Source organism: Streptomyces filamentosus (assembly GCF_014654895.1).
Classification (GTDB): domain Bacteria; phylum Actinomycetota; class Actinomycetes; order Streptomycetales; family Streptomycetaceae; genus Streptomyces; species Streptomyces filamentosus.
The window spans coordinates 3866458-4097143 of the sequence record NZ_BNBE01000001.1; the positions used below are offsets into that span (position 1 = coordinate 3866458).

Here is a 230686-nt window from a genome sequence, read left to right on the forward strand (position 1 = left end):
CCCGCCGCCACTCCCGTACCGTTCAGCTCTGCTGAAAAGAACCGTCAGGAACTTTCGATGGACCTGGAGGTTTCGGCGGTGCGACGGTAGGCCGCATGAGCCTCCTCACCGCCCGCCACCCCTCCCGCTCCGACAGACCGGGACCGGCGTCCGCCCAGGGCGCCGGTCCCGGTCTGCTGCTCGCCCTCCTCGCCACCGTCGTCTGGTCCGGCAGCTTCGTCGCCACCCGCGACATGGCCGACTCCGTCCCGCCCGTCCAGGCCGTCTTCTGGCGCTGGATCATCGCCCTCCTCGCCGTCGCCCCCTTCGCCGCCCGACCCTTCTGGCGGCAGCGCACCCTCATCCGCCGCCACCTCGGCCTCACCGCCCTCGCCTCGCTGTCCGGGGTCGCCCTCTACAACACCCTCGTCCACCAGGCCGGCCTGACCACCTCCGCCACCAACATGGGCATGATCATGGCCGCCTCCCCGGTGATCATGGCGGGCTACGCCCGGCTCGGCGGCGAACGCCTCGGCACCCGCCGCGTCCTGGGCACCGCGATCGCCGTCCTCGGCGTGCTCCTCCTCGTCGGCAAGGGCTCCCTCACCGTCGACCCCTCCGCCGGCGACCTGTGGATGTTCGCCGCCGCCCTCTGCTTCGCCTCGTACAGCGCCCTCCTCAAGCGCCGCCCGGCCGAGATCGACCAACTCGCCTTCCTCGCCGCCACCTTCGCGCTCGGCGCCCTCATGCTCGCCCCCGCCTACGCCGTCTCCCTCGCCGTCCAGGGCGGTTTCCCCGCCACCCCGGGCACCGTCGGCCCGCTGCTCTACGTCGGCGTGCTCTCCTCCGCCGTCGCCTTCTTCGCCTGGAACAAGGCGGTCTCCCTCGTCGGCGCCGCCCGCGCCGGAGCCGTCTACTACCTCCAGCCGGTCTGCGTCGCCCTGCTCTCGTACGCCCTCCTCGGCGAGGAACTCGGCCTGGCCGGCGGCGTCTGCATGGCCCTCGTCCTCGGCGGGGTGGCACTGAGCTCCGCCCGCTGACCCGGGCCGGATATGTTGCGGCCCATGACCGAGTGGGACATCAAGAAGCTGCACATCCTGCGCACCCTGCGCGACCGGGGCACCGTCACCGCCACCGCGGAGACCCTGCTCATGACCCCCTCGGCCGTCTCCCAGCAGCTCACCAACCTCGCCCGGCAGCTCGGCGTGCCGCTCCTGGAGGCCCACGGGCGGCGCGTCCGGCTCACCGACGCCGCCCACCTCGTGCTGCGCCACGCCGAGGCGGTCTTCGCCCAGCTGGAGCGCGCCGACGCCGAACTCGACGGCTACCTGCGCGGCGAGGCCGGCCAGGTCCGCGTCGCGGCCTTCTCCACCTCCGTCCCCGCCCTCCTCGTCCCCGCCGTGCGGCAGCTCCGCGCCGCCCACCCCGGCCTCGGCGTCCGCATCCGGGAGGCCGAGGCCGGGGAGGCGTACGAACTCCTCACCGCCGGCGAGGCCGACCTCGCCCTCTCGCTCGCCGCCCACGCGCCCACCGCCCGCGACGCCCGGTTCAGCCGGGTGCCGCTGCTCGCCGACCCCCTCGACGTCGCCCTCCCCGCCGGCCACCCGCTCGCCGGCGCCCCCGGCCTGCGCCTCGCCGACCTCGCCGCCGAACCCTGGATCTTCGGCGGCTCCGGCCCCTGGTCCGAGATCACCACCGCCGCCTGCGAGGCCGCCGGCTTCGTGCCCGAGCAGGCCCACAGCGCCTCCGGCTGGACCGCGATCCTCGCCATGGTCGAGGCCGGGCTCGGCATCGCCCTCGTCCCCCGCATGGCCGCCGCCGACCGCCGGAGCGGCACCGGCGTCGTCATGCGGGTCCTCTCCGCCGACCAGCCCCGCCGCCACGTCGTCGCCGCCGTCCGGCGCGGCGCCGAGGACGCCCCCGCGCTGGCCCGGGTCCTCGCGGCGCTGCGCCAGGTCGCCGTGGAGCGCGAGAACGTTCAGCAGGGCTGAAAAGACCTGTCGAAAACATTCGATGGACCCCGGGGCTCCCGGCGGGGGACAGTCGGACCATGACCGCCATCGAGGACACCCAGGACCCGCACGCCAACGACGCCGCCCCGTACGCCGGAGGCGACCCGTACGCCGACTACCGCACCGGCGACTTCCCCTTCACCGAGCTGGTCGACCTCGCCGACCGCCGCCTCGGCGCCGGCGTCGTCGCCGCCAACGACGAGTTCTTCGCCGAGCGCGAGAACCTCCTCGTCCGCGAGCGGGCCGTCTTCGACCCGGAGCACTTCGGCCACAAGGGCAAGATCATGGACGGCTGGGAGACCCGCCGCCGCCGCGGCGCCGACGCCGAGAACGTCTTCCCCGCCCCCGAGGACCACGACTGGGCGATCGTCCGCCTCGGCGCCCCCGGCGTCATCAGGGGCCTGATCGTCGACACCGCCCACTTCCGCGGCAACTACCCGCAGAAGGTCAGCGTCCAGGCCACCGCCGTCGAGGGCAGCCCCGGCCCCGAGGAGCTGCTCGACGCGAAGTGGGAGGAGCTCGTCCCGCCCACCCCCGTCCGCGGCCACGCCGCCAACGGCTTCGCGATCGACAGCGACCGCCGCTGGACCCACGTCCGCCTCTGCCAGCACCCGGACGGCGGCGTCGCCCGCCTCCGCGTCCACGGCGAGGTGCTGCCCGACCCCGAGTGGCTCGGCCTCCTCGGCACGATCGACCTGCTCTCCGTCCTCAACGGCGGGTCGTACGAGGACGCCTCCGACAAGTTCTACTCCTCGCCGACGCAGATCATCCTGCCCGGCACCTCCCGCAAGATGGACGACGGCTGGGAGAACCGCCGCCGCCGGGTGCGCGGCACCAACGACTGGGTCCGCTTCCGCCTCCCGGCCCAGGGCGCCGTCCGCGCCGTCGAGATCGACACCGCCTACCTCAAGGGCAACTCGGCGGGCTGGATCGCCCTCCAGGGCCGCAACGGCGAGTCCGGCGAGTGGTTCGAGATCGTCCCGCGCACCCGCCTCCAGCCCGACACCCTGCACCGCTTCAAGCTCCCCGCCCGGGCGGTCGTCACCCACGTGCGCCTCGACGCCTTCCCCGACGGCGGCGTCGCCCGCATGCGCCTGCACGGCTCCCTCACCGAGGAGGGCGCCGCCGACCTGCGCGCCCGCTTCGACCGCGCGAGCCGGTAGGCACCGGGAACCGGCGAAGGGGCGCCTCCGTGGGGGAGGGCGCCCCTTCGTCGTACCGCTCCGTGCTTAGCGGCCGGCCGCGGCGTCCGCCGCACGGGCCCTCAGGGCCCGCTCGACACCGGCGCGGGACTCCGTCACCAGCCGGCGCAGCGCCGGGACCGGGGCGTTCTCCTCGATCCACGCGTCCGTCGCGTCCAGCGTCTCCTGCGAGACCTGGAGCGTCGGGTAGAGGCCGACCACGATCTGCTGGATCATCTCGTGGCTGCGGGTCTCGGACACGCGCTTGATGGAGGCGAAGTACTTGTCCGTGTACGCGGCGAGCAGCTCGCGCTGGTCGGACTGGACGAAGCCGACGATCACGGCCTCCTGCACCGCGTTGGCCAGCTTGTCGTCCTCGACGACCGCCGCCCACGCCTCCGCCTTCGCGGCCTCGGTCGGACGCGCCGCCCGGGCCGTCGCCGCGTGCCGCTCGCCGGCCGCCGTGCGGTCCCGCTCCAGCTCGGCCGCGATCTCCGCCTCGTCGTAGACGCCGGTCGCGGCGAGCCGCTGCACGAACGCCCAGCGCAGCTCGGCGTCGACGGCCAGGCCCTCGATCGTCTCCCGGCCCTCCAGGAGACCGGCCAGCAGGTCGAGCTGCTGCGGCGTCCGGGCGGTCGCCGCGAAGGCCCGCGCCCACGCCAGCTGGTGGTCGCTCGCCGGCTCCGCCGCCTTGAGGTGGGTGAGCGCCGCCTCGGTCCACAGGGCCAGGCCCGCGTCCCGCCACTCCGGCGCCGCGTACAGCTCCAGGGCCGCCTTCACCTGGGCCTGGAGCGACTGCACCACGCCGATGTCGGACTCCTTGCCGATGCCGGAGAGCACCAGCTCCAGGTAGTCGCGGGTGGCCAGCTCGCCGTCCCGGGTCATGTCCCAGGCCGAGGCCCAGCACAGCGCCCGCGGCAGCGACTCGGCGAAGTCGCCGAGGTGCTCGACGACGTTCTGCAGCGACACCTCGTCGAGGCGGACCTTGGCGTACGACAGGTCGTCGTCGTTCAGCAGCACGACCGCCGGGCGGGCCCTGCCCACCAGCGCGGGCACCCCGGTCAGCTCCGCGGCCTCGACGTCCAGCTCCAGGCGCTCGGTGCGGACCAGCGCGCCGGCCGCGTCGAAGTCGTAGAAGCCGATCGCGATGCGGTGCGGGCGGAGCACGGCCTCGCCCTTGGCGCCGGCGGGCAGCGCCGGGGCCTCCTGGCGGACCGCGAAGGAGGTGATCGAGCCGTTCTCGTCGGTCTCGATCTCCGGGCGCAGGACGTTGATGCCGGCCGTCTCCAGCCACGCCTTCGACCAGGTCTTCAGGTCGCGCCCGGAGGTCTCCTCCAGCGCGCCGAGCAGGTCGCTCAGGCGGGTGTTGCCGAAGGCGTGGCGCTGGAAGTACGCCTGCACGCCCTTGAAGAACTCGTCCTCGCCGACGTAGGCGACGAGCTGCTTGAGGACCGAGGCGCCCTTGGCGTACGTGATGCCGTCGAAGTTGACGAGCACGTCCTCCAGGTCGTTGATCTCGGCCATGATCGGGTGCGTCGACGGCAGCTGGTCCTGGCGGTAGGCCCAGGTCTTCTCCGCGTTGGCGAAGGTGGTCCAGGCGTGCGGCCAGCGGGTGCCCTCGACGGACGCCTGGCAGGCGACCGAGGTGAAGGTGGCGAACGACTCGTTCAGCCACAGGTCGTTCCACCACTCCATGGTGACCAGGTCGCCGAACCACATGTGGGCCAGCTCGTGGAGGATGGTCTCGGCGCGCCGCTCGTAGGCCGCGTCCGTCACCTTCGAGCGGAAGACGTACTGGTCGCGGATGGTGACCGCGCCCGCGTTCTCCATCGCGCCCGCGTTGAACTCCGGCACGAACAGCTGGTCGTACTTCGCGAACGGGTAGGCGTACGCGAACTTCTCCTGGAACCAGCCGAAGCCCTGCCGGGTCACGTCGAAGATGTGGTCCGCGTCCAGGTGCTCCGCCAGCGACGGACGGCAGTAGATGCCCAGCGGCACGACCTGCCCGTCGGGGCCCTCGTAGGAGGAGTGCACCGAGTGGTAGGGGCCGACGATCAGGGCCGTGATGTACGAGGAGATCCGCGGGGTCGGCTCGAAGGCCCACACCCCGTCCTTCGGCTCCGGGGTCGGCGAGTTGGAGACGACGCTCCAGCCCTCGGGCGCCTTCACCGTGAACTGGAAGGTCGCCTTCAGGTCGGGCTGCTCGAAGGAGGCGAAGACCCGGCGGGCGTCCGGCACCTCGAACTGGGTGTACAGGTACGCCTGCCCGTCGACCGGGTCGACGAAGCGGTGCAGGCCCTCGCCGGTGTTGGTGTAGGCGCAGTCCGCGACCACGCGCAGCTCGTTGCGGCCCTGCTTCAGGTGGGGCAGCGCGATCCGCGAGTCGCGGAAGACGGCGGCCACGTCCAGCGCGTGCCCGTTGAGCACGGCCTCGTGGACGGCGGGGGCGACGAGGTCGATGAAGCTCTCGACGCCCGCCTCGGCGGAATCGAAGCGGACGGTGGTGACGGACCGGTAGGTCCCGCCCTCCTGCGCACCGGTGAGGTCCAGTTCGACCTCGTACGCGTCCACGGTCAGCAGCTTGGCCCGCTGCTGAGCCTCCTCACGGGTCAGGTTCGTACCAGGCACCCGGTCAACTCCTCGGTTTCGTGACGTTTGGGCCATCTTTCCACGGGGCGTGTCGCAGACGCACGGCACATTTCCCAGGGCGAACACGGAAGAACGGCGGCCACCCGGAAGGATGACCGCCGTTCTTCGCGTGGACGGGGGGTCAGCCCCGGAGCTCGGCCGCCACCAGCTCCGCGATCTGCACCGCGTTCAGCGCGGCGCCCTTGCGGAGGTTGTCGTTGGAGAGGAAGAGCGCGAGGCCGTTGTCGACGGTCTCGTCGACGCGGATGCGGCCCACGTACGAGGCGTCCTTGCCGGCCGCCTGGAGCGGGGTCGGGATCTCGGACAGCTCGACGCCCTCGGCGTCCTTCAGCAGCTCGTAGGCCCGCTCGACGCCGATCGGGCGCTCGAAGCGGACGTTCACCTGGAGCGAGTGGCCGGAGAAGACCGGGACGCGGACGCAGGTGCCGGACACCTTCAGGTCCGGGATCTCCAGGATCTTGCGGGACTCGTGGCGGAGCTTCTGCTCCTCGTCGGTCTCGAAGGAGCCGTCGTCCACGATCGAGCCGGCCAGCGGCACCACGTTGAACGCGATGGGGCGCTTGTAGACGGCGGGCTCGGGGAACTCGACGGCCCCGCCGTCGAAGGCCAGCTGGTCGGCCCGCTCGGCCACGGCGCACGCCTGGGTGCGCAGCTCGGCGACGCCGGCCACGCCCGAGCCGGAGACGGCCTGGTAGGTGGTGGCGACCAGCGCGGTGAGGCCGGCCTCCTGGTGGAGCGGCTTGAGGACCGGCATGGCGGCCATCGTGGTGCAGTTCGGGTTGGCGATGATGCCCTTGGGGCGGTCCTTGACCGCGTGCGGGTTGACCTCGGAGACGACGAGGGGGACCTCGGGGTCGCGGCGCCAGGCGGAGGAGTTGTCGATCACGACGGCGCCCTGGGAGGCGACCTTCTCGGCGAGGGCCTTGGAGGTGGCGCCGCCGGCGGAGAAGAGCACGATGTCCAGGCCGGTGTAGTCGGCGGTGGAGGCGTCCTCGACCGTCACGCCGTCCACGACCGTGCCGGCGGACCGGGCGGAGGCGAAGAGCCGCAGCTCGTCGACCGGGAAGTTCCGCTCGGCCAGGATCTTGCGCATGACTGTGCCGACCTGACCGGTGGCTCCGACGATTCCGACCTTCACGGGGACTCCTCCGTACGTGTGTGCAGGTGCTGCCGCCCCCCATGATGCGTGCCGCCTGCCGTTCCTTGTCCAATCCATTGTCCGAGGGGCGGACGCGGCGTCCGGATGAACGTTTCGCGGAGCCCGTGCGTCGAAGGGGGGTCCGACGAGGGAGAGGGGGCGGGGTGGAACAGATGGACGCGGCGCTGACGGACCGGGTGCGGGCGGTCCTCGCGCTGGGCGGAGTGCCGTACGCGGAGCTCCAGGACGGGGTGCAGCAGGTGGGTCTGCGTCTCGTGGAGGCCCGTGCGAAGGGGGAGCCGCCGCGCTCCCCGGCCGCCTGGTGCGCGGTGGTCGCCACCCGGGTGGCCGCCGACTGGCACCGGGCCCGGCGCCGCGACGCGCGGCTGGGGGAGCGGCTGACGGCGCTGCCGGAGCCGGGGGCCGGCGGCGGGGAGGAGGCCCGGGTCCTCGCGCTCGCCGTCGCCGACGGCCTGGACGCGCTCCCGGCCCACCAGCGGCAGGTGCTGGTGCTCCGCTTCTACGCGGACCTGCCGGTGGCCCGGATCGCCGAGGAGCTGGGGGTCCCCGAGGGGACGGTCAAGAGCAGGCTGCACGCCGCCGTCCGCGCGATGCGGCTGCGGCTTCGCACGGACGAGGTGGTGTGAGGGTGGACGAGCAGGAACGGGACCCGCTGGCGCTGGCCCTCTTCCCCGGGGACGGGGAGGACCCCGGGGACGACCCGGAGGTCGCCCGCGCCCTGGCGGACGTGGCCGTGATCCGCGAGCAGCTGGGCGTCCTCGCCGCGGCGCTGACCGCACCCCCGGGGGCCGTGCCTCCCGGGGCCGCACCCCCGGAGGACGTACGTCCCGGGGTCGTACGTCCCGGGGTCGTGCGTCCCCGGCGGCGCGGGCGCGCGGCGGCCTGGGTGCTCGCGGCCTGTCTGGCCCTGGGCGTGCTCGGCACCGGAGGGGCGTGGCTGGCGTCCCGGCCCGGGACGTCGTCCGGGGGGCTCGGGGCGGCCGACGCCAAGCTCACCCCCGGCGGGATCGTGGCCTGCGCCACGGACGTCGCCGAGGGCACGGTGCTGCGGGCCGGGCCGACCGGGGAGGACGGGGAGTTCCGGGTGGTGCTGCGGGTGGAGCGGCGCTCCAGGCCGGCGGGGCCGGACTCCGGCGAGCTGACCTTCCGGGGCTGGGCGGCGGACCCGTCGTACTACCGGCCCGGGGTGCGGATGCTGGTGGTCGTCTCCCGCTTCGCCGACGAGGGGACGCTGACCTTCCGGCAGGACATGGAGCCGCCCGGCGAGCTCGGCGAGGACGTCGGCCCGGTCCGCGACGAGCTGGAGTACGGCCGGAAGTGGGTCGCGAAGGCCCTCGCGGAGGCCGGGGACGCGGAGTGCCCGGGCCGCGGCTGAACCCGGAGGGGCGGGGGCGCGAAAGGGCCGGGTCCCGGCTTCGGCCGAACCCGTGAGGGCCGGGACCCGGCCTCGGCCGAACCCGTGAGGGCCGGGTCCCGGCCTCGGCCGAACCCGTGAGGGCCGGGTCCCGGCTTCGGCCGAAGCCGGAAGGACCGGGGGCCCGGAAGGGCGGGGACGCGGAAGGGGCGGGCGCCCGTACGGACGCCCGCCCCTCCTCGTGCCGCGGGGTGCTACGGGGTGACGCTGCCGATCAGGACGCTGCCGGTGCCCGCGACGGTGCCGCGCGCGTTGACGAGCCGGACCTCGCCGAAGAACTGGCGTCCCTCGGGGGCCGGACCGCCGACGAGGACCTCGGCCGGGACCTTGGTGCTCGCGCCGTTGGCCAGCGGGTAGGTCTTCGTCTCGTCGACCTTCACGGTGCCGAGCGCCGAGGAGAAGTACACGTCCTTGTAGTCGTAGGTCGTGCCGCCCTCGGCGTGGACCGCGTAGCCGTCGATGACGACGGTGTACGTGCCGGCCTTCGGCTTGACGAGGGAGACGGCCTCCTCCGAGTCGCCGTCCGCCGAGGAGGCGACCTTGACGCCGTTCAGGAGCACGGTCAGGTCGAGGTCGGCGGCCTTGTCGGAGGTGTTGCCGATCCCGATGTCGAGGCGCTCGACGCCCTCGCCGACGGTGACGGTCCTCGTCTGCGTCTCGTGGTGCTGGATGGTCGGGGTCTCGACCTTGGCCGAGCCCAGCGAGCCGCCCTTCAGCTTGCCGTCGATGCCGGCGAACTTGTTGGTGACGGTCCACTCGACGGCGGACGGCACGCCGACCTTCGCCTCGGCGACCGTCTGGACGGCCGGGTCGAAGGAGGCGCCGAGGACGGTGACGTCCAGCTTGTACGGGTTGTCCAGGTCCGGCGAGGTGCGGCGGGCCTCGACCTCGATCTCCCAGACGCCGGCCTGCGGGTTGGCGTAGGAGCGCTGGTCGGGGCGGCAGGTGTTCGCCGGGTTGTAGTGCGGGTAGCACATGGTGGTCGCGGTCGGGTCGACCGGGACGCCGTACGGGTGGATGGAGATGAACCGGGTCTGGCTCTTCTCCTTCAGGCCGCCGATCGCCACCTCCAGGGAGGTCGCGCCCTTCGGCACGGTCACGAAGTACGACTTGTGGCTGTTGCGCTGGACCGAACCCTCGGCCTTGAAGTCGTAGCCGGGGGCGACCAGGTCGCTCGCGACGACCGAGGTGGCGAGGATCTGCTTGTCGACGCCCTCGGTGCGCTCGTCGTCGGCCTCCAGGATCACGCTGTGCACGCCGGCGGTCTTCGGGCGGGCCTCCAGCTTGACGGTGACCGGGGTGTTCAGCGGGAGGCGGACCTCGTCGTCGCCGAGGATCCGGAAGGTGCCGTCGTTGTACTTGAGGTCCAGCTCGTGCCAGAGGGCACGGTCCGGGCCGCTGGTGCGGGTGACGGTGACGTCGTAGACCTTCTTCTGGCCGACCTTGAGGCCGCCCTCGCGGTCGTACACGCCGGTGCCGGTGTGCGGGGCCGGGAAGATCACGGTGTCGACCGGGGCCTCGACCTTGTAGGCGTGGGCGGTGGCCCCGTCCTCGATCGACTCCCAGGCGTCGACGATGTCGATGCGGCCGGAGCCCTGCTCGTGGGCCGCGACGCCGGGGATCCGGTCGGCGGTCGAGGTGAGCGCGGTGCGCAGGGTCAGCGGGGAGAGCTCGATGCCGCGCTGCTTGGCGGCGGAGAGCAGCAGCGCGCTGGCGCCCGCGACCTGCGGGGACGACATCGAGGTGCCGTTGAGCATGCCGTAGCCGGCGGGCAGCTCGTAGCCGGCCTCGGGCACGCCCTCGCCGGCCTGCCAGGTCGGGATGGTGTTGACGGCCGAACCCGGGCCGGTGATCAGCGGGGTGGCGCCGCCGTCCTCACGCGGACCGCGCGAGGAGAAGGGGAACATCGCGTACTTCTTCGTCACGGCCGAGCCGTAGTTGGCGGCCCAGGTCTCCTGGGAGACGGCCGCGCCGACCGAGAGGACCTTGTCGGCCAGGCCGGGGTCGCCGATCGTGTTGGTGCCGGGGCCGGAGTTGCCGGCCGAGATCACCAGCTGCACGCCGTACTCGTCGATGAGACGGGTGTAGAGGCGGGCGCGGACGTTGTCGCCGTCGTTCAGCGCGGGCAGGCCGCCGATCGACATGTTGACGATGTCGACGCCGCGGTTGACGACGAGGTCGACCATGCCCTCGGTGAGGGCGACGTTGCTGCAGCCGCCGTCCCAGGTGCAGGCGCGGGAGGAGACGATCTTCGCGCCGGGGGCGGCGCCGTTCATCCTGCCGCCGAAGAGGCCCTTGGCGGCGGTGATGCCGGCGACGTGGGTGCCGTGCGAGGACTCGACGAGGCCGATGTTGACGAAGTCGCGCTTCTGGCCGACCCAGGAGCCGCCGTACGGGTCCATCGGGACGTCCTTGCGGATCTCCACGACGAACGGGCTGCGCTCGGCGACGTCGGTGGCCGGGTCGTCGGTGCCGAAGTAGCCGACCTGGTTGCCGTCCTTGTACGGCTTCATCGGCTCGTTGTCCGTGAAGTCGTTGTCCTGGTCGGTGTCGACGCGGACGGTGCCGGCGACGGGGTCGTACAGCAGGCCGAAGACGTCGGTGGTGTCGCCGTCGCGGTTGACGTCGCCGGCCGGGTCGCCGCCCGCGGTGACGGACTCGCTGAAGCGGCTCCACTGGTAGGAGCCCGCGGGCGCCTTCCAGGACTGCGAGGCGGCGGTGAAGACCGGGCCCGCGACCGGGGTGACCTGGGCGCGCCAGGTGCCGTCGCCGTCGGCGATCGGGTCGGTGGAGGTGACCCAGTCGACGATCTTGCGCTCGCCGGTGGTGGTCTTCTGGAGGGCCGGGTGGGCCAGGTCGACGCCGGAGTCGAGGATGCCGATGGTCACGCCGCGGCCGTCGGCCTTCGGGTGGTCCTCGACGAACTCGACGGCGCCCGTCTCGTGGGACGGGTTGTACGGGTTCTTCGCCGGGGTGCGCTTCGACGGCGCCGGGTAGGTCCGGGCCACCGTGGTGCCCTGGGCGGAGCCGGCCGCGTCCGGGGTCGGGTCGTCCAGGACGATCTCCGCCTGGAGGTCGACCGACTGGACGGAGGAGAGCTTGGTGGCGGCCTTGATGGCCGCGTCGGCCTTGGCGGTCGGCAGCGTCGCGCGGACGTAGCCGAGCTCGTCGTTGCGCTTGCCGACGGAGCCGCCGGGGACGGCGTCGAGCTGGCCGGCGACCTGCTCGGTCGCGCCGGGGGCGGTGGCGACGAGGATGGTGACGTGCGACTCGCCGGCGGCCTCGGCCTCGGCGAGGCGCTGCGCGTCGGTGGCACCGAGCTTGTCGGCGGGCTCCGCGGCCTTGACCGGGGGAGTGGTCGCCGGGTCGTCGGCGGCGAGGACCGGAGCGGCACCGGCCGCGACGAGCGCGGTCACCAGGCCGGCGGCGGCGGCGATACGGGCCGCTCGTCTGGTCCCAGAGGTCGAGCGCCCGGATATGGAGCTCTGCGTTTCGGGGGTGGTCATTTACATCCCTGTTTGTGAAAGAAGGGGGTCCGGATTTCGGTACCGGATGACCGCTCAGCCTTTCGCAAGTGACAGGGTTTTGTGGAGAGTTCTTGGAGGGCCGGTTGTCGTCGTGGCGTACATCCGCCACTGTGGAGTCTCCGCCAGAAATGACGAATCGCCCCCAACGGGGGCGATTCGACGGCGACTCGACGCAGCTCCGGCGGCGGGTCGGGTCCTACTGGTCCTTGCTGCGGGCGTAATGCCGGGACGCCTTCGCGCGGTTGCCGCAGGTCGCCATCGAGTGCCAGCGGCGGGTGCCGTTCCGCGAGGTGTCGAGGAAGTGCAGGATGCACGCCTCGTGCGCGCAGGTCCTGATCCGGTCGGGGGCGGTGCGCAGCAGCTCCAGGTAGTCGCGGGCGGCCGTCCACGCCGGGCCCCACGCCGGATCGGCGAACTCGGTCCGCTCGCCGGGGCCTTCGGCGGTGAGCACCGCACGGATCCGGCCGTGTTCGAGGACGGCGTCGAGCCCTGCGGCGGCTTCCGGGTCGCCGGGCCGGTCCACCAGGTCCTTCAGCGCCTCCCGGGCGGTGCGGGTGTGCGCGAGCGTGGCCGCGTCGGCGGCGAAGCGCCCGCCGAGGCCGTTGGCCGCGAGCCAGACCGCCAGGCCGTCGGTGCCGGTGAGGAGGTCCTGGCGCTCGCCCTCCTCCATCCAGCGGGTGTTGAGCAGGTCCAGGGAGAGCGGTTCGCCGGTCAGCGGCCGCGGGTCGGCGGCGGGCGGGGCGGTCATGGCGGGCATCCTCCTCGATCCCCGGGGTGATCTAACCCCTCAAGCGTACGTGGCGGGTTGCACCCTTCGTCTTCTAACCTCTAAAGTCGAGTTAAGCGGTTAGCCCGAAGGGGGCGACCGGAAACGAGGGGGACCGTCATGTCCGCGATCGGCACGCTGAACACGGCGCACATCGGCGTCAACGTCACCGACCTGGACCGCTCGCTCCGCTTCTACGGCGAGGTCCTCGGTTTCGAGGTGATCGGCTCCGGCGACGCCGACGGCCGCCGCCACGCCTTCCTCGGCCAGGGCGGCCGGCTCGTCCTCACCCTCTGGCAGCAGGCGGAGGGCGGTTACGACGCGACCCGCGCCGGCCTGCACCACCTGGCCTTCGAGGCCGAGTCCATCGAAAAGGTCCGCGAGGCGGAGGCCGCCCTCAAGGCGCGGGGCGTCACCTTCGCCCACGACGGCGTCGTCGCCCACCGCGAGGGCGCGGCCTCCGGCGGCATCTTCTTCCACGACCCGGACGGCACCCGCCTGGAGATCTCCGTCCCCAAGGGCGCCGAGGAGGCCCCGGCCCCCCATGGCGCGGCCCCCACCTGCGGCTTCTTCTAGCCGCCCGGGCGCACCCGGATCCGCGCCCGGGCCCGCGCACTTGTCCGCGTCCGCGTCCGTGCCCTCGCCCGTGCCCGCGTCCGTGTCGTCCGCATCCGCATCCCGCCGAGCCCGCGCCCGAGGAGGCCGCCATGACCGGCACCGCGTACCACCACGGCTCCCTGGCCGTCCAGGAACGGCTCGGCCTCCGGGAGGCCGCCGCCCACATCGCGCCGAGCATCCGCCCCGGCATCCGTCCCGTCGCCGCCGCCTTCCTGGAGGCCCAGCCCATGCTGGTCCTCGGCGCGGCGGCCCCGGACGGCCGCGTCTGGGCGAGCCTGCTCACCGGCGCGCCCGGCTTCGCCCGCGCCACCGGCCCGCACACGGTGTCGGTCGCGGGCGGGGTCCGGCCCGGCGACCCGCTGGCCCCGGCGCTGGCCGGTGAGGCCCGCGTCGGCACGCTCGCGCTCGACCCCCGCACCCGCCGCCGCATGCGCCTCAACGGCACCGCCCGCCCCAGCGCCCGCGGTCTCCTGATCGAGGCCGAGCAGGTCTTCGCCAACTGCCCCAAGTACCTCCAGAAGCGCGAGCTGTACGGCTCGGGCCCCGCCGGCCCGGACGCCCCCCGGGCCCTGCGCGGCGACGCGCTCACCGAGGCGCAGCTGGCCGCCGTCCGCGCGGCCGACACCTTCTTCGTCGCCACCACGGGACCGGACGGCGCCGACGCCAGCCACCGCGGCGGCAACCCCGGCTTCGTCCGCGCCGAGAGCCCCCGCGAGCTCCTCTGGCGGGACTATCCCGGAAACGCGATGTTCCTCACACTCGGCAACCTGGAGACCGACGACAGGGCCGGTCTCCTCTTCCTGGACTGGGAGAACGGGACGACCCTCCAGCTGAGCGGCCGGGCGGAAACGGTATACCGTTCAGAGGAGCGGTTCGTCCGCTTCCGGGTCGACAGCGTCGTCGAGACCCCGGCCGCCGGCCCCCTGCGCTGGTCCGCGCCCGAGTACTCCCCGGCCAACCCGACCACCCCCTGATCGCGCCCCCTGCCGCCCGCACGCGGACTCCCGATCGATGATCCCGAGGAACCCGTGACCACTGCCACCCAGGCTTCCGAGACCACCGCGCCCACCCCGTCCGCGCCCACCGCCACCGTCCCCGCCGCCGCCCCGGCCCCCGCGCCCGCCCGCCCCGGCCCGCCGCCCCGCCCCCGTCCGACGGCCCTGCTCGCCGCCACCGGCGTCAGCACCGCCGCCCTCCTCCTGCTGGTCGCGCTCGGCACCGTCCTGCACCACCCGCTGCTCATCCCGCCGCTCGCCGCGAGCATGGCGCTGGTCGCCGCCTCCCCGCAGCTGCCCCTCTCCCAGCCCCGCTCCGTCATCGGCGGCCAGCTCCTCTCCGCCCTCACCGGCTTCGCCGTCCTCGCCGTCGCGGGCCCCGGCCTGTGGAGCGCCGCCGTCGCCGGCGGACTCGCCCTCGGCGTGATGATGCTGGCCCGCGCCCCGCACTCCCCGGCCGCCGCCACCGCCGTGATCGTCGCCCTCGGCTCCCCGCCGTTCTGGACCTTCACCGGCCTGCTCGCCGCCTCCTGCGTCCTGCTCGTCGCGGTCGGCCTCGTCACCGCCCGCGCCACCCGCCGCGCATATCCCGTGTACTGGATCTAGCCGTCCGCCTAGCCTGCTGGACATGAAGCAGGAGCTGCGGGTGGCGGCCTACGCCGTGATCGTCCGGGACCGTCGGATACTGCTCGCCCGCTGGGTCGCCAGGGACGGCGTCAAGCGGTGGACGCTGCCCGGCGGCGGCATGGAGCACGGGGAGGAGCCCGTCGAGACCGTCGTCCGCGAGGTCGAGGAGGAGACGGGGTACGCCGTCGAGCCCACCGCCCTCCTCGGCATCGACTCGATCATGCGCGGCTGGATCGCCCGGATCGGCGCCCCCGGCTCCTTCCAGGGGCTCGGGATCGTCTACGAGGCCCGCGTCACCGGCGGCGCGCTGCGCCACGAGACCGGCGGCTCCACCGACCTCGCGGCCTGGCACCCGCTGGACTCCGTGCCCGGCCTGACCCGGGTCGAACTCGTCGACGTCGGGCTCGACCTGTGGCGCCGGCGGCCCCCCGTGGGCCGCTCCCCGCGCACGGATCCGGCGAACGGCTGAAAAAGGCTCAACCGGTGCGCGGGGGCTCAACCCTCCCGCACCGCCCGTGGTCCTCCCCGCCGACCGCAGTACCGGACCAGGCACACAGGGGAACCCACATGCGAACCACCCGCACCGCCCGTACCGTCGTCGCCGCGGCGCTCGCCGCCGGCCTCACCGTCACCGCGCTCGCCGCCCCCGCCCTCGCGACGACCGCCGGAGCCCCCGCCGCCCCGGCGGCCCCCGCGAAGCAGGACCACGCCGCCACCCTGGCCGCGCTCCGGGCCAACGTCGACGCGGGCGTCCCGGGTGCCGTCGCGCAGGCCCGGATCGACGGCCGCTCCTGGACCGGCACCGCCGGCGAGCGCGGCGGCGCCGACCGCTTCCGCGTCGGTTCCATCACCAAGACCTTCACCGCCACCGTCCTCCTCCAGCTCCAGGCCGAGGGCCGCATCGACCTCGACGACCCGGTGGAGAAGTGGCTCCCCGGCCTCGTCCGGGGCAACGGCCACGACGGACGGAAGATCACCGTCCGCCAGCTCCTCAACCACACCAGCGGCGTCTACAGCTACACCGAGGACCCCGCCTTCCAGGAGAAGGTCTTCGGCCCCGGCTTCCTGGAGCACCGCTACGACACCTGGAACCCGCGCGACCTGGTCGCCGTCGCCACGAGCCACGCCCCCGACTTCGCCCCCGGCACCTCCTGGCACTACTCCAACACCAACTTCGTCCTCGCCGGGCTCGTCATCGAGGAGGTCACCGGCCGCCCCTACGGCAAGGCCGTCGAGAACCGGATCATCAAGCCCCTCAAGCTCCGCGCCACCAGCGTCCCCGGCACCCGGGTGAACGTCCCCCGGCCCAGCAGCCGCGCCTACTCCACGCTCGTCCCCGAGAAGACGTCCCCCGTCCACGACGTCACCGAGCTCAACCCCTCCCTCGCCCACGCGGCCGGCGAGATGATCTCCGACTCGGCCGACCTCCAGACCTTCTACCGCGCCCTCCTCAAGGGCCGGCTCCTCCCGAAGGCCGAGATGCGCGAGCTCACCACCACCGTGCCGGTCTCCCCCCAGTACCCCGACTACCGCTACGGCCTCGGCATCTCCTGGCAGAAGCTGAGCTGCGGCACCGAGATCTGGGGACACGGCGGCGGCATCCACGGCTCGCTCTCGGAGGCGTACACCACCCGCGACGGCCGGCACACCCTCGCCGCCAACATCAACGCCGACTGGACCGGGGACACCCAGGCCGTCATCGACGCCGAGTTCTGCGGCACGGTCCCGGCGAAGAAGTAGCGCTCACCGGGGCAGGACGACGACATAGGCGGCGGGCTGCCGGTCCGACGCGGCCATCAGCGCCGTGCGGACCACGGTGGCCTGCTGCTCCATCGCCTCGCGCAGCTTGCGCGGGGTCAGGTGGACCACCGTGATGCCCAGCCGCTCCAGGTGCTCCCGCTTGCGGGTGTACTCGGACCACAGGGCGTCCTCGTCCTGCCGCGGCGCCCGGGTGTCCAGCTCCACCGCCACCGCCTGGTCGGGCCAGTAGGCGTCCACCCCGCCCAGGTGCGGCCCGCCCGGCAGCCGCAGGTCCACGTTCCACACCGGGTCCGGCAGCGCGAAGTCCCGCACCATCTCGTACAGCCGCTCCTCCGACAGCGCCCGCCCCTCCACCAGGAGCGAGTCCACCGCGTCCATCACGTGCGGCCGGGTCAGCAGCCGCGACCGGCTCAACTCCCGCACCAGAAGCGTGGTTTCGCAGTGACCGCCGCGCACCGCCTCAGTGAGCAGCAGCCGGACGGTCCCGGCGTCGTGCAGTCCCGAGACGGCGTCGGCGACCGCGCGGGCGACCGGCGCGGCCGGCAGCCCGGCCAGCTCCACCGGCTCCGGCGACTCGGGCGCCCGCACCACCCGGACGAAACCGGTCGAGCGCAGCCGCCGGGTGCGGCCGACGAGGACCTCGACCCGCTCCAGGGCGTCCGGCGGGGGAGCGGAGGCGAAGCCGTGCAGGGCGAGCGCGGCGAGCCCGGTGAGCATCGGGCCCGGGCCGTGCGGCGCCGCCGCGTCGTCCCGGCGGGCGTAGAGCAGCGCGGCCCGCAGCCGGTCGTCGCCGGTCGGGGCGCCCGGACGGAGCAGGAAGACGCCGGGGAGCAGCTGCCGCCAGTCGCCGCCGTCCGCGGACCGTCCGGCGACCTCGGCGGCGGGCACGCCCATGGCCCGCAACTGGCCGGTGGAGGCGAGTCGTTGCGTGATGCCCCGGGTGGCGGAGAGGGAGCCGGAGCGGGGGGTGAGGGAGGTGTCGTGGTTCATGCCGGGGGTCTTCCGCCCTCCGGCCCGGTCCTAACGGCCTGTTACAGGCCGGTTGCCCAATCCGGACAAGCCCGCACTAAAGTACGCGCGTTCGACTGCCGAGAGAGACGGGCCCGGAGGGACGGCCGGGGAGGGACGGCCGGGGAGGGAGTCCCCTGCGGAAGGCTCCCTCCCCGGCGCTCCCGTCATGCCTCCGACGCGTCGCCCTCCCGCGCGTCGCACTCCTGCGCCCGCAGCGCGCGGGCCAGGTCGTCGCGGGACTCCAGGACCAGGCGCCGCAGCGCCGGGGCCGCGTCCGCGTGCTCCGCCAGCCAGGCGTCGGCCGCGGCCAGGGTCTCCGGACGGTCCTGGAGCGAGGGGAACAGCCCCCGGACCACGTCCATGCCGATCTGGATCGAGCGCTCGGCCCAGATCCGCTCGATCGCCGCGAAGTACTTCTCCGCGTACGGGGCGGTCAGCTCGCGCTGCGAGGGCTGCGCGAACCCGGCGATCACCGCGCCCGCCAGCGCGTTCGACAGCGCGTCCGACTCGACGACCTGCGCCCACGCCTGGGCCTTCACCGCCGCCGAGGGCCGCGAGGCGAGCAGCCGCACCTGGTGGCGCTTGCCGCTGGCGGTGTCGTCCCGGGCCAGCTCCTCGCCGATCCGGGTCTCGTCGGCGCGGCCGGTGGCGGCGAGCGGGGAGAGCAGCGCCCAGCGCAGCTCCTGGTCGACGTCGAGGCCGTCGATCCGGGCGGTGCCGGCGAGCAGCCCCTCCAGGAGCTGGAGGTCGGCCTCGCCGGTGGCGGTCGCGGCGAAGAAGCGGGCCCAGGTCAGCTGGTGCTCGCCGCCCGGCTCGGCGAGCCGCAGCTCGCGCAGCGCGCCCTCGGCGAGCAGCCGGCCGCCCTCCTCACGCCAGGCGGGGGCCGCGTAGTGGTCGAGGGCGGTCCGCGCCCAGGCGTGCACCATCTGGAGGACGCCGATGTCGGTCTCTCGCCCGGCGAAGGCGAGCACGGCGGCGACGAAGTCGCGGGCCGGCATCAGCGCGTCCCGGGTGAGGTTCCACAGCGCCGACCAGCACACCGCGCGGGCCAGCGGGTCGGTGATGTCCCCGAGGCGGGTGCGCAGGGTGTCGAGCGAGCCCTCGTCGAAGCGGACCTTGCAGTACGTGAGGTCGTCGTCGTTGACGAGGACGAGCTCGGGCCGCTCGCTGCCGGCCAGGGCGTCGACGACGGTGCGGGCGCCGGCGATGTCGGCCTCGGCCCGCGCGTACCGCACCAGCGCCCCGTCGACGCGCCGGTAGAGGCCCACGGCGACGCGGTGCGGGCGCGGCTCGCCGCCCTCCTGGAGGACGGCGAGCTCGGTGATCCGGCCCTCGGCGTCGTAGGTGATCTCGGGGGCGAGCACGTTGACCCCGGAGGTCTGGAGCCAGGCCTTCGACCACGCCTTCATGTCGCGGCCCGAGGTCTCCTCCAGGACGGACAGCAGGTCGCCCAGGCGGGTGTTGCCGTAGGCGTGGCGCTTGAAGTAGCGGCGGGCGCCCTCCAGGAAGGCGTCCCGGCCCACGTAGGCGACGAGCTGCTTGAGGACCGAGGCGCCCTTGGCGTACGTGATCCCGTCGAAGTTCAGCTTGGCGTCCTCCAGGTCGCGGATGTCGGCCGTGACCGGGTGGGTGGAGGGCAGCTGGTCGGCGCGGTAGGCCCACGCCTTGCGGTTGTTGGCGAAGGTGACCCAGCTGTCGGTGAAGCGGGTGGCCTCGGCGAGCGAGAAGGAGCCCATGAAGTCGGCGAAGGACTCCTTCAGCCACAGGTCGTCCCACCAGACCATGGTGACCAGGTCGCCGAACCACATGTGGGCCATCTCGTGCAGGATCGTGTTGGCCCGCCGCTCGTAGGCCGCCCGGGTGACCTTGCCCCGGTAGACGTACTCCTCGGTGAAGGTGACCATGCCGGGGTTCTCCATGGCGCCGAGGTTGTACTCGGGCACGAAGGCCTGGTCGTACTTGCCGAAGGGGTACGGGAAGTCGAAGTTGTCGTGGAAGAAGTCGAAGCCCTGCTTGGTGACGAGGAAGACGTCGTCCGCGTCGAAGTGCTTCGCGAGCCCCTTGCGGCACATCGCGCCGAGCGGGATCTCCAGGTCGCCGCGCCGGTAGGTGTCGGTGACGTAGTGGTACGGGCCGGCCACCACGCAGGTGATGTACGTGGAGATCGGCTTCGTCTCGGCGAAGCGCCACACGCCGTCGGCGCCGCGCTCGCCCGCGCCGTTGCTCCACACCGTCCAGTCCTCGGGCGCGGTCACCTCGAAGCGGTACGGCGCCTTGAGGTCGGGCTGCTCGAAGTCGGCGTGGACCCGGCGGGCGTCGGCCGGCTCGTACTGGGTGTACAGGTACACCTCGCCGTCCTCGGGGTCGACGAAGCGGTGCATGCCCTCGCCGGTGCGGCTGTAGGCGCACTGCGCGTCGACGACCAGCACGTTCTCGTCGGCCAGGCCGTCGAGGGCGATCCGGGCGCCGTCGAAGACGACCGCCGGGTCCAGCTCCCGCCCGTTGAGGGTGACGGAGGTGACCGAGGGCGCGATCAGGTCCACGAAGGTCGTGTCGGCGTCCCCCGTGCGGCGGAAGCGGATCGTCGTCACCGAGCGGAAGGTGCGGACCGCCTCCGTGCACTCGCCGACCGCCGAGCGCAGGTCGAGGGCGACGTCGTAGCCGTCGACGGACAGCAGAGCGGCCCGCTCGTGGGCCTCGTCGCGGGACAGGTTCTCACCGGGCACGGTCACTCCTTCGTGGCGTGTTCGAAACAGGACCGATCCTCCCATGAGCACCTGTCGCCCGGCGCACGGGAATGCCCTCCGGCCGGTCGGTGTTGCGCCCTGACGGCGCACATCGCCCGCCCGTCGCACAGAGGAGTGACATGTCCGAGAGCAGGACCACCGCCGAGTTCTTCTTCGACCCGCTGTGCCCCTGGGCCTGGATGACCTCCCGGTGGATGCTGGAGGTGGAGAAGGTCCGCCCGGTGGACGTGAACTGGAAGGTGATGAGCCTCGCCGTCCTGAACGAGCACCGCCTCGACGAGGTCCCCGCCGAGTACCGCGAGATGCTGGAGACCAAGGCGTGGGGCCCGGTCCGCGTCGTCATAGCGGCGCAGCAGCTGCACGGCGACGAGGTCGTCGGCAAGCTCTACACCGCGCTCGGCACCCGCTTCCACAACAACGGCGAGGGCCCGACCCGCGAGGCCATCGCCGGCGCGCTGAAGGACGTCGGCCTGCCCGAGGACCTGGCGGAGTACGCCGACAAGGACACGTACGACGCCGAGCTGCGCGCCTCCCACCAGGAGGGCATCGGGAAGGTCGGCGAGGACGTCGGCACCCCGGTGATCGCGGTCCCCGGCCCGGACGGCGACGAGGTCGCCTTCTTCGGCCCGGTCGTCACCCCGACCCCGCGCGGCGAGGCCGCGGCCCGGCTGTGGGACGGCACGCTGCTCGTGGCGTCCACCCCGGGCTTCTACGAGATCAAGCGCACCCGGACGGCGGGCCCCAGCTTCGAGTAGTCCGCCCCCGAGCGGTCCGCGCCGCACACGGAAGGACCCCCGCGATTCACGTCATCGCGGGGGTCCTTCTTTCATCCGCCTGCCCGGTGAAGGTGGAGAAGACGATCACGAGCAGGAGCTTCCTCAGATGCCGATGAGGGGGGTGCGGCCCTTCGCGTCGGCGTAGCGCTTCTGCACGTCCTGCCAGTTCACGACCTGCCACATGGCGTCGATGAAGTCGACCTTCTGGTTCTTGTACTGGAGGTAGAAGGCGTGCTCCCAGGCGTCGAAGACGAGGACCGGCACGGAGCCCTGGCCGACGTTGCCCTGGTGGTCGTAGACCTGCTCGACGATGAGGCGGCCGCTGATCGGCTCGTAGGCGAGGACGCCCCAGCCGGAGCCCTGGGTGGTCGCCGCGGCCTTGGTCAGCTGGGCCTTGAACTTGGCGAAGGAGCCGAAGGACTCGGTGATCGCGTCCGCGAGCTCGCCGGTGCCGTCGGCGGCCAGCGGCTCGCCGCCGCCCTCGCCGCCCTTCGGGGAGGCCATGTTGTGCCAGTAGACGGAGTGGAGGATGTGGCCGGAGAGGTGGAAGGCCAGGTTCTTCTCCAGGCCGTTGATCGAGCCCCACTGCTCCTTGTCGCGGGCCTCCTCCAGCTGCTCCAGGGTGTCGTTGGCGCCCTTGACGTAGGCGGCGTGGTGCTTGTCGTGGTGCAGCTCGATGATCTGCGGGTTGATCACCGGCTCCAGTGCCGCGTAGTCGTACGGCAGTTCCGGAAGTGTGTAGATCGCCATGTGCCGAGCCCTTCCGCTGACTTCTCTTATTGCAACCTATATGCAAGTGCAGGCTAACAGCACCTGCGGGAGAAGTTGATCAGTCCTTGGTCCTAGTTCCCCCGGCCGGGCCCGGACGGGGACCCGGACCCGGGCCCGGAGATGCCGAACGCCCCGCCGGGGCTGCCCGGCGGGGCGTTCGGGAAGGGGTTGTCGGGGCGTCAGCCCTTGGCGGCGCGCGCCTTCTGGAGGCCGAAGCCGACCGCCGCGAGGACCAGGGTCAGCGCGCCCGTGGCGTACAGCTGCACCCGGGTGCCCTCCTCCACGGCCATCAGGTAGAAGATCCCGGCCATGCCGGCCAGCGCCACCCACGTCAGGTACGGGAAGCCCCACATGCGCACGACCAGCTTCTCCGGGGCCTCGCGCTGGGTGCGGCGGCGCAGCACCAGCTGGGAGGCGGCGATGAAGAACCAGACGACGAGGATGATCGCGCCGATCGTGTTGAGGAGCCAGATGAACGCCTTGTCCGGCGACCAGTAGCTCAGCAGCACGGCGCCGAAGCCGACGACCGAGGAGAGCAGGACGGCCGGGCGCGGCACGCCGCCGTAGGTGCGGCCGACGGCCCGCGGGCCCTGGCCGCGGGCGATCAGCGAGCGGGCCATCCGGGAGGCGCCGTAGACGTTGGCGTTCATCGCCGAGAGCAGGGCGACGAGCACGACCACGTTCATGATCTGGCCGGCGGCCGGGATGCCCAGGAAGTCGAGGGTGGCGACGTACGGGCCCTTCTCGACGACCGCCGGGTCGTCCCACGGGACGAGGGTGACGATGACCGCCATCGAGCCGATGTAGAAGAGCGCGATCCGCCACATCGCGGTGCGGACGGCCTTGGCGACGCCCTGCACCGGGTGCTCGGACTCGGCCGCCGCGATGGTGACCGTCTCCAGGCCGCCGTACGCGAAGACGGAGGCGAGCAGGCCGACGATCAGGCCCTCGGAGCCGTTCGGGAAGAAGCCGTGGTCGCCGAGGAGGTTCGAGGTGCCGGGGATGTCGTCGGTGCCGGGCAGCAGGCCGGTGATGGCGAGGACGCCGATGCCGAGGAAGAGGACGATCGCGCCGACCTTCAGCGCGGCGAACCAGAACTCGAACTCGCCGAAGTTCTTCACCGCCGCCAGGTTGGTGCCGCAGAAGACCACCATGAAGAGCAGCACCCAGGCCCACTCCGGGGTGCCCGGGAACCAGCCCGTCATGATGTTCGCCGCGCCGATGCCCTCCAGGCCGACGGCCACGCAGAGCAGGAACCAGAAGGCCCAGCCGGAGGTGAAGCCGGCCCACGGGCCGAAGGCGCGCTCGGCGTGGACGGAGAAGGAGCCGGAGGCGGGGTTGGCCGCGGACATCTCGCCGAGCATCCGCATGACCAGCATGACGAGCACGCCGGAGATCGCGTACGCGACGACGATCGAGGGCCCGGCGGCGGCGATGCCGGCGCCGGAGCCGACGAAGAGGCCGGCGCCGATGACGCCGCCGAGCGCGATCATCGACAGATGGCGCTGCTTGAGGCCGTGCGAGAGGCCCTCGGCGGGAGCGGTGGTGCCGTCCTGGCGGTCGGCCCGCGCGGGTGCGGTGGTCCGAGACATGGGCAACCCTGTTCATAGGCTGAGACGGGGAGGGGAGCCCACAGTCTGGGTGCCGGTACCGCTCAGGGGGAACGGGTGTCCGCTATACGGTCACCACCTTCACACAAGGTGAAGATCTAGTTCCGCTTCGTCGTGGACCTGCGGGCCTCCAGCAGCTCCCGCACCCCCGCCACCAGCAGCACCGCCCCCGTCGCCCCCGCCGACCACAGCACCTGCGGCCGGCTCGCGTCGTCGCACAGCATCAGCACCAGCACCGCGGCCATCGCCGCCAGCGCCGTCCACGTCAGCCACGGGAAGCCCCACATCCGCAGCGTCGGCGCTTCCGGCACCTCCCGCTCGATCCGCGGCCGCAGCCGCAGCTGCGACACCGCGATCAGCGCCCACACGAAGAGCAGCACCGCGCCGACCGCGTTGAGCATGTAGAGGAAGACGGAGTCCGGCCACTTCAGATTCAGCAGCACCGACACGAAGCCGAACGCCACCGAGGCGAGCACCGCCCGCCGGGGCACCCCGCCGCCCGACACCCGCAGCAGCCCCTTCGGCGCCTCCCCGCGCTCCGCCAGCGAGAAGACCATCCGGGACGAGCCGTACAGGTTGGCGTTGAGCGCCGAGAGCAGCGCCACGAACACCACCACGTTCATGATCTGCCCCGCGCCCGGCACCCCGATCGCGTCCAGCACCGCCACGTACGGCGACTCGCCCGGCACGATCGACGTCCACGGCAGCAGGGTCACGATCACCAGCATCGAGCCCACGTAGAAGAGGAGGATCCGCCACACGGCGCTGCGCACCGCCCGCGCCACGTTTCGCGCCGGGTCCTCCGACTCGGCCGCCGCGATCGTGACGACCTCCAGGCCGCCGAAGGCGAAGACCACCGCGAGGACCCCGGAGACCACTCCGGACCAGCCGTTCGGCAGGAAGCCGCCCTGCCCGGTCAGGTTCGCGAGCCCCACCGGATCGGTGTCCGGCAGCCAGCCGCCGATCGCGAGGACGCCGAGCGCCAGGAAGAGCACGATCGCGCCGACCTTCAGCGCCGCGAACCAGAACTCGAACTCGCCGAAGTTCTTCACCGCCGCCAGGTTCGCCGCCGTGAAGACCACCATGAAGAGCAGCACCCAGCCCCACTGCGGGACCCCCGGCACCCACCCGTGCGCGATCCGCGCCGCGCCTGTCGCCTCCACGGCGAGCACGACGACGAGCAGGAACCAGTACAGCCACCCCACCGAGAAGCCCGCCCAGCGGCCGAGCGCCCGCTCCGCGTGCACCGAGAACGCCCCGGACGCCGGCATCGCCGCCGACATCTCGCCGAGCATCCGCATCACCAGCATCGCGAGCGCCCCCGCGAGCAGGTACGAGACCACGATCCCGGGCCCGGCGACGGCGATGCCCGCCCCGGAGCCGACGAAGAGGCCGGCGCCGATGACCCCGCCGAGCCCGAGCATCGTCAGGTGACGCTGCTTCAGGCCGTGCGAAAGGGGCTCGGGTTCGGCGAGGGGGGAGGAGGGCGGGGCGTCGTCGCGCATGGTGGGGGACTCGCGCTCTGGGAGAGGAACTTATGGAGACCCCACAGTCTCCCCGCTGGGCACCTCCGGACGCAAAAGGGACGACACCTGCCGAGTCGTCAGTGACAAGCGTCACGTGGCGCCCGCGGGTCGGGGGCGCCTTTGTCGGAACTCGATGAAGCCCTGCGGCGCGGCTTTGTCGGCGGCTGACGGTGATCGAACGTTCACTCCTGCCGTAGCGTCACCCTGTCCCCGCCCCCTCACCCCCGCGGAGTACCGATGAGCACCGCCGCCGCCCCCGTCCGTACCCTCCGTACGGGCACCGTCCTGGCCGACCTCCTCCCGGCGAGCCGCGTCCGCGACCTCGCCCTCGTCGCCGGCGGCGCCGCCCTCACCGGCCTGGCCGCCCAGCTCACCGTCCCGGTCCCCGGCTCCCCGGTCCCGGTCTCCGGCCAGACCTTCGCCGCCCTGCTCGTCGGCACCGCCCTCGGCGCCCGCCGCGGCTTCCTCGCCCTCGCCCTGTACGCCCTCGCCGGCATGGCGGGCGTCCCGTGGTTCGCGGAGGCGGCCTCCGGCTACGCCATGCCGTCCTTCGGCTACGTCCTCGGCATGCTCCTCGCCGCGACCGTCGTCGGCGCCCTCGCCCGCCGCGGCGCCGACCGCTCGGTGCTGCGCACCGCCGGCACCATGGTCCTCGGCTCCGCGATCATCTACGCGGTCGGCGTGCCCTACCTGGCCCTCGCCACCGGCATGACCCTCGGCCAGGCGGTCGCCGCCGGCCTGACCCCCTTCCTCATCGGCGACGCCCTCAAGGCCGCCCTCGCCATGGGCGCCCTCCCGGCCGCCTGGAAGCTCGTCGGCCGCAAGGGCTGACCCCCGCCGTACGCGAAGGGCCCGCCGCTCCGGCACGGAGCGGCGGGCCCTTCGCGTACGGCGGGGGTCAGCCCCGGGCGGCGGTCTTCCGGGTCCGCTCGCGGACCAGGGCGACCGCCAGCACCAGCGCGGCCACGAGGAGCGAGAGCACGACCTGCTCCCGGGCGCTGCCGCCGTCGTAGAGCATGTAGCCGAGGACGAAGACGATCATGCCGATCGTCGCCCACGTCAGGTACGGGAAGAGCCACATCCGCACGACCAGCTTCTCGGGCGACTCGCGCAGGATGATCCCGCGCATCCGCAGCTGGGTCACGCAGATGACCAGCCAGACGAAGAGCGCCACCGCGCCGGAGGCGTTCAGCAGGAAGGCGAAGACGGTGTCCGGCCACTGGTAGTTGAAGAACACCGCGACGAAGCCGAAGACGACCGAGGAGAGGATCGCGGCCTTCGGCACGCCCCGCTTGTCGACCTTCGCGAAGCCCTTCGGCGCGTCCCCGCGCCGGCCGAGCGAGAAGGCCATCCGGGAGGCCGTGTAGAGGCCCGAGTTCAGGCAGGACAGCACGGCGGTCAGCACGATCACGTTCATGATCTGGCCGGCCGCGGGGATGCCGATGGAGTCGAGGGCGGCGACGTACGAGCCCTTCTCCACGATCGACGGGTCGTTCCACGGCAGCAGCGTCAGGACCACGAAGATCGAGCCCAGGTAGAAGACGCCGATCCGCCAGATCACGCTGTTCGTCGCCTTGGTCACGGCCCGCTGCGGGTCCTCCGACTCGCCCGCCGCGAGGGTCACGATCTCGCTGCCCATGAAGGAGAAGACGACCATCAGGACGCCGGTCAGGATCGCGCCCGCGCCCTTCGGCATGAAGCCGCCCGCGTCCGTGAGGTGCGCGAAGCCCGCGCCCGGGTTGTCCGAGCCCGGCAGCACGCCGAAGACCGCGAGCAGGCCGATCACCACGAAGGCGCCGATCGCCACGACCTTGATCCCGGCGAACCAGAACTCGAACTCGCCGTACGAGGCCACCGAGGCCAGGTTCGTCGCGGTGAGCACCACCATCACGATCAGCGCCCACGCCCACTGCGGCACCGCCGGGACCCAGCCCTCCAGGATGACCGCGCCCGCGGTCGCCTCGACGGCCAGCACGACCACCCAGAAGAACCAGTACAGCCAGCCGATGGTGAAGCCCGCCCAGCGGCCCAGCGCCTGGTCGGCGTAGGCGGAGAAGGAGCCGGAGGAGGGCCGGGCGGCGGCCATCTCGCCGAGCATCCGCATCACGAAGACGACCATCGCGCCGACGAGCGCGTAGGAGAGGAGGATCGCGGGCCCCGCGGCGGCGATGCCGGCGCCGGAGCCGACGAAGAGGCCGGCGCCGATGACGCCGCCGATGGCGATCATCGACAGGTGGCGGTTCTTGAGCCCGGCCTTGAGGCCGTCGGAGGACGGGGCCGCGCCGGGGTCGCCGGTGGTGTCGCCTTCCTCGGCGAGGGTCGGCTGCGTGTTCATGAACGCTTCCTTCGGGTGTGGGGGGTGGCTCGGGTCGCGAGCCGGAGCCATGAAACCCGGCGACCGGCCGGTACGGAAGAGTTGATTCCGGATCGTGATTCGGGACATAAGGTCCGGACCAGACGGGACGAAGGTCCGTGACCCGCCGGGACCGAGGTCCCGACCCCGCTGACGCCTGCCCCGTCCCGGCCGTGCCACACTCGGAGCCATGCGCGTCTACCTCGGTTCCGACCACGCCGGCTACGAACTCAAGAACCACCTCGTGGAGTGGCTCAAGGCCCACGGCCACGAGCCCGTCGACTGTGGCCCCCACATCTACGACGCCCTCGACGACTACCCGCCCTTCTGCCTGCGCGCCGCCGAGAAGACGGCCGCCGACGAGGGCAGCCTCGGCATCGTCATCGGCGGCTCCGGCAACGGCGAGCAGATCGCCGCGAACAAGGTGAAGGGCGTCCGTGCCGCCCTCGCCTGGAGCGAGCAGACCGCCGCCCTCGGCCGCGAGCACAACAACGCCAACGTCGTCGCCGTCGGCGCCCGCATGCACACCGAGGAGGAGGCGACCAAGTTCGTCGAGATCTTCCTCGCCACCCCGTACTCCGGTGACGAGCGCCACACCCGCCGGATCGAGATGCTGAGCGCGTACGAGACCACCGGCGAGCTCCCCCCGATCCCGGCCCACCACCCGCAGGAGCCCACCGCCTGATGCCCGAAGGGCACACCATCCACCGGCTGGCCGCCGACCACCGCGAACGGTTCGGCGGCCGGCCCGTGCGCGCCTCCAGCCCCCAGGGCAAGTTCTCCGACTCCGCCGCCCTCCTCGACGGCGAGGTCCTGGAGACCACCGAGGCGCACGGCAAGCACCTCTTCCTCGGCTTCCCGCGCGACCAGTGGGTCCACATCCACCTGGGCCTCTTCGGCAAGGTGGCCTTCGGCGGCGCCCCCGCCCCGCCGCCCGCCGACACCGTCCGGCTGCGCCTCGCGAACCCGGAGTCGTACGTCGACCTCCGCGGCCCCACCACCTGCGCGCTGATCACCGACGCCGAGAAGCGGGCGATACACGACCGGCTCGGCCCGGACCCGCTCCGCGAGGCCGACGACCCCGACGCGGCCTGGCGCCGGATCTCGAAGTCCCGCACGACGATCGCCGCCCTGCTCATGGACCAGAAGGTCATCGCCGGCGTCGGCAACGTCTACCGCGCCGAGGTCCTCTTCCGCCACGGCATCGACCCGTACCGCGCGGGCCGCGACCTCACGGCGGGGGAGTGGACCGCCCTCTGGGACGACCTCGTGGCCCTCATGCGCGAGGGCGTCCGCCTGAACCGCATCGACACCGTCCGCCCCGAGCACACCCCCGAGGCGATGGACCGCCCGCCGCGCGTCGACGACCACGGCGGCGAGGTCTACGTCTACCGCCGGGCGAACCTCCCGTGCCACCTCTGCGGCACGGAGATCCGCACGGCGGACCTGGCGGCCAGGAACCTCTTCTGGTGCCCGACCTGCCAGGCGTGAGCGCGACCTAGAAGCCGTGCGGCAGCCAGGGCGCCACGGCGGATCCGAAGGCGAGCGACGCCTCCGCCAGCGCGCCCTCCCGCAGTTCGGCGACCCGGCCCGCGCCCGCCAGCGCCGCCAGGGACGTGCCGCCCAGGTAGGCCGCGCCCAACTCCCGTACGGACAGGGAGAGATCGGCGGCGTCGGAGGTCCGCTCGCACACCGCGCCCTTCGCGTCCCCCGACAGCCGCCACCGCCCCGCGTTCCACGGACAGAACGCGTCCGCCACCTCGAACACCACGTCCACCGGCGCCTGGTACGTCCGCGCCTCCAGCGCCGCGCCCACGTCCACCAGCCGCGCGAACAGCCCCTCCCGCACGGTCGGTTCGCACCGCCGCACGTCCGACACCAGGTGCTGCCACGCGTCGTCCACCGGACGGCTGTCGAAGCGCACCGTCGTCGTCAGGTCCACCGAGCACAGGAACCGCCACAGCGCCGCCTCCGCCACCGGGTCCAGCCCCCGCAGCTCGCGCACCCCCACCGAACCGTTCGCGCCCGCCCAGCTCCAGTCCGCCCTGATCGTGTAGTACGCGTACCCCACGACCTCCCCGGCCCGCTCCGCCACCACGCACAGCAGCGGCGACGAGCCGTTCCGCGACCCCGGCGCGTCCAGCACCGGCAGCCGCTCCCAGCCCGGCGCGCGGAGCGTCGTCCCCGGCCGCAGCGGCGCCATGCGCGCGTACACCGCCTCGGTCACCGCCGTGGACTCCTCCGCCGGCACCATCCGCAGCGCCACCTCGTCGGTGCCCGCCGGCACGTCCAGCCGCACCCGCGTCGTGTCGATCGTCCCCCGCTGCGACCAGGTCGCCGCCCCGTAACCGAACCGCCCGTAGATCACCGGCTCGGAGGCGGTCAGCACCGCCAGCGGCTCGCCCAGCGCCCGCACGTCGTCGAGCTGCCGGCGCATCATCGAGGTCAGCAGCCCGCGCCTGCGATGCGTTCCGGCCACGCTCACCATCGTCACCCCGGCCGCCGGCACCGCCGCCCCGCCCGGCACCGTCAGCCGGAACGAGAACGCCCCCGCCGTCCCCACCGCCCGGTCGCCGTCCCAGACGCCCAGCGACCGCCCGCACTCGGTCAGGTCGCGCCACAGCGCCCGCTCCTCCGGCTCCTCCGCCAGGCCCCCGAAGGCCAGCTCCAGCGCCGCGAACCAGCGGTCCCACTCCGAGGGGTCGAGCACCCGCAATTCAGTAGTCATATGCCATCGATAGCAGCGGATCGTGCCCGGGGCGACCCGTTTTCGGCCGCCTTGTCACCGGGGTACCCCTGCACGGGAGCGGCCCGGGTGGATAGGGTCCAGGCCAATGGGTGACCGCACGGGAGTGAACACGTACGGGGCCCGGCTGCGCAGGCGCGTCCGCCGGGCCCGCGTCGCGCTGCGCCGGACCGGTGTCGACTACTTCCGCGGCGGCACCTCCGACCGCCTCGCCCTCGCCGGCCTCCTCCTCACCGTCCCCGCCATCGTCTGCGGCACCGTCCTCGACCCCGTCTGGTGCTCCCCGGTCGCCCTCGTCCTGCCGATCGTGGCCGGCGGGCTGCTGCTGCGCCCCGCCAGCCTCCTCGCCCTGTACGCGGCGGCCGCCGGCGGCCTGATCGTCGAGTCCGCGATCCTCGGCCCGTACGGCGAGGGGCCCGCCCGCGTCACCCCCGGCACCGTCCTGGTGGTCGCCGCCTGCGGCCTCTTCGGCCTGCTCATCGCCCAGTTCCGGGCCCGCGTCGGAGTGCCCTGGCGGCGCGGCGGCACCATGCTCTTCGACCTGCGCGAGCGGCTCCGGGTGCAGAGCGCCCTGCCCCGGCTGCCGCGCGGCTGGCACCGCGAGATGGCGCTCCGCCCGGCCGGCGGCCAGTCCTTCTCCGGCGACTTCGTGGTCGCCGCCCGCACCCACGGCGGCCGCACCCTGGAGGTCGTCCTCACCGACGTCTCCGGCAAGGGCATGGACGCGGCCTCCCGCTCCCTGCTGCTCTCCGGCGCCTTCGGCGGCCTCCTCGGCTCGCTCCCGCCGCACGGCTTCCTGCCCGCCGCCAACGGCTACCTGCTCCGGCAGAACTGGGACGAGGGCTTCGCCACCTCCGTCCACCTCGTCCTCGACCTCGACTCCGGCGACTACGAGCTCTTCTCCGCCGGCCACCTGCCCGCGCTCCAGCTCCACTCCGGCACCGGCCGCTGGGAGGAGAAGGACGGCGACGGACCCCTCCTCGGCGTCTACGACGGCGCCGAGTTCCACCCGGTCAAGGGCACCCTGCACCCCGGCGACGTCCTCATGCTCTTCACCGACGGCCTGGTCGAGGCCGCCGACCGCGACCTCGCCGAGGGCATCGACCGGCTGACCGGCGAGGCCGACCGCTGCGTCCCCGGCGGCTTCGAGGGCGTCGCCTGGCACCTCATCGAGGCGGTCGCCAAGGACGTCAACGACGACCGCGCCCTCCTGATCATCTCCCGCCCCGCCTGAACGACGGTTCGTCACCCCCGGGTGGGGGCAAGGGGCTTGGTGGGACGATGGAGCCGCGGGGGGTGTCCGGAAAGCACGCCCCCGGGCCAGTGGAACCGACCGAGGGTGTGATCAGTTGTGGCCGTCTCGCTGCCGATGGTGCTGTTGTTGGCGATCGTCCTCGTGGTGATGATCCGAGGAGGCAGCCTCAAGGGGGGCCCGGCCGCCGTCGCCGTCCTCTTCGGCTTCTTCCTCGCCTTCACCGGCATGTCCGACGAGATCCAGACCTTCCTGGACTCCATAGGCCGGACGATCAGCGGCATCAAGTTCTGATCCGCCGGTCCCGGAAACGCCTCCGGGCCCGGTTCCTCAGTGAGGAACCGGGCCCGGAGGCGTACACAGAGCGGGCGACGGGAATCGAACCCGCGTAGCTAGTTTGGAAGACTAGGGCTCTACCATTGAGCTACGCCCGCACGGAACGCGCCGCAGGTCGGAACCGGCGCGGCACGGAAGCATCGTAGCCGGTCCGGAGCCGTCCGTGCACGCCCCCGGAAACAGGGGGCGTCGCAGCGTCCCCGTACATGTACCCTACGTGTCGCACCGACGGGGTGTGGCGCAGCTTGGTAGCGCGTCCGCTTTGGGAGCGGAAGGCCGTGGGTTCAAATCCCGCCACCCCGACCAGCACGATCCTCGCGATCCCCGACGGCTCCGACCTCGCGGGTTCTTGATCACGTTGTGGGCCCCGTCCCACGTGCGGTTACTATGCAAGCTGCGTGCCCGTGTGTCTTTCTGACCGGGCCCATCGGCCGGAACCGCCCCGCGCGGCCCGTCCGGAATCCAGGAATCAGCCACAAGGAGACCGAACCGTGAAGAGCGCCGTGGAGACCCTGAACCCGACCCGGGTTCGGCTCACTGTCGAGGTGCCCTTCGAGGAGCTCAAGGACAGCCTCGACGCGGCGTACAAGAAGATCAACCAGCAGGTCACGGTCAAGGGCTTCCGCAAGGGCAAGATCCCGGCTCGTGTGATCGACCAGCGGTTCGGCCGCGGCGCCGTGCTGGAGGAGGCCGTCAACGACGCGCTCCCGAAGTTCTACAACGAGGCCGTGAACGAGGCCGAGGTCAACCCGCTGGGTCAGCCCGAGGTCGACATCACGGAGCTGAAGGACGGCGAGCTGCTGGCCTTCACCGCCGAGGTCGACGTCCGCCCGACCATCGAGATCCCGGACTACTCCGGCATCGAGGTCGAGGTCGACGCCATCGAGGTCACCGACGAGGACGTCGAGAAGTCCGTGGAGCAGCTCCGCGAGCGCTTCGCGTCCACCAACCCGGTCGAGCGCGCCGCCGCCGAGGGCGACGTCGTGACGGTCGACCTGACCGCCAAGGTCGACGGCGAGGTGCTGCCCGACGGCATCGCCGACGGCGTCTCGTACACCATCGGCTCCGGCGAGCTGCTCGACGGCATCGACGCCGCCGTCACCGGCCTGGAGGCCGGCGGCGAGGCCACCTTCACCTCCGAGCTGAAGGGCGGCTCGGCCGCGGGCAAGGAGGCCGAGGTCACCGTCAAGGTCACCGCCGTCGCCGCCCGCGAGCTCCCCGAGCTGGACGACGAGTTCGCGCAGATGGCCTCGGAGTTCGACACCCTCGACGAGCTCAAGGCCGACAGCCGCAAGCGCCTCGAGAACATGAAGCAGTTCGACCAGGCCACCCAGGCCCAGGAGCGCGTCCTGGAGAAGTTCCTGGAGCTGGCGGAGATCCCCGTCCCCGAGAAGCTCCTCGAGGACGAGGTCAACACCCGCAAGCACAACCTGGAGCACCACCAGCTCGGCCAGATGGGCCTGAGCCTGGAGAAGTACCTGGAGCTCCAGGGCAAGACGGTCGAGGAGTTCGAGGCCGAGACCAAGGAGCAGGCGGTCAAGGGCATCAAGACCCAGTTCCTCCTCGACGAGCTGGTCTCCACGGAGAAGCTGAACGTCGAGCAGGACGAGCTCACCGAGCACCTGTTCCGCCGTGCCGCCTCCTCCGGCATGTCCCCCGACCAGTTCGCCCAGGCCGTCGTCCAGGGCGGCCAGGTGCCGATGCTGGTCGGCGAGGTCGCCCGCGGCAAGGCCCTCGCGGTCGTCGTCGAGGCCGCCAAGGTCGTCGACACCAACGGCGAGGTTGTGGACCTCTCCGACGACGAGGACGAGGTCGAGGCCGCCGCCGAGACGGTCGAGGCCGTCACCGGCGAGGCCGAGGCCGCCGAGGAGAAGTAGGCCCCACCAGGCCGACGCCGGGGCCCCGCGCCCCGCGCGCTTCCGTCGCGCCACGGGCCCGGACGCACAGCAGTGCGTCCGGGCCCGTGGACGTACCCGGCCCCTTTCATGCGCCCGTCGCTCACCTTGCGCTCCCAGCGAACAGTTCGGGAACCGGGATGGCGTTGTCCCACCTGCGCGTTAGGGTCCATGAATACGGGGGCACTGCCCTCAGAACGAGACGCGGAGACGGCCCGGGGCCGTCGGAGACGAGCAGGTGGATACGTGACGAATCTGAAGCCTTACGCCGCGGGTGAGCCGTCCATCGGTGGCGGCCTCGGCGACCATGTCTACAACCGGCTGCTCGGCGAGCGCATCATCTTCCTCGGCCAGCAGGTCGACGACGACATCGCCAACAAGATCACCGCCCAGATGCTCCTCCTGGCCGCCGACCCGGAGAAGGACATCTTCCTCTACATCAACAGCCCCGGTGGCTCGGTGACGGCCGGCATGGCCGTCTACGACACCATGCAGTACATCCCGAACGACGTCGTCACCATCGGCATGGGCATGGCCGCCTCCATGGGCCAGTTCCTGCTCACCGGCGGCACCCCCGGCAAGCGCTTCGCGCTGCCGAACACCGACATCCTGATGCACCAGGGCTCCGCCGGCATCGGCGGCACCGCCTCCGACATCAAGATCCAGGCCGAGTACCTCCTTCGCACGAAGAAGCGCATGGCCGAGATCACCGCGCACCACTCCGGCCAGACCGTCGAGGCGATCATCCGCGACGGCGACCGCGACCGCTGGTTCACCGCGGAGGAGGCCAAGGAGTACGGCCTCATCGACGACATCATCACGCACGCCGCGGGTGTTCCGGGCGGCGGCGGCACGGGCGCCTGAGCGCCGACGGCCCGCCGAAGAACCCCAGCCCCCCGCCGAACGCCACCAGGACGGTGAACACCCACATGCAGAACAACCTCTCCCCGAGCGGCCTGTACACCGGCGCGCCGATGGACAACCGCTACGTCGTCCCGCGCTTCGTCGAGCGCACCTCGCAGGGCGTGCGCGAGTACGACCCGTACGCGAAGCTCTTCGAGGAGCGCGTGATCTTCCTCGGCGTGCAGATCGACGACGCGTCCGCCAACGACGTCATGGCGCAGCTGCTGTGCCTGGAGTCGATGGACCCGGACCGGGACATCTCGATCTACATCAACAGCCCCGGCGGCTCCTTCACCGCGCTCACGGCCATCTACGACACGATGCAGTTCGTGAAGCCGGACATCCAGACGGTCTGCATGGGCCAGGCGGCCTCCGCCGCGGCCGTGCTGCTCGCCGCCGGCACCCCCGGCAAGCGGATGGCCCTGCCGAACGCCCGCGTGCTGATCCACCAGCCGTCCGGCGGCACCGGCCGCGAGCAGCTCTCCGACCTGGAGATCGCGGCCAAGGAGATCCTGCGGATGCGCGACCAGCTGGAGACCATGCTGGCCAAGCACTCCTCGACGCCGATCGAGAAGATCCGCGACGACATCGAGCGCGACAAGATCCTCACGGCCGAGGACGCCCTCGCGTACGGCCTGATCGACCAGATCGTCTCCACCCGCAAGAGCACGGCCGCCGCCGCGCACTGACGTCCGACCTTCCCTGGCACGGCTCGTGTGGCCGAATCGCGACCATGTGAACCGTGCCAAGGGGGGCCCGAACGGGGGGCCCGGCAAGGTACCGTCGAATATGAGGCACCAGGAGTCGCTGAACCAAGCGGCTCCCAGGCGAAGGGGAAGCACCTCGTGGCACGCATCGGTGATGGCGGCGACCTGCTCAAGTGCTCGTTCTGCGGAAAGAGCCAGAAGCAGGTGAAGAAGCTCATCGCGGGACCCGGTGTGTACATCTGCGACGAGTGCATCGACCTCTGCAACGAGATCATCGAGGAGGAACTCGCGGAGACGAGCGAGGTGCGCTGGGAGGAACTCCCCAAGCCCCGCGAGATCTACGAGTTCCTGGAGGGTTACGTCGTCGGCCAGGAGCCGGCGAAGAAGGCCCTCTCGGTCGCTGTGTACAACCACTACAAGCGCGTCCAGGCCGGCGAGAACGGCGGCGCGCAGGGCCGTGACGACGCCATCGAGCTGGCGAAGTCCAACATTCTGCTGCTGGGTCCCACGGGTTCGGGCAAGACGCTCCTGGCCCAGACCCTGGCCCGCATGCTCAACGTCCCGTTCGCCATCGCCGACGCGACGGCGCTGACGGAGGCCGGCTACGTCGGCGAGGACGTCGAGAACATCCTGCTCAAGCTGATCCAGGCCGCCGACTACGACGTCAAGAAGGCCGAGACCGGGATCATCTACATCGACGAGATCGACAAGGTCGCCCGTAAGAGCGAAAACCCGTCGATCACGCGGGACGTGAGCGGCGAGGGCGTGCAGCAGGCCCTCCTGAAGATCCTGGAGGGCACCACGGCCTCCGTCCCGCCGCAGGGCGGCCGGAAGCACCCGCACCAGGAGTTCATCCAGATCGACACGACGAACGTGCTCTTCATCGTGGGCGGCGCCTTCGCCGGTCTGGAGAAGCTCATCGAGTCGCGGGCGGGCGCCAAGGGCATCGGCTTCGGGGCGACCATCCGCTCCAAGCGCGAGATCGAGGCGAGCGACCAGTTCCAGGAGGTCATGCCGGAGGACCTGGTGAAGTTCGGGATGATCCCCGAGTTCATCGGCCGCCTCCCCGTGATCACCTCGGTCCACAACCTGGACCGCGAAGCCCTCCTCAAGATCCTCGTCGAGCCGCGCAACGCACTGGTGAAGCAGTACCAGCGCCTCTTCGAACTCGACGGCGTCGAGCTGGACTTCGACCGCCCCGCCCTGGAGGCCATCGCCGACCAGGCCATCCTCCGCGGCACCGGCGCGCGCGGCCTGCGCGCCATCATGGAGGAGGTCCTCCAGTCGGTGATGTACGAGGTCCCCTCCCGCAAGGACGTGGCCCGCGTCGTCATCACCGCCGACGTCGTCCGCAACAACGTGAACCCGACCCTGGTCCCCAGGATCGTCAAGAACGACGGCCGCCACGAGAAGTCGGCGTAACCGCAGGCACGAAGCGAGGGGCGCCCCGCCGGAATCCGGCGGGGCGCCCCTTCGCGTGCGGTCGGTGCGTCAGAGCTTGACGCGGACTTCCTTGCGGAGCTTGGCGGCGATCGCGGCGACGTCGTCGATGGTGCCGCCCTTGCCGGTCATCATGTCGGCGATGTTGATGTGCATCACGTAGCCGACGGTGCTGTGGTCACCCCAGACGCAGACAGGCATGGTGACCTCCTTGGGGCCGAGGCCCCCGGACTCCGCGCCGGGCTTCGACTTGATCTCCTGGCACTTCATCACGGCGCCGTCGAGGCCCTCGGGCGTGACCGACTTGGGGTCGCCGACGAGCTGGGCCTCGGAGTCCTTCTCCTTCTCGGACTCGGCCTTCATGTTGGCGAAGAGGGCGTCGACAGTCTTCTCGGGGTCCTCGATCTCGCCCCAGACGCCACCGAACTGCAGAAGCTTGCCGCTCAGCGGGTTGCTCTCGTCCTTGACCTCCCACTGGGCGTTGGCACGCTGCGGGTTCTTGACGCCGAACTTCGCGGCGTCCTTGATGAAATCGTCGTCCTCGCTCTGGGCCTTGTCGCTGTTGGCCGACTTCTTGTACTCGCCCAGCACCGTCTCCGGCGTGACCAGCTTGTGCGGGCCGTCGTTCGCGACGGACGCGCCGCCACCGCCGCCGATCAGGAAGTACGCGCCGACTGCGATCGCCGCGACGACGGCGACCGCGCCGATGATCAGCGGGGTCTTGGACTTCTTCGGGGCCGGGGGGTGGGGCACGTAGCCGCCGGGGCCCTGGGGGGCGCCGTACTGCGGCTGCTGGCCGTAGGGGTTGGGCTGCTGCGGGTAGCCGTAGGGCTGCTGCGGCGGCACGCCCTGCGGGGCCTGCTGGGGGTAGCCGTAACCGGGCTGCGGGGCCTGCGGCTGGCCGTACGGGCCGGGCTGCTGGCCGTAGGGTCCGGGCTGCTGCGGCTGCTGGCCGCCGTACGGACCCGGCTGGTTGTAGCTCATCTACTGCTTCCCCTCACAGGACGTTTATGCGTAGCGAACATCCTGGCGGAAGGTGCCCCGTGATGGGGCGGCGGGGGTCACACCGTTACCGAACCATCGTGTTTCGGGACAGGGCCGCGACCCCCCTAAACTGGGCTCGTGACCGAGAACACTCAGCAGCAGACAGCAGCCACCGCCGAATTGCCGACCCAGTACACGCCGGCCGAGGTAGAGGGCCCGCTGTACGAGCGCTGGGTGGAACGCGGGTACTTCGAGGCGGACGCGAAGAGCGACAAGCCGGCGTACACCATCGTCATCCCGCCGCCGAACGTCACCGGCCAGCTCCACCTGGGCCACGCCTTCGAGCACACGCTGATCGACGCCCTCACCCGCCGCAAGCGCATGCAGGGCTACGAGACGCTGTGGCAGCCGGGCATGGACCACGCCGGCATCGCCACCCAGAACGTCGTCGAGCGCGAGCTCGCCAAGGAGGGCAAGTCCCGCCACGACCTGGGCCGCGAGGCGTTCGTCGAGCGCGTCTGGGAGTGGAAGGCCGAGTCCGGCGGCCAGATCGCCGGCCAGATGCGCCGCCTCGGCGAGGGCCTGGCCTGGAGCCGGGACCGCTTCACCATGGACGAGGGCCTGTCCCGCGCCGTCCAGACCATCTTCAAGAAGCTCTACGACGACGAGCTGATCTACCGCGCCGAGCGCATCATCAACTGGTGCCCGCGCTGTCTGACGGCCATCTCCGACATCGAGGTGGACTACCAGGACGACGACGGCGAGCTCGTCTCCATGCAGTACGGCGAGGGCGAGGACAGCATCGTCGTCGCCACGACCCGCGCCGAGACGATGCTCGGCGACACCGCCGTGGCCGTCCACCCGGACGACGAGCGCTACGCCCACCTGATCGGCAAGCGGATCAAGCTGCCGCTGACCGACCGCACCATCCCGGTCGTCGCCGACGCCCACGTCGACCCGGAGTTCGGCACCGGCGCCGTCAAGGTGACCCCGGCGCACGACCCGAACGACTTCGCCATCGGCCAGCGCCACGACCTGGAGTCCATCGAGGTCCTCGACGAGCGCGGCGTGATCACCGTCCACGGCCCCTTCCAGGGCCTGGACCGCTTCGAGGCGCGCTCCGCGATCGTCGCCGCCCTGCGCGCCGAGGGCCGGATCGTCGCCGAGAAGCGCCCGTACGTCCACGCCGTGGGCCACTGCTCGCGCTGCAAGACGACACTGGAGCCGCGCCTGTCGATGCAGTGGTGGGTCAAGGTCGAGACCCTCGCCAAGGCCGCCGGCGACGCCGTCCGCGACGGCCGGGTGGACATCCACCCCGCCGACATGTCGCAGCGCTACTTCGACTGGGTCGACAACCTCAACGACTGGTGCATCTCGCGCCAGCTGTGGTGGGGCCACCGCATCCCGGTCTGGCATGGCCCGGACGGCGAGCTGGTCTGCGTCGGCCCCGACGAGGAGCCGCCCACCGGCGAGGGCTGGACCCAGGACACGGACGTCCTCGACACGTGGTTCTCGTCCGGCCTGTGGCCGTTCTCCACGATGGGCTGGCCGGAGCGGACGCCCGACCTGGAGAAGTTCTACCCGAACTCCGTCCTGGTCACCGGCTACGACCTGATGTTCTTCTGGGTCGCCCGGATGATGATGTTCGGCCTGTACGCGATGGACGGGCAGCCGCCGTTCCGCACGATCGCCTTCCACGGCATGGTCCGCGACGAGTTCGGCAAGAAGATGTCGAAGTCGTTCGGGAACACGGTCAACCCGCTGGACTGGATGGACAAGTACGGCTCCGACGCCCTGCGCTTCACCCTGGCCAAGGGCGCCAACCCGGGCGTCGACGTCCCGATCGGCGAGGACTGGGTCCAGGCGTCCCGGAACTTCGCCAACAAGATCTGGAACGCGACCCGCTTCGCGATGATGAACGGCGCCACCATCGAGGGCCCGCTGCCGGACGCCTCCGAGATGTCGGCGACCGACCGCTGGATCCTGTCGCGCCTGGGCGAGACGGTCGCGCAGGTCGACGCGTACTACGACGACTTCCAGTTCGCGAAGCTGAGCGAGGCGCTCTACCACTTCGCGTGGGACGAGGTCTTCGCCTGGTACGTCGAGCTGTCGAAGACCACGTTCTTCGCCGGCGGCGAGGGCGCCAAGGTCTCCGGCCGGGTCCTCGGCGAGGTCCTGGACGTCATGCTGCGGCTGCTGCACCCGATCGTCCCGTTCGTCACGGACACCCTGTGGACCACGCTGACCGGCGGCGAGTCCCTCGTGATCGCCGACTGGCCGAAGGACTCGGGCTTCCGCGACGAGGCCGCCGAGAAGGAGATCGAGCTGGTCCAGCGGGTCGTCACCGAGGTCCGCCGCTTCCGCAAGGAGCAGGGCCTCCAGGACGCCCAGAAGGTGCCCGCCCGGCTGGACCTGGACGGCACCGCGCTGGCCGCGCACGAGGCGGCCATCCGCCAGATCCTGCGCCTCCAGCCGGAGGGCGAGGACTTCGAGGCCACCGCCTCCCTGCCGGTCGCCGGCGCGACGGTCTCGCTCGACCTGTCGGGCACCATCGACGTGGCCGCCGAGCGCAAGCGGCTCGCGAAGGACCTGGCCGCCGCCGAGAAGGAGAAGGCCCAGGCCGAGGCCAAGCTCGGCAACGAGGCGTTCCTGGCGAAGGCCCCCGACAACGTCGTGGACAAGATCAAGGGCCGGCTGGCCAAGGCGGACGAGGACATCGCCCGCATCCAGGCCCAGCTGAACCGCCTGCCGCAGGCGTAGCCCGTACGCGACAGGGGCCCGGGACCGTCACGGTCCCGGGCCCCTTCCGCGTGTCCGGGGCGGGTCAGGACCCGGTCGCCACCGGGCCGACGCCGGGTTCCAGGGGGGTGCCGGACACGGTGCCGAGCCGAACGGGAATGCGGACGAAGTGCCTGATGTCACAGCAGACGGGACTTCGGGTCCACGGCGTCGGGACCAAGGACCCTGGATGATGGAGGCATGCTCCGCCTCCCCTCCGTCTCCGCGCTCCGCCGCTGCGTGGACCGGTGGGCCGTCTCGCCCCGCGCCCTCGACGTGGTCACCGCGCTCAGCGCCTTCGGCCTCATGGTCCTGGACGTGCCGGGCCTGGCCCGGGCGGACAACTCCCTCACCGGCGTCACCGCCACCCTGGTCCTCGCGGCGGGCGCCGCGACCCTGGTGCTGCGCCGCCGGGCGCCCTGGGTGCCGTACGTGGTGGCGCTCGGCCTGATGGGCTGGCTCCACGAACTGACCATGATCCAGTTCGCGCTGTACTCGCTCGGCCGCTTCCGGGGCCGGCGGGTCGCGGTCGGCGCCACCGCGCTCTACATCGCCGTCGCGTACGGCCTCTTCCTGACGCCCGGCTGGCCCGCCCGGCACGGCGACACCCTCAGCGACTTCCTGAGCCTGGTCGTCCCGATCGGCGTCCTCGCGGCGGGCGTCGGCATCGCCGCGCACCGCCACGACCTGGTCCGCGCCCTGGAGGCGCAGCGGCGCGAGGCCGCCGCCCGGCAGGCCGTCCAGGAGGAGCGGATCCAGGTCGGCCGGGACGTCCACGACCTCGTCGGGCGCGAGCTGACCGTGCTCGCGGTCCGCGCCGAGGTGCTGGCCGTGCGGGCCAGGGGAGAGGCGCACCAGAAGGACTTCGAGGAGCTGGCCGACACCGCCCGGCGCGCCCACCTCATGCTGAACGAGACGATCGTGCGGCGCGCCGACGGGGAGGAGGCCACCCGGGGCCTGGAGGGCCTCGCGGACCTCGCCGCCGAGAGCGAGCGGATGGGCAGCCCCGTGGAGCTGCGCGTCGCCGAGGAGGCGAATGCGCTGTCGCCGCTGCGGCAGACGGCCGTCCACCGGGTCGTCCAGGAGTGCCTGACGAACGCGGCCAAGCACGCCCCCGGCCTGCCCGTCCGGGTCGTGATCGACGTGGTCGGCCCCGACCTGCGGATCGAGGTCCGCAACCCGCTGCCGAAGCAGCCGCCGGACCGCGCCCCGGTCTCCACCGGCACCGGCCTCGTCTCCATGCGCGAACGGGTCGCCAGCATGGGCGGCACCCTCACCACCACCCGGCGGGACGGCACGTACGGCGTGGAGGCCCGTCTCCCCGCGGGCCTCCACCGCTGACCCGCGGGTCCGCTCCCGCGCACGCACACGACCGCCGGACCCGCCCGCCGGCCCCGTCCGCCCCCGTGCGGCTCCGCCCCCTCCGCGTGCGGCTCCGCCCGCCGCGTGCGGCTCCGCCCCCGTACGGCCCCGTCCCCACCCAGACGGCCTACCGCGCCGACTCCGCCTTGCCCAGGACCCGCTGGAGGCCGTCGAAGTCCTCGACGCAGCGGCCCGAGCCGAGGGCGACGCAGTTCAGGGGGGCGTCCGCGACGAAGACCGGGATGCCCGTCGCCGAGGCCAGGCGCAGGTCCAGGCCCGGCAGCAGCGCCCCGCCGCCGGTCAGCACGATGCCGTGCTCCATCACGTCGCCGGACAGCTCCGGCGGGCACTCCTCCAGCGTCCCCCGCACCGCCGCGACGACCGCCTCCACCGGCTCGTCGAGGGCGGCCCGGACCTCGGGGACGGTGAGCTCCACCGTGCGCGGCAGACCGCTGACCCTCTCCCGGCCGCGCACGGTGAAGACGCTCCGCTCGAACTCCTCGCCGCCCGGCACCGGCCACGCCGAGCCGATCGCCACCTTCACGTCCTCCGCCGTCCGCTCGCCGATCAGCAGCGCGTGCTCCTTGCGGACGTGGTTGGCGACCGCCGTGTCGAAGCGGTCGCCGCCGACCCGCAGGGACTGCGCGGTGACGATCCCGCCGAGCGAGATCACCGCCACCTCGGTCGTGCCGCCGCCGATGTCGACCACCATCGAGCCGCGCGGGTCGGAGACCGGGAGCCCCGCCCCGATCGCCGCCGCCATCGGTTCCTCGATGAGGTGCACGGCCCGCGCGCCCGCCGAGGTCGCGGCGTGCACGATCGCCCGCCGCTCGACCGGGGTGACCCCGCTCGGCACGCAGACGACCATCCGGGTGCGGGGGCGCCGCCGCCCCGGCACCGCCTTGCGGACGAAGTGCCGGATCATCTCCTCCGCCGCCTCGTAGTCGCTGATCACCCCGTCCCTGAGGGGACGGATCGCGGTGATCGACCCGGGCGTCCGGCCGATCGTCTCCTTGGCCTCCGCGCCGACCGCGAGCGCGTGCCGGGAGCCCTCCCGGACCGCCACCACGGACGGTTCGTCGAGCACGATGCCCCGGCCGCGCGCGTAGAGGAGGGTGTTGGCCGTGCCGAGATCGATGCCTATGTCCATGATCGCCAAGTTTGCCGGGCGGCCCCGGCGGACGGCGGGCCGAAGGTCCCGAAAGGGGTGGGTCCATCGTCCTGTCGGTGCGCCTCCGTAGACTTGCCCCCGTGAGTGACCCGAGCGACCCGCGCGACCACGCCGACGAGCATGACGACGCCTTCGACGACCTCGTCGACGAAGCGACCGACCGCGACCCCGACCTGGCGGTGATCGAGGCCGGCAGCCGCACCCTGCGCGCGCTGGCCGGACCGCCGCAGGGCGACCCCGTGCCCAGCCGCCCGGAGGACCCGGAGCTGGAGAAGGCGCTGCGCGAGGTCGAGGCCGAGCTGGCGACCCGCTGGGGCGAGACCAAGCTGGACCCGTCGGTCCAGCGGATCGCCGCCCTGATGGACGTGCTGGGCGAGCCGCAGCGCGCGTACCCCTCGATCCACATCACGGGCACCAACGGCAAGACGTCGACCGCCCGCATGATCGAGTCCCTGCTCGGCGCCTTCGAGCTGCGCACCGGCCGCTACACCTCGCCGCACGTGCAGAGCTACACCGAGCGGATCAGCCTGGACGGCGCCCCGATCTCCGTCGAGCGGTTCATCGAGACGTACCAGGACGTCAAGCCGTACGTGGAGCTGGTCGACGCCCGGGAGGAGTACCGCCTCTCCTTCTTCGAGGTCCTCACCGCGATGGCCTACGCCGCCTTCGCGGACGCCCCCGTCGACGCGGCCGTCGTCGAGGTCGGCATGGGCGGCACCTGGGACGCGACCAACGTGATCGACGGCTCCGTCGCCGTCGTCACCCCGATCGACCTGGACCACACCGACCGCCTCGGCGAGACCACCGGCGCCATCGCCGGCGAGAAGTCCGGGATCATCAAGCAGGGCGCGACCGTCATCCTGGCCCAGCAGCCGGTGGACGCCGCCCAGGTGCTCCTGAAGAAGGCCGTCGACGTCGACGCGACCGTGGCCCGCGAGGGCATGGAGTTCGGCGTCGTCTCCCGCGAGGTCGCCGTCGGCGGCCAGCTGCTGACCCTGCGCGGCCTCGGCGGCGAGTACGACGACATCTTCCTGCCGCTGTACGGCGCCCACCAGGCGCACAACGCGGCCGTGGCGCTCGCCGCCGTCGAGGCGTTCTTCGGCATCGGCGCCGAGCAGGCCCGCAGCCTCGACGTCGACATCGTGCGCCGGGCCTTCGCCCAGACCTCCTCGCCCGGCCGCCTGGAGGTCGTCCGCTCCTCACCGACGGTCATCCTCGACGCCGCGCACAACCCCCACGGGGCCCGCGCCACCGCCGAGGCCGTCTCCGAGGCATTCGGCTTCTCCCGGCTCATCGGCGTCGTCTCCACCAGCGGCGACAAGGACGCCCGTGGGCTCCTGGAGGCCTTCGAGCCGATCTTCGCGGAGATCGTGATCACCCAGAACTCCACCTCCCGCGCCACCGACGCCGACGCGCTCGCCGCGGTCGCCGTCGAGGTCTTCGGCGAGGACCGGGTCGTCGTGGAGCCCCGGCTGCCCGACGCCCTGGAGGCGGCGATCACGCTCGCCGAGGAGGAGGCCGAGTACGGCGGCGCCGGCGTGCTGGTGACCGGTTCGATCTTCACGGTCGGCGACGCCCGGCTGCTGCTCAAGAGGGGCTGACCCGGACATGCGCACGCTCTGCTCCTCCACCCTCATCGGCGAGTTCTTCGTGATCGGCTTCGCCGGTCTCGTCGCCATGAAGGACGACTCCCTCACCACCTCCACCGTCTGGTGGGTGTGCGGCGTCGCCATGGTCCTGTCGGTGCTGCTCTGCGGGACGCTCACCCGTCCCGGTGGCGTCCAGCTCGGCTGGGCGCTCCAGATCGGGCTGATCCTCAGCGGCTTCTTCGTGCCCGTCATGTACTTCCTCGGGGCGGTCTTCGCCGTCCTCTGGTGGTGCTCGGTGCACTACGGGCGCAGGGTGGACGAGATCAAGGCCCGCTGGGCCGCCTCGAACGCCGCGGCCCAGGGCTCCGCAGGGCCTGACGCTGCGTGACGGAGGTCGGTGCGGGCCCTGTAGATTCATAGGCCCGCACACCCTCCCGAAGGAGTTCCCCCCGTGAGCCAGCGCACGCTCGTCCTGCTCAAGCCCGACGCGGTCCGCCGCGGTCTGATCGGCGAGATCATCGGCCGCATCGAGCGCAAGGCCGGCTGGACCCTCGCCGCCCTGGAGCTGCGCGAGCTCGACCAGGAGACGCTGGAGCAGCACTACGGCGAGCACAAGGGCAAGCCCTTCTACGAGCCGCTGATGGGCTTCATGTCCTCCGGTCCGGTCGTCGCGCTCGTCGTCGAGGGCGAGCGGGTCGTCGAGGGCGTCCGCCAGCTGGCCGGTCCGACCGACCCGATCGCCGCCGCCCCCGGTTCCATCCGCGGCGACTTCGGCACCATCGTCCGCGAGAACCTCATCCACGCCTCGGACTCCGAGGAGTCCGCCGCGCGCGAGCTGAAGATCTTCTTCCCCGGTCTCGTCTGACCCGGCCCGGCCTGACCCCGCGTCAGCCGAACAGCAGCCATGAGGTGGGGCGACCGAAGGAATTCGGCCGCCCCCAGGCATATGAACGCCAATCCCGGGAACGGATCGCCGCGTCCTACCGTCACCTAGTACAGAGGTGGACCAGCGCGCGCCATCCGCGTGAGCGGCACTACGATGAAAACTCTTCGCCGCACCACCCTCAGCCATGGGAAACAAGGGGAACTTCATGTCGTTCATCGGCCGTGACATGGCTGTCGACCTCGGGACCGCCAACACGCTGGTGTACGTCAGGGGTCGAGGCATCGTCCTCAACGAGCCGTCCGTCGTCGCGATCAACACCAACACCGGCGGGATCCTCGCGGTGGGTGCCGAGGCGAAGAAGATGATCGGCCGGACCCCCGGCAACATCGTCGCCGTGCGTCCGCTGAAGGACGGCGTCATCGCCGACTTCGAGATCACCGAGCGGATGCTCCGCTACTTCATCCTGAAGATCCACAAGCGGCGTTACCTGGCCCGCCCCCGGGTCGTGGTCTGCGTGCCCTCCGGCATCACCGGCGTCGAGCGCCGCGCCGTCATCGAGGCGTCCACCCAGGCCGGCGCCCGCCAGGTGCACATCATCGAGGAGCCCATGGCCGCCGCCATCGGCTCCGGCCTCCCCGTCCACGAGGCCACCGGCAACATGGTCGTCGACATCGGCGGCGGCACCACCGAGGTCGCGGTGATCTCCCTCGGAGGAATCGTCACGGCACAGTCCATCCGGGTCGCCGGCGACGAGCTGGACAACGCGATCATCCAGCACATCAAGAAGGAGTACTCGCTCCTCCTCGGCGAGCGCACCGCCGAACAGATCAAGATCACCATCGGGTCGGCCTACGACCTGGAGCAGGACGAGCACACCGAGATCCGCGGCCGCGACCTCGTCTCGGGCCTCCCCAAGACCGTCGTCATCTCCGCCGCCGAGGTCCGCAAGGCCATCGAGGAGCCGGTCAACGCGATCGTCGACGCCGTGAAGACCACGCTCGACAAGTGCCCGCCGGAGCTCTCGGGTGACGTGATGGACCGCGGCATCGTTCTCACGGGTGGCGGCGCCCTGCTGCGCGGACTCGACGAGCGGCTCCGCCGCGAGACCGGCATGCCGATCCACATCGCCGAGGACCCGCTGGACTCGGTGGCCCTGGGGTCCGGCAAGTGCGTCGAGGAGTTCGAGGCCCTCCAGCAGGTCCTCGACGCCCAGCCGCGCCGCTGACCCATCGGCCGGGCCCGAGCCCGTACGGTACGAACATCTGCACAACGAACCACGAGGAAGGGCACGGCCGCCGCACGTGAGGGACACACGAGAGAGCCGGCTGCTCCTGGTGCTGCTGGTCGCCATCGCGTTCGCGCTGATCACGGTGGACATCCGCGGCGGCCAGGAGTCGCCGGTCGACGGCGCCCGGCAGGCCGCCGCCGCCGTCTTCGGCCCCGTCGAGAACGGCGTCGCGGCGGCGGTCGACCCCATCGGCAACGCCATAGGCGCGGTCCGGGACTCCGGCGAACGGCACACCCGGATCGCCGCCCTGGAGAAGGAGAACGCCGAGCTGAAGGCGAAGCTCGGCAGCGACGACCGCAACCGCAACCGGCTGCGCGAGCTCGACTCCCTGCTCAAGACCGCCGGCGCCGGACAGTACGGCGTCAAGGGCGCCCAGGTCATCGCCATAGGAGCGGCCCAGGGCTTCTCCTGGACCGTCACCATCGACGTCGGCGCCCGCGACGGCATCCGGCGCGACATGACGGTGCTCAACGGCGCAGGACTGGTCGGCCGGGTCACCACCGTCGGCCCGTCCACCTCCACGGTCCTCCTCGCCAACGACCCCGACTTCACCGTCGGCACCCGCATGGAGAAGACCGACGAACTCGGCTTCGCCACCGGCCAGGGCGACCGCCCGCTGCTGGTCCAGCTCCTCAACGGCAAGGCCAAGGTGAAGGCGGGCGACCGGCTCGTCACCTTCGGCTCGCGCGCCGACAAGCCCTTCGTGCCCGGCGTGCCGGTCGGCGAGGTCGTCCGCGTCGACCCGGCGGGCGGCGGCCTGACCCGCAACGTCTACGTCCGTCCGTACGTCGGCTTCACCAAGCTCGACATCGTCGGCGTCGTCGTCCAGGCCCCCCGCTCCGACCCGCGCGACACCGTGCTCCCGCAGAAGCCGAAGCCCGCGCCGACCGTCACCGTCACGGTCACCGCGAAGCCGCCCGCCGAGGGCGAGCAGGCCCAGGGCGAGAAGGCCGACCGGCCGCTCCAGGACCAGCCGCTCGCGGACGAGGCCGAGAAGCCCGCCCAGGACCTGGCCCGGCAGCAGCCGCAGGACCCCCCGCAGGACGAGAACCAGCCGCAGGACCAGCCCCAGGACCCGAACGGCCAGGAGGACGCGACCCCGTGAAGTTCAACCGCATCCTCCTCTCCGCGACCCTGATCGTGGTCGCCCTCGTCGTCCAGGTCACCGTCCTCGCCCGGCTCCAGCTCCCCGGCGCCGTCCCCGACCTGGTCCTCCTGACCGTCGTCGCCCTCGCCCTCGTCCACGGGCCCGTCACCGGCTCGCTCGTCGGCTTCTCCGCCGGCCTGCTCGCCGACCTCGCGCCGCCCGCCGACCACGCCGCCGGCCGCTACGCCCTCGTGCTCTGCGTCGTCGGCTACCTCGTCGGCCTCGTCCGGCCCGAGAACGGCCGCTTCACCTCCGCCTTCGGCCCCATGGCCGCCGTCGTCGCCGCGGCCGTCGGCTCCACCCTGCTCTACGCGGGCGTCGGCGCCCTCGTCGGCGACACCGCCGCCCGCCACGTCGGCCTCGGCTCCCTGCTCTTCACCGCCGTGGTCTACGACCTGCTCCTCGCGCCGTTCACGGTGCCGCTCGTCATGGCCCTGGCCCGCCGCGCCGAGAACGACCCGGTCGCGGACGCCACCGGCGCGGGCGGCTCCGACGTCTCCTCCGGCTGGCTCTCCTCCGGCACCGGCCTGAGGATCGGCACCCAGCGCGGCGGCCTGCGCGTCAAGGCCGCCCGCACCCGCGCCACCCGCGCCGGACGCATCAAGGGAGTCAAGCGACTGTGACCGAGGGGGCACCGGCAGCATGAGCAACATCCCCGAGACCGGACGGACCCCCCGGGTCCAGACCAGGCTCGTCGTCATCCAGATCCTCGTCTTCTCGCTGCTGCTCACCCTGGGGGGCCGGCTCTGGTACCTCCAGATCCGCAACGGCAAGGAGTACACGGACGAGGCCAAGAACAACCACGTCCAGCAGGTCGTGCAGCCCGCCGTCCGCGGCTCCATCCTCGACGCCCGGGGCGTCCCGCTCGCCGACAACGAGACCCGCCTCGTGGTCTCCGCCTCGCGCACCGAGCTGATGAAGATGAAGGACGACGGCAAGGCCGTCCTCACCCGGCTCGCCGGCGTCCTCGACATGAAGCCCGAGGACGTCATCAACAAGATCCGGCTCTGCGACTCCCAGACGCCCAAGCCCTGCTGGAACGGTTCCCCCTACCAGCCGATCCCGGTCACGGACGAGGCCACCACCCAGCAGGCCCTCCAGATCCGCGAGCGCGCCGAGGACTTCCCCGGCATCACCGCCGAACCCACCGCCGTCCGCCGCTACCCGGCGCCCGGCGAGTCCCGCACCTCGCAGGTCCTCGGCTACCTCTCGCCGGTCACCGACGAGGAGATCGAGAAGGCCAAGGACACCGACTCGCCGTTCCTCCGCTCCGACCAGGTCGGCCGCTCCGGCCTGGAGCGCACGTACGACAAGGAACTGCGCGGCAAGGCCGGCGTCACCCGCTACGAGGTCGACAACCTCGGCCGCGTCATCGGCCAGGCCAAGTCCGACCCCGCCGTCCCCGGCTCCAACGTCGTCACCTCCATCGACGCCCGCGTGCAGGCGGTCGCCGAGTGGGAGCTGCACAACGCGATGGTGGAGGCCCGGAAGACGTACGACAAGAACACCAGCGAGAACTACAAGGCCGACGCCGGCGCCGTCGTCGTCATGGAGACGAAGACCGGCCGGATCGTCGCCATGGCCTCGCAGCCCGACTACGACCCCAACGCCTGGGTCGGCGGCATCTCCGCCAAGGACTACGCCGCCCTCACCGGCAAGAACTCCAACTTCCCGCTGCTCAACCGCGCCATCCAGGGCCAGGCCGCGCCCGGCTCCATCTTCAAGGTCATCCCGACCACGGCCGCGGTCAACGCCGGATACGAGTTCAACGGCCGCTACCCGTGCCCGTCCTCGTACTCCATCGGCAACCAGGTCTTCAAGAACTTCGAGTCCCAGGGCCACGGCAGCATCACGCTCGGCCAGGCCCTGGAGGTCTCCTGCGACACCGTCTACTACGCGCTGGCCCACCAGCAGTGGCAGAAGGACGGCGGCATGAAGCCCAAGGCCGACGCCAAGGACTGGTTCTACAAGACGGCCCACCAGTTCGGCCTCGGCGCCGTCACCGGCATCGACCTGCCCAACGAGGTCACCGGCCGCGTCCCCGACCGGAAGTGGAAGCAGAACTTCTGGGAGGCCAACAAGGACTACTGGTGCAAGATCGGCAAGCGCGGCGGCAGCTACGTCGAGCAGCTCTCCTACGAGAACTGCCTCGAAGGCAACCTGATGCGCGCCGGTGACTCGGTCAACTACTCCATCGGCCAGGGCGACACCCTCGTCACCCCCATCCAGATGGCCACCATCTACGCCGCCATCGCCAACGGCGGCACCCTGTGGAACCCGACCGTCGGCAAGGCGATCGTCAGCCCCGACGGCAAGAAGGTCACCGAGATCGCGCCGAAGTCCCACGGCAAGCTGCCCATGGACGCGAGCACGCAGAAGTTGATAGAGGAGGCCCTCGCGGGTGTCGCCACCCGCGGCACGGCCGCCTGGCGGTTCGGCGGCTGGCCGCAGGACAAGATCCCGATGCACGCCAAGACGGGTACCGCCGAGGTCTACGGCAAGCAGACGACCTCCTGGTTCGCCACGTACACCAAGGACTACTCGATCGTCATGACGATCGCCCAGGGCGGTACGGGCTCCGGCGCCTCCGGCCCCGCCGTGCGCAACATCTACGACGCCCTCTACGGCCTCGACGACGCGGGCAACCAGGACCTCAAGCGCGCCCTGCTGCCCACGCCGCAGAAGGCGCTCCCGAAGATCGACGCCGACGGCTCGATCGACGCCCCGAAGATCAAGCCGTACGACCCCGAGGCGCAGAAGGTCGACCCGGCCGAGGACGGCGCGGCCGCGCTCGCCGGACCGCCCGCCGCCACCGGGCGGAGGGACTGAACCGATGACCACACCGCACGGCTTCTCCGTCTCCCGGTACGCGCCCGAGCGCGGCACCCTCGCCAGGCTCACCGCCCGGGACTCGGTGGTCCGCCGCCTCGACTGGCCGATCCTGCTCTCGGCGCTCGCCCTCTCCTTCCTGGGCGCGCTCCTGGTGTGGTCGGCCACCCGCGGCCGCACCGAGCTGAACCAGGGCGACCCGTACTACTTCCTCTTCCGGCACCTGCTCAACACCGGCATCGGCCTGGCGCTGATGATCGGCACGGTCTGGCTCGGCCACCGCACCCTGCGGGGGGCGGTGCCGTTCCTCTACGGCCTGTCGATCGTGCTGATCCTCGCCGTCCTGACCCCGCTCGGCGCCACCATCAACGGCGCCCACGCGTGGATCGTGGTCGGCGGCGGCTTCTCGCTCCAGCCCAGCGAGTTCGTGAAGATCACCATCATCCTGGTGATGGCGATGCTGCTCGCCTCGAAGGTGGACGCGGGCGACCAGCTCCACCCGGACCACGGCACCGTCGCCAAGGCCCTGGTCCTCGCCGCCCTCCCCATGGGCATCGTCATGCTCATGCCCGACCTGGGCTCGGTCATGGTGATGATCGTGATCGTGCTCGGCGTGCTCCTCGCCTCCGGTGCCTCCAACCGCTGGGTCCTCGGCCTCATCGGCGCCGGCATCGGCGGTGCCGTCCTCGTCACCGCCCTCGGCATGCTCGACGAGTACCAGATCAACCGCTTCGCCGCCTTCGCCAACCCGGACCTCGACCCGGCCGGCGTCGGCTACAACACCAACCAGGCCCGCATCGCCATCGGCTCCGGCGGCCTCCTCGGCTCCGGCCTCTTCAAGGGCTCCCAGACCACCGGCCAGTTCGTCCCCGAACAGCAGACCGACTTCGTCTTCACGGTGGCGGGCGAGGAGCTCGGCTTCGTCGGCGCCGGCCTGATCCTCGTCCTCCTCGGCGTCATCCTCTGGCGCGCCTGCCGGATCGCCCGCGAGACCACCGAGCTCTACGGCACGATCGTCGCCGCCGGCATCATCGCCTGGTTCTCCTTCCAGTCCTTCGAGAACATCGGCATGACCCTCGGCATCATGCCCGTCGCCGGACTCCCGCTGCCCTTCGTCTCCTACGGCGGCTCCTCCATGTTCGCCGTCTGGGTCGCGATCGGACTCCTCCAGTCGATCCGGGTGCAACGGCCCATGACCGCCTGACACCCCGGCGCTCCGGCGGTTAGATTCGAGGTATGGCGGAGACCAAGCGCGAGATCGAGCGGAAGTACGAAGCCACCGAGGAGACCCGGCTGCCGGACCTCACCCGTGCGGCCGGGGTCGCGTCGGTGACGGCCGAGGGCGTCACCGAACTCGACGCGGTCTACCACGACACGGCCGGGCTCCGGCTCGCCGCCGACTCCCTCACGCTGCGCCGCCGCACCGGCGGCCGGGACGCCGGCTGGCACCTCAAGTTCCCCGTCGCCCCCGGGATCCGCGACGAGATCAGGGCCCCGCTCTCCAAGACCCTCCCGCGCCCCCTGGCGGCGCTCCTGCGCTCCCGGGTCCGCGGCGCCGAGGTCGTCCCCGTCGTCCGCCTCCGCTCCTCCCGCGACGTCCGGCACCTCAGGGACGCGGACGGCACGGTCCTGGCCGAGCTCTCCGTCGACACCGTCCGCGCCGACCGCCTCCTCGGCGGGGGAGACCGGACCGCCGCCTGGACCGAGATCGAGGTCGAGCTCGCCGACGACGCCGACCCGGCCGTCCTCGACGCCGTCGAGAAGCGGCTGCGGAAGGCCGGCATCCACCCCTCCACCGCCCCCTCCAAGCTCGCCCGGGCCCTCGACGGGACCGGCCTCGCCCCCGAGCCCCGGGAACCGGCGGAGCCGCCCGCCGACGGCACCGCGGGCGCCGCCGTCCTCGCGTACGCACGGGAGCAGGTCGACGCCCTCGTCCGGCTCGACCCCGCCGTCCGCCGCGAGCTGCCCGACGCCGTCCACCAGATGCGGGTCGCCTGCCGGCGGCTGCGCAGCGCCTTCAAGACCTACCGCCAGGTCCTCGACCGGGAGGTCACGGACCCGCTCGGCGCCGAGCTGAAGTGGCTCGCCGGAGAACTCGGTCATGCCCGCGACCAGGAGGTCCTGCACGCCCGGCTGGGCGACGCGCTCGACGCGCTGCCCCGGTCGCTGCGCCACGGCCCCGTCCGCGGCCGGCTCCGCACCTGGGACCACGCCCGCTCCCGCGAGGGCGCCCGCCGCGTCCTCGCCGCCCTCGACTCGCCCCGCCACCTCGCCCTCCTCGACGCCCTCGACGGCCTGCTCGCCGACCCGCCGCTGCGCCCCGGGGCGCGGAAGAAGGCCGCGAAGGCGCTGCCGAAGGCGATCCGGCGCGACCACCGCCGGCTCGCCGACCGGATCGGCCCCGCCCTCGACCTCGCCCCCGGCCACGAGCGCGACCTCGCCCTGCACGAGGCCCGCAAGGCCGCCAAGCGGGCCCGGTACGCCGCCGACGCCGCCGTCCCGACCCTCGGCAAGCCCGCGAAACGGTTCTCCAAGAGGGTGAAGGCCGTCCAGAGCCTCCTCGGCGACCACCAGGACACCGTCGTCGCCCGCGCCGCCCTGGACGACCTCGCCCGCCAGGCCGAATCGGCCGGCGAACCCTCCTTCACCTGGGGCGTTCTCCACGAGCGCCAGGCGGCCGCCGCCGCGGCGGGCGAGCGCGAGCTGCCGGACGTGTGGGAGCGGGCGGCGGCCCCGGATCTCCGGGCGGCGCTGACCCGCTGAGCACCGGGGTACGCTTGAGAGTCGCCCCCCTGCCAGCTCACGAAGGTTCGAGATGTCTGCTGCCGAGTCTGTCTTCCCGCAGCTCGAAGCTCTGCTCCCGCACGTGCAGAAGCCGATCCAGTACGTCGGTGGAGAGCTGAACTCCACGGTCAAGCCGTGGGAGAGCGCCGACGTCCGCTGGGCTCTGATGTACCCGGACGCGTACGAGGTCGGTCTGCCCAACCAGGGCGTCATGATCCTGTACGAGGTGCTGAACGAGCGCGAGGGCGTCCTCGCCGAGCGCACCTACAGCGTGTGGCCGGACCTCGAAGAGCTGATGCGCGAGCACAAGGTGCCCCAGTTCACGGTCGACAGCCACCGCCCCGTCGGCGCGTTCGACGTCTTCGGCCTGAGCTTCTCCACGGAGCTCGGCTACACCAACATGCTCACCGCCCTCGACCTGGCGGGCATCCCGCTGGAGTCGAAGGACCGGACGGTCGACCACCCGATCGTGCTCGCCGGCGGCCACGCCGCCTTCAACCCCGAGCCGATCGCGGACTTCATCGACGCGGCGATCATCGGCGACGGCGAGCAGGCCGTCCTCGACATGACCGAGATCATCCGCCAGTGGAAGGCCGAGGGCCGTCCGGGCGGGCGCGAGGAGGTCCTCTTCCGCCTCGCGAGGACCGGCTCGGTGTACATCCCGGCGTTCTACGACGTCGAGTACCTGCCGGACGGCCGCATCGGCCGCGTCGTCCCGAACAGGTCCGGGGTGCCGTGGCGCGTGTCCAAGCACACCGTCATGGACCTCGACGAGTGGCCCTACCCCAAGCAGCCCCTCGTGCCGCTCGCGGAGACCGTCCACGAGCGCATGTCCGTCGAGATCTTCCGCGGCTGCACCCGCGGCTGCCGCTTCTGCCAGGCCGGCATGATCACGCGCCCCGTGCGGGAGCGAAGCATCACCGGCATCGGCGAGATGGTCGAGAAGGGCCTCAAGGCGACGGGCTTCGAGGAGGTCGGCCTCCTCTCGCTGTCCTCCGCCGACCACACCGAGATCGGCGAGATCGCGAAGGGCCTCGCGGACCGCTACACCGAGGACAAGGTGGGCCTGTCCCTCCCCTCGACCCGCGTGGACGCCTTCAACGTCGACCTGGCGAACGAGCTGACCCGCAACGGCCGCCGTTCCGGCCTCACCTTCGCCCCCGAGGGCGGCTCCGAGCGCATGCGCAAGGTCATCAACAAGATGGTCTCGGAGGAGGACCTCATCCGGACCGTCGCCACCGCCTACGGCAACGGCTGGCGCCAGGTGAAGCTGTACTTCATGTGCGGCCTGCCGACCGAGACCGACGAGGACGTCCTCCAGATCGCCGACATGGCGATCAACGTCATCGCCAAGGGCCGCGAGGTCTCCGGGCAGAACGACATCCGCTGCACCGTCTCCATCGGCGGCTTCGTGCCCAAGCCGCACACCCCCTTCCAGTGGGCCCCGCAGCTGTCGGCCGAGGAGACGGACGCCCGCCTCCTCAAGCTCCGCGACAAGATCCGCGGCGACAAGAAGTACGGCCGCTCGATCGGCTTCCGCTACCACGACGGCAAGCCCGGCATCGTCGAGGGCCTGCTCTCCCGCGGCGACCGCCGCATCGGCGCCGTCATCCGCGCGGTCTACGAGGACGGCGGCCGCTTCGACGGCTGGCGCGAGCACTTCTCGTACGACCGCTGGATGGCCTGCGCCGAGAAGACCCTCCCCGAGCAGGGCGTGGACGTCGCCTGGTACACCACCCGCGAGCGCTCCTACGAGGAGGTCCTGCCCTGGGACCACCTGGACTCCGGTCTCGACAAGGACTGGCTCTGGGAGGACTGGCAGGACGCCCTCGACGAGACCGAGGTCGAGGACTGCCGCTGGACCCCGTGCTTCGACTGCGGCGTCTGCCCGCAGATGGACACCCACATCCAGATCGGCCCCACCGGCAAGAAGCTCCTCCCGCTCACCGTGGTGAAGTAGCCGCACGCGCACGAAGGGGGCGCCCGGACGGATCTCCGTCCGGGCGCCCCCTTTCGCGTACGGGCTCCGCGCCGCCGTCAGCCGGCGACGTGCTCCGGCTCGGCGGTCGTGCCCGTGGTCGCGGTGGCGGCCTCGGGGGAGGGCGCGGGGGTCCGCTCGGCGACCGGGACGACCGGCGGGCGCAGGCCCTCCTCCTCCAGGAAGACGGCGCGGACGACCCGCTCGGCGGCGTGGCCGTCGTCCCACGCGCAGAAGCGCTCGCGGAAGGCGCGGCGCAGCGCGGCGGCCTCCTCGCCCCGCCAGGTGCCGTCGCGGAAGGCCGCGATCAGCTCGTCCTCGGTGGTGGCGATCACACCGGGGGTGTCGCCGGGCTCGCCGGAGAGCAGGTCGAAGGTCACCCCGCGGCAGGTGCGGTACATCTCCCAGTCGTCGGCGTAGGTGACGATCGGCCGGTCGAGGTTGGCGTAGTCGAACATGATCGACGAGTAGTCCGTGATCAGGGCGTCCGCCGCCAGGCACAGCTCCTCCACCGACGGGTGGCGGGAGACGTCGACCAGGGCGCCGCGCTCGGCGAGCGCGTCCAGCTCGCGGTCGGCGCCGTAGAAGTAGTGGGCGCGGACCAGGAGGACGTAGTCGGGGCCGAGCTCGCGGGCGAAGCGGGCCAGGTCCAGGCGGGAGACGAAGGCGTCCCGCTGGTGGTCGCGGACGGTGGGCGCGTACAGGATCGCCTTCTTGCCGGGGGCGATGCCCAGGGCGCCGCGGATCCGGCGGACGTCCTCGGCGCCGGCCCGGTAGTAGACGTCGTTGCGCGGGTAGCCGGTGTTCAGGGTCTTGAAGGCGGCCGGGTAGACCCGCTCCCACTGCTCGGTGGAGTGCTGGTTGGAGGAGACGCTCCAGTCCCAGCGGTCGACGCGCTCCATGAGCTTGCCGAAGTCCATGCTGCGGGCGACGGCCGGGTAGTTCTGCTGGTCCAGGCCCATCCGCTTGAGCGGGGTGCCGTGGTGGGTCTGGAGGTGGACCTGGCCGGGGCGCTTGATCACGGAGTCCGGGAAGTTCACGTTGTTGACCAGGTACTTCGCCCGCGCCATCGCCTTCCAGTAGCCGAAGGTGGCCGGGGCGACCCGGGTGATGCCGGCGGGCAGCTTCCCGGCGTGCGCCTGGTTGACCACCCACACCCCGCGCAGGTTCGGCGCGAGCTTCTTCGCGGCCTCGTGGACGGCGAGCGGGTTGCAGCCGGGGGTGCGGCCCCAGTAGGCGGAGTAGACGGCGAGGTTCTCGTCGACGGGGAGCCGGCGCTGCACCGCGTAGTAGGTCTTCAGGGCCTTGCGGCCGCCCCAGCGCTTGGACCGGCCGAGCGCGCGGAAGGCGGTCTCGCGGGTGCCGTTGGCGGCCTTGAGCGATTCGAAGGCGGCGTACGAGCCGGTGCGCAGGACCTTGAACTTCAGGCCGACGAGGCCGGGGGGCGGGGTGAAGCCCTTGGGCTCGTTGCGCCGGTAGGCCTGGCCGGCCTGGTGGATGTAGGCGCGGCGGTGGCTGCGCGGTATGCGGAAGCCGCGGGCGAGGGTGTAGAGGAAGTGGCTGACCATCCGCTCGAAGACGACCTTGCGGTAGTCGTCGAGGCCGGGGTGCCCGGCCAGGTAGTCGAAGGCCCGCTGGTACTGCTCGAAGATGACGAAGTGCTTGCGGGGCGAGCTGCTCCGCATGGAGCTGCCCTGCCGGCGCTGGCGGTACTCGACGACGACGTACTCCAGGGCGGCGACGCGCCGGGCGGTGGCCATGGTCGTGTAGACCATGAGCGCGTCCTCGTAGAGGCCGTCGGTGAAGTGGAAGCCGGCGCCGTCGAAGCCGCCGGTGGTGAAGAAGTCGCGGCGGTAGACGCGGTTCCAGACGACGGCGAAGACCCGCAGCAGTTCGAGGTGGGCGCGGGGGTCGACGACCTGGCCGCGGACGGCGGCGAGGTGCTTGCCGGACTTGCTGGCCTCGACGCTGCCGTCCACGTGGGTGCGGACGTAGTCGAAGAGCAGGATCTCGGGGTCGTCGGTCTCGTCGAGCCGGTCGGCGAGGGCCTGGAGCGAGCCGGGGCGTATGGAGTCGTCGCCGTCGAGGAAGAGCAGGTAGTCGCCGCGGGCGTGGGCTATGCCGGTGTTGCGGGCGGCGCCTATGCCGCCGTTCTCCGCGCGGTGGACGGCGCGGACGCGCGGGTCGCGGGCGGCGAGCTCGTCGATGATGGCGCCGCTGCCGTCCTGGGAGCGGTCGTCGACCGCGACGATCTCGAAGTCGGGATAGCTCTGCGAGGTCACCGACTCGATGCATTCGCGTATGTAGCCCTCGACCCCGTAGACAGGGATGATCACGCTGAAACGGGGGGCAGCTGCAGACGGCATACCGTGTGTCTCTCCTCAGTCGAACCGCTCAAGCGCAGTATGACAGGACCGCTCGAACGTCTTCCGGGGGAGCGGTCACCCGTACGGGCCCCCGGAGGGGCCCCGGGCGGGCCCCGGCAGGCCCCGGACGGGTCCCGGGCGGGGTGAACGGAGTCTTCCCGGCGGGTGAGGAAGGGGCCAATTGGGTTCGAACGGTCGTGGGACCCATCGTCTATTCTGAAGAGCTGTGGCGGTGCTGAGCTCCGGCACCGGGGCGGACGGGCCGGCAGGCGGGTCTTTCTCGGCGGGGAGACACCCCCCATCGGTCCGCTGGAACAACCGAAAGCACGCCCCGTCACTCCCTCAGACGCTCGAGCCTGTCGAGCGGGTCTGAAATGGAAAGGAACGCAGAACTTCATGGCACCCCGGCTCAGCGTCATCGTCCCGATCTACAACGTGGCGGAGTACCTACCCGCCTGCCTCAACTCGCTCGCCGCCCAGACCTTCCAGGACCTGGAAGTGCTGATGATCGACGACGGGTCGACGGACGAGTCGAACTCCATAGCCGCGGAGTTCGCGGAGCGGGACAAGCGCTTCCGGCTGATCCGCAAGGAGAACGCCGGTCTGGGTGCCGCGCGCAACACGGGCCTCGCGGCCCTGGCCCCGGAGAGCGAGTACCTCACCTTCGTCGACAGCGACGACGTGATCCCGCCGGACGCCTACCGGATCATGGTCGAGACCCTCGACGAGACCCAGTCCTCCTTCGCGGCGGGCAACGTCGAGCACCTCAACTCGACCCGGGTGTGGCAGTCGCCGATGCACCGCTTCATCTCCCAGGGCACGGTCCGCCAGACGCACGTCCGCAAGAAGCGGATCCTGCTCAATGACCGCATCGCCTGCAACAAGATGTTCCGCCGCTCTTTCTGGGACCAGCACGCGTTCCGCTTCCCCGAGGGCGTGCTGTACGAGGACATCCCGGTCACCATCCCGGCCCTGTACCTCGCCGAGTCCGTCGACATCATCAGCCAGACCACGTACTACTGGCGGCTGCGCGACGGCATCTCCAACCCGTCGATCACCCAGCGCCGCAACGTGCCGAAGGCCGTCCGCGACCGCGCGACCGCCGTGGAGGGCGTCAGCCGCTTCCTCGCCTCGCAGCCGGGCGCCGAGGCGCTGAAGCGCGACTACGACCGCACGGTGCTCACCGGCGACCTGCGCATCTTCCTCAACGTCATGCCCGACGGCGACGCGGAGTACCACGCCGAGTTCATCCGCACGGCCAACAAGTTCCTCGACGGCATCGACTTCGACCTGATCGACACGCTCCCCACCGCGCTGCGCGTGAAGTGGCTCCTCACCCGCAAGCACGCGGTCAAGGAGCTCATCGCGTTCATCCAGGACGAGCGCGTCGGCGAGCCGGTGCCCATCGAGGGCGTCGTGCGCAAGTACGCCAAGTACCCCTCGCTGGAGTCCCAGCCCGACCTGGTCCCCAAGAAGCTCCTGCGGACCGACAAGGACCTCCAGCTGCGCTCCCCGCTGACGGACCTGCGCTGGGAGAACGGCAAGCTGAAGCTGACGGGCCACGCCTGGATCGACCGCGTCGACCACACCGGCAAGCACAGCATCGTCAAGATGCTCCAGCTGAAGAAGGACGGCACCCAGCGCCGTACCCTCATCCCGCTCGGCAACATCTACGCCCCCCAGGCCACCACCGACTCCGGGCACAAGGGCCGCGGCCACAACTTCGACTGGGCCGGCTGGGAGACCGTCATCGACCCGGCGCGTCTGCGCAAGGGCGACCAGTGGCAGGAGGGCCTCTGGCACGTCGGCATGCGCGCCGTGTCCGGCGGCCTCGTGCGCTCCCGCTCCGTGCACTCGTACGGCTCCGACCGCCTCTCCTACCCGCCCTACCAGTGGCTCGACGAGAACTACCGCCTGCTCCCCGAGGTCCGGAAGGCCGCGCTCAAGCTGCGCATCGAGAAGGTCTCGGCCCTCATCACGGCCTTCCGCGCCGAGGGCGAGGAGCTCGTCGTCGAGGGCACCTTCCGCGAGGTCGTCGCCGAGGGCACCGAGCTCTTCCTGCGGGTCATCAACCAGAGCAGCGGCGAGGTCCTCCTCTACCCCGCCGAGGTCCTCGGCCACTCCGGCCCGCACAAGCTGCTCCGCATGCGCGTCCCGCTCCGTGACATCGCCCTGCTCCCCGAGCACCTGGACGCCGGCACCCCCGACGCCGCGAAGACCATGCGCCGGAACTGGAGCACCCAGATCCGCATCGAGGAGCCCGACCAGAACCCGCGGAACGTCAAGACCGTGATCATGGACGGTCTCGCCGACCTCCAGATCCGCCTGCCCGAGTCCTTCGGCGAGGGCGCCGACCGCAACGAGGTCGCGGTCCTCGGCGGCACCAACGGCTACTTCAAGTTCTCGGGCCGTCCGCTGCGCGGCAAGATCACCGGCATCTCGGAGTCCGACGGCACGTTCACGCTCCGCGGCACGGCCCCGGCGGACCTGACCGGCTACCACCTGGTCGTCAGCGCGAAGAGCCGCTTCGACGAGCGGAAGGTCCCGCTGACCGTGCACGCGGACGGCACCTTCGAGGCATCCTTCCGCCCCTCCCGGATGTCTGGCCCCTCCGACAACCTTCCGCTGAAGACCGGCCGCTGGGTCTTCCGCCTGGACGGCCCGAAGGAGACCGACCCGCGGATGTCGCTCGTCGCGGACCGGCTCGCCGTGCCGCAGTTCCCGCTGGACGGAGCCGCCGACGGCCGCGCCTACCAGCTGGAGATCCTCTGGCAGGACCACGCGCAGCTCCACTGCCTGCCGGACCTCGACGACCGGGAGCGCGGCGCCAACCGCCAGTACCAGCTCCGCCAGGAGGTCTACCAGGCCGCCCGCGAGCTGCCGCTGCGCGACCAGGTCCTCTACGTCAGCTACAACGGCAAGCAGTTCTCGGACAGCCCGCGCGCGGTCCACGAGGAGCTGCTGCGCCGGGGCGCGGACGTCGAGCACCTGTGGGCGGTCCGCGACGGCCAGGTCGAGCTGCCCGACACGCTCAAGGCGGTCCGCTTCCAGGGCGTCGACTGGTACGAGGCGCTGGCCCGCGCCCGGTACATCGTCACCAACGGCCACCTGCCGCACTGGATCAAGCGGCGCGCGGGCCAGGTCATCGTCCAGGCGTGGCACGGCACGATGCTGAAGAAGATCGGCCTGGACATCAACGCGCCGGCGTTCGACCCGAACTACCACGCGCGCCTGGTCCAGGAGTCGGCGAACTGGAACATCCTCGTCTCGTCGAACCGCTTCAGCACGCCGATCCTCAAGCGCGCCATGGGCTACGACGGCCTGATCGCCGAGACCGGCTACCCGCGCAACGACTACCTCTACGCCGAGGACCGCGACGAGCGGGCCGCGGCCGTGAAGGAGAAGCTCGGCCTGCCGAAGGGCAAGAAGGTCGTGCTGTACGCGCCGACCTGGCGTGACGACCTGTCGCACAGCCGCGGCCAGTTCAAGTTCGACCTCCGGGTCGACCTGGAGGACGCCCGCCGCCGCCTCGGCGACGACCACGTCTTCCTGGTGCGCCGCCACTCGAACATCGTGGACCTCGTCCCCGGTGCCGGGAACGGCTTCGTCTTCGACGTCTCGGAGTACCCGGACATCGCGGACCTGTACCTCGCGGCCGACATCATGATCACGGACTACTCGTCGGTCATGTTCGACTACGCCCACCTGCGTCGTCCGATGCTGTTCTTCACGTACGACCTGGAGCACTACCGGGACCGTCTGCGCGGCTTCTACTTCGACTTCGAGGAGGACGCGCCCGGCCCGCTCATCGAGACCTCCGACGAGCTGATCCAGTCGATCCTCGACGTCGACCGGGTGTCGGCCGAGTACCAGGAGAAGTACGACAGGTTCCACCACAACTTCTGCGACCTCGACGACGGCCACGCGTCGGAGCGCCTGGCCGACCTGATGTTCAAGACGGCCGAGGAGGGGGCGCCGCTCTAGGCCCCCGGCGGACGACGACAGGGGCCCCGGCCCGCAGGGAGACCTGCGGGCCGGGGCCCCTGTCGTCGTTCTCGCCGTTCCGCGCTACTTCTTGTCGACGATCTTCAGCGACATCTGGCCGTTGCTGGCGAAGTACGGGCGCAGCTCGTGGGCCGTGCCGCCGACGGCGGTGGCCACGGCCGTGGGGGCGGCGGCGAGGCGGCCCCGCCAGCCGGTGGCCTTCGGCTTGGTCTCCGCGGCGGCCGGGGCCGGCGCGGCGGGGGACCTCACGACCGGGTACGGGAAGGTGAAGACGTCCATCGGGACGAGCACGTCCGTGGCGAGCTTGCAGACGCGGACCCGCGGGGACTTCTGGTCGGGCAGCAGCCACAGGTCCCAGACGTCCTCGGCGCCGCCCTTGTGGAGGCGGGCCGCGGCGGCGTTGTCCAGGGTCGCCGTGAAACGGCCGTCGGCGCCGGGCTTCACCGGGAAGGTGAAGTTCTTGTCGGCCTCCTTGCGGTGGACGGCCTCGATGACGCTGCCGGCGCCGAGCCCGACGCCCCAGGCGGCGGCGTGCACGACGATCGAGGCGGCGCTCGCCTCGACGGCCGCGACCTCGACGTGCTGGGCGCGCACCCGGCTCTGGACGCGCAGGGTGCCGTCCGTGTACGCGTACGGCAGCAGCAGCGAGAGGGCGGGGCCCTCGGTGCGCGGGTGCTCAAGGCCCAGGATGTGCAGGGTGTCGCAGCCGGCCGAGCGCAGCGGCAGCTCGGCGCCGGCGGCGCGGACGAGGAGCTGCCAGTCGCCCTCGGCGAGCTTGCCGAGCGTGGGGACCAGCGCCTCGCCGCCGACGAAGGGCAGGACGACGTCGGCGGCCTTCTTGCGGGTGTCCCTGCAGACCAGCTCGGCGTCGACGGCCAGGCCGTCGACGCGGACCCGGACGTCGCCCTGCGGGGTGACCACGGCGGTGGCCGTGCGCGGGACGGCCCGGCGGGCGCGCATGGCCTCGACGAGCTTCTCGAAGCGCTCGGCGGTGGCGGCCTCCTGGAAGCGGACCACGTTGGCCACGGCGGCCGAGGCCATCTTCCGGCGCAGGTCGTCGTCGGAGATCAGCTTCTCGATGTGCTCGGCGAGCGCTTCCTTGTCGCCGACGGGGACGACGTAGCCGTCCTCGCCCTGCGTGATGATGTTGCGGGGGCCGTGCGGGGCGTCGTAGCAGATCGCCGGGAGTCCGGCCGCCATCGCCTCGACGGTGACGTTGCCGAAGGCCTCCAGCCGGGAGGGCAGCACGAAGAGGGACGCCTTGGCGAACTCCGGCGTGACCGGGGTGGCCGGGCCCATCAGGAAGACCTGGTTGTTGCTGCCGGTCTCGTCGATCTTCCTGCGCAGGGCGCCGCGCTCGGGGCCGGCGCCGTAGATCCTCAGGCTCCAGTCGGGGTGGCGCGGGGCCACCGTGGAGAAGGCCTCGATGAGGTCGTCGAAGCCCTTGTGCGCCTTGAGCACGCCGGCGGTGACGACGACCTTGTTCTCGCCCGTGGACATCTGGCTCGCGTGGGCCGGGATGCAGTTGGGCTGCGCGGCGAGCATGTGGCTCACGCCGGGGACGTGGCGGGCGATGGTCTCCAGCTCGTCCGGCGTCGGCGCGGTGATCGCGTCCATCTTCGGGTACGCGTCCCGGAAGCGGGCGTCACGGATGTGCGGGCCGTACTGGGCGGGGCGCGAGTGCTCCATGGCGACCTTGAGGAAGTCGCCCTCGGCGTACGCGAGCAGAATCGTGATCTTGGGGTTGTTGCTGACCACCACGTCGGCGTCGGTCGTCGCCAGGTACTCCAGCAGCCGCTTCTCCGCGAGGCGGCCGACCCACGGCTTCTTGTCCGTCGGCTCGTTCGGGTAGATGAGCGGCCAGGCCTCGTTCAGCGGGTCGTCGAGGTCGGAGACGTGGGAGTGCTTCCGCTGGTCCGTCAGGACGGTCGTCTTCACCCGGGGGTCGAGCGGGAAGAACGCCTGGTCGCGGTTGCGCCGGAGGGCGACCAGCTCGACCTCGTGGTGGTCCGCGAGCGCGCCCGCCAGGTTGTGGATCGCGCTCACGACACCGCCGATGTGACAGCGGTCTACCAGGAGGAAGGATATTTTCACGCCGAGCCTCGATGTCTTCGGAGGAGGAGACCCCCGGGGACGGGGGCGTGCCGGACGTGCGTCGAGCACGAGGTGACGCACCCTAGGTTACGGGGCTGTCTCGGGGAAGCGGGGTGGCTCCGTCCGCCTCCGTACGGATGCCCCGCGTTTCCGGCCGCGTAACGCCTTGGTATCGGCCGCCGCGGCCGGAACCCGACGCCCGCCCGGCACGTCGTTCTGGGCATGAACACGGAAAACCCGGGCTGCCTCACCGGTGTGGCGCGCGCCATCGCCCTCGTCGTCGTCCTGCCCCTCCGGCTGGTCTGGGACGCCTTCGCCTGGTGCTTCCGGCAGCTCTGGCGCTGGGTCCTCGCACCGATCGGCCGAGCCCTCGGGTGGCTCCTCCACCATCTGGTGGTCGTCCCGCTCCGCTGGCTGTGGGAATGGGTCCTCGCCCCGATCGGCCGGGCCCTCGGGTGGCTCCTCCACTACCTGCTCGTCGTCCCCCTGCGCTGGTTGTGGGAATGGGTCGTCGTCCCGGTCGCCAAGGCCGTCTGGTGGGTCATCGACCTGCTCCTCGTCACCCCCCTCACCTGGCTCTGGCGGTACGTGCTCGGCCCCGTCTGCCGCTTCGTCGGCGCGGCCCTCGCCTGGGCCTGGGACATCGCGGGACAGGTCTCGCGGGCCGTCGGCCGGGCCCTGCGCTGGGTGCTGTGGAACGCGATCGGCCGCCCCCTCGCCTGGGTGTACCGCGCGGTCCTCACCCCCGTCGGCCACTGGCTGCGCACCTGGGTCTGGGGCCCCGTCGCCGCCGTCGGCCGCGCCGTCCGCACCGCCACCCGGGAGGTGTGGACCGCTCTCTTCGGCGGCCCCCGCTGACCTGCCCCGACACGCTCCCGGCCCTCCTCCGGGGAACCCGAGGTGGCCCGGGCGCGTACTCTGGGTAGTACAAGCACGTCCCCGGCGCGGCGCCCGCCCCCGAGACCTCCCTGCCCCGCGGGGATGGTCCGGGCGGGAGCCCACGGGACGTCCCGAGACTTCCGGGCGGAGCGCCACCGCGCCCGCCCCGCACCGAGGAGAAGAACCACTGGGCAAGCGACAGCCCGAAGGCCCGCCGCCCGCACCGGCGGTGCAGCGCATCCGTCTGCGCTACACCAAGCGCGGCCGCCTCCGGTTCACCAGCCACCGCGACTTCCAGCGCGCCTTCGAGCGCGCCCTGCGCCGCGCCGAGGTGCCCATGGCGTACTCGGCCGGCTTCACCCCGCACCCCAAGGTGTCGTACGCCAACGCCGCCCCCACGGGTACGGGCTCCGAGGCCGAGTTCCTGGAGATCGCCCTCACCGAGCGCCGCGACCCCGAGACCCTGCGGGTCCTGCTCGACGAGTCCCTCCCGGCCGGCCTCGACATCACCGACGCCGTGGAGGCCCGCACCTCCGGCCTCGCCGACCGGCTCACCGCCTCCGTGTGGGAGCTCCGGCTCGACGGCGTGCCCGTCGAGGACGCCGCCAAGGCCGTCGAGGCGTTCCTCGCGGCCGAGACGGTCGAGGTCCAGCGCAAGACCAAGAACGGCATCCGCACCTTCGACACCCGCGCCGCCGTCGCCGAACTCGTCGCGGACCGTCCCCAGGGCGATCCCCAGGGTGATAGGCCCGCCGAGGGTGCCTGTGCGATACTGCGGCTGGTTGTTCGGCACGTGACACCTGCCGTGCGACCCGACGACGTCCTGTCCGGTCTCCGAGCTGTGGCCGACCTGGCGCCGCCGGTCCCCGCAGCGGTGACCAGGCTGGCGCAGGGGCTCTTCGACGAGGAGTCCGGCACGGTGACCGACCCGCTCGCGCCCGACCGCGAGGCAGTCACGGCCGCTCCACCCACGGCCGCCGCGACCGCCCGGGCGACGGCGCCGGAGGCAGGCCCCGCGTAGGGGACGACGTCGCGCGCAGCCCTGGCACTCGGGAGCCACCTGGGTCGGGCCGCGCACTGACCAGGAGACTTTCGCCAGGCCGTACGCATCGGGCGTACGGAACCGGCGAGCCAGACATTCAGCTCCCGTGCGGCGCCCGCGCCCCGGACGGCGGCACCGCGCACGACGCGCGTCCGTGCCGCCCTCCGGAATCCGACGCGGCGCCCGGGAGCGTGACGGGAGAACCGCCCGCATGCTCGAAAACACCAACGAGACCACCGAGAACAACGACAGCAACGCCCCCGGGGACAAGCTGCCGCCGCGCCGCAGGCGCCGCGCCGCCTCCCGGCCCGCCGGCCCGCCGGTGACGGCCGCCGGCGAGACCGCCGAGGCCGCAGAGGTCGTGGAGACCGCTCCGGCCGTCGAGACCCCCGCCGAGGAGCCCGCCGAGGCGGCCCCGGCCCGTACGCGCCGCCGTGCGACCCGCAAGGCCACCGCTCCGGTGACGTCCACGACGCCGGCCGTCGAGGCCGAGGTCGAGGCCGCGCCGGCCCCGGCCGTAGAGGCCCCGGTCGAGGAGCCCGCCGAGGCCGCTCCGGCCCGTACCCGCCGCCGTGCGACCCGCAAGGCCACCGCCCCGGTGACGTCCACGGCCCCGGCCGCCGAGACCGAGGCCGCCCCGGCCCCGGCCGTCGAGACCCCCGCCGAGGAGCCCGCCGAGGCGGCCCCGGCCCGTACGCGCCGCCGTGCGACCCGCAAGGCCACCGCTCCGGTGACGTCCACGACGCCGGCCGTCGAGGCCGAGGTCGAGGCCGCGCCGGCCCCGGCCGTAGAGGCCCCGGTCGAGGAGCCCGCCGAGGCCGCTCCGGCCCGTACCCGCCGCCGCGCCACCCGCAAGGCCGCCGCGCCCGTCACCCCGGACGTCGCGGCCGAGATCGCCGCCCCGGCCGCCGGCGAGAGCCTGCCCGCGGACACCGTCGAGGAGATCGCCTCCCACGGTGCCGAGGTCGCCGCCGCCGAGACCGCCGCCACCCGCGGCCGCGGCCGCCGCCGCGTCAGCGCGCCGCAGTTCACCTCCGAGCCGGCCGCCGCCGAGGACCGCCCGCGCCGCGCCGAGCGTCCCGCCGTCGCCGTCTTCCAGGCCCCGGTCTTCACCGAGCCCATGTTCCAGACGCCGGAGACCGCAGCCTTCGCCGCCGCCGCTGCCGCCGAGGTCGAGGAGGAGGAGCCGGAGGAGACCGAGGAGACCGTCGTCGAGACGGCCGCCCCGGCCGCCGAGCCCGCCGCCGAGCGCGAGACCGGCGCCCGCCGCCGTCGCCGCCGCCGCGGCGAGCCCGTCGCCGTCGAGCCCGTCCCGACGACCGTCGCCGACGAGCCCGAGGTCGAGCACGTCGCCGACGAGGCCGAGGAGGCGGAGGAGTCCGAGGACGCCGACGAGTACGGCGACCGCCCCTCCCGCCGCCGCCGTCGCGGGGGCCGTCGCCGCCGCCGCGGCGAGTCGGCCGAGGCGGAGGACGCCGAGGAGACCGACGAGTTCCACGACGAGACCGGCGAGCACGCCGAGGGCGAGGACGAGGAGGCGGAGGAGTCCGAGGACGCCGACGAGTCCGGCTTCTCCGGCAGCAGCAGCTCCCGCCGTCGCCGTCGCCGCCGTCGCCGCAGCGGTGACGCCTCCGGCGAGGGCGAGGCCACCGAGGAGGACGGCGTCCGCACGGTCGTCAAGGTCCGCGAGCCCCGCCCGGCCCGCGAGAAGGCCGAGCCGTCCGACGAGGTGCAGTCCATCAAGGGCTCCACCCGCCTGGAGGCCAAGAAGCAGCGCCGCCGCGAGGGCCGCGAGCAGGGCCGCCGCCGCGTCCCGATCATCAGCGAGGCCGAGTTCCTGGCCCGCCGCGAGGCCGTCGAGCGCGTCATGGTCGTCCGCCAGAACGGCGACCGCACCCAGATCGGCGTCCTGGAAGACAACGTGCTCGTCGAGCACTACGTCAACAAGGAGCAGTCCACCTCGTACGTCGGCAACGTCTACCTGGGCAAGGTCCAGAACGTGCTGCCGTCGATGGAGGCCGCCTTCGTCGACATCGGCAAGGGCCGCAACGCCGTCCTGTACGCCGGCGAGGTCAACTTCGAGGCGCTCGGCATGGGCCACGGCCCGCGCCGCATCGAGTCCGCCCTCAAGTCCGGCCAGCCCGTCCTGGTGCAGGTCACCAAGGACCCGATCGGCCACAAGGGCGCCCGCCTCACCAGCCAGGTCTCCCTCCCGGGCCGCTACCTCGTGTACGTCCCCGAGGGCTCGATGACCGGCATCAGCCGCAAGCTCCCGGACACCGAGCGCGCCCGCCTGAAGACCATCCTCAAGAAGATCGTCCCCGAGGACGCGGGCGTCATCGTGCGCACCGCCGCCGAGGGCGCGAGCGAGGACGAGCTGCGCCGCGACGTCGAGCGCCTCCAGGCGCAGTGGGCCGACATCCAGAAGAAGGCGGCCCAGATCTCGACGTCCGCGCCGAGCCTGCTCTACGGCGAGCCGGACATGACCGTCCGCGTCGTCCGCGACATCTTCAACGAGGACTTCTCCAAGGTCATCGTGAGCGGCGACGAAGCCTGGGAGACCATCCACGGCTACGTCTCGCACGTCGCGCCCGACCTGGCCGACCGCCTGACGCGGTGGACCAGCGAGGTCGACGTCTTCGCCACCTACCGGATCGACGAGCAGCTGATGAAGGCGCTCGACCGGAAGGTCTGGCTGCCGTCCGGCGGCTCGCTGGTGATCGACAAGACCGAGGCGATGATCGTCGTCGACGTCAACACCGGCAAGTTCACCGGCCAGGGCGGCAACCTGGAGGAGACCGTCACCAGGAACAACCTGGAGGCGGCCGAGGAGATCGTGCGCCAGCTGCGGCTGCGCGACCTCGGCGGCATCGTCGTCATCGACTTCATCGACATGGTCCTGGAGTCCAACCGCGACCTGGTGCTGCGCCGCCTCCTGGAGTGCCTGGGCCGTGACCGGACCAAGCACCAGGTGGCCGAGGTCACCTCGCTCGGCCTGGTGCAGATGACCCGCAAGCGGGTCGGCCAGGGCCTCCTGGAGTCCTTCTCCGAGACCTGCGTCCACTGCAACGGCCGCGGCGTCATCGTCCACATGGAGCAGCCCGCAGCCCACGGCGGCGGCGGTGGCGGCAAGCGCGCGAAGAAGCGCGGCCGCGGCGGCGAGGGCCACGACCACGCCCACGAGGCGCACGAGGTCCACGAGGCCGAGGCCCCGGAGACCGAGGCCGAGGTCGCGGCCGAGCTGGCCACCCCGGTGGCCGTGCCCGTGCCGATCGCCCCGGACGAGGAGCTGTACGGCAGCGCCGCCGAGGCCGAGGCCGCCGCGACCCGAGGCCGGGGCCGCCGCCGCGTCACCCGCAAGGTGACCGCGCCGGTGACCGCCCCCGCGGTCCCGACGCCGATCGCCGAGCCGGTCGCGGAGCCCGCCGCGCGGCCCGTGGCGGAGCCCGTCGTGGAGTCCGCCGTGGAGTCCGTCGTGGAGCCGGAGGCCGCTCCGGTCGCCGAGGCGCCCGCCGAGGCCGCTCCTGCCCGCACCCGCCGCCGGGCCACCCGCCGGGTGACCTCCCCGGTCGTCTCGACGTCCGGGCCGGCCGCCGAGGCCGAGACCGTCGTCGCGGCCGCGCCCGCGGAGCCGGAGGCCGTGACGGCGCCGGAGCCGGAGCCGGTCGTGGAGACCGCCTCCGAGGCCGCCGCCGAGCCGGTCGCCGAGGAGGCCCCCGTGGCCGCCGCGCCGCGCGCCCGCCGCCGGGTGGTCCGCAAGGCCACCGCGCCGGCCGGTGCCCCCGCGGGCGCCGAGGCCGCCGAGATCGTGGTGGCCGCGGCCGCCCCGGTCGCGGAGCCCGAGGCGCCGGCCGAGCCCGCCGCCGAGGAGCCCGAGGCCGCCCCGGCGGCCAAGAAGGCCGTCCGCAAGACGGCCGCCAAGAAGGCCACCGCCAAGAAGGCCGCCACGAAGAAGACGGCGGCCAAGAAGACGGCGGCGAAGAAGACGGCCGCCAAGAAGGCCCCGGCCAAGAAGGCGGCGGAGAAGACCTCGGCCCCGGCCCAGGACTGACCCCGGCCCCGCCGCCCGGTGGACCCTTTCCGAAGGGTCCACCGGGCGCGGTCCGCGCCCCCGCGGGCGAATTTGCCCTCCGTGGCAGCCGCCCGTAACCTAGACCCTCGGCGTGTCTATGACGCGCCGTGCCTCTGAGCACCCCCCTCCCGCCCGCCGGGAGAGGCCGCTCGTCCGATCCGGATCACCGTGGGCCCAGGCCCGCGCGTGGGCGGCTGGCGTCAGAGGTCCCCATTACCGAGTGAGAGAGAGATCCGCGTGTACGCCATCGTGCGCAGCGGTGGTCGCCAGCACAAGGTTGCTGTCGGCGACATCGTTGAGGTTGACAAGATTTCCACCGCCAAGCCGGGCGACACGGTCGAGCTCTCGACCCTGCTCGTCGTCGACGGCGACGCCGTGACCAGCGACCCGTGGGTCCTGGCCGGCATCAAGGTCCAGGCCGAGGTCGTGGACCACACCAAGGGCGCCAAGATCGACATCCTGCGCTACAAGAACAAGACCGGCTACCGCCGTCGCCAGGGTCACCGTCAGCAGTACACGGCGATCAAGGTCACGTCCATCCCGACGGCCGCGAAGTAAAGAGGGACTGAGCAATGGCACACAAGAAGGGCGCATCGTCCACCCGGAACGGTCGCGATTCCAACGCCCAGCGGCTCGGCGTGAAGCGCTTCGGCGGTCAGGTCGTCAACGCGGGTGAGATCCTGGTCCGCCAGCGCGGCACCCACTTCCACCCGGGCTCGGGTGTCGGTCGCGGTGGCGACGACACGCTGTTCGCCCTGCAGGCCGGTTCGGTGCAGTTCGGCACCTTCCGTGGCCGCAAGGTCGTGAACATCGTCCCGGTCGCCTGATCGGACGCTTTGCGGAGGCGGACCTCACTTCCCGGCAGGGAAGAGGGTCCGCCTTTCGCGTGTTACTAGATAGACATTCCGTACCAAGCTGACTGCTGGAGGCACAGAACCATGACCACCTTCGTGGACCGCGTCGAGCTGCACGTCGCCGCGGGTAACGGAGGCCACGGCTGCGCCTCCGTCCATCGCGAGAAGTTCAAGCCGCTCGGCGGCCCCGACGGCGGCAACGGCGGCCGCGGCGGTGACGTGATCCTGGTCGTCGACCAGTCCGTCACCACGCTCCTGGAGTACCACCACTCGCCGCACCGCAAGGCCACCAACGGCAAGCCCGGCGAGGGCGGCAACCGCGCGGGCAAGGACGGCCAGGACCTCGTCCTGTACGTGCCCGACGGCACCGTCGTCCTCGACAAGAAGGGCAACGTCCTCGCGGACCTCGTCGGCCACGGCACGACGTACGTCGCCGCCGAGGGCGGCCGCGGCGGCCTCGGCAACGCCGCGCTCTCCTCCGCCCGCCGCAAGGCCCCCGGCTTCGCGCTGCTCGGCGTGCCCGGCGACCTCCAGGACATCGTCCTGGAGCTGAAGACCGTCGCCGACGTGGCGCTCGTCGGCTACCCCAGCGCCGGCAAGTCCTCGCTGATCTCCGTCCTCTCGGCCGCCAAGCCGAAGATCGCGGACTACCCCTTCACGACCCTGGTCCCGAACCTCGGCGTGGTGACGGCCGGCTCGACCGTCTACACGATCGCCGACGTCCCCGGCCTCATCCCCGGCGCCAGCCAGGGCCGCGGCCTCGGCCTGGAGTTCCTGCGCCACGTCGAGCGCTGCTCGGTCCTCGTCCACGTCCTGGACACGGCCACCCTGGAGTCCGACCGCGACCCGGTGTCCGACCTCGACATCATCGAGGAGGAGCTGAAGCAGTACGGCGGTCTTGAGGACCGTCCGCGCATCGTCGTCCTCAACAAGATCGACATCCCGGACGGCCAGGACCTCGCGGACATGATCCGCCCGGACCTGGAGGAGCGCGGCTACCGCGTCTTCGAGGTCTCCGCGGTCGCCCGCACCGGCCTGAAGGAGCTCTCCTTCGCCCTCGCCGAGATCGTCGGCGAGGCCCGCGCCGCGAAGCCCGTGGAGGAGGCGACCCGCATCGTCATCCGCCCGAAGGCCGTCGACGACGCCGGCTTCACCGTCGTCTACGACGAGCACGAGGACGTGTACCGCGTGCGCGGCGAGAAGCCGGAGCGCTGGGTCCGCCAGACCGACTTCAACAACGACGAGGCCGTCGGCTACCTCGCCGACCGCCTCAACCGCCTCGGCGTCGAGGACGCGCTCCTGAAGGCCGGCGCCCACGCCGGCGACGGCGTCGCCATCGGCTCCGAGGAGAACGCGGTCGTCTTCGACTGGGAGCCCTCCCTCATCGCCGGCGCCGAGATGCTCGGCCGCCGAGGCGAGGACCACCGTCTCGAGGCCCCGCGTCCGGCGGCCCAGCGCCGCCGTGACCGTCAGGCGGAGCACGACGAGGCGGACCAGGAGTACGACGAGTTCAACCCGTTCTAGCGGGTCGGTCGCCCGGTCGGCGGACGGAGTCCGGCGCAGTCGCCCGCTGCCTGTGAGGCCCCCCGGGGCCTCGCGGTGCGAGGGGGCGGCGTGGGGATCTGCCCACCGCCTCGAGGCCCCGCGTCCGGCGGCCCAGCGCCGCCGTGACCGTCAGGCGGGGCACGACGGGGCGGACCGGGAGTACGACGGGTTCAACCCGTTCCAGGACGGGTTCACCCCGTTCCGGCGGGAGCTCGCGAGGTGTTCGGAACCCCCGGTGGCCATGGGCCGCCGGGGGTTCCGGCGTGTTCGGGGCCGGGACCGGAGGCCGGTCAGGCGGGGGTCTCCGGGCGGAGGGGGGTGAGGGTGGGGGTGGCGGTGAGGGGGAGGGTGACGGCCACGGGGGTGCCGGTGGGGGAGAGGAGGAGGGCGGGGGCGCCCGCGGTGCCGGCGGGGGAGGGGGCGGCGGCCGGGGCGGTGCGGGCGCCGGTGAGGTCGTACGCCGGCGGCCGGGCCGTGCCGGCGGGGACGAGGAGGACGCCGCCGCCGTCGGCCGGGGCGACGGCGACCCGCCCGTACCCCGGTATCGAGGGCCGTCCGAGCGTCGTCCAGCGCCGTCCGCGCCCGGGGTCCAGCCGGGCGACGACGACGGTGTCGCTCGCGGCGCGCCGGTAGGCGAGGAGGACCGCCCCGTCGGCGGCGGTGACCGCGTCGGGGACGTCCCCGACGCGGTCGGCGGGCGGCCGCGCGCCCGGGTGGACCGCGCCGCCGGGCGTCCGCTGCGCCCAGTGCTCCACCCGCCGGGCGGACGAGGCGAACAGGTGGACGAGCCCGCGTCCGTCGACCGTGGCGGCGAGCCCCTCCTGGACGCCGCCGCCCGGCAGCGTCCGCCACGGCGACCAGGCGCCGTCGGTGCCGAGGACCCGCGTGCCGACGCCCTTGTCGCCGTTGCGCACGAAGACGTGGACGCGCCCGTCGCCGCCGGTCACGGCGACCGGCGGTCCGGTCAGCCGGGTGCGGCGCGGCTCCGTCTCCGGGTTGCCGAGCCCGAGCCACTCCCGTTCGAACGCCCCGCCCGGCGTCCGCTGCCGCAGCAGCACCACTTCCCGCACGTCGCGCCGCGGGTCCCCCTCCAGCGAGGAGAAGCGCAGGCCGAGGACGAGGTGCCGCCCGTCGGGGGCCCGGACCACGGAGAGGGACGGGGCGAGCGGCTCGCCGCCGAGGTCCTCCGGCGGCTCGAACGCGCCCCCCGGCCCGGGCCGCCAGCGGGCGAGCCGGGTGCCCAGCACCCCGTACACCACCGGCCGCCCGTCCGGCCCGGCGAGCGCCCGCGGTCCCGCCCCGGGGTGGCGCCGGTGGGTGGAGCGGACCCAGCCCTTCTTCGAGGCGAGCACGGCCGCCCCGCCGAGGGCGTAGTCGCCGCAGCCGGACGGGTTGCCGCACCGCCACCCCGGGTCGCCCCCGTACGCGTCGAGGTGGTGCGCCTTGAGCGCGACCGTCGCGGGCGGCAGGTTGTACGGCCAGCGCTGGTTGTAGTAGCCGCGGTACGCCTCCGCCTGCACGGCCGGCGCCCGGCCTCCGTGTCCGGCCCAGCGGGCGAGCGCCGCCCAGGCGAAGAGCCCGGCGGCGGTGTGGTCGGGGTGGTCGGAGTAGCCGTCCTGGTCGCTGCCGCGCGGATGGTCCCGGTCGTGCGCCTGCGCGTCCGGGTCGGGGTCGAGGGTGCGGACGAGGGCCGGCCGGACCCGGCCGAGGAGGAACACGAGCGCGTCGAGGAGGTCCCGGCGGGTGTACGGGAAGCTCCGCCGGACCGGCGACTCGGGGGCGGGCCGGGTGGGCAGCGTGACCCCCGGGCTGTCCCACAATCGGGTGAGATTCACGGCGCTCGTGCCGTTCCTGGCGTGCATGCGCAGATCGAGGAAGATCAGCTCCGCGCTCCGCCCCTCGTGGACGAGCCGGTTCGCCTCCGCGAGGCGCCCGCCGGGGAGGGCGAGGGCGGTCCGTTCCCAGGGGGTGAAGAGCGGTGCGCCGAGCATCCGCGCGTACGCCTGCCGCAGCCCCTGCTGGCGGGCGGAGACGTACGCCGGGACGTCGGGCGCGGGCGGTGGCGAACCGGGTGCCGCGTTCCGTCCGAAGGAGCCGCCGTCGGTGACGTACACCGAGGTCACGGGTATGCCGGCGGTCAGGTCGCGGACGAGGTCGGGGTTCATGAAGAAGAGGTCGTCGTCCGGGTGGGCGACGATCTGGAGGACGGCGGGGCGCCCGGCCGGGGCGAAGCCGGCGCCCTGGGCGTACCGGGTGTCGGAGAGCCGCCGCACGGGCACCGGGGCGGCGGCCGGGGCGGGGTGGCCGGACGGCCCTCCGGTGCAGCCGCCGGCGGCCCCCGCGAGGGCGACGGCGGCGGCGGAGACGAGCAGTCCGCGCCGGGAGGGCGCGATGGCGTCGAAAGTGGTCCAGCGTCCCATGACCCCCGTGTCCTTCCTTTTCCTCCCAAGGGGATTGCCGAGGTGAGAGGGGGAAAACGGTCACGCGGGTTTCATCCGCAGGAGTGAGGGTCGTCACCCGTCGGACGCTTCGACACCGATTTGCCTTCGTTTTGGGCCCTTGCCACTATGTGGCACCGACTGTCAGCCCCCCCAGAACGGAAGCCGGGATTGTCGTGAGTGACGCCTTGCTGCCCTACGCGGTGGGTGCCGCGAAACGAGCCCGGCGGGTGGCGGTGAGGATGCGCCGTCGGGTCGAACGGCTGCACACCGCACCGGCGTTCGGCGGAGGGATCCCGCCCCGGCCCGCGCTCCGTCCGCTGCACCTCTCCGTCCTCGGCGGACGCACCCTCAACGTCGCCGTGTTCGCGCCCCCTTCGGCCGAGGTCGCCGCCGCCCGGCTCGAACTCGCCCGTGGCGGACGGACCTTCCGGCTTCCGCTGGAGCTCGAACCGCAGCCGGACGGCACCCTCCTCCTCACCGCGACCACCGCGCTCCGCTTCGCCGGGACCGCCGGAGCCGCCGAAACCGCCGGAGCCACCGAAACCGCCGGATCCACCGAAACCGCCGGATCCACCGCCGGCGCGGGCCCCGGCCTCGGGCTCTCTGCCGGGCTGTGGCGCGTCGCCACCGTCCTCACCGCCCCCGGCGGACAGGAGACGCGGACCGGCGTCGCCGCCGTCGCCCTCCCCGCCGGCGACGGGCCCGTCGCCCCCGTCTCGCCCGACCCGGTCGGCGGCGCCCACTTCCGGCTGATGCGCTCGGTCGACGGCTTCGCCGTCCTCAAGGTCCGCGCCCCCGCCCACCAGGCCGAACTCGACACCTTCGCCCTCCGCTGGGACCGGATCACGGTACGCGGCCGGGTCGTCGCCCGGCAGGCCCCGACCGCCGCGTACACCGCCCAGGCGGTCCGGCGCGGCAGCGGCGCCACCGTCCGGGCCCCGCTGGAGTGGGACGGCGACGCCTTCGCCTTCGACCTGCCGCTGGCTGGCATGGTCTCCGGCCGCAAGGCGTCCCGCTGGGACATCCAGCTCCAGCAGGGACGCACCGGCCTCAAGATCGGCCGCCGGCTCACCGACCTGCGCCGGCGCGACCAGGTGATCCGCACCTCGTTCCGGATCATCGCCCTGGAAGACGGCTCGCTCCTGCGGGTGCACGCCTACATCACCTCGGCCGGGGCGCTCGCCGTCTCCTGCGTCGGGCTCGAAGACGCCCCCGGCGGCGCGGAGGAACGCGTATGAAGATCACCATCCTGCTCACCTGGGGCGACGCCATGGGCGGCACGGAGATGGCCGCCTACACCCAGGCCCTCCAGCTGACGCCACGTCACGAGGTCGAGATCCTCAGCGTGTTCAGGACGGAGAGCGAGCCCTTCCTGCCCGAGGCGAAGGACGTGGCCGTCCGCTACCTGGTGGACCGCACCGGTCGTTCGCCGCGCCCCGTGCGCCCCTCCGCGCTCACCGCCGCCGAGTGCGAGACCCTCGCCGGACTGCCCAGCGAACTGATCGCCCCCGCCTGGGAGCCCACCTTCGACCGGCTCTCCGACATCGAGATGACCGCCGCCCTCTCCGGCCTCGACGCGGACGTCCTGGTGACCACCACCCCGGCCCTGATGGCCGCCGCGGTCGCGCTCGCCCCCGCCCGGGTCGCCGTCGTCCACCAGGAGCACCGGGTCTCCCAGCTGCGCGGCGCCACCGGCGAACCGCTCCTCACCCACGCCCCCCGGCTCGACGCCCTCGTCTCCCTCACCGAGCTGACCACCGAGTGGTTCGCCGAGTCGCTCGGCGCCGCCGCCCCGCGCCTCGCCACCATCCCCAACGCCATGCCCGAGGGATACCGGCCCCGCTCCGACCTCGGCTCCAAGACCGTCGTGGTGGCCGGCCGGCTGGTCCCGGAGAAGCAACTCGACCACGCGATCCAGGCGTTCGCCGAGGTCGCGGACGAACACCCGGGCTGGCGGCTGAGGATCTTCGGCGACGGACCCCAACTCGCCGCCCTGCGCAGGCTCGTGGAGGGACTCGGCGTGCACGACCGGGTCGAACTCGTCGGCCGCAGCCGCCGGATGGCCGAGGAGTGGGCCACCGCCGCGATCTGCCTGATGCCCTCGCGCGTCGAGTCCTTCGGCCTGGTGATGCTGGAGGCGTTCACCGCGGGCGTCCCGGTCGTCGCGTACGACACCCTCACCGGCCCCTCCCAGATCGTCCGCCACGAGACGGACGGCCTGCTCGTGCCCGCCGACGACATCGCCTCGCTCGGCGCGGCCCTGTCCCGCCTGATGGGCGACGACGAGCTGCGCGCCGCCTACGGCGCGGCCGCCCGCGCCGGGGCCCGCGAGCGCTTCGCCCCGGACGTCGTCACCGCCCGCTGGGACGAGCTCTTCACCGCGCTGCGCGCCGAGGACCCGGCGGCCCGCGCCGCCGCCCGCGCCGACCGCGCCGCCCACCGGGTCGCCGCCGGCGGCAGCCGCAGCTTCGCCGTCTCCTCCCCGATCAGCCGCCTCTCGCCCTCCGCCGACGAGCAGAAGGCCCGCGAGGTCATCCTCCAGGCCAAGGACCCCAAGTCCCTGGTCCGTTCGGCCGGACGGCTCGCCGAGGTCCGCGACGACGTGCCGTCCTGGCGCATGGGCGAGATCAATCTGGAGCTCACCGCGCAGGCCCTGGAATGCCACGGCGTCCCCTTCGTCCTGCTCCACGACCCCACGACCGTCGGCCACCGCCTCGCCGTCAAGGAGCCCGACCGGGAGCGCGCGCTGCACGCCCTCGGCACCGAGCTCCACGGCCGGCCCGTCTACGCCGAGCTGGTCGCCCCCCGGACCGCCGCCCCCGGCGCCCGGCTCGCCGAGACCCTCGTCCACGCCCCCGAGGTCGCCGGGGTGCGGATCTTCAAGCCGCTGGTCAGCGACAGCCGGACCCTGCGGTACGGGCCGGTGTACGGCTGCGGCGTCGAGTTCTGGCCCGAGGAGGACGGCGACACCGGCTGGTACACCGCTCCCCGCGGCACCACCCTGGTCGGCCCCCGGCTGCCCTCCCTCGACGGGGACGCCCGGGTCTCCGTCGCCGGCCGGGACTACCCGACCCTGGAGGTCTTCACCAAGAAGCTCATGTGGAACGTCGACTTCCCCGTCGACGCCGTCTACACCTGGGTCGACGACACCGACCCGGTGTGGCGGGCCAAGCGCGACGCCGCCCGCCGCGAGCAGGGCCTGGCCACCGACGACGCCCAGTCCGGCGACGTCCGCTTCCGCAACCGCGACGAACTGCGCTACTCGCTGCGCTCCCTCGCCGCGCACGCCCCCTGGATCCGGCGGATCTTCCTCGTCACCGACGACCAGACGCCGTCCTGGCTGGACACCTCCCACCCGGACGTCCGGATCGTCAGCCACCGCGAGCTGTTCGCCGACCCCGACTGGCTGCCCTGCTTCAACTCGCACGCCATCGAGTCCCAGCTGCACCGCATCGACGGGCTGGCCGAGCACTTCCTCTACGTCAACGACGACGTCTTCTTCGGCCGCCCCCTCGCTCCGAACAAGTTCTTCCTCTCCAACGGCAACTCGCTCTTCTTCCGCTCCCCGACCGCCGTCCCGCCCGGCGAGGTCACCGAGGAGACCGAGGGCTACTTCGTCGCCGCCAAGAACAACCAGGCCCTCCTGGAGGAGGCGTTCGGCCGGATCGCCACCCACGGCTTCCTGCACACCCCGCACCCGCTGCGCCGCAGCGTCCTCGCGGAGATCGCCGAACGCTGGCCGGAGGAGACCGCCAGGACCGCCGCCGCGCCGTTCCGCGGCCGCACCGACCTGTCGATCACCTCCTCCCTCCACCACCACTACGGCTACCTGACGGGCCGGGCCGCCCCCGGCGGCATCTCCGCCGCGTACACCAACATCGGCGACCACAAGCACCACGTGGCGCTCAGCCGGCTCCTCGCGGCCCGCCACCGGGACGTCATCTGCGTCGGCGAGTCCGCGGACGCGGAGGTCCCCCTGGACGAGCGGGACCGGGTGCTGCGCGCCTTCCTGGAGGCGTACTTCCCGGTGCGCTCGCCGTACGAGAAGGACTGAGGGCCCGCGGGCCAGGGAGGGCTCGCGCACCGAGGGCCCGCGCGCGTGAGGCCCCTGTGCGGGTGAGGGCCCCTGTGCACGTGAGGGAGGGGGCGTCCGGTGCCGTCCGGACGCCCCCTCCCTCCTCCGTGCGCGCCGCTAGCGCTTCTCGTACGGGCTCGGCACCGGGAAGTACGCCTCCAGGAACGGGGTGATGAGGTCCTTCTGCCCGCCCGCGTCCTGCTCCGTCGAGACCGTGTCGTTGACGCAGAAGACCGCCCGGTCGCGCTGGGCGAGGAGCCGGCCGAGCCGGGTCTCCGTCCACGGGTGGGTGAGGTCCAGGTACGCGTACGGCAGGTCGGTCGACGGGACCGCGCGGCCCGTGTGGAAGGCGTAGTAGTGGTGCAGCGACGAGGCGATGGAGATGTCGTCCACGCTGCGGAAGCGGTTCCGCTCGGTGCGGCGGTACTCGGCGGCGAACTCCCGTTCGATCTCCTCCAGCACGCTGCGCCGCAGCGGGTGCGGCATGTGCTTCATCTTCTGCACCAGGACCGCGCCGTACCGCTCCTCGATCAGCCGGCGGTTGTTCTTCCCGGCGGCGGCCACCGGCGGGTCGTCGAGGCTCCGCTCGCCGAGCGGCACCAGCGCGGGGGAGGGGAAGAACTTGGTGAGCCCGCTGGCGTGGAAGAAGTCCCCGGGGGTGACCTCCCGGCTCAGCATCACGTCGTCGTTGAGGTAGAGGAAGTGCTCGGCCAGCCCGTCGATGTGGTGCAGCTGCGACTCGATGGCGTGCGAGTTGAAGGTCGGCAGCACCTCGGGGGAGCGGAAGATCTCCTTGTGCGAGACGACCCGGAGCCCGGGGACGGTGGTGTCCAGCCAGGCGGGCGTCTGGTCGTCGGTCACGAGGAAGACGTTCCGCACCCAGGGCGCGTAGAGGTGCAGCGAGCGCAGCGAGTAGCGCAGCTCGTCGCGGCTCAGGTAGCGGGCGGCGTTGGCCGCCTCCGCGTGGTACGCCTCGCCGGCGTACTCCGCGCGCCGCCGCAGCCAGGCCGGGTCGGAGCCGTCCACCCAGGTGTAGACGACGTCGACGGGGAAGGTGATCTGGTCGATGCGGACGACGGCCGTCTCGGCACGGGCCGGGACGAGCGGGGCCGGAGGATGCGGGCCGCCGCCCCTGGCCCCGGGCCGGACGTCCGTGAAGTCGGTGAAGCACGACTCCGGGGCCTCGACCGTCCGGCCCTGGCGGGGCAGCACGGAGGTGACCCGGCCGGGCCGGGGCGCGGCCAGCTCCCCGTCCTCCTCGCGCCAGAACTCCACGTCGCAGCCGTACGCCTCGCCCAGCTTGAGCTGGTGGGTGGGGTCGGCGCGGTACCAGGTCAGCCGCAGGACCGGGGCGCTGCGCAGCCGGTGCCAGGTCCCGGCGGCGAAACCGGGCTGGGAGCCCTGCACCACCGGGCCGTTCCCGCCGACCCGGGCCGCGTAGCCGGGCTCCCGCGCGCAGGCCTCGGCGAGGGCGGCGAGCACGGCGGCCCGGTTTTCCTCGCGCACGGCCACCGCGGAGGAGGTGTCCGACTTGCCGGGGACGCAGAAGTGCGGGACGCCGGCGGCGCGCAGCGCGCCGAGCACCGCCTCCAGATTGGCCCGGCGGGCCCGCAGCGGGGTGATCCCCTCGGTGACCAGCGCCACCTTGGGTTCCCGGCCGACGCTGATCACCGCGCGGTCCGGACCCGCGGTGAGCGCCGCGTACCGCCGGGCCAGCCGGTTGCGCCGGAGGCGTTCGGCCGCGGCCGTCCCGCTGGCGATGCGCAGCTTCACGCGGCGGCGCACATCGGCGTCGACCTGCGCGACGACGGCCCGGCGCACCCGGTCGGGAACGGCTCGGCGGTAGACCCCCAGCAGCCGGGGTGACTCGGGATTTCGCACTGCTGTTTACTCCTCGAACACGTGCATATGCGGAGAGTGAGCACCCTCAGTATGCCGCCTCCGGAGACCACCCCCGGGGCGCGCGAGCACTGCTCGCGCGCCCCCTGGGAGCGGGGCGCGGGGGAGCGCGGGGAGGACCGGCCGCCGGCGTCGGGGCGCTCCGACGGGCAGCAGGTACGGTGGGGACGGCGGCGCCCGGAGACGGGCGCCGCGCAGGCTCAGCGACAGAGGGATGTGGGGAGAGCATGACGTACCTGATCACCGGCGGTGCCGGTTACATCGGCGCGCACGTGGTCCGGGCCATGACGGCCGCGGGCGAGAAGGTCGTCGTCCTCGACGACCTGTCGACCGGGTACGCCCACCGGCTCCCCGAGGGCGTGCCGCTGGTCGTCGGCTCCACCCTCGACCGCGAACTGCTCGACCGGACGCTCGCCGAGCACGCCGTCACCGGCGTCGTCCACCTCGCCGCGAAGAAGCAGGTCGGCGAGTCCGTCGAACTCCCGCTGCACTACTACCGCGAGAACGTCGTCGGCCTCACCGTCCTCCTGGAGGCGGTCGCCGCCGCCGGCGTGCGCAACTTCCTCTTCTCCTCCTCCGCCGCCGTCTACGGCATGCCGGACGTCGACCTCGTCACCGAGGAGACCCCCTGCGCGCCGCTCAGCCCGTACGGCGAGACCAAGCTCGTCGGCGAGTGGCTGGTCCGCGCCGCCGGCCGGGCCCACGGCATTTCCACCGCCTGCCTGCGCTACTTCAACGTGGCCGGCGCGGCCACCCCCGAGCTCGCCGACACCGGCGTCTTCAACCTCGTCCCGATGGTCTTCGAGCGGCTCGACGCCGGCGAGGCCCCCCGGATCTTCGGCGACGACTACGCCACCCCCGACGGCACCTGCATCCGCGACTACATCCACGTCGAGGACCTCGCCGACGCCCACCTCGTCGCCGCCCGCAAGCTCGCCGAGTGGGCCGCGGCCGGCGAGCCGCGCGACCTCACCGTCAACATCGGCCGCGGCGAGGGCGTCTCCGTCACCGAGATGGTCGCGCTGATCAACGAGATCACCGGGCACACCACCGAGCCCCTCGTCACCCCGCGCCGCCCCGGCGACCCGGCCCGCGTCGTCGCCGCCGCCGACCGCATCGCCGCCGAACTCGGCTGGAAGGCCCGGCACGACGTCCGCGAGATGATCGAGTCCGCCTGGGCGGGCTGGACCGCCCGCCGCGGCGCGACCGTCTGAGCCCCTTTCCCCGAACGGCCCCCGCGCACCCCGTCCGTGCGCGGGGGCCGTTCGCCGTGCGGGCGTCGCCCCCGCGGCACGTCCCGTTCACCTCGCGGCGATCTGATGGGCCCATGCGAGACCAGCTCGGCCAGATCATCCGCTTCGGCGTGGTGGGCGGGATCAACACCGGCACCTTCTTCGGCTGCTACCTGCTGCTCCACCCCTGGATGCCGTACTTCGCCGCGTACACCCTCGCCTTCCTGCTCAGCATGGTCGGCTCCTTCTTCCTCAACACGTACTTCACCTACCGCACCCGCCCCACCTGGAAGAAGTTCGCCCTCTTCCCGCTCACCAACGTCACCAACTACCTCGTGCAGAGCGCCGGCCTCTACGCCCTCGTCACCTGGGCCGGCACGGACGACCGGATCGCGCCGCTCGTCGCCGCCGTCGTCGCCATCCCCTTCACGTACCTGATCTCCCGCCGCATCCTCGTCAGCCGGGACCCCGGTCCGCAGGACGAAACGGAGGAGCGGCAGCCGTCCCGGCTCGCGTAGATTGCCCCTCGCGACCGTGCCGGGAGCGCACGGCGCCAGAACAGCGAGTGAGGACGGCGCAGTGGCGACGGAGATGGCGACGGTGCAGCAGGACACGAACCGACAGGACGCGACTGCGCAGACCCCGCCGGCCCCGACCCCGCCTCCGGCGTCCGCGACTCCGGCGTCCTCGGCTTCGGAGTCCGTGCCCTCGGCGTCCTCGGCTTCGGGGTCCCCGGCCGGGGTGCCCGCCGTCGCGGCGTCCGTGGCCCGGCCGTTCGTCACCGAGGCGCGCCGGATCGTCGTCAAGGTCGGCTCCTCGTCCCTCACCACCGCCGCCGGCGGCCTCGACGCCGACCGGGTCGACGCCCTCGTCGACGTCCTCGCCAAGGTCCGCAGCGGCGGCGAGAAGGAGATCGTCCTGGTCTCCTCCGGCGCCATCGCCGCCGGCCTCGCCCCGCTCGGCCTCACCCGGCGGCCCAAGGACCTGGCCCGCCAGCAGGCCGCCGCCAGCGTCGGCCAGGGCCTCCTCGTCGCCCGCTACACCGCCTCCTTCGCCCGCTACGGCGTCCGCGTCGGCCAGGTGCTGCTCACCACCGACGACACCAGCCGCCGCGCCCACTACCGCAACGCCTACCGCACCCTCGACCAGCTCCTCGCCATGGGCGCGCTGCCGGTCGTCAACGAGAACGACACCGTCGCCACCGACGAGATCCGCTTCGGCGACAACGACCGGCTCGCCGCCCTCGTCGCCCACCTCGTCCGCGCCGACCTCCTCGTCCTCCTCTCGGACGTCGACGGCCTCTACGACGGCGACCCGGCCAAGCCCGGCACCTCCCGGATCGCCGAGGTCGGCGGTCCGCAGGACATCGCCCACGTCGAGATCGGCTCCGCCGGCAAGGCGGGCGTCGGCACCGGCGGCATGGTCACCAAGGTCGAGGCCGCCCGGATCGCCGCCGCCGCCGGCATCCCCGTCGTCCTCACCTCCGCCAGCCGCGCCGCCGACGCCCTCGCCGGCCGCGACACCGGCACGTACTTCCAGCGCACCGGCCGCCGCTCCGCCGACCGCCTCCTCTGGCTCGCCCACGCCTCCACCCCGCAGGGCTCCCTCGCCCTCGACGAAGGGGCCGTGCGGGCCGTGACCGAGGGCAAGAAGTCGCTGCTCGCCGCCGGCGTCACCGGAGTCGAGGGCGACTTCGTCGCGGGCGACCCCGTCGAACTCCGCGACTCCACGGGCCGCGCCGTCGCCCGGGGCCTCGTCAACTTCGACGCCAAGGAGCTCCCCCGGATGCTGGGCCGCTCCACCCCCGCCCTCGCCCGTGAACTCGGCCCCGAGTACGAGCGGGAGGTCGTCCACCGCGACGACCTCGTCGTCCTGGGCTGACCCCCGGCCCGGGGCCTGGAAATGGCGGGAAACCCGTGCGGAAGCCCTTGCGAAACGGCCGCCGAAACGGCTGAAACTCCTGCCATCCGGAAGGGACCTTTACCAAAACCGCCCCAAGCGACGGCTCGGACTGGTCAACTTTGTCCCGGGGGTAACGAGCAAAGCGGCGTACAGCACCACACGCATCACACAGGAGGCCGCCGGTGAGACGAGCGCGCCCGGGGGCACCGCCCCGAGGGACGGCCGAACGCGCCCTGACGAGTGTCGAGGCCGGAGCCGACTTCGACGCGGCACGGGACAGGGCCACGGAAGGCAGGAGCACAGCAGCCGAGACGGGCACACGGGACACGGGCACGGGGGAACGCCCGCTGTCCAAGCTGTGGCACGTCACCCTCAGCGTGTCCGGCGTCGAGTCGCCGCTGAAGGAGGTCCGGCGCGGGCTCGAACAGCTCGCCCACGACCACCCCTTCCTGCTGACCAGCCGCTACGCCAACGACCATGCCGAGATCCGGTACTGGGAAGAGGCCCGCGACCTGCACGACGCGGCCGCCGTCGCCCTCCGGCTGTGGGGCGAGCACCGGCAGACCGCGAAGCTCCCGCCGTGGGAGATCGTCGGCCTGGAGGTCATCGACCGGGAGACCTACCACCAGCGGATCGCGGAGGGCTACGGCCCGCCGCCCGCCGCCCCGGTCGGAGTCCACCCCTACTGACCGGCCGGTGGCCCGGGTCCTGACGGGCCGGGCCCCCGACGGTCCGTACGGTGGCACGGGCGCGTCTCGCACTGCGGGATGCGCCCGTCGTACGTACGGGGTCGGCCCGCCCGTACCAGTACCCTGCGGGCATGACCTCGCTCACGCCCCTCGACAACCTCACCCCGGTCACCCGGGCCGCCTACCGGGCCCGTGGCGCCGCCGCACAGATCGCGCCACTGCCGCGCGCGGCCAAGGACGAAGCCCTCCTCGCCGTCGCGGACGCCCTCGAAGTCCGCACCGCGGAGATCGTCGAGGCCAACGCCGAGGACATCGCCAAGGCCCGTGAGGCCGGCACCAGCGAGTCGATCATCGACCGGCTCACCCTCACCCCCGAGCGGATCCGCGCCATCGCCGCCGACGTCCGTCACGTCGCCGCCCTGCCCGACCCGGTCGGCGAGGTCGTCCGGGGCTCCACCCTCCCCAACGGACTCGACCTCCGCCAGGTCCGCGTCCCCCTCGGCGTCGTCGGCATCATCTACGAGGCCCGCCCCAACGTCACCGTCGACGCCGCCGCCCTCTGCCTCAAGGCCGGCAACGCCGTCCTGCTCCGCGGCTCCTCCTCCGCGTACGCCTCCAACACCGCCCTCGTGACCGTCCTCCGCGACGCCGTCGGCGGCGCCGGACTGCCCGCCGACGCGATCCAGCTCGTCCCCGGCGAGTCCCGCGACTCCGTCCGCGAGCTGATGCGCGCCCGCGGCCTCGTCGACGTCCTCATCCCGCGCGGCGGCGCCTCCCTCATCCGCACGGTCGTCGAGGAGTCCACCGTCCCGGTCATCGAGACCGGCACCGGCAACTGCCACGTCTACGTCGACGCCACCGCCGACCTCGACATGGCCGTCGACATCCTGATCAACTCCAAGGCCCAGCGGGTCAGCGTCTGCAACGCCGCCGAGACCCTCCTCGTCCACCAGGACGTCGCCGCCGCCTTCCTGCCCCGGGCCCTCGACGCCCTCGCCGAGGCCGGCGTCACCGTCCACGCCGACGAGCGGGTCCTCGCCCACGCCGAGGGCACCAAGGCCACCGTCGTCCCGGCCACCACCGAGGACTGGGAGACCGAGTACCTCTCCCACGACATCGCCGCCGCCGTCGTCGACTCCCTCGACAAGGCCGTCGAACACATCCGCATGTGGACCTCCGGCCACACCGAGGCCATCGTCACCACCTCGCAGGCCGCCGCCCGCCGCTTCACCCAACTGGTCGACTCCACCACGGTGGCCGTCAACGCCTCCACCCGCTTCACGGACGGCGGACAGTTCGGCTTCGGCGCGGAGATCGGCATCTCCACCCAGAAGCTCCACGCCCGCGGCCCCATGGGCCTTCCGGAGCTCACCTCCACCAAGTACATCGTCACCGGCGACGGCCACATCAGGTGACACCACCCCGCACGCCCCCTTTCGGTACGGGTGGGGAGACTTCGCGCTCTCCCTGCCCAAAACCACGTCCCCGGTCTACTCTGAATCCGTGCCGGACGACGTAGGGGGCAGGCCGTCCCCGAACGGCTGGGAGCCCGACGACGAGCGCGGAGGCGCCGCCGAGGGCCGCTGGGACGTGGTCCTGGACGAGGACTTCGTCCGGGCCGCCACCCTCCACGAGCCGACGGCCGTAGAACGCCTCCTCGCCTCCGCCCAGGCCCGCGCCGAAGCGGAGTCGGCCCGCGCCCGCGCCCTCCGGGGCGCCGGCGACGAGGACCCCTACGACGAGGGCCGCGACCCCTTCGGCCTCACCTACGAGCCCGACGACATCGGGGACGACGCCAGCCCCTACGGCCGCCACGGCGGCGCCCTGCGCCCCTACCGTGGCAGCGCCCGCTGGCACCGGCCCGTCGCCTGGCTCCTCGCCCTCGTCATGGGCATCGGCATGGTGGCCCTCGCCTTCACCGCCGTCTACCGCGGCGCCGCCGCCAACCGGCAGGACCAGGTCCCCCCGGCCTCCACCGGCGTCGACCAGACCGACCCGGCCCCGCCCGCCGTCTCCCCGGCCCCCGGCCCCCCGGTACCGGTCCTCACCGGCACCCCCGCGACCGCCGCCGCCCAGCCGCCCGCCGCGGCCCACCCGGCCGGTCCCGCTCGGACGCCCCCACCGGCCCCCACGAGCCCCCGAACACCCTGACCCCGAACACTCTGACCCCCGAACACCCTGCCCTCCTCGTCGCCCCGCCCTCCTCCGAATCGCCCGCCCCTCCCGGACCCCCGCCCCTCCTGGACGCCCCGCCCCCTCCCAGGGACGGCAGGTCCCCCGGACGGCGGTCTCCCACCCTGACGGCGGCCTCTCACCCGAACGGCGATCCCCCACCCGGACGGCGGTCTCCCGCCCCGGCGGCAGCGCCTCCGCTCCGGGCGGCGTCGCCTTCACCCCGACGGCGGAAAACTTCCGAACTTGTCGTGTACCTGGGCGTTTACCGAAGCCCCCGCCGACCTACCCTGAAGGTATGGCAGGGCGTGGCGACCCGCCTGAGGGGACTCCCGAGGGACTCCCCGGCGGTGAGGACGAGTACCGAGCCGTCGTCTTCGACGAGGCGTTCGTCCGCGCTGCCCACCTCCAGGAGTACTCGGCCCGGGAGCGGATGGGGGAGCACGCCATCGCCGTCCGCAGCCGCCCCGGCCCCGCCCGCCGCCGGGGCTCCGGCCAGGCCCTCCTCCTGATCCTGCTGATCCTCTTCGCCTTCGGCACGGCCGTCTACCTCGGCCTGCGCAACCCCTACCAGCCTCCGCCGGACCAGCGCGCCGAACCGCTGACCACCACCGTCGTCCCGCTCGCCCCGCAGGGCCCCGTCCCCGGCGGCGACCCCGCCCGGCTCCTCGCCCGCAGCCCCGCCGCCCAGTACCGCCCCGCCGCCGCCGGCATCGACCTCCCCGTCGCCGCCCGCACCACCCACTTCTCCGAGAGCCAGGTCGTCACCGCCCTCAGCACCGCCAAGGACTACCTCGTCGCCTCCTCCCTGGAACCCGACGTCCTCGCCGGCCGGACCGTCCGGCCCGCGCGCCTGCTGCTCGACCCCGACCAGCTCGCCCAGTTCGACCGCAGCGTCGAGTCGCCCGCCGACGACGGCCGGCACGCCGTCGCCGCCTGGGTGGTCCGCTTCGACCCCCGGCAGGTCGCCGTCGCCGAGCCCGCGCCCCGCGTCCAGGGCGTCCTCCGCTTCGCCGAGACCACCCCCGACACCCTGGACGTCACGGCCGACCACACCTTCACCTATGCGCTGCGCCCGGCGGACTCGGCCGCCACCGCCCCGGCCTCGCTCTTCACGGTCCACCGCACCCTGCACTTCCGCTTCGACCGCGAGGACCTGCGCATGCACCGGGCCGAGCTGCTGACCAGCACCGTCGAGGCCGGACCGCAGGCGTGCGGCGCCGACACCACCGGCGGACTGAAGCCGCTCCTGGCGGGCGCCGGGGCCTCGGAGCGCTCCCGGCCGGTCCTCACCGACCCGTACGCCACCGACCGCCCCGCCGCCCCGGCCCTCTGCGGCGCCCTGGCCCCGGCCGCCCAGCCCGAGCCCTGACATCCGGGCCTTGAGGATCCGGGCCTCGACGTCCGACCCCTGGTGTCCGGGCCCGTCGGCCTACTCCCCGGAGCCCCTGCCGGAGCTCTCGCCGGAGTCCTTCCCCTCGTCCGTGTCCTTGCCGGCGTCCTTGCCGGAGTCCTTCGGCGTCCCGCCGCCGAACACGTTCCGCAGCCGTCCGCCCAGGTCGCCCGCCAGGTCACCGGCGCCGCCGGCTATGTCCCCGACCAGCTTGAACAGGGGATCCTTGCTGTCCCGCACGGTCTGCGCGTAGTGACCGGCCGACTCCCGGAAGGAGTCCGTGACCGAGGTGTCCTTGTCCTCCGAGCGCTTCGGGTAGTGACCGTCCATGATCCGCTGGTGGTCGCGGCTCTCCGCCCACTTCTTCAGCTCCGCCGCCCGCACGGTGGTGAACGGGTGCGAGCGCGGCAGCACGTTGAGGATCTTCAGGACCGAGTCCCGCAGGTCACCGGCCTTCTCGTACTCCTCCGCCTGGGCGAGGAACGCGTCCACGTTCATCTCGTGCAGGTGATTGCCGCCGGCGATCTTCATCAGGCCCCGCATCGACGCCCGCAGGTCCTGTCCCACGAGCAGCCCCGCCCGGTCGGCCGACAGCTCCGACTTGCGGAACCACTCCCGCAGCGCCGTCACGAGCGCCATCACCGCCACGTTCCCCAGCGGGATCCAGGCCACCTTCAGCGCCACGCTCGTCAGGAAGAACAGCACCGTCCGGTAGACCGCGTGGCCCGAGAGGGCGTGCCCGACCTCGTGACCGATCACCGCCCGCATCTCCTCCTCGTCGAGCAGCTCGACGAGGCCCGTCGTCAGCACGATCACCGGCTCGTCCAGGCCCACGCACATCGCGTTCGGCACCGGGTCCTGCGTCACGTACATCGGCGGCACCCGGTCCAGGTCCAGGATGTAACAGGCGTCCCGCAGCATGTCGTTGAGGTGGGAGAACTGCGCGTCGCTCACCCGGACGGAGTCGGAGAGGAAGAGCAGTCTGAGGCTCCGCTCGGGCAGCAGCCCGCTCAGCGTCTTGAACACCGTGTCGAAGCCGCTCAGCTTCCGCAGCGCCACCAGCGCCGAGCGGTCCGCCGGGTGCTCGTAGGCCCGCGAGGAGATGCCGGGGAACCGCTTGCGCTGCCGGCTCGGCACGCCTCCCCGCTGGTTTCCGTCGGTGCTTCCGGTGCTTCCGGTGCTTCCGGTGTTTCCGGCCATGAACGCCCCCTGCCCCTTCGTACGAGTCGGTACTCGTCCCCCTGACGCGACCCACCCTAGGCGAGGGCGCTACCGTGTGCCGGGAGCCTGTGGACAACTCGGGCCCTGTGGACAACGAGGAGCACGCCCCGCATGCCGGACATCGCCGCGGCCACCGCCACCCTCACCGAGCTCGCCGCAGCGGCGCAGCAGGGACCGGGAGACACGCTCCGCATCGTCCTGCTGGTCTCCATGGTCGGAGGAGCCTTCCTCGCCTGGTTCCTGCTCCGGGGATACGGCGGCGGGGACACCGATGAGAAGGCCCCCGGCGAGGCCGCTCCCCGGCCCGCGGACACCCCCGCCCGGGGGGCGTCCGGGAACGACGGGGACGCCAACGCCTGAGTCGGCGTGAGACAGCCGGGACGGCCCGCATACGATGTGCGCGAAGTCTCCGCTCCCACCCCCGATCGGATAGGTCTGCCGAAGATGAGCCTCCACAGCACCGCCGCCAACCTCGTCACGCTTGCTTCCGAGGGCGCCGAGCACGGTGGCAACCACGACAGCCTCAACCCGTACCTCACCGGCGGTGGCGCCTTCGTCGCGCTGATGCTGCTGCTCTGGATCACCACCCGCTTCAACCGCGACCGCTGAGCCGGACGCCGACCGGGAGGCCGCTGATCCGGCGCCCGCCGCCGTGCCAGTAGGCTCTGCACGCATGGGAGAGCAGGAAGTGCCTACTGGCGGCAGCGGCAAGCGCCGTCTCGGCGTGATGGGCGGGACGTTCGATCCGATCCACCACGGACACCTGGTGGCGGCCAGCGAGGTCGCCGCCCTGTTCCACCTGGACGAGGTGGTGTTCGTACCGACCGGCGAACCGTGGCAGAAGAGCCACAAGGCCGTGTCGCCGGCCGAGGACCGTTATCTGATGACGGTCATCGCCACGGCCTCCAACCCGCAGTTCTCGGTCAGCCGCATCGACATCGACCGCGGCGGCGCCACCTACACCATCGACACCCTGCGCGAACTGCACTCGCTCAACGCGGACTCCGACCTCTTCTTCATCACCGGAGCCGACGCGCTCTCGCAGATCCTCACCTGGCGCGACGCGGACGAGTTCTTCTCCCTCGCCCACTTCATCGGCGTCACCCGGCCGGGTCACGACCTCACCGACGACGGACTGCCCAAGGGCGGCGTCTCCCTCGTCGAGATCCCCGCCCTCGCCATCTCGTCCACCGACTGCCGCGCCCGGGTCGCGAAGGGCGACCCCGTCTGGTATCTGGTCCCGGACGGCGTGGTCCGCTACATCGACAAGCGCCAGCTGTACCGCGGCGAGTGAGTCCCGGGGAGGGGCACCGGTGAACGATCAGCAGAACCCGTACGACCCGTACCAGCCGCAGCCGCAGATCATCGGCTACGACATGTACGGGCAGCCGGTGTACCAGCAGCAGGGCCAGGCCCTCCAGCAGCCCGCGTACGACCCGTACGCGGGACAGCAGCAGGCGTACGGCTACGACCCCTACGCCCAGCCCCAGGCCCCGCACCAGCCCCAGGCCCCCCAGCAGTCCCCGTACGACCCCTACGCCGGCGGGCAGCAGGGCTACGCCCGGCAGCCCGCCGCCCACGACCCGTACGACCCCTACGGCGCGCAGCAGTGGCAGGCCGCCGAGCCCGCCGCGCCCGTCACCGCCGCCCCGGCGGGCGTCCCCGGCCAGCGGCCCGCCCCCGAACCGCCCGCCCCCGAGCCGCAGGCCCCCGCCCCCAGGGCGCCCCGCGGGCCGGACGCCGGCGGCGACGACCGGGAGTACCGCACCGAGCAGTTCTCCTTCATCGAGGAGCCCGACGAGGACTCCGAGGACGTCATCGACTGGCTCAAGTTCACCGAGAGCCGGTCGGAACGCCGCGAGGAGGCCCGCCGCCGCGGCCGCAACCGGGTGATCGCCCTCGTCGTCGTCCTCGTCCTCGCCGTCGTCGGCGGCCTCGGCTACCTCTGGTCCGCCGGTCTGCTCCCCGGCACCGGCGACTCCGAAGGGCAGCGGCAGGGGAACACCGCCGCCGGCCCCCAGCAGCGCGACACGATCGTCCTCCACCTCCACGACACCCGCGGCGGCGGCACCTCCACCGCCCTCCTCGTCGACAACAGCACCACCGAGCAGGGCACCACCGTCCTGCTCCCCAACGCCCTCGCCGTCGCCGACACCGAGGGCACCGCCACCACCCTCGGCAAGTCCGTCGACGACGACGGCTCCAGCGGCACCCGCGAGGCGATCGGCAACCTCCTCGGCGCCAAGATCGCCGGCACCTGGCGCCTGGACACCCCGTACCTGGAGAACCTCGTCGAGTACCTCGGCGGCATCGACGTCGACACCGACACCGCGGTCCCCGACCCCCAGGGCAAGAAGGGCGCCGACCCGCTCGTCGCCAAGGGCGAGAAGCAGACCCTCAACGGCCGCGCCGCCGTCGCCTACGCCACCCACCGGGCCCCCGGCGAGGCCGAGGCCAAGCAGCTCCAGCGCTTCGGCCAGGTCGTGGGCGGCGTGCTCCGCAAGATGCCCAGCGACGCCGCGAACGCCACGACCGCCGTCGAGTACCTCCAGCAGATCGCCGACCCGTCCCTCCCCGAGAAGGACCTCGGCGCCTCCCTGGCCAAGCTCGCCGAGCACGCCAAGACCGGCGCCTACAAGACGGCGCTGCTGCCCGTGGGCCAGGACGGCGCGCTCACCGAGGGCACCGGCGGCGTGGTCGAGGAGATCCTCGGCGGCAAGGTCGCCCCGCTCGACGCCGGCGGCGTGCCGCGGGTCTCGATCAAGGACGGCACCGGCGAGGACGCCGTCGAGGCGGCCAAGATCGTCCTGGTCAACGGCGGCTACGCCTTCGTCGGCGGCAGCAAGACCGACAGCCTGGCGAAGTCCCAGGTCGTCTACGGCGACGACGCCCAGAAGGTCACCGCCGCGGAGGTCGCCAAGACCCTCGGCCTGCCCGCCGGATCCGTCGTCAAGGGCAAGCCCGCGGGCAACGCCGCCGTCACCGTCGTCCTCGGCCGGGACTACGAGATTCCGGGCGCCTCGTAATCGTTTGCGGGGTCGTCGGCGGTCCGTGAGACCCTGGAGGGGTACTGGACCGCCGACGAAAGCCTGCTTGTGACCGCTACGGATCGCTCCATCGAGCTCGTCAACGCCGCCGCCCAGGCGGCGGCCGACCGGCTCGCTCACGACATCATCGCGTACGACGTCAGCGACGTGCTGTCGATCACCGACGCCTTCCTGCTCGCCTCCGCGCCCAACGACCGCCAGGTCAAGTCGATCGCCGAGGAGATCGAGGAGCGGCTCCAGAAGGAGCTCGGCGCCAAGCCGGTGCGCCGCGAGGGCGACCGCGACGCCCGCTGGATCCTCCTGGACTACGTCGACATCGTCGTCCACGTGCAGCACAGCGAGGAGCGGGTCTTCTACGCGCTGGAGCGCCTCTGGAAGGACTGCCCCGAGCTGCCCCTGCCGGAGGACGCCGTGAAGACCCGCGGCAAGGCCGCCGAGCACGCCGCCCTGACCGGCGCCGACCTCGACGGGGCGGACGGTGAGCTGAGCTGAGCACCGCCAAGGGCGGCACCGGCCGCCGCATCGTCCTGTGGCGCCACGGCCAGACCTCCTGGAACCTGGAGCGCCGCTTCCAGGGCTCGACCGACATCGAGCTCACGGAAGCCGGAATCCACCAGGCCCGCCGCGCCGCCCGGCTGCTCGCCGCCCTCCGTCCCGACGCGATCGTCGCCTCCGACCTGAAGCGGACCGCGGCCACCGCCGCCGAGCTGGCCGCCCTCACCGGGCTGCCCGTCGCCCACGACGCCGCGCTGCGCGAGACGTACGCGGGGGAGTGGCAGGGGCTGACCCACGAGGAGATCGTCGCCCGGTACGGCGAGCAGTACGCCGCCTGGAAGCGCGGCGAGCCGGTGCGCCGGGGCGGTGGCGAGCTGGAGACCGAGGTGGCCGACCGGGCCGCCCCGGTGATCCTGGAACACGCCGACAAGCTCCCGCAGGACGGCACCCTGGTCGTGGTCAGCCACGGCGGCACCATCCGCACCGCCATCGGCCGGCTCCTCGGCCTGGAGCCCCACCACTGGGAGGGCCTGGGCGGCCTCTCCAACTGCTCCTGGTCCGTCCTGGGGCAGGGCGCGCGGGGCTGGCGCCTCCTGGAGCACAACGCCGGATCGCTGCCCGAGCCGGTCCTCGGCGACGACACCTGACGGCCGGACCGGCCGGAGACCCGGATTTCACTTTCCGGCAGGTCGCAGGCTAAAGTTCTTCTTGTTCGCAGCGCTGGTCGCGAAGAACACGAGGGGCTATAGCTCAGTTGGTAGAGCGCCTGCATGGCATGCAGGAGGTCAGGAGTTCAATTCTCCTTAGCTCCACAGTCACCGGATCCCGTCCCCCTAACAAGGGGGGCGGGATCTGTCTTTTTGTCACTTCTGGGCGGTCGTCCGGCCATGGCAGAATCGGACGGCCGGAGGGGGACCGGGTTCCGGACGGGAGGGTGGCCTTTGGGTGCGCACAGGCGGAAGTGCGACTGGTGCGGCAGCGGCACGCCCATCGTGCGGGACATGGACCCCGTCAACCCCGACTACCAGTACTGGTGCGAGGAGTGCGCGCGGGCGCTGATCATAAAAGGCGACCCGATCGAGACCTACCGCGAGCTCGAAGGGGAGCCGATCTACGGCCGGCTCCTCGACGAGCACTGCACCCTCAAGCGGTTCTACTCCTTCGCCACGGCCTGAGGCTCCCGGACCGCCATCGGCTCCCGGGAGGCCTCCGCGGCCTCCGGGCGGCGCGTCCGCCACACCGTCAGCGCGTACCCGGCGAAGACCGCCGTCGCCGTGAGCGGATAGACCGCCGACAGCAGCATCTGACCCGCGTTCTGGTCGAGTTCGGGACGGCCCGGGTCGTGCGGCACCCACCACAGCGCGAACGAGGCGAAGGCCACGGCCACGACGCCCGTCACCGGCCACGCGCGCGCGTGGCGGTCGTACAGCAGGATCAGCAGTGGCACGCACCAGACCCAGTGGTGGGACCAGGAGATCGGGGAGACCATCAGCGCCGTGAACGCGGTGACCACCACGGCCACCGCCTTGTCGCCGCGCACCGCCGCCCGCACCGCGAGCACCATCGCCGCACCGCCCAGCAGCACCGCCGCCGCCAGCCACCACAGGCCGGGCGCGTCGGTGTGCATCAGCCGGGCGAGGACCCCGCTGAGGGACTGGTTGGCCGTCTCCTCGGCGTGCCCGACCCGGCCCGTCTCGAACAGCGTCCGCGTCCAGAAGGTCTTCGAGTCCGCGGGGAGCGCCACCACCATCGCCAGCGTCGTGACGAGGAAGACACCGGTCGCGGTCAGCGCGGTGCGCAGCCACTGGTTCACGCCCCGGTCCCGGCGCCACAGCAGCACGCCCGCGACGAGGAGCAGCACCACGAAGAGCCCGGGTGTGAGTTTCACCGCGGTCGCCAGTCCGATGCCGAGGCCGGCCCAGCGGCTCCCCTCGCGGCGGGTGAGGTCCCACAGCACCGCCACCGCGACCAGCAGGTTGATCTGCCCGTACCGCAGGGTCGTCCACACCGGCTCGCACCAGACCACGACCGCGGCCACCCACAGTGTCGTACGCCATAGATCGGCGCGCCGCGCGGGCGAGGCGAGCACCGGGCGGACCAGCTGGAGCGACAGCTGCACCAGGGCCACCACCAGCAGCAGGTTCCCCGCCGTGGAGAGCGTCCGCATCAGCGGGACGCCCACCAGGGTCAGCGGGAGGAACAGCACGGCGGCGAACGGCGGATAGGTCATCGCCAGGTTCGCCGAGGTGGCGCGCATCGCGTACAGGTCGCCGCCGGCCCGCAGGGTCTCGGCCTCGGCCCGGTAGACCATCACGTCGAGCATGTTCACGTGGGCGGCGCGCTGCGCCACCCAGAAGGCCGCGAACGAGATCAGGCAGGCCGCCGCGGCGGCGACCAGGGGCCACGGCCGGGCGCGGGACGGGGAAGGAGCGGAGGGAGACACAGACGGCGACCCTACCCGGAGCCCCCGGCGGGACCGGAGAAACCGATTTGGAGTTCTGCCCGGCGGCCGGTTACTGTTCTGTCCGTCGCCGCGAGGAAGACCCGAGAGGGAGCCGAGCGGAGATCCTCACAAGGGGCTATAGCTCAGTTGGTAGAGCGCCTGCATGGCATGCAGGAGGTCAGGAGTTCAATTCTCCTTAGCTCCACAGAAGGCAAGCGGGCCATCCGTAGCGGATGGCTCGCCGCACTTCTGCGGTACGCTGAGTGTCGCACGATGAGGGGCTATAGCTCAGTTGGTAGAGCGCCTGCATGGCATGCAGGAGGTCAGGAGTTCAATTCTCCTTAGCTCCACAGAAGAGAAGCGGGTCATCCGGTATCGGATGGCCCGCTTCGTCGTCGTCGCCACCCCGTGAACGCCGATGCGGCCCGTGTGGACGCTGCGGTACCCTGGCGCCATGCGTGCCGTACGCCTCCTGCTTATCGAGCCGCGCTGATCAGTCCCGACGGGCGGAAGACATCCCCGTCGGAGTCGGCGCGGCGTCCCCTCCTGTGCGAGGGGATTTTTCATTTCGTGGCAGTTCGTGGCAGTGGGCAGAGACGATCGATGGAGCTTCTAGGACCATGACCGAGATCAACACCGCCGCCGAGACGGCGGCTCCGCATCGCTACACGGCGGCGATGGCCGCCGACATCGAGGCACGCTGGCAGGACGCCTGGGACGCCGAGGGCACCTACGAGGCGCCGAACCCCTCCGGCGACCTGGCGGGCGACCCCGAGCTCGTCGCCCGGCCCAAGAAGTTCATCATGGACATGTTCCCGTACCCCTCGGGTGCGGGCCTGCACGTCGGCCACCCGCTCGGCTACATCGCCACGGACGTCTTCGCCCGCCACGCGCGCATGACCGGCCACAACGTGCTCCACACCCTCGGCTTCGACGCCTTCGGCCTGCCCGCGGAGCAGTACGCCGTGCAGACCGGCACGCACCCCCGCGTGTCCACCGAGGCCAACATGGAGAACATGAAGGTCCAGCTGCGCCGGCTGGGCCTGGGCCACGACAAGCGCCGGTCGTTCGCCACGATCGACCCGGACTACTACAAGTGGACCCAGTGGATCTTCCTCCAGATCTACAACTCCTGGTACGACGACGAGGCCGCCAAGGCCCGCCCGATCGCCGAGCTGATCGAGCAGTTCGAGAACGGCACCCGCGAGGTCCCCGGCGCCACGCGCGCGTGGGGCGAGCTGACCGCCGCCGAGCGCACCGAGGTCCTGGGCGAGTACCGCCTGGCGTACGCCTCCGAGGCGCCGGTCAACTGGTGCCCCGGCCTGGGCACCGTCCTGGCCAACGAGGAGGTCACCGCCGACGGCCGCTCCGAGCGCGGCAATTTCCCCGTCTTCAAGTCCAAGCTGCGCCAGTGGAACATGCGGATCACCGCCTACGCGGACCGCCTGCTCGACGACCTCGACGGCCTGGACTGGCCCGAGGCCATCAAACTCCAGCAGCGCAACTGGATCGGCCGCTCCGAGGGCGCCCGCGTCGACTTCCAGGTCGGCGACACCGACGCCATCACCGTCTTCACCACCCGTCAGGACACCCTCTTCGGCGCCACCTACATGGTCCTGGCCCCGGAGCACGACCTGGTCGAGAAGATCGTCCCCGCCGCCTGGCCCGAGGGCACCCACGCGGTGTGGACCGGCGGCCACGCCACCCCCGCCGAGGCCGTCGACGCCTACCGCAAGCAGGCCGCCTCCAAGTCCGACGTCGAGCGGCAGGCCGACGCCAAGGAGAAGACCGGCGTCTTCACCGGCGCGTACGCGACCAACCCGGTCAGCGGCGAGCGGGTCCCCGTCTTCATCGCCGACTACGTCCTCATGGGCTACGGCACCGGCGCCATCATGGCCGTCCCCGCCCACGACTCCCGCGACTTCGCCTTCGCCCGCGCCTTCGAGCTGCCGATGCGCTGCGTCGTCGAGCCGAGCGACGACCGCGGCACCGACCCGTCCACCTGGGACGACGCCTTCGGCTCGTACGAGGCGAAGCTGGTCAACTCCGCCAACGACGAGATCTCCCTGGACGGCCTGGGGGTCGTCGAGGCCAAGGCGAAGATCACCGCCTGGCTGGCCGACCGCGGCATCGGCGAGGGCACCGTCAACTTCCGCCTCCGCGACTGGCTGTTCAGCCGCCAGCGGTACTGGGGCGAGCCCTTCCCGATCGTCTACGACGAGGACGGCGTCGCCCACGCGCTGCCCGAGTCGATGCTCCCGCTGGAGCTGCCCGAGGTCGAGGACTACTCGCCGCGGACCTTCGACCCGAACGACGCCGACACCCAGCCCGAGACCCCGCTCTCCCGCAACGAGGAGTGGGTCAACGTCACCCTCGACCTGGGCGACGGGCCGAAGAAGTACCGCCGCGAGACCAACACCATGCCCAACTGGGCCGGTTCCTGCTGGTACGAGCTGCGCTACCTCGACCCGCACAACGACCAGAAGCTGGTCGACCCGGCCATCGAGCAGTACTGGATGGGCCCGCGCGAGGGCATGCCCACCGGCGGTGTCGACCTGTACGTCGGCGGCGCCGAGCACGCCGTGCTCCACCTGCTGTACGCCCGCTTCTGGTCGAAGATCCTCTTCGACCTGGGGCACGTCTCCTCGGCCGAGCCCTTCCACAAGCTCTACAACCAGGGCATGATCCAGGCCTTCGTCTACCGCGACGCCCGCGGCATCGCGGTGCCGGCCGCCGAGGTCGAGGAGCGCGACGGCGCGTTCTGGTACGAGGGCGAGAAGGTCAGCCGCGTCCTCGGCAAGATGGGCAAGTCCCTGAAGAACGCCGTCACGCCGGACGAGATCTGCACCGAGTACGGCGCCGACACCCTGCGCCTGTACGAGATGGCCATGGGCCCCCTGGACGTCTCCCGCCCGTGGGACACCCGCGCCGTCGTCGGCCAGTACCGGCTGCTCCAGCGGCTGTGGCGCAACATCGTCGACGAGGCGACCGGCGAGGTCACCGTCACCGACGGCGCCGCCGACGAGGACACCCTGCGCGCCCTGAACAAGGCCATCGACGGGGTCGCCCAGGACATGGCGGCGATGCGCTTCAACACCGCCATCGCCAAGATCACCGAGCTGAACAACCACCTGACCAAGTCCGGTGGCCCGGTGGCCCGCCCGGTCGCCGAGCAGCTGGTGCGGCTGATCGCCCCGCTCGCCCCGCACATCGCGGAGGAGCTGTGGCACCGCCTGGGCCACGCCGACTCGGTCGTCCACCAGGACTTCCCGGTCGCCGACCCGGCGTACGTGGTGGACGAGACCGTGACCTGTGTCGTGCAGATCAAGGGCAAGGTCAAGGCCCGCCTGGAGGTCTCCCCGTCGATCTCCGACGCCGACCTGGAGGCGCTTGCCCTGGCCGACCCGCACGTCGTCTCCGCGCTCGGCGGCGCCGAGATCCGCAAGGTGATCGTGCGCGCGCCGAAGCTGGTGAACATCGTGGCCTGAGTGCCCCGGCGGTACTAGGGGTTTCCCCTACGGGCAGGTTGGGGGTTCCGAGGGAACCCTCGGCCTGCCCGTTCCGTTTACCGTGGAAGAACCACAGCCGTGGGACCCCGACGGAGCCGAGGAGCGACACACATGGATGCCACGATTGTCACGATCCTGGCGTTGCTGTTCCTCTCGTTCGTGGCGCTCGGGATCTACGCCACGGTGAAGGTCGCCAAGGCGGCCAAGCGCGGCGTCGACCGGACCATCGACCAGGCCCGCCGCACCGTCGAAGACACCACCCTGCGGGCCAAGAGCCTCGGCCAGATCGGCGTCGCCGCCGAGCTGGCCAAGCTGCGGCTCGCCCTGCGCGGCTCGATGCGCGCCACCCAGGAGGCGCTCCAGGCGGGCGCCGTGGAGGACGCCTCGCTGCGGGAGTCGCTCGACCTGTTCGCCCGCCTCAGCGCGCACGGCCGCGAGCTGGACGAGGACCTCAGGCGGATGGAGCGGGAGCCGGACAAGGCGTACGTGGCCGCGCAGCTGCCCGCCCTCACCGAGCGGACGGAGCGGATCACCGGCTCGGCCGACGCGCTGCGACAGGCCGCCCGCGACCGGGCCCGGAGGTTCGCCGAGGACGACCTGGAGACGCTGAGCGCCCAGATCGACATGGAGACCGGCGCGCTGCGCCACTGGACCACCGACGACCGGACGACGACCGGGACATCGGGGCGGACGGGTGCGTCCCAGGATGCCTGGTACGAGTCGGCCCCCGGGGCGCCGGGGCAGGGGCCCGGGCAGCCGCAGGCCGGGGACGGGCCGCAGGCGATCACCGCGCCTGACCACCGGACCACCGCCTACCCGTGGGAGAAGACGGCCCGCCCGGAGTCCGCCGGCTGACCACCCGCGGAGGCGCACGGCGGGTCCGTGCCGGTCCGCCGGTACCGGTGTCGCCGCCGGTGCCGCTTGCGTGCTGGTACTGCTTCGGTGCTGGTGCTGGTGCTGGTGCCGCTTCCATACAGGTAATTGCTTCCGTTCCGGTGCCACTTCCGTGCCGGTGCGCGACGGGTGCGATCGGGGCCGGGCTGCCGTGGGGCGGTCGCGGCGGGTAACCTCCCGCTCATGTCCCGGCATGTCGCGATCGTCACCGATTCCACGGCCTACCTGCCCTCCCGGACGAGGGAACGGCACGCCATCACCGCGGTCCCCCTGACCGTCGTCATCGGCGACCAGGCCCTCCTCGAGGGCGCCGAGATCTCGGCCGGAGCGCTCGCCGAGGCGCTGCAGAAGCGGCGGTCCGTCACCACCTCCCGGCCCAGCCCCGAGGTCTTCGCCGAGACCTACCGCGAGGCCGCGGAGGCGGGTGCGCGCGGGATCGTCTCCCTCCACCTCTCCGCCGAGGTCTCCGGCACCTACGATGCCGCCGTGCTCGCGGCGAAGGACGCACCCGTACCCGTACGGGTCGTGGACACCCGCATGATGGGCATGGCCCTCGGCTTCTGCGCCCTCGCGGCGGCGGAGGTCGTCGAGGCCGGCGGCTCGCTCGACGAGGCGGTCGCGGCGGCCGAGAAGCGCGCCGGGGACACCTCCGCCTACTTCTACGTCGACACCCTGGACTACCTGCGCCGGGGCGGCCGGATCGGCACCGCCCAGGCCCTGCTGGGCTCCGCGTTCGCGGTGAAGCCGCTGCTCGAACTCGACGGCGGCCGCATCGAACTGCGGGAGAAGGTGCGGACCGCGTCGAAGGCGATCGCCCGGCTGGAGGAGCTGGCCGTCGAGCAGGCCGGCTCCGGCCCCGTCGACCTCGCCGTCCACCACCTCGCGGCACCGGAGCGGGCCGAGGCGCTGGCCGAGCGCCTGCGGGAACGGGTGCCGGGGATCGCGGAGCTGCACGTCAGCGAGGTCGGCGCGGTCATCGGGGCGCACACCGGGCCGGGACTGCTCGCGGTGGTCGTCTCGCCGCGCTGAGACAGGGCCTCTCGCCCTTGTGGGTGAGAGAGTTGTCCACAGCCGCGTCGTTCTCCACGGAAGTCGGCGGGCGACGGCACGGGGGTGCGGGGGAACCTACCGTCGCAGGCATGGATCTTCGTACGTCTTCGGTCACGGCCTCGTCTTCTTCCTCTTCCTCTCCGCTTTCCTCGTCCTCGTCTTCCTCCCGCTCGGCTGCGTCCCGGGCTTCTTCGTGGCGGGCGGCGGTGGGGGAGCGGCTGCCGTTATGGGTGCAGACCCGGTGCGGGCTGGAGCCGAGGACCCTGGCGGCGCTCGCCGTGGTCCTGGTGGTGGCGGCCTGCGCGGCCGCCGGGACCTTCTGGGCGGGGCGGCCCGAGCCGGTGCGCGCCCCGGAGATCGTCGACGCCGCGCCGCCGGTGACCCCGCCCGAGCCGGCACCGCCCGAGTCGGCACTGCCGTCCGGGGCCGGTTCGGGAGGGGGCTTGGGCAGGGGGGCGGGCGAGAATCCGGTCGGGGGGAAGGTCCCGGCGGAGGTCGTCGTGGACGTGGGCGGGAAGGTCCGCAGTCCGGGGGTGCTGACCCTGCCGGCCGGGTCGCGGGTCGCGGACGCGCTGCGGGCCGCCGGAGGCGCGCGCCCGGGCGCGGATCTGACCGGGCTCAACCGGGCCAGGGTCCTCTTCGACGGTGAACAGGTGCTCGTCGGAGTGCCAGGGGTGCCGGGGGCGCCCGTGCCATCGCCAGGGGGCGGGCCGGGGGCGGTGCCTGGGGGGAGCGGCGGAGTGCCGTTGAGCCTCAACGCGGCGACGGCCGAGCAGTTCGACGGGCTGCCGGGGGTGGGGCCGGTGCTCGCACGGCGTCTCGTCGAGCACCGCGCGGAGCACGGCGGGTTCCGCGCGGTCGAGGAACTGCGCGAGGTCGACGGGATCGGCGAGCGGCGCTTCGCGGACCTCCGGCCTCTGGTGCGGCCGTGACCCGGGAGGAGCCGGGGGCGTCCGGCGGTGGGAGGGCGGCCGGGGAGGAGAACGCGCGGGAGGCGTGGCGGGAGGAACCCGCCGACCTGCGGCTCGTGCCGCTCGCGCTGGCGGCCTGGGCCGCCGCCGCGGTGGCCCTGGGGGTCGCCGGGTGGTGGGTGGTCGCCGGGGTGGGTCTCTGTCTGGTTGCCGCGACGGTTCTGCTGGCGCCGACGGTCCTGCGGTGGCGGTTTCGGGGACGGGTTCGGGAACGGGGACGGGATGCCGGGCGGGGGCGGCGGCTCCGGGCCACGGCCTGGGCCGGGGTGCTGTTGTGCGCCGCCGCGGGCGCCGCCTCGGCGGGGCTGCACGCGGCGGATCTGCGGCGGGGGCCGGTGCCGGTCCTGGCCCAGGAGTACGGCAGGGCCTGGGTGGAGGCGACCGTGACCTCCGATCCCCGGCTCACCCGGCCCCGAGTGAGCGGGCAGGGGATGGTGCCGGTGTCGGTGGTGATGGACATCGAGGTGGTCCGGGTGGAGAGAGCGGGCGGCGGGGCGGTGCGGACCCGGACGCCGGTGCTGCTGATCGTGCCTCCGGGGGCGGACCGGCGGGCGTGGCTGGGGCTGCTGCCGTCCACCCGGCTGAGGATCGGAGGCCGGTTCGCCCCGCCCCGGGAGCCAGGGGATCCGTTCGCGGCCGTGCTCAAGGCGCGGTCCGGGCCGCCGAGGATCGTGGGGGCGCCGAGCGCGCTCCAGCGGACCGCCGGCGGACTGCGGGCCGGGCTGCGCACGGCGACCGACGGCCTCGCCCCGGACGCCCGCGCGCTGCTCCCGGGGCTGGTCGTCGGGGACACCTCGCGGATCGGCACCGAGCTGCGGGACGCCTTCGAAGCCACCGATCTCACGCACCTGCTGGCCGTTTCGGGCAGCAACCTGTCGATCGTGCTGCTCCTGCTCGTCGGGCGTCCGGGGCGGGCGGCGCGGGCGGAGCGGGGCGGGCTCGCGCCCAGGATCGGGCTCTCGCTGCGCGGCACCGCGCTGGCGGGCGGCGGGCTCACGCTGGCCTTCGTGGTGGTGTGCAGGCCCGAGCCGAGCGTGCTGCGGGCGGCGGCCTGCGGGCTGGTCGCACTGCTGGCGATCGCCACCGGCCGCAGGAGGTCGCTGGTCCCGGCGCTGGCCGCCGTGGTCCTGGTCCTGGTGCTGTACGACCCCTGGCTGGCGCGGAGTTACGGATTCTTGCTGTCGGTGCTGGCCACCGGGGCGCTGCTCGTGGTGGCGCCGGGGTGGAGCGAGGCGCTGCGGCTGCGCGGGGTGCCGGGGCGCCTCGCGGAGGCGCTGGCGGCGGCGCTCGCGGCGCAGGCGGTGAGCGCGCCGGTCGTGGTGGTCTTCGCGGGCCGGACGAGTCTGGTGGCGATCCCGGCGAACCTCTTCGCGGAGCTGGCGGTGGCCCCGGCGACGGTGTTCGGCTTCGTGGCGCTCGCCGTGGCGCCGCTGTGGGCGGCGGGCGCGCAGGGGGCGGCGTGGGTGGCGGGATGGCCGGCCGGGTGGATCGCCGGGGTCGCGCGGGCGGGGGCGGAGCTGCCGGGAGCGGAGCTGGCGTGGCCCGGCGGCTGGTGGGGAGGGGCGGCGCTGGCGCTCGTCACGGTCGCGGTGGTGGCCGGGGTGCGGCGGCTGCGGCACCGGACCTGGCCGGTGGTCGGGGTGGTGCTGCTGCTGGTGCTCGTGGTGGCGCGGCCGGTGCCGCTGGTGCGCTGGATCAGTGGGTGGCCGCCGCCGGGCTGGGTGTTCGCGATGTGCCAGGTGGGACAGGGGGACGCGACGGTGCTCGCGGCGGGAGAGGGAGCGGGAGTGGTGGTGGACGCGGGGCCGGACCCGGTGGCGGTGGACCGCTGCCTGCGCGAACTGGAGGTGAGGAGCGTGCCGTTGCTGGTGCTGACCCACTTCCACGCCGACCATGTGACCGGTCTGCCCGGGGTGTTGAAGGGGCGGGCGGTGGGGGCGGTCCAGACGACCGGCCTCGACGAGCCGCCCGGGCAGGCGGGGTTCGTCCGGCGGGTGGCGGGCGAGGCGGGGGTGCCGGTGGTGCGGGCGGTGGCGGGGGAGCGGCGGCGGATCGGGGCCTTGGAGTGGCGGGTGCTGTGGCCGCCCGCGGGGCCGGGGCCGCCGGACGGCGGGCCGAACGACGCCAGTGTGACGCTGCTGGTCAGGGCGCCGGGCGGGGCGAGCCTGCTGCTGCTCGGCGACCTGGAGCCGCCGGCGCAGCGGGCCCTGTGGCGGGCGCATCCGGAGCTGGGCGCGGTGGACGTGCTGAAGGTGGCCCACCACGGCTCCCCGCACCAGGACCCGGGGTTGACCGGGGCGGTGCGGCCACGGCTGGCGCTGGTGTCGGCAGGGAGGGAGAACCCTTACGGGCACCCGTCCCCGCGGACGCTGGCGGCGCTGCGGGCGGGCGGGGCGCGGGTGCTGCGGACCGACCGGGACGGGGCGATCGCGGTGGCGGGGGCCGGGGAGGGGCTGGTGGCCGTGGCCCGGGGCTGGTGAGGGGTTCCTTGCGGAGAAGTTCCTCTAAAGGAATGCTTGTAAAGAAGTCTTTCTATAGATAGCTTTACATCATGGAGGAGAACATGGAGGAGAACGAGGAGAACGGCGCTTCGGCACCCGGGGGTGACCAGCCCCGCAGCGTGCGGCTGACCGACCCCCTGGCCCTGCGGGCCTACGCCCACCCCCTGCGGATGACGCTGGTCGGGCTGCTCCGCCGGCACGGGCCCTTCACCGCCACCCGGGCCGCCGAGCTGACCGGCGAATCCGTGGCCAGCTGCTCGTACCACCTGCGGATACTCGCCAAGTACGGGCTGGTGGAGGAGGCGCCGGGCGGGCGCGGCCGGGAGAAGCCCTGGCGGGCCACCGCCCGGTACACCGAGTGGCCCGCCCACAGCGAGGACCCCGCCGTCGCCCAGGCGACCGACGCGCTCAGCGTGGCCGCCGCCGAGCTGTACTTCACCCGCTTCGCGCGGACCCTCACGGGCCGGGGCGAGGTGCCGAAGGAGTGGCGGGAGGCCGAGACCTTCGGGGACGACCTGGTCTACCTCACCCCCGGGGAGCTCACCTCCCTGAAGGAGCGGATCGGCGAGCTGCTGCGCCCCTACGAGGACCGCCAGGGCGACCCGGCGCTCCGGCCGGAGGGCGCCCGGCCCGTCAGCTTCCTGCAGATCGCCTTTCTGGACCCGAACGCCGACGAAGACGAGGAGTGACAGGGATGGTCCTCACCGGGCGCGTGCCCGCCCTGCTGCGCGAACGGACGTTCCGCCGTTACTGGACCGGGCAGACGGTCTCGCTCGTCGGCGACCAGATCTCCCTGATGGCCCTGCCGCTCGCCGCCGTGCTCGTGCTCGGCGCCGATGCGGCCCAGATGGGCTGGCTCAAGACCCTCGAACTCCTGCCGGCCCTGCTGCTCAACCTGCCCTTCGGGGCCTTCGTCGACCGCCGGGCGAACCGCCGCCGGATCATGATCGCCACGGATCTGGGGCGGGCCGTCCTGCTGCTCACCCTGCCCGTCGCCCACGCCCTCGACCTGCTGACCCTCGGTCAGCTCTACGTCGTCGCCCTCGGGGTGGGCGCCCTGTCGGTGCTCTTCGAGGCGTGCAACGCCACGCTCTTCGCGGTCCTCGTCCCCACCAAGGACCTCGTGCAGGCCAACTCGCTGGTGAACGGCAGCCGTTCGGCGGCCTGGCTGGCCGGGCCCAGCATCGGCGGCGTACTCGTGCAGACGCTCACCGCCCCCGTGGCGCTGGTGGCCGACGCCTTCACCTACCTGGCGTCGGCCGGGTTCCTGGCGAGGATCAGACCGGTCGAGCCCGCTCCCGAGCCCGTGGCCAAGGGGCACTTCACGGAGGGAATCCGCTGGGTGGTGCGGGAGCCGTCGATGCGGGCGCTCTTCGCGGCCTCCGGCACCGTCCAGTTCTTCAACTACATGTTCCACACCCTCTTCGTCCTCTACGTGACCAAGGACCTCGGGCTCGGGGCGGGACTGCTCGGCCTGGTGCTCGGCGCCGGAGCCGTCGGGGGTCTGCTCGGAGCGGCGTTCAGCGGGGCGGTCGTCCGCCGGATCGGCATCGGTGGCTCCCTCGTCACCGGTTTCCTCGGCTTCACCCTGCCGCTGGTCCTCATACCGGCCGCGGACGGTCCGCTGCCGGTCGTGATGGGCGTGCTGTTCGTCGCGGAGTTCCTGTCCTGCGTCGGGGTGATGATCGTCGACGTGGCCGCCGGGTCCTTCCAGATGGCGCTCATACCCGACGGCGTGCGGGCCCGGGTCATGGGGGCCTTCCGCACCCTCAACCACGGCTTCCGTCCCGTCGGGGCCCTCGTCGGCGGCCTGCTGGGCGCCTCGATCGGCACCCGCCCCACCCTGTGGATCGCCACCGTGGGCGCGGCCTTCGCGGTCCTGTGGCTGCTGCCCTCGCCCCTCCCGCGGATGCGCGAACTGCCCGACAGGGAAAGGGAAACGGCCGAGGTCGCCCCCTGATCCGGTACCGACGGGCAGACTGCGTCCATGAACGATCATGAAGAGCGCGAAGAGCGCGAAGAGCGCGAAGAGCGCGAAGAGCGCGAAGAGTACGGAGAGCGCGGAGAGCATGCGGAGCGCGAGGGGTTGTCGGACGCCGTCGTCGCCCGGTACCTGGAGCGGATCGGGGTCCGGCGGCCGGAGCGGGCGGACGCGGAGGCGCTGCGGGAGCTGCATCTGCGGCACCTGCGGACCGTCCCCTTCGAGAACCTGTCCATCCACCTCGGGGAGGACATCGTCCTCGACGAGGAGGCGCTGGTGGGCAAGGTGGTCACGGCCCGGCGGGGCGGGTTCTGCTACGAACTGAACACCGCGTTCGCCGCCCTGCTCCGGGCGCTCGGTCACCGGGTCGACCTGCTCCAGGCGCGCGTCTTCGGACCGGACGGGCGGGTGGGGATCCCGTACGACCACATGGCGCTGCTGGTGCGGACCGGGGACGGGGAGCGGTGGCTGGCCGACGTCGGCTTCGGGGACCACAGCCACCTTCCGCTGGCCTTCGACGAGCGGGGGGAGCAGACCGACCCCGCCGGGGTCTTCCTGATCCGGGAGGCCCCCGGGACGGACGGGGACCTCGACGTGGTGCGGAACGGCACGCCGCGCTACCGGCTGGAGCGACGGCCCCGGGCGCTCGCGGACTTCACGGCCGGCGCCTGGTACCACCGGACCTCGCCGGACTCGCACTTCACCCGGGGGGTGATCTGCTCCCTGCTCACCGAGGAGGGCCGGGTCTCGATCGGCGGCCGGAGGCTGTACCGGACCGTGGCCGGCGAGCGCGTCGAGCGGGAGCTCGGCACGGACGAGGAGCTGCGCGAGGCGTACCGGGACCTGTTCGGCATCGTGCTCGACGAGCTGCCCGCCGTACGGGGAGAAGCACGGGGGTAGGCGTGCGAGGAGGCACGGGGAGGGCGGCGGGGAAAGCGGGGGAGGAGAAGCGGAACGCATAATTCGGACTCGTCGGTAACAAGGTCGCGTTTGCCTCGAACGCACCCGGAGTGATCGAATGCGAATTCGTTGCATGATGAACGAGTCGCACGGGGGTGCGTGAAACATGTTCGGTGGTCTCTTCGGGAAGCGGACGCAGACCGGAGGCCGGGGCGGGGCCCTGGCCGGATTCGAGGTGCCGGCCTCGGCCGGAGTCCTGAGCTGTCGGGTGCTCGACCCCGTGCACGAGCCGCTGCGGCAGGCCGAGGTCACCCTCACCGACCCGGCCGGCCGCAAGGTGCTCGGCGGGGAGACCGACCCGTACGGGACCCTCCTCGCCACCGTCCCCGCGGGCGAGTACCGGATCGCCGTCACCTCCGAGGGCTACACCCCGCACCACGGCACCGCCGTCGTCGGCCAGGGGACCCACGCCGACCTCGGTGACGTCCTGCTCCAGGTCGCCCCGCAGCCGCCGCTGCCGGAGCCCGGGGACTGGGAGATCGACCCCACCCACTCCCAGGTCGGCTTCACCGCCCGGCACATCGGACTGGCCCGGATCCACGGACGGTTCAACAGCTTCGCGGGGGCGATCCGCATCGCCGACCGCATGGAGCAGTCCGCGATGCACGTCGTCATCGACGCGGCCTCCATCGACACCGGCGTCCAGATGCGCGACGACCACCTGCGGTCCGGGGACTTCCTCGACATCGGCGTCCACCCGACCATCGAGTTCTTCAGCGAGCGCTTCACCCACCGCGGCGGCACCCGCTGGAACGTCACCGGCGCGCTCAGCCTCCACGGCGTGAGCCGCACCGTCACGCTCGACACCCAGTACCTCGGCCTCGGCAGCGGCTTGGAGGGCGAGACCCGCTGCGCCTGCCGGGCCACCACCGAACTCCACCGCGAGGACTTCACCCTCACCTGGCAGACCCTGCTGGCGCGGGGCATCGCCGCCGTCGGCTCCAGCATCTCCATCGACCTGGACGTCCAGATCGTGCCGAAGAAGACGGGCTGAGGGGGGAGGCCGGAGGGGGAGGGGCTGAAGAAGGGCCGGCCGGGGGAGGCGAGGGGCTAGGGGGCTTCCAGCCAGCCCTCGTACTCGGCGGCGAAGTCGTCCAGCGCCGCCGGATCGAGCCGGCCCGCCGGGTCCTCGACCACCACCAGCCACTGCGCGTCCTCGGCGTCGTCCTCGCCGGCCAGCGCGTCCCGGACCAGCTGCGGCTCCTCGGCCACGCCGAACCGGGCCGCCAGTTCCTCGGCGACCTCCTCGGCGGCGTCGCGGTCGGGGAGCACCAGTACGTGTCGTTCACTCACGGGGCCATTCTCGCGCGCGGTCCGATGTCGGAGGCGCGTGGGATGCTGGACGGCGATGGCCACCGACAAGACTTCCCGCACCGACCTCCTCGGCCCCGTCACGCTCGCCGTGGGCCAGGAGGACCTGCTCCTCGACCGTGCCGTCCGGGAGGTGGTGGCGGCCGCGCGGGCCGCCGACGCCGACACGGACGTACGGGACCTCACTTCCGACCAGCTCCAGCCCGGGGCCCTCGCCGAGCTCACCAGCCCCTCGCTCTTCGCCGAGCGCAAGGTGCTGATCGTGCGCAACGCGCAGGACCTCTCGGCGGACAGCGTCAAGGACGTCAAGGGCTACCTCGACGCGCCCATCGAGGACATCACCCTCGTCCTGCTCCACGCCGGCGGCGCCAAGGGCAAGGGACTCCTCGACGCGGCCCGCAAGGCGGGCGCGCGGGAGGTCGCCTGCCCCAGGACCACCAAGCCCGCGGAGCGGCTCACCTTCGTCCGGCAGGAGTTCCGGACCCTCGGGCGGTCCGCCACGCCCGAGGCGTGCCAGGCCCTCGTCGACGCCATCGGCAGCGACCTGCGGGAGCTGGCCTCGGCGGTGACCCAGCTGACGGCGGACGTCGACGGGACGATCGACGAGGCCGTCGTCGGGCGGTACTACACCGGGCGGGCCGAGGCCTCGTCGTTCAACGTCGCCGACCGGGCCGTGGAGGGGCGGGCCGCGGAGGCGCTGGAGGCGTTGCGCTGGTCGCTGTCCACCGGGGTCGCGCCCGTCCTCGTCACCAGCGCCCTCGCCCAGGGCGTCCGGGCCATCGGCAAGCTCCTCACCGCGCGCGGCGGGCGGCCCGCGGACCTCGCGCGCGAGCTCGGCATGCCGCCGTGGAAGATCGACCGGGTCCGGCAGCAGATGCGGGGCTGGACCCCCGACGGGGTGGCCCTCGCGCTGCGGGCCGTCGCGGAGGCGGACGCGGGAGTGAAGGGCGGGGGCGACGACCCCGAGTACGCCCTGGAGAAGGCGGTCGTCGCGGTGGCGCGTGCGGCCAGAGCGGGACGCGGGGGGCGCTGACGGCGCGGAGCGCCTTTCCGCCGGTGCGGGCGGGTGCGTGCCGGCGGGTGGGTGTGAGCGGGTGCGGGCCTGCGGGGTGCGCGGGCCGGGCGCCGCCGCCTCGGGGGACGCCGGGCGGCGCGCCTCCCGTGCCACCGGCTGAGCCCCGCCGAGCACCCCTGCCGTACGCCGTCCTCCCCGCGCCCCCCGAGCACGCCGAAGGCCCCGGTCGTCCCTGGGGAAGGGGCGGCCGGGGCCTCGGGTCACTGCTCTTGTGGTCCCGTACACGCGTGGCGAACGCGTCTCGCGTACGGGCCGGGGGGCCGGGCGGGAGCGGTAGAGAGGGTCCGCTGGGTCCCGTACGGCCGGGTACAGCCTGAGATCAGGAGATCCGGACTCAGCCCTGGAGGGAGGAAACCTTGATCGCCAGCGCCGACTTCTTGTTGGCGGCGGCGTTCTTGTGGATGACGCCCTTCGAGACGGCCTTGTCGAGCTGGCGCGAGGCGGCACGGGCGGCCACGGTGGCCTTCTCGAGGTCGCCGGCGGCGACAGCCTCACGGGCCTTGCGGATCGCGGTCTTGAGCGACGACTTGACGGCCTTGTTGCGCAGGCGCGCCTTCTCGTTGGTCTTGTTCCGCTTGATCTGGGACTTGATGTTCGCCACTGAAAGAGCCTTTACAGGTTCGATGTTTCTTCAGGTATGTGCCACGCAGCTGAGAGGGCACACGAGACACAGCTGTCCACGGTATCAGGCGCGCTCGCGGCCGCCCAAACGAGGGGCCGGACCGCCCGAACCGGACGTCCGGCGGCGGGCATGGGACGATGGGGGCTACGTACCCGTTCCGAACACCGCCCGAGACGAGAACCCTGCGTGCCCGCGACTCCTACCAACGTGCCCGAGCCGAGCCGTACCGACCCGGCTCTGATCCGCAACTTCTGCATCATCGCGCACATCGACCACGGCAAGTCCACGCTCGCCGACCGGATGCTCCAGCTGACCGGTGTGGTCGACCAGCGGCAGATGCGCGCCCAGTACCTCGACCGGATGGACATCGAGCGTGAGCGCGGCATCACGATCAAGTCCCAGGCGGTCCGGCTGCCCTGGGCCCCCACCGAGGGGCCGGCGCAGGGGAACACGCACATCCTCAACATGATCGACACCCCCGGGCACGTCGACTTCACCTACGAGGTCTCGCGGTCGCTCGCGGCCTGCGAGGGCACGATCCTCCTCGTCGACGCCGCCCAGGGCATCGAGGCGCAGACCCTCGCCAACCTCTACCTGGCGATGGAGAACGACCTCACCATCGTTCCGGTCCTCAACAAGATCGACCTCCCGGCCGCCCAGCCGGAGAAGTTCGCCGAGGAGCTGGCCAACCTCATCGGCTGCCAGCCGGAGGACGTGCTGAAGGTCTCCGCGAAGACCGGCATGGGCGTCGAGGCGCTGCTCGACCGGGTCGTCCGGAACATCCCGGCCCCCGTCGGCGTCGCCGACGCCCCCGCCCGCGCGATGATCTTCGACTCCGTGTACGACTCGTACCGGGGCGTCGTGACGTACGTCCGTGTCGTCGACGGGCAGCTCAACAAGCGCGAGCGCATCAAGATGATGTCGACCGGCGCGACCCACGAGCTCCTGGAGATCGGCGTCTCCTCCCCGGAGATGACGCCGTCCGACGGCCTCGGCGTCGGCGAGGTGGGCTACCTCATCACCGGTGTGAAGGACGTCCGCCAGTCCAAGGTCGGTGACACGATCACCTCCCTGCACAACGGCGCGACCGAGGCCCTCGGCGGTTACAAGGACCCGAAGCCGATGGTCTTCTCGGGCCTCTACCCGCTGGACGGCTCCGAGTACCCGGACCTCCGCGAGGCCCTCGACAAGCTCCAGCTCAACGACGCCGCGCTGGTCTACGAGCCGGAGACCTCCGCCGCGCTCGGCTTCGGCTTCCGCGTCGGCTTCCTCGGCCTCCTCCACCTCGACGTGATCCGCGAGCGGCTGGAGCGCGAGTTCGGGCTCGACCTGATCGCCACCGCGCCGAACGTGGTCTACCGCGTGGTGATGGAGGACGGCAGCGAGCACACCGTCACCAACCCGAGCGAGTTCCCCGAGGGCAAGATCGACGAGGTGTACGAGCCCGTCGTGCGCGCCACGATCCTGGCCCCCAGCGAGTTCATCGGCGCGATCATGGAGCTGTGCCAGACCCGGCGCGGCACCCTGATCGGCATGGACTACCTCTCCGAGGACCGGGTCGAGATCCGCTACACCCTGCCCCTCGCGGAGATCGTCTTCGACTTCTTCGACCAGCTGAAGTCCAAGACGCGCGGATACGCCTCCCTCGACTACGAGCCCACCGGCGAGCAGGCGTCCAGCCTGGTCAAGGTCGACATCCTGCTGCACGGCGACAAGGTCGACGCCTTCTCGGCCGTCACCCACAAGGACGCCGCCTACGCGTACGGCGTGCGGCTCGTCGCCAAGCTGCGCGAGCTCATCCCGCGGCAGGCGTTCGAGGTGCCGATCCAGGCCGCCATCGGCTCCCGGGTCATCGCCCGCGAGACCATCCGCGCCATCCGGAAGGACGTCCTCGCCAAGTGCTACGGCGGTGACATCTCCCGCAAGCGGAAGCTGCTGGAGAAGCAGAAGGAAGGCAAGAAGCGCATGAAGATGGTCGGCTCGGTGGAGGTGCCGCAGGAGGCCTTCATCGCCGTCCTGTCGAGCGACGAGTCCGGCGGCAAGGGCAAGAAGTAGTCAGCTCCGGGTCAAGGAGCGGTCAGCTCCTGTGGACGGCGAACGGGTCCGCGTGCCGATGGCGCGCGGACCCGTTCGTTATCCACAGGCCCTTACGCGCCGGACGTCGGCGCTCTAATCTGAAGCCCCCCGAAGGTTACTCGTGAGTTAGTTACGCATCCGTAGTTGCACCGCCAACAGGCATCGCCGCCGCCCGGAGGACGACGTGAGCGACAACCAGACCCAGATCGACAACCGGCCGCCCTCCGTCGCGGCGCTCTTCCTCGAACGGGTCGAGCGCACCCCCGACGCGGAGGCGTACCGCTACCCGGTGCCCGCCGCCTCCGGCACGGGGCCGGACGACTGGAAGTCGCTCGCCTGGGGGCAGGCGGCCCGGCGCGTCTACGCCATCGCCGCCGGCCTGATCGACCTCGGCGTCCTGCCGGAGGAGCGGGTCGCCCTCGCCTCCTCCACCCGGGTCGAGTGGATCCTCGCCGACCTCGGCGTCATGTGCGCCGGCGCCGCCACCACCACCGTCTACCCGCAGACCAACGCCGAGGAGTCCGCCTTCATCCTCGCGGACTCCGCGTCGAAGGTGCTCATCGCCGAGGACGCGGCCCAGCTCGCCAAGGCCGTCGAGCGCCGCGCCGACCTGCCCGGCCTCCACCACGTCGTCGTCATCGACGCCGAGGGCGCCGACACCTCCGACGAGTGGGTCCTCACCCTCGCCGACCTGGAGGCGCGCGGAGCCGCGTACCTGGAGAAGCACCCCGAGGCGGTCAAGGAGCGGGTCGCGGCGATCACCGCCGACCAGCTCGCCACCCTCATCTACACCTCCGGCACCACCGGCCGCCCCAAGGGCGTTCGCCTGCCGCACGACAACTGGTCGTACATGGCCAAGGCCATCGCCGCCACCGGCCTCGTCACCCGCGACGACGTCCAGTACCTGTGGCTGCCGCTCGCCCACGTCTTCGGCAAGGTCCTCACCTCCGGCCAGATCGAGGTCGGCCACGTCACCGCCGTCGACGGCCGCGTCGACAAGATCATCGAGAACCTGCCGGTGGTCCAGCCGACCTACATGGCGGCCGTCCCCCGCATCTTCGAGAAGGTCTACAACGGGGTCGCCGCCAAGGCCCGCGCCGGCGGCGGCGCCAAGTACAAGATCTTCCAGTGGGCCGCCGGCGTCTCCCGCGAGTACGCCAAGGCCACCCAGGACAACTTCCGCCGCACCGGCACCGCCTCCGCGCCCTTCGGCCTCGCCGCCAAGCACAAGGTCGCCGACGCCCTCGTCTACGCCAAGATCCGCGAGGCGTTCGGCGGCCGGCTGCGCGCCTGCATCTCCGGCTCCGCCGCCCTCGCCCCCGAGATCGGCTACTTCTTCGCCGGCGCCGGCATCCACATCCTGGAGGGGTACGGCCTCACCGAGTCCTCCGCCGCCTCCTTCGTCAACCCCGGCGAGGCCTACCGCACCGGCACCGTCGGCAAGCCGCTCCCCGGCACCGAGGTCCGCATCGCCGACGACGGCGAGATCCTGCTCCGAGGCCCCGGCATCATGGAGGGCTACCACGGCCTGCCCGAGAAGACCGCCGAGGTCCTGGAGGCCGACGGCTGGTTCCACACCGGCGACATCGGCGAGCTCTCCGCCGACGGCTACCTCAAGATCACCGACCGCAAGAAGGACCTCATCAAGACCTCCGGCGGCAAGTACATCGCCCCCGCCGAGGTCGAGGGCCAGTTCAAGGCCGTCTGCCCCTTCGTCTCCAACATCCTCGTCCACGGTGCCGACCGGAACTACTGCACGGCCCTCATCGCCCTCGACGAGCCCACCCTCCTCGGCTGGGCCGCCGAGCACGGCCTGGGCGGGAAGACGTACGCCGAGGTCGTCGCCGACCCGCAGACCGAGAAGATGGTCCAGGGCTACGTCGACCGCCTCAACGAGGGCCTCCAGCGCTGGCAGACCATCAAGAAGTTCCGCCTCCTGCCCCGCGACCTCGACATCGAGCACGGCGAGCTCACCCCGTCCCTGAAGCTGAAGCGGCCGGTCGTCGAGCGCACCTACAAGGACCTCATCGAGGGCATGTACGCGGGCTCCCGCGAGGTCTGACCGGCCCTCCCGGAGCGTGCCGCTCCGGGAAGCGGCGGGATCGGGCATCCGGGCCCTCGCCGTCGGCGCCGACACATAGGATCTCCGCAAGATCTTCACGTCGGCCGTCCGTCAGCGAGGTAACCGTGCCCGACCCCGCCGTTGTGCCCGAGGACGCCGCGCGCGTCCGGCAGATCTTCCGCTACCTCGCCGAGGTCGGCGGAACCCGGACGAAGCCCGTGCGTCACGACGACGGTGCCCGGCACACCCTGTGGTTCGACGAACTCCCCCCGCAGTTCCAGAACTTCGTCCGGGAACCGATATCCGGCGACCGTCCGCTGTGGCTGCGGGCCGAGCGGCCGCTGAGGAGCGCCCCTCCCCTCCCGCCCCAGCCGCTCGCCCTCTGGCTGGACGCGGCCCTCGTGCACGACTCGGACCCCGAGGACGCCCCCCGGTTGCGCGCCACCGCGGAGCTGGCCGTCTCCGAAACGACCCCCGACGGCAGCACCCTCAGCAGCATCCGCACCGTCCCCCTCGACGAGTACCAGCGGCGCGACGAGGTGAAGGCCCAGTACGGGGAGTGGGCCGAGCTCTGGACCGGCTGGGCCCGGTACGACCGGGCCGTCAAGCCCGTGGTGCGGGCCTACGACCGCCTCTACCGCGTCCACGAGGACGTCAGCGACCTCGGCGAGAGCTACGAACTCCTCCTCGGCCTCGGCCACCTGGCCTGGCAGTCGGGCGACGAACCCGTCCGGCGCCATCTCGTCACCTGTCGCGCCGTCATCGCCCTCGACCCGGACAGCGGTGCCATCACCGTCGCCCCGGACCCCGAGCACGGGGCGTTCGCACTCGACGAATCGATGCTCGACTCCGATCAGAAGGCGCGTGCCCACACCCGGGAACTCGTCCTGAAGGACCTGGAAGCGGCCGGTGACGCCACCGAGCCGGAGGGCCGCGACCTGCTGCACCGGGCCCTCAACACCTGGGTGATCGCGGCTCATCAATCGGGGGAGTACATCCCCGAACCGGACCGCCCGGGCCGGAGCGCGCACGGGGACGCGCCCGTCGTCCGCTTCGCCCCGGTCCTCCTCCTGCGCGAGCGCACCCGCCGCAGCATGCAGGAGGCCCTCCAGAACGTGGCCCGTCTCATCGAGAACGGGGCCGAACCGACCCGGCTGCTGCGGGCGATCGCGGGCACGGACGACTCCGCGGGGTTCGACGGATCCGGCCGCCCCCACGACCCGGACGGGAGCGGAACGGGCGCCCCGCCGCAGGAGCTCTACTTCGCGCTCCCCTCCAACGACGAGCAGCGCACGATCGCCGAGCGGCTCCGGGACCGCAGCCTCGTCGTCGTCCAGGGCCCGCCCGGCACCGGCAAGACGCACACCATCGCCAACCTCGTCACCGATCTGCTCGCCCACGGACAACGGGTGCTGATCACCAGCCACACCTCACGCGCCCTGAGGGTCCTCAAGGAGAAGCTCCCCCTCTCCGTGCGGGAACTCTGCGTGAGCCGCACGGACGAACTGACCGCCCAGCAGGAGCTGGAGCAGTCGGTGAAGGCGATTCTCGACCGCCAGGGCGAGTTCTCCCCGCGCGACTACCGGCGGCGCATCCAGGACCACGAGGAGAAGCTGCGCACCGCCCGTTCCGTCCAGGCCGGCGCCCTCAAGGAACTGCGCGCGATCCGCGAGCGGGAGACCTACCGCCACCCCGCGGACATCGGCGACTACCAGGGCACCCTCGCGCAGATCGCGAGCCGTCTCCACGACGAGCGGCCCGTCCACGACTGGATCGGCACGGTCCCCGGCCCGGAACCCGTCGTGAGCGCCGACGCGGTGGCCGGACTCCGGCGGGCCGCCCTCGCCTTCACCGCACGGCACCGGGCACTGGCGGCCTCCGTCTCGGCGAAGCTCCCCACCGTCCAGCAGCTCCTGTCCGGACCGGAGTTCGCCGAGGCCGTCACCGCGGTCCGGGAGGCCGAGGCCGACCTGGCCGCCCTGCGCGCGACCCCGCAGTCGTCCGCCCTCGACGGCCACGTCGCCGGTCTGCCCGTGGACCGGCAGGAGGGACTGGCGCAGGCGCTGGAGGACTTCCTCACGGCGATGGCCGAAAGCGCGCAGGAGCGCGCGCCGTGGTTCACCGCCCTGCGCCAGGAGACCCTCGACGGAAGGGAACACGAGGCGAGGGCGCAGTCCGACCGCTCCCACGCGGCGCTGGAAGCGGCCCTACAGGCCATGGATTCCTGTGGGAACGCCCTGGTCAGCGGCCTGGAGAAGCTGACCGTGGCAGACGCGCTCGGGTTGGCGACCACGCTCCGCGACGGCCTCGCCGCCGGCGAGAGGCTCCGCGGCCCCCTCGGCCTCAAGACCCGGCTGCGCAAGGCGGTGGGCGACTTCCCGGAGACCGTGAAGGTCGACGGGCAGACGGTGCAGACGCAGGAGGCCGCCGAGACCGTGCTCCAGCGGGTACGGCTGGAGCGCCACCTCCAGGACACCGAGGAGGAGTACGGCACCCCGGAGCCCTGGCAGTCGCCCTCCCGCAGGCTGGCCCGGCTCCGGCAGCACGTCCAGGCCCTGGAGACCCTCGTGGCGCTCGCGGACCGCCGCGCGGCCCTGGTGCGCTCCGCATCCGGGTCTCCCGCCTTCGCCGGCCTCGCCTGGCAGCACGACGAGCCCCGGAGCACCGTGGCGGCCCTGCTGCGTGCCCACGCCGCCAGCCGCCGTGCCGCCGCACCGCGCCGAAGCCTGGCGGACACCACCGCCGTCCTCGGCGCGGCCGCCCTGCAGCGGGGGGTCCCGTCCGCCGTGGAGCGGGCCCGGCGCGCCGCGGAGGAGCAGGACGTGCGGGCCTACGCCGAGGCGGTCGGGGAGCTGGAGGAACTGAGGGAGGCACTGGCCCGCAAGCACGCCTGCGACCTGGCCTACTCCGCCGTCGCCGACCGGCTGCCCGAGCTCGCGGACCAGCTGGAGGCCGAGGCGGAGTCCCCGGTCTGGGGCGAGCGGCTGCGCCGCTACGAGGAAGCCTGGGCGTGGTCGGCCTGGTGCACCCGGATGGAGGAGCTGACCGATCCCGCCGCCGAGAAGCGGACCCTGGCCCGCCTCGCCCAGGCCGACGCCGACATCCGCATCGGCCTGGAGCGGCTCGCGGCGGACAAGGCGTGGTACGGCTGCCTCTCCCGGCTCACCGACGACCAGGCCGTCGCCCTCACCTCGTACCAGCAGAGCGTCAAGCGGCTGGGGAAGGGGACGGGGAAGTACGCGCACCAGTACCGGCAGCAGGCCCGGGAGAGCCTCAGGGCGAGCCAGGAGGCCGTCCCCGCGTGGATCATGCCCCTGCACGCGGTCACGGACACCGTTCCGATGGACCGGGCCGGCCGGTTCGACGTGGTCATCATCGACGAGGCGAGCCAGTCCGGCCCGGAGGCCCTGCTCCTGGCCTGGCTCGGGGCCAAGATCGTCGTGGTGGGCGACGACAAGCAGGTCAGCCCGGCCAACGTCGGCATCGACCACGACGAGCTGTTCGCCGTCCAGCGGCGGGTCCTCGGCGGGCTCCCCGACTTCCGGCGCAACCTCTTCGCGCCCACGGCGAGCTTCTTCGACATCGCCTCGGGGCTCGCCGGCGGGAGGGGCCGACTCATGCTGCGCGAACACTTCCGCTGCATGCCGGAGATCATCGGGTTCTCCAACGAGCTCTGCTACGGAGGCAAGCTCCAGCCGCTGCGGCAGTACGGCGCCGACCGGCTGCCCCCGCTGCGCCCGGTCCACGTCGCCGACGGATACGTGGAGGGCACCGGGCAGAAACAGGCCAACCCCCCGGAGGCCGAACGCCTCGTGGAGGAAGTGGTCCGGTGCATCCAGGACCCGGCCTACGCGGGCCGGACCATGGGCGTGATCACCCTCCTCGGAAACGGGCAGAAGTTCCGCATCGAGGACCTGCTCGCCGACCGCGTCCCCCTCGACGAGCGGCAGCGCCGCCGGCTCAGGGTCGGCAGCGCGGAGGAGTTCCAGGGCGACGAGCGGGACGTCGTCTTCGTGTCCACCGTGGCCTCGCTCACCGGCCCGGACGGTCCGCGCCGGATCGGCTCCTACAGCAGCACGCTGTACCAGCAGCACATCAACGTGGCGGCCTCCCGGGCCCGGGACCAGGTCTGGCTCTTCCACAGCGTGACCCTGACCGAGCTGGCCGAGTCGGACCTCCGCCGCCGGTACCTCGACTGGTTCTCGCGGCCCGCGGAGCAGCTGGACGGCCTGGGCCTCGGCGACGTCACGGAGGACGAGCCCCACGACGCCTTCGACAGCCTCTTCGAACAGCGGGTCTTCCTTGCCCTGAGGAGGAGGGGGTACCGCGTCCGCCCGCAGTACCCGGCCGGGCGGTACCGGATCGACCTCGTCGTCGAGGGAGGTACGCGACGGCTCGCCGTCGAGTGCGACGGGGACGCGTTCCACACGGAGGAGAACGCGGACGCGGACGCGGCCCGCCAGCGCGAGCTGGAGCGGGTGGGCTGGACCTTCGTGCGCATCAGGGGCAGCCGTTTCTTCTTCGACCCCGACCTGGCGCTGGAGCCGCTCTGGGCGGAGCTCGACAGGCTGGGCATCGAGAGGACGGCGGACGGGCGGACGGGCCCGGAGACGGTCGGCGTCCCTTCCCCGGCGCAGGACCGGGAGACGGCGGCCCCGGCCGTCGCGCCCACCGCGACGCCCGCGGGCGGACCGCAGGTCCCGGCCCCGGTCCAGGTCCCGACCCAGACCCCGGCTCCGGCTCCGGCAACGGCAACGGCAACGGCAACGGTCCCGGTCCCGGTCCAGGTTCCGACCCGGGCTCCGGCCCCGGCCCCGGCAACGACCCCGGTCCAGGTTCCGGCCCAGGCCCAGGCCCCGGCCCCGGTCGCGGCCGAGCCCCAGGACCGGGCGGAGCCTCGGAAGCGGTCGGGGGAGGCGGTGTGGACGACCGACCCGGCGGGGTTCAGGACCGTGGCCTGGCTGCGGCGCGGGGAGGTGAACGCGGCCCAGCACTCCTTCAGCATGAGGCGCACCGTGCCCAATGCCGAGGAGCGCCGGAGCAAGGCGCGCTTCCTGCCCGGCGCGGGCCCGTCGGGCGGTGACGTGGTCGAGGTCGTCCGCGAGGGGGAGCCTCTGGCCCGGCTGGACCACGACGAGGTGCAGGGGCTCATCCGGGCCGGCATCGCCAAGACCGACGTGCCCGTGCTCCGGGCGGGCCACCAGACGGCCCTGGTCCGGTACCACGACCGGCAGACGCCGGAAGCGGCCTCGCACGGGTCGTCCACGGAACTCATGCGTCCGGTGGCCGAGCCGGTCCCGCAGGGACGAGCGGAGACGCCGGCGCCCCCGGTGGCTCCCGCCGCTCCGGCGGTTCCCGGCGCTCCGGTGGAGAAGCCGACGGCCGAACCCGGGCGGCGGCCGGCGGAGGAACGGATCCGGATCCGGCGGCTGTCCGTGAAGGCGTACCAGAGGGTCCAGCGGGAGCTGGACCGCATCCGGGACGAACTGGAACGGCCGGAGCCGGAGATCATCGCGGTGGACTCGGCGTCATGGCGGTCCCAGCAGGCCGCGCGCGAGCAGCTGCTGGACACCCTGCACGACCGCAAGGACTTCCTGAGGGCCCTCCTGGACGAGGCCGAGCTGGACCCCCGCGCCGGCGGCCGGCACGTCACCCCGGGATGCCTCGTCGGGGTCGAGCACTCCGGTGCGACCGGAATCACGACCTACGAGATCGCCCTGAGGGCGGGAGGCGACGCCGAGCGGCTGAGCCCCTACACCCCCCTCGGACAGGCCCTGATGTGGCGGGAGGCCGGCGACACCGTCGAGTGGCGTTCGGCGGACGACCGCGCCCACAGCGCGATCATCCGGCGGGTGGAGGACTGACCCGGCCCCGGTCCGGGGCGCGGCCCCGGACCGGGTACCCCGGGCAGTACGGGACAATGGACCCCATGCCTTCCGTACTGCCCGATGGTGAGCCCATGCCCGAGGACGGGGCGCTGCCCGCGCACGCCCTGGAAGGGGCGGGGGAGCGGCCGCTCGGGTTCTATCTGCACGTGCCGTACTGCGCCACGCGGTGCGGCTACTGCGACTTCAACACGTACACGGCGAGCGAGCTGCGCGGGGCCGGTGGCGTGCTCGCCTCGCGGGACAACTACGCGGGGCAGGTCGCCGAGGAGGTGCGGCTCGCCCGGAAGGTGCTCGGGGACGACCCGCGACCGGTGCGGACCGTCTTCGTCGGGGGCGGCACGCCGACGCTGCTGGCCGCCGGCGACCTCGTACGGATGCTGGGGGCGATCCGGGACGAGTTCGGGCTCGCGGACGACGCCGAGGTCACGACCGAGGCCAACCCGGAGTCCGTGGACCCCGCCTACCTGGAGGAACTGCGCGCCGGGGGGTTCAACCGGATCTCCTTCGGCATGCAGAGCGCCCGGCCGCACGTGCTGAGGATCCTCGACCGGACCCACACGCCCGGACGGCCCGAGCAGTGCGTCGCCGAGGCGCGCGCCGCCGGGTTCGAGCACGTCAACCTGGACCTGATCTACGGGACGCCCGGGGAGTCCGACGACGACTGGCGGGCCTCGCTGGACGCGGCCGTCGGCGCCGGACCGGACCACGTCAGCGCGTACGCCCTGATCGTCGAGGAGGGCACGCAGCTGGCCCGGCGCATCCGCCGCGGCGAGGTCCCGATGACCGACGACGACGTCCACGCCGACCGGTACCTGATCGCGGACGAGGCCTTCGAGAAGGCCGGGTTCTCCTGGTACGAGGTGTCCAACTGGGCCACCTCCGAGGCCGGCCGCTGCCTCCACAACGAGCTGTACTGGCGCGGCGCCGACTGGTGGGGCGCCGGGCCCGGCGCCCACTCGCACGTGGGCGGGGTGCGGTGGTGGAACGTCAAGCACCCCGGGGCGTACGCGGCGGCGCTCGGGGCCGGGAAGTCGCCCGGCGCGGGACGCGAGGTGCTGGCCGACGAGGACCGGCGCGTCGAGCGGATCCTGCTGGAACTGCGGCTGCGGGAGGGCGTCGAACTGGCGCTGCTCAAGCCCGCGGGGCTCGCGGCGGCCGGGCGGGCGCTCGGCGACGGGCTCCTGGAGGAGGAGGCGTACGCCGCCGGGCGGGCCGTGCTGACGCTGCGGGGGCGGCTGCTGGCGGACGCGGTGGTGCGGGACCTGGTGGACTAGGGCGCGTCTTCCGGATCGGGCCGGATCAGGGGGCGGCGTCCGGTGCCGGGGAGCCGCGAGCCCGGCACGGTCCCTGAGGCGCGGCGCGGGCCGCGCCTTCCGGGGCGCGGGACCCCGGGCGCGACCGGGGTCAGCCCGCCGTCACGAAGTCGATGAGTTCCTCCACGCGGCCCAGCAGCGCCGGTTCCAGGTCCTTGTAGGACTCGACGCGCCTGAGGATGGCCTGCCAGACGGCGCCGGTGTTGTCGGAGGGCCAGCCGAGGGCGCGGCAGGTGCCGGTCTTCCAGTCCTGGCCCCGGGGGACGTCGGGCCAGGCGGGGATGCCGAGCACGGACGGCTTCACGGCCTGCCAGACGTCGATGTACGGGTGGCCGACCACCAGGACGTCGGGGGAGGCGACCCGCGCGGCGATGCGGGACTCCTTGGAGCCCGCGACCAGGTGGTCGACGAGGACGCCGAGACGGGCGTCGGGGCCCGGGCCGAACTCCGCGACGATCTCGGGCAGGTGGTCGACGCCCTCCAGGTACTCCACCACCACGCCCTCGACGCGCAGGTCGTCGCCCCAGACCCGCTCGACCAGCTCCGCGTCGTGCCGGCCCTCGACGTAGATGCGGCCCGCGCGGGCCACGCGCGCGCGGGCGCCGGGGACGGCGATCGAACCGGAGGCCGTCCGCGCGGGGCGGGACGGGCCCGGGGCCGCGGGGCGCACCAGGGTCACCGGGCGGCCCTCCAGGAGGAAGCCGCGCGGCTCCAGCGGGAAGACGCGGTGCTTGCCGAAGCGGTCCTCCAGGGTCACCGTGCCCGCCTCGCAGCGGACCACCGCCCCGCAGAAGCCCGTCGAGACCTCCTCGACCACCAGGTCGGGGTCGGCCGGAACCTCCGGGGCGGGGGCCCGCTTCTTCTTCCAGGGGGGCGTCAGGTCCGCGTCGTAGCTGCGCATTCCGGGGACGCTACGACACCCCGAAGCGGCGTGCCAGTTCATCGCGCTGGCGTCGCACGAAGGCCGCGTCGACGACCGCGCCGTGCCCGGGGACGTACAGCGCGTCCTCGCCGCCGAGGGCGAGGAGCCGGTCGAGGGCGTCGGGCCAGCGGGAGCCGATCGCGTCGGGGCCCGCCTGGGGCTCGCCGGACTCCTCGACGAGGTCGCCGCAGAAGACCGTCTCGCGCTCGCCAGGGACCAGCAGGACCAGGTCGTGGCCGGTGTGGCCGGGGCCCACGTTGGCGAGGAGGACCTGCCGGCCGCCCAGGTCGAGGGTCCGCTCGCCGGTGACCGTGTGGTGCGGGACCACCAGCGTCTCCGCCGCCTCCGCCGCGGCCCGCTCGTCGGCGCCGTGCCGCACCGCGTCCTCGTACAGCTCCCGGCGGGTCCGGGGGGAGGCGAGGAGCTCGTCGGTGCCGACCGCGCCGAAGACCTCCGCGCCGGCGAAGGCCGCGGCGCCGAGGACGTGGTCGAAGTGGGGGTGGCCGAGTGCGATGTGCGTCACGCGCCGGCCGCCGGCGAGGGCCTCCGCCCGGGCCCGGATCTCCGCCCCCTCGGCGAGCGTGGCGCCGGTGTCGTACAGCAGCACGGCCCGTTCCCCCACGACCAGTCCGGTCGTGGCGTCCCAGCCGGGGAGCCGCCGCCGGCCCACCCCGTCCGCGAGTCCTTCCCACCCCTGAGCCGCCCAGTCGATACGCATGTGCCCGACGGTAGCGGGTCCGCCTCCTTGCCAGGAGCGACCGGCCCGGCCGTACACTGGCCGGGGGTTTCCTGGCACTCGGGCAGGGCGAGTGCCAAAAGCGGAGCAACCGGAACGGCCGGAACGGGAGGTGTGCGCGTGCTGAGCGAACGCAGACTCGAGGTGCTGCGCGCCATCGTCCAGGACTACGTCGGGACGGAGGAGCCGGTCGGCTCCAAGGCACTCACCGAGCGCCACAGGCTCGGCGTGTCCCCGGCCACCGTCCGCAACGACATGGCGGTCCTGGAGGAAGAGGGCTACATCGCCCAGCCCCACACCAGCGCCGGCCGGATCCCCACCGACAAGGGCTACCGCCTCTTCGTGGACCGGCTGGCCGGCGTCAAGCCGCTGTCGACCCCCGAGCGGCGCGCCATCCACAACTTCCTCGACGGGGCCGTGGACCTCGACGACGTCGTGGGCCGCACGGTGCGGCTGCTCGCGCAGCTGACCCGGCAGGTCGCCGTCGTCCAGTACCCGTCGCTGACCCGCTCCTCCATCCGGCACGTGGAGCTGCTCGCGCTGACCCCGGCGCGGCTGATGCTCGTCCTCATCACGGACACCGGACGGGTCGAGCAGCGGGTCATCGACTGCCCCGCGCCCTTCGGCGAGACCTCCCTCGCCGACCTGCGCGCCCGGCTCAACGGCCGGGTCGGCGGACGCCGCTTCGCCGACGTGCCGCAGCTGGTGCAGGACCTCCCCGAGTCCTTCGAGGAGCCCGAGGAGCGCGCCACGGTCTCGGCCGTGATCGCGACCCTCCTCGAAACGCTCGTGGAGGAGCACGAGGAGCGGCTGATGATCGGCGGCACCGCCAATCTCACCCGCTTCGGACACGACTTCCCGCTGACGATCAGGCCCGTACTGGAGGCCCTTGAGGAGCAGGTCGTGCTCCTCAAGCTGCTCGGCGAGGTCAAGGAATCGGGCATGACCGTACGCATCGGGCACGAGAACGCCTACGAGGGGCTGAACTCCACGTCCGTCGTCTCGGTCGGCTACGGTTCGGGCGGCGAGGCAGTCGCCAAACTCGGCGTGGTCGGACCGACCCGCATGGACTACCCCGGAACGATGGGAGCGGTACGCGCAGTGGCACGTTACGTCGGACAGATCCTGGCGGAGTCGTAAGTGGCCACGGACTACTACGCCGTCCTCGGCGTACGCCGCGACGCGTCCCAGGACGAGATCAAGAAGGCATTCCGTCGCCTCGCCCGCGAGCTTCACCCGGACGTCAATCCGGACCCGAAGACGCAGGAGCGGTTCAAGGAGATCAACGCCGCCTACGAGGTCCTGTCGGACCCGCAGAAGAAGCAGGTCTACGACCTGGGCGGCGACCCCCTCTCCGCCTCCGGCGGCGGTGGCGCGGGCGGTTTCGGAGCGGGTGGCTTCGGCAACTTCTCCGACATCATGGACGCCTTCTTCGGGCAGGCCACGCAGCGCGGGCCGCGCTCGCGGACCCGCCGCGGCCAGGACGCCATGATCCGCCTGGAGATCGACCTCAACGAGGCGGCCTTCGGCACCACCAAGGACATCCAGGTCGACACGGCCGTCGTCTGCACCACCTGTTCGGGTGAGGGAGCGGCGCCGGGCACCTCCGCGCAGACCTGCGACATGTGCCGCGGCCGCGGCGAGGTCTCGCAGGTCACCCGGTCGTTCCTCGGCCAGGTCATGACCTCCCGGCCCTGCCCCCAGTGCCAGGGCTTCGGCACCGTCGTCCCGACCCCGTGCCCCGAGTGCGCGGGCGACGGCCGGGTCCGCTCCCGCCGCACGCTGACGGTGAAGATCCCGGCGGGCGTCGACAACGGCACCCGGATCCAGCTCGCGGGCGAGGGCGAGGTCGGCCCCGGCGGCGGCCCCGCCGGCGACCTGTACGTCGAGATCCAGGAGACCCCGCACGAGGTCTTCCAGCGGCGCGGCGACGACCTGCACTGCACGGTCACCATCCCGATGACGGCGGCGGCGCTCGGCACCAAGGTGCAGCTCCAGACCCTCGACGGCCTGGAGGAGATCGACATCCGGCCGGGCACCCAGTCCGGCCAGTCGGTCCCGCTGCACGGCCGCGGCATCACGCACCTGCGGGGCAACGGGCGCGGCGACCTGATCGTCCACGTCGAGGTCCAGACTCCGACGAAGCTCGACCCCGAGCAGGAGCGCCTCCTGCGCGAACTGGCCGTGCTGCGCGGCGAGGAGCGGCCCACCGGCCAGTTCCAGCCCGGCCAGCAGGGACTGTTCTCGCGGCTGAAGGACGCCTTCAACGGGCGCACGTGACCGGGACGCGGACGCGCTCCGCGTGACCTCCGCGTGAGGGGGCGGCACTCCGGGTGCCGCCCCTTTCCCGTGCCCGCGATCGGGCATGGCACGATGCCCATATGTCCACCACCGCGCTGAACGATCTCTTCCGGTACCCGATCGTGCAGGCCCCCATGGCGGGTGGCGCTTCCTGTCCCGAGCTCGTCGGCGCCGTCTGCGAGGCCGGCGGGCTCGGTTTCCTCGCGGCCGGGTACAAGACCGCCGACAGCCTCTACCAGGAGGTCAAGCAGACCCGGAGGCTGACCGGACGGCCCTTCGGCGTCAACGTCTTCATGCCCCAGGCCGGACCCACGGCCGACCCCGCGGCCGTCGAGGTCTACCGCCACCAGCTCGCCGGGGAGGCCGGCTGGTACGAGACCCCGCTCGGCGACCCCGACAGCGGCCGGGACGACGGCTACGAGTCCAAGCTGGCGATTCTCCTGGACGACCCGGTCCCCGTCGTCTCCTTCACCTTCGGCTGTCCGAAGCCCGAGACCTTCCACGCCCTCGCCCGCGCCGGCACCCGCACCATCGTCACCGTCACCTCCGCCGAGGAGGCCCGCACCGCCGAGGCCGCCGGGGCCGACGCGCTGTGCGTGCAGGGCGTCGAGGCGGGCGGCCACCAGGGTTCGTACCGCGACGACCCGGCCGAGCAGCAGCCCGGCACCGGGCTCCTCGCCCTCCTCGCCCAGGTCCGGGAGGCCACCGCGCTGCCGCTCCTCGCCACCGGCGGCCTCATGCGCGGTGCGCAGATCGCCGCCGTCCTCGCCGCCGGGGCCGTCGCCGCCCAGCTCGGCACCGCCTTCCTCGGCTGCCCCGAGTCCGGCGCCCACCCGCTGCACAAGCGGGCCCTGACCGACCCGCTCTTCCAGCGCACCGCCCTCACCCGGGCCTTCTCCGGGCGGCCCGCCCGCGGACTCGTCAACCGCTTCATGCGCGAGCACGGCCCGTACGCCCCCGCCGCCTACCCCGAGATCCACCACCTCACCGCCCCGCTGCGGAAGGCCGCCGCCACCGCCGGAGACGCCCAGGGCATGGCCCTGTGGGCGGGGCAGGGGCACCGGCTGGCCCGCGAGCTGCCCGCCGGGGAACTCGTCGCGCTGCTCGCCGCCGAACTCGACACCGCCCTCACCGAACTCGCCGACCAGGCCCCCAGGAGTGCTTCATGACCGCCCCCGTCTTCGTCGTCGACGCCGTCCCCGGCGCCGGCACCTTCGTCCTGGAGGGCCCCGAGGGACGGCACGCCGTCTCCGTGAAGCGCCTCCAGGCCGGCGAGGAGCTCGTCCTCACCGACGGGCGGGGCCGCTGGGCCGCGTGCGTGGTGCGGGACGCCGAGGGCAAGGACCGGCTGACCGTCGAGGTGACGGAGGACCACGAGGACCCGGCGGAGGAGCCCCGGATCACCGTCGTCCAGGCCCTGCCCAAGGGCGACCGGGGCGAACTGGCCGTCGAGACCATGACCGAGACCGGCGTCGACGCGGTCGTGCCGTGGGCCGCGTCCCGCTGCATCACCCAGTGGCGCGGCGACCGCGGCCTCAAGGCGCTCGCCAAGTGGCGCTCCACCGCCCGCGAGGCCGGCAAGCAGTCCCGCCGCACCCGCTTCCCCGAGGTCGCCGACCTCATGAGCACCAAGCAGGTCGCCCAGCTCCTCGCGACCGCCGACTTCGCGGCCGTGCTGCACGAGGACCGCGACCACCCCAGCGGCACCCTCGCCACCGCCGAACTCCCCGCGAAGGGCTCGATCGTGCTGGTCGTCGGCCCCGAGGGCGGGGTCTCCCCGGAGGAGCTGGCCGCCTTCGAGGCGGCGGGCGCGAAGCCGTACCGGCTCGGCCGGAGCGTCCTGCGGACCTCCACCGCGGGCACGGCGGCCACCGCCCTCGTCCTCGGCCGCACGGGGCGCTGGAACTAGGAGGGCGGGGAACGGGGTCGCCGGGGGCGGGGGCAGGGACGCTGGGCTGGGCGGGGACGCGGGGCGTCCGCGGTCCTCGCCTCCGGGGAAGAGCCGTCGCCCAGGTTGTCCACAGGGTGGCGGGGGCGGAGGTTCGTCCACAGAGTGGGGGACCCGCTGTTCATCGGGCTCGGGTCTTTTCTAGGCTGACCCGCATGGCCGACGAGTCCCCCCTGATCCGCAGTCTGCGCGCCGCGGTCGCCGCCGCGCCCGGCGACGTGCCCCTGCGCCTCCACTTCGCCGAGCTCCTCCTCGCGGAGGGGCGGAGCGACGAGGCCGTCGCGGAGGCGGCCGCGGCGCTCCAGCACGCCCCGGGGGACGCCGGTGCCCGCGCGCTGATGGTCCGCGCCATGGGCGTGCCGCCGGTCCCGCCCGCGCCCGACCCGGCACCGGCCCCCGCGCCGGAGCCGCCCGCGCCCGCACGGCCCGACGCCCCACGGCCGCCCTCCTTCGACTGGGCCGCCGCCGAGGAGCAGGTGTCGGACCTCGTCGGGCCGCGGTTCCTGGAGGATCCGCAGGCCGAGGGCGGGGACGGGCTCACCGGGGACGCCGCCGCCTGGGACGTGGACGCCCCCGGAGCCGTCCGCCTCGCCGACGTCGGCGGCATGACCGACGTCAAGGAACGGCTCGAAGCCGCCTTCCTCGCCCCCATGCGCAACCCCGAACTCCGCCGCCTCTACGGCAAGTCGCTCCGCGGCGGACTGCTCCTCTACGGCCCGCCCGGCTGCGGCAAGACCTTCATCGCCCGGGCCGTCGCCGGCGAACTCGGCGCGAACTTCCTCACCGTCTCGCTCTCCGACGTCCTCGACATGTGGATCGGCGCCTCCGAGAAGAACGTCCACGACATCTTCGAGACCGCCCGCCGCCAGGCCCCCTGCGTCGTCTTCCTCGACGAGCTCGACGCCCTCGGCGGCAAGCGCTCCCGCACCCAGAACAACGGGCTGCGCAACGTCGTCAACCAGCTCCTCACCGAACTCGACGGCATCGCCTCCGGCGCCGGCAACGAAGGCGTCTTCGTCCTCGCCGCCACCAACGTGCCCTGGGACGTCGACATCGCCCTGCGCCGCCCCGGCCGCCTCGACCGCACCCTGCTCGTCCTGCCGCCCGACGCCCCCGCCCGCGAGGCGATCCTCCGCTACCACCTGCGCGAGCGGCCCATCGAGGCCGTCGACCTCGGCAAGCTCGTCAAGGCCACCGAGGACTTCTCCGGCGCCGACCTCGCCCACCTGTGCGAGACCGCCGCCGAGAGCGCCCTCCTCGACTCCGCCCGCACCGGCTCCGTCCGCCTCATCACCACCAAGGACCTCCTCGGCGCCGCCAAGCAGATCCGGCCCTCCACCGAACCCTGGTTCGCCGCCGCGCGGAACGTCGCCATGTTCGCCAACGAGGGCGGTCTCTACGACGACCTCCTCGCCTACCTGAAGCGGAAGCGCAAGCTGTGACCACCCCCGCCACGCCCGCCGGGCCCGCCACGCCCTCCGCGCTCGCCCGCGCCGAGGCGCTCTACGAGGCCGGCCGGTACGAGCAGGCCGGGGAGCTCGCCGCCCGGCACCTCGCCGAGGACCCCGAGGACGCCGACGCGCTCACCCTGCTCGCCCGCTGCCGGCACCGGGCGGGCGGACACGCCGACGCCCTCGTCGCCGTCGAGCAGGCCCTGCGGGCCGAGCCCGAGCAGATCGGCGCGCACCTCATGCGCACCCAGATCCTCCTCGCCCTCAAGCGGTACGGGGACGCCGAGGCGTCCGCCCTCCGCACGGTCGAACTCGCCCCGCAGTTCTGGGGCAGCCACTACGCGCTCGGCACCGCGCTCGCCGAGACCGCGGAGGCCGGCCGGGGCCGCGACCGGGCCCGCGTCGCCGCCGCCTACGAGGCCGCGCGGACCGCCGTCGCCCTCGGCCCCGAGGAGGACGCCGCCCACTTCCTCGTCGGCCTCACCGCCCAGCGGCGCGGCGACCACGCCACCGCCCGGCGGGCGTACGAGACGACCCTGCGGCTCAACCCGCAGAGCAGCGAGGCCCACAACAACCTCTCCCTGCTGAAGCTGCGCCGCCGCTGGCTGCGGCGCGGGGCCTGGACCCAGGCCGCCGAGGGCTTCGTCGCCTCCGCCGCCCTCGACCTCACCGACCGCAAGGCCCGCTACAACCTGGAGGCGATGGCCTGGGGCACCGCCGCCGGCGCCCGCTGGGTCGCCCTCCTCGGCTTCCTCGCCTCCGCCGTCGCCCGCGCCTGGATCCCCTCCCCGCCGACCTGGTCGGGCGCCGCCGTCCCGCTCCTGGCCGGCGGGGCCGTGCTCGTCGGCGCCTGGGCCGGCTGGGCGGTGTGGATGACCCGCCGGGTGCCGCCCCGGCTGCGCCGCCCGCTGCTCCTGGTGGCGCGCAACTGCCGGCCCGTGCTCTTCATGGCGGGGGCCGTCGGCCTGCTCGGCCTCCACTCCTTCGCCGCCCTCGCCCTGTGGTCCCTCGACCAGGGCGCGGTCAACGGCTTCGGCACGCTCCTGTTCTGGACCGTGATCATCACGTACTGGGCGAGCCGCACGGCCCTCAACCGGCGGATGCCCAAGGACTGACCGGCACCGCCGGATAGCATGCCCCCGTACGGGGACCCCCGTGCGGAATCGTCGAAGGCGAGGAGCCCCGAGCATGGCCGGAGAGCCGCAGAGCGACTGCCTGTTCTGCAAGATCGTCGCAGGGGAGGTGCCGGCGACCCTCGTCCGCGAGACCGAGACCACGCTGGCCTTCCGGGACATCAACCCGCAGGCCCCCACGCACGTGCTCGTCATCCCGCGCCTCCACTACCCGGACGCCGCCTCGCTCGCCGCCGCCGCGCCGACCGTCGCCGCCGACGTGCTGCGCGAGGCCGGCGAGGTCGCCGCGCAGGAGAAGGTCGACGGCAGCGGCTACCGGATCGTCCTCAACACCGGCGCCGGCGCGGGCCAGACCGTCTTCCACGCGCACGCGCACGTGCTGGGCGGCCGCGGCCTCAACTGGCCCCCCGGATAGGACCGCACCCGTGTCCGCCCGCGAACTGGTCGTCCTCGGCACCGCCAGCCAGGTGCCGACCCGCCACCGCAACCACAACGGCTACCTGCTGCGCTGGGACGGCCACGGCCTGCTCTTCGACCCCGGCGAGGGCACCCAGCGGCAGATGCTGCGGGCGGGCGTCGCCGCGCACGACCTGAACCGGATCTGCGTCACGCACTTCCACGGCGACCACTCGCTCGGCCTGGCCGGGGTGATCCAGCGGATCAACCTCGACCAGGTCCCGCACCAGGTCACCGCCCACTACCCGGAGAGCGGCCGGCACTTCTTCGAACGGCTGCGGTACGCCACCGCCTACCGCGAGTCCGTCGAGCTGACCGAGGCGCCGGTGGCGGCGGACGGCGTCCTCGCCGTCACCGACGCCTTCACCCTGGAGGCCCGCAGGCTCTCCCACCCCGTCGAGTCCTTCGGCTACCGGCTCGTCGAGCCCGACGGGCGGCGGCTGCTGCCCGAGCGGCTCGCCGCGCACGGCATCGCGGGCCCCGACGTGGGCCGCCTCCAGCGCGAGGGCGCCCTGGGCGGCGTCACCCTGGACGAGGTGAGCGAACTCCGGCGCGGGCAGCGCTTCGCCTTCGTCATGGACACCCGGCTCTGCGACGGGGTGCACGCCCTCGCCGAGGCCGCCGACATGCTCGTCATCGAGTCGACCTTCCTCGACGCGGACGTCCGGCTCGCCGAGGACCACGGCCACCTCACCGCGGGGCAGGCCGCCGCCGTCGCCCGCGACGCGGGCGTGCGGCACCTCGTCCTCACCCACTTCTCGCAGCGCTACTCCGACCCGTCGGAGTTCGAACGGCAGGCCAGGGCCGCCGGATTCGAGGGCGAGCTGAGCATTGCCCAGGACCTCATGAGGGTCCCCGTACCGAAGAGATAGAGCACCACCCATGCCCCTCCCCAAGGCCGAACTGCACCTCCACATCGAGGGCACCCTCGAACCCGAACTGGCCTTCGCCCTCGCCGAGCGCAACGGCGTCGCCCTGCCGTACGCGACCACCGGGGAACTGCGCGAGGCGTACCGCTTCAGCGACCTCCAGTCCTTCCTCGACCTGTACTACGCGCTGATGGCGGTCCTGCGCACCCCCGAGGACTTCACCGCCCTCGCCGACGCCTACCTGGAGCGGGCCGCCGCGCAGGGCGTCCGGCACGCCGAGATCTTCTTCGACCCGCAGGCGCACACGGCCCGCGGCGTCCCGATCGGCACCGTCGTCGAGGGACTGGCCGCCTCCCTCGACCGGGCCGAGGAGCGGTACGGGATCTCCACCCGGCTCATCATGTGCTTCCTGCGCGACGAGTCCGCCGAGTCCGCCCTCGCGACGCTGGAGGCCGCGAAGCCGTACCTGGACCGGATCACCGGCGTCGGCCTCGACTCCGCCGAGGTCGGACACCCGCCGGCGAAGTTCCGCGAGGTGTACGAGGAGGCCGCCCGGCTCGGCCTGCGGCGGGTCGCCCACGCGGGCGAGGAGGGGCCGGCCGAGTACGTCCGGGAGGCCCTCGACGTCCTCGGCGTGGAGCGGATCGACCACGGCCTGCGCTGCATGGAGGACCCGGAGCTCGTCCGGCGCCTGGCCCGCGAGCGGATCCCGCTCACCCTCTGCCCGCTGTCGAACGTACGGCTCCGGGTCATCGACACCCTCGCCGACCACCCCCTGCGGGAGATGCTCGACGCGGGCCTGCTGGTGACGGTGAACTCCGACGACCCCGCCTACTTCGGCGGCTACGCCGGGGACAACTACGACGCGGTGCGGGACGCGCTGGCGCTGGACCCGGAACAGCTGCGGGTGCTGGCGCGGCACTCCTTCGAGGCGGCCTTCCTCGACGACGACGAGCCCCGCCGCGCGCGCTACCTCTCCGAGGTGGAGGCGTACACCTTCTGATCCGAGGCGGAGGCGTACGCCTTCCGCACCCGTGCGCGAGGTCCGGGCACGGAGAGGGCGGGCGCGGCGGAGGGCGCCGTCCCCGTGCCCGCCCGTCCCGCCCCCGGCGGGACCCGTGCCCACCGGGACGACGGGCGCGGGCTCGCGGCGTACAGGGCCACCGCCGTCATCGGCGCGGCGACGAGGAGCAGGAGGGCGCCGAGGGCCGCGCCCATGCCGGGGTAGCCGGCCGTCTCGGAGAGGACGCTGCCGGTGACCGGGCCGCAGGCCGTGCCGAGGGAGGACGCCGAGCCGACGAGGACGGCCCAGCGGCCGCGCGGGTCGAGGGAGGCGGCGAGGCCGAGGAGGCAGGAGAGGACGACCGGGTAGAGGGCGTTCCAGAGGATCTCCCCGGTGGCGAAGGAGGCCAGTCCGCCCGCGGTCGAGCTGAGCAGCACGCAGCCCGCGATCAGGACCGTGCCCGCGCCTATCGGGACCGCCCGGCCGAGCCGGGGGCCCAGCGCCCCCGCCGTCGTGACCCCGGTCAGGCCCGCGCCGAGCGCGAGCGCGAAGACGCCGCCCACCGTGACCTCGGAGAGCCCGGCCTGGCCGGTGCCGATGCGGCCGCTGACGCCCCAGAGGGCGTTCTGCGCGAGGGACCAGCACAGGATGCAGCCCGCCAGCACGGCGCCCGCCCGGAGGTGCGGCAGGGGCCCGGAGGACTTCGCGCGCGGGGCGCCGCGGTCCGGGCGCGCGGTGCCCGGCAGGCGGCCGGTCACCGGCCAGACCAGGACCGCGGCGGCGGCCAGCGCGAGCAGCGGCGGTTCGTGGCCGCCGCCGAGCCTCGGCAGGGTCAGGTAGAGCGCGGCGGCCACCGCCGACACCGACAGCAGGCCCAGGGTGGACGCCCGCTGGGGATCGGGCCGGCCGGCGATCCCGGAGGCCGCCACGGCCGTCGCCGTGCCCGAGCCGAGGCCGCCGAGCACGACCCCGGCGACCACCAGCGGCAGGGTGCCGGTGGCGGCGGCGGAGCCGTACCCCAGGAGCATCGCGAGCAGTCCGGCGCGGGCGGCCCGGCGCGGGCCGATCCGTTCCACGCGCGCGGCGAGGGCGAAACCGGCGGTGGCGGAGCCGAGCAGCAGCACCGAGCCCGTCAGACCGGCCCGGGACGGGCCGAGGCCGAGTCCGGCGGCGAGCCGGCCGACGACGGTCGGCAGCAGGTACGGGGCGAGATAACCGGCCGTGAAGAGGGCGACGAGGGCGGCGAGGGGCCCCCGGGCACGCGGGCGCGACGGCATGGGCGTTCCAGGAACTGAACAGGGGGATGAGACGCCGTCCGGAGATCCACGGGGGCGCGGCACCATGTGTATCAAGCAACCGAATGGGCGGAGAAGACACGCTCCCCCGATTCATCCTGTGAGACAGGACACAATCGGTTTGGAGGGAGGGATCCGGGGCATAGAGCGGTGTTTCGCCGCGTCACCCCCGTCCCTCCGGCCCCATCGGGCACACTGTCCGGATCGGCACCCGGTGCCGATCCCGCCGCACCACGACCGGGGAGTTCGCCGTGACCACAGCCAGCGGAGACCAGCGCGGAGACCGGCGTACGGGCCCGCAGGGGAACCGGCCCGCGGACCACCACCAGGACCGCCGCCAGGGCCCGCACCCCCCGGAGCCGTACGACCCGGCCCCGTACCCCCGGGAGCCGTACGACCCGGTCCCGCACTCCCCGGAGCCGTACGGCCCGGAGACCGGGGTCGACCCGCTGGAGACCGTCCGCGCCCCCGCCGACCCGGCCTGCGACGTCTTCCTCACCGGCACCGTCTTCCTGGACATCGTCTTCACCGGCCTCGACAGCGCCCCCGTCCGCGGCACCGAGTCCTGGGCCCGCGGCATGGGCTCCAGCCCCGGCGGCGTCGCCAACATGGCCACCGCCCTCGCCCGCCTCGGCCTGCGCACCTCGCTGGCCGCCGCCTTCGGCGACGACCACTACGGCGAGTACTGCTGGGACGCCCTGGCCCAGGGCGAGGGCATCGACCTCGCCCTCTCCCGCACCGTCCCCGGCTGGCACTCCCCGGTCACCGTCTCCATGGCCTACGAGGGCGAGCGGACGATGGTCTCGCACGGCCACGAGGCCCCCCACCCGGACGGCGCCGCCGTCCTCCCGCCGCCCGCCCGCGCCGCCGTCGCCTCCCTCGCCCCCGGCCGCACCGAGGAGTGGGTGGCCCGCGCCGCCCGCTCCGGCACGCGGATCTTCGCCGACGTCGGCTGGGACGACACCGGCCGCTGGGACCTGGCGGGACTGACGGACCTGGAGCACTGCGAGGCGTTCCTGCCCAACGCGGCCGAGGCGATGCGCTACACCCGCACCGACTGCCCCCGCGCCGCCGCCCGCGCGCTGGCCGACAAGGTCCGCTACGCCGTGGTCACCCTCGGCGCCGAGGGCGCCTACGCCGTGGACGGCGCCACCGGCGAGACCGCCGAGGTCCCGGCCATCCGCGTCGAGGCCCTCGACCCGACCGGCGCCGGCGACGTCTTCGTCGCGGGCTTCGTCACCGGCACCCTCGCCGACTGGCCGCTCGCCGACCGGCTCGCCTTCGCCGGACTCACCGCCGCCCTCTCCGTCCAGGAGTTCGGCGGCTCGCTGTCCGCCCCCACCTGGACCGAGATCGCCGCCTGGTGGCAGCACGTGCAGCTCGACGACCGCCAGGACCCGGAGGCCCTGCGGGCCCGCTACGCCTTCCTCGAAGCCCTCCTGCCGGCCCCGGCCCGCCCCTGGCCGCCCCGCCGCGCGGTGCCCACCATCGGCTTCCGGTCGGCGGTCCCGTAAACCGCTTCGGGCACACGGGCACCAGGTCGTAGGCTGGGGTGCGAGAGGTTGTCGAGCAGCGAGAACCCCGCAGCAGGAGGTATGCGCAGGCCAGAGGGCCGGCCCATGACGCAGACACCCACAGCCCCCAACGGAACGCCGGGCGAGGCCCGGGCCCGCTTCGCGGTTCCCGCCAAGCACCCCATGGTGACCGTCCTCGGTTCCGGCGACTCCCTGCTCCGCGTGATCGAGCAGGCCTTCCCCGACGTCGACATCCACGTCCGGGGAAACGAGGTCAGCGCGGTCGGCGACGCCAGGGAAGTCGCCCTCATCCAGCGCCTGTTCGACGAGATGATGCTGGTGCTCCGCACCGGACAGCCGATGACGGAGGACGCAGTGGAACGCTCCATCGCCATGCTCAAGGCGACCGAGGACGGCGAAGGCGCCGACGAGACCCCGGCCGAGGTGCTCACCCAGAACATCCTCTCCAGCCGCGGCCGCACCATCCGCCCCAAGACGCTCAACCAGAAGCGCTACGTCGACGCCATCGACAAGCACACCATCGTCTTCGGCATCGGCCCCGCCGGCACCGGCAAGACCTACCTGGCCATGGCCAAGGCCGTGCAGGCCCTCCAGTCCAAGCAGGTCACCCGGATCATCCTCACCCGCCCGGCGGTCGAGGCCGGCGAGCGCCTCGGCTTCCTCCCCGGCACCCTCTACGAGAAGATCGACCCGTACCTGCGCCCGCTCTACGACGCCCTGCACGACATGCTCGACCCGGACTCCATCCCCAAGCTGATGGCGAGCGGGACGATCGAGGTCGCGCCCCTCGCGTACATGAGGGGCAGGACGCTCAATGACGCGTTCATCATCCTCGACGAGGCGCAGAACACGAACCCCGAGCAGATGAAGATGTTCCTCACGCGGCTCGGCTTCGACTCGAAGATCGTCATCACCGGCGACATCACCCAGGTCGACCTGCCGAACGGCACGAAGAGCGGTCTGCGGCAGGTCAGGGACATCCTCGACAGGGTTCCGGACGTGCACTTCTCGACGCTCACGTCCCAGGATGTCGTCCGGCACAAGCTCGTCGGCCGTATCGTCGACGCGTACGAGAAGTACGACAGCGCCAACGAGCAGCGCGCCGGCCGCAACGGGAAGTAGAAGAGCACCGCACATGTCGATCGACGTCAACAACGAGTCCGGTACCGAGGTCGACGAGCAGGCGATCCTCGACGTCGCCCGCTACGCCCTCGGACGGATGCGCATCCACCCGCTCTCCGAGCTCTCGGTGATCGTGGTGGACGCGGAGGCCATGGAGCAGCTCCACATCCAGTGGATGGACCTCCCCGGACCGACGGACGTCATGTCCTTCCCGATGGACGAGCTGCGCCCGCCGGCCAAGGACGACGAGGAGCCCCCGCAGGGGCTCCTCGGCGACATCGTGCTCTGCCCCGAGGTCGCCAAGAAGCAGGGCGAGGACGCCCCGACGAACCACTCCATGGACGAGGAGCTCCAGCTCCTCACCGTCCACGGCGTCCTCCACCTGCTCGGCTACGACCACGAGGAGCCGGAGGAGAAGGCCGAGATGTTCGGCCTCCAGGCGGCGATCGTCGACGGCTGGCGCGCGGAGAGGGGCCTCACCGGCCCGTCCCCGGCCCCGACCGTCAACTGACGCCGCGCGCCCGATGAGCATCCAGCTGATTCTCGGCGCGGTCGCCCTGGTCGTCGTCGCCTGGCTCGCCGCCTGCGCCGAGGCCGGTCTCGCCCGCGTCTCCGCCTTCCGTGCCGCCGAGGCCGTCCGCTCCGGGCGGCGCGGCGCCGCGAAGCTGTCCCAGGTCGCCTCCGACCCCACCCGCTACCTCAACGTGGCGCTGCTCGTCCGCGTCTCCTGCGAGATGGCGGCCGGCGTCCTCGTCACCTACGGCTGCCTGGAGTACTTCCCGGAGACGTGGGAGGCGCTGCTCGTCGCCATCGGCGTGATGGTGCTGGTCAGCTATGTGGCGGTCGGCGTCTCGCCGCGCACCATCGGCCGCCAGCACCCGCTGAACACCGCAACCGCCGCCGCGTACGTCCTCGTCCCGCTGGCCCGGGTCATGGGCCCGATCCCGCAGCTGCTGATCCTCATCGGCAACGCGCTGACCCCGGGCAAGGGCTTCCGCAAGGGCCCCTTCGCCTCCGAGGCGGAGCTGCGGGCGATGGTCGACCTCGCCGAGCAGGAGTCCCTCATCGAGGACGAGGAGCGCCGGATGGTGCACTCGGTCTTCGAGCTGGGCGACACCCTCGTGCGGGAGGTCATGGTGCCCCGCACCGACCTCGTCTGCATCGAGCGGTACAAGACCGTCCGGCAGGCCCTCACCCTCGCGCTGCGCTCCGGTTTCTCCCGGATCCCGGTGACCGGGGAGAACGAGGACGACATCGTCGGCATCGTGTACCTGAAGGACCTGGTCAGGAAGACGCACATCAACCGCGATGCCGAGGCCGACCTGGTCTCCACGGCGATGCGCGCCGCGGCCTTCGTCCCCGACACCAAGAACGCCGGCGACCTGCTGCGCGAGATGCAGCAGGAGCGCAACCACGTCGCCGTCGTCATCGACGAGTACGGCGGCACGGCCGGCATCGTCACCATCGAGGACATCCTGGAGGAGATCGTCGGCGAGATCACCGACGAGTACGACCGGGAGCTGCCGCCGGTCCAGGAGCTCGGCGACGACCGGCACCGGGTCACCGCCCGCCTCGACGTCGGCGACCTGGGCGAGCTGTACGGCTTTGGTCCCGACGAGTTCGACGACGAGGACGTGGAGACGGTGGGCGGGCTGCTCGCCAAGGCCCTCGGCCGGGTGCCGATCTCCGGTGCGTCCGCCGTCGTCGCCCTGCCGGACGGGCGGGAGCTGCGGCTGACCGCCGAGTCCCCGGCCGGCCGCCGGAACAAGATCGTCACCGTGCTCGTCGAGCCGGTCGCCCCGGCCGGACCGGAGGGGGAGGACCGGGAGTGACGCCGGAGCGGCTGCGCGCCTTCTGTCTGGGGTTCGACGACGCCACCGAGGAGTTCCCCTTCGGGCCCGAACCCTCGGTCTTCAAGGTGGGCGGGAAGCTCTTCGCCCTCTCCTGGACGGACCGCGAGCCGCTGCGGGTCAATCTGAAGTGCGATCCGGAGGACGCCGTGCGGCTCCGCGAGGAGCACCCGGAGATCACTCCCGGTTACCACATGAACAAGCGCCACTGGAACACGGTGGAGGTGGCCGGGCTCCCGGACCGGATGGTCCGGGAGCTCATCGAGGACTCGTACGACCTGGTGGTCGCGGGCCTGCCGAAGGCGGTACGGCTCCGGCTCGACCGGCCCTGACCGCCCGGGCCCGTCTCCGCGGGCCCGGGCGGTCACCCGTCTCCGCGGGCCCCGACCGTTCGGGCCCGGGGTGATCAGGCCCGCTTCCGCAGGCCCAGGGCGATCAGGACCGCCGCGCCGAGCACGATGGCCGCGTCCAGGGCGATCACCGTGCGCACCCCGTCGTGGAGGCCGGTCCCGGTGGTGGCGAGCACGCCCAGCATCGGGATGCCGACGGTGAGCCCGGCCTGCTGGGTGGTGGTGACCAGGCCGGTCGCCAGGCCCTGCTCCTCGTCCCGGACGCCCGAGGTGACCGTGAGGCCGTACGAGATGATCGCGCCGAGGTGGCACATCGAGGCGAGGGTGACCGCGGCGGTCGCCACGACCACGCCCGTCCGCCCGTCGGCGGCGAGCAGCGCCGCCGTGAAGACGGCCTGTCCGGTGAGCCCGGCGACCAGGGTGCGGCGGGCGCCGAGCCGTCCGACGACCTTCGGCGTGAACGTTCCGGCGAGGACCGAGAAGGCGCCCTGGATCCCGAAGACGACGCCGGTGGCGAAGGCGGACAGGCCCAGCGTCTCCTGGAGGTACAGGGTCAGCACGAAGACGACCGTCGACATCATCGAGAAGGTGACGAGTCCGCCGAGGTTGCCGAAGGCGACCGTCCGCCGGCGCAGCATGGGCAGCGAGACCAGCGGTGCCGGGTGCCGGGACTCGACGACCGCGAAGGCGGCGAGCAGGAGCACTCCGGCGGTCAGGGCGAGGAGCACGTCGGCGCCGCCGAAGCCGCGCTGGGCGGCGGTGGTCAGGGCGTAGATGAGGGCGAGCAGGCCGCCGGTGACGGTGATCGCCCCGGGGACGTCGAGCCGGGGCCGGTCCGGGGTGCGGGACTCGGTGAGGAGCCGGGGCGCGAGCGGCAGCACGAGCAGGGTGAAGACGGCGAGCAGGCCCATGGTGGAGCGCCAGCCGAGGGTCTCGGTGAGGACGCCGCCGAGGACCATGCCGACGGTGAAGCCGAGCGACATCAGGGTGCCGGAGATGCCGAGCGCCCGGTCGCGCAGCGGGCCCTCCGGGAAGGAGGTGGTCAGCAGGGACATGCCGGTGGGCACGATCGCGGCGGCCCCGAGGCCCTGGAGGGCGCGGCCGGCGAGGAAGGAGGCCGGGCCCTGGGCGAGGGTGGCGAGCACCGAGGCGGCGGCGAAGAGGGCGAGGCCGCCGAGGAAGACCCGCTTGCGGCCGTAGAGGTCGCCGATCCGGCCGAAGAGCAGCAGGAAGCCCCCGGAGGGGAGGGCGAAGGCGGTCACGGCCCACTGGAGGGCGGAGCGGTCGAGGCCGAGGTCGGCGCCGAGGACGGGCAGGGCGACGTTGAGGACGGAGAAGTCGAGCGCCACGATGAACTGGGCGGCGCAGAGCACGAAGAGGACGAGCCGGGCGCGGCCGGCGAGCGCGGGGGAGGAGGGGCTGGTGGGGCCGGGGGAGGAGGGGTCGGCGGGGGCCGCCGGGGGAGGGGTCAGGGTTGCCATGTCCCCGACCCTCGCGGTCCGGGAACAACGCCGGGGAGCGGGAACTTATCCTGTTGGTCGCACCACCAGGCGTCCGGGGGAGGAAGCAGACGTGGTCACTGCGGTGGAGGGTGCCGGGGGCAAGGCGCACCGGCTGGCGGAGCTGCGCGAGTTCCTGATGAGCCGGCGGGCCCGGGTGAGTCCCGAGGAGGCCGGTCTCCCGGCGGGCGGCCGGCGGCGCACGCCGGGGCTGCGGCGCGAGGAGGTCGCCGTGCTCGCCGGGGTCGGCGTCAGCTGGTACCAGTGGCTGGAGCAGGGCCGGGACATCACCGTCTCCCCGCAGGTGCTGGACGCGGTGGCCCGGGTGCTGAAGCTGAGCCCGGCCGAGCGGCGCCACCTGTACGTCCTCGCGGGGCTCAACCCGCCGGCCCTCGAACCGGCTCCGGAGGACCGGGACATGTGCGACGGGCTGCGCCGGCTGATCGAGGCGTGGATGCCCTTCCCGGCGCACATCATGGACGTGTACTGGAACACGGTCATGTACAACGAGGCGGCGGCGGCCGTGCTCGGGATGCGTCCGGACGTCACCCGGAACTGCCTCCTCGACTTCTTCACCGACACGCTGTACCGGGAGCGGATGCGGGGCTGGGAGGAGCTGGCGCCGAGCATCGTGGCGCAGTTCCGGTCGGCCTGTTCGGAGTGCCCGGACGACGACGGGTTCCGGGCGGTGGTCGCGCAGGCGCGGGCGGCGAGCCCGGAGTTCGCCGAGCTGTGGGAGCGCCGGGACATCCGGCCGGGCGGCCTGAACCGCAAGGAGATGGACCATCCGGTGGCCGGACGGCTCGTCATGGAGGCCACCCAGCTGCGGGTGCCGGCCCGCCCGGACCTGGTGATCGTGCTGCACACCCCGCTGCCGGAGGCCGGCACGGCGGAGAAGCTGGAGTGGCTGGCCTCGCCGGAGGGCCGGCGGGGGGCGATGTACCCGGTCGCGGGCTGAGGAGGCCCGCCGACCTATGCTCGGTCCATGACACTCAGCAGCGAGCACGGCGACCTCGGCCCCGAGGACCTGAAGATCATCACGCTGGCGCGCAGCGCCCGCGCCCGCAACGGCGTGCCGGAGGGCGCGGCCGTACGGGACGACACCGGCCGCACCTACGTCGCGGGCACGGTGGAGCTGGAGTCGCTGAAGCTGAGCGCCCTGCGGACGGCCGTGGCGATGGCCGTGGCGAGCGGCGCGCAGTCGCTGGAGGCGGCGGCCGTGGTGTCGGCCGTCGAGGCCGTGTCCGACGAGGACCGGGCGGCCGTGCGGGACCTGGGCGGCCCCGGGACGCCGGTGCTGCTGGCGGGGTCGGACGGACAGCTGCGCGCGGCGGTCACGGCGGGCTGAGGAGCGCCCGGAGCGGTGTGGGGGTCCGGCCGGGGCCGGACCCTTGCGCGTTTGTGAAGGATCTCCGCGACTTCTCTTGCCTTCCCGTGCGGTCTGCGTCTCAATAGGCGGCGGACGGTCCGACGGGCCGTCAGATCTCCGTCATTCCACGCAGTGCCCGCACCCCTGCGTCCATCGGGAAGGGGTACGAACCCACCATGAGAAGAAGCAGCTTGGGTGCGGCCGGAGCGGTCGCCGCGGGGCTCGCCGCGGCGTCGCTCGCCTTCGCCCCCACGGCCTCCGCCGCCGTCTCGCCGGGTTCGGCGACGGCCACGTACGACTGCGGGAGCTGGGGCGGCGGCACCGCCACGATCACCATGACCCACTCGGGGACCACGGGCCAGGTCTGGATCACCGCTCCCGTGACCACGCCGATCGCGGTCGGCGCGGACACGATCAGCGCCACGTTCACCCTGGCCAACTCGGCCGGTGCGAACCGGGTCTTCACCGGCAAGAAGAACCCGGCGATCCCGGCCGGCGGCAGCGCGAACCTGGGCCCGCTGACCGCGACCAACGTGGTGGCCGGCGACAAGCTCAACTCGTACTTCGCCGGTGTCGCCCTCAAGCTGGTGATCTTCGGCGTCACGGTGAACTGCGACGCGGTGACCTCGCAGTCCCCGGGACAGTTCGTCATCAGCTGACCCGCCGCACCACTCGTGACCGGTGCCGCCGAGGGCGGCACCGGTCCTCCGCGTGCCCGCCGACGGCCCCGCGGGAGCCCGCGCGCCGCCCGATCCCGTCAACATCTGATGACCCATCAGGCAATGGGGTCCGTCTCTCTTGACTTCTTTCGGCCCCCGGCCGTCAATGGCGCCCTCTCGACCCTCAGGAGGGGGCATTCACATGGCATTCACCCGAACCCGGGCGGTGACCCGAAGACGGCGCTGGACCGCCGTCCTCGGCGCCACCGCCCTCGCGGTCGCGGCGGGCGGCGCGCTCGCCGCCCCGGCGAACGCCGTCGGCTCCGCCCAGTCGGTGGACTTCACCACCCGCTGCATCCCGCCGGCCATCGCGGGCATCCCGCCCATCGAGGGCACCACCACCGCCGTGGTCTCGGTCGACAACAAGGCGCCCAAGGTCGGCGACACGGTCAAGGTGACCTACTCGATCACCAAGCCCGCCGCCTCCAACCCGGTCGACCTCGCGCTCCCGGCGGACATCCTCACCCCGAGCGGCAAGGTCGTCCTCGGCGGCGCGCAGACCGGCACGGTCACCGTCACCGGCCCCAGGAAGAACCCGCCGGTCCCCGGCAAGGGCGCCTTCCCGGGCTTCTCCATGACCGGCAGCTTCACGGTCACCCAGGCCGGGGCGATCACCCTCGCGCCCGGCGACTACAACATCCACACCAGCTACCTCATGGAGCTGGACACCCCCTGCACGGTCCTCAACCCGCCCGCGCCCGTCTCCGAGACGGTCCAGGCCGGCGACCAGTCCGTGCCCAACGAGCGGACCCTCGAACTCGGCGCCACCTCCGGCGCCCCCGGCGTCCGGGTGACCGTCACCGGCGCCAGGTTCACCCCGCTCACCGAGGTCACCGTCGTCGGCCGGGCCGGAGCGGCGGAGAGCGCCGACCGGATGACCGTCACCACCGACAGCGAGGGCGGCTTCACCGCCCGCCTGAAGGTGAACGACAGGGCGACCACCGGGATCGTCGCGTACGAGGGCACCGGCTGGAACGCCGAGAAGGGCGCGGGCCCGATCGCCTACCAGGTCGTCGACGACACCCCGACCCCGCCGAACAGCCAGCGGCTCACCGCCACCGTCAGGGCGGGCGAGCTGTCCATGACCCAGGCCGGTGACGCCGTCGCGCTCTCCGCGGTCGACTTCGGCCAGGGCGGCGCGGCCACCGGAGCGTTGCAGACGGTGACGGTCAAGGACTTCCGCGGCGGCCCCGCGGGCTGGTCCGTGACCGGCAAGGTCACCGACTTCACCGGCCCCGGCGGCGCCATCGGGGCCGACCGGCTCAGCTGGACCCCGGCCTGCGTCGCCAAGGAGGGCAGCCCCAGCGCCTGCACGGCCGGCTCCGCCGGACCGGTCGGCACCGGCGGCGCGACCCTCGCCTCCACCGAGAACGGCACGGTCACCGGCGGCGAGTTCACCCTCGACGCCGGACTGTCCCTGGACGTCCCGGCGTTCACCGCCCCCGGCGGCTACACCGGCGTCCTGACGCTGACCCTGTCCTGACACCGGCCGACGGGCCGGCCGGGCGCACCCCCGGCCGGCCCGTCGGCGCCCCGCGTCCGCTCCTCCCCACCCGCACCCACCCGGGGGTCCGCACCGTGCGTCGCAAGCTGTACGTCCTCCTCCTGAGCGCCGCCCTGCTGCTCCTCGGGGCCGCCCCCGCCGCCCGCGCCGCCGAGAACGAGGAGTGGGCCGTCTACCCGGCCGCCGCCCGCCTCGGCGAACGCCCCTACTTCTTCCTCACCGCCGATCCCGGCACCACCCTCCGCGACAAGGTCACCGTCGCCAACAAGACGACCGCCCCCCTCACCTTCCGGCTCTACGGCGCCGACGCCTACAACACCGAACGCGACGGCGGCTTCGCCCTGCGCACCGCCGGGGAGGAGCAGACCGGCACCGGCGCCTGGATCGTGCCGGAGCGCACCGCGGTCACCGTCCCGCCGCGCTCGGCCGTCACCGTCCCCTTCACCCTCACCGTCCCCGCCGACGCCGACCCCGGCGACCACCCCGGCGCCGTCGTCGCCCTCGACGAGCGGATCGCCCCCGGCGGCGGGGGCGCCGTCGCCCTGGGCGTCCAGCGGGCCGTCGGCGCCCGCGTCTACCTCAAGGTCAACGGCCCGGCCGTGCCCGCCCTCGCCGTCGAGGACGTCACCCTCGACCAGGACCGGCCGCTCGTCCCCGGCACCAGGACCTCCGCCGCCCTCGTCACGTACACCCTCCACAACCGCGGCAACGTCACCCTCAACCCCAAGGTCGTCCTGCGCGCCGAAGGGCTCTTCGGCCGGAGCCTGCTCGACCGCGAGCTCGCCCAGGTGCCGTCCGAGCTGCTGCCCCGGCAGCGGATCCGGCTCACCGAACGGTGGATCGGCTCGCCGCAGCTCGACTGGGGCGAGGTGACCCTCACCGCCACCGCCGGGGACGTCCGGGAGAGCGTCGGCGTGTCCTTCCTCGCCCTGCCCGGGCTGTTCGCCGCGGCGCTCCTCCTCGCCGCCGGGGGCCTCGCGGGGTGGCGGATCCGGCGCCGCCGGGCCCGAGGGGGGCACTGAGTACGTGGGGCGGCCGCTCATCGGGGACAATGGCCCCCATGAGCGTGCGCAGTGATGACACCGATGAGAAGAACACCGCCCCCCACCGGGCGGGCTTCGCCTGCTTCGTCGGGCGCCCCAACGCGGGCAAGTCCACCCTCACCAACGCTCTGGTCGGCCAGAAGGTGGCGATCACCTCCAACCGCCCCCAGACCACCCGGCACACCGTGCGCGGCATCGTGCACCGCCCGGACGCCCAGCTGATCCTGGTCGACACCCCGGGCCTCCACAAGCCGCGCACCCTCCTCGGCGAGCGGCTCAACGACGTCGTCCGCACCACCTGGGCCGAGGTCGACGTGATCGGCTTCTGCCTGCCCGCCGACCAGAAGCTCGGCCCCGGCGACCGCTTCATCGCCAAGGAGCTCGCCGAGATCAAGAAGACGCCCAAGGTCGCCATCGTCACCAAGACCGACCTGGTCGACTCCAAGACCCTCGCCGAGCAGCTGATCGCCATCGACCAGCTCGGCCGGGAGCTCGGCATCGAGTGGGCCGAGATCGTGCCCGTCTCCGCCGTCGGCGACAAGCAGGTCCAGCTCGTCGCCGACCTGCTCATCCCGCTCCTGCCGAAGTCCCCGCCGCTCTACCCGGAGGGCGACCTCACGGACGAGCCGGAGCAGGTCATGGTGGCCGAGCTGATCCGCGAGGCCGCGCTCGAAGGCGTGCGCGACGAGCTGCCGCACTCCATCGCGGTCGTCGTCGAGGAGATGATCCCCCGCGAGGGCCGCCCCGCGGACCGGCCGCTGCTCGACATCCACGCCAACGTGTACATCGAGCGCCCCAGCCAGAAGGGCATCATCATCGGCCCCAAGGGCAGCCGCCTGAAGGAGGTCGGGATGAAGTCCCGCAAGCACATCGAGGCCCTCCTCGGCACCCCGGTCTTCCTCGACCTGCACGTGAAGGTCGCCAAGGACTGGCAGCGGGACCCCAAGCAGCTGCGCCGGCTCGGCTTCTAGCGGTGCTCGACGCGGGGACGGAGCGCTTCGTCGACCACGCGGTCGTCCTGCCGCCCGCCGGACTGGCCGCCGCCTTCGACCGGATGGTCGAGGAGCGCTCCCGGGGCGGCCGGGAGGCGAGCCTGGCGGCGAGGCCGTCGGCGGCGCAGGACTCGGCGCTCGTGCGCCGGGTCCGCGACGGGCTGCTGGCCCGCGCCGACGAGCTGGACGACCACCTCACGGGGCTCCTCTCCGACGCCAAGTCCGCGATCTGCATCGCCGGCCGCGCGGTCCTCAAGCGCGGCCGGCTCACCCCGGAGCAGTACGCCCTCCTGACCGGCCCCTTCACGGACCTGGGCGTCCCCGCCCCGCCGCACCCGGCCGACGCGAGCTAGGCGCCCTCCTTGAGGACCCTCGTCACGAGGGTCCGCTGGTCGTCCGTGAGGTGCGGGTCCGCGCACCGCACGGTCCGGCCGTCGATGGTGATCTCGTACGAGAAGCCGTCCGGGACGCCCCGGACGGCTGCCGCCGCGGCGAGGACGGAGGCGGCCAGGGACTCCCACTCGGGGCCCGTGACCTCCACCTCCGCCGACCGCTCGATGCCCGCGAAACCGCCCGTGCGCCGCACTCGAATCCGCATGGGACGTGTCTACCAGTCCGGCTCAGTCGGTGGGTACGCCCACGGCCGCCCACGCCTTCGTGACGGCCTGGATCTCCGCCGCGTCGCCGTACCGCGCCTTCGCCGCCGCCACGGTGGCCGCCGCGAACTCCGAGAAGCGGGTCTCGGGGGTGAGGGTGCCGCCGGTCATCACGTCGTACCAGATCCGCCCGGCCCGGTCCCAGGCGTGGCCGCCGAGCTCGGTCGCCACCAGGTAGAAGGCGTGGTTGGGGATGCCGGAGTTGATGTGCACCCCGCCGTTGTCCCGGCTCGTGCGGACGTAGTCGTCCATGTGGGCCGGCTGCGGGTCCTTGCCGAGGACGTCGTCGTCGTACGCGGTCCCCGGCGCCTTCATCGAGCGCAGCGCCGTCCCCTCCACGTCCGGGTGGAAGAGGCCCTGGCCGATCAGCCAGTCGGCCTGGTCGGCGGTCTGGCCGAGCGCGTGCTGCTTCACCAGCGAGCCGAAGACGTCGGAGACCGACTCGTTGAGCGCGCCGGACTGGCTGAAGTACTCCAGGTTCGCCGTGTACTGGGTGAAGCCGTGGGCCAGCTCGTGGCCGATGACGTCCACCGGGAGGGTGAAGTCGAGGAAGACCTCGCCGTCGCCGTCGCCGAACACCATCTGCTCGCCGTTCCAGAAGGCGTTGCCGTAGTTCTCGTCGTAGTGGACGGTCGCGATGAGCGGCAGCCCCGCGCCGTCCATCGAGTCGCGCCCGAAGGCGTCCCGGAAGAGCGCGAAGGTGGCGCCGAGGCCCGCGTAGGCGCGGTTGACGGTGGCGTCGGGCGTCGCCTCCTCGCCCTCGTCGCGGACCTTCGCGCCGGGCAGGGCGGTGCGGTGCCCGGCGTCGTGGATCGTGCGGCGCGGGGCGGCGGGACCGGCGGGCGCGCCGACCGGGGCGGCGGCCGCACGCGGCAGGACCCGGGCGGTGCGGGCCGAGGCGTCGGCGATCAGGGTGCGGCGGGCGGCCGCCGCGACGGAGGGGTTGTCCGAGGCCGCCAGGTGCTCCAGGAGGTGGGGCGGCACGATCGTGCAGAAGGGGGAGGTCATACCCGGCAATGTGGCACTGTGCGACGGCGGTGTCACGAGAAGTGACGGGGATTGGCGAAATGGAGTGATGGGTCACCTTTGGGTCTTGACGACACGGCCGTCCCGCATACTGGAACAGGACGTCCGCCTTCCCCGGGCCTGGGCTATGGTGACGCACATCATGCGTTTCGGGCTGCTTCTCCTTAGCTGCCGCGGCGAGGGCCTGTAGTCGTAGGCCGACCCCCTCCCCGCGGGTTTCGGTGTTGCGTTCGACAGTCGGCCGTCCCCCCTGAGGACCCGAGGAGCCCTACGCCATGTCCCAGTCCCCGTTCGTCAGCCGGCCCACGCCGATCACCAACGCGACGCACACGCAGAAGCCGTCCGGGATGCCGATCCACAAGTACGGCCGCTACGAGGCCGTCGAGATCCCCGACCGCACCTGGCCCGAGCGGCGCATCACCAAGGCGCCCCGCTGGCTGTCCACCGATCTGCGGGACGGCAACCAGGCCCTGATCGACCCGATGTCCCCGGCCCGCAAGCGCGAGATGTTCGACCTGCTGGTACGCCTGGGCTACAAGGAGATCGAGGTCGGCTTCCCGTCCTCGGGCGAGACCGACTTCGCCTTCGTCCGCTCCATCATCGAAGAGGGCGCGATCCCGGAGGACGTCACCATCTCCGTGCTGACCCAGGCCCGCGAGGACCTGATCGAGCGGACCGTGGAGTCCCTGGTCGGCGCCCACCGCGCCACCGTCCACCTGTACAACGCCACCGCGCCGACCTTCCGCCGGGTGGTCTTCCGCGGCTCCAAGGACGACATCAAGCAGATCGCCGTCGACGGCACCCGCCTGGTGATGGAGTACGCCGAGAAGCTGCTGGGCCCGGAGACCACCTTCGGCTACCAGTACAGCCCGGAGATCTTCACCGACACCGAGCTGGACTTCGCCCTGGAGGTCTGCGAGGCCGTCTGCGACGTGTGGCAGCCCGGCCCCGGCCGCGAGATCATCCTCAACCTGCCCGCCACCGTGGAGCGTTCGACGCCCTCCACGCACGCGGACCGCTTCGAGTGGATGTCCCGCAACCTGACCCGCCGCGAGCACGTCTGCCTGTCCGTCCACCCGCACAACGACCGCGGCACCGCCGTCGCCGCCGCCGAACTGGCCATCATGGCCGGCGCCGACCGCATCGAGGGCTGCCTGTTCGGCCAGGGCGAGCGCACCGGCAACGTCGACCTGGTCACCCTGGGCATGAACCTGTTCAGCCAGGGCGTGGACCCGCAGATCGACTTCTCGCAGATCGACGAGATCCGCCGCACCAGCGAGTACTGCAACCAGATGGAGGTCCACCCGCGCCACCCCTACGCGGGCGACCTGGTCTACACCGCCTTCTCCGGCTCCCACCAGGACGCCATCAAGAAGGGCTTCGACGCCATGGAGGCCGACGCGGCCGCGAAGGGCGTCACCGTCGACGACATCGAGTGGGCCGTCCCGTACCTGCCGATCGACCCGAAGGACGTCGGCCGCTCCTACGAGGCCGTCATCCGGGTCAACTCGCAGTCCGGCAAGGGCGGCATCGCCTACGTCCTGAAGAACGACCACAAGCTGGACCTGCCCCGCCGGATGCAGATCGAGTTCTCCCGGATCATCCAGGCCAAGACCGACGCCGAGGGCGGCGAGGTCACCCCGGCCGCGATCTGGTCCGTCTTCCAGGACGAGTACCTGCCCAACCCGGACAACGCCTGGGGCCGCATCCAGCTGCGCTCCGGCCAGTCCACCTCGGACACCGACGGCACCGACACCCTGCGCGTGGAGGCGGTCGTCGACGGCGTCGACACCGTCCTGACCGGCTCCGGAAACGGTCCGATCTCCGCCTTCTTCGACGCCCTCCAGTCGGTCGGCGTGGACGCCCGCCTGCTGGACTACCAGGAGCACACCATGAGCGAGGGCGCCTCCGCGCAGGCCGCCTCGTACATCGAGTGCGCCATCGACGGGCGCGTGCTGTGGGGCATCGGCATCGACGCCAACACCACCCGCGCCTCCCTGAAGGCGGTCATCTCGGCGGTCAACCGCTCCGCGCGCTGACCTCACGCTCCGTGCGGTGCCCCGCCCCCTCCGTGAGGGGGCGGGGCGCCGTGTTTTGTGAGGTGCGTCACAGTTTCAGGTTCGCTTAAGGAGGATCATGTAGACATGCCGGAATCGGCGCGATATCAGGTGAGTTGACGGCACATCAAGGTGTGACGGATGGTACAGACCACTCCCCACGGGACCCTCCCCACCCTTCCTCCCCGCACTCCCTGACCTGGAGTTTCGCATGCGCACGTCCGCTGCCGTGGCCACCGTCCTCGCGGTGACCGGAGCCGCCCTCGCCTGGGCCCCCGCCGCTTCCGCCGCCTCCACCGAGTGCGTGCCGAACCCGCTCGGCACGGCCGGGCTGTACGCGGAGTTCGTGGAGCGGGACTCCGTGCGCCACTCGGACTCCGAGGGCGCGGTCGCCGTCGGCGGCGACGCCACCTTCGGCGACCCGAAGGCCCCCTCCGGCTTCTCCGTCGGCTACCAGCTCACCTCCGGCGACCTCGCGAAGCTCCCCGGCGGCCACAGCCTCGTCGTCGGCGGCACCCTCTCCGCCAACCAGGTCGTCATCACCAAGGGCACCGGCGTGGCCTGGAAGGTCGTGAACGCCTCCGGCGGCAAGAACTTCGGCGTCGACGGACCGATCGCCGAGGGCGCCTCCCCGGTCGACTTCGGCAAGGAGTTCACCACCCTGCGGACCCTCTCGGCCGGCTGGGCCGGCGAGAAGCCCAACGGCTCGGTCTCCGCCTCCGGCGACGGCGTCTTCCTCACCGGCACCGACAGCGAGCTCAACGTCTTCGCCGTGGACGCCGCCGACCTCCAGAAGGCCCGCGCCATCACCCTGGACGTGCCGGTCGGCGCCTCCACCCTGGTCAACGTCCTCGGCGCCACGTACGACATGAGCGCCAACGCCACCTACGGCGTCTACTACAAGAACGTCTCCGGCGGCGCGGCCGTCATCGACGACTACAACGTGCCGGACGCCTACCGCACGATCCGCTCCAAGCTGCTGTGGAACTTCCCCCAGGCCACCACGGTCAAGAAGAACTACACCTCCTGGCCCGGCACGATCCTCGCCCCCGGCGCCACCGTCCACATGGGCGGCCCCGGCGTCGGCCCCGGCCACGTCAACGGCGCCGTCATCGCCCGGAACCTCGTCACCGTCCCCGGTGCCGAGACCCACCAGATGACCTTCGCCGGCTGCCTGCCGAAGGAGACGACCCCCGGCCCGGTCGTCACCCCCGAGACCCCCGAGCCGACCGACACCCCCGTCCCCACCCCGCCGGCCACCACCGCCCCGCCGGCCACCCCGACCCCCACGCCCACCGGGGGCACCCCGGAGACCACCGCGCCCGCGCCCTCCGGGACGCCCTCCGCGAGCTCCTCCGGCTCCCCCTCGGCCACCCCCGCCGAGACCACCTCCCCGGCCGGCACCCCGGAGACGACGGACGCGGCTCCCAGCCCCTCCGCGACCACCCCGGAGGGTGATCTCGCGACGACCGGATCGGCCGTCGGACCGGGCGTCATCGGGGCGGCCGTCGCCGCCGTCCTCGTCGGCGGAGGCTTCCTGGCCTTCGCGAAGCGCCGCCGCCGGGCCTGAAACCCCGGTGTCACGTCTCGGCCATCTCCGGTGCGAAGTGGTGACGAGGTGCTGACGCCACATCATGGATGTGGCTAACATCACGCCCACGCACCGGCAGTGCAGCCGGGCCGTCGAGGAGGTGCGCGTGCGTTCTGCCCGGAAGACGCGTGGTGGGAAGCTGGCCGTCTGCGGCATCCGCACCTCCTGGAACACCATCGGCGACGGCGAGTTCTTCTGCGAGGAGTGCGGCGGGGACCGCAACTACCGACGGCGCACCGGCCGCCGCCGGTTCGCCGTCCTCGGCGTCCCCCTCCTGCCACGGGGCTGTACCGGCCCCGTGGTGGAGTGCGCCGCCTGCCACACCCACTTCGGCACCGAGGTGCTGGAGCGGCCCACCACCGGCCGTTTCTCGGCGATGCTGAGGGACGCCGTCCACACCGTCGCCCTCGCCGTCCTCGCGGCCGGCGGCACCGCCTCCCGCGAGGTCCTGGACCGGGCCGTGCGCGCCGTCCGGTCCGCCGGGTACGCCGACTGCACGGCCGTCCAGCTCGTCGACCTGGTGGAGGCCCTGGAGGCCGACACCGGCCGGTTCATGCCCGAGATCAACCCCGAGGGCGCCCTCCTGGCCATCGAGATCCACGAGGCCGTCGCCCCGCTCACCCCGCACCTGGAGCCCGCCGGGCGGGAGGCGCTGCTGCTCCAGGCGGCCCGGATCGCCCTCGCCGACGGCGGGTACAGCCCGGCCGAGCAGGAGGTCCTGGGCACCGTCGGGACGGCGCTCGGCCTCCGGCCGGAGGACGTCCTGCGGCTGCTGGCCTCCGCCCGTACGGTCTCCTGACGCCGGGCCCGGAAGACGTGACGGAGGGGGGCACCCGCCGGGTGCCCCCCTCCGTCACGACCGGGTGCGGCGTCAGCCGATCGCGCCGCTGGCGCGGAGCATGTCCTCGCGCTCGACGATCTTCACGCGCTCGCGGCCCTGCGGCTCGCCCAGCGCCTTCTCGGCGGCGTCCAGGGCGTACCAGCCGTCCCACGTGGTGTAGGTGAGGCCCTTCTCCTCCAGGAAGGAGACGACCGCGTCGGGCTCCGGGCTCGCCGGCGTGAGGAGGCGGCCCTCGGCGAAGTCCTCCAGGAGGTTCGCGACGGTCTCGTTGGCGTCGCCCTTGGTGTGGCCGATGAGGCCGACCGGGCCGCGGCGGATCCAGCCGGTGACGTAGGTGGAGGCCATGTGCTCCTCGCCCTCCATCACCCGGCCGCCCCGGTCGGGGACGGTGCCGCTGACGGCGTCCCAGGGCAGCTTGGGCAGTTCGTCGGAGAGGTAGCCCACCGCGCGGTAGACGGACCGGACGTCCCAGTCGGTGGTGACGCCGGTGCCCTTCACGTTGCCGGTGCCGTCGAGCTCGGTGCGCTCGGTGCGCAGGCCGACGACCTCGCCGTTCTCGCCGAGGATCTCGACGGGGGACTCGAAGAAGTGCAGGAAGAGCTTGTGCGGGCGGTCGCCGACGTCGCGGATCGCCCAGTTCTCCAGGGTCTTGGCGACCATGTCGGTCTGCTTGTTCTTGCGCCGCTCGGCGATCGAGCCCTCGTCGTAGTCGATGTCCTCGGGGTTGACGATGACCTCGATGTTCGGGGAGTGGTCCAGCTCGCGCAGCTCCATGGGGCTGAACTTGGCCTGGGCCGGGCCGCGGCGGCCGAAGACGTGGATCTCCACGGCCTTGTTGGCCTTCAGGCCCTCGTGGACGTTGGCCGGGATCTCGGTCGGCAGCAGCTCCTCGGCGGTCTTGGCGAGGATGCGGGCGACGTCGAGGGCGACGTTGCCGACGCCGAGGACGGCGACCTTCTCGGCCGACAGGTCCCAGGTGCGCGGGACGTCCGGGTGGCCGTCGTACCAGGAGGCGAAGTCGGCGGCGCCGAAGGAGCCCTTCAGGCCGACGCCGGGGATCTGGAGCTCGCGGTCGAACATGGCGCCGGTCGAGAAGACCACCGCGTCGTAGAAGGAGCGCAGGTCGTCGAGGTGGACGTCGGTGCCGTAGTTCACGTTGCCGAAGAGGCGGACCTGCGGCTTGTCGAGGACCTGGTGGAGGGCGGTGATGATGCCCTTGATCCGCGGGTGGTCGGGGGCGACGCCGTAGCGGATCAGGCCGAAGGGGGCCGGCATCCGCTCGAAGATGTCGATGGACACGCCCGGCCCGGAGGCGGTGTCGGACTTCAGCAGCGCGTCGGCGGCGTAGATGCCGGCGGGGCCGGCGCCGACGATCGCGACCCGGAGGGGGCGGGGCATGACTGGGTTCCCTTCGCATACGACGTGCGGCGAGGCCGCCGACACTTAGGCCACCCTAAATAACCCGGGGGGCGAAGTGGTACCCGACCCCGGCCTATGCCCTCATAAGGCGAACTTATGACTTCCCCAAGCGATGCTAGTGGTTCGAGGTGAGCGTGCGCCGGGGGAGCGGGGGCGGGGGGAAGAGGAAGGGGCGGAGGCGGAGGCGGGGGCGGGGGCGGGGGCGGCTCAGCCCCGCGCCGCCGCGAGGACCAGCGCGCCCGCCGCCGCCACGGAGCCGGCCGCCATCACGCAGCCCAGGAGCGTCACGAGCCCGCCCATGACGCGCCCGTACGGGGTGTCCGGCTGGATCGCCCGCTCCGGGGCCCGGGGATCGTAGGCGAGCTCGATCGCGTCCGGGCCCGAGGTCGCCGTGTAGGTGTGGCCGGCGCCGGTGGCGTCCGTGTAGCGGTACACCTTCCGGTCGTTCGTGTAGTGGCTGAACTCGCCGACGACCGTGATCCCGTGCCGGGGCAGGCGCCACTGCCGGTACGCCTCCCGGCCCGCCGAGCGCACGAGGAGGACGCCGGTCGCGGCGAAGGCGGCCGCCATCCAGAAGACGACCGCGTACTCGCCCCGGGGGCCGTTCAGGGCGATGAACACGTCCAGGGCGACGAGCACCGCGACCACGGCGACCGCGACGGGCTTCCAGCGGGCGCGGCGGGGTCCCGGGGCCCCGGGCGTGCTGGTCGTGACGAGCTCGGCGCCGTCGGGGGCCGGGACCTCGGGCAGGGCGGCCGTCACGGCGTCCGCGAAGGCGAGCGCGCCGGCCTCGCTGACCCCGGCCACCCGGTAGATCGTCGGCTCGTTCGCGCCCGAGGCCGTGAGGACGATCGCGACGGACCGCCCCTCGGCGTGGACGAACGAGATCGCCGCCAGCGGTATGTGGTGTTCCTTGTCCGGCCGGTGCAGGGTGACCGGCCCGCCCGCGAAGCGGAGAACCGATTCTCCACCGCGCAGGACCAGAGAGGGGGTGGCCGTCATCGTCCGCGTTCCTCCGCCGCCGGTCGGTGCGTCCCGGGGCGTCTGCGGGCGACAGGAAGACGCTCCCGGGCCGATCGTAGGGGCACCGGACCGCCCCGCACCATGCCCGGTCCCGGCGACCGCCCGGACGGCCCCTCCCGTGCGCCCCCTCCGCACGCCCCGGCGTACGCCGGGAACAAAAGCGGGGACGCCCCGGAAATGCCCCCGCCGGCCCTCCGGGCGGCCGTTCGGGAATCCCCCGGATCTCCGGGATTTCCCCGTTCCCACCGTCGACCCGACGGCCCCGAATCGAATTATCCGCTCGAACATCCCGGCCCGGACCGCACCCGGAAGACCACCGAACTCCCCTGGTGGGCGCGCCGATTCCACGGCGCACGGGTCACCCGGAGCGGGGAGACCGGAAATGGATTCAGAAAGGCATACGTTGGTGAAGGAAGACAGCAGAGAGCAACGACAACGGGGAATTCCGTACGACGGCCCCGGCCCGGCGCACCGGGACCCGCCGTCGGGAAGGAGGGCCGGCCATGGCACTACGGATCGGGGCGTACGTCGTGGAGATCCGCACCGGGCGGGTCGCGCGGGTCATGGGACACGACGGCCCCTACGTTCAGGTCCGCCCCCTCGGCGGCGGACGCGCGTGGGACGTCACCCCCGAGGGCCTCCGCGAGGCCACCTCCGCCGAGCGCCTCAGCGCCGCCACCGCCCACGCCAACGCCCGCAGCCGCGGCGAAGTCCCCTGAGCCCCGCCACCCGCGCCCGGGAGCCTCCCCGGGTGCGGGAGAATGGGGCCATGAGTCTGTTCCGCGACGACGGCATCGTGCTGCGCACCCAGAAGCTGGGTGAGGCGGACCGCATCATCACGCTCCTCACCCGCGGCCACGGCCGGGTGCGGGCCGTCGCCCGCGGGGTGCGCCGCACCAAGTCCAAGTTCGGGGCGCGGCTCGAACCCTTCTCCCACGTGGACGTGCAGTTCTTCGCGCGCGGGAGCGAGCTGATCGGCCGCGGACTGCCGCTCTGCACCCAGAGCGAGACCATCGCCCCGTACGGCGGCGGCATCGTCACCGACTACGCCCGCTACACCGCCGGCACCGCGATGCTGGAGACCGCCGAGCGCTTCACCGACCACGAGGGCGAGCCCGCCGTCCAGCAGTACCTGCTGCTCGTCGGCGGCCTGCGGACCCTCGCCCGCGGCGAGCACGCCCCCCATCTGATCCTCGACGCCTTCCTCCTGCGCTCCCTCGCCGTGAACGGCTACGCGCCCAGCTTCGACGACTGCGCCAAGTGCGGACTCCCCGGCCCCAACCGCTTCTTCTCGGTCGCGGCGGGCGGCGTCATATGCGGCGACTGCCGGGTGCCCGGAAGCGTCGTACCCTCGGCGGAGGCCATCGGCCTGCTCAGCGCGCTGCTCACCGGCGACTGGGCGACGGCGGACGCGTGCGAGCCGCGTCACGTCAGAGAGGGCAGCGGACTCGTGTCCGCCTATCTGCACTGGCACCTGGAGCGCGGCCTGCGCTCCCTGCGTTACGTAGAGAACAGCTAGGAGACACCAGCCATGGCCATCGCACGACTGCTCGGACGCCAGCGCCGGGAGTACGCGACCCCCGAGCCGCACCCGTCCGGCGCCCGCCCGCCCAAGCTCCAGAGCGAGCTGGTGCCGGAGCACGTCGCGATCGTCATGGACGGCAACGGCCGCTGGGCCAAGGAGCGCGGACTGCCCCGCACCGAGGGCCACAAGGTCGGCGCCGAGCAGGTCCTCGACGTCCTCCAGGGCGCGATCGAGATGGGCGTGGGCTCGATCTCGCTGTACGCCTTCTCCACCGAGAACTGGAAGCGCTCCCCCGAGGAGGTGCGCTTCCTCATGAACTTCAACCGCGACTTCATCCGCAAGTCCCGCGACCAGCTCGACTCCCTCGGCGTCCGCGTCCGCTGGGTGGGCCGCATGCCCAAGCTGTGGAAGTCCGTGGCCAAGGAGCTCCAGATCGCCCAGGAGCAGACCAAGGACAACACGAAGCTCACGCTGTACTTCTGCATGAACTACGGCGGCCGCGCCGAGCTCACCGACGCCGCGCAGGCGCTCGCCGAGGACGTCAGGGCGGGCCGGCTCGACCCCGCGAAGATCACCGAGAAGACCATCCAGAAGTACCTCTACTACCCGGACATGCCGGACGTGGACCTCTTCCTGCGGCCCAGCGGCGAGCAGCGCACCTCCAACTACCTGATCTGGCAGAGCGCGTACGCCGAGATGGTCTTCCAGGACGTGCTGTGGCCCGACTTCGACCGCCGCGACCTGTGGCGCGCCTGCGTCGAGTACGCCCAGCGCGACCGCCGCTTCGGCGGCGTCGACCCGGCCGACCTCGCCGTCCTCGACAAGGCCTGAGACCGGGGGAGGGCCCACCGGGGGGTGGCGCTACGATCCGGCGGGTGAACGGGACAACGGACGACCCCACGCTCCACGACCGGATCGAACTCGCCTACCTCCCCGCCCTCGCCGACGTGCGCGAGGCGGTGCGCGTCACCCTGGACGCCGCCCGCTGGTGGCGGGCGCTGCGCCTGCTCGCGTACGGCGCCGCGGCCCTCGCCCTCCTGGTCGCAGCCCTGGAGCTGCTGCTCCCGGGCGAGCCGGACCCGGGGACCGTGGCCGGGATGGCGGGGCTCGGCGCGGCCGCCGTCGCCGCGGTCCACCTGATGGGGTGGGCCGTCGCCCGGGCGTTCTTCCTCTCCGTCCGCGCGCAGGGCGAGGCCCGGGCCGTCGTCGACGCCGAGGGCGGCCGGTGGGCCGCCCGGGACACCGAGCAGGTCATCCGCTGGGCGATGCTGCCCCGGTACGCGGAGACCGACCGGCTCTTCGTCCTGCTCACGCCCCGGAAGACCGGCTCCGGCTTCGCCTACCTGCCCAAGCACGGCCTCGCCGACCCGGCCGACGCCGACCGGCTGCGCGCCCTGCTCGACCGGCACAGCAACCGGATCTGACGGCATGCGCGAGGGCCCGTTCCGGACGGTCGTCCGGAACGGGCCCTCACGTATGTCAGGTCTCAGCTCACTTCGCCGCGCACTCCGCGCAGGTCCCGAAGATCTCGACCGTGTGCGCGACGTTCACGAAGCCGTGCTCCGCCGCGACCGCCTCGGCCCACTGCTCCACCATCGGCCCCTCGACCTCGACGGCCTTGCCGCAGGCGCGGCAGACGAGGTGGTGGTGGTGGTCGTCGGACGAACAGCGGCGGTAGACCGTCTCGCCCTCGCTGGTGCGCAGCGCGTCCACCTCGCCCGCGTCCGCCAGCGACTGGAGGGTGCGGTAGACGGTGGTCAGGCCGACGGAGTCGCCGCGGTGCTTGAGCATGTCGTGCAGCTCCTGCGCGCTGCGGAACTCGTCCACTTCGCTCAGCGCCGCCGACACGGCGGCCCGCTGCCGGGTGGAGCGGCCGCGTACGGGGGGTCCTGCCGTTGCCACGGGGGCCTCCTTTGTATCCGTTGCCCCCGTCATTCTGCCAGTACCCCCCCGGGCCGGGTCAGACCCTGACGTCGTCCGCGGGCCCGCGGGCCGGCGGGACCGGGGTGTCGCAGCCCTCCACGGCGGCGGCCTCGGCGGCCCGGGCGCGGCGCCGGGCCAGCGGGGCGGCCAGCAGTGTCATCAGGACGAAGACGCCGATCGCGTACAGGACGATCGTCGAGCCGGGCGGGACGTCCACGTAGTACGTGGTGACGGTGCCGGCCAGGGTGACGGCGACGCCCGTCGCCACGGCGAGCACGAAGGTCGCCCGGAAGGACTTCGACAGCTGCTGGGCGGCCGCCACCGGGACCACCATCAGCGCGCTGACGAGCAGCAGGCCGACGACCCGCATGGCGACGGTGACGGTGACGGCGGCGGTGACCGCGATCAGCAGGTTGAGCAGCCGCACCGGCAGGCCGGTGACGCGGGCGAACTCCTCGTCCTGGCTGACGGCGAAGAGCTGCCGGCGCAGTCCGACGGTCACCAGGACCACGAAGGCCGCCAGGACCGAGATCGCGGTGACGTCCTCGGGCGAGACGGTGGACAGCGAACCGAAGAGGTACGAGGTGAGGTTGGCGTTGGAGCCGGTCGGCGCGAGGTTGATGAGCAGCACGCCGCCGGCCATGCCGCCGTAGAAGAGCAGGGCGAGCGCGAGGTCGCCCCGGGTCTTGCCGTACGCCCTGATCAGCTCCATCGCCACGGAACCGGCGACGGCGACGAGGGTCGCCATCCAGACCGGGCTGGAGTTGAGCAGGAAGCCGAGGCCCACGCCGGTCATCGCCACGTGCCCGATGCCGTCGCCCATCAGGGCCTGGCGGCGCTGGACGAGGTAGATGCCGACGGCGGGGGCGGTGATGCCGACGAGGACGGCCGCGAGGAGCGCCCGCTGCATGAAGGCAGGTTCGAGGAAGTCCATGGTCAGGTCAGCAGTCCCGTGCGGAGCGGCTCTCCGGCCGCGTGGGGGTGGACGTGGTCGTGGCCGGGCAGGGCGTGCTGGCCGAGGGCCTCGGGCGGCGGCCCGTCGTGGACGACGCAGCCGTCGCGGAGGACGACCGCGCGGTCGATGAGCGGCTCCAGCGGGCCGAGTTCGTGGAGGACGAGGAGGACGGAGGTGCCGCCGGCGACCTGTGCGCGCAGGGTCGAGGCGAGGACCTCCTGGCTGGCGAGGTCCACGCCGGCCATCGGCTCGTCCATGATCAGGAGTTCGGGTTCGGAGGCGAGCGCGCGGGCGATGAGGACCCGCTGGTGCTGGCCGCCGGAGAGCGCGGCGACGGAGTCCCCGGCGCGGTCGGCGAGCCCGACGAGGTCGACGGCCCGCTCGACGGCCGCCTTGTCGGCCCGGGTGGCCCAGCCGAACCTCCGGCGGGAGAGCCGGCCGGAGGAGACGACCTCGCGGATGGTGGCGGGGACGCCGGAGGCGGCGGTGGTGCGCTGCGGGACGTAGCCGACGCGGGCCCAGTCGCGGAACCGCTTCCGCTCGGTGCCGAACAGCTCGATGGTGCCGCCGGTCAGCGGCACCTGGCCGATGACCGCGCGGACGGTGGTGGACTTGCCGGAGCCGTTGGCGCCGAGCAGGGCGACGACCTCGCCGCGGCCGACGTCGAGGTCGACGCCGCGCAGGACGGGGCGGGCGCCGAGGGCGGCGGTGGCGCCGCGGACGGAGAGGACGGGGTCGTCGCGCACGGGGGTCTCCTACTTGGCGCCGAGGGCGGTCTTGAGGGCGGCGAGGTTGGATCGCATGACCTCGACGTAGTCGGCGCCCCGGGACTTGTCGGTGATTCCCTCCAGCGGGTCGAGCACGTCGGTCCTCAGACCGGTGTCGGCGGCGAGGGTCTTCGCGGTCTTGTCGCTGGCGAGGGTCTCGAAGAAGACGGTGGAGACCTTGTCGGCCTTCGCGATGTCCTGGAGCTGCTTGATGCGGGCGGGGCTCGGCTCGGACTCGGGGTCGACGCCGGAGATGCCCTCCTGCTCCAGGTGGTAGCGCTCGGCGAGGTGGCCGAAGGCGGAGTGGGTGGTGATGAAGGTGCGGGTGGCGGTGTTCTTCAGGCCCGTCTCGAACTCGGTGTCCAGGGCGCCGAGCTTCTTCACCAGGGCGGCGGTGTTCGCCTTGTAGTCGGGGGCGTGGTCCGGGTCGGCCTTCGCGAAGGCGGCGCCGACGCCCTCGGCGACCTCGGCGTACTTCACGGGGTCGAGCCAGACGTGCGGGTCGGTGCCGGACCCGGAGCCGTGGTCGTGGCCCTCGTGGGACTCGCCGCCCTCTTCGGCGTGGTCGTGGCCCTCGCCGGCTTCGGCGCCGTGGCCCTCGACGGAGGTGAGGCCGGCGGCGTCGACGGTGTGCTCGACGCCGGCCTGGGCGATGGCGTCGTCGACGGCGGGCTGGATGCCCTTGAGGTAGAGGAGGACGTCGGCGTCGGCGAGCTCGCCGATCTGCCGCGGCTTGAGCTCCAGGTCGTGGGGTTCGACGCCGGGCGCGGTGAGGGTCCGGACGGCCACGTGGCCGCCGCCTATCTGCTCGGCCAGGTACTGCATGGGGTAGAAGGACGCGACGACGTCCAGCTTGCCGTCGCTCCCCTTGTCCGCCGCGTCGGAGGTTCCGCCGCAGGCGGAGAGGGTCAGGAGGCCGAGGGCGACGGCTCCGGTGACGGCGGTGGTGGGTATCAGACGGCGTACGTTCATGACACTCATTTTCAACAAAACTGGAAACGGTTGTCAATTGCCTCCGGCCGGTCCGGGCCGTGACCCCGGCCACCCGGGGCCGGGGCCCCACCGATTTGATACCGGGCCCATGGGCGCCGGTAACCTGTGGCATTCGCACTTCGTCGTCGTAATGAAGAGAGCACCGTGGCCGCCGACAAGATCGACACCATCGTCAGCCTGAGCAAGCGCCGTGGCTTCGTTTTCCCTTGCAGTGAGATCTACGGCGGTCAGCGAGCCGCCTGGGACTACGGACACCTGGGCGTCGAGCTCAAGGAGAACATCAAGCGCCAGTGGTGGCGTTACATGGTCACCTCGCGCGAGGACGTCGTCGGCATCGACTCGTCGGTCATCCTGGCGACCGAGGTCTGGGAGGCCTCCGGTCACGTCGCGACCTTCACCGACCCGCTGACCGAGTGCACCTCCTGCCACAAGCGCTTCCGCGCGGACCACCTGGAGGAGGCGTACGAGGAGAAGCACGGCCGCCTCCCCGAGAACGGCCTCGCCGACCTGAACTGCCCCAACTGCGGCAACAAGGGCACCTTCACCGAGCCGAAGAACTTCTCCGGCCTGCTCTCCACCCACCTCGGCCCGACCCAGGACTCCGGCTCCGTCGCCTACCTGCGTCCCGAGACCGCCCAGGGCATCTTCACCAACTTCGCCCAGGTGCAGACCACCGCGCGCAGGAAGCCCCCGTTCGGCATCGCGCAGATGGGCAAGTCCTTCCGGAACGAGATCACTCCGGGCAACTTCATCTTCCGGACCCGCGAGTTCGAGCAGATGGAGATGGAGTTCTTCGTCAAGCCGGGCGAGGACGAGGAGTGGCAGGAGTACTGGATGCAGCAGCGCTGGAACTGGTACACCAACCTCGGCCTGCGCGAGGAGAACATGCGCTGGTTCGAGCACCCGCAGGAGAAGCTCTCCCACTACTCGAAGCGCACCGCCGACATCGAGTACCGCTTCTCCTTCGGCGGCAGCGAGTGGGGCGAGCTGGAGGGCGTCGCCAACCGCACCGACTACGACCTGACCGCCCACTCCAAGGCGTCCGGCGCCAACCTGACGTACCTGGACCAGGAGTCCGGCGAGCGCTACACGCCGTACGTCATCGAGCCCGCCGCCGGTGTCGGCCGCACCATGCTCGCCTTCATGCTCGACGCGTACACCGAGGACGAGGCCCCCAACGCCAAGGGCGTCATGGAGAAGCGCGTCGTGATGCGCCTCGACCACCGCCTGGCCCCGGTCAAGGCCGCCGTCCTGCCGCTCTCGCGCAACGCGCAGCTCTCGCCGAAGGCCAAGGGCCTCGCGGCGGACCTGCGGCAGAACTGGAACATCGACTTCGACGACGCCGGCGCCATCGGCCGCCGCTACCGCCGTCAGGACGAGATCGGCACCCCGTACTGCATCACCGTCGACTTCGACACCCTCGAGGACAACGCGGTGACCGTGCGCGAGCGCGACACCATGAAGCAGGAGCGCGTCTCCCTGGACCAGATCCAGGGCTACCTCGCCACCCGCCTCATCGGCTGCTGAACCGCCCGGCCGCACACGGGAGAGCCCCCGGTCCGAGACACCTCTCGGACCGGGGGCTCTCCCGTGCGCACGGGGCTCAGGCCGTCGTCGCCCCGGCCGCCTCCGCCGCCGCGGCCTGCGCCTCGGCCTGCCGCCGCTCGCCCTCGGCCGCCCGGCGCCTGCCGAACCAGGCCGTCCAGAGGCCGAGCGCGCCGAGCACGCCGTAGATCATCACCGGGCTGACCACGACCATGGTGCCGGTCGGCAGGACGTACGCCAGCGCGATCCGCGCCAGTGCCTCCGCCACGTACGCCACGCCCCACACCAGCGTCATCGTGCGCATGGTGGAGCGGAAGCCCTCCCACTGCCACAGGCCGTTCCACCACGCGGTGGACTCCGGGGTGCCGTCGGTGGCGAACTTCCGCCCGAAGTAGAACATCAGCGGGCGCGGCGCCAGCAGGGTGGCGAGGCAGAGCAGCCCGAACAGGCCGGTCACCCCGGAGTCCTTCACCAGCAGCGCGCGGGCGGTGTGGGCGCCGATCAGCGAGACGAGGGCGGTGATCACCAGGAAGACCAGCGTGACGACCGCGAACTCGTCGAGCTTCCGCCGCCAGGCCACCATGATCGCGCTGTCCAGCACCGGCCAGGCGCTGCTGAGCAGCAGCGCGGAGAACTCGGACCAGCCGTGGTGCTCCGTCAGCCTGTTGTACGTGACGATCGGCGCCACCACGTTGAGCCCGACGGTCAGGATCCAGCCGAGGGCGGACGCCTTTCCCGAGCGGGCCGGCGGGCCGGGCGGCCGGGTGGTCTCGGACATGGTCTCCCCCTGCGAACGGTGTGCGGTGGGCGGGACGCTAGCCAGGCACAGGGCAGGGAAGGGGAAATTCCAGGCCAAATGATCTTCAAGGCGGGGTGCGGGGGCCCGGCCGGGCGGGGAGGGGGGGCGTGGCCGGGCGGGTGAGGGGCGCGGAAAACCGGATGCACCGCCCCGAACCGTCCCGCTACCGTGCGGGCATGCACGCACACCTCCCGATCTACGAGTGAGAGCGGCGCCGCTCCGGCGGACCGACGACCACCGCACACCTCACCGAAGGGGAGCCCCCCCATGGCCAAGGGCCGTAACAACCTCCTCGGCGTCGGCGGACAGCGCAAGAAGCTGTCCCGCGCCGAACAGAACGGCGCCCGGCAGGGCCGCGCCGCCGACCGCCTCTCCGCGGAGGACCGCAAGCAGGACCTCCTGAAGAAGATGCGCGAGCGCAACCAGGGCGCCGAGGCGTCCGAGGAGTAGGACCGGGGCGAGGGGCCCGGACCGCACACGCGGTCCGGGCCCCTTTCCGTTCCCGCCCGCGGGGGTCAGCCCGTGCCGCGGGGGAGGCGGAGGGCGGCGAGGGCGGTGAGGAGGGTCAGGGCGAGCTGGACGAGGAGGGTGGTGGCCAGGGCCTCGTCCAGGGGGCCGGAGGCCGCGAGGGAGAGGAAGAGGGAGCCGAGGGTGGCGACGCCGAGGGCCAGGGCGGCCTGCTGGGTCGTGACCAGGACGCCGCTGCCGACGCCCGCGCGCTCCGGGGGGACCTCGGCGAGGACCACGCGGAAGAGGACGGGGAGCTGGAGGCCCTGGCCGAGGCCGGCGACCGTCATGCCGGGGGCCAGGGTCCAGGGGGAGAGGTCCGGCCAGGAGCGCAGCACCGGCCACAGGAGGAGGGCGAGGCCCGCGGCCTGGAGGAGGGCGCCCGCGGGGACGACCCGGGTGCCCCAGCGGGCCACCAGGCGGGGACCGGCGAGCGAGGCCGCGAAGAAGGCCAGCGCCATCGGCGCGAGCGCCGCGCCCGACGCCACCGGGCCCAGCTCCAGGCCCTGCTGGAGCGCCACCGCGATCACCAGGATGAAGCCGCCGAAGCCGCCCGACAGGGGGAGGACGAGGGCGAGGCCCCGGCGGAGGGGGACCAGGCGCAGGAGCGACGGGGGGACCAGCGGGGTGCCGCCCCGCCGCTCGGTGCGCCGCTCCGTGCGCCAGAACGCCGCCGCCAGGACCGGGAACGCCGCGAGCGCGGCCCAGGTCCACAGGGGCCAGTGCGCCGCCCGGCCCTCCGTCAGGGGCAGCAGCAGCGAGACCAGGGCGAGGGCCAGCAGCACCGTGCCCCGGACGTCCAGCGGCGCCGGGGCCGCCGCCCGCGTCTCCGGGACGGTGCGCAGGGCGAGCGGCAGGACCAGCAGGACCACCGGTACGTTCACGAGGAAGGCCGCGCGCCAGCCGAGGCCCGCCACGTCCGCCGCGACCAGCAGGCCGCCCAGCACCTGGCCCGAGACGAACGCGAGCCCGGTGGTCGCCCCGTACAGGCTCAGCGCCCTCGCCCGGCGGGCCCCTGTCGTCGAGGAGTGAAGGGTCGCGAGGACCTGCGGCAGCAGGAGCGCCGCAGCGGCACCCTGTGCCACCCGGGCCCCGACCAGGCTCCAGGCGCCCGGCGCGGTCCCGCAGAGCAGGGAGGTCGCGCCGAAGGCCACCAGGCCCGCCAGGAAGAGCCGGCGCCGGCCGAAGAGGTCGCCGAGCCGCCCGCCGAGCACCAGCAGCACCGCGTACGCCAGGCCGTACCCGGCGACGACCAGTTCGAGGAGGGACTCGCCCGCGCCGAGGTCGCGGCCGACCGAGGGCAGGGCGACGTTGACGACGAAGAAGTCGACGAGGGGCAGCGCGGCCCCCAGGAGGAGGGTGAACAGGCCCGGGGCGCCGAGGGACGGCGCCGGGGCGGTGCGGGAGGGAGGCCGGATCGTCGTGGTCACGTCCCCGACGATCCGCCCGTCCCCGGCCTGGTACCAGAGCCTCCTCATCCTGGTACCGGAACTGCCTGGCACCGGGCTCCCGGGCCGGGCAGGCTGGGGGCATGAGCATCGCCCCGACGACCGGACCCGACGACCGACGGCGGGAACTCGCCGCCTTCCTGCGCAGCCGCCGCGAGCGGGTCACCCCCGAGGAGGTCGGCCTGGTCCGGGGCCGCCGGCGCCGCACCCCGGGCCTGCGCCGCGAGGAGGTCGCCCAGCTCTCGGCCGTCGGCGTCACCTGGTACACCTGGATCGAGCAGGCCCGCGACATCCAGGTATCCCCGCAGGTCCTCGACGCCCTCGCCGGGGCGCTCCTCCTCGACCCGGCCGAGCGCGCCCACCTCTTCGCCCTCGCCGGGCGGCCCGACCCCCGGCCCGGCCTGCCGAGTCCGGCCGTCACCCCCGCCGTGCGGGCGCTGCTCGACCGGCTGGAGCCGCTGCCCGCGGCCGTCCAGAACAGCCGCTTCGACGTCCTCGCCCACAACCGCGTCTTCGGGCGGCTCTTCCGCGACCTCGACGCGCTGCCGCCCGAGGACCGCAACACGCTCTGGCTGGCCTGCACCGATCCGGAGTTCCGGGCCGCCGTCACCGACCCGGACCTGGTCGCCCGCCTCGCCGGGAAGCTGCGCGCCCGGATGGCCGGGTGCCTGGCCGAACCGGCCTGGAAGCGGCTGGTGCAGCGGCTCGAAGCGGCCTCGCCCGAGTTCCGCGAGGTCTGGGCCCGCCGCGACGTGGTCTCCTCCGGCAGCGTGTCCAAGGTCATCCGCAACGCCCTGGTCGGACCGCTGAGCTTCGAGCACACCGACCTGTGGCTCCAGCCCGGCCCCGGCCCCGTCCTCGTCACGTACGTGCCGCTGGACGAGGAGACCCGGGCCGGCTGCGCCCGGCTCCTGGAGCTGGCGGCGGCGGAGCGGGACGCCCGGCCCGCCGCCTGACCAGGCCGTACGCAGGGGGAGGCGCGTCCTCGCCGCTCTCCCCGCCCCGCTCCCGACGGCCGTTCCCCGCGGTACGGGACAATGGGGCCATGACCGCGTTCTCCCCCCTCTCCATCGGCCCGCACCTCGTGCAGCCCCCGGTGGTGCTCGCGCCCATGGCCGGCATCACCAACGCCCCCTTCCGGACCCTCTGCCGCGAGTTCTCCGGCGGGAAGGGCCTGTTCGTGAGCGAGATGATCACGACACGGGCGCTGGTGGAGCGCAACGAGAAGACGATGCAGCTCATCCGCTTCGACGCGACGGAGCAGCCGAGGTCGATCCAGCTGTACGGGGTGGACCCGGTGACCGTCGGCAAGGCGGTGCGGATGATCGTCGACGAGGACCTCGCCGACCACATCGACCTGAACTTCGGCTGCCCGGTGCCGAAGGTGACCCGCAAGGGCGGCGGCTCGGCGCTGCCGTACAAGCGGCCGCTGCTGCGGGCGATCCTGCACGAGGCCGTGACGAACGCCGGGGACCTGCCGGTCACGATGAAGATGCGCAAGGGCATCGACGACGACCACATCACCTACCTGGACGCGGGCCGGATCGCGGTCGAGGAGGGCGTGACGGCGATCGCCCTGCACGGGCGGACGGCGGCGCAGCACTACGGCGGCACGGCCGACTGGGACGCCATCGCGCGGCTCAAGGAGCACGTGCCGGAGATCCCGGTGCTGGGCAACGGCGACATCTGGTCGGCGGACGACGCGGTGCGGATGATGCGCGAGACCGGCTGCGACGGCGTGGTCGTGGGCCGCGGCTGCCTGGGCCGGCCGTGGCTCTTCGCGGACCTGGTGGCGGGCCTGGAGGGCACCGGCGGCTACCGGACGCCGGGCCTGCGGGAGGTCGCGGACGTGATGGTGCGGCACGCGACGCTGCTCGGCGAGTGGATCGGCGACGAGTCGCGCGGTGTCATCGACTTCCGCAAGCACGTGGCCTGGTACCTGAAGGGCTTCTCGGTCGGTTCGGAGATGCGCAAGCGGCTCGCGGTCACCTCGTCCCTGGACGAGCTGCGCGCTCAGTTGAGCGAGCTGGACCTGGACCAGCCGTGGCCGGCGGGGGCGGACGGTCCCCGGGGCCGTACGTCCGGAAACAACCGGGTCGTCCTGCCGGACGGCTGGCTGAAGGACCCCTACGACTGTGCCGGGGTGAGCGAGGACGCCGAGCTGGACACGTCCGGGGGCTGAGATTCCAGCCCTGCCGGAGGAGTGATCCTCGCCACCCCTGAGGGGGGTGGTGCTCAGATGAGCAGGTTACGAGTGGCTGCACCGCTTGAAGGGTGGCACTGGGTGCCACCCTTTTTGCGTTCAAGAGTTGAACGCAAATGCTCACCAAGCCTGCTCAGATGAGCGTTCAGTCCCCGGATTGGGTCAAGCGGGCTTCGGGGCGTGAAAGCGGAAGCTTCACCTCGGTAACTTTCGAAGTGCTGGCGGACGGGTGGTTACGCCCGCGTGACCGGTAGGCGTACCTCCCCAGAAGCCTTCGATCTGGGTATGTTCCTCGCCGTCAGGGCAGCCAACCGAGTCATCGAGGAGTCGGGACCCGTGTCGGAAAACAATGATCAGAAGTTCGTCTACGACTTCACCGAGGGCAACAGGGACCTGAAGGACCTGCTCGGTGGCAAGGGCGCCAACCTCGCCGAGATGACCAACCTCGGCCTCCCGGTGCCCCCGGGCTTCACGATCACCACCGAGGCGTGCAAGGTCTACCTCGAGAGCGGCTCGGAGCCGGTCGAGCTCCGCGACGAGGTGAGCGCCCACCTCGACGCCCTGGAGCGGCAGATGGGCAAGAAGCTCGGCCAGGCCGACGACCCGCTGCTGGTCTCGGTCCGCTCGGGCGCCAAGTTCTCCATGCCGGGCATGATGGACACGGTCCTCAACATCGGCCTCTCGGACGAGTCGGTGACCGGCCTCGCCCGCCAGGCGGACAACGAGCGCTTCGCGTGGGACTCGTACCGCCGGCTCATCCAGATGTTCGGCAAGACCGTCCTCGGCGTCGACGGCGAGCTCTTCGAGGACGCCCTCGACGAGGCCAAGACCGCCAAGCAGGTCGCCAGCGACACCGACCTGGACGCCGCCGACCTGAAGAAGGTCGTCGAGCACTTCAAGAAGATCGTGAAGGCCGAGACCGGCCGCGACTTCCCGCAGGACGCCCGCGAGCAGATGGACCTCGCCATCGAGGCCGTCTTCAACTCGTGGAACACGGACCGCGCCAAGCTGTACCGCCGCCAGGAGCGCATCCCGCACGACCTCGGCACCGCCGTCAACGTCTGCTCCATGGTCTTCGGCAACCTCGGCCCGGACTCCGGCACCGGCGTCGCCTTCACCCGCGACCCCGCCTCCGGCCACGAGGGCGTCTACGGCGACTACCTCCAGAACGCGCAGGGCGAGGACGTCGTCGCCGGCATCCGCAACACGGTGCCGCTGGCCGACCTGGAGTCGATCGACAAGAAGTCGTACGACCAGCTCATGGAGATCATGAGCACCCTGGAGACCCACTACAAGGATCTCTGCGACATCGAGTTCACCATCGAGCGCGGCCAGCTGTGGATGCTCCAGACCCGCGTCGGCAAGCGCACCGCCGGTGCCGCCTTCCGCATCGCGACGCAGCTCGTGGACCAGGGCCTCATCGACGAGGCCGAGGCGCTCCAGCGCGTCACCGGCGCCCAGCTCGCCCAGCTGATGTTCCCGAAGTTCGACGAGCGCGCCGAGGTCGAGCAGATCGGGCGCGGCATCGCCGCCTCCCCGGGCGCCGCCGTCGGCAAGGCCGTCTTCGACTCGTACACGGCCGTCAAGTGGTCCCGCTCCGGCGAGAAGGTCATCCTGATCCGCCGCGAGACCAACCCGGACGACCTGGACGGCATGATCGCCGCCGAGGGCATCCTGACCTCGCGCGGCGGCAAGACCTCGCACGCCGCCGTCGTCGCCCGCGGCATGGGCAAGACCTGTGTCTGCGGCGCCGAGGAGCTGGAGGTCGACACCAAGCGCCGCCGGATGACCACCGCCTCCGGCGTGGTCGTCGAGGAGGGCGACGTCGTCTCCATCGACGGCTCCACCGGCAAGGTGTACCTCGGTGAGGTACCCGTCGTGCCGTCCCCGGTCGTCGAGTACTTCGAGGGCCGCATGCACGCCGGCGCCGACGACGCCGACGAGCTGGTCCAGGCCGTCCACCGGATCATGGCCTACGCCGACCGCGTCCGCCGGCTGCGCGTCCGCGCCAACGCCGACAACGCCGAGGACGCCTCCCGCGCCCGCCGCTTCGGCGCCCAGGGCATCGGCCTGTGCCGCACCGAGCACATGTTCCTCGGCGAGCGCCGCCAGTACGTCGAGCGGCTGATCCTGGCCGACACCGACGCCGAGCGCGACGACGCCCTCAAGGCGCTGCTGCCGCTCCAGAAGGCCGACTTCGTCGAGCTCTTCGAGGCGATGGACGGGCTGCCGGTCACGGTCCGCCTGCTCGACCCGCCGCTGCACGAGTTCCTGCCCGACATCACCGAGCTGTCGGTGCGCGTCGCCCTCGCCGAGTCCCGCAAGGAGCCGCACGAGAACGACCTGCGCCTGCTCCAGGCCGTGCACCGGCTGCACGAGCAGAACCCGATGCTGGGTCTGCGCGGCGTCCGCCTCGGCCTGGTCATCCCCGGCCTGTTCACCATGCAGGTCCGGGCGATCGCCGAGGCCGCGGCCCAGCGGATCGACGCCAAGGGCGACCCGCGCGTCGAGATCATGATCCCGCTCGTCGGCACCGTCCAGGAGCTGGAGATCGTCCGCGAGGACGCCGAGAAGGTCATCGCCGAGGTCGTGGCGGAGACCGGCGTGGAGCTGAAGCTGGCGCTCGGAACCATGATCGAGCTGCCCCGCGCGGCCGTCACCGCCGGCCAGATCGCCGAGGCCGCCGAGTTCTTCTCCTTCGGCACCAACGACCTCACGCAGACGGTCTGGGGCTTCTCCCGCGACGACGTGGAGGCCAGCTTCTTCACCGCGTACCTGGAGAAGGGCATCTTCGGCGTCAGCCCCTTCGAGACCATCGACAAGGACGGCGTCGGCGCCCTCGTGCGCTCCGCGGTCCAGGCCGGCCGGGCCACCCGCCCCGACATCAAGCTGGGCGTCTGCGGCGAGCACGGCGGCGACCCGGAGTCGGTGCACTTCTTCCACGAGGTCGGCCTCGACTACGTCTCCTGCTCGCCCTTCCGGATCCCGGTGGCGCGCCTGGAGGCGGGTCGCGCGGCGGCCGAGTCGAAGGGCAGCGACAGCCGCTGACCCGAGGGCCGAGCGGCCGTGCCCTCCGGCCCGACCGGAAGGCACGACCCGGCCCGTGGAGCCCCCGGGGCCGCCGTCGGCCATCCCTTCCGTACCCTCACCGGCGGACGGCGGCCCCGGATGCGAAAGAAACGGGACGGACGCCTTGTGCGGAGGCGTCCGTCCCGTCGTTTTCACGTCAGATTCACGCTCAATTACGTGCGCATTGAATTATTGGAAATTGAACGTCTGTGTTTGCGGGCGTTTCGGCTGCGGCCCCCGGATCCCCACCCGGGGGCCGCACCCTTTTTCACGCGTCGGGCAGGTGAGCCGCAACCCTCGCCGACCGCCGCCGGACGGGCAAAGCCCCCCACGGTCTTCACCACGTCACCTCGGTCCTGAAGGTTTCCTGTCCGACCCGCACAGCATTTCCGTTGGGCCCTGTTCGCCGCGATGCTTTTCAACTGTGGCTGAAACACCCTGGTAACGTGCAGTGATGGTGTGCATACTCGATCACGGGGTGGTTGCGAGTGCACAGGTGGGGACTTCATGCTTCGTATTCATTTCACCGCGGACGATCTGGCGGGGGTGCGGATCGCCCCTCGTCCTGACGTCCTGTGGGAAACGATTCTCAGCTTTCACCGTTTAAGGGACCGGCGCGGCCCGGTGGTGTTCGGGGGATGGCGTACGGAAACGAGGGCGCGGCTCGGCGGGGAGACCCGGCTGCTCGCCGCCCTCGTGCCCAGCCGGGGTTATTTCCCCGACTTCCTCACCCCGCCGGAGGGCCTCGCCGGGCTCGACGAGGGGCTGCGGGCGGTCCGCGGCACCTCCGCGGGCCGGCTCCGCTCGGAGCTCTCCCTGCTGGCCGCCGACCGGAGCGGCGGCCGGACCGTGCCGCACTCGCTGCGGGCCCTCGCCGACGGCGGCCCGGAGCCCTTCGACCGGTTGATGGGGGCGCTGCGCAGCTACCACCGGGCGGCGGTGGAGCCGTACTGGCCGCACGTGCGGGCGCAGGTCGAGGCCGACCGGGCCCGCCGGGGCCGGGCCGTCCTGGACGGCGGGGCGGAGGAGCTGCTCGGTTCGCTGCCGCCCGCGCTGACCTGGCGGGCGCCGGTCCTGGAGGCCGCCTATCCGGTGGACCGGGACGTGCACCTGGACGGGCGGGGCCTGCTGCTCCAGCCCTCGTACTTCTGCCGGGGCACCCCGGTGATGCTGCGCGACCCGGCGCTGCCGCCGGTGCTGGTCTACCCGGTGGCGCACGGCGGGGCGCCGGCCGTGCGGGCGCCGGGCGCGGGTCCGCTGGCCAAGCTGGTCGGCCACACGCGCGCGGAGGTGCTGCGGGCGATAGGCGACGGGGCGACGACGGGCGAGCTGGCCCGCCGGGCCGGGGTCTCGGCGGCCTCCGCGAGCCAGCACGCGGGCGTGCTGCGGGACGCCGGGCTCATCGCCACCCTCCGGCACGGGAACGCGGTGCTGCACACGCTGACGCCGCTGGGCGCCGCCCTCCTCGGCGGCGGCACCCAGCGGCGCGAGGAGCGCTGTTACGCGCGGAACGGGCCGGTCACCTCGTAGGTGATGCCGCCCGAGGAGCTGCCCGACGTGCCGCGCTGGCTGGAGAAGTACAGCCGCGTGCCGTCGGGGGAGAAGGCCGGTCCGGTGATCTCGGAGCCGGACTGGCCGGTGATCCGCAGGAAGGGCGCGACGGTGTCGTCCGGCGTGATCAGGCAGATCTCCATGTTGCCGCCGTCCTCGGCGACGTACAGGTCGCCGGAGGAGGCGCCGGTGACGTTGTCCACGCCGGTGAGCGGGGCGGCGCCGCCGGGCACCAGCGAGTCGTCGTAGGCGAGCTCGTAGGTGTTGTTCGTGAGGTTCAGCTGCCAGAGGCGGTTGTCGCCCTTGGTGGTGAACCAGACCTTGTCGTCGGCGTAGTGGCAGCCCTCGCCGCCGCTGAACTTCTTCGCGCCGGAGACCTGGGTGCGGGTGGTGGTGGGGGAGCCGTCCGGGTCCGGCACGTTCTGCCAGGTGAAGGAGCCGGAGGTGGCGGTGCCCGCCTTGAGGACCTGGAGGGTGCCGGAGGCGAGGCTGCCCCAGGTGGTGGGGACGAAGCGGTAGAAGCAGCCGTCCGTCTCGTCCTCGGTCAGGTAGACGACCTTGCGGACCGGGTCGGCGGCGGCGGCCTCGTGCTTGAAGCGGCCCATGGCGTCCCGGCGGACGGCGGCGTTCACGCCGTACGGGTCGGTCTCGTAGACGTAGCCGAGGCTGACCTCCTCGCAGGAGAGCCAGGTGTTCCAGGGGGTCTTGCCGCCGGCGCAGTTCTGCCGGGTGTTCGCCAGGACGCGGTACGCGCCGGTGACGGCGCCGGCCGAGGAGAACCGGACCGCGCTCGCGCCGCCGCTCGGGTTGATCTCCGAGTTGGAGACGTAGATCCAGCCCGTGCCGTCGGCGAAGCAGGCGCCGCCGTCGGGGGCGTTGTGCCAGGTGTACGAGGTGCCGGGGACGGTCTGTCCCGAGCGGGCGATGACCCGGCTGGTGAACCCGGCCGGCAGCATGATCCCGTTGGCGTCGGCCGAGCCGAGCGCCCCGTAGGGGCCCGCGCCGGGCTGGGCGGGGGCCGCGTAGGCCGCGCCCCGCATCAGGCTGCCGCCGAAGGCCGCCGCCGACGTGCCGATGACCGCTCCACGCAGGAATCCGCGTCGCTCCACGTGTCTTCTCCAGGGGTGTGGTGACCGCCCGCCGCACGGTCGGCGGCGGGACCGCGCGGGGTATGAACCTAGGAGCCGGTAGTTGACTGTGCATCAACAAACGGTGACGGGAAGGGGGCGGATGCGGGGCGGGGGAGTCGGAGGCGGGGCGGTGCCGGAGGCGAGGGACAGGGGCGGGTGCCGGTGCCGGGGAGCGGGGCGTTAGGTTGCGGGCCATGGACGTCGGGGCGCGGTTGATCGGATCGGTACGGCTGCCGGGGGCGGTGGCCCTCGTGGAGGGGCCGCCCCACGGCGCCCCGGCCGGGCGGCTCGCGCTGCGGCGCGGCGACCGCCTGGAGGTGTACGGGGTGGCGGCGCTCTTCGCGGACGCGCCGGGCCCCGAGGCGGGCCTCCCGCGCCTTGAGGCGGGCGCGCCGGCCTCCGAGGCGGGCCTCCCGCGCCCCGAGGCGGTCTTCCCCGCCCCCTGGCCCGGCTGGGACCGGGGCGTCGACGCGGTCGCGCCGGACGGGAGCTTCGCCGTCTTCTCGGGGCAGCGGGCCGTCCGGGCGGTCGCGGCCGGCGGACGCGTCCTCTGGGAGCACCGGCACGGCTGCTGGGGCCCGGTGGTCGGCCACCCGCACACCGGCGACGAGCAGGAGGTCTGCGCGGGGCTGGAGCACGGCTCGGTGCACGTCTCCGCCGACGGGCGGACCGTCCGGGCCCACGTCGTCGACGCGGACGGGACCGAGCAGTGGGTGGTGCTGGACGCCCGGGACGGGCGGGAGACCGCCCGGACCCCGCTGGAGGACAGCGCGGCCTCCGGCTCGCACCAGTTCTCGCTGCCGGGCGACGGGACCGTGCTGCTCTGCATCGGCATGGGGCAGGACGGCGTCCTGCTCTACGGAGCGGGCGGAGCGGGCGAGAAGGACGGAGAGGCCGGGGAGGCGGTGTCCGGCGTACGGGACCTGGGGGAGGACCTCGACCGGATCCTGCTCGACGTCCACCCCGACCGGCCCGTCTACCTGACCGTCGAGCACTCCTGCGACGACCTCCGGTTGCACGCCCCGGACGGCACCGTCCTCGCCGGGCGGGACGCCTCCGAGCTGGGCGAGGACCGGTGCTGGGACTACGCGGCGGGGTTCGTCGACGCGGACACGGTCGTGGCCGCCGCCGAGAACGGCGAGGAGGAGGACGGACCCGGGCACTGGCTCCTCGACGCGCACTCCCTCGCGATCCTCGGCCCCGTCGCCTACCCGCACCCCGCCACCGGCTGCGTCCGGGCCCTCGGCGACGGCACCTGGCTCACCCACGACCGGGACACGGACACCCTGAGCCGCTGGGGCCGGGCGGAGGGCTGAGCGGACGGGACCTTCGGCACTGGGGACGGAGGGGGACGGCCCGGCAGACTGGACGCATGCGCGAGACCCGGGAGCCCACCGACATCGGCGGCCGCGACGACCTCGACGTGCTGCTGCGCCGCTTCTACACCGCGGCCTTCGCCGACCCCCTCATCGGTCCCTTCTTCACCGAGGTCGCCGGCACGGACCTGGAGGTCCACCTGCCGCGCATCGCCGACTTCTGGGAGCGCGCCCTCTTCCGTACCGCCGCGTACGGGCGGGACGCCTTCGCCCCGCACGCCGCCCTGCACTCCGCCCGGCCGCTCGCCCCCGCCCACTTCGGCCGCTGGGTGCAGCTCTGGCACGCGGCCGTCGACGGGCTCCACCGGGGCCCGCTCGCGGACCGGGCGAAGGCGATGGGGGAGCGGATCTCCGTCTCGATGATGAAGCGGCTCGGCGGCCCGGGTGCGGCGGCCGAGGCGGCCTCCGGCGGGACGGGCGGTTTCGTCCCGCTGGCCGCCCTCGCCCTGCGGACCGCGGCCTGAGCGAGAAGAATTCTCCGGCGGAGCGATGAGTTCGGGCCGGCCGGGCCGTCTTACCTCTCGACAGCACCGCTCGACGGCATCGCACGACGGAGAAGAGAGAACACGTCATGGCCCCGCAGATGATCTTCGTGAACCTGCCCGTGAAGGACCTCGGCGTCAGCAGGACCTTCTACGAGAAGCTCGGGTACACGATCAACCCGCAGTTCAGCGACGACAGCACGGCCTGTGTGGTGATCAGCGACACCATCTTCGTCATGCTGCTCACCGAGGAGAAGTTCCTCTCCTTCACCGCCCCCGGCAAGGCGGTCGCCGACGCCTCCGCCACCACCCAGGTGCTGCTCTCCCTGAACGCCGAGAGCCGCGAGCAGGCCGACGAACTGGCCGACCGGGCCCTCGCGTCGGGCGGCGGCCCGGCGAAGGAGCCGCTGGACATGGGCTTCATGTACGGCCGTTCCTTCGCCGACCCGGACGGGCACCACTGGGAGGTCTTCTGGATGGACCCGGCCGCGATGGAGGGCTGAGCGCCCTCCGCCCGCGCTCCCGCCCCGGGGCGCTCAGGCGGAGACGCCGCCGTCGACCACCAGGTCGGTGCCGACGGTGGAGCCCGCCGCGTCCGACGCGAGGTGCAGCACCGCCGCCGCGACCTCGGCGGCCGAGGTGATCCGGCCCAGCGGCGACTGCTCCTTCATCCGGACCTCCCGCTCGGCCTCCGTCTCGCCGGGCAGCAGCGACATGGCGGACTCGGCGGCGCCGGGGCTGACCGCGTTGATGCGGACCCCGTCGCCGATGTGGTCGCGGGCCGCGGCGCGGGTCAGCGCGGAGACGGCCGCCTTGGACACCTGGTAGCCGAAGACGCCGGGGATCCGGACGTGCGCGCCCAGGTTGGACGAGATGTTGACGATCGCGCCGCCGCCGTGCGCCCGCATGTGGGCGACCTCGGCCTGGAGGGCGTTCAGGACGCCGGTGACGTTGGTGTCGAGGAGGGCCCGCCAGTCGTCGAGGGGGAAGTCGGCGGCGCTGTGGCCGCCCCGGAAGATCCCCGCGTTGTTCACGGCGACGTCGAGCCCGCCGTACGCCTCGACCGCGCTCCGGACCAGGGCGCGGGTGGACCCGGGGTCGGTGACGTCGGCGGTGACGGCGGTCGCGGTACCGCCTTCGGCCTCGATCAGGGCCACGGTCTCGCCGAGGGCCCCGGCGGTGCGGCCGGCGGCCACCACCTTCGCGCCCTCGGCGGCGAAGGCGCGGGCGATCTCCCGGCCGAGGCCGGAGCCGGCCCCGGTGACGAGGACGACGCGGCCGGTGAAGCGTGCGGACATGGGAACTCCCCTGTGGTCGTGGGTCACTTGACGGGTCGTCCGCCGAGCGGCGGCAGCCCGGCGAAGGCGGGGCCGCGGGCGGCGCCGAGGAGGATCGGCGCGCTCGAGCCGGCGCCGGGTCCGGCCCCGGGCTCCGTGGCCGTGGTGGTGTGCGCGGGTGTCGTCATGCCGCCCCCCGATGTTCTGTACTTGACCGTACATTCCAGAATCGAGCCCGGAAGAAGGCGCCCGCAGGGGGCGCCCGTCCCTGGCGGCCGCTCAGTCCAGCAGCCGCAGGGCCTCCTCCGCCGCGTCCCGCACCCTGGCCGGGTCCGTGGACGCCTTGCCGACCACCCGGACGCCCTGGAGCAGGACCAGGAGCATCCGGGAGAGGGTGCGCGGATCGCGGCCCTCCGGCAGCTCCCCCTGGGCGCGGGCCCGGGTGAGCGCCGCGTACAGCAGGGTCTCGACCTGCTCCCAGCTCAGCTCGACCCGACGGGCCACCGCCGGGTCGTGCGGGCCCAGTTCGGCGGCCGAGTTGGTGACGAAGCAGCCGGTCAGCCGCTCGCCCTCCGCCGTCGCCTCGGCGGCGAAGCGGCGGACGACGGCCCGCACGGCCGGCAGTGCGGGGCCCGGCGCGGACAGCTCCTCGACGAGTCGGGGGTCCCGGGTCTCCAGGTAGCGGTCCAGCGCCCTCAGGTACAGCTCGCGCTTGTTGCCGAAGGTCGCGTAGATGCTGGCCCGGCCGATGCCGAGGTGCTCCACGAGGTCCGCCATCGACGTCGCCTCGTAGCCGCGCGCCCAGAACAGGTCGAGCGCCGCCCGGAGCGCGGCCTCGGGGTCGAATTCCTTGGTCCTGGCCACGCGTTGGACCCTACGTCTTTCTGGAACGAACGGTCAAGCTAGATGGTGCGCACCGGATACACCGCCACCGTCACCCCGTCGTCGTCCAGGCACCGCCCCGTCTCCAGGTCGAAGCGCTGCTTCAGGAGCGGCGAGGCCACGAACGTACGCCCGTCCGCCGTGCCGATCAGCCCCCGGGACAGCACCTGAGCGCCGGTGAACGGGTCGCGGTTGTCGATCGCGTACGCGCGGCCCGCCCGGTCCCGGAAGACCGCTGCCTGCCGGCCGTCCGGCAGCAGTGCCGCCAGGCCCCGGCCCGGGGTCAGCCGGGCCTCCTCGCAGACCGTCATCCAGGAGTTGGGGGCCGGGGAGAGTTCGAGCGTCGTCGGTGTCGTCATCGGGACGTGGCTCCTTCCAGGGTGCCGATCGTCAGGATCGTCAGGTCGGGCTTGATCTGGTCGCGCTCCGGGACGAAGCGCACGGTCGGGTCCGGGGTCTCCGGCGCGTTCACGAAGGAGACGAAGCGCCGCAGCCGCTCCGGGTCGTCCAGGGTCTCGGCCCACTCGTCGCGGTAGCCGGCGACGTGCTCCGCCATCAGCCCCTCCAGCTCGTCGCAGAGGCCCAGCGAGTCCTTCACGACCACGTCCCGGAGGTGGTCGAGGCCGCCCTCCAGGCGCTCCAGCCAGACCGACGTCCGCTCCAGGCGGTCCGCCGTCCGGATGTAGAACATCAGGAACCGGTCGATCAGCCGGATCAGTTCGGCGTCCGACAGGTCCTGGGCGAGCAGGTCCGCGTGGCGCGGGGTCGCGCCGCCGTTGCCGCCCACGTACAGGTTCCAGCCGCTCGCCGTCGCGATCACGCCGAAGTCCTTCGACTGGGCCTCGGCGCACTCGCGGGCGCAGCCGGAGACCGCCGACTTCAGCTTGTGCGGGGCGCGCAGGCCCCGGTAGCGCAGCTCCAGCCGGATCGCCATCTTCACCGAGTCCTGCACGCCGTAGCGGCACCAGGTCTGCCCCACGCAGGACTTCACCGTCCGCAGCGCCTTGCCGTAGGCGTGCCCGGACTCGAAGCCGGCGTCCACCAGGCGGGTCCAGATCCCCGGGAGCTGGTCCACCCGGGCGCCGAAGAGGTCGATCCGCTGGCCGCCGGTGATCTTCGTGTAGAGGCCGTAGTCCCGGGCCACCTCGCCGATCACGATCAGCTTCTCCGGGGTGATCTCGCCGCCGGGGATGCGGGGGACCACCGAATAGGAGCCGTTGCGCTGGAGGTTGGCCAGGTGGTGGTCGTTGGTGTCCTGGAGCGCGGCCTGCTCGCCGTCGAGGATGTAGCCGCCGAGCCCGAGGGTCGGCGCGAGCGAGGCCAGGATGGAGCCGACGGTCGGCTTGCACACCTCGCAGCCCTCGCCGCCCTTCGCCGCCTCCCGGCCGTGCGAGTCCAGCAGTGCGGCGAAGGACGTCACCCGCAGGGTGCGGGCGATCTCGTAGAGCTCGGTGCGGGTGTGGGAGAAGCAGCCGCACAGCCCCTGGTCGGCGGCCTTCGGCAGCAGCTTCTCGATCACCTTCACGCAACTGCCGCAGCCGGTACCGGCCTTGGTGCACCTCTTCACCTCGGGCAGCGAGGCGCACTGGGTGATGGCGTGCTTGGTGACGTTGTGGCAGGAGCAGATGACGGCGTCGTCCGGCAGCGCGGACGGGCCGAGGGCCACCGGCGCGCCCGCGCCCGCCGGGAGCACCAGCTGCTCGGGGGCGACCGGCGGCTTCGTGCCGGTCAGCGGGCGCAGCAGGCCGTACGACTCGGCGTCGCCGACCAGCACGCCGCCGAGCAGCCGGCCCTCGCCGTCCATCACCAGCTTCTTGTAGACGCCCGCGCGGGAGTCCGAGTAGACGACGTCGAGGCAGCCCTCCGCGGTGCCGTGCGCGTCGCCGAAGGAGGCCACGTCCACGCCGAGCAGCTTCAGCTTCGTCGACAGGTCGGCCCCGGTGAATCCGGTGTCGCCGCCCGCCTCCCCGGCGAGCACCGCGGCCACCGTCTGCGCCATCTCGTACCCCGGCGCGACCAGGCCGTAGACCCGCCCGTCCGAGGCGAGCGCGCACTCGCCGATCGCGAAGACCGCCGGGTCGGAGGTGCGGCACAGCTCGTCCACGGCGATGCCGCCGCGCTCGCCCACGCCGAGCCCGCAGTCGCGCGCCAGCTGGTCCCGGGGGCGGACGCCCGCCGAGAACACCACCATGTCGACGGCGAGTTCGGAGCCGTCCGACAGCTTCATGCCGGTCACGGCGCCGGCGGTCGCCACGACCTCCTGGGTGCCCGTGCCGGTGTGCACGGTCAGCCCCATCCCCTCGATCGTCCGCAGCAGCGCAGCGCCGCCGCCCTCGTCGACCTGCACCGGCATCAGCCGCGGCGCGAACTCCACGATGTGCGTGGCCAGTCCGAGGCCCTTCAGCGCGCCGGCCGCCTCCAGGCCGAGCAGCCCGCCGCCGACCACCGCGCCCGTCGCCGCCGTCTTCGCGTACTCCTCGATCGCGAGCAGGTCCTCGATCGTGCGGTACACGAAACAGCCGGCGGCGTCCTTGCCGGGGACCGGGGGCACGAAGGGGTACGAGCCGGTGGCGAGCACCAGGTGGTCGTAGGCGACGACCCGCCCCGACCGGGCGGTCACCGTCCGCGCCGCGCGGTCGATCGCCACGACCGGCTCGTCGGTGTGCAGCTCGATGCCGTGCCGCTCCATGAAGCCGTCCTCGACCATCGACAGGTCGTCGGGCGTCCTCCCGGAGAAGTACGAGGTCAGCTGGACGCGGTCGTAGGCGGGGCGGGGCTCCTCGCAGAGCACCACGATCCGGGCCCGCTCGGTGACGCCCCGGTCGGCGAGCGCCTCCAGGAACCGCTGGCCGACCATTCCGTGGCCGACCAGGACGATGGTGGGGGTGGTCATGAGGAGCCTCCGTCGTGGGTGAGCAGGTGCAGCAGGGGGGCCTCGGGGAGGGCTTCGTCGCCCTCCCAGGCCCGTGCGAGCGCGCCGACCGCGGCCAGGTCGCCGAGGAGGACGCCCCCGACGAGCCGGTTGTCGCGGACGACGACCTTGCGGTAGGCGCCCTTGGTCGCGTCGGCCAGCTGGACGACGTCGTCGCCCGGCCGTGCGGTGGCCTCGCCGAAGGCGGCGAGGTCCAGCGGCCGCGCCCCGCCGAGGGTGAGCCGGGTCAGCGCCCGGGTGCCGGGGTAGCGGGACCCGGCGGCGCCGGAGAGCACGTCCGCGAGGACGTCCGCCTGTTCGAGCGCCGGGCCCGCCAGGCCGTAGACCCGTCCCGCGTGCTCGGCGCAGTCGCCGATCGCGTGGACGTACGGGTCCGAGGTCCGCAGCTCGTCGTCGACGACGATCCCCGTCCGCACGTCGAGCCCCGCCTCGCGGGCCAGCGCCACCCGGGGCCGCACCCCGCAGGCCAGCACCACGACCTGCGCGTCCAGGACGAAGCCGTCGGCCAGCTCGACCGCCGTCACCGCCCCGTCCCGCTGCCGCAGCCCGCTGACCCGGCACTCGGTGTGCGTCTCGACGCCGAGCCCGTCCAGGTGCTCCCGCAGCAGCGCGGAGGCGTGCGGGTCCAGGTGCCGCTCCATCAGGCCCTCGCCCTGCTGGGTGAGGACCACCTCGGCGCCCAGCGCGGCGAGCGCCCGCGCCGCGGACACCCCGAGGAGGCCGCCGCCGACGACGACCGCCCGCACCCCGGGCCGGACGGCGGCCCGCAGCGCGAGGCAGTCGTCGAGGGTGCGGAAGGGGTGCACGCCCTCCGGCAGCTCCGCCCCGCGCAGTCCGCGCAGCGGCGGCAGCACCGGGTTGGAGCCGGTGGCCAGGACCAGCCGGTCGTACGGCACGAGCGCCCCGTCGGAGCACTCCACGGTCCGGGCCGCCCGGTCGATCCGCACCGCCCGCACCCCGCGGCGCACCGGCTCGCGGGGCTCGGGCAGGGCGATGACCTCGGGCGCGTACCGTCCGGCGAGGACGTCGGCGAGGAGCACCCGGTTGTACGGGGCGTGCGCCTCCTCGCCGAGGAGGGTGACCGGCAGGCGCTGGGCGAGGCGGAGGCCCGCCGTTCCGCCCCCGACCACCACGATCCGTGTACTCATGTCCGGAAGGGTGCGGGCCCGGTGTTTCCCGGTGGCATCCCGGCTGTTTCCCGTACGGAACGCTGATCTCCGCGGGGGGAGGAGGGGGCTGTGAGGCGGCCGGGCGGGCCGCCGGGACCGCCGGGTTAAGCCGTGATCAGGCTCGCCTCAAGACGGCCTTAAGGATTGCGGCGGCGGGCCCGCGCCCGGGATTCCGGCCCGCGGGCCGCCCTAGGGTGCCGAAGGTGACCACCGAGGCCCGCCCCCACCCCCTCTACGCCCCCGTCGCGGTGCCGCTCGCGCCGTCCGTGCCGCCGGTGCCGCCCGGTCCTCCGGACGGGGGCCGGGCGGACCGGCCCGCCGGGCACGACGCGGGGCTGCGGGCCGCCCGCCGCGCCGCGCGGGCCGCAGCCGCATCCGTACCCGCACCCGGACCCGCATCCGCAGCCGGACCCGCATCCGCACCCGTCCCCGCTCCCGTTCCCGGCCCCGCGCCCCGGCTCGCGCCCGAGCGGCTGCGGGCCGGGATCCTCGGCGGGGCGGGGGCCGTGGCGCTGCTGTGGGGGGTGCAGGCGCGGCCGTCCGCCCGCCTCGACGCCTTCTTCGCCACCGGCGCGCACCTCGCCGGGCTCCTCGCCGGGTACGGCGTCCTCGTGCTGCTCCTGCTGATGGCCCGGGTCCCGGCCGTCGAGCACGGCGTCGGCGCCGACCGGCTGGCCCGCTGGCACTCCCGGGGCGGCCGGTACGTCCTCGGCCTGATCGCCGCGCACACGGTCCTCGCCCTCTGCGGCTACGCCGTGCACACCCGTACCGACCTCCTCACCGCCACCGGCGATCTCCTCTCCTACGGGGCGATCGCCGCCGCCGCGGCCGGCACCGCCCTCCTCACCGCCGTCGGCGTCACCTCGGCCCGGGCCGTGCGGGGCCGGATCCGCCACGAGACCTGGCACGCCGTCCACCTCGGCGCCCTGCTCGCCGCCGCGCTCGGCTTCGTCCACCAGCTCGCGGGCCCCGACATCGCCGGCGGGCTCCCCACCCGCTGGCTGTGGTCGATGGCCCACGCCACCGTCGCCGTCCTCCTCCTCTGGTACCGCTTCGCCGTGCCCGTCCGCGCGGCCCTCCGCCACGACCTCAGGGTCGCCGAGGTCCGCGACGAGGCGCCCGGCGTCGTCTCCGTCCTGGTGCGCGGCCGGGGAGTGGCCCGGCTCCGTGCCGAACCCGGCCAGTTCTTCCGCTGGCGCTTCCTCAGCCGCGGGCTGTGGGCCACCGCCCTGCCGTTCTCGCTGTCCGCGCCGGTCCGCGACGACACCCTCCGGATCACCGTGAAGGTCCGCGGCGACCACACCCGCCGGGTCCGCCGGCTCCGCCCCGGCACCCGCGTCCTCGCCTCCGGCCCCTACGGGGCGCTCACCGCCCACCGCCGCACCCGCCGCAAGGTCCTGCTGCTCGCGGGCGGCGTCGGCATCACCCCGCTGCGCGCCCTCTTCGAGACGCTGCCCGGCGGCCCCGGCGACATGACCCTGCTCTACCGCGCCTCCGACGAGGGCGGGCTCGTGCTGCGCGCGGAGCTGGAGGCCATCGCCCGCGAGCGCCGGGCCGCCCTGCACTACCTGCTGGGCCCCTCGGACGGCTCGTACGACCCGCTCGCCCCGCGCGCCCTGCGCGCCCTCGTCCCCGACCTCGCCGCCCACGACGTCTACCTCTGCGGCCCGCCCGCCATGGTCCGCGCCGCGACCGCCTCGCTGCGCCGGGCCGGCGTCCCGGCCGCCCGCATCCACGCCGAGAACTTCGAGGAGCCCGCCCGTGCCTGACACCGCCCCGCCCCGGCACCGGGCGCGTCCGAAGCCGCCCACCGAGGAGCGGCTGCGCCGCCGGCTCGCCGCCGTGCTCCTCGCCACCGGGGCGCTCGCCGCGACCCTGCTCACCGCCGCCGTGGACCCGGCCGCGCCGCCCGCCCCGGACCGGGAGCCGGGGCACGCAAGCTCAGACCTTGCTCAATGATCAGGCGATCGATGGACGGGCCAACGATCCCGTCCCTAGGCTCGCGGCCATGCCCGACATCGCCCTCACCACCCTGGTCCTGCTGTGCCTGGCCGCGCTCGTCGCGGGCTGGATCGACGCCGTGGTCGGGGGCGGCGGGCTCCTGCTCCTGCCGGCGCTGCTGATCGCCTTCCCCACCGCCCCGAACGGCTACGTCCTCGGCACCAACAAGGCGGTCGCGATCGTCGGCACCACAGGCGCGGCGGTCACCTACGCCCGCAGGACGAAGGTGCCGGTGTGGACGGCGGTGCGGGTCGGGCTCGCGGCCCTCGTGGGCTCGTCGTTCGGCGCCCTCTTCGTGACGATGATCAGCAGGGAGGTGCTCCGGCCGCTGATCATCGTGGTGCTCGTGGCGGTGGCCGCCTTCGTGATCCTGCGGCCCTCGTTCGGGGCGAAGGTCGCGGACGAGGACCGGGCGCCGCTCACCCGGGCCCGGATCCTCACCGCGATCGTCCTCGTCGGCGGCGGCATCGGCTTCTACGACGGCCTGTTCGGGCCCGGCACCGGCACCTTCCTGGTGCTCGCCCTGACCGCCGTGCTCCACCTGGACCTGGTGACGGCCTCCGCCACCGCCAAGATCGTCAACGTCTGCACCAACGCGGGCGCCCTCGTCACCTTCGCCCTGACCGGCACCGTCTACTGGCAGCTGGCCGCCCTGATGGCCCTCTTCAACCTGACCGGCGGCATGATCGGCGCCCGGATGGCGCTCAGCAAGGGCTCGGGCTTCGTCCGCGGGGTGCTGCTCGTCGTGGTCCTCTCGATGGTCGCGAAGCTCGGCTGGGACCAGTGGGCGTGAGCCGGGCCCGGTTCAGCGCACCCCGATGAGGTGCCCGAAGGCGACCACGTTCCCCTGGTAGCCGCCCCGCTTCGCGGAGAAGCCGCCGCCGCAGGTGATGACCCGGAGCTCGGCGCGGTCGGTCGCGCCGTACACCTTCTCGTCGGGGAAGGCGTCGTTGTCGTAGACCTCGACGGCGTCGACGGTGAAGACCGCCGTCCTGCCGTCCTCGCGGTCGATCTCGATCCGGTGGCCCTTCTTCAGGGCGCCGAGGGTGTAGAAGACGGCGGGGCCGCCGGCGTTGTCGACGTGCCCGGCGACGATCGCGGTGCCCTTGGCGCCGGGCGTGACGCCGTCCCCGTACCAGCCGGCCAGGTTGCGGTCCTCGGCCGGCGGCACCTCCAGGGAGCCGTTTCCGGCCAGTCCGAGCCGGGTCATCGGGGCGTCCACGTCGGTCTCCGGGATGCGCAGCCGCACCGGCGGGGACGAGGGCAGCGGGTCGGCGGCGGCGTCGGTGTGCACGCTCGGCCCGGCGGCGAACGCCTGCGCGGCGGACGGCACGGGCGGGGTGACGTCCTGCGAGCCGTTCTGGACGAGCCAGAGGCCGACGCAGGCGGCCACCGCGATGCCCCAGCCCTTGCTCCTGTTGCTCACGTCGGTTCCTCACTCCGGGAGGGTGGGGGTGGGGGAAGAGATGGGCCCGCCCCCGGCCGGCCGTGTGCGGGAGCCGGGCGGGGGCGGGACGGGGCGGTGTGCTCAGTGGCCCTGGGCGCCGCTCGCCCGGCGCCGCAGGAGCCACACACCGCCGACGGCAGCCGCGGCCAGCACCGCCGCGCCCGCCGTGACCTGGGCGGTGTCGGGGCCGATGCTGCCGCCGACACCGGTCTTCACGTGACCGCTGGGTTCGCGGTGCTTCACCGTCAGCTCGCCCCGCGCGGTCCGCCCGTTGTCGCAGGCCACGCCGATCCAGTAGGTGCCCGGCTTGGCGTGCTGGGGGACGGTGAACTGCCCGACCACGACCTCCTTGTGCGTGCTCGGGTTGAGCTGGAACTCCCCGGCGCCGAGCGCGTTGGCGTCGCCGACGCCGTGGCCGTCCTTGCCGCAGGCCAGGGTGTTGACTGTGACGGTGGTGCCGGGGGAGGCGGAGGAGGGGTAGACCTCCAGCGTCTCGGGGCCGTCGTTGTTCGCGTACGCGGCGGGCGCGGCGAACGCGCCGAGCGCGACGACCGTCAGCGCGGTTCCGGTGAGCAGGCGGGCAGTGGGGCGCATGGTGGGGTCCTCCGGGGCGCGCGGTCGTTCGGTGTTCCGTAGGACCGCGATGACGGCCCCACGACCGAGATAACGGCCCCGCCCCGCGCCCCGCCTGCTGATGGGTCATCAGGATTGCGCCGTCCGGTGCGGCGCGCCGACTGGCGGCTGGGCGTTTGCGCAGGTCGGAGGCATTTTCGAGCCATCGGCCGACACCCCGTGCCGAACGGGTGAGCGGGTCGCCCGCCCGCCCGGCAGTCCCCCGTGCCGCCCGGCCGTCCCCGGTGCCGCCCGCCCGGCAGCCGCCGTCCCGCCCGCCCGGCCGTCCGCCGTCCCGCCCGCCCGTCCTCCGCCCCGTCCCGCAGCGGACGGCCCTTCCCCGCCCGCTCTCTCTGTCCGCCCCCTCCCCGCCCCCTCTCACCCCGCCGGAAGGATCTCCTCGGCCGGTGCCTCCGCGAGCGCCACCAGGAGCCGGTCCAGCAGCTCCCCGTCCACCGGGTACGTCACCCCGTCGATCGCCGTCACGGGCGCGATCGTGCGGGAGTTGACGGTGAACGCGGCCCGGAAGGAGGGGAGTTCGGCGAGGGTGACCGGGCGGTGCAGCGAGGGGAGGCGGGGGGCGAGCAGCGACATGGTGATGCCGGTGAGGTGGGGGGCGGTCGGCCAAACCAGGCGGGTGCCGTCCCAGAAGGCGACGTTGGCGACCGCGCCCTCGGCGACCTCGCCCGCCGGGGTGGTCAGCAGGGCCTCGTCGAAGCCGGCGCGGCGGGCCGCGTCGCCGTGGTACCTCTGCCCGAAGCCGCCGAGGTGCTTGAGGTGCGCCGCCGGGCGCAGGTGGTCGACGGCGGTCAGGCGCTGCGGGGCGCCGGGCCCGTCGGGCGCGGCCTCGCGGACGGTGACGACCACCCGGAACCCGGGCCCGTCCCCGTAGACGTACACCCGCGCGGAGGAGTCCCGCCGTCCGGACCCCTCGACGGCCCGCGCGAGGAGCCGCCGGACCCGCTCGCCGGGCAGCGGCCGGCCGAACAGCTCGCGGGTGGCCCCGTCCAGGCGGTCGAGGTGCAGCCCGAGGCCCTTCACCCGGCCGTCGCGCACCTGCATCGCGGTGAAGTGGCCGTAGCCGCCCAACAGCAGGGCGAGCGGCCCCGGTTCGGCGGCGGGGACGCCGTCGATCTCGACGTGCAGGGGGGCCGGGGGAGGGGTGGTCGTCATGGGGTCACGGTAGTCCCGGGAAACTCCTCCCGGCGGGACTTGACCTCAACCAAACTTCAGGTCCCAGGATTCTCCGCATGGACACCACGAACGCCGCCCAGGCCGCCGCCCCCCTGACCCTCGCCCTCGTCGTCGCCAGCGACCGCGAAGGACGCTTCGCCCCCGTCGTCGCCGACTGGTTCCGCACCCGCGTCGCCGAGCGCGCCGACTTCGAGCTCACCGTCGTCGACCTCGCCGAGGTCTCCCTGCCCACCACCCTCTCCCACGATCCGGGCCCGGAGGTCCGGGCCGAACTGGCCCGGGTCACGCCGGTCCTGGAGGCCGCCGACGCCTACGTCGTCCTCACCCCCGAGTACAACCACTCCTTCCCCGCCTCCCTGAAGAACCTCGTCGACCGCCACTACACCGAGTGGCGCGCCAAGCCCGTCGGCTTCGTCTCCTACGGCGGCATCTCCGGCGGCATCCGGGCCGTCGAGCAGCTCCGCCAGGTCTACGCCGAGATGCACGCCGTGACCGTCCGCGACGGCGTCGTCCTGCCCAACGTCCACGGGCAGTTCGAGGACGGCCTGCTCAAGGACCCCACGGGCCCCGAGGCCGGCGCCAAGTTGATGCTCGACCAGCTCGCCTGGTGGGGCCGCGCCCTCAAGGACGCCAAGGCGGTCCGGCCGTACGCCGTCTGACCGGCCGCGCGGTTACGGTGGGGGCGTGACCAGCCTCCCCGCCTCCGGCGCCCTCACCGTGACCACCACCACCGACAGCCGGGACAAGGCGGAGGCGCTCGCGCGCGGCGCCGTCGAGGCCCGCCTCGCGGCCTGCGCGCAGGTCACCGGGCCCGTCACCTCCGTCTACCACTGGAAGTCCGCCGTCGAGACCGCCGAGGAGTGGCGGGTCGACCTCAAGACCACCGAGGCGCGGTACGCCGCCCTGGAGGCCCACCTCCTCGCCGCGCACGACTACGAGACCCCGGAGGTCGTCGCCACCCCGCTCGTCCGGATCTCCGCCGCCTACCGGGAATGGCTGGAAACCGAGGTCTCCGCCGTGTGACCCTGCCACTCTTCGTCCACGGCGCCCCGCCCCGGCGGACGCCGCCACGACCGGCTCCTCCTCGGCCGCACCGCCACCGAGGAGGACGCCCTCCTTCCGGGCGCGCCCCCGGCCGCCCGCCTCCCCGGCGCGCTCCCGCGCGACGCGGCCCCGGCGACCGGTTCAGCCGCGTTCCAGGCGGACCGCGCACACCTTGAACTCGGGCATCCGCGAGACCGGGTCGAGCGCCGGGTTCACCAGCGTGTTCGCCCGCCCCTCCCCGTACCAGTGGAAGGGCATGAAGACGGTGTCCGGGCGGATCGCCCCGGTGATCCGGGCCGGGGCCACCGCCCGCCCCCGCCGCGACACCACGGCCACCGGCTCGCCCTCCGCGACCCCCAGCCGCTCCGCGAGCCGCGGGTGCAGCTCCACGAACGGGCCGGGCGCGGCGGCGTTCAGCTCCGCCACCCGCCGGGTCTGCGCCCCCGACTGGTACTGGGCGACGACCCGGCCGGTGGTGAGGACCACCGGATAGTCGGCGTCGGTCTCCTCGGCCGGCGGCCGGTGCGTCACCGGCACGAAGCGGGCCCGGCCGTCGGCGGTCGCGAACCGGTCGAGGAACAGCCGGGGCGTGCCCGCGTGGTCGTCCTCGCCGGGGCCCGTCCCGGGACAGGGCCAGAAGACCCCCTGCTCCTCCTCGATCCGCCGGTAGCTGATGCCGGAGTAGTCGGCGGGGCCGCCCGCCGACGCCCGCCGCAGCTCCTCGAAGACCTCCTCCGGGTCGGCGGGGAAGCCCTTCTCCCAGCCGAGCAGCGCGGCCAGCGCGTGCAGCACCTCCAGGTCGGTGCGCACCCCGGCCGGCGGGTCGAGGGCGCGGCGGCGCAGCAGCACCCGCCCCTCCAGGTTGGTCATCGTGCCGGTCTCCTCCGCCCACTGCGTCACCGGCAGGACGACGTCGGCGAGCGCGGCGGTCTCGGACAGGACGACGTCGGCGACGGCGAGGAAGTCCAGCGAGCGCAGCCGGTCCTCCACGTGCGCGGCGCGCGGCGCGGAGACGACCGGGTTGGAGCCCATCAGGAGCAGCGACCGCACCTCCCCGCCGAGCGCGTCGAGGAGTTCGTACGCGCTGCGCCCCGGCCCCGGCAGGGTCTCGGGGGCGACGCCCCACACCCCGGCGACGTGGGCGCGGGCGGCGGGGTCGTCGAGCTTGCGGTAGCCGGGCAGCTGGTCGGCCTTCTGGCCGTGCTCCCGGCCGCCCTGGCCGTTGCCCTGGCCGGTGAGGCAGCCGTAGCCGGAGAGCGGCCGGCCGGCCCGCCCGGTGGCGAGGCAGAGGTTGATCCAGGCGCCGACGGTGTCGGTGCCCTTGGACTGCTGCTCGGGGCCGCGCGCGGTGAGCACCATGCCGGAGGGCGCGTCGCAGAACAGCGCGACGGCCTCCCGGAGCAGCGGCACGGGCACGCCGGTGATCCGCTCGACGTGCTCGGGCCAGTGCGCCATCGCCCCGGCGCGGGCCGCCTCCCAGCCGGTGGTGCGCTCCGCGACGAACGCCTCGTCGACCCGGCCCTCCGCGACCACCAGGTGCAGCAGGCCGAGGGCGAGCGCGAGGTCGGTGCCCGGGCGGGGTGCGAGGTGGAGGTCGGCCTGCTCGGCGGTGCGGGTGCGGCGGGGGTCGACGACGATCAGCTTTCCGCCGTTCTCCCGCAGCTCCGTGAGGTAGCGCAGCGCCGGGGGCATGGTCTCGGCCAGGTTGGAGCCGACGAGGATCACGCAGCCGGTCCTCGGGACGTCCTCCAGCGGGAAGGGCAGGCCCCGGTCGAGGCCGAAGGCCCGCTGGTGGGCGGCGGCGGCCGAGGACATGCAGAAGCGGCCGTTGTAGTCGATCTGCGAGGTGGCGAGGACGAGCCGGGCGAACTTGCCGAGCGCGTACGCCTTCTCGTTGGTGAGCCCGCCGCCGCCGAAGACGCCCACGGCGTCGGGGCCGTGGTCGGCGCGGGTCCGGCGCAGACCCTCGGCGACTGCGGAGAGGGCCTCCTCCCAGGAGGCCGGTTCGAGCGCCCCGGAGTCAGGGCGGCGCACCAGGGGCCCGGTGAGCCTGACCCGGGAGGAGAGCACGGAGGGGGCGGTGCGGCCCTTGCCGCACAGCGCGCCCCGGTTGACCGGGAAGTCGGTCCGCTCGACCACCTCGGCGGGTGGCTCCGCCGCGCCGGTCGGACGGAGCTTCATGCCGCACTGCAGGGCGCAGTAGGGGCAGTGGGTGGGGACGGCGGTGGCGTCGGGCATGCCGCCCAGGGTGCGTCGGGCGTGTTACGGGCGGCGGCGTCCCGTATTACGGGCGGGGGGCCCTCCCCTCAGGGCCGCGGGGCGCGGAGGGTGAGGCCAGGGCCTCGGTGACCCCGGCCTCCTCGGGGCCGAGGAAGCGCGGGTCGGGCCGCAGGGCCGCGTCCAGGGCGGCCTTCCCGGCGGCGAACACCTCCCGGGTGGTGCCGTAGTACCAGGTGGCGTCGTGCGGTTCGGCGACCCCGACGCCGTACGAGGCGACCCCGGCCCGCTCGCACAGGGCGACGGCCCGCTTGACGTGGAAGTCCTGGGTGACGAGGACCGCCCGGTCCACGCCGAAGACCTTGCGGGCCCGCACGCAGCTGTCCCAGGTGTCGAAGCCGGCGTAGTCGCTGACGACCTTGTCGTCCGGGACGCCCCGGGCCGCCAGGTAGGCGCGCATGGCGCCCGGCTCGTCGTACTCGGTGCGGCTGTTGTCGCCGGTGACGAGGAGGACCTTCACCTTGCCGGTGCGGTACAGCTCGGCGGCCGTGTCCAGCCGGTGCGCCAGGTACGGGGTCGGACGCCCCTTCCACAGTCCCGCGCCGAAGACCACGGCGACGTCCCCGGCGGGCACGTCGGCCGTGGTGCGCAGCTTCCCGGCGGCGGCCGTGTGCATCCAGGTCGCGGGTGCCAGGGCCAGCACGGCGGCCGCCATCACGGCCTGCACGGCACGGCGGCGGGCCTGCACGGTGCGCGGGAGCCACCGGGGGGACCTGACCTGCATCGGGGGACTCCTGGGGGTCGGGGAAGGGCGTCACCCTGACGGACGTCCGGAGGCCCCCGCCGGTTCGGCGCGGGGCCCCGTTGTTCCGTAGAGCACACCCGCGAGCCCCATGCCGGCCAGCATCCCGAGGAGCTGGGCGGCGGCGTAGGCGGGCACGGAGGAGGGGGCGATGCCGGTGAAGGAGTCGGTGAGGGAGCGGCCCACGGTGGCCGCCGGGTTCGCGAAGGAGCCGGAGGAGGTGAACCAGATCGCCGCGCCGATGTACCCGGCGACCGCCACCGGGGCGAGCTGGGGGCGGCCGACGTGCCGCAGGCCCTGGACGACGAGCACGAGCCCGGCGGTGGCGACCGCCTCGCCGAGCAGCAGGTGGAGCGCGGCGCGCGGCTCGGTGGACCAGGAGCCGGGGGCCCGCCCGAACATCGCCTCGGCGAGCAGCGCGCCGCCGACGGCACCGGCCACCTGGGCGGCGAGATAGGCGAGGACCTCGCGCCCGCCCTCCCGTTCCCGGCGCCGGGTCCACCACTCGGAGAGGGTGACGACGGGGTTGAAGTGGGCGCCGGAGAGCGGCCCGAGGAGCGCGATGAGCAGCCCGAGGCCGATCGCGGAGGCGGAGGCGTTGGCGAGCAGCCGGACCCCGGTGTCCTGGCTGAGGGAGTCGGCGCGGATGCCGGAGCCGACGATCACGGCGACGAGGGCGGCGGTGCCGGTGAACTCGGCGAGGACGCGCCGGGGGAGCGACGCGGGGGACATTCTCATAACGGAAAAGATATTCCGTGATTCGGAAGGAAAAAAGGGGGGAGGAGAGGGGTGCATGTTCCGTAAGCTCCGGCGGTGATCAACAACGAGCTCCTGACCGCCGCCGTGCGGAACAACGCCGAGTGGTGCCAGTCCATGTGCCGGGCCCACGGCCTCGCCGGCGCCTTCGGCCCCCGCGCCTGGACCAGCCCCCGCCGCACCCCCCTCTACTACCCCGACGGCGTCTCCCTCGCCGCGGACGCGGACGCCGCCGACGTCCTCGCCGGCGTCGACCGGACCGCCGGCGCCTCGGTCAAGGACTCGTACGCCCGCCTCGACCTCGCCCCCGAAGGCTTCCGGCCCCTCTTCGACGCCACCTGGATCGGCCGCCCGGCCGGCCCCCCGGCCGCCCCCGCCGCCCCCTGGACCCGCGCCGACACCCCCGAGGCGCTCTCCGCCTGGGCGCACGCCTGGAGCGGCGGCGACGCCGACGAGGCCGCCCTCTTCCGCCCGGCCCTCCTCGACGACCCGGCCGTCACCGTCGTCACCGTCCCCGGCCCCGCCGGGCGGATCCTCGGCGGCGCCGTCCTCTCCACCGGCGCCGGCGCCACCGGCGTCTCCAACCTCTTCGCCGCCGACGGCACCGACCCGGCCGTCGTCTGGGCCGCCGCCCTCGCCGCCGCCGACCCCGCCCTCCCCGTCGTCGGCTACGAGTCCGGCGACGACCTGGCCCCCGCCCTCGCCGCCGGCTTCGGGGAGCTCGGCCCCCTCCGCGTCTGGCTCGCCGCCTGACGGACGCCCCCGCGTGCGCGTGAGCCCCGCGAAACACCCGCGTGCGGTCACGGAGAAGAGCCGTGACCGGCGCGCAACGGGGAGGCAACGTGCCCGGGCCAGTATCGGTCCATGACGGAGCCGGACAGCACGTTCGCGGATGCCGCCGCCCTGCTGGAGCGGATCGCGCGGCAGCTCGGACTCCAGCTCCTCCGGGTGCGTCCGTACGGCGCCCCGGCGGGGAAGACCGAGCAGGAGGTACACCGCCCATGCAGCCGTCCACGCCGTTCACCGGCCCCCGCCCCGCCCCCGCCCCGGGACCCGCGTCCGGCCCCGCCGGGGGCCCCGTCCTGGTGGCCGTCGGGCACGGAAGCCGCGACCCCCGCGCGCGTGCCACCCTCGCCCGTCTCCTCGACCGGGTCCGCGAGCTCCGGCCCGGCCTCGACGTCCGCCTCGCCCACATCGAGCTGAACGCGCCCCTCCTCGGCGACGTCCTCGCCCGCGTCGCCGCCGAGGGCCGCGAGGCCGTCCTCGTCCCGCTCCTCCTCGCCCCCGGGCACCACGTCGCCCACGACCTGCCCGCCGCGCTCGCCGCCCTCCCGGACCTGCGCGCCCGCGCCGCCGACCCGCTCGGCCCGCACCCCCTCCTCGTCGAGGCCCTCGCCGACCGGCTCGCCCTGGCCGGCTGGACCCCCGCCGACTCCGCCTCCCGCTCCACCGGCGTCGTCCTCGCCTCCGCCGGCTCCCGCGACCCCCGCTCCGCCGCCGTCCTCCGCCGGATCGCCGCCGCCCTCGGCGAACGCCTCGGCGGCACCCCCGTCCTGCCCGCGTACGCCTCCGCCGCCGCCCCCACCGTCCCCGAGGCCGTCGCCGCCCTCGCCGCCCGGGGCCGCCACCGGACCGCCGTCGCCTCCTGCTTCACCGCCCCCGGCCTCTTCGCCTCCCGCGCCGCCGCCCACGCCCCCTGGATCGCCGCCGAACCGCTCGGCGCCCACCCGGCCCTCGCCCGCCTCGTCCTGCACCGCTACGACGATGCCGCCCGGGCCCGCACCGGCGGCCCCGCCATCCCCGCGCGGGAACTCGCGGCCATCTGAACCCTTTTGTCGGTCCCTCCGGTTACCGTCGAGACATGGCAGGCTACGACGGCACCAGCGAGACCCCCGGCTACGACCCGACCGCCCTGGAGCGCTGGGCGGCCGAGCCCGACAAACGGCCCGGCCGCACCGCCTTCCAGCGCGACCGCGCCCGCGTGCTCCACTCCGCGGCCCTGCGCAGGCTCGCCGGGAAGACCCAGGTCGTCACCCCCGGCACCCGGAGCCACGCCTGGGACGCCAGCCCCCGCACCCGGCTCACCCACTCCCTGGAGTGCGCCCAGGTCGGCCGCGAGCTCGGCGCCGCCCTCGGCTGCGACCCCGACCTCGTCGAAGCCGCCTGCCTCTCCCACGACATGGGCCACCCGCCCTTCGGGCACAACGGCGAACAGGCGCTCAACGACGTCGCCAAGGACTGCGGCGGCTTCGAGGGCAACGCCCAGTCGCTCCGCCTCCTCACCCGCATCGAGCCCAAGCGCTTCGTCCCCGGCCCCGACGGCGAGCCCGTCTCCGTCGGCCTCAACCTCACCCGCGCCGCGCTCGACGCCGCCACCAAGTACCCCTGGCCGCGCGGCGGCCACCCCACCGACCCCGGCTCGCCCAAGTTCGGCGTGTACGAGGACGACCTGCCCGTCTTCGAGTGGATCCGGCGCGGCACCCCCGAGCAGCGCAAGTGCTTCGAGGCCGAGGTCATGGACTGGTCCGACGACGTCGCCTACTCCGTCCACGACTTCGAGGACGGCCTGCACGCCGGCCACATCGACCCCAACCTGCTGTACGCCGAGCCCGAGCGCGCCGAGATCTTCGCCGTCGCCATCGGCCGCTACGTCCCCGAGGACACCGACCCCGCCGAACTCGCCGAAGCCCTCGACCGCCTCCTCGGCCAGGAGTGGTGGCCGCACGGCTACGACGGCTCCGCCGTCGCCCAGGCCCGCCTCAAGGACGCCACCAGCCAGCTCATCGGCCGCTTCTGCCTCGCCGCCGAGGGCGCCACCCGCCAGGCGTACGGCTCCGGCCGCCTCACCCGCTACGGCGCCGAACTCGTCGTCCCCCGCCCCGCCCGCAACGAGTGCGCCGTCCTCAAGGCCGTCGCCGACCGCTACGTGATGCAGCGCGCCGAGCAGGAGGCGCTCCGCGCCGACCAGCGGATCGTCGTCGCCGAACTCGCCGAGGCGCTCGTCGCCCGCGCCCCCGACGGCCTCGAACCGCAGTTCCGCGCCCTCTTCGCCGCCGCGCCCGACGACCGTTCCCGCAAGCGGGTGATCGTCGACCAGATCGCCTCCCTCACCGACGCCACCGCCCGAGCCCTCCACGCCCGCCTCCGCACGCCCCTCGGGTAGGGGCCGTCCGCCCCCTTTCGCCTTCCTCCGCCGTGCGGGACCCTCGCATGCACGTCCCGGGCCGGTGCGGCCGGGGCCGCTCCCGGGGGCGTAGCGTAGGGAATCGGTCGCAACGAGGAGGAACCAACGTGGTCGACGCAGATCAGACCTTTGTCATCGTCGGCGGGGGCCTGGCGGGCGCCAAGGCGGCGGAGACGCTCCGCGCGGAGGGCTTCAACGGCCGGGTGATCCTCATCGGCGACGAGCGCGACCACCCCTACGAACGGCCCCCGCTCTCCAAGGACCACCTCCTCGGCAAGAAGGACCGGGAGTCCGCCCTCGTCCACGAGCCCGCCTGGTACGCGGCCCACGACGTGGAGCTGCGCCTCGGCCAGACCGTCACCGCCGTCGACCGGGACGCCCACACCGTCCGCCTCGGCGACGGCACCGTCATCCGCTACGACAAGCTGCTCCTCGCCACCGGCTCCGAACCGCGCCGCCTCGACGTCCCCGGCACCGGCCTCGCCGGCGTCCACCACCTGCGCCGCCTCTCCCACTCCGAGCGGCTCCGCGACGAGCTCAAGGTCCTCGGCCGGGACAACGGCCACCTCGTCATCGCGGGCGCCGGCTGGATCGGCCTGGAGGTCGCCGCCGCCGCCCGCACCTACGGCGCCGAGGTCACCGTCGTCGAGTACGAGCCGACCGCGCTGCACCGCGTCCTCGGCCCCGAACTCGGCCAGCTCTTCGCCGACCTCCACACCGAGCACGGCGTCCGCTTCCACTTCGGCGCCCGGGTCACCGAGATCACCGGCCAGGACGGCATGGTCCTCGCCGTCCGCACCGACGACGGCGAGGAGCACCCCGCCCACGCCGTCCTCGTCGCCATCGGCGCCGCCCCCCGCGCCACCCTCGCCGAGAACGCCGGCCTCGCCCTCGTCGACCGCGCCGACGGCGGCGGCATCGCCGTCGACGCCTCCCTGCGCACCTCCGACCCCGACATCTACGCCGCCGGCGACGTCGCCGCCTTCGAGCACCCCGCGCTCCACCACCGCATCCGCGTCGAGCACTGGGCCAACGCCCTCAACGGCGGGCCCGCCGCCGCCCGCGCCATGCTCGGCCGGGACGTCTCCTACGACCGCGTCCCGTACTTCTTCACCGACCAGTACGACCTCGGCATGGAGTACTCCGGCTGGGCGCCCCCCGGCTCGTACGACCAGGTCGTGGTCCGCGGCGACACCGGCAAGCGCGAGTTCATCGCCTTCTGGCTGGACGGGGGCCGGGTGATCGCCGGCATGAACGTGAATGTGTGGGACGTCACAGAGCCGGTCCAGAAGCTCATCCGCTCCCGCGCCGTCGTGGACCCGGACGCCCTCTGCGACCCCTCCGTCCCCCTGGAGAGCCTGCTCTGACACGTACGGGCGAGCCGTAGACTCTACGCGTGGCAGGCAGGATCAACGATGACGACGTGAAGGCGGTCCGGGACGCGGTCCCGATCGACTCCGTGGTGTCCGAGTACCTCCAGCTCCGCAACGCAGGCGGCGGGAACCTCAAGGGACTCTGCCCCTTCCACGACGAGAAGTCGCCCTCCTTCCAGGTCAGCCCCAGCAAGGGACTCTTCCACTGCTTCGGCTGCCAGGAGGGCGGCGACACCATCGCCTTCGTGATGAAGATCGACCACCTCTCCTTCTCGGAGACGGTCGAGCGCCTCGCCGCCAAGGCGGGCATCACCCTCCGCTACGAGGAGGGCGGCTACAACCCCGGCCACCAGCGCGGCGAACGCATCCGCCTGATCGAGGCCCACAAGGCCGCCGCCGAGTACTACGCCGGCCAACTGGCCTCCCCCGAGGCCGAGATCGGCCGCAGGTTCCTCTCCGAGCGCGGCTTCGACCAGGCCGCCGCCGAGCACTTCGGCGTCGGCTACTCCCCGGCCGGCTGGGACCACCTCACCCGCTTCCTGCGCGGCAAGGGCTTCTCCGACAAGGAGCTGGTCGTCTCCGGCCTCTCCCAGGAGGGCCGCCGCGGCCCCATCGACCGCTTCCGCGGCCGCCTCATGTGGCCGATCCGCGACGTCGGCGGCGAGATCGTCGGCTTCGGCGCCCGCCGCCTGCGCGAGGACGACACCGGCCCCAAGTACCTCAACACCCCCGAGACGCCGATCTACAAGAAGTCCCAGGTCCTCTACGGCATCGACCTCGCCAAGAAGGAGATCGCCAAGAGCAGCCGGGCCGTCGTCGTCGAGGGCTACACCGACGTCATGGCCTGCCACCTGGCCGGCGTCACCACCGCCATCGCCACCTGCGGCACCGCCTTCGGCGGCGAGCACATCAAGATCCTCCGCCGGCTCCTCATGGACAACGGCTCGGCCCGCGTCATCTTCACCTTCGACGGCGACGCCGCCGGCCAGAAGGCCGCCCTGCGCGCCTTCGAGGACGACCAGAAGTTCGCCGCCGAGACGTACATCGCCATCGCGCCCGACGGCATGGACCCCTGCGAGCTGCGCCTCGCCAAGGGCGACGACGCCGTCGTCGACCTCGTCGAGCCCCGCACCCCCCTCTTCGAGTTCGCCCTCCGCCAGATCGTGAACCGCTACGACCTGGACACCCCGGCGGGCCAGGCCGCCGCCCTGAACGAAGCCGCCCCGGTCGTCGCGAAGCTGAAGGACCTGTCCGTGCGCCAGCGGGTCGCGGTCAAGCTCGCGGGGCTGCTCGGCATCATGGAGGACCAGTTCGTCGTGCGGCGGGTCAGCCAGATCGCCCAGTGGCAGCGCGGCAAGGGCGACGCCCCGGGGCCCGCGCGCAGGCAGCGCACGTACGACGACGTGCCGGCCCCCACGGTCCCCGCCGGACCCGCGCTCAACCTGCGCAGCCCCGCCCACCGCACCGAGCGCGAACTGCTCAAGCTGGCGCTCCAGCGTCCCGAACTGGTCTCCCCCTTCTTCGACGCGTACGGCGTGGACGAGTTCACCGCACCGCCCTACGCCGCCGTGCGCCAGTGCATCCACGACGCCGGCGGCGCCGACGGCGCCCCCGCCGACTACGTGGACGCCGTCCTCGAGGCCGCCTCCAACGACACCGTCCGCACCCTCGTGCGCGAGCTCGTCGTGGAGGCGATCCTCACGCCGAGGGGCAAGGGCCCGGACGAGGTCTACGCCTCCGAGCAGCTGGTCACGGTCCGGCTCCGCGCGGTGGACCGTCGCATCGACCAGCTCAACGCCGCGCTGAAGCGGCTGGGGCACACGAACCCGGACCAGGTGACCGCCGCGCAGCAGGAGCTGTACGTCCTCCAGCAGTACCAGGTGGCCCTGCGGTCGCACGGCGCAGCCGCCCTCTGACCGACGGTCACCAAAAAGTCGCCGCACGCCCCTCGTGGGGGCGATGTGTCGTACCCCACACTGGACGACGGAGCCGTTCCGCCCCTCCTGGAGGTCGCCCGCCGTGCAGACCGAGATCCAGACCACCCCGCCGGACGGGCGGGACGACCTTCCGGAACTCCCCGAGGTCCCGGCCCAGCGTCGCCGCCCCGCCGCCGACGGGGGCAGCGGCGCCTCCGCCGACCTCTTCCGGCAGTACCTCCGGGAGATCGGCCGCATCCCGCTCCTCACCGCCGAGGAGGAGGTCGAACTGGCCCGCCGGGTCGAGGCCGGCCTCTTCGCCGAGGAGAAGCTGGCCCTCACCCCCGACCTGGACTCGCAGCTCGCGTACGACCTCGACCGGCTCGTCGTCCTCGGCCGGATCGCCAAGCGGAAGCTGATCGAGGCCAACCTGCGGCTCGTCGTCTCCGTCGCCAAGCGGTACGTCGGCCGCGGCCTGACCATGCTCGACCTCGTCCAGGAGGGCAACCTCGGCCTCATCCGGGCCGTCGAGAAGTTCGACTACGCCCGCGGCTACAAGTTCTCCACCTACGCCACCTGGTGGATACGCCAGGCGATGTCCCGGGCCCTCGCCGACCAGGCCCGCACCATCCGCGTCCCCGTCCACGTCGTCGAACTCATCAACCGGGTCGTCCGGGTCCAGCGACGCATGCTCCAGGAGCGCGGCCGCGAACCCACCTCCGAGGAGATCGCCGAGCACCTCGACCTCACCCCCGAGCGGGTCGTCGAGGTCCTCCGGCTCGCCCAGGAGCCCGTCTCCCTGCACACCCCCGTCGGCGAGGAGGAGGACGTCGACCTCGGCGACCTCATCGAGGACGGCGACGCCGCCTCGCCCGTCGAGTCCGCCGCCTTCCTGCTGCTCCGCCGCCACCTGGAGGACGTCCTGTCCACCCTCGGCGAGCGCGAGCGCAAGGTCGTCCAGCTCCGGTACGGCCTCGACGACGGCCGCCCCCGCACCCTGGAGGAGATAGGGCGGATCTTCGGCGTCACCCGCGAACGGATCCGCCAGATCGAGTCCAAGACCCTCGGCAGGCTCCGCGACCACGCCTACGCGGACCAGCTCCGCGGCTACCTCGACTGAGACGCGCGAAGGGCCCGCGCCGCACCCGGCACGGGCCCTCGGCGGCAGGCGCGCGGTCAGTCGACCTCGGCGACCGCCTCCGCGAACTGCGCCGCGTACAGCCGGGCGTAGGCCCCGCCCGCCACCAGCAGCTCCTCGTGCGTGCCCTGCTCCACGATGGAACCGTTCTCCATCACCAGGATCACGTCCGCGTCCCGGATGGTGGAGAGCCGGTGCGCGATCACGAAGGAGGTGCGGCCCTGGGCCAGCCGGGCCATCGCCTTCTGGATCAGCACCTCCGTCCGGGTGTCCACCGAACTCGTCGCCTCGTCGAGGACGAGGATCACCGGGTCCGACAGGAACGCCCGGGCGATGGTGATCAGCTGCTTCTCGCCCGCGCTGACCGCCGCGCCCTCGTCGTCCACGACCGTGTCGTAGCCGTCCGGCAGGGTGCGCACGAAACGGTCGGCGTGGGCCGCCCGCGCCGCCTCCTCGACCTCCGCCCGCGTCACCTCGCGGGTGGCGCCGTACGCGATGTTGTCCGCGATCGTCCCGCCGAAGAGCCAGGTGTCCTGGAGGACCATGCCGATCCCGGCCCGCAGCTCCTCCCGGGACATCGCCGCGATGTCCGTGCCGTCCAGCGTGATCCGGCCGCCGGTCACCTCGTAGAACCGCATGAGGAGGTTGACCAGCGTCGTCTTGCCGGCGCCGGTCGGGCCGACGATCGCGACCGTCTGGCCCGGCTCCACGGTGAGCGACAGGTCCTCGATGAGCGGCTTGTCGGCCTCGTAGCGGAAGGACACGTGCTCCAGGGCCACCTTGCCCTTGAAGTCGCGCGGCTCCTGGGAGGCCGGCGCGTCCGGCGCCTGCTCCTCGGCGTCGAGCAGCTCGAAGATCCGCTCCGCCGAGGCGACGCCCGACTGCACCAGGTTCGCCATCGACGCCACCTGCGTCAGCGGCATCGAGAACTGGCGCGAGTACTGGATGAACGCCTGCACGTCACCGATGGAGAGCGTGCCGCTCGCCACCCGCAGACCGCCGACGACGGCCACGAGCACGTAGTTGATGTTCGACACGAAGAACATCACCGGCTGCATCATGCCGCTGTTGAACTGGGCCTTGAAACCGGCCTCGTACAGCGCCTCGTTCTGCTCGCGGAAGCCCTGCGCGGCCTCCTCCTGCCGGCCGAAGACCTTCACCAGGGTGTGCCCGGTGTACATCTCCTCCACGTGCGCGTTGAGCGCGCCCGTCGTCTTCCACTGCTGCACGAAGTGCGGCTGCGAGCGCTTGCCGATCCTCGCCGCGACCACCACCGACACCGGCACCGTCACCAGTGCCACCAGCGCCAGCAGCGGCGAGATCCAGAACATCATCGCCAGCACGCCGACGATCGTCAGCAGCGAGTTGATGAGCTGGCCCATCGACTGCTGGAGGGTCTGCCCGATGTTGTCGAGGTCGTTGGTCGCCCGCGACAGCACCTCGCCGCGCTTGGCGCGGTCGAAGTACGACAGCGGCAGCCGCGCCAGCTTCGTCTGGACGTCCTCCCGCATCCGGTACACGGTCCGGTTGATCACCCGGATCGACATGCGGGTGGAGACCAGCATCAGCAGGCCCGCCGCCACGTACACCGCGAGCGCGAGCAGCAGCACCTCGCCGACCGCGCCGAAGTCGATGCCCCGGCCGGGCGTGAAGTCGACCCCGGACAGCATGTCGGCCATGCCGCCGTCGCCGTCCGCCCGCAGCTTCTCCAGGGCCTGGGCCTTCGTCACGCCCTCGGGCATCTGCCGCCCGACCACGCCCGCGAAGATCAGGTCGGTGGCCATGCCCAGCACCTTGGGGCCGATCACGGCGCCCGCCACCGACAGCACGCCGGCCGCCAGCATCACCCAGAGCGCGGCCCGCTCGGGCGCCAGCTGCCGCAGCAGCCGCTTCGACGAGCCCTTGAAGTCCATCGACCGCTCGCCGGGGGCGCCCCCGGCCATCATGCGTCCGCCAGGACCGGCCATCAGGCTGCCTCCGCCTCGGTCAGCTGGGAGAGCACGATCTCCCGGTACGTCTCGTTGTCCGCCATCAGCTCGTGGTGCCGCCCGGTGCCGACGACCCGGCCCTCGTCGAGGACCACGATCCGGTCGGCGTCCCGGATGGTCGACACCCGCTGGGCGACGATCACCACGGTCGCGTCCGCGGTCTCCGCCGAGAGCGCCGCCCGCAGCCGGGCGTCCGTCTCGTAGTCGAGCGCGGAGAACGAGTCGTCGAAGAGGTAGATCTCCGGCCGCTGGACCAGCGTCCGCGCGATCGCGAGCCGCTGCCGCTGACCGCCCGACACGTTGGTGCCGCCCTGCGCGACCGGCGCCTCCAGGCCGTGTTCGAGCTTCCGCACGAAGTCGGCGGCCTGGGCCACCTCCAGGGCGTGCCACAGCTCCTCGTCTGTCGCGTCCGGCTTGCCGTACCGCAGGTTCGACGCCACCGTGCCCGAGAACAGGTACGGCTTCTGCGGGACCATCCCGACCGTCCGCGCCATCAGCGCCGGGTCGAGCCTGCGCACGTCCACCCCGTCGACCAGGACCTCGCCGCCGGTCACGTCGAACAGCCGCGGCACCAGGCCGAGCAGCGTCGACTTGCCGGAGCCGGTCGAGCCGATGATCGCGGTGGTCTCGCCGGGGCGGGCCACCAGCTCCACGTCCTTCAGGACGGACTCCTCGGCGCCCGGGTAGCGGAAGTCCGCCCCCCTGACCTCCAGGTGCCCGCTCCGGTCCAGCGCCGTCACCGGCTCGGCCGGCGGCACCACGCTGGAGGAGGTCGCGAGGACCTCCTCGATGCGCTCGGCGCACACTTCGGCCCGCGGCACCATCATGAACATGAAGGTGGCCATCATGACCGCCATCACGATCTGCATCAGATAGGCGAGGAAGGCGGTCAGCGCGCCGATCTGCATCCCGCCGCTGTCGATGCGGTGCGCGCCGAACCAGACCACGGCCACGCTGGACACGTTCACGACCGTCATCACGGTCGGGAACATCAGCGCCATCAGCCGGCCCGTCGCCATCGACACGTCGGTCAGCTCGTGGTTGGCGCCGCGGAAGCGCTCCTCCTCGTAGCCGTCCTTCACGAAGGCGCGGATCACGCGGTTGCCGGTGATCTGCTCGCGCAGCACCCGGTTCACCGTGTCGAGGCGCTCCTGCATGGTGCGGAAGAGCGGCCGCATCCGCTTCACGATCAGCGAGACGGAGACGCCGAGCACCGGCACCACGGCGAGCAGCACCCCGGACAGGGGCACGTCCTGGCCGAGGGCCATCACGATGCCGCCGACGCACATGATGGGCGCGGAGACCATCAGGGTGAACGCCATCAGCACCAGCATCTGGACCTGCTGGACGTCGTTGGTCGTCCGGGTGATCAGCGACGGCGCGCCGAAGTGCCCCAGCTCGCGCGAGGAGAAGGACTGCACCCGGTCGTAGACGGCGCCGCGCAGGTCCCGGCCGACGGCGGAGGAGGTCCGCGCCCCGTAGTACACGGCCCCGATGTTGCAGAGCACCTGCACCACGGAGACGCCGATCATCAGCGCCCCGAACCGCAGGATGTAGCCGGTGTCCCCGTTGACGACGCCCTTGTCGATGATGTCGGCGTTCAGGGTCGGCAGGTAGAGGCTCGCGCAGGTGGCCAGGAACTGGAGCAGGACGAGCAGAGCGATGGGTTTTCGGTACGGTCGCAGGTGGGTTCGGAGAAGTCTTATGAGCACGGTTCCCACTATCGCCCGGGGGCGGGAACCGTTACGACTGGGTTTAGGGCGCTCGGCCCAGCCCTGGCGAAGACTTTACGAAGCACCCCCCGGTCCGCGGCTCCGGTCCGCGGCTCCGCTCCGCGCCGTCAGCCGCCGAGCGCCCCCGGGTGGACCTGGTCCCGCGCCGCCGCGTACTGCCGGCGCACGGCCTGGCCCGCCGGCAGCTCCTCGCCCGGCTCCAGGATCTGCGCGGCGGCGCCCTGCCAGGCCGGGGGAGCGGACGGCGAGAGCGTCCCGCGGGCCACGCCGAGCGCCCAGGCGGCCTGCCTCGCCGCGCCGAGGGCCGCGTAGTCGGCCGGCTGGGGGACGACGACCTGCACGCCGAACAGCGAGGGCGCCAGGGCCTGTACGGCGGGCAGCGCGGCGGCGGCCCCGAGCAGGAAGATCCGCCGGACCTCGACCCCGCGGCCGCGGACCACGTCCAGGGCGTCGCCGAGGCCGCACAGCATGCCCTCGAAGGCGGCCCGCGCCAGGTGCTCGGGCTTCATCGACTCGCGGCGCAGCCCGGTGAGGGTGCCGGCGGCGTGCGGCAGGTGCGGCGTCCGCTCGCCCTCCAGGTAGGGGAGGAGGACGAGCCCGGAGGAGCCGGGGGTGGACTTCAGGGCCAGCGCGGACAGCTCGTCCAGGGACGGCAGGCCGAGCATCTCGGCGGTGCCGCGCAGGGTGCGGACGGCGTTGGTGACGGAGACGACCGGCAGGTGCATGCCGGTGGCGTCGGCGTAGGAGGTGACGGCGGGGCCCGGCCGGTCCAGCGCCCGGTGGTGGACGGCCATCACGGAGCCGGAGGCGCCGAGCGAGACGACGGCGTCGCCCGCGCCGAGGCCGAGCCCGAAGGCGGCGGCCATGGTCTCGCCGGTGCCGGCGGAGATCAGCAGCCCCTCGGGGGTGGTGCCGGCCGGCTCGGCGGGCCCGAGCACCTCGGGCAGCGCGACCTGGTGCCCGAGGGCCAGCTCCACCAGGTCGGGGCGGTAGGCCCCGGTGCGGGCGGACCAGTAGCCGGTGGCGGAGGCGGCGCCGCGGTCGGTGGTGCGGCGGGCGGGCCGGCCGAGGAGCTGCCAGACCAGCCAGTCGTGCGGCTGGAGGACGGCGGCGACCCGGGCGGCGTGCTCGGGCTCGGCGCGGGCGAGCCAGCGGAGCTTGGCGACGGGCAGCCCGGCCTGCGGGACGGTGCCGACGGCCTCGGCCCAGGCGTCCCGGCCGCCGAGCGCGTCGACGAGGTCGGCGGCGGCGACCTGGGCCCGCTTGTCGTTGCCGAGGAGGGCGGGGCGCACCAGGGCGCCCTGGGCGTCGAGCGGCACCACGCCGTGCGCCTGCGCGGAGACGCCGATGGCCTCCACCCCTTCGAGGAGTCCGCCGGTCGCGGCCTCCCCGAGCGAGAGCAGCCAGCTCTGCGGGTCCACGTCGGTGGCCTTCGGGTCGACCGGGTGCGGGGCATGGCCCTGCCGCAGTACGGCCCCGGTGTCCGTGTCACAGACCACGATGCGCGTGGCGTCCGAAGAGCTGTCGAGTCCGGCGACTATCCCCATGACACCCGATTCTGCCGCACGCGGGCCGGTTCCGGGTCAGGTGTTGCTGGTGCCCCAGTCGTCGTCCTCGCCGATCCGGCCGTTCGAGCGCCCGCGTCCGCGCAGTGCGGTCACCCGGTCGGTGACGGCCGGCGGCAGCCGGTCGCCCACCTTGTCGCCCACGACGTGCGCGGCCTTCCCCGCGTACTGCCTGCCGGTCTGCGCGGCGGACTCCGCGGCGTTGCGCACGGCGGGGTTCCGGGCGAAGTCCTGGGCGGCCTTCTTCATCCGCTCGTACCGCTCGCGTCCCGCACGCGTCCCGACCACGTAACCGAGCGCGAGACCCGCGACGAACGTCAGCTTGTACCGCACGCTGCGATCCTTCCCTGGAAGGTTCCGGGGGCGCCCCGGGGATGTCCCGGGGATACCGATTGGCGGAGCACCCCCCTGCTTGCGCTAATGTATGTCTCGCAGCGAGCGCCCGCCGCCCGGGAGACCCCGGGCAGGACCGTTCGGTGCAACGCAGCAATCCCCTGTAGCTCAATTGGCAGAGCAGCCGGCTGTTAACCGGCAGGTTACTGGTTCGAGTCCAGTCGGGGGAGCGCGGTCCCCTGTAGCTCAATTGGCAGAGCATTCGGCTGTTAACCGGAGGGTTACTGGTTCGAGTCCAGTCGGGGGAGCCAGACGAGAGAGGACCCTCAGGGGTCCTCTTTCGCGTTCCCGGGAACCATCCGCGTCCGCCCGCTGTCTTCATGGTCGAGCGGAGCCGGTCGTACCGATCATCCGGAGCAGGAGATCGTATGAGCGGCTATGCTGCGGCAGGACGGCGCGCACACTTGTACGCGCGTCGGTGTCGGGGGCGGTAGCTCAGCCGGTTAGAGCAGCGGACTCATAATCCGTCGGCCGTGGGTTCGAGTCCCACCCGCCCCACCACAGCCCGTGGTCGCAGGAAGGATTCCCCTGCGGCCGCGGGCTTCTTCGTTCCCACAGTGCGCCTCCGTCGAACGGAGGTTCTGCAACGACACGCCGGCGTCACCCGGATGCCTCCCCGTGCCGGGCCCCGGGGGCGCCCTCCCCGGCCGCATCCGGGCGGCGTGACGCACCGCGCCCGGGCACCCGGCCCCGCCGCCCCCGGCTGCCCGTCCCCACCGCGTCGGGGTGGCCGGTCCCTCGCGCTCCGGTGTCGGCTCCACCGGGCCCGGGTGCCGGCTCCACCGGGCCCGGGTGCCGGCTCCATCGCGCCCGGGTGTCCGTGACCTTGGCGTTTGGGGTCGTGTGCACCGGTGGGTGGTCCCATGGGCGGTTATTCCGAGCGATAGCGTTCCTGCCGTACCGACATGGGAAATGTCGGACGGACGGCGGGTGGCAATGCCCCGTTTTTGACCGTCCGGTCCTGGCATGCCTCGTGGTATATACCAGAACCGCGCTCCTGGTCCCGGCTTTCTCCAAAGCTTTGCCGGTGGTCCTGCGTGCTGAGACGCGGTCGGAACTCCGTTGACCTCCTTGATCGCCGCTGATTACATTCCCGGCGTCCCTTCGGGAACATGCTTTCGAGGTCCGGAGGGTTATTCCATGCCATCGATCGAATGAAGGAGGGGTCATGTCCAACGCTGTTACCGAGCAGCAGGTTGCCGCCGAGACCGAGGTCGCCGTGGAGCTTCCCGAGGCCACCCGCAGCCAGCTGGTCTTCGACCACGGCGCCCAGGTCCAGCCGCACATCTGCCCGTCGGCCGGCGCCCGCGCCGCCTGAGGCAGATCGGCAATTCTGTAGCGAACGTGAGGGGCCCGGACACGGGCCCCTCACGGGTGAATGGAGATTCGAGTGGAACCGGCACCTGATGGAAAGTCCCTGCCGATCACCGTGGTCGGCGCCGGGTCGAAGTGGCGTCCGTTCAGCAATCCGAAGAACGTCGTGCGGACGGAATCGCGCCCGGAGGGTGTCGCCGTCTTCGTCGTGGACCCCTGGACGCAGCGCTGGGCCGTTCTGGGCCGCGGCGCCGAGTCCGTCCTCGCCCTCGCGGACGGCACCCGGACGGTGGAGCAGATCACCGCGGAGGTGATCGCCTCGACGGACAACGCCCACCTGCGTTCCCCCAAGGTCGTCGGCGCCCTGCTCGACGAGCTCCGCGCCGCCGGACTGCTGTTCGTGTCCGCCGCGCACCACCGCAGCCAGGGCCTCCCGGTGTTCCTGGAGACCGAGCCCCAGGGGCTCCACCTGGAGATCACCAACGCCTGCAACCTGAGCTGCAGCCACTGCTACGTCTCGTCCGGCGTCAAGCTCCCCGACGAGCTCAGCGACGCCGAACTCCGCGCGGTCGTCGACCAGTTGACGCCCTTCAGCAACAAGCTCATCGCCATCACCGGCGGCGAGGCGGCGGTCCGGCGCAACTCGCTCGACCTGGTCGAGTACTGCGCCGTGGAGCGCGGCCACAACGTCGACCTCTACACCAACGCCTACAAGTTCCCCCGCAAGTTCGCCGAGCGGGTCCTGGAGATCAACGCCATCGGCGGCGGGCGGGTCAACCTCCAGGTCAGCCTGGAGGGCGCGACCCCCGCGACCAACGACGCGGTGCGCGGCGAGGGCGTCTTCGAGCAGGTCCTCAAGACCCTGGGCATGTTCCAGGAAATGGGGCTGAACCGGCGGACGCAGCTCTTCATCTGCATCACCAAGAACAACATCCACGAGATCGACGCGATGATCGAGATAGCCGAGCGCTTCGATCTCGCCCGGCTCATCTTCTCCCAGTGGGAAGCCCAGGGGAACGCCGCGGACACCCCGTGGGAGTCCATCGCGCCGACCCTTGAGGAATGGACCTCGGCGGGCGAGAAGCTGCTCTCCTACGAGAACCCCCGGCTGCAATTGCGGGGCAACTTCTTCGGCGATCTCAACAATGGCAGGGACGGCCGTTACACGCTCGAACGCGCGCTTTTCCCGAAGCAGCTCTTCGCGTACAACGCCTTTCCCCGGGTCTCCCCGGACGGCTGGATCTTCGCCGACCAGCTGTGGGTCGATCCGGAATGGTCCCTCGGCAACGTCCGGGACATCAGCCTCGCGGAGGCATTCCGGAGCGAGAAGTTCCGTGAGCACCTGGCGAACTTCCAGGGGCGCGGCGAGCGCATCGAGGAGTGCAGTTCCTGCCAGTGGCTGGAACTGTGCGGTGGCGGCCACCCCGGACACACGCTGTCCGAATACGGCACGATCGACCACAAGGACGCGTTCTGCGAAACCCGGAAGTACTGGTTCGAGCGCTATGTGGACAGCCACGTGGAAAGGGTGCTGAACGGTGTCTGACGGGCGCGGCCCCACTCCTGCCCGGGACTGGGGCACCACCTTCGGCGGCATCGCCGACGGCTGGCTCTTCTCCGACGTCGAGGGCCCCCTGCCCCCGGTGCTCGTCCTGCCGCTGGAGAACCCGGACCTCTACGACCCCGCCGTCTGGGAGAAGAAGGCCGAGGTCGTCCGCCGGCACCGCTCCGTGACGGTCATGCGCCGCGGCGGCGCCACCTTCGGCGTCCTCACCGCGAAGCTCGGCGCCCCCGCCGCCGCGATGACCGTCCAGGCCGCCGCGGCGCGCGGCGCCCACACCCTCGTCGGCGTCGGCTACTGCGGGGCGATCGCCGACACCCTCGGCTGCGGCGACCTCCTCGTGCCGACCGGCGCCGTCGCCGCCGACGGGACCAGCGCGGCGTACTGCCCCGAGCGCTACCCCGCCGTCGCCGACCACGCCCTCGTGGGCCTCCTCAAGGAGGCGGCCGGCGGCCCGGTCCACGACGGCCTGGTCCACTCCCTCGACGCCGTCCTCACCCAGGACTCCGCGCTCGTCGACCGCTGCCGGGCCACCCGCGTCGACGCGCTCGACATGGAGACCTCGGCCGTCCTCACCGTGGCCCGGATCCACGGCGTCCGCGCCGCCACCGTCCTCGTGGCCAGCGACCACGCGGGCCTCGGCCTGCCCACCGACGGGACCCTCCTCGGCGCCGGCACCCGCCGCGCGGTGGACGTCGCCCTGGAGGCGGTGACCCGCCGTGCCGCGGAACTGGGCTGAACTGGACGGCCCCGCCCGCCGGTTCCTCGCGGCCTCGGCCGTCTCCTTCCTCGGCGACGGGCTGCGCTACGCGGCCCTCCCGCTGCTCGCCGCCCGCCAGGGCGCGGGACCGGCCGAGTTCGGCGTCCTCCTCGGCGCCGCCACCCTGCCCTTCCTCGTCCTCGGCATCTTCGGCGGGGTGCTGGCCGACCGGGTGCGCCGCCGCGGGCTGCTGCTCGTCTGCGACGGGCTCCGCCTCGCCGTGCTCACCGTCTTCGTCGGCTGCCTGGTCACCGGCCACGCCGGGCTCCCGCTGCTGTACGCCGTGGCGTTCCTCATGGGCCTCCTCGAATCCCTCGCCACCTCGGCCGCCTTCGCGTACCTGCCCACCCTCGTGCCCGGACACCAGCTGGAACGGGCCAACGCCACGCTGTCCACCGCGCTGCTCCTCGGCCGGCAGCTCCTCGGCCCGCTGGCCGGGGCGGGCCTGCTGGAGCTGGGCGAGAGCCTGCCCTTCGTCGTGGACGCCGCGAGCTTCCTGCTCTCCGGCGCCCTCCTCGCGACCGTCGCGGCCGGCCTGGAGGACAAACCGGAACGCCGGAAGGGCGGCGGCCCCGCGGCCGTCTTCGCCGACGTGCGGGTCAGCACCCGGTGGATGCGGGTCACCCCGCACGTCCTGGTCATCGCGTGCAGCGCCGGCGTCATCAACCTCTTCAACAGTGGCGCGCTGGCCGTCCAGCCGTACTTCGCGGAGCACGTCCTGAGCGGCTCGGCCTACGCCTACGGCCTGATGATGGCGAGCTCCGCGCTCGGCGGCGTCGCCGGGGCCCAGGCCGCCGGCGCCCTCGCCACCCGCCTCTCCAGCGGACGCATGGTCGTGGTCGCGCTCGCCGCGCTCGGCGCGGGCTTCGGCACGGTCGCGCTCCTCGCCCATCCGCTCGCCGTGTACGCCGGACTCGCCCTCACCGGCGTCGGCTTCGCCGTCTGGGGCGTGGCCACCACCTCCTGGCGGCAGCGCCTCACCCCCCACGACCTCATGGGCCGGGCGGACGCCCTCCACCGGATGATCTCCTGGGGCGTCAACCCGATCGGCAGCCTCCTCGGCGGCCTGGTGGCGGCGCACTGGGGTGCCCACGGCCCCTTCCTCCTCGTCGCCGTGGCACCCCTCCTGCTGATCCCGCTCTTCTGGAACCGCCGGGCCGACCCCGCCCCCCGGGAACCGGAGACCGGCGAGCGGTCCCTCGCCGCCGACACCACCCGCTCCTGAAGCGTCGCCCCGCCCCGCACCGGGCCCGCCCCGGGACCCGGCCCGCCGCCGCCGGCCGGACGGACCCCGGCCGGCGGGCCCCGGCCCGCGCCCCCACGCACCGAACGGACAGGTCCCCGTGATCCCCTCCGCGATACTTCCCGAGCCCGGCCCGCGCCGGGCACTGGCCCTGCTCACCCTCGCGAGCGCCACGGCCAAGGGGATCTTCCTCACCTCCGGAGTCCTGTACTTCACCGAGGTCGTCGACCTGGACGCGCTCGACGTCGGCCTGGGGCTCAGCGCCGCCGGACTCGTCGCCCTGGTCCTCGGCGTCCTCGCCGGCCGGCTGGCCGACCGCGTCGGCCCCTGGCCCGTCCTCCTCGCCAGCCTCCTGGTCAGCGCCGCCGCGACCGCCGCCTTCCTGCTCGTCGACGGCATCGGGACCTTCGTGGCGGTCGTCGTCGTGGCGGTCGTCGCCCAGGGCGTGCTCCTCGTCGCCCGCGGCCCCCTCATCAACACCATCGGCGGCACCTCGGCCCAGGAACTGCGGGCCTACGTCCGCGCGGTGACCAACGTCGGCATCACCGTCGGCGCCGCCCTCGCGGGCTGGGCCGTCCAGCTCGACACCACCGGCGCCTACCGCCTCCTGGTCGCCGCCGACAGCGTCTTCTTCCTGGTGGCCGCCGCGCTCGCCCTCCGGCTGCCCCGCCCCGCCCCGCTGCCCTCCCGGCCCGGCCCGACCTGGACCGCCCTCCGCGACCGCCCCTACCTGGCCGTCGCCGCCCTCGACGGGGTGCTGTCGATCCAGTACCGCGTCCTCACCGTCGCCGTACCGCTCTGGATCATCGGGCACACCGACGCCCCGCGCTGGACGGTCTCCGGCGCCGTCGTCCTCAACACCGCCCTCGTCGTCCTCCTCCAGGTCCGCCTCTCCCGGCGGGTCGACACCCCCCGGGCCGCCGGACGGGCCATGCGCCGCGCGGGCGCCACCCTCGGCGTCGCCAGCACCCTGATCGCCTGCGTGTCCCTGGTCCCGCCGCACCAGGCGGTCCTGCTGCTCGCGGCCGGCATCGTCCTGCACAGCCTGGGCGAGATCTGGCAGGCGGCCGGCGGCTTCGAACTCTCCAACGACCTCGCCCCGCCGCACGCCCTCGGCCAGTACCTCGGCGTCTTCGGCATCGGGATGGGACTCGCCGAGTCCTTCGCGCCCGCCCTCCTGACCTGGCTGTGCCTGGGGTACGGGGTGCCGGGCTGGCTCACCGTCGGCGGGCTCTTCGTGGCCGCCGGAGTCCTGGCGCCCTGGGCCGCCCGGCACGCCGAGGCCACCCGCACCCACCGCGTCCCGGCCAAGGCCGCGCCCGACCCGGCGCCCGCCGCCTGACCCCGGCCCGTACCGCCCTCCCCTCCCTCCTCTTCCTTCGAGAAAGCGGAACCTCCTGCCATGACGTCGTACCGCGCATCCCTGACTCCCCAGATGCTCAGCTACGCCGAGAAGTTCGACGACCGCGGGGACATCCGGTGGCTCCCCTACCTGATGTACTTCCACCCCGCCGGACACACCTCCGAGGTCGTCAGCACCGACGAGGTCGGCTTCCGCGTCTCGGAGGGGCAGGGCCGCCGCGCCTCGGCCGGCGGCGAGGTGCCGGACGGCCCGGTGCGCCTCGTCGCGGGCAGCTCCACCGTCTTCGGCATCGGGGCGAGCACCGACGCGCACACCCTGTCCTCCCGCCTCTGGGACAAGCACGCGCCGTCCACGCCGTGGCTCAACTTCGGCGGCCGCAGCTTCAACTCCGCCCAGGAACTCCTGCTGTTCACCCTCTACCGGCACCTCGTCCCGCAGATCGACGAGATCGTCCTCTTCACCGGCTTCAACAACCTCGGCCTCGCCCGCCTGCCGCGGCACCTCCAGGGCGACCAGGGCGCGTTCTTCAACGGCCACGAGTACGCCGACCAGGTCCGCGAGGCCCGCCTCGCCAAGTTCCGGGAGAACGGCATGTCCCGCCGGGCGGCCCACAAGGCCGTCGCCGAGCCGGAGACCGTCCACGTCCCGCCCACCCTGGACGAACAGATCGCCCGCGCCACCGAATTGACGGTGCGTCACCTGGACAACTGGCGACTGCTCGCCGCCGGCCTCGGCGCCAAGCTCACCTTCGTGCTCCAGCCGCTCGCCCCCTGGGTGCGGGAGCGGCCCTCCACCGAGGAGGGCCACCTCTTCGCCGAGCTCGACGCCATCGCCGACTTCGGCCGCGCGTACGGCGACATCTGCACCGTCGACGCCGGCCGCCGCTACGCCCGTTCGCTCGCCGAGGGCTGCGCGGGCATCGGCGTCCCCTTCCTCGACATGAACCCCCTCCTCGCCGAGGCCGCCGACCCCGGCCAGTGGCTCTTCGTCGACCGCATCCACTTCACCGACGGCGGCCACGACCTCGTCGCCGGCCTGCTCGCCGAGCACCTCGGCCTGAGCTGACCCGGCCGGGCCGCCGCTCCGCCCGGCCCCGCGCCGCCGTCCGCCGCCCGCATCCGACCCGTACGGAGAGACCCGCATGAAACTGATCCGCCGCATCCTCGACCGTGTCCTCCGGCGCTCCCGCTCCCGCCGCAAGGGCCAGGACGCCTCCATCTACCCGATGTTCTGACCGGTGGCCGACCTGATGACGAACGGGAAGACCACCCCCGGCCCGGCCGCGCGGCCCTCCGCGCGCTCGGCCTACGCCCTGCTGACCGAGCCGGAGTGCCCGGCGGCCGAGGAGCCGTCGGCCTCCCGCGTCCGCGAGTTCCTGGCCGCGCGGGCGGCCGCCGCGGACGACCTCGCCGACCTCGGCCTGGACCTGCTCCGCAAGGAGGCCAGGACCTGGGCCGAGACCGAACGGGAACGGTTCCGCACGCTCGCCGCGGACCTCCCCGGCGAGCCGGAGCGCCTGCTGCTCGCCCAGGGCGCGGCACTGGACTGGGCCCCCCTGGGCCTGGTGTCCGGCGCCTGGCTCCAGTGGCTGAGCAGCATGGCCACCGCCGACGCCCCGGCCGCGCTCGCGGCCCTCACCCTGTACGCCTCCGACGTGGGCGCGGGCCGCCCCCGCGACGCCCGGGGGACGGCCTGCGGCCAGGTCCTGCGCGCCCTGCGGGTCGCCGAGCACGCCCACCCCCCGGCGCGCCTCGCCCTCGACGTCCGGATCCCGGACGACGCCTTCGCCCTGCCCGCCCTGCTGCTGCTGATGGGGCGCCGCCCGGACGACTTCCGCGCCGAGCTCGCCGGCGCCGACCTGTGCCTGCGCGAGGCCGGACTGCCGCCCGCGCTGGTCCTCGTCGACCTGCCGGCCGCCGCCGTCGACCCGGCCGACCTCGACCCCGGCCTGCACCGGCCGCACGTCGGCGCGCCCGGCGGACTGCCCGCCGCCGAACGGCTGCTGGCCGCGCTGGACGACGCGGAGGACGACCCCGCCCGGGTCGCGGACGGCTTCCGCGCCGCGCTCGCCCTGCTGCGGGGCTGGCACGACGGGCTGTTCGGCCGCCTCGCGGCCGTCCTCGACCCGGCCCACCGGGCCGCGGAGATGCTCCGTGCCCGGGCCCGCGAGGGCTCCGTCTACCACCGCGACCACCAGCTCGCCGGGCGCCCGCTCGCGGACTGGCTGCGCGAGGCCGTCGACACCCCGCGCCCGCTCCTCGACGCCCTGGCGACCAGCCCCCTGATCCGCCCCGGCAGGCCCGAGCGCAGCCCGCTCGTCAACGGGCTCGTCAGCGAACGCGGCGCCATGTTCCGGGTGTTCACCGACACCGATCTGGAGATCCTCGCGAACTGGATCCGGTCGCTGCCCGCCGCCGGGACCGGGACCGTGGACGAGGCCGGGGCCGGGGACGAGACCGGGGGCGAGGCCGGGGCCGGGGGGCCGGAGCCGTACGCCGTCGCCGGCTCGCTCTCCGCCGGCTTCCCCGCCGGGCCGGACCCGGACCGGCGGCCGTCCGCCGACGACCGGCCGCCGGCCGACCTCAGGGAGGCGTACGCGAGGCTCCAGCGCCGCTCCCAGGCGCCCGCCCTGTCCGCGTACGCCCGGACGTACGTGCACGGCTGGCTCGGCAGGGCCGCCCACGGCATCGACGGGAGCGAGCTCCGGCTCCCCGGCGACTGGCCCGCCGAGGGACTGCGGCCCTGGCTGGCCGACCAGCACGACCGGCACGCCGAGGAGTTCGAGAGCACCGCGGAGGCCGAACTTCCCTCCCGCGAGGCGCTCGTGGAGTCCACCGTGCAGCTCGCGCCGCTCACGATGATCGACGGCGCCTGGCTCCAGGGCTTCACCGACTACGGCCTGGCCTCGTCCGACATCGGCTTCTCCCTCTTCGAGACGTACTGGGACGAGCTGGGCAACGGCCGTGCCGAACTCAACCACCCCCTGATCTACCGGCAGTTGGTGGAGAGCATGGGAGTGGAGCTGCCGCCCACCGGAACCACCGAGTTCGCCCGCTGGCCCGGCTTCCAGGACCGCTCCTTCGAACTCCCGGTGTTCTGGCTGTCCATCGGCCGCTTCCCGAAGACCTTCCAGCCCGAGATCCTCGGCCTCAACCTCGCCATGGAGCTCTCGGGAGTCGGCGGCAGCTACCGCCGCGCCCGGCTCGGGCTGCGCGCGCACGGCTTCAGCACCCGCTTCGTCGACATCCACAACACCATCGACAACGTGGCCACCGGCCACTCCGCGTGGGCCGCCGACGCCATCGACAGCTACATGTCGACCACCGCGCCGCCCCCGGGCACCCGCGCCCGGGACGAGGTGTGGACCCGCGTCCGCACCGGCTACCGCGCGCTCAACCCGCCCTCCGGCTGGTCCGCCCGGCGGGCCCAGCGCCGCGCCGCGTCCGCGAGCCGCCCGCTGTGACCCCCCTTCCCGCAGACCTCCGGCCCGGCTTCCCGCCGATCCTCCACAGACCTTCCGCAGACCTTCCGAACGTGGAAAGAGCACTGACATGACCGATCTCGTGCTGGGGATATCCGCCTTCTACCACGACAGCGCGGCCGCCCTGATCGCCGACGGAAGGCCCCTCGCCGCCGCGCAGGAGGAGCGCTTCACCCGCGTCCGCCACGACTCCTCCTTCCCCGCGAACGCCGTCCGCTACTGCCTGGAGGAGGCGGGGGCGACCCTCGACGACGTCGCCGCCGTCGCCTACTACGAGGACCCGGAGCTGAAGTACCAGCGGGTCAGGGCCACCCACCTGGGCACCGCCCCCGGCGGCCTGGAGGCCTTCCTCCGCACCCGGCCCGAGTGGAGCGCCTGGAAGCGGACTGCCGACCGGCGGGTCCGGCGCGAGCTCGAAGCGCTCGGCCTCGGCCGGGTCCCGGAGGTCGACGCCCGTCGCCACCACGAGTCGCACGCCGCCTCGGCCTTCTTCCCCAGTCCGTACGAGAGCGCCGCCGTCCTGTGCGTCGACAGCGTCGGCGAGTGGGCCACCACCACCCTGTGGCACGGCACCGGCACGGAGCTCCGCCCGGTCGCCGAGATCAGGTTCCCGCACTCCCTCGGCCTCCTCTACTCCGCCTTCACGTACTTCTGCGGCTTCAAGGTCGACTCGGGCGAGTACAAGCTCATGGGACTCGCCCCCTACGGCACCCCCCGCTACGCCGACCTCATCCGCGAGCACCTCATCGACGTGAAGGAGGACGGCTCCTTCCGCCTGGACACCCGGCACTTCGAGTTCCTGCACGGCCAGGTCATGACGGGCCGGGCCTTCGAGAAGCTCTTCGGCGGACCCCGACGCCAGTCCGAATCGCCCCTCACCGAGAGGGAGTTCGACCTCGCCGCCTCGGTCCAGGCGGTGACGGAGGAGGTGGTGCTCCGGCTCGCCCGCACCGCCCGCCGGCTCACCGGCGAGAAGCACCTCTGCATGGCCGGCGGCGTCGCGCTCAACTGCGTGGCCAACGGCAAGGTGGTGCGCGAGGGCGTCTTCGACGAGGTGTGGATCCAGCCCGCCGCCGGTGACGCGGGCGGTGCCCTCGGCGCCGCGACGGCCGTCGCCATCGAGCGCGGCGCGGGCCGCGACCACCTGGCCGGCGGACACGACGCCATGTCCGGATCGCTGCTCGGCCCCTCGTACGACGCCGACGCGATCGGCGGCACGCTGGACCGGCTGGGGGCCTCGTACACCCGCCTGGAGGGCGACGAGGTCGCCGCCTCGGTGGCCGGGCACCTCGCCGACGGGGCCGTGGTCGGCTGGTTCCAGGGCCGCATGGAGTTCGGTCCGCGGGCGCTCGGCTCCCGGTCGATCATCGGCGACCCCCGCGACCCGAAGATGCAGTCCACGATGAACCTGAAGATCAAGTTCCGGGAGTCCTTCCGGCCCTTCGCGCCCTCCGTGCTCCGCGAGGACCTCAAGGACTACTTCGCGCTCGACCAGGACAGCCCCTACATGCTGATGGTCGCGCCGGTCGCCGAGGCCCAGCGGGTCGAGCCGGCCGAGGACTCCGGCGCCTCCGGCCTCGACCTGCTGAAGGTCACCCGCTCCACCGTCCCCGCCGTCACCCACGTCGACGGCTCCGCCCGGGTGCAGACCGTCAGCGCGCGGAACAACGCCCCGTACCACCGGCTGCTGACCGCCTTCAAGGAGCAGACCGGCTGCCCCGTCCTCATCAACACCTCCTTCAACGTCCGGGGCGAGCCCATCGTCAACACCCCGGAGGAGGCGTACACCTGCTTCATGCGCACCGGCATGGACGTCCTCGTCCTCGGCGAGCACGTGCTGCTGAAGGCGGACCAGCCCGCCTGGAGCGAGGAGCAGGACTGGCGGGAGGCGATCCCGCTCGACTGACCCGCCGGCCGGCCGCCCAGCCGTCCCGCCGGCCCGTCCCGCCCCTGCCCGATCCGACCGGGAGAACCCCGTGCGACCCCTGCTGCTCACCCTGTACCACGTCCTGCTCCTCGCCCCCGCCGGCCGGATCCTCCGGCTGGCCGGGCGCGACCCCCTCGACCGCGCCGTGGACCGCGCCCGCGACTCGTACCTGATCGTGCTCGCCGACGCCCCCGTCACCGGCCGGGCGGTGACCCGATGACCGCCGCACCCGTCCTCCCGCGCCGGCTCGCCTTCCTGGAGAGCAACCTCACCGGCACCGGCATGCGCGCCCTGCGGCACGCCGTGGACCTGGGCCTCACCCCCGTCTTCGTCACCTCCGACCCGGCCAAGTACGACGTCGAGCCGGAGACCGCGCGCGCCATCCGGGAGACCGCCGAGCACGTCCTGGTCTGCGACACCCAGGACCCGGAGGCGATCGCCAAGACCCTCCTCACCTCCCTCGGCCCCGGCGAGACGCCCGGCGACGTCGGACTGCGCGGGATCATGACGGTGATGGAGTACTACGTCCCCACCGCCGCGGCCGTCGCCCACCGGCTGGGCCTGCCGGGCCTCGATCCGGAGGCCGCGGGACGGGCCCGGGACAAGCTGCGGACGCGGACCGCCTGCGCCGAACACGGCGTGTCCGCACCCGCGTTCCGCTTCGTCCGCTCCACCGACGAGATCGACTCGCTGCTCCGCGAGATCCCGCTGCCCTGCGTGGTCAAGCCCATCGACGAGTCCGCCAGCATCGGCGTGCGCATCTGCCACACGGTGGAACAACTCACCGACGGAATCAGGGAGATCGCCGAGAGCCCGGTCAACTCCAAGGGGCAGCCGAGGATTCCGGGAGCCCTGGTCGAGGAGTGCGTCTTCGGGCACGAGGTCAGCGTGGAGACCTTCACCTTCGCCGGGAAGACCACCGTCCTCGGCGTGACGGACAAACTCCTGGGCACGACACCGCACTTCGTCGAGCTCGGGCACACCTTCCCGTCCACGGTGCCGCACGCCGGGCGGGCGGCCGACCTCGTCCTGGAGGCGCTCGACGCCATCGGCTTCGACTTCGGCCCGGCGCACACCGAGGTGAAGCTGACCCCGCGCGGCCCCGTCCTCATCGAGATCAACGCCCGGACCGGCGGCGACTTCATCCCCGACCTGGTGGAACAGGCCCTGGGCATCCCGCTCCTCGAACAGTCGATCGTCGCCGCCAGCGGCGGCGTGCCGGACCTCGTGCCCACCCGGGCGGAGGGCGCCGCCATCCGCTTCCTGGCCGGCCGCGACGGCGTCGTCGACCAGGCCCCCGACCCCGCCGTGATGGCCAACTTCCCCGGTGTGGTGGCCCATCGCAGCAAGGCCGAGCCCGGCCGCGCCACCCGCTACCCGCGCAACAGCCACGACCGCCTCGGCCACGTCCTGACGCGCGCGGCGACCCCCGCCCTGGCGGCGGCGGAGGCCGACGCGGCGCTGTGCCACCTGGCGCCGACCTACCGGTGACCCGACACCCCCCGGCGGTCCGGCCGGGGGGTCTTACCGGCGGGTATCGTGGGAGCCATGTCCGCCACCCCCGTCCGCGTCCGTTTCGCCCCGTCCCCGACCGGCATGTTCCATGTCGGCGGCGCGCGGTCCGCCCTCTACAACTGGGCGGTGGCGCGACAGTCCGGCGGCACCTTCGTGCTGCGGATCGAGGACACCGACGCGGCCCGCAACAAGCCGGAGTGGATCGACGGCATCGTCGACGCGCTCGCGGCGATCGGCATCCACGGCGAGGACCCGGCCTTCGAGGGCCCGTACTTCCAGTCGCACAACGCCGACCGGCACCGCGAGGCGGGGCTGCAGCTGTTCGCGGCCGGGCGGGCGTACTACTGCGACTGCACCCGGGAGCAGTTGAAGGAGCGCACGGGCTCGGAGCACCTCGGGTACGACGGGTTCTGCCGGGAGCGGGGGCTGGCCTTCGAGGAGGGCCGGGCGCTGCGGTTCCGGACGCCGGACGAGGGCGAGACCGTCGTGGTCGACCTGATCCGCGGGGAGCCGGCGTTCCCGAACGGCGCGATCGAGGACTTCGTGATCGCCCGCGGCGACGGGTCCCCGGTCTTCCTGATCGCCAACGTCGTCGACGACCTGGACGAGGGCGTCACGCAGGTGATCCGCGGCGAGGAGCACCTGTCGAACACGCCGAAGCAGCAGCTGCTGTGGGAGGCGCTCGGCGCGGAGCCGCCGGTGTGGGCCCACCTGCCGGTGATCGTCAACGAGAAGCGGCAGAAGCTCTCCAAGCGCCGCGACAAGGTCGCCCTGGAGGACTACCTCGCCGAGGGCTTCCTGCCCGAGGCGATGGTGAACTACCTCATGCTGCTCGGCTGGGGTCCCGGCGAGGACCGGGAGATCATGCCGTACGAGGAGCTGGAGCGGCTCTTCCGGATCGAGGACGTCAACACGGCCCCGGCGTTCTTCGACGTGAAGAAGCTGACGGCGTTCAACGGCGACTACATCCGCGCGCTGTCCCCCGAGCAGTTCGCCGCCGCCTGCGCGCCGTGGCTCGTCGCCCCGCGCGCGCCGTGGGCCCCGGAGGCGTTCGACAAGGACGTCTTCGAGGCGGCGGCGCCGCTGGCCCAGACCCGGCTGGCCCTGCTGTCGGAGATCACCGACGCCGTGGACTTCCTCTTCCTGGACGAGCCGGTCCGGGACCGGGCGTCGTGGGACAAGGCGATGAAGGCGGGTGCCCGGGAACTCCTGGCCGACGCCAGGTCCGGGCTCGCCGCCGTCGCGGACTGGCGGGCGGACGAGCTGAAGGCCGTGCTGCTCGCGGCCGGCGAGCAGCACGGCCTCAAGCTGGGCAAGGCCCAGGCCCCCGTCCGGGTCGCGGTCACCGGCCGCACGGTCGGGCTCCCGCTCTTCGAGTCGATGGAACTTCTCGGCCGTGCCCGGGTGCTGGCCCGGCTGGACGCCGCCGCCGAGCGGCTCGCCGCCCCGCGGGGCTGATCCACGGGCCGGGCCCGGCGGGCGGAGCGCGTACGGCTCCGGTCGGCGGAACGCGTACCGGACGGGTCGGCGGAGTCGTGCCGGGCCGGTCGGCGGACCGCGTGCCGGGCCGGTCAGCCGAGGGTGTACCGCCCCCGTCCGACCTTCCGCACCAGGCCCTTCTTGCACAGGCGGTCGAGGGCCGAGGAGACCACCGAGTCGGGGCGCCTGGAGTCGCGCAGCAGATCCGTGTGGCCCTCGGTGCGCAGGCGCTCGATGATCGTGACCAGGTCCCGCGTGCGCAGCGAGTCCTCCGCCGTGGACAGCACGTTCAGGATCATCTCCTGGATGGAGAAGGGCTTGATCGCGCGGAAGCCCGCGAGGTCGACGCCCCCCGCCGCACCCCGCTCCGGAGCGGACGCCCCGGAGGCGGCGGCCTCGGCGGCGGACGCCTCGAAGGCGGGCGCCTCGGGAACGGGCGCCTCCGGGAGCACCGGCCGGGGGCCGGGCTGGGAGGGGATGCCCCCCTTCCCGAGGAGCTGTGCGGTGACGGCGTGCACGGCGGAGGCGGCGGAGGCGGCCTCCACTTGTCCCGGCTGGAACTGGTCCAGCGCGGTGTTGAGCGTCTCCAGGAGCGCCAAACGGCTCTTCGCGTAGTCCAGTTGGGTGCTCAGTGCCTGGACGGCGTCCGCCTGCTCCCGCAGCTGCCGGCGTACCAGCTGCAGGGTTTCGTGCACGGCGGGATGACTGTCTGATGCTGTGGCCATGGACTCCTCCGCTGTGGTCGCCATGCACATTCCGGTTCGACTATGCCTGCTTGGACGCAAGGAGCTCAAGTCTTCCCGATACGGGACAGAAAATGCACGGGATGCGGAAGTGTCATTTCACCGGCATTCCTTGCGATGTCCGATTATCGGAAATTCGTTTCAGGGGGCGGACGGGCTCCGAACTCCCCGCCGGGGCCAGGCGCATCATGGAGGACGAGGCGATGTACGCGCCGTTCACGATGGCGATGAAGACCCCGGTGTGGACGTCCGGACGCGGCTGGTGACCGACCAGGTCGATCTCGGCCGTGAATTCCTCCTTCTCGCCCGGGAGCACCGAGATCGGGGCGCTGATCTCGGGCGGGAGACCCAGGAATCTGCGCATCGCGAAAGCGAATCCGATTCCGCCGCGCAGGACGTGTTCGGAATCGTTGCGCAGGGTCCGCGACAGGCCGGTGACGCGGCCCGAGACGGCGTCCGTGTCCAGTGCCCCTTCGAGCACGAAGGCCGGTTCGTCCGACTCCTCGCTGGTCCACCATAGGTCACCGCACCGTCGGCACTGGAGGGTCCGCACGGTCAGGCCGGCGTGCACCACGTGCCTCATGGTGATGAGGGCGGCCCGGTCCCGGGCGCAGTTCGGGCAGGTCGTGGGGCGTTGGGACACCTCGCGCAGGCCGTCGAGCGAAGGCCCGCCGTAGTTCCACCCGTTCACATAAATGTCATGGGCGATCGCGGCGGCCGTGGCGTGCTGGAAGGCGGCGAGGTCCGTCTCGATCCCGGCGACCCGCGAGGCCAGGTCGGGTGCCTGGAGGTCCTCGGCGGCCTCGCGCACGCGGATGCGGAACCCTTCCACGGCGAGGGCGTCGACCCCCGGTTCCAGCCAGCACAGGCGTTCCAGGCGGGGCAGGACCACGTTGCTCAGGTGGGCCAGGTCCCGGACCGCCTCCTCGTCGCGCCGGACCGCCGTACCGGCCGGCTCCGCCGCGCCCGCCACGGCGTCCGCCGCCCGTCCGCCCGGCAGGCCGAGGACGAGTCCCGGGTCGCCGAGCAGGCCGAAGCGGTTCAGCCAGCCGTTGATGGGCCGGGCCCGCTCGTTCAGGCGCTCGACGGCGCGGCCCAGCGGCAGGTCCTCCGCGAGCGCGTCCTCCAGGTCCCCCTGCGCCCCCCGCTGCACGATGTGCACGCCCAGCGCGCCGACCACCGCGACGGCGGTCCCCTCCAACAGGCCCAGACCCAGGGCGACATGATGGGGATAGGCGTTGGTGCCCACGGCGATGGAGGAGCAGCTGTGGGTGAAGACCACGGTCGCGTGCAGCTCCGCGGCGGGCAGCCGCCGGTCCTCGTCCAGGTCGGCGCGGTGACAGCCCGCGCCGTACATGCACGGCATGTGCCGGTACGAGGGGTCCGCGGGCGGCGGCGGGGCGTCGATCGGATCGGACCGGCCGCACAGGATGCCGTCGGGCAGCGCCGCGCAGCACTCCTTGCCCAGCGCCTTGAGGACCAGCAGCTTCGGCCTGCGCCTGCCGAGTCCGAGGATGTCCTCGAACTCGTTGGTGTCGGCCAGGTCGGCGTCCTCCAGCATGGGGTGGGTGGCCACGAAGACGCGGTCCTCGGACGCCGCCCCCGCGGTGAGGCTCCGGTAGACGAGGCAGGTCAGCGCCGTCAGGTCGCGGGCGGTGACCACGCCGACCACCGGGCCGTGGGCGCCCGGCCAGTCGCCGGAGGCGGTGATGTCCTCGGCCAGGCCGACCACGGCGACGAGTTCGCCGGCCAGCGGGGCGAGCGCGCGGGCGAGGCCGGCCGGCTCCACCACGCGGTGCGTCCGGCCGGTGGCGGCGGCCAGCAGCCGGCCCGCGGCGCCCGCGTCGCCGCCGACGCTGATCACCGTCCCGGCGCGCGGCGCGGTCTCGACCCGGGGCAGCTCCCCCTCGGGGAAGAGGGACCGGTAGCGGTCCAGCGAAGGCCCGGACAGCACGGGGAAGGGCAGGCCCTCGGTCCAGGCGTCCGCCCGCTCGCGGTACTCGGCGAGGTCCGCGCAGGGCACGACGTGGGCGTTCACGCGCGGCCCTCCTGCCCCGCGCCGGCGACGACGCCCTCCGCGCCGGCGACGACGCCCTCCGCGCCGGCGACGGCGCCCTCCGTGTCGGTCCGGACGCCTCCCGCACCGGCCGCGGGGGCCTCCGCGCCGGAGCCCCCCGCGGACGCGAGGGCCGCGACGGCCGCCGGGTCCGGGGCGTGGGACTCCAGCATGCGGGCCTGCGCGCCGAGCGTGGCGTGGGAGTAGAAGGAACGCAGCGGTGGCCTGATCCCCAGGTCGCGGCGGATCCTCGCGCTGAGGCGGCCGAGCAGGATGGAGTGGCCGCCGATCTTGAAGAAGTCGTCCTCGGGGGTGAGGGAGTCCACCTCCAGCAGGTCGCGCCACATGGCCGACAGGACCCGCTCCAGCGGGGAGAGGCCGTCCTCCGCCGGGGCGTCCGCCGGGGCCGCGGCACCGGGGCCGCCCGCCCCGCGCCGGAGGTCGAGCGCGGCCAGGGCCGTGCGGTCGACCTTGCCGACGGGGGTGAGGGGCAGCCGGTCGACCACCGTCAGCCGGGGCACCATCCACTCCGGCAGCTCCCGCGCGAGGTCCTCCCGCACCCGGGCGGCTGTGTCCGGGCCCGCCGTCCCGGCGGGCACCACGAAGCCGGCGAGCCCGCGGTCGGACTCCTCGCCGCGCAGCACCACGCAGGCGTTCGCGACCTCGGGGTGGGCGAGCAGCCGCGCCTCGATCTCGCCGAGTTCCACGCGGTGGCCGCGCACCTTGACCTGGTGGTCGGTGCGGCCGAGGTAGACGAGCACGCCGTCGGCGTCCCGCCGGACGAGGTCGCCCGTGCGGTAGAGGGCGAGGCCGGGGCGCTCCGGATGCGGCACGAAGACCCGGGCCGTCTGCTCGGGGCGGTTGAGGTACCCCAGGCTCAGGCAGGGGCCCGACATGTACAGCTCGCCGCGCACGCCGTCCGGCACCGGCCGGAGCTCCTCGTCCAGGACGTGGGCCTCCAGGCCGGGCAGCGGCGTGCCGATCGGGATGATCCGGGTCTCGTCGGTCACGCCGGAGACGACGTGCCGGATGACGAAGGTGGTGGTCTCGGTGGGGCCGTAGACGTTGGCCAGGGTGCCGGACAGGGTGGCGAGCACGTCGCGGGCCCGCCGGGGGTCCATCGCCTCCCCGCCGACGAGCAGCAGCCGCAGGGGGGCGAACGCGGCGGGGTTCTGGAGGGCGATCTCGTGGAAGACCGAGGTGGCCGTGATCATGGCGGTGATGCCGTGGCGCCGGTACTCCTCGCCGAGCAGCCCGCCGTCGGTCAGCAGCTCCCGGGGCAGCACCACGAGGGTGGCGCCGGAGGTCAGCGTCGCCCACAGCTCGTACGTGATCGCGTCGAACGCGGGGCTGGTGAGCTGGGCGGTGCGGTCGCCGGGGCCGAGGGACAGGTCCGGGTCGGGGCCCGCGACGTTCGCCAGGAAGTGGGCGATGCTCGCGTGTCCCACGAGGACGCCCTTGGGCGTGCCGGTGGTGCCCGAGGTGTAGTAGACGATCGCCGGGGCGTCCGGCGCGACGACGGGCGGAGCCAGGCGCGGCAGGTCCGCGGCCGCGGCCGGGCCGGCGTCGGTGAGGACCAGCTCGGGCGGGAACCGGTCGGCCAGCTCGGGGGAGGTGATCACGCAGGAGGCGCCGCTGTCCTCCAGGATGAACCGGTGCCGGTTGGCGGGCTGTTCGGGCTCCATCGACACGTACGCCGCGCCCGCCCGCCACGCGCCGAGGAAGGCGGCGATGCGCCGGCAGCCCTGCGGCAGGCACACGCCCACGAAGGAGCCGGGACCCACGCCCCGGTCGCGCAGCAGCCGGGCCACCCCGTCCGCCGCCAGATCCAGCTCCGCATACGTCAGTTGCTCGCGAGCATCCGGATGGGAAACGGCCACCGCATCGGGAGTCCGCTCGGCCTGCTTGATGAAAAGGGTGTCCAACATCCCCTATGCCGCCCCTCGTTGACATCGAGCCCGCACTGGCGAGGCTGTGACCCCAGGACTGTAACCCCTGGTTGGGGCGGTGGGGAGGGTCGGCAGCGGTCAATACGTCAGATGCAGGGAAAAACGCGGGAGTTGACCAGGCAGGCTCGATTTCCGCCGAGGAACCTTGCGGACATAGAAGCTGAAATGCCGCCTGTGCAAGGTAAGGATCTAGCATCCGTGTGATCTTTCGGGTTAACTGGCGGCTGGCCGAGCGCCGCATCGCCTGAGCGTGTCAGCCGCTCGCGAGCACAGATCCCGCCGGAACGACCCTTTTCCGGCAGGCGGTTCGCGCAGTTCCCGCTCCTCGGTGCGCATGTCATGTTCAGCGGGGGTAGGGAATGCTTGAAGGTAGCTTCACCGAGAACTCATCGGACGACCACTGTCGACTCAGGGACCGACTCCTCTCCGCGGAGAGCACGTTGCCCGAGCCCACGGTGGGCTTCCCGGCCGCGGCGGCGGACTTCCCCGGGAAGGTCCTCGAAGGGATCGAGGAGGATCTCCTCCGGTACGGGCTCGGCGTCGTCCGGCTGGACGAGCCGCTCCCCAACGACCACTTCAGAAAGCTGGGTTCGGCCCTCGGGACCGCGATCCCCGAGACCGCTCCGGCCGTCCAGTCCTACGTCGAGGACGGCGTCGTCCTCAACCTCCTGGCCGATGCCGGCATCACCCAGGACGTGTCCCTCCAGCCCTTCGCCAGCAACCCGCTGTCCCTGCACAGCGAGGGCAGCGGACGCTCCGTCGCCGACCAGCCCCGGTACATCGTGCTCATGTGCGTGGAACCGGGCGACAACTCCGCCTCCACCGTCCTCGTCCCCATGGACGAGGTCGCCGCCGGCCTCGACGCCGAGGACCTCCGTCTGCTCCGCGCCACCCGCTACGCCGACGCGCCCGGCGTGCCCACCGTCGTGCGGGCCCGGGGGGACCACACGGTCTTCTCCTTCCGCGACTTCCAGCAGGACGCCCTGCGCTGGGTCTGCGAGGCGGAGGGCGCCACGCCGGACGCCGTCAACGGCGCCCTCGGCCGCCTGCTCGCCCGCATGTACGACGCCCGGGGCGCCTCCGGCGTGCTCTGGTCCCGCGGGCTGCTCGTCGTCATCGACAACACCCGGTTCTTCCACGGGCGCACGGCCGGGCTGCCCCACGCCGCGGCCAGGACCCGCCACCTCAAGAGGCTCCGCATCCGCTGACGCGCGTCCGTCCCACCCCTGGGTGAGCGCGCGCGGGCGACGCCCCGGCACCACCCACCGGCCCCCCTTCTTCTCCCTTGGAGACGGCATGCCCCTGTTCGACATGTCCCCGCCCGTCCGCCCCATCAGCCTGCCCCGCGAGGTGCACGAGGCGGCCCTGGGCGCCCGCCCCGCCCCCACCCCCGCCGGCCTGTTCACCCCCACCGTCGACGAGGCCACCCTGGAGGTCTTCCGGCGGGCCGCCGACCCGGAGGACCCCTACGAGCTGCGCGACCTCTGGCTCGGCCGGGTCGAGCACCGCCTCGGCGACCGGGCGCTCCGCCCCGAACAGGCCGAACGCTGGCGGAACTCGACCGTCCGCCGCCAGGTGGAGGCCGAGGACGTCCTCTCCTCGCGGGCGACCGTCCGCTTCGTCAAGGAGCTCTTCAACTCCTACTTCCGCGACGACCTCTACGGAAGCCTCCGGGAGGACGCGCGCTACATCCTCTCCGGCGGCTCCGTCGACGAGGAGCGGTGGGGCCTGCCCGAGACCATCAAGGACACCCTCCGCTACGCCCTCTCCCGCGACTGGTACGGCTACTCCGACTCCTGCGGCCGCGCCCCCGCGCGCGAGGCCGTCGCCGCCTACGAGAGCGCCCGGATCGCGGACGTCACCTACACGGCCGAGAACGTCGCCCTCACCATGGGCGGCACCTTCGCGGTCAGCTCCCTCGCCGACTTCGTCCTGTCGGGCTCCTCGCACGCCGCTCCCGCGCTGTGCGCCATCCCGAACTACCCGCCGCTGGTGGAGGCGATCGCCCGCCGCACCCCGGTCACGCTGGTCCCGGTCTCCTCGGACGACGGCGTGATGTCGGTCGACCCGATCATCGCCGCGCTGACCCCCGACACGCCGTTCGTCATGCTCCAGACGGCGGCCAACCCCACGGGCGCCGGCGTCACCGAGGCCGACCTGGAGCGGCTCATCCGCGCCGCCTCGCCCAACACCATGATCCTCCTGGACGAGTGCCACGAATGGCTCGGCCCCGCCCGGGAGTTCGGCAAGTTCCGCGCGGCCCCCAACGTCATCCGGGTCTCCAGCCTCTCCAAGAACTGGTCCGCCCCCGGCGTCAAGGCCGGCTGGATCATGGCGGACGCCTCCTTCATCGCCTCGTACTACGAGTACGCCTCCACCAGCTTCGGCGGCCCCCCCTCGTTCCTGTACACCGCCATCGAGGTCCTCGCCCGCATGGAACGCTGGATGATCACCGGCGTCACCGAGGTGGGCGCGGCCGAACTCGCCGAGTTCGAGGAGTCGTACGAACTCCGGCGCGCCGGACTCCAGTCCGCGTACGAGGGCTACCGCCAGGAGCGGATCTCCCGAGAGGCCGCGCTCGGCACCCTGCGCGACGCCAGCGGCTCCCGCCTCTCCGAGGTCGCGCACGTCCTGCGCCCCGAGTACTCCATCAACACCGCGGCCGTCTTCGACCGCTGGGACGACTCCTACCTCTGCTTCCGCGAGCTGCTGCGCGAGACGGGCGTCTCCGTCTACCCCGGCATCCTCAACTTCGGCTTCGGCAGCGGCGTCGTGCGCCTCACCACCGCCCGCCCCTGGACGGACCTGGGCCCGGCCTTCGACCGCATCCGCGCCAGCGTGCGCAGGGACGAGGCCGTCCATGCCTGAGTTCCGTCTCGTCCCGGGCCGCAAGACCGTCATCGGCATGATCCACCTCCAGCCGCTGCCCGGCACCCCCTTCCACGAGGAGGGGACCTTCCGGGACGTCCTGGACACGGCCGTGGCCTCCGCCCGGGCGCTCGCCGCCGGCGGGGCCGACGGCTGCCTGATCCAGACCGTGGACCGCGTCTACAGCGTCGAGGACACCAGCGACCCGGCGCGCACGGTCGCGATGGGCCTGATCACCGAGGCCGTCGTCCGGGCCGTGGCCGACACCCCCGGGTTCCTCGTCGGCGTCCAGATCATGCGCAACGCCGTCAGCGCCTCCCTCGCCGTCGCCAAGGTGGCCGGCGGCCACTTCATCCGGGCCGGCGCGCTCGTCGGGATGACGCTCAGCCCGCACGGCATGGTCGCCCCCGACCCGCTCGCGGTCGCCGAGTACCGCAAGCGGATCTCCGCCGGCTCCGTGGGCCTGATCACCGACGTCGACTCCATGCACTACCGCTGGTTCGGCGGGGAGAAGCCCACCGCGGAGGTCGCCCGCGCGGCCCGCGGCATGGGCGCCGACGCCATCGCCCTCGGCGACCCGGACGAGGCCCGCACCCACGAGCTGGTCGCCTCCGTCCGCCGGGCCGCCCCCGGCCTCCCGATCATCCTCGCCGGGCACACCGACCACGGCAACGCCGCCCGGCTGCTCGCCGAGGCGGACGGCGCCTTCGTCGGCACCTGCCTGGAGGACGGCGGCTGGGGCGGCCGGATCGACGTCGCCCGGGTCCGCGCCTACGTCGACATCGCCCGGTCCCTGGAGTCCCGATGACCGGAGTGCCGATGACCGGAGAGCCGATGACCGCCCCCGCCCCGGCCCCCATGGACGCCGCCGTCCTCGTCCGCCAGAGCGGACGCCTCGCCGACGACCTGCGCGAGCTCGCCGGGGCCCTCCCCGGCCGCGCCGACGCGGCCTGGCGCGCGCTGTACGGCGCCGACGGCGCGGCCGGCACCGCCCGCTCCGTCTGCCTGGTCGGCGACGGCGACTCCCTGCACGCCGGCACCGCCGCCGAGGCGGCCTTCGAGCACCTCGCGGAACTGCCCTGCGAGGTCCAGCCCGCCCAGCGCTTCCTCGGCTACCACGTCCACACGGCCGCGCCCGGCACCCTCGTCGTGGCCGTCTCCGCGTCCGGCCGCACCGAGCGCGTCCTCCAGTGCGTCGCCGCGGCCCGCGCCCGGGGACTGCGCACCCTCGGCATCAGCGGCTCGGACACCAGCCCGCTCGCCGGGGCCGCCGACGCCCACATCGCCGTCGGCCTGCCCGACCCCGAGCCGTCCCCCGGCGTCCGCACCCACCAGGCGAGCCTGGCCGCCCTGCTCGTGCTCGCGCTCCGCGCCGCGGAGACCACCCGCGGCGCGGACGCCGCCGCCGGGTACCGCGCCGAACTCGCCGGCCTCGCCGAGGACGTCGCCGCCACCGAGGCGGCCGTCCGCGAGCGGGCCGCCGCCTGGGGACGCGCCGTGGCCGGCGCCCCCGTGATCGCCGTCCTCGGCACCGGCCCCGCCGAGGGCACGGCCGGCTACGCCGCCGCCAAGGTCGTCGAGGGCGCCGGGGTCCACGCGTACGGCCGGGACCTGGAGGAGTGGTGGCACGTGGAGCGGTTCGCCGCCCCGCTCGACACCCCCCTCGTGGTCCTCGCCCCGCCCGGCCCCGCCCGCCCCCGCGCCCTGGAGCTCGCCGGCCGCGCCCTCGGCCTCGGCCGGCGGGTCGCCCTCGTGACCCCCGCCGGGGACACCGGGGACCTCGACGAGCGGATCGAGGTCCTCCCGGTGCACGGCACCGCCCGCGAGGAGTTCGCCCCGCTGCTCCACCAGGTCTTCGCGGCCCACCTCGCCTTCGGCATCGCCCGGGAGCTGGGCCGCAGTCCCTTCCAGAGGCACCGCCCGACCGGGCCCGCCCTCCGTTGACCCCCGGCCCGCCGGGCCCCGTCGACACCGCTCACCAGCACACAGCAAGGAGGTACGAGGTACCGATGGACACCGTCTTCGACCCGAACAAGCACGTCCGGAACATCTACACCTCGCCCGAGGTCAAGCTGCTCGACTCCCGGCACGAGGTCATCCCGGGTATCCTCGGCACGGTCGGCGCCGGCGGACTGATCGAGGGCGGCGTGCCCATCGGTGCCGACCGCATCGTCATGGAGTCCGGCTCCCGCTTCGAGCTGCACACCCACCCCGGCGCGCACATCCTCTTCGTGCTCAGCTCCCGCGGCTACATCCACATCGACGGCGTGGACTACGAGATGGGCGCCGGCGACACGGTGTTCGTCCCCGCCGACTACGCGCACGGCGTGAAGACGAACCTGCACGTCCCCGAGCCGCTGGAGATCCTGGCCTTCGGCGTGCCGCACATGCCGCTGGAGTCCGCCGAGCGCATGACCCTGGTGGAGGAGCGATGACCGGCCCCCGCGCCGACGCCGAGCTCTCCGCCGTCCTGGACGTGATCCGCGGGCTGCTGCCCGGACCGGTGTCGCCCTGGGGCCCGGAGCGGGCCGACGACCCCCTCGCGGACCTCGGCTTCGACTCCCTGCGCACCGTGCGGCTCCTGGTCGAGGTCGAGACCGCCCTCGACGTCGAACTGCCCCAGGACCGGGTCACCGCCGACACCTTCCGCACCGCCCGCACCCTCGCCGAGGCCGTCCACGAGACCAGGCGCGCGCATGGATGACCGGACCACGGCCGACCGGGACCTCGTCCACCGCTACCGGGGAGCGCCCTTCCCGGCCGCCGGCGGCGTCCGCTCGGTCCTCGACCACCTCGACCGGCACGCCCGGGAGCGCGGCGGGGAACCGTACCTGACGACCCCGGCCGCCGACGGCACCGAGCGGACGCTGACCTACGCGGAGCTCGACCTCCACAGCCGCCGCACCGCCCACTGGCTGGACACGGCCCTCGGCCTTCCGGCCGGCGAGACCGTCGGCCTCACCCCGGTCAACGACATCCCGTCGGTGGTCGCCCTGTTCGGCGCCCTGCGCTCCGGCCGGCCCGTCCTCGTGCTCAACCCCGCGGACCCGGTCGCCCGGGTCGCCGAGCAGACGGCCGCCCTCGGCGTCGGGACGATCCTCACCGGTCCCGCCACGGACGGCGACCGGTTCCCCGGCACCGTCCGCGTCCCCGGCGCCGAGCGGCTGCCCGACCCGCCCGCCGACCGGTCCCCGGCGGCTCCGGAGCCGGACGCCGACATGCTGTACTTCGGCACCTCCGGGTCCACGGCGGCCTCCAAGCTCGTCGCCCAGACCCACGCCAACGCCGTCGCCAACGCGGACGCCATGGTCCGGCACCACGGCCTGCGCCCCGGCGACGCCTTCCTCGGCTGCCTGCCCGTCCACCACGTCAACGGCGTGCACCTGACGCTCATGGCCACCCTGGCCGCGGGCGCCCGCGCGGTCCTCGCCCCCGGCTTCGACCCGTTCCGCTACCCGGAGCTCCTGACGCTCCACCGGCCCCGGGTCGCCAGCGTCGTCCCGAGCGTCCTCGACGCCCTGACCGCCGTCTGGCGCCGCCGTGAACTGCCCGCGGAGTTCTCGCACTTCGTCACCGCCGCCGCCCCCCTCACGGCCGAGACGGCCCGCGCCGTCCACGCCAGGACCGGCGCCCGCGTCCTCCAGGGGTACGGCCTGACGGAGACCACCAACTTCTCCACCACCATGCCGCGCGACATCGGCGACGACGCCTACCGGCGCCTGCTGCTCGACGCCGACATCCCGACCGTCGGGATCGCCGTCCCCGGCAACGAGGTCGCCGTGCTCGGCCCGGACGGCCGCCGCGCCCGCCCCGGCGAACCCGGGGAGATCTGCATGCGCGGCCACAACGTCATGTCCCGTTACGCGGGCAACGCCGAAGCCACCGCAGAGGCGTTCGCGGGCGGCTGGTTCCACTCCCAGGACCTCGGCCACGAGGTCCTGGACGAGGAGACCGGCCGCACGTACTTCGTCATCACCGGCCGCAGCAAGAACATCGCCAAGGTACGGGGCGAGGCCGTGTCGCTGGAGGAGATGGAACGGGCCCTGCGCCGCCTCCCCGGCGTCCTGGACGCGGCCTGCGCCGCCGTCCCCGACCCGCTGCTCGGCGAGGTCGTGGCGGTGGCCCTGCACGCCCCCGCCACCGTCGGCGACGACGCGGTGCGCACCCACCTGCGGGCGCACTTCG

Annotated in this window: 191 protein-coding genes and 8 tRNA genes (2 of these 199 running past the window's edge); 143 read left to right on the forward strand and 56 right to left on the reverse strand. The window is 73.2% G+C overall.

Annotated elements, in window-relative coordinates:
- The 4 genes in view from IE326_RS17385 to alc are tightly spaced (at most 59 nt apart) and all read left to right on the forward strand, a layout consistent with a single transcriptional unit that may run on beyond the window.
- Positions 1-90, forward strand: the final stretch of a protein-coding gene (locus IE326_RS17385) for an EamA family transporter (RefSeq protein WP_190041971.1). 891 nt of this gene lie to the left of the window's left edge; 90 of the gene's 981 nt are visible here — the last part of the coding sequence; its start codon lies beyond the left edge, outside the window; it ends in the stop codon at positions 88-90.
- Positions 91-95: 5 nt separating this feature from the next.
- On the forward strand, positions 96-1019 hold the full coding sequence (locus tag IE326_RS17390; RefSeq protein ID WP_190041972.1) for a DMT family transporter: 924 nt from the start codon (positions 96-98) through the stop codon (positions 1017-1019).
- 24 nt (positions 1020-1043) lie between these two features.
- Entirely contained in the window at positions 1044-1970 is a 927-nt protein-coding gene (locus IE326_RS17395; protein ID WP_150228215.1) for a LysR family transcriptional regulator, read from the forward strand.
- 59 nt (positions 1971-2029) lie between these two features.
- Positions 2030-3154 carry an allantoicase gene (gene alc / locus IE326_RS17400; protein WP_190041973.1) on the forward strand — a complete coding sequence of 375 codons (1125 nt, stop codon included), beginning with the start codon at positions 2030-2032 and terminating at the stop codon, positions 3152-3154.
- A 66-nt stretch (positions 3155-3220) separates the two neighbouring features.
- On the opposite strand, the gene pepN (IE326_RS17405) is transcribed toward alc, so the two are convergent.
- Together pepN (IE326_RS17405) and IE326_RS17410 are read right to left on the reverse strand one after the other, a co-directional pair.
- Positions 3221-5800 carry an aminopeptidase N gene (pepN, locus tag IE326_RS17405; RefSeq protein WP_150228213.1) on the reverse strand — a complete coding sequence of 860 codons (2580 nt, stop codon included), beginning with the start codon at positions 5798-5800 and terminating at the stop codon, positions 3221-3223.
- A gap of 142 nt (positions 5801-5942) precedes the next feature.
- Positions 5943-6959 carry an aspartate-semialdehyde dehydrogenase gene (locus IE326_RS17410; protein ID WP_190041974.1) on the reverse strand — a complete coding sequence of 339 codons (1017 nt, stop codon included), beginning with the start codon at positions 6957-6959 and terminating at the stop codon, positions 5943-5945.
- A gap of 173 nt (positions 6960-7132) precedes the next feature.
- Between IE326_RS17410 and IE326_RS17415 the strand changes: the two genes are divergently transcribed.
- Positions 7133-7606 carry a sigma-70 family RNA polymerase sigma factor gene (locus tag IE326_RS17415; RefSeq protein WP_170313909.1) on the forward strand — a complete coding sequence of 158 codons (474 nt, stop codon included), beginning with the start codon at positions 7133-7135 and terminating at the stop codon, positions 7604-7606.
- A gap of 2 nt (positions 7607-7608) precedes the next feature.
- Positions 7609-8355, forward strand: a complete 747-nt coding sequence (locus IE326_RS17420) for a hypothetical protein (protein WP_190041975.1) — start codon at positions 7609-7611, stop codon at positions 8353-8355.
- Positions 8356-8588: 233 nt separating this feature from the next.
- On the opposite strand, the gene IE326_RS17425 is transcribed toward IE326_RS17420, so the two are convergent.
- On the reverse strand, positions 8589-11900 hold the full coding sequence (locus tag IE326_RS17425; protein ID WP_190041976.1) for a S8 family serine peptidase: 3312 nt from the start codon (positions 11898-11900) through the stop codon (positions 8589-8591).
- A 217-nt stretch (positions 11901-12117) separates the two neighbouring features.
- Positions 12118-12669 (reverse strand): CGNR zinc finger domain-containing protein, encoded by a 552-nt coding sequence (locus tag IE326_RS17430; RefSeq protein ID WP_150228209.1) that lies wholly within the window; start codon positions 12667-12669, stop codon positions 12118-12120.
- 138 nt (positions 12670-12807) lie between these two features.
- Between IE326_RS17430 and IE326_RS17435 the strand changes: the two genes are divergently transcribed.
- The 5 genes from IE326_RS17435 (at position 12808) to IE326_RS17455 (ending at position 16667) form a co-directional block, all read left to right on the forward strand.
- A complete protein-coding gene (locus IE326_RS17435; RefSeq protein WP_150228208.1) occupies positions 12808-13263 on the forward strand; it encodes a VOC family protein in 456 nt (151 codons plus the stop codon).
- Positions 13264-13394: 131 nt separating this feature from the next.
- Positions 13395-14279: a pyridoxamine 5'-phosphate oxidase family protein gene (locus IE326_RS17440; RefSeq protein ID WP_190041978.1), complete on the forward strand. Its 885-nt coding sequence runs from the start codon at positions 13395-13397 to the stop codon at positions 14277-14279.
- A gap of 54 nt (positions 14280-14333) precedes the next feature.
- Entirely contained in the window at positions 14334-14906 is a 573-nt protein-coding gene (locus IE326_RS17445) for an HPP family protein (RefSeq protein ID WP_150228206.1), read from the forward strand.
- Between the two features lie 22 nt (positions 14907-14928).
- Positions 14929-15396 carry an NUDIX hydrolase gene (locus IE326_RS17450; protein ID WP_150228205.1) on the forward strand — a complete coding sequence of 156 codons (468 nt, stop codon included), beginning with the start codon at positions 14929-14931 and terminating at the stop codon, positions 15394-15396.
- A gap of 98 nt (positions 15397-15494) precedes the next feature.
- Positions 15495-16667 carry a serine hydrolase domain-containing protein gene (locus tag IE326_RS17455; protein WP_150228204.1) on the forward strand — a complete coding sequence of 391 codons (1173 nt, stop codon included), beginning with the start codon at positions 15495-15497 and terminating at the stop codon, positions 16665-16667.
- A 3-nt stretch (positions 16668-16670) separates the two neighbouring features.
- Here the strand turns inward: IE326_RS17455 and IE326_RS17460 are convergent, their stop codons facing one another.
- Together IE326_RS17460 and pepN (IE326_RS17465) are read right to left on the reverse strand one after the other, a co-directional pair.
- Complete coding sequence (locus tag IE326_RS17460) at positions 16671-17678, reverse strand: hypothetical protein (RefSeq protein WP_190041979.1); 1008 nt, start codon at positions 17676-17678, stop codon at positions 16671-16673.
- A 185-nt stretch (positions 17679-17863) separates the two neighbouring features.
- Complete coding sequence (gene pepN / locus IE326_RS17465; RefSeq protein WP_190041980.1) at positions 17864-20425, reverse strand: aminopeptidase N; 2562 nt, start codon at positions 20423-20425, stop codon at positions 17864-17866.
- Positions 20426-20565: 140 nt separating this feature from the next.
- Here pepN (IE326_RS17465) and IE326_RS17470 point away from each other — a divergent pair, with 140 nt between their 5' ends.
- Entirely contained in the window at positions 20566-21201 is a 636-nt protein-coding gene (locus tag IE326_RS17470; protein ID WP_150228201.1) for a mycothiol-dependent nitroreductase Rv2466c family protein, read from the forward strand.
- Between the two features lie 123 nt (positions 21202-21324).
- On the opposite strand, the gene IE326_RS17475 is transcribed toward IE326_RS17470, so the two are convergent.
- The 3 genes from IE326_RS17475 to IE326_RS17485 all read right to left on the reverse strand — a co-directional run bounded on the left by IE326_RS17475 (position 21325) and on the right by IE326_RS17485 (position 25108).
- On the reverse strand, positions 21325-21972 hold the full coding sequence (locus tag IE326_RS17475; protein ID WP_150228200.1) for a superoxide dismutase: 648 nt from the start codon (positions 21970-21972) through the stop codon (positions 21325-21327).
- Positions 21973-22172: 200 nt separating this feature from the next.
- The gene (locus IE326_RS17480) at positions 22173-23585 is read right to left on the reverse strand and encodes an amino acid permease (protein ID WP_190041981.1); all 1413 of its coding nucleotides are present in this window, start codon (positions 23583-23585) and stop codon (positions 22173-22175) included.
- A 116-nt stretch (positions 23586-23701) separates the two neighbouring features.
- The gene (locus tag IE326_RS17485) at positions 23702-25108 is read right to left on the reverse strand and encodes an amino acid permease (RefSeq protein WP_190041982.1); all 1407 of its coding nucleotides are present in this window, start codon (positions 25106-25108) and stop codon (positions 23702-23704) included.
- A 258-nt stretch (positions 25109-25366) separates the two neighbouring features.
- Between IE326_RS17485 and IE326_RS17490 the strand changes: the two genes are divergently transcribed.
- Positions 25367-25960, forward strand: a complete 594-nt coding sequence (locus IE326_RS17490) for a biotin transporter BioY (protein WP_190041983.1) — start codon at positions 25367-25369, stop codon at positions 25958-25960.
- 67 nt (positions 25961-26027) lie between these two features.
- Here the strand turns inward: IE326_RS17490 and IE326_RS17495 are convergent, their stop codons facing one another.
- Positions 26028-27464, reverse strand: a complete 1437-nt coding sequence (locus IE326_RS17495) for an amino acid permease (RefSeq protein ID WP_190041984.1) — start codon at positions 27462-27464, stop codon at positions 26028-26030.
- 208 nt (positions 27465-27672) lie between these two features.
- Between IE326_RS17495 and IE326_RS17500 the strand changes: the two genes are divergently transcribed.
- Together IE326_RS17500 and IE326_RS17505 are read left to right on the forward strand one after the other, a co-directional pair.
- On the forward strand, positions 27673-28167 hold the full coding sequence (locus IE326_RS17500) for a ribose-5-phosphate isomerase (protein WP_190041985.1): 495 nt from the start codon (positions 27673-27675) through the stop codon (positions 28165-28167).
- A complete protein-coding gene (locus IE326_RS17505) occupies positions 28167-28973 on the forward strand; it encodes an Fpg/Nei family DNA glycosylase (protein ID WP_190041986.1) in 807 nt (268 codons plus the stop codon). Before IE326_RS17500 ends, IE326_RS17505 begins: the two co-directional genes overlap by 1 nt.
- Positions 28974-28980: 7 nt before the next feature.
- Here IE326_RS17505 and IE326_RS17510 read toward each other — a convergent pair whose 3' ends face one another.
- On the reverse strand, positions 28981-30210 hold the full coding sequence (locus tag IE326_RS17510; protein WP_150228193.1) for a GNAT family N-acetyltransferase: 1230 nt from the start codon (positions 30208-30210) through the stop codon (positions 28981-28983).
- A 106-nt stretch (positions 30211-30316) separates the two neighbouring features.
- On the opposite strand from IE326_RS17510, the gene IE326_RS17515 reads away from it, so the two are divergent.
- Positions 30317-31462 (forward strand): PP2C family protein-serine/threonine phosphatase, encoded by a 1146-nt coding sequence (locus IE326_RS17515; protein ID WP_190041987.1) that lies wholly within the window; start codon positions 30317-30319, stop codon positions 31460-31462.
- A gap of 117 nt (positions 31463-31579) precedes the next feature.
- A complete protein-coding gene (locus IE326_RS17520; protein ID WP_030755475.1) occupies positions 31580-31774 on the forward strand; it encodes a hypothetical protein in 195 nt (64 codons plus the stop codon).
- Positions 31775-31843: 69 nt separating this feature from the next.
- On the opposite strand, the gene IE326_RS17525 is transcribed toward IE326_RS17520, so the two are convergent.
- A tRNA-Gly gene (locus IE326_RS17525) sits at positions 31844-31914 on the reverse strand.
- A gap of 131 nt (positions 31915-32045) precedes the next feature.
- Here IE326_RS17525 and IE326_RS17530 point away from each other — a divergent pair.
- The 5 genes from IE326_RS17530 to clpX all read left to right on the forward strand — a co-directional run bounded on the left by IE326_RS17530 (position 32046) and on the right by clpX (position 36743).
- Positions 32046-32122: transfer RNA gene (locus tag IE326_RS17530), tRNA-Pro, on the forward strand.
- Positions 32123-32307: 185 nt separating this feature from the next.
- Complete coding sequence (tig, locus tag IE326_RS17535; protein WP_150228191.1) at positions 32308-33693, forward strand: trigger factor; 1386 nt, start codon at positions 32308-32310, stop codon at positions 33691-33693.
- Positions 33694-33957: 264 nt separating this feature from the next.
- Positions 33958-34575: an ATP-dependent Clp protease proteolytic subunit gene (locus IE326_RS17540; RefSeq protein WP_030755469.1), complete on the forward strand. Its 618-nt coding sequence runs from the start codon at positions 33958-33960 to the stop codon at positions 34573-34575.
- Between the two features lie 65 nt (positions 34576-34640).
- The gene (locus IE326_RS17545; RefSeq protein WP_030755466.1) at positions 34641-35303 is read left to right on the forward strand and encodes an ATP-dependent Clp protease proteolytic subunit; all 663 of its coding nucleotides are present in this window, start codon (positions 34641-34643) and stop codon (positions 35301-35303) included.
- Positions 35304-35459: 156 nt separating this feature from the next.
- Positions 35460-36743, forward strand: coding sequence for an ATP-dependent Clp protease ATP-binding subunit ClpX (clpX, locus tag IE326_RS17550; RefSeq protein ID WP_150228190.1), 1284 nt, complete (start codon positions 35460-35462; stop codon positions 36741-36743).
- Positions 36744-36812: 69 nt separating this feature from the next.
- Here clpX and IE326_RS17555 read toward each other — a convergent pair whose 3' ends face one another.
- Positions 36813-37745, reverse strand: a complete 933-nt coding sequence (locus tag IE326_RS17555; protein WP_190041988.1) for a hypothetical protein — start codon at positions 37743-37745, stop codon at positions 36813-36815.
- A gap of 138 nt (positions 37746-37883) precedes the next feature.
- Here IE326_RS17555 and IE326_RS17560 point away from each other — a divergent pair, with 138 nt between their 5' ends.
- Positions 37884-40505, forward strand: a complete 2622-nt coding sequence (locus IE326_RS17560; RefSeq protein ID WP_190041989.1) for a valine--tRNA ligase — start codon at positions 37884-37886, stop codon at positions 40503-40505.
- A 219-nt stretch (positions 40506-40724) separates the two neighbouring features.
- A complete protein-coding gene (locus IE326_RS17565) occupies positions 40725-41864 on the forward strand; it encodes a sensor histidine kinase (RefSeq protein WP_150228187.1) in 1140 nt (379 codons plus the stop codon).
- 148 nt (positions 41865-42012) lie between these two features.
- Here IE326_RS17565 and IE326_RS17570 read toward each other — a convergent pair whose 3' ends face one another.
- Positions 42013-43035, reverse strand: coding sequence for a rod shape-determining protein (locus IE326_RS17570; protein WP_190041990.1), 1023 nt, complete (start codon positions 43033-43035; stop codon positions 42013-42015).
- A gap of 101 nt (positions 43036-43136) precedes the next feature.
- Between IE326_RS17570 and folC the strand changes: the two genes are divergently transcribed.
- From folC to IE326_RS17620, 10 genes are all read left to right on the forward strand, one after another.
- On the forward strand, positions 43137-44657 hold the full coding sequence (gene folC, locus IE326_RS17575; protein WP_150228185.1) for a bifunctional tetrahydrofolate synthase/dihydrofolate synthase: 1521 nt from the start codon (positions 43137-43139) through the stop codon (positions 44655-44657).
- A gap of 7 nt (positions 44658-44664) precedes the next feature.
- Complete coding sequence (locus IE326_RS17580; RefSeq protein WP_030755437.1) at positions 44665-45033, forward strand: DUF4233 domain-containing protein; 369 nt, start codon at positions 44665-44667, stop codon at positions 45031-45033.
- Positions 45034-45096: 63 nt separating this feature from the next.
- Entirely contained in the window at positions 45097-45510 is a 414-nt protein-coding gene (ndk, locus tag IE326_RS17585) for a nucleoside-diphosphate kinase (RefSeq protein ID WP_150228184.1), read from the forward strand.
- A gap of 226 nt (positions 45511-45736) precedes the next feature.
- Positions 45737-46756 carry a rod shape-determining protein gene (locus IE326_RS17590; RefSeq protein ID WP_019886273.1) on the forward strand — a complete coding sequence of 340 codons (1020 nt, stop codon included), beginning with the start codon at positions 45737-45739 and terminating at the stop codon, positions 46754-46756.
- Between the two features lie 76 nt (positions 46757-46832).
- On the forward strand, positions 46833-47924 hold the full coding sequence (mreC, locus tag IE326_RS17595; protein ID WP_190041991.1) for a rod shape-determining protein MreC: 1092 nt from the start codon (positions 46833-46835) through the stop codon (positions 47922-47924).
- On the forward strand, positions 47921-48589 hold the full coding sequence (gene mreD, locus IE326_RS17600) for a rod shape-determining protein MreD (RefSeq protein WP_190041992.1): 669 nt from the start codon (positions 47921-47923) through the stop codon (positions 48587-48589). Before mreC ends, mreD begins: the two co-directional genes overlap by 4 nt.
- A 19-nt stretch (positions 48590-48608) precedes the next feature.
- On the forward strand, positions 48609-50795 hold the full coding sequence (gene mrdA, locus IE326_RS17605; protein WP_150228181.1) for a penicillin-binding protein 2: 2187 nt from the start codon (positions 48609-48611) through the stop codon (positions 50793-50795).
- Between the two features lie 4 nt (positions 50796-50799).
- Positions 50800-51999, forward strand: coding sequence for a rod shape-determining protein RodA (gene rodA / locus IE326_RS17610; RefSeq protein WP_190041993.1), 1200 nt, complete (start codon positions 50800-50802; stop codon positions 51997-51999).
- A gap of 32 nt (positions 52000-52031) precedes the next feature.
- A complete protein-coding gene (locus IE326_RS17615) occupies positions 52032-53558 on the forward strand; it encodes a CYTH and CHAD domain-containing protein (protein ID WP_190041994.1) in 1527 nt (508 codons plus the stop codon).
- A gap of 52 nt (positions 53559-53610) precedes the next feature.
- The gene (locus IE326_RS17620) at positions 53611-55539 is read left to right on the forward strand and encodes a TIGR03960 family B12-binding radical SAM protein (RefSeq protein ID WP_150228178.1); all 1929 of its coding nucleotides are present in this window, start codon (positions 53611-53613) and stop codon (positions 55537-55539) included.
- A 77-nt stretch (positions 55540-55616) separates the two neighbouring features.
- On the opposite strand, the gene IE326_RS17625 is transcribed toward IE326_RS17620, so the two are convergent.
- Entirely contained in the window at positions 55617-57893 is a 2277-nt protein-coding gene (locus IE326_RS17625) for a bifunctional glycosyltransferase/CDP-glycerol:glycerophosphate glycerophosphotransferase (RefSeq protein WP_229915381.1), read from the reverse strand.
- 426 nt (positions 57894-58319) lie between these two features.
- Here IE326_RS17625 and IE326_RS17630 point away from each other — a divergent pair, with 426 nt between their 5' ends.
- Entirely contained in the window at positions 58320-61907 is a 3588-nt protein-coding gene (locus tag IE326_RS17630; protein WP_190041996.1) for a bifunctional glycosyltransferase/CDP-glycerol:glycerophosphate glycerophosphotransferase, read from the forward strand.
- 84 nt (positions 61908-61991) lie between these two features.
- On the opposite strand, the gene IE326_RS17635 is transcribed toward IE326_RS17630, so the two are convergent.
- Positions 61992-63974, reverse strand: coding sequence for a glycosyltransferase (locus tag IE326_RS17635; protein WP_229915382.1), 1983 nt, complete (start codon positions 63972-63974; stop codon positions 61992-61994).
- A gap of 270 nt (positions 63975-64244) precedes the next feature.
- Here IE326_RS17635 and IE326_RS17640 point away from each other — a divergent pair, with 270 nt between their 5' ends.
- From IE326_RS17640 to obgE, 6 genes are all read left to right on the forward strand, one after another.
- Positions 64245-64880, forward strand: a complete 636-nt coding sequence (locus IE326_RS17640; protein ID WP_150228174.1) for a hypothetical protein — start codon at positions 64245-64247, stop codon at positions 64878-64880.
- A 250-nt stretch (positions 64881-65130) separates the two neighbouring features.
- Positions 65131-65922, forward strand: coding sequence for a TIGR03936 family radical SAM-associated protein (locus IE326_RS17645; protein WP_150228173.1), 792 nt, complete (start codon positions 65131-65133; stop codon positions 65920-65922).
- Between the two features lie 232 nt (positions 65923-66154).
- Positions 66155-69994, forward strand: coding sequence for an Rne/Rng family ribonuclease (locus tag IE326_RS17650; protein WP_190041998.1), 3840 nt, complete (start codon positions 66155-66157; stop codon positions 69992-69994).
- 258 nt (positions 69995-70252) lie between these two features.
- The gene (gene rplU / locus IE326_RS17655) at positions 70253-70573 is read left to right on the forward strand and encodes a 50S ribosomal protein L21 (protein ID WP_030494089.1); all 321 of its coding nucleotides are present in this window, start codon (positions 70253-70255) and stop codon (positions 70571-70573) included.
- A 14-nt stretch (positions 70574-70587) separates the two neighbouring features.
- The gene (gene rpmA, locus IE326_RS17660; RefSeq protein ID WP_030494090.1) at positions 70588-70842 is read left to right on the forward strand and encodes a 50S ribosomal protein L27; all 255 of its coding nucleotides are present in this window, start codon (positions 70588-70590) and stop codon (positions 70840-70842) included.
- A 111-nt stretch (positions 70843-70953) separates the two neighbouring features.
- Positions 70954-72393, forward strand: a complete 1440-nt coding sequence (gene obgE / locus IE326_RS17665; RefSeq protein WP_150228171.1) for a GTPase ObgE — start codon at positions 70954-70956, stop codon at positions 72391-72393.
- A 311-nt stretch (positions 72394-72704) separates the two neighbouring features.
- On the opposite strand, the gene IE326_RS17670 is transcribed toward obgE, so the two are convergent.
- Positions 72705-74834: a PIG-L family deacetylase gene (locus tag IE326_RS17670; protein ID WP_190041999.1), complete on the reverse strand. Its 2130-nt coding sequence runs from the start codon at positions 74832-74834 to the stop codon at positions 72705-72707.
- A gap of 194 nt (positions 74835-75028) precedes the next feature.
- On the opposite strand from IE326_RS17670, the gene IE326_RS17675 reads away from it, so the two are divergent.
- Both IE326_RS17675 and IE326_RS17680 read left to right on the forward strand, forming a co-directional pair.
- Complete coding sequence (locus IE326_RS17675) at positions 75029-76093, forward strand: hypothetical protein (RefSeq protein ID WP_229915383.1); 1065 nt, start codon at positions 75029-75031, stop codon at positions 76091-76093.
- Positions 76090-78909: a stealth family protein gene (locus tag IE326_RS17680; RefSeq protein ID WP_190042000.1), complete on the forward strand. Its 2820-nt coding sequence runs from the start codon at positions 76090-76092 to the stop codon at positions 78907-78909. Before IE326_RS17675 ends, IE326_RS17680 begins: the two co-directional genes overlap by 4 nt.
- Positions 78910-79047: 138 nt before the next feature.
- On the opposite strand, the gene IE326_RS17685 is transcribed toward IE326_RS17680, so the two are convergent.
- Complete coding sequence (locus tag IE326_RS17685; RefSeq protein WP_190042001.1) at positions 79048-80811, reverse strand: stealth family protein; 1764 nt, start codon at positions 80809-80811, stop codon at positions 79048-79050.
- Between the two features lie 245 nt (positions 80812-81056).
- Here IE326_RS17685 and galE point away from each other — a divergent pair, with 245 nt between their 5' ends.
- From galE to IE326_RS17720, 7 genes are all read left to right on the forward strand, one after another.
- The gene (gene galE, locus IE326_RS17690) at positions 81057-82043 is read left to right on the forward strand and encodes a UDP-glucose 4-epimerase GalE (RefSeq protein WP_150228167.1); all 987 of its coding nucleotides are present in this window, start codon (positions 81057-81059) and stop codon (positions 82041-82043) included.
- A gap of 113 nt (positions 82044-82156) precedes the next feature.
- Positions 82157-82579, forward strand: a complete 423-nt coding sequence (locus IE326_RS17695; protein WP_150228166.1) for a GtrA family protein — start codon at positions 82157-82159, stop codon at positions 82577-82579.
- Positions 82580-82802: 223 nt separating this feature from the next.
- Entirely contained in the window at positions 82803-83942 is a 1140-nt protein-coding gene (gene proB, locus IE326_RS17700; protein WP_190042002.1) for a glutamate 5-kinase, read from the forward strand.
- Positions 83943-84145: 203 nt separating this feature from the next.
- A complete protein-coding gene (locus IE326_RS17705) occupies positions 84146-84652 on the forward strand; it encodes a DUF8830 family protein (RefSeq protein ID WP_190042003.1) in 507 nt (168 codons plus the stop codon).
- Between the two features lie 131 nt (positions 84653-84783).
- Positions 84784-86067, forward strand: a complete 1284-nt coding sequence (locus IE326_RS17710; protein WP_190042004.1) for a glutamate-5-semialdehyde dehydrogenase — start codon at positions 84784-84786, stop codon at positions 86065-86067.
- An 88-nt stretch (positions 86068-86155) separates the two neighbouring features.
- Positions 86156-86803, forward strand: coding sequence for an SCO2584 family spore wall biosynthesis protein (locus tag IE326_RS17715; RefSeq protein ID WP_150228163.1), 648 nt, complete (start codon positions 86156-86158; stop codon positions 86801-86803).
- A 319-nt stretch (positions 86804-87122) separates the two neighbouring features.
- A complete protein-coding gene (locus tag IE326_RS17720) occupies positions 87123-88196 on the forward strand; it encodes an SCO2583 family membrane protein (protein ID WP_190042005.1) in 1074 nt (357 codons plus the stop codon).
- A gap of 60 nt (positions 88197-88256) precedes the next feature.
- Here the strand turns inward: IE326_RS17720 and IE326_RS17725 are convergent, their stop codons facing one another.
- A complete protein-coding gene (locus IE326_RS17725; protein WP_229915384.1) occupies positions 88257-89417 on the reverse strand; it encodes a M48 family metallopeptidase in 1161 nt (386 codons plus the stop codon).
- A 132-nt stretch (positions 89418-89549) separates the two neighbouring features.
- On the opposite strand from IE326_RS17725, the gene IE326_RS17730 reads away from it, so the two are divergent.
- From IE326_RS17730 to IE326_RS17765, 8 genes are all read left to right on the forward strand, one after another.
- Positions 89550-89798 carry a hypothetical protein gene (locus tag IE326_RS17730; protein ID WP_150228160.1) on the forward strand — a complete coding sequence of 83 codons (249 nt, stop codon included), beginning with the start codon at positions 89550-89552 and terminating at the stop codon, positions 89796-89798.
- Between the two features lie 84 nt (positions 89799-89882).
- Positions 89883-90047, forward strand: coding sequence for a hypothetical protein (locus IE326_RS17735; RefSeq protein ID WP_030761411.1), 165 nt, complete (start codon positions 89883-89885; stop codon positions 90045-90047).
- 64 nt (positions 90048-90111) lie between these two features.
- Positions 90112-90732: a nicotinate-nucleotide adenylyltransferase gene (gene nadD / locus IE326_RS17740; protein WP_150228159.1), complete on the forward strand. Its 621-nt coding sequence runs from the start codon at positions 90112-90114 to the stop codon at positions 90730-90732.
- Positions 90733-90751: 19 nt separating this feature from the next.
- Positions 90752-92464 (forward strand): LCP family protein, encoded by a 1713-nt coding sequence (locus IE326_RS17745; RefSeq protein ID WP_190042006.1) that lies wholly within the window; start codon positions 90752-90754, stop codon positions 92462-92464.
- A 69-nt stretch (positions 92465-92533) separates the two neighbouring features.
- On the forward strand, positions 92534-92977 hold the full coding sequence (rsfS, locus tag IE326_RS17750; RefSeq protein WP_030761416.1) for a ribosome silencing factor: 444 nt from the start codon (positions 92534-92536) through the stop codon (positions 92975-92977).
- Positions 92974-93627: a histidine phosphatase family protein gene (locus IE326_RS17755; RefSeq protein ID WP_150228157.1), complete on the forward strand. Its 654-nt coding sequence runs from the start codon at positions 92974-92976 to the stop codon at positions 93625-93627. Before rsfS ends, IE326_RS17755 begins: the two co-directional genes overlap by 4 nt.
- Positions 93628-93719: 92 nt before the next feature.
- Positions 93720-93792: transfer RNA gene (locus IE326_RS17760), tRNA-Ala, on the forward strand.
- Between the two features lie 129 nt (positions 93793-93921).
- Positions 93922-94155, forward strand: a complete 234-nt coding sequence (locus tag IE326_RS17765) for a hypothetical protein (protein ID WP_030494108.1) — start codon at positions 93922-93924, stop codon at positions 94153-94155.
- Here IE326_RS17765 and IE326_RS17770 read toward each other — a convergent pair.
- Positions 94134-95423 carry a glycosyltransferase 87 family protein gene (locus tag IE326_RS17770; protein WP_190042007.1) on the reverse strand — a complete coding sequence of 430 codons (1290 nt, stop codon included), beginning with the start codon at positions 95421-95423 and terminating at the stop codon, positions 94134-94136. The two genes, IE326_RS17765 and IE326_RS17770, sit on opposite strands and share 22 nt — an antisense overlap.
- A gap of 132 nt (positions 95424-95555) precedes the next feature.
- Between IE326_RS17770 and IE326_RS17775 the strand changes: the two genes are divergently transcribed.
- The 11 genes from IE326_RS17775 to IE326_RS17825 all read left to right on the forward strand — a co-directional run bounded on the left by IE326_RS17775 (position 95556) and on the right by IE326_RS17825 (position 108283).
- Positions 95556-95628 (forward strand) — tRNA-Ala (locus IE326_RS17775).
- A gap of 72 nt (positions 95629-95700) precedes the next feature.
- Positions 95701-95773: transfer RNA gene (locus IE326_RS17780), tRNA-Ala, on the forward strand.
- Positions 95774-96043: 270 nt separating this feature from the next.
- Positions 96044-98911: a leucine--tRNA ligase gene (gene leuS / locus IE326_RS17785; RefSeq protein WP_190042008.1), complete on the forward strand. Its 2868-nt coding sequence runs from the start codon at positions 96044-96046 to the stop codon at positions 98909-98911.
- A gap of 132 nt (positions 98912-99043) precedes the next feature.
- Positions 99044-99787: a hypothetical protein gene (locus IE326_RS17790; protein WP_190042009.1), complete on the forward strand. Its 744-nt coding sequence runs from the start codon at positions 99044-99046 to the stop codon at positions 99785-99787.
- Positions 99788-100009: 222 nt separating this feature from the next.
- Positions 100010-100855 (forward strand): DegV family protein, encoded by an 846-nt coding sequence (locus IE326_RS17795; RefSeq protein WP_190042010.1) that lies wholly within the window; start codon positions 100010-100012, stop codon positions 100853-100855.
- A 251-nt stretch (positions 100856-101106) separates the two neighbouring features.
- Positions 101107-101808, forward strand: a complete 702-nt coding sequence (locus IE326_RS17800) for a ComEA family DNA-binding protein (protein WP_308440317.1) — start codon at positions 101107-101109, stop codon at positions 101806-101808.
- A complete protein-coding gene (locus IE326_RS17805; protein ID WP_373310210.1) occupies positions 101805-104327 on the forward strand; it encodes a ComEC/Rec2 family competence protein in 2523 nt (840 codons plus the stop codon). The genes IE326_RS17800 and IE326_RS17805 overlap by 4 nt, the downstream gene beginning before the upstream one ends.
- A gap of 71 nt (positions 104328-104398) precedes the next feature.
- Complete coding sequence (locus IE326_RS17810) at positions 104399-105037, forward strand: winged helix-turn-helix domain-containing protein (RefSeq protein ID WP_229915385.1); 639 nt, start codon at positions 104399-104401, stop codon at positions 105035-105037.
- 5 nt (positions 105038-105042) lie between these two features.
- The gene (locus tag IE326_RS17815) at positions 105043-106308 is read left to right on the forward strand and encodes an MFS transporter (protein WP_229915386.1); all 1266 of its coding nucleotides are present in this window, start codon (positions 105043-105045) and stop codon (positions 106306-106308) included.
- Positions 106309-106335: 27 nt separating this feature from the next.
- On the forward strand, positions 106336-107229 hold the full coding sequence (locus IE326_RS17820) for an arylamine N-acetyltransferase family protein (protein WP_190042013.1): 894 nt from the start codon (positions 106336-106338) through the stop codon (positions 107227-107229).
- A 166-nt stretch (positions 107230-107395) separates the two neighbouring features.
- Positions 107396-108283, forward strand: a complete 888-nt coding sequence (locus tag IE326_RS17825; RefSeq protein ID WP_150232678.1) for a YceI family protein — start codon at positions 107396-107398, stop codon at positions 108281-108283.
- A gap of 56 nt (positions 108284-108339) precedes the next feature.
- On the opposite strand, the gene IE326_RS17830 is transcribed toward IE326_RS17825, so the two are convergent.
- A complete protein-coding gene (locus IE326_RS17830; protein ID WP_030761441.1) occupies positions 108340-108582 on the reverse strand; it encodes a hypothetical protein in 243 nt (80 codons plus the stop codon).
- Between the two features lie 55 nt (positions 108583-108637).
- Here IE326_RS17830 and holA point away from each other — a divergent pair, with 55 nt between their 5' ends.
- On the forward strand, positions 108638-109633 hold the full coding sequence (gene holA, locus IE326_RS17835; RefSeq protein ID WP_150228148.1) for a DNA polymerase III subunit delta: 996 nt from the start codon (positions 108638-108640) through the stop codon (positions 109631-109633).
- A gap of 376 nt (positions 109634-110009) precedes the next feature.
- On the opposite strand, the gene rpsT is transcribed toward holA, so the two are convergent.
- Complete coding sequence (rpsT, locus tag IE326_RS17840; RefSeq protein WP_030760878.1) at positions 110010-110276, reverse strand: 30S ribosomal protein S20; 267 nt, start codon at positions 110274-110276, stop codon at positions 110010-110012.
- Between the two features lie 207 nt (positions 110277-110483).
- Here rpsT and lepA point away from each other — a divergent pair, with 207 nt between their 5' ends.
- From lepA to hemW, 4 genes are all read left to right on the forward strand, one after another.
- Complete coding sequence (gene lepA / locus IE326_RS17845) at positions 110484-112352, forward strand: translation elongation factor 4 (protein ID WP_190042014.1); 1869 nt, start codon at positions 110484-110486, stop codon at positions 112350-112352.
- Positions 112353-112557: 205 nt separating this feature from the next.
- Positions 112558-114435, forward strand: a complete 1878-nt coding sequence (locus IE326_RS17850; protein ID WP_190042015.1) for an AMP-dependent synthetase/ligase — start codon at positions 112558-112560, stop codon at positions 114433-114435.
- A gap of 125 nt (positions 114436-114560) precedes the next feature.
- On the forward strand, positions 114561-120299 hold the full coding sequence (locus IE326_RS17855; RefSeq protein ID WP_190042016.1) for a PDDEXK-like endonuclease domain-containing protein: 5739 nt from the start codon (positions 114561-114563) through the stop codon (positions 120297-120299).
- Between the two features lie 56 nt (positions 120300-120355).
- Positions 120356-121597, forward strand: a complete 1242-nt coding sequence (gene hemW / locus IE326_RS17860) for a radical SAM family heme chaperone HemW (RefSeq protein ID WP_150228144.1) — start codon at positions 120356-120358, stop codon at positions 121595-121597.
- Between the two features lie 130 nt (positions 121598-121727).
- Here hemW and IE326_RS17865 read toward each other — a convergent pair whose 3' ends face one another.
- Both IE326_RS17865 and IE326_RS17870 read right to left on the reverse strand, forming a co-directional pair.
- Positions 121728-122537 carry a DUF3097 domain-containing protein gene (locus tag IE326_RS17865; protein WP_190042017.1) on the reverse strand — a complete coding sequence of 270 codons (810 nt, stop codon included), beginning with the start codon at positions 122535-122537 and terminating at the stop codon, positions 121728-121730.
- Positions 122538-122547: 10 nt separating this feature from the next.
- Entirely contained in the window at positions 122548-123276 is a 729-nt protein-coding gene (locus tag IE326_RS17870; protein WP_150228142.1) for an MBL fold metallo-hydrolase, read from the reverse strand.
- A gap of 138 nt (positions 123277-123414) precedes the next feature.
- Between IE326_RS17870 and hrcA the strand changes: the two genes are divergently transcribed.
- The 9 genes from hrcA (at position 123415) to IE326_RS17915 (ending at position 132455) form a co-directional block, all read left to right on the forward strand.
- Positions 123415-124434, forward strand: coding sequence for a heat-inducible transcriptional repressor HrcA (hrcA, locus tag IE326_RS17875; RefSeq protein ID WP_030760861.1), 1020 nt, complete (start codon positions 123415-123417; stop codon positions 124432-124434).
- On the forward strand, positions 124435-125574 hold the full coding sequence (gene dnaJ, locus IE326_RS17880) for a molecular chaperone DnaJ (RefSeq protein WP_150228141.1): 1140 nt from the start codon (positions 124435-124437) through the stop codon (positions 125572-125574).
- Positions 125575-125675: 101 nt separating this feature from the next.
- Complete coding sequence (locus IE326_RS17885; protein ID WP_150228140.1) at positions 125676-126764, forward strand: nitronate monooxygenase; 1089 nt, start codon at positions 125676-125678, stop codon at positions 126762-126764.
- Entirely contained in the window at positions 126761-127504 is a 744-nt protein-coding gene (locus IE326_RS17890; RefSeq protein ID WP_150228139.1) for a 16S rRNA (uracil(1498)-N(3))-methyltransferase, read from the forward strand. The genes IE326_RS17885 and IE326_RS17890 overlap by 4 nt, the downstream gene beginning before the upstream one ends.
- Before the next feature lie 194 nt (positions 127505-127698).
- The gene (locus tag IE326_RS17895) at positions 127699-128985 is read left to right on the forward strand and encodes an ATP-binding protein (RefSeq protein ID WP_190042018.1); all 1287 of its coding nucleotides are present in this window, start codon (positions 127699-127701) and stop codon (positions 128983-128985) included.
- Entirely contained in the window at positions 128982-130109 is a 1128-nt protein-coding gene (locus IE326_RS17900) for a tetratricopeptide repeat protein (protein ID WP_150228137.1), read from the forward strand. The genes IE326_RS17895 and IE326_RS17900 overlap by 4 nt, the downstream gene beginning before the upstream one ends.
- 73 nt (positions 130110-130182) lie before the next feature.
- Positions 130183-130542: a histidine triad nucleotide-binding protein gene (locus IE326_RS17905; RefSeq protein WP_150228136.1), complete on the forward strand. Its 360-nt coding sequence runs from the start codon at positions 130183-130185 to the stop codon at positions 130540-130542.
- Positions 130543-130552: 10 nt separating this feature from the next.
- Positions 130553-131455, forward strand: coding sequence for a ribonuclease Z (locus IE326_RS17910; RefSeq protein WP_190042019.1), 903 nt, complete (start codon positions 130553-130555; stop codon positions 131453-131455).
- Between the two features lie 10 nt (positions 131456-131465).
- Positions 131466-132455: an adenosine deaminase gene (locus IE326_RS17915; protein WP_150228134.1), complete on the forward strand. Its 990-nt coding sequence runs from the start codon at positions 131466-131468 to the stop codon at positions 132453-132455.
- On the opposite strand, the gene IE326_RS17920 is transcribed toward IE326_RS17915, so the two are convergent.
- Complete coding sequence (locus tag IE326_RS17920; RefSeq protein WP_190042020.1) at positions 132422-133732, reverse strand: MFS transporter; 1311 nt, start codon at positions 133730-133732, stop codon at positions 132422-132424. The genes IE326_RS17915 and IE326_RS17920 overlap by 34 nt on opposite strands.
- Before the next feature lie 467 nt (positions 133733-134199).
- Here IE326_RS17920 and IE326_RS17925 point away from each other — a divergent pair, with 467 nt between their 5' ends.
- The 5 genes from IE326_RS17925 (at position 134200) to IE326_RS17945 (ending at position 138589) form a co-directional block, all read left to right on the forward strand.
- Positions 134200-135264, forward strand: coding sequence for a PfkB family carbohydrate kinase (locus tag IE326_RS17925; protein ID WP_150232676.1), 1065 nt, complete (start codon positions 134200-134202; stop codon positions 135262-135264).
- A gap of 105 nt (positions 135265-135369) precedes the next feature.
- Positions 135370-136407: a PhoH family protein gene (locus IE326_RS17930; protein WP_190042021.1), complete on the forward strand. Its 1038-nt coding sequence runs from the start codon at positions 135370-135372 to the stop codon at positions 136405-136407.
- 13 nt (positions 136408-136420) lie between these two features.
- Complete coding sequence (gene ybeY, locus IE326_RS17935) at positions 136421-136918, forward strand: rRNA maturation RNase YbeY (protein WP_189946760.1); 498 nt, start codon at positions 136421-136423, stop codon at positions 136916-136918.
- A gap of 13 nt (positions 136919-136931) precedes the next feature.
- Entirely contained in the window at positions 136932-138239 is a 1308-nt protein-coding gene (locus tag IE326_RS17940; protein WP_150228130.1) for a hemolysin family protein, read from the forward strand.
- Entirely contained in the window at positions 138236-138589 is a 354-nt protein-coding gene (locus tag IE326_RS17945) for an MmcQ/YjbR family DNA-binding protein (RefSeq protein WP_190042022.1), read from the forward strand. The genes IE326_RS17940 and IE326_RS17945 overlap by 4 nt, the downstream gene beginning before the upstream one ends.
- A gap of 74 nt (positions 138590-138663) precedes the next feature.
- On the opposite strand, the gene IE326_RS17950 is transcribed toward IE326_RS17945, so the two are convergent.
- Positions 138664-140088, reverse strand: coding sequence for an MFS transporter (locus IE326_RS17950; protein WP_190042023.1), 1425 nt, complete (start codon positions 140086-140088; stop codon positions 138664-138666).
- A gap of 157 nt (positions 140089-140245) precedes the next feature.
- Here IE326_RS17950 and IE326_RS17955 point away from each other — a divergent pair, with 157 nt between their 5' ends.
- The 7 genes from IE326_RS17955 to IE326_RS17985 all read left to right on the forward strand — a co-directional run bounded on the left by IE326_RS17955 (position 140246) and on the right by IE326_RS17985 (position 146086).
- Positions 140246-141064 carry a helix-turn-helix transcriptional regulator gene (locus IE326_RS17955; protein ID WP_373310237.1) on the forward strand — a complete coding sequence of 273 codons (819 nt, stop codon included), beginning with the start codon at positions 140246-140248 and terminating at the stop codon, positions 141062-141064.
- A gap of 27 nt (positions 141065-141091) precedes the next feature.
- Positions 141092-141454 carry a cytidine deaminase-like protein gene (locus IE326_RS17960; RefSeq protein WP_190042024.1) on the forward strand — a complete coding sequence of 121 codons (363 nt, stop codon included), beginning with the start codon at positions 141092-141094 and terminating at the stop codon, positions 141452-141454.
- 197 nt (positions 141455-141651) lie between these two features.
- Positions 141652-142134 carry a hypothetical protein gene (locus tag IE326_RS17965; RefSeq protein WP_150228125.1) on the forward strand — a complete coding sequence of 161 codons (483 nt, stop codon included), beginning with the start codon at positions 141652-141654 and terminating at the stop codon, positions 142132-142134.
- Positions 142135-142336: 202 nt separating this feature from the next.
- A complete protein-coding gene (locus IE326_RS17970) occupies positions 142337-143677 on the forward strand; it encodes a beta-xylosidase (RefSeq protein ID WP_150228124.1) in 1341 nt (446 codons plus the stop codon).
- A 95-nt stretch (positions 143678-143772) separates the two neighbouring features.
- On the forward strand, positions 143773-144720 hold the full coding sequence (locus IE326_RS17975) for a WxL protein peptidoglycan domain-containing protein (RefSeq protein WP_190042025.1): 948 nt from the start codon (positions 143773-143775) through the stop codon (positions 144718-144720).
- A 29-nt stretch (positions 144721-144749) separates the two neighbouring features.
- Complete coding sequence (era, locus tag IE326_RS17980) at positions 144750-145712, forward strand: GTPase Era (protein ID WP_051804878.1); 963 nt, start codon at positions 144750-144752, stop codon at positions 145710-145712.
- 2 nt (positions 145713-145714) lie between these two features.
- Complete coding sequence (locus IE326_RS17985; protein WP_150228122.1) at positions 145715-146086, forward strand: hypothetical protein; 372 nt, start codon at positions 145715-145717, stop codon at positions 146084-146086.
- Here the strand turns inward: IE326_RS17985 and IE326_RS17990 are convergent.
- On the reverse strand, positions 146083-146331 hold the full coding sequence (locus tag IE326_RS17990; protein WP_150228121.1) for a protealysin inhibitor emfourin: 249 nt from the start codon (positions 146329-146331) through the stop codon (positions 146083-146085). The genes IE326_RS17985 and IE326_RS17990 overlap by 4 nt on opposite strands.
- Positions 146332-146353: 22 nt before the next feature.
- The gene (locus IE326_RS17995) at positions 146354-147397 is read right to left on the reverse strand and encodes a M4 family metallopeptidase (protein ID WP_190042026.1); all 1044 of its coding nucleotides are present in this window, start codon (positions 147395-147397) and stop codon (positions 146354-146356) included.
- Positions 147398-147690: 293 nt separating this feature from the next.
- Between IE326_RS17995 and leuA the strand changes: the two genes are divergently transcribed.
- From leuA to IE326_RS18010, 3 genes are all read left to right on the forward strand, one after another.
- A complete protein-coding gene (gene leuA, locus IE326_RS18000; protein ID WP_150228119.1) occupies positions 147691-149454 on the forward strand; it encodes a 2-isopropylmalate synthase in 1764 nt (587 codons plus the stop codon).
- A 229-nt stretch (positions 149455-149683) separates the two neighbouring features.
- Entirely contained in the window at positions 149684-151042 is a 1359-nt protein-coding gene (locus tag IE326_RS18005; protein WP_190042027.1) for a choice-of-anchor A family protein, read from the forward strand.
- Between the two features lie 127 nt (positions 151043-151169).
- A complete protein-coding gene (locus tag IE326_RS18010) occupies positions 151170-151862 on the forward strand; it encodes a TerB family tellurite resistance protein (RefSeq protein ID WP_229915387.1) in 693 nt (230 codons plus the stop codon).
- Between the two features lie 72 nt (positions 151863-151934).
- Here IE326_RS18010 and IE326_RS18015 read toward each other — a convergent pair whose 3' ends face one another.
- Both IE326_RS18015 and IE326_RS18020 read right to left on the reverse strand, forming a co-directional pair.
- The gene (locus IE326_RS18015; RefSeq protein WP_150228116.1) at positions 151935-153302 is read right to left on the reverse strand and encodes an FAD-dependent oxidoreductase; all 1368 of its coding nucleotides are present in this window, start codon (positions 153300-153302) and stop codon (positions 151935-151937) included.
- Positions 153303-153530: 228 nt separating this feature from the next.
- Positions 153531-154325 carry a DUF3592 domain-containing protein gene (locus tag IE326_RS18020; protein WP_150228115.1) on the reverse strand — a complete coding sequence of 265 codons (795 nt, stop codon included), beginning with the start codon at positions 154323-154325 and terminating at the stop codon, positions 153531-153533.
- A gap of 524 nt (positions 154326-154849) precedes the next feature.
- Here IE326_RS18020 and IE326_RS18025 point away from each other — a divergent pair.
- The 4 genes from IE326_RS18025 to IE326_RS18040 are packed head-to-tail and all read left to right on the forward strand — an operon-like array spanning position 154850 to position 157295.
- On the forward strand, positions 154850-155065 hold the full coding sequence (locus IE326_RS18025; protein ID WP_150228114.1) for a hypothetical protein: 216 nt from the start codon (positions 154850-154852) through the stop codon (positions 155063-155065).
- A gap of 50 nt (positions 155066-155115) precedes the next feature.
- On the forward strand, positions 155116-155865 hold the full coding sequence (gene recO, locus IE326_RS18030; RefSeq protein WP_150228113.1) for a DNA repair protein RecO: 750 nt from the start codon (positions 155116-155118) through the stop codon (positions 155863-155865).
- A gap of 12 nt (positions 155866-155877) precedes the next feature.
- A complete protein-coding gene (locus IE326_RS18035; protein WP_150228112.1) occupies positions 155878-156702 on the forward strand; it encodes an isoprenyl transferase in 825 nt (274 codons plus the stop codon).
- A 44-nt stretch (positions 156703-156746) separates the two neighbouring features.
- Positions 156747-157295 (forward strand): YcxB family protein, encoded by a 549-nt coding sequence (locus IE326_RS18040; protein WP_190042028.1) that lies wholly within the window; start codon positions 156747-156749, stop codon positions 157293-157295.
- 67 nt (positions 157296-157362) lie between these two features.
- On the opposite strand, the gene IE326_RS18045 is transcribed toward IE326_RS18040, so the two are convergent.
- Genes IE326_RS18045 through IE326_RS18060 form a run of 4 tightly spaced genes read right to left on the reverse strand, consistent with a single transcriptional unit; the run spans position 157363 to position 160488 of the window.
- Positions 157363-157773, reverse strand: coding sequence for a Fur family transcriptional regulator (locus IE326_RS18045; RefSeq protein WP_030761773.1), 411 nt, complete (start codon positions 157771-157773; stop codon positions 157363-157365).
- A 58-nt stretch (positions 157774-157831) separates the two neighbouring features.
- A complete protein-coding gene (locus IE326_RS18050) occupies positions 157832-158728 on the reverse strand; it encodes a metal ABC transporter permease (protein WP_150228110.1) in 897 nt (298 codons plus the stop codon).
- 2 nt (positions 158729-158730) lie between these two features.
- Positions 158731-159495, reverse strand: a complete 765-nt coding sequence (locus IE326_RS18055; protein ID WP_150228109.1) for a metal ABC transporter ATP-binding protein — start codon at positions 159493-159495, stop codon at positions 158731-158733.
- Between the two features lie 9 nt (positions 159496-159504).
- Positions 159505-160488 carry a metal ABC transporter substrate-binding protein gene (locus IE326_RS18060; protein ID WP_190042029.1) on the reverse strand — a complete coding sequence of 328 codons (984 nt, stop codon included), beginning with the start codon at positions 160486-160488 and terminating at the stop codon, positions 159505-159507.
- 165 nt (positions 160489-160653) lie between these two features.
- On the opposite strand from IE326_RS18060, the gene IE326_RS18065 reads away from it, so the two are divergent.
- Positions 160654-162036 (forward strand): glycine--tRNA ligase, encoded by a 1383-nt coding sequence (locus IE326_RS18065; protein ID WP_150228107.1) that lies wholly within the window; start codon positions 160654-160656, stop codon positions 162034-162036.
- Between the two features lie 76 nt (positions 162037-162112).
- Here IE326_RS18065 and IE326_RS18070 read toward each other — a convergent pair whose 3' ends face one another.
- Entirely contained in the window at positions 162113-162832 is a 720-nt protein-coding gene (locus tag IE326_RS18070; RefSeq protein WP_190042030.1) for a VC0807 family protein, read from the reverse strand.
- A 288-nt stretch (positions 162833-163120) separates the two neighbouring features.
- Between IE326_RS18070 and IE326_RS18075 the strand changes: the two genes are divergently transcribed.
- Positions 163121-163303 (forward strand): DUF6243 family protein, encoded by a 183-nt coding sequence (locus IE326_RS18075; RefSeq protein WP_190042031.1) that lies wholly within the window; start codon positions 163121-163123, stop codon positions 163301-163303.
- 65 nt (positions 163304-163368) lie between these two features.
- Here IE326_RS18075 and IE326_RS18080 read toward each other — a convergent pair whose 3' ends face one another.
- Complete coding sequence (locus IE326_RS18080; RefSeq protein WP_190042032.1) at positions 163369-164838, reverse strand: MFS transporter; 1470 nt, start codon at positions 164836-164838, stop codon at positions 163369-163371.
- A gap of 53 nt (positions 164839-164891) precedes the next feature.
- Here IE326_RS18080 and IE326_RS18085 point away from each other — a divergent pair, with 53 nt between their 5' ends.
- The 4 genes from IE326_RS18085 (at position 164892) to IE326_RS18100 (ending at position 171610) form a co-directional block, all read left to right on the forward strand.
- On the forward strand, positions 164892-165764 hold the full coding sequence (locus IE326_RS18085; RefSeq protein ID WP_150228103.1) for an MmyB family transcriptional regulator: 873 nt from the start codon (positions 164892-164894) through the stop codon (positions 165762-165764).
- Positions 165765-165853: 89 nt separating this feature from the next.
- Entirely contained in the window at positions 165854-166990 is a 1137-nt protein-coding gene (dusB, locus tag IE326_RS18090) for a tRNA dihydrouridine synthase DusB (protein ID WP_030761791.1), read from the forward strand.
- A gap of 357 nt (positions 166991-167347) precedes the next feature.
- On the forward strand, positions 167348-170059 hold the full coding sequence (gene ppdK / locus IE326_RS18095) for a pyruvate, phosphate dikinase (protein WP_150228102.1): 2712 nt from the start codon (positions 167348-167350) through the stop codon (positions 170057-170059).
- A 528-nt stretch (positions 170060-170587) separates the two neighbouring features.
- Positions 170588-171610 (forward strand): ArsR/SmtB family transcription factor, encoded by a 1023-nt coding sequence (locus IE326_RS18100; protein WP_190042033.1) that lies wholly within the window; start codon positions 170588-170590, stop codon positions 171608-171610.
- Here the strand turns inward: IE326_RS18100 and IE326_RS18105 are convergent.
- On the reverse strand, positions 171580-172740 hold the full coding sequence (locus IE326_RS18105; RefSeq protein WP_190042034.1) for an alkaline phosphatase PhoX: 1161 nt from the start codon (positions 172738-172740) through the stop codon (positions 171580-171582). The two genes, IE326_RS18100 and IE326_RS18105, sit on opposite strands and share 31 nt — an antisense overlap.
- A 215-nt stretch (positions 172741-172955) precedes the next feature.
- Here IE326_RS18105 and IE326_RS18110 point away from each other — a divergent pair, with 215 nt between their 5' ends.
- The 3 genes from IE326_RS18110 (at position 172956) to IE326_RS18120 (ending at position 175122) form a co-directional block, all read left to right on the forward strand.
- Positions 172956-174077, forward strand: a complete 1122-nt coding sequence (locus IE326_RS18110) for a hypothetical protein (protein ID WP_190042035.1) — start codon at positions 172956-172958, stop codon at positions 174075-174077.
- Between the two features lie 56 nt (positions 174078-174133).
- Complete coding sequence (locus tag IE326_RS18115) at positions 174134-174601, forward strand: group III truncated hemoglobin (RefSeq protein WP_150228099.1); 468 nt, start codon at positions 174134-174136, stop codon at positions 174599-174601.
- Between the two features lie 107 nt (positions 174602-174708).
- The gene (locus tag IE326_RS18120; RefSeq protein WP_150228098.1) at positions 174709-175122 is read left to right on the forward strand and encodes a VOC family protein; all 414 of its coding nucleotides are present in this window, start codon (positions 174709-174711) and stop codon (positions 175120-175122) included.
- A gap of 33 nt (positions 175123-175155) precedes the next feature.
- Here the strand turns inward: IE326_RS18120 and IE326_RS18125 are convergent, their stop codons facing one another.
- The 6 genes from IE326_RS18125 to IE326_RS18150 form a co-directional block, all read right to left on the reverse strand.
- Entirely contained in the window at positions 175156-175917 is a 762-nt protein-coding gene (locus tag IE326_RS18125; RefSeq protein ID WP_150228097.1) for an SDR family NAD(P)-dependent oxidoreductase, read from the reverse strand.
- Between the two features lie 23 nt (positions 175918-175940).
- Positions 175941-176084: a hypothetical protein gene (locus tag IE326_RS18130; RefSeq protein ID WP_170313815.1), complete on the reverse strand. Its 144-nt coding sequence runs from the start codon at positions 176082-176084 to the stop codon at positions 175941-175943.
- A gap of 91 nt (positions 176085-176175) precedes the next feature.
- Positions 176176-176760, reverse strand: coding sequence for a TetR/AcrR family transcriptional regulator (locus IE326_RS18135; RefSeq protein WP_190042036.1), 585 nt, complete (start codon positions 176758-176760; stop codon positions 176176-176178).
- 38 nt (positions 176761-176798) lie between these two features.
- Positions 176799-177137, reverse strand: coding sequence for a nitrite reductase small subunit NirD (nirD, locus tag IE326_RS18140; RefSeq protein ID WP_190042037.1), 339 nt, complete (start codon positions 177135-177137; stop codon positions 176799-176801).
- On the reverse strand, positions 177134-179671 hold the full coding sequence (gene nirB, locus IE326_RS18145; protein WP_190042038.1) for a nitrite reductase large subunit NirB: 2538 nt from the start codon (positions 179669-179671) through the stop codon (positions 177134-177136). Before nirB ends, nirD begins: the two co-directional genes overlap by 4 nt.
- Complete coding sequence (locus IE326_RS18150; RefSeq protein ID WP_150228093.1) at positions 179668-180858, reverse strand: NAD(P)/FAD-dependent oxidoreductase; 1191 nt, start codon at positions 180856-180858, stop codon at positions 179668-179670. The genes nirB and IE326_RS18150 overlap by 4 nt, the downstream gene beginning before the upstream one ends.
- A 506-nt stretch (positions 180859-181364) precedes the next feature.
- Between IE326_RS18150 and IE326_RS18155 the strand changes: the two genes are divergently transcribed.
- From IE326_RS18155 to IE326_RS18165, 3 genes are read left to right on the forward strand one after another with little or no spacing between them, the layout of a single operon-like run.
- Entirely contained in the window at positions 181365-182648 is a 1284-nt protein-coding gene (locus IE326_RS18155) for a ferredoxin reductase family protein (RefSeq protein ID WP_190042283.1), read from the forward strand.
- Positions 182641-182838, forward strand: coding sequence for a hypothetical protein (locus IE326_RS18160; RefSeq protein WP_150228092.1), 198 nt, complete (start codon positions 182641-182643; stop codon positions 182836-182838). The genes IE326_RS18155 and IE326_RS18160 overlap by 8 nt, the downstream gene beginning before the upstream one ends.
- Positions 182839-182887: 49 nt before the next feature.
- A complete protein-coding gene (locus tag IE326_RS18165) occupies positions 182888-183673 on the forward strand; it encodes a sulfite exporter TauE/SafE family protein (RefSeq protein ID WP_150228091.1) in 786 nt (261 codons plus the stop codon).
- Between the two features lie 12 nt (positions 183674-183685).
- Here IE326_RS18165 and IE326_RS18170 read toward each other — a convergent pair whose 3' ends face one another.
- From IE326_RS18170 to IE326_RS18180, 3 genes are all read right to left on the reverse strand, one after another.
- The gene (locus IE326_RS18170) at positions 183686-184306 is read right to left on the reverse strand and encodes a class F sortase (RefSeq protein ID WP_150228090.1); all 621 of its coding nucleotides are present in this window, start codon (positions 184304-184306) and stop codon (positions 183686-183688) included.
- Between the two features lie 102 nt (positions 184307-184408).
- Positions 184409-184921, reverse strand: a complete 513-nt coding sequence (locus tag IE326_RS18175; protein ID WP_150228089.1) for a GVDTG sorting domain-containing protein — start codon at positions 184919-184921, stop codon at positions 184409-184411.
- A 396-nt stretch (positions 184922-185317) separates the two neighbouring features.
- Positions 185318-186112 (reverse strand): aminotransferase class IV, encoded by a 795-nt coding sequence (locus IE326_RS18180; RefSeq protein ID WP_190042039.1) that lies wholly within the window; start codon positions 186110-186112, stop codon positions 185318-185320.
- A gap of 77 nt (positions 186113-186189) precedes the next feature.
- Between IE326_RS18180 and IE326_RS18185 the strand changes: the two genes are divergently transcribed.
- Entirely contained in the window at positions 186190-186792 is a 603-nt protein-coding gene (locus tag IE326_RS18185; protein WP_150228087.1) for an NADPH-dependent FMN reductase, read from the forward strand.
- Between the two features lie 25 nt (positions 186793-186817).
- Complete coding sequence (gene cutA, locus IE326_RS18190) at positions 186818-187156, forward strand: divalent-cation tolerance protein CutA (RefSeq protein WP_150228086.1); 339 nt, start codon at positions 186818-186820, stop codon at positions 187154-187156.
- A gap of 162 nt (positions 187157-187318) precedes the next feature.
- Here cutA and IE326_RS18195 read toward each other — a convergent pair whose 3' ends face one another.
- Genes IE326_RS18195 through IE326_RS18205 form a run of 3 tightly spaced genes read right to left on the reverse strand, consistent with a single transcriptional unit; the run spans position 187319 to position 190934 of the window.
- Positions 187319-189415 (reverse strand): molybdopterin oxidoreductase family protein, encoded by a 2097-nt coding sequence (locus IE326_RS18195; RefSeq protein ID WP_150228085.1) that lies wholly within the window; start codon positions 189413-189415, stop codon positions 187319-187321.
- Between the two features lie 46 nt (positions 189416-189461).
- Entirely contained in the window at positions 189462-190178 is a 717-nt protein-coding gene (locus tag IE326_RS18200) for a SanA/YdcF family protein (RefSeq protein WP_150228084.1), read from the reverse strand.
- A 30-nt stretch (positions 190179-190208) separates the two neighbouring features.
- On the reverse strand, positions 190209-190934 hold the full coding sequence (locus tag IE326_RS18205) for an aquaporin (RefSeq protein ID WP_150228083.1): 726 nt from the start codon (positions 190932-190934) through the stop codon (positions 190209-190211).
- A 75-nt stretch (positions 190935-191009) separates the two neighbouring features.
- Here IE326_RS18205 and IE326_RS18210 point away from each other — a divergent pair, with 75 nt between their 5' ends.
- From IE326_RS18210 to IE326_RS18235, 6 genes are all read left to right on the forward strand, one after another.
- A complete protein-coding gene (locus IE326_RS18210; RefSeq protein WP_308440318.1) occupies positions 191010-191705 on the forward strand; it encodes a hypothetical protein in 696 nt (231 codons plus the stop codon).
- Between the two features lie 248 nt (positions 191706-191953).
- Positions 191954-192778, forward strand: coding sequence for a sirohydrochlorin chelatase (locus tag IE326_RS18215; RefSeq protein ID WP_190042040.1), 825 nt, complete (start codon positions 191954-191956; stop codon positions 192776-192778).
- Positions 192779-192813: 35 nt separating this feature from the next.
- Positions 192814-194115 carry a deoxyguanosinetriphosphate triphosphohydrolase gene (locus tag IE326_RS18220; RefSeq protein ID WP_150228081.1) on the forward strand — a complete coding sequence of 434 codons (1302 nt, stop codon included), beginning with the start codon at positions 192814-192816 and terminating at the stop codon, positions 194113-194115.
- A 128-nt stretch (positions 194116-194243) separates the two neighbouring features.
- Complete coding sequence (locus IE326_RS18225; RefSeq protein WP_190042041.1) at positions 194244-195503, forward strand: NAD(P)/FAD-dependent oxidoreductase; 1260 nt, start codon at positions 194244-194246, stop codon at positions 195501-195503.
- 29 nt (positions 195504-195532) lie between these two features.
- The gene (dnaG, locus tag IE326_RS18230; RefSeq protein ID WP_150228079.1) at positions 195533-197425 is read left to right on the forward strand and encodes a DNA primase; all 1893 of its coding nucleotides are present in this window, start codon (positions 195533-195535) and stop codon (positions 197423-197425) included.
- A gap of 103 nt (positions 197426-197528) precedes the next feature.
- Positions 197529-198545 (forward strand): RNA polymerase sigma factor, encoded by a 1017-nt coding sequence (locus IE326_RS18235; protein ID WP_150228078.1) that lies wholly within the window; start codon positions 197529-197531, stop codon positions 198543-198545.
- A 56-nt stretch (positions 198546-198601) separates the two neighbouring features.
- Here the strand turns inward: IE326_RS18235 and IE326_RS18240 are convergent, their stop codons facing one another.
- From IE326_RS18240 to IE326_RS18255, 4 genes are all read right to left on the reverse strand, one after another.
- Positions 198602-200530, reverse strand: coding sequence for an ABC transporter ATP-binding protein (locus IE326_RS18240; protein ID WP_150228077.1), 1929 nt, complete (start codon positions 200528-200530; stop codon positions 198602-198604).
- Positions 200530-202263 carry an ABC transporter ATP-binding protein gene (locus IE326_RS18245; RefSeq protein WP_150228076.1) on the reverse strand — a complete coding sequence of 578 codons (1734 nt, stop codon included), beginning with the start codon at positions 202261-202263 and terminating at the stop codon, positions 200530-200532. Before IE326_RS18245 ends, IE326_RS18240 begins: the two co-directional genes overlap by 1 nt.
- Positions 202264-202391: 128 nt before the next feature.
- Positions 202392-203831 (reverse strand): FGGY family carbohydrate kinase, encoded by a 1440-nt coding sequence (locus IE326_RS18250; RefSeq protein WP_190042042.1) that lies wholly within the window; start codon positions 203829-203831, stop codon positions 202392-202394.
- A 36-nt stretch (positions 203832-203867) separates the two neighbouring features.
- Positions 203868-204182: a hypothetical protein gene (locus IE326_RS18255; protein WP_030759082.1), complete on the reverse strand. Its 315-nt coding sequence runs from the start codon at positions 204180-204182 to the stop codon at positions 203868-203870.
- Positions 204183-204339: 157 nt separating this feature from the next.
- Here IE326_RS18255 and IE326_RS18260 point away from each other — a divergent pair.
- The 14 genes from IE326_RS18260 to gltX all read left to right on the forward strand — a co-directional run bounded on the left by IE326_RS18260 (position 204340) and on the right by gltX (position 218864).
- Positions 204340-204412, forward strand: a tRNA-Asn gene (locus IE326_RS18260).
- Positions 204413-204417: 5 nt separating this feature from the next.
- A tRNA-Asn gene (locus tag IE326_RS18265) sits at positions 204418-204493 on the forward strand.
- Positions 204494-204666: 173 nt separating this feature from the next.
- Positions 204667-204743: transfer RNA gene (locus IE326_RS18270), tRNA-Ile, on the forward strand.
- A gap of 667 nt (positions 204744-205410) precedes the next feature.
- Complete coding sequence (locus tag IE326_RS18275) at positions 205411-205560, forward strand: hypothetical protein (RefSeq protein WP_158718738.1); 150 nt, start codon at positions 205411-205413, stop codon at positions 205558-205560.
- A gap of 72 nt (positions 205561-205632) precedes the next feature.
- Entirely contained in the window at positions 205633-207102 is a 1470-nt protein-coding gene (locus IE326_RS18280) for a radical SAM/SPASM domain-containing protein (RefSeq protein WP_170313814.1), read from the forward strand.
- A complete protein-coding gene (locus IE326_RS41465; RefSeq protein ID WP_190042043.1) occupies positions 207095-207856 on the forward strand; it encodes a phosphorylase family protein in 762 nt (253 codons plus the stop codon). Before IE326_RS18280 ends, IE326_RS41465 begins: the two co-directional genes overlap by 8 nt.
- Positions 207837-209102: an MFS transporter gene (locus IE326_RS18290; RefSeq protein WP_190042044.1), complete on the forward strand. Its 1266-nt coding sequence runs from the start codon at positions 207837-207839 to the stop codon at positions 209100-209102. Before IE326_RS41465 ends, IE326_RS18290 begins: the two co-directional genes overlap by 20 nt.
- A 118-nt stretch (positions 209103-209220) precedes the next feature.
- Complete coding sequence (locus IE326_RS18295) at positions 209221-210462, forward strand: MFS transporter (RefSeq protein ID WP_229915389.1); 1242 nt, start codon at positions 209221-209223, stop codon at positions 210460-210462.
- 60 nt (positions 210463-210522) lie between these two features.
- On the forward strand, positions 210523-211548 hold the full coding sequence (locus tag IE326_RS18300; RefSeq protein ID WP_150228060.1) for an SGNH/GDSL hydrolase family protein: 1026 nt from the start codon (positions 210523-210525) through the stop codon (positions 211546-211548).
- 172 nt (positions 211549-211720) lie between these two features.
- Positions 211721-213946 (forward strand): iron-containing redox enzyme family protein, encoded by a 2226-nt coding sequence (locus tag IE326_RS18305; RefSeq protein ID WP_190042045.1) that lies wholly within the window; start codon positions 211721-211723, stop codon positions 213944-213946.
- Between the two features lie 88 nt (positions 213947-214034).
- Complete coding sequence (locus tag IE326_RS18310; protein WP_190042046.1) at positions 214035-215870, forward strand: carbamoyltransferase family protein; 1836 nt, start codon at positions 214035-214037, stop codon at positions 215868-215870.
- Between the two features lie 70 nt (positions 215871-215940).
- Positions 215941-216111, forward strand: coding sequence for a hypothetical protein (locus IE326_RS18315; RefSeq protein ID WP_190042047.1), 171 nt, complete (start codon positions 215941-215943; stop codon positions 216109-216111).
- The gene (locus IE326_RS18320; protein WP_190042048.1) at positions 216108-217382 is read left to right on the forward strand and encodes an ATP-grasp domain-containing protein; all 1275 of its coding nucleotides are present in this window, start codon (positions 216108-216110) and stop codon (positions 217380-217382) included. Before IE326_RS18315 ends, IE326_RS18320 begins: the two co-directional genes overlap by 4 nt.
- 105 nt (positions 217383-217487) lie before the next feature.
- Complete coding sequence (gltX, locus tag IE326_RS18325) at positions 217488-218864, forward strand: glutamate--tRNA ligase (RefSeq protein WP_229915486.1); 1377 nt, start codon at positions 217488-217490, stop codon at positions 218862-218864.
- 113 nt (positions 218865-218977) lie between these two features.
- Here the strand turns inward: gltX and IE326_RS18330 are convergent, their stop codons facing one another.
- The 3 genes from IE326_RS18330 to IE326_RS18340 form a co-directional block, all read right to left on the reverse strand.
- Positions 218978-219634 carry a hypothetical protein gene (locus IE326_RS18330; RefSeq protein ID WP_150228055.1) on the reverse strand — a complete coding sequence of 219 codons (657 nt, stop codon included), beginning with the start codon at positions 219632-219634 and terminating at the stop codon, positions 218978-218980.
- A gap of 88 nt (positions 219635-219722) precedes the next feature.
- Positions 219723-221666, reverse strand: coding sequence for a hypothetical protein (locus tag IE326_RS18335; RefSeq protein WP_190042050.1), 1944 nt, complete (start codon positions 221664-221666; stop codon positions 219723-219725).
- Positions 221663-223612 carry a non-ribosomal peptide synthetase gene (locus tag IE326_RS18340; RefSeq protein WP_190042051.1) on the reverse strand — a complete coding sequence of 650 codons (1950 nt, stop codon included), beginning with the start codon at positions 223610-223612 and terminating at the stop codon, positions 221663-221665. The genes IE326_RS18335 and IE326_RS18340 overlap by 4 nt, the downstream gene beginning before the upstream one ends.
- A 461-nt stretch (positions 223613-224073) precedes the next feature.
- Here IE326_RS18340 and IE326_RS18345 point away from each other — a divergent pair, with 461 nt between their 5' ends.
- The 7 genes from IE326_RS18345 to IE326_RS18375 all read left to right on the forward strand — a co-directional run.
- Positions 224074-224841 (forward strand): TauD/TfdA family dioxygenase, encoded by a 768-nt coding sequence (locus IE326_RS18345; RefSeq protein WP_190042052.1) that lies wholly within the window; start codon positions 224074-224076, stop codon positions 224839-224841.
- A gap of 88 nt (positions 224842-224929) precedes the next feature.
- Entirely contained in the window at positions 224930-226501 is a 1572-nt protein-coding gene (locus tag IE326_RS18350) for an aminotransferase class I/II-fold pyridoxal phosphate-dependent enzyme (protein WP_229915390.1), read from the forward strand.
- The gene (locus tag IE326_RS18355) at positions 226494-227309 is read left to right on the forward strand and encodes a BtpA/SgcQ family protein (RefSeq protein WP_150228051.1); all 816 of its coding nucleotides are present in this window, start codon (positions 226494-226496) and stop codon (positions 227307-227309) included. Before IE326_RS18350 ends, IE326_RS18355 begins: the two co-directional genes overlap by 8 nt.
- Positions 227306-228445: an SIS domain-containing protein gene (locus tag IE326_RS18360; protein WP_190042053.1), complete on the forward strand. Its 1140-nt coding sequence runs from the start codon at positions 227306-227308 to the stop codon at positions 228443-228445. Before IE326_RS18355 ends, IE326_RS18360 begins: the two co-directional genes overlap by 4 nt.
- A 65-nt stretch (positions 228446-228510) precedes the next feature.
- Positions 228511-228936, forward strand: a complete 426-nt coding sequence (locus IE326_RS18365) for a cupin domain-containing protein (protein ID WP_150228049.1) — start codon at positions 228511-228513, stop codon at positions 228934-228936.
- The gene (locus IE326_RS18370; protein ID WP_150228048.1) at positions 228933-229205 is read left to right on the forward strand and encodes an acyl carrier protein; all 273 of its coding nucleotides are present in this window, start codon (positions 228933-228935) and stop codon (positions 229203-229205) included. The genes IE326_RS18365 and IE326_RS18370 overlap by 4 nt, the downstream gene beginning before the upstream one ends.
- Positions 229198-230686 carry the 5' portion of a class I adenylate-forming enzyme family protein gene (locus IE326_RS18375; RefSeq protein ID WP_150228047.1) on the forward strand. 113 nt of this gene lie beyond the right edge of the window, so only the first 1489 of its 1602 coding nucleotides appear in the window; its start codon is at positions 229198-229200; its stop codon lies off the right edge, out of view. The genes IE326_RS18370 and IE326_RS18375 overlap by 8 nt, the downstream gene beginning before the upstream one ends.

Excerpts from the sequence above, each read along its gene's own strand:
- IE326_RS17390 (WP_190041972.1), top strand. The coding sequence starts at position 96 with ATGAGCCTCCTCACCGCCCGCCACCCCTCCCGCTCCGACAGACCGGGA.
- IE326_RS17395 (WP_150228215.1), top strand. The coding sequence starts at position 1,044 with ATGACCGAGTGGGACATCAAGAAGCTGCACATCCTGCGCACCCTGCGC.
- alc (WP_190041973.1), top strand. The coding sequence starts at position 2,030 with ATGACCGCCATCGAGGACACCCAGGACCCGCACGCCAACGACGCCGCC.
- IE326_RS17415 (WP_170313909.1), top strand. The coding sequence starts at position 7,133 with ATGGACGCGGCGCTGACGGACCGGGTGCGGGCGGTCCTCGCGCTGGGC.
- IE326_RS17425 (WP_190041976.1), bottom strand. The coding sequence starts at position 11,900 with ATGACCACCCCCGAAACGCAGAGCTCCATATCCGGGCGCTCGACCTCT.
- IE326_RS17430 (WP_150228209.1), bottom strand. The coding sequence starts at position 12,669 with ATGACCGCCCCGCCCGCCGCCGACCCGCGGCCGCTGACCGGCGAACCG.
- IE326_RS17435 (WP_150228208.1), top strand. The coding sequence starts at position 12,808 with ATGTCCGCGATCGGCACGCTGAACACGGCGCACATCGGCGTCAACGTC.
- IE326_RS17440 (WP_190041978.1), top strand. The coding sequence starts at position 13,395 with ATGACCGGCACCGCGTACCACCACGGCTCCCTGGCCGTCCAGGAACGG.
- IE326_RS17450 (WP_150228205.1), top strand. The coding sequence starts at position 14,929 with ATGAAGCAGGAGCTGCGGGTGGCGGCCTACGCCGTGATCGTCCGGGAC.
- IE326_RS17455 (WP_150228204.1), top strand. The coding sequence starts at position 15,495 with ATGCGAACCACCCGCACCGCCCGTACCGTCGTCGCCGCGGCGCTCGCC.
- IE326_RS17460 (WP_190041979.1), bottom strand. The coding sequence starts at position 17,678 with ATGAACCACGACACCTCCCTCACCCCCCGCTCCGGCTCCCTCTCCGCC.
- IE326_RS17470 (WP_150228201.1), top strand. The coding sequence starts at position 20,566 with ATGTCCGAGAGCAGGACCACCGCCGAGTTCTTCTTCGACCCGCTGTGC.
- IE326_RS17475 (WP_150228200.1), bottom strand. The coding sequence starts at position 21,972 with ATGGCGATCTACACACTTCCGGAACTGCCGTACGACTACGCGGCACTG.
- IE326_RS17480 (WP_190041981.1), bottom strand. The coding sequence starts at position 23,585 with ATGTCTCGGACCACCGCACCCGCGCGGGCCGACCGCCAGGACGGCACC.
- IE326_RS17485 (WP_190041982.1), bottom strand. The coding sequence starts at position 25,108 with ATGCGCGACGACGCCCCGCCCTCCTCCCCCCTCGCCGAACCCGAGCCC.
- IE326_RS17490 (WP_190041983.1), top strand. The coding sequence starts at position 25,367 with ATGAGCACCGCCGCCGCCCCCGTCCGTACCCTCCGTACGGGCACCGTC.
- IE326_RS17495 (WP_190041984.1), bottom strand. The coding sequence starts at position 27,464 with ATGAACACGCAGCCGACCCTCGCCGAGGAAGGCGACACCACCGGCGAC.
- IE326_RS17500 (WP_190041985.1), top strand. The coding sequence starts at position 27,673 with ATGCGCGTCTACCTCGGTTCCGACCACGCCGGCTACGAACTCAAGAAC.
- IE326_RS17505 (WP_190041986.1), top strand. The coding sequence starts at position 28,167 with ATGCCCGAAGGGCACACCATCCACCGGCTGGCCGCCGACCACCGCGAA.
- IE326_RS17510 (WP_150228193.1), bottom strand. The coding sequence starts at position 30,210 with ATGACTACTGAATTGCGGGTGCTCGACCCCTCGGAGTGGGACCGCTGG.
- IE326_RS17515 (WP_190041987.1), top strand. The coding sequence starts at position 30,317 with ATGGGTGACCGCACGGGAGTGAACACGTACGGGGCCCGGCTGCGCAGG.
- IE326_RS17545 (WP_030755466.1), top strand. The coding sequence starts at position 34,641 with ATGCAGAACAACCTCTCCCCGAGCGGCCTGTACACCGGCGCGCCGATG.
- IE326_RS17555 (WP_190041988.1), bottom strand. The coding sequence starts at position 37,745 with ATGAGCTACAACCAGCCGGGTCCGTACGGCGGCCAGCAGCCGCAGCAG.
- IE326_RS17565 (WP_150228187.1), top strand. The coding sequence starts at position 40,725 with ATGCTCCGCCTCCCCTCCGTCTCCGCGCTCCGCCGCTGCGTGGACCGG.
- IE326_RS17570 (WP_190041990.1), bottom strand. The coding sequence starts at position 43,035 with ATGGACATAGGCATCGATCTCGGCACGGCCAACACCCTCCTCTACGCG.
- IE326_RS17580 (WP_030755437.1), top strand. The coding sequence starts at position 44,665 with ATGCGCACGCTCTGCTCCTCCACCCTCATCGGCGAGTTCTTCGTGATC.
- IE326_RS17590 (WP_019886273.1), top strand. The coding sequence starts at position 45,737 with ATGTCGTTCATCGGCCGTGACATGGCTGTCGACCTCGGGACCGCCAAC.
- mrdA (WP_150228181.1), top strand. The coding sequence starts at position 48,609 with ATGAGCAACATCCCCGAGACCGGACGGACCCCCCGGGTCCAGACCAGG.
- rodA (WP_190041993.1), top strand. The coding sequence starts at position 50,800 with ATGACCACACCGCACGGCTTCTCCGTCTCCCGGTACGCGCCCGAGCGC.
- IE326_RS17615 (WP_190041994.1), top strand. The coding sequence starts at position 52,032 with ATGGCGGAGACCAAGCGCGAGATCGAGCGGAAGTACGAAGCCACCGAG.
- IE326_RS17620 (WP_150228178.1), top strand. The coding sequence starts at position 53,611 with ATGTCTGCTGCCGAGTCTGTCTTCCCGCAGCTCGAAGCTCTGCTCCCG.
- IE326_RS17630 (WP_190041996.1), top strand. The coding sequence starts at position 58,320 with ATGGCACCCCGGCTCAGCGTCATCGTCCCGATCTACAACGTGGCGGAG.
- IE326_RS17640 (WP_150228174.1), top strand. The coding sequence starts at position 64,245 with ATGAACACGGAAAACCCGGGCTGCCTCACCGGTGTGGCGCGCGCCATC.
- IE326_RS17650 (WP_190041998.1), top strand. The coding sequence starts at position 66,155 with ATGCTCGAAAACACCAACGAGACCACCGAGAACAACGACAGCAACGCC.
- rpmA (WP_030494090.1), top strand. The coding sequence starts at position 70,588 with ATGGCACACAAGAAGGGCGCATCGTCCACCCGGAACGGTCGCGATTCC.
- obgE (WP_150228171.1), top strand. The coding sequence starts at position 70,954 with ATGACCACCTTCGTGGACCGCGTCGAGCTGCACGTCGCCGCGGGTAAC.
- IE326_RS17670 (WP_190041999.1), bottom strand. The coding sequence starts at position 74,834 with ATGGGACGCTGGACCACTTTCGACGCCATCGCGCCCTCCCGGCGCGGA.
- IE326_RS17680 (WP_190042000.1), top strand. The coding sequence starts at position 76,090 with ATGAAGATCACCATCCTGCTCACCTGGGGCGACGCCATGGGCGGCACG.
- galE (WP_150228167.1), top strand. The coding sequence starts at position 81,057 with ATGACGTACCTGATCACCGGCGGTGCCGGTTACATCGGCGCGCACGTG.
- IE326_RS17695 (WP_150228166.1), top strand. The coding sequence starts at position 82,157 with ATGCGAGACCAGCTCGGCCAGATCATCCGCTTCGGCGTGGTGGGCGGG.
- IE326_RS17710 (WP_190042004.1), top strand. The coding sequence starts at position 84,784 with ATGACCTCGCTCACGCCCCTCGACAACCTCACCCCGGTCACCCGGGCC.
- IE326_RS17720 (WP_190042005.1), top strand. The coding sequence starts at position 87,123 with ATGGCAGGGCGTGGCGACCCGCCTGAGGGGACTCCCGAGGGACTCCCC.
- IE326_RS17725 (WP_229915384.1), bottom strand. The coding sequence starts at position 89,417 with ATGGCCGGAAACACCGGAAGCACCGGAAGCACCGGAAGCACCGACGGA.
- IE326_RS17730 (WP_150228160.1), top strand. The coding sequence starts at position 89,550 with ATGCCGGACATCGCCGCGGCCACCGCCACCCTCACCGAGCTCGCCGCA.
- IE326_RS17735 (WP_030761411.1), top strand. The coding sequence starts at position 89,883 with ATGAGCCTCCACAGCACCGCCGCCAACCTCGTCACGCTTGCTTCCGAG.
- nadD (WP_150228159.1), top strand. The coding sequence starts at position 90,112 with ATGGGAGAGCAGGAAGTGCCTACTGGCGGCAGCGGCAAGCGCCGTCTC.
- leuS (WP_190042008.1), top strand. The coding sequence starts at position 96,044 with ATGACCGAGATCAACACCGCCGCCGAGACGGCGGCTCCGCATCGCTAC.
- IE326_RS17790 (WP_190042009.1), top strand. The coding sequence starts at position 99,044 with ATGGATGCCACGATTGTCACGATCCTGGCGTTGCTGTTCCTCTCGTTC.
- IE326_RS17795 (WP_190042010.1), top strand. The coding sequence starts at position 100,010 with ATGTCCCGGCATGTCGCGATCGTCACCGATTCCACGGCCTACCTGCCC.
- IE326_RS17810 (WP_229915385.1), top strand. The coding sequence starts at position 104,399 with ATGGAGGAGAACATGGAGGAGAACGAGGAGAACGGCGCTTCGGCACCC.
- IE326_RS17815 (WP_229915386.1), top strand. The coding sequence starts at position 105,043 with ATGGTCCTCACCGGGCGCGTGCCCGCCCTGCTGCGCGAACGGACGTTC.
- IE326_RS17820 (WP_190042013.1), top strand. The coding sequence starts at position 106,336 with ATGAACGATCATGAAGAGCGCGAAGAGCGCGAAGAGCGCGAAGAGCGC.
- IE326_RS17825 (WP_150232678.1), top strand. The coding sequence starts at position 107,396 with ATGTTCGGTGGTCTCTTCGGGAAGCGGACGCAGACCGGAGGCCGGGGC.
- holA (WP_150228148.1), top strand. The coding sequence starts at position 108,638 with ATGGCCACCGACAAGACTTCCCGCACCGACCTCCTCGGCCCCGTCACG.
- hemW (WP_150228144.1), top strand. The coding sequence starts at position 120,356 with ATGGACCCCATGCCTTCCGTACTGCCCGATGGTGAGCCCATGCCCGAG.
- IE326_RS17865 (WP_190042017.1), bottom strand. The coding sequence starts at position 122,537 with ATGCGCAGCTACGACGCGGACCTGACGCCCCCCTGGAAGAAGAAGCGG.
- IE326_RS17870 (WP_150228142.1), bottom strand. The coding sequence starts at position 123,276 with ATGCGTATCGACTGGGCGGCTCAGGGGTGGGAAGGACTCGCGGACGGG.
- IE326_RS17885 (WP_150228140.1), top strand. The coding sequence starts at position 125,676 with ATGTCCACCACCGCGCTGAACGATCTCTTCCGGTACCCGATCGTGCAG.
- IE326_RS17890 (WP_150228139.1), top strand. The coding sequence starts at position 126,761 with ATGACCGCCCCCGTCTTCGTCGTCGACGCCGTCCCCGGCGCCGGCACC.
- IE326_RS17895 (WP_190042018.1), top strand. The coding sequence starts at position 127,699 with ATGGCCGACGAGTCCCCCCTGATCCGCAGTCTGCGCGCCGCGGTCGCC.
- IE326_RS17905 (WP_150228136.1), top strand. The coding sequence starts at position 130,183 with ATGGCCGGAGAGCCGCAGAGCGACTGCCTGTTCTGCAAGATCGTCGCA.
- IE326_RS17915 (WP_150228134.1), top strand. The coding sequence starts at position 131,466 with ATGCCCCTCCCCAAGGCCGAACTGCACCTCCACATCGAGGGCACCCTC.
- IE326_RS17920 (WP_190042020.1), bottom strand. The coding sequence starts at position 133,732 with ATGCCGTCGCGCCCGCGTGCCCGGGGGCCCCTCGCCGCCCTCGTCGCC.
- IE326_RS17930 (WP_190042021.1), top strand. The coding sequence starts at position 135,370 with ATGACGCAGACACCCACAGCCCCCAACGGAACGCCGGGCGAGGCCCGG.
- ybeY (WP_189946760.1), top strand. The coding sequence starts at position 136,421 with ATGTCGATCGACGTCAACAACGAGTCCGGTACCGAGGTCGACGAGCAG.
- IE326_RS17940 (WP_150228130.1), top strand. The coding sequence starts at position 136,932 with ATGAGCATCCAGCTGATTCTCGGCGCGGTCGCCCTGGTCGTCGTCGCC.
- IE326_RS17950 (WP_190042023.1), bottom strand. The coding sequence starts at position 140,088 with ATGGCAACCCTGACCCCTCCCCCGGCGGCCCCCGCCGACCCCTCCTCC.
- IE326_RS17955 (WP_373310237.1), top strand. The coding sequence starts at position 140,246 with ATGAGCCGGCGGGCCCGGGTGAGTCCCGAGGAGGCCGGTCTCCCGGCG.
- IE326_RS17960 (WP_190042024.1), top strand. The coding sequence starts at position 141,092 with ATGACACTCAGCAGCGAGCACGGCGACCTCGGCCCCGAGGACCTGAAG.
- IE326_RS17965 (WP_150228125.1), top strand. The coding sequence starts at position 141,652 with ATGAGAAGAAGCAGCTTGGGTGCGGCCGGAGCGGTCGCCGCGGGGCTC.
- IE326_RS17970 (WP_150228124.1), top strand. The coding sequence starts at position 142,337 with ATGGCATTCACCCGAACCCGGGCGGTGACCCGAAGACGGCGCTGGACC.
- era (WP_051804878.1), top strand. The coding sequence starts at position 144,750 with ATGGCCCCCATGAGCGTGCGCAGTGATGACACCGATGAGAAGAACACC.
- IE326_RS17990 (WP_150228121.1), bottom strand. The coding sequence starts at position 146,331 with ATGCGGATTCGAGTGCGGCGCACGGGCGGTTTCGCGGGCATCGAGCGG.
- IE326_RS17995 (WP_190042026.1), bottom strand. The coding sequence starts at position 147,397 with ATGACCTCCCCCTTCTGCACGATCGTGCCGCCCCACCTCCTGGAGCAC.
- leuA (WP_150228119.1), top strand. The coding sequence starts at position 147,691 with ATGTCCCAGTCCCCGTTCGTCAGCCGGCCCACGCCGATCACCAACGCG.
- IE326_RS18005 (WP_190042027.1), top strand. The coding sequence starts at position 149,684 with ATGCGCACGTCCGCTGCCGTGGCCACCGTCCTCGCGGTGACCGGAGCC.
- IE326_RS18015 (WP_150228116.1), bottom strand. The coding sequence starts at position 153,302 with ATGCCCCGCCCCCTCCGGGTCGCGATCGTCGGCGCCGGCCCCGCCGGC.
- IE326_RS18020 (WP_150228115.1), bottom strand. The coding sequence starts at position 154,325 with ATGACGGCCACCCCCTCTCTGGTCCTGCGCGGTGGAGAATCGGTTCTC.
- IE326_RS18025 (WP_150228114.1), top strand. The coding sequence starts at position 154,850 with ATGGCACTACGGATCGGGGCGTACGTCGTGGAGATCCGCACCGGGCGG.
- recO (WP_150228113.1), top strand. The coding sequence starts at position 155,116 with ATGAGTCTGTTCCGCGACGACGGCATCGTGCTGCGCACCCAGAAGCTG.
- IE326_RS18035 (WP_150228112.1), top strand. The coding sequence starts at position 155,878 with ATGGCCATCGCACGACTGCTCGGACGCCAGCGCCGGGAGTACGCGACC.
- IE326_RS18050 (WP_150228110.1), bottom strand. The coding sequence starts at position 158,728 with ATGGACTTCCTCGAACCTGCCTTCATGCAGCGGGCGCTCCTCGCGGCC.
- IE326_RS18060 (WP_190042029.1), bottom strand. The coding sequence starts at position 160,488 with ATGAACGTACGCCGTCTGATACCCACCACCGCCGTCACCGGAGCCGTC.
- IE326_RS18070 (WP_190042030.1), bottom strand. The coding sequence starts at position 162,832 with ATGTCCGAGACCACCCGGCCGCCCGGCCCGCCGGCCCGCTCGGGAAAG.
- IE326_RS18075 (WP_190042031.1), top strand. The coding sequence starts at position 163,121 with ATGGCCAAGGGCCGTAACAACCTCCTCGGCGTCGGCGGACAGCGCAAG.
- IE326_RS18080 (WP_190042032.1), bottom strand. The coding sequence starts at position 164,838 with ATGAGGAGGCTCTGGTACCAGGCCGGGGACGGGCGGATCGTCGGGGAC.
- IE326_RS18085 (WP_150228103.1), top strand. The coding sequence starts at position 164,892 with ATGAGCATCGCCCCGACGACCGGACCCGACGACCGACGGCGGGAACTC.
- dusB (WP_030761791.1), top strand. The coding sequence starts at position 165,854 with ATGACCGCGTTCTCCCCCCTCTCCATCGGCCCGCACCTCGTGCAGCCC.
- IE326_RS18100 (WP_190042033.1), top strand. The coding sequence starts at position 170,588 with ATGCTTCGTATTCATTTCACCGCGGACGATCTGGCGGGGGTGCGGATC.
- IE326_RS18110 (WP_190042035.1), top strand. The coding sequence starts at position 172,956 with ATGGACGTCGGGGCGCGGTTGATCGGATCGGTACGGCTGCCGGGGGCG.
- IE326_RS18115 (WP_150228099.1), top strand. The coding sequence starts at position 174,134 with ATGCGCGAGACCCGGGAGCCCACCGACATCGGCGGCCGCGACGACCTC.
- IE326_RS18120 (WP_150228098.1), top strand. The coding sequence starts at position 174,709 with ATGGCCCCGCAGATGATCTTCGTGAACCTGCCCGTGAAGGACCTCGGC.
- IE326_RS18125 (WP_150228097.1), bottom strand. The coding sequence starts at position 175,917 with ATGTCCGCACGCTTCACCGGCCGCGTCGTCCTCGTCACCGGGGCCGGC.
- IE326_RS18130 (WP_170313815.1), bottom strand. The coding sequence starts at position 176,084 with ATGACGACACCCGCGCACACCACCACGGCCACGGAGCCCGGGGCCGGA.
- nirD (WP_190042037.1), bottom strand. The coding sequence starts at position 177,137 with ATGACGACACCGACGACGCTCGAACTCTCCCCGGCCCCCAACTCCTGG.
- nirB (WP_190042038.1), bottom strand. The coding sequence starts at position 179,671 with ATGACCACCCCCACCATCGTCCTGGTCGGCCACGGAATGGTCGGCCAG.
- IE326_RS18150 (WP_150228093.1), bottom strand. The coding sequence starts at position 180,858 with ATGAGTACACGGATCGTGGTGGTCGGGGGCGGAACGGCGGGCCTCCGC.
- IE326_RS18165 (WP_150228091.1), top strand. The coding sequence starts at position 182,888 with ATGCCCGACATCGCCCTCACCACCCTGGTCCTGCTGTGCCTGGCCGCG.
- IE326_RS18175 (WP_150228089.1), bottom strand. The coding sequence starts at position 184,921 with ATGCGCCCCACTGCCCGCCTGCTCACCGGAACCGCGCTGACGGTCGTC.
- IE326_RS18180 (WP_190042039.1), bottom strand. The coding sequence starts at position 186,112 with ATGACGACCACCCCTCCCCCGGCCCCCCTGCACGTCGAGATCGACGGC.
- IE326_RS18185 (WP_150228087.1), top strand. The coding sequence starts at position 186,190 with ATGGACACCACGAACGCCGCCCAGGCCGCCGCCCCCCTGACCCTCGCC.
- IE326_RS18195 (WP_150228085.1), bottom strand. The coding sequence starts at position 189,415 with ATGCCCGACGCCACCGCCGTCCCCACCCACTGCCCCTACTGCGCCCTG.
- IE326_RS18200 (WP_150228084.1), bottom strand. The coding sequence starts at position 190,178 with ATGCAGGTCAGGTCCCCCCGGTGGCTCCCGCGCACCGTGCAGGCCCGC.
- IE326_RS18205 (WP_150228083.1), bottom strand. The coding sequence starts at position 190,934 with ATGAGAATGTCCCCCGCGTCGCTCCCCCGGCGCGTCCTCGCCGAGTTC.
- IE326_RS18215 (WP_190042040.1), top strand. The coding sequence starts at position 191,954 with ATGCAGCCGTCCACGCCGTTCACCGGCCCCCGCCCCGCCCCCGCCCCG.
- IE326_RS18220 (WP_150228081.1), top strand. The coding sequence starts at position 192,814 with ATGGCAGGCTACGACGGCACCAGCGAGACCCCCGGCTACGACCCGACC.
- IE326_RS18240 (WP_150228077.1), bottom strand. The coding sequence starts at position 200,530 with ATGGCCGGTCCTGGCGGACGCATGATGGCCGGGGGCGCCCCCGGCGAG.
- IE326_RS18250 (WP_190042042.1), bottom strand. The coding sequence starts at position 203,831 with ATGGGGATAGTCGCCGGACTCGACAGCTCTTCGGACGCCACGCGCATC.
- IE326_RS18275 (WP_158718738.1), top strand. The coding sequence starts at position 205,411 with ATGTCCAACGCTGTTACCGAGCAGCAGGTTGCCGCCGAGACCGAGGTC.
- IE326_RS18300 (WP_150228060.1), top strand. The coding sequence starts at position 210,523 with ATGACGTCGTACCGCGCATCCCTGACTCCCCAGATGCTCAGCTACGCC.
- IE326_RS18310 (WP_190042046.1), top strand. The coding sequence starts at position 214,035 with ATGACCGATCTCGTGCTGGGGATATCCGCCTTCTACCACGACAGCGCG.
- IE326_RS18320 (WP_190042048.1), top strand. The coding sequence starts at position 216,108 with ATGACCGCCGCACCCGTCCTCCCGCGCCGGCTCGCCTTCCTGGAGAGC.
- gltX (WP_229915486.1), top strand. The coding sequence starts at position 217,488 with ATGTTCCATGTCGGCGGCGCGCGGTCCGCCCTCTACAACTGGGCGGTG.
- IE326_RS18330 (WP_150228055.1), bottom strand. The coding sequence starts at position 219,634 with ATGGCGACCACAGCGGAGGAGTCCATGGCCACAGCATCAGACAGTCAT.
- IE326_RS18340 (WP_190042051.1), bottom strand. The coding sequence starts at position 223,612 with ATGTTGGACACCCTTTTCATCAAGCAGGCCGAGCGGACTCCCGATGCG.
- IE326_RS18350 (WP_229915390.1), top strand. The coding sequence starts at position 224,930 with ATGCCCCTGTTCGACATGTCCCCGCCCGTCCGCCCCATCAGCCTGCCC.
- IE326_RS18355 (WP_150228051.1), top strand. The coding sequence starts at position 226,494 with ATGCCTGAGTTCCGTCTCGTCCCGGGCCGCAAGACCGTCATCGGCATG.
- IE326_RS18360 (WP_190042053.1), top strand. The coding sequence starts at position 227,306 with ATGACCGGAGTGCCGATGACCGGAGAGCCGATGACCGCCCCCGCCCCG.
- IE326_RS18365 (WP_150228049.1), top strand. The coding sequence starts at position 228,511 with ATGGACACCGTCTTCGACCCGAACAAGCACGTCCGGAACATCTACACC.
- IE326_RS18370 (WP_150228048.1), top strand. The coding sequence starts at position 228,933 with ATGACCGGCCCCCGCGCCGACGCCGAGCTCTCCGCCGTCCTGGACGTG.